This is a genomic window from Parapedobacter sp. GCM10030251, assembly GCF_042666505.1.
Classification (GTDB): domain Bacteria; phylum Bacteroidota; class Bacteroidia; order Sphingobacteriales; family Sphingobacteriaceae; genus Parapedobacter.
Genome location: NZ_JBHTDN010000004.1, coordinates 172,885 through 403,570, shown reverse-complemented (window position 1 = coordinate 403,570; position 230,686 = coordinate 172,885). Strand labels below are relative to the sequence as shown.

At 48.1% G+C, this 230,686-nt stretch carries 199 protein-coding genes, 1 tRNA gene and 1 riboswitch (2 of these 201 running past the window's edge); of the genes, 99 read left to right on the top strand and 101 right to left on the bottom strand.

Annotated features, from left to right (window positions below; translation table 11 throughout):
• Together ACFQRK_RS13960 and ACFQRK_RS13955 are read left to right on the top strand one after the other, a co-directional pair.
• Positions 1-2,335 carry the 3' portion of a DUF5107 domain-containing protein gene (locus tag ACFQRK_RS13960; RefSeq protein WP_379007681.1) on the top strand. It extends 1,013 nt beyond the left edge of the window, so the window shows 2,335 of its 3,348 coding nt (coding positions 1,014-3,348); its start codon lies beyond the left edge, outside the window; its stop codon occupies positions 2,333-2,335.
• Positions 2,336-2,521: 186 nt separating this feature from the next.
• Entirely contained in the window at positions 2,522-4,450 is a 1,929-nt protein-coding gene (locus ACFQRK_RS13955) for a glycoside hydrolase family 97 catalytic domain-containing protein (protein ID WP_379007680.1), read from the top strand.
• On the opposite strand, the gene ACFQRK_RS13950 is transcribed toward ACFQRK_RS13955, so the two are convergent.
• The 3 genes from ACFQRK_RS13950 to ACFQRK_RS13940 all read right to left on the bottom strand — a co-directional run bounded on the left by ACFQRK_RS13950 (position 4,440) and on the right by ACFQRK_RS13940 (position 9,440).
• Positions 4,440-6,041, bottom strand: a complete 1,602-nt coding sequence (locus tag ACFQRK_RS13950; RefSeq protein WP_379007677.1) for a solute:sodium symporter family transporter — start codon at positions 6,039-6,041, stop codon at positions 4,440-4,442. The two genes, ACFQRK_RS13955 and ACFQRK_RS13950, sit on opposite strands and share 11 nt — an antisense overlap.
• Entirely contained in the window at positions 6,042-7,082 is a 1,041-nt protein-coding gene (locus tag ACFQRK_RS13945; RefSeq protein WP_379007675.1) for a GntR family transcriptional regulator, read from the bottom strand. It abuts the gene before it with no gap.
• Between the two features lie 174 nt (positions 7,083-7,256).
• The gene (locus ACFQRK_RS13940) at positions 7,257-9,440 is read right to left on the bottom strand and encodes an alpha-galactosidase (RefSeq protein ID WP_379007673.1); all 2,184 of its coding nucleotides are present in this window, start codon (positions 9,438-9,440) and stop codon (positions 7,257-7,259) included.
• 406 nt (positions 9,441-9,846) lie between these two features.
• Here ACFQRK_RS13940 and ACFQRK_RS13935 point away from each other — a divergent pair, with 406 nt between their 5' ends.
• The 5 genes from ACFQRK_RS13935 to ACFQRK_RS13915 all read left to right on the top strand — a co-directional run bounded on the left by ACFQRK_RS13935 (position 9,847) and on the right by ACFQRK_RS13915 (position 18,234).
• Positions 9,847-13,020 (top strand): SusC/RagA family TonB-linked outer membrane protein, encoded by a 3,174-nt coding sequence (locus ACFQRK_RS13935; protein WP_379007670.1) that lies wholly within the window; start codon positions 9,847-9,849, stop codon positions 13,018-13,020.
• A 40-nt stretch (positions 13,021-13,060) separates the two neighbouring features.
• On the top strand, positions 13,061-14,566 hold the full coding sequence (locus ACFQRK_RS13930) for a RagB/SusD family nutrient uptake outer membrane protein (protein WP_379007669.1): 1,506 nt from the start codon (positions 13,061-13,063) through the stop codon (positions 14,564-14,566).
• Positions 14,567-14,739: 173 nt separating this feature from the next.
• Positions 14,740-17,058, top strand: coding sequence for a glycoside hydrolase N-terminal domain-containing protein (locus tag ACFQRK_RS13925; RefSeq protein ID WP_379007668.1), 2,319 nt, complete (start codon positions 14,740-14,742; stop codon positions 17,056-17,058).
• Positions 17,059-17,115: 57 nt separating this feature from the next.
• Positions 17,116-17,493 carry a hypothetical protein gene (locus tag ACFQRK_RS13920; protein ID WP_379007667.1) on the top strand — a complete coding sequence of 126 codons (378 nt, stop codon included), beginning with the start codon at positions 17,116-17,118 and terminating at the stop codon, positions 17,491-17,493.
• A gap of 60 nt (positions 17,494-17,553) precedes the next feature.
• A complete protein-coding gene (locus ACFQRK_RS13915) occupies positions 17,554-18,234 on the top strand; it encodes an LEA type 2 family protein (RefSeq protein ID WP_379007665.1) in 681 nt (226 codons plus the stop codon).
• Between the two features lies 1 nt (position 18,235).
• Here the strand turns inward: ACFQRK_RS13915 and rfbB are convergent, their stop codons facing one another.
• From rfbB to ACFQRK_RS13895, 4 genes are read right to left on the bottom strand one after another with little or no spacing between them, the layout of a single operon-like run.
• On the bottom strand, positions 18,236-19,285 hold the full coding sequence (gene rfbB, locus ACFQRK_RS13910) for a dTDP-glucose 4,6-dehydratase (protein WP_379007663.1): 1,050 nt from the start codon (positions 19,283-19,285) through the stop codon (positions 18,236-18,238).
• A 7-nt stretch (positions 19,286-19,292) separates the two neighbouring features.
• Complete coding sequence (locus tag ACFQRK_RS13905) at positions 19,293-19,874, bottom strand: hypothetical protein (protein ID WP_379007660.1); 582 nt, start codon at positions 19,872-19,874, stop codon at positions 19,293-19,295.
• Between the two features lie 12 nt (positions 19,875-19,886).
• Positions 19,887-20,915, bottom strand: coding sequence for a UDP-glucose 4-epimerase GalE (gene galE, locus ACFQRK_RS13900; protein ID WP_379007658.1), 1,029 nt, complete (start codon positions 20,913-20,915; stop codon positions 19,887-19,889).
• Positions 20,915-21,898: a UDP-glucuronic acid decarboxylase family protein gene (locus ACFQRK_RS13895; RefSeq protein WP_379007656.1), complete on the bottom strand. Its 984-nt coding sequence runs from the start codon at positions 21,896-21,898 to the stop codon at positions 20,915-20,917. The genes galE and ACFQRK_RS13895 overlap by 1 nt, the downstream gene beginning before the upstream one ends.
• A gap of 108 nt (positions 21,899-22,006) precedes the next feature.
• Here ACFQRK_RS13895 and ACFQRK_RS13890 point away from each other — a divergent pair, with 108 nt between their 5' ends.
• Entirely contained in the window at positions 22,007-23,260 is a 1,254-nt protein-coding gene (locus ACFQRK_RS13890) for a 3-deoxy-D-manno-octulosonic acid transferase (protein ID WP_379007655.1), read from the top strand.
• On the opposite strand, the gene hemW is transcribed toward ACFQRK_RS13890, so the two are convergent.
• On the bottom strand, positions 23,219-24,349 hold the full coding sequence (hemW, locus tag ACFQRK_RS13885; RefSeq protein ID WP_379007654.1) for a radical SAM family heme chaperone HemW: 1,131 nt from the start codon (positions 24,347-24,349) through the stop codon (positions 23,219-23,221). The genes ACFQRK_RS13890 and hemW overlap by 42 nt on opposite strands.
• Positions 24,350-24,394: 45 nt before the next feature.
• On the opposite strand from hemW, the gene ACFQRK_RS13880 reads away from it, so the two are divergent.
• The 4 genes from ACFQRK_RS13880 to ACFQRK_RS13865 all read left to right on the top strand — a co-directional run bounded on the left by ACFQRK_RS13880 (position 24,395) and on the right by ACFQRK_RS13865 (position 29,020).
• Positions 24,395-26,539 carry a PQQ-binding-like beta-propeller repeat protein gene (locus ACFQRK_RS13880; protein ID WP_379007653.1) on the top strand — a complete coding sequence of 715 codons (2,145 nt, stop codon included), beginning with the start codon at positions 24,395-24,397 and terminating at the stop codon, positions 26,537-26,539.
• Between the two features lie 127 nt (positions 26,540-26,666).
• Entirely contained in the window at positions 26,667-27,644 is a 978-nt protein-coding gene (locus tag ACFQRK_RS13875; protein ID WP_379007651.1) for a sugar phosphate isomerase/epimerase family protein, read from the top strand.
• 20 nt (positions 27,645-27,664) lie between these two features.
• On the top strand, positions 27,665-27,892 hold the full coding sequence (locus ACFQRK_RS13870; protein ID WP_379007650.1) for a hypothetical protein: 228 nt from the start codon (positions 27,665-27,667) through the stop codon (positions 27,890-27,892).
• Between the two features lie 12 nt (positions 27,893-27,904).
• Positions 27,905-29,020 carry a TrpB-like pyridoxal phosphate-dependent enzyme gene (locus ACFQRK_RS13865; protein WP_379008041.1) on the top strand — a complete coding sequence of 372 codons (1,116 nt, stop codon included), beginning with the start codon at positions 27,905-27,907 and terminating at the stop codon, positions 29,018-29,020.
• Positions 29,021-29,073: 53 nt separating this feature from the next.
• Here the strand turns inward: ACFQRK_RS13865 and ACFQRK_RS13860 are convergent, their stop codons facing one another.
• Positions 29,074-29,568 (bottom strand): DinB family protein, encoded by a 495-nt coding sequence (locus ACFQRK_RS13860; protein WP_379007647.1) that lies wholly within the window; start codon positions 29,566-29,568, stop codon positions 29,074-29,076.
• Positions 29,569-29,633: 65 nt separating this feature from the next.
• On the bottom strand, positions 29,634-30,020 hold the full coding sequence (locus ACFQRK_RS13855; protein ID WP_379007645.1) for a c-type cytochrome: 387 nt from the start codon (positions 30,018-30,020) through the stop codon (positions 29,634-29,636).
• Between the two features lie 97 nt (positions 30,021-30,117).
• Here ACFQRK_RS13855 and ACFQRK_RS13850 point away from each other — a divergent pair, with 97 nt between their 5' ends.
• Complete coding sequence (locus ACFQRK_RS13850) at positions 30,118-30,474, top strand: DUF4180 domain-containing protein (protein ID WP_379007642.1); 357 nt, start codon at positions 30,118-30,120, stop codon at positions 30,472-30,474.
• Between the two features lies 1 nt (position 30,475).
• Here the strand turns inward: ACFQRK_RS13850 and ACFQRK_RS13845 are convergent, their stop codons facing one another.
• The 6 genes from ACFQRK_RS13845 to ACFQRK_RS13820 all read right to left on the bottom strand — a co-directional run bounded on the left by ACFQRK_RS13845 (position 30,476) and on the right by ACFQRK_RS13820 (position 36,672).
• The gene (locus ACFQRK_RS13845) at positions 30,476-31,246 is read right to left on the bottom strand and encodes a hypothetical protein (RefSeq protein ID WP_379007641.1); all 771 of its coding nucleotides are present in this window, start codon (positions 31,244-31,246) and stop codon (positions 30,476-30,478) included.
• A 671-nt stretch (positions 31,247-31,917) separates the two neighbouring features.
• Positions 31,918-32,373, bottom strand: a complete 456-nt coding sequence (locus ACFQRK_RS13840) for a hypothetical protein (protein WP_379007640.1) — start codon at positions 32,371-32,373, stop codon at positions 31,918-31,920.
• A 48-nt stretch (positions 32,374-32,421) separates the two neighbouring features.
• Positions 32,422-33,324 (bottom strand): lysophospholipid acyltransferase family protein, encoded by a 903-nt coding sequence (locus tag ACFQRK_RS13835; protein WP_379007637.1) that lies wholly within the window; start codon positions 33,322-33,324, stop codon positions 32,422-32,424.
• Between the two features lie 208 nt (positions 33,325-33,532).
• Positions 33,533-35,092 carry a hypothetical protein gene (locus ACFQRK_RS13830; protein ID WP_379007635.1) on the bottom strand — a complete coding sequence of 520 codons (1,560 nt, stop codon included), beginning with the start codon at positions 35,090-35,092 and terminating at the stop codon, positions 33,533-33,535.
• Between the two features lie 43 nt (positions 35,093-35,135).
• Positions 35,136-36,101, bottom strand: coding sequence for a FecR family protein (locus tag ACFQRK_RS13825; protein ID WP_379007633.1), 966 nt, complete (start codon positions 36,099-36,101; stop codon positions 35,136-35,138).
• 4 nt (positions 36,102-36,105) lie between these two features.
• On the bottom strand, positions 36,106-36,672 hold the full coding sequence (locus ACFQRK_RS13820) for an RNA polymerase sigma-70 factor (protein ID WP_379007631.1): 567 nt from the start codon (positions 36,670-36,672) through the stop codon (positions 36,106-36,108).
• 158 nt (positions 36,673-36,830) lie between these two features.
• On the opposite strand from ACFQRK_RS13820, the gene ACFQRK_RS13815 reads away from it, so the two are divergent.
• Positions 36,831-37,685 carry a transglutaminase-like domain-containing protein gene (locus ACFQRK_RS13815; protein WP_379007629.1) on the top strand — a complete coding sequence of 285 codons (855 nt, stop codon included), beginning with the start codon at positions 36,831-36,833 and terminating at the stop codon, positions 37,683-37,685.
• A gap of 5 nt (positions 37,686-37,690) precedes the next feature.
• Here the strand turns inward: ACFQRK_RS13815 and ACFQRK_RS13810 are convergent, their stop codons facing one another.
• Positions 37,691-38,833, bottom strand: coding sequence for a hypothetical protein (locus tag ACFQRK_RS13810; RefSeq protein ID WP_379007627.1), 1,143 nt, complete (start codon positions 38,831-38,833; stop codon positions 37,691-37,693).
• A 157-nt stretch (positions 38,834-38,990) separates the two neighbouring features.
• On the opposite strand from ACFQRK_RS13810, the gene ACFQRK_RS13805 reads away from it, so the two are divergent.
• A complete protein-coding gene (locus ACFQRK_RS13805) occupies positions 38,991-39,665 on the top strand; it encodes an epoxyqueuosine reductase QueH (RefSeq protein ID WP_379007626.1) in 675 nt (224 codons plus the stop codon).
• On the opposite strand, the gene ACFQRK_RS13800 is transcribed toward ACFQRK_RS13805, so the two are convergent.
• Complete coding sequence (locus ACFQRK_RS13800) at positions 39,646-40,497, bottom strand: dienelactone hydrolase family protein (protein ID WP_379007624.1); 852 nt, start codon at positions 40,495-40,497, stop codon at positions 39,646-39,648. The genes ACFQRK_RS13805 and ACFQRK_RS13800 overlap by 20 nt on opposite strands.
• 19 nt (positions 40,498-40,516) lie before the next feature.
• A complete protein-coding gene (tpx, locus tag ACFQRK_RS13795; RefSeq protein WP_379007621.1) occupies positions 40,517-41,110 on the bottom strand; it encodes a thiol peroxidase in 594 nt (197 codons plus the stop codon).
• A gap of 297 nt (positions 41,111-41,407) precedes the next feature.
• On the opposite strand from tpx (ACFQRK_RS13795), the gene ACFQRK_RS13790 reads away from it, so the two are divergent.
• The 17 genes from ACFQRK_RS13790 (at position 41,408) to ACFQRK_RS13710 (ending at position 58,201) form a co-directional block, all read left to right on the top strand.
• Positions 41,408-41,944, top strand: coding sequence for a YceD family protein (locus ACFQRK_RS13790; protein WP_379007619.1), 537 nt, complete (start codon positions 41,408-41,410; stop codon positions 41,942-41,944).
• A gap of 9 nt (positions 41,945-41,953) precedes the next feature.
• Positions 41,954-42,145 carry a 50S ribosomal protein L32 gene (gene rpmF, locus ACFQRK_RS13785; RefSeq protein ID WP_090627791.1) on the top strand — a complete coding sequence of 64 codons (192 nt, stop codon included), beginning with the start codon at positions 41,954-41,956 and terminating at the stop codon, positions 42,143-42,145.
• Positions 42,146-42,326: 181 nt separating this feature from the next.
• On the top strand, positions 42,327-43,268 hold the full coding sequence (plsX, locus tag ACFQRK_RS13780) for a phosphate acyltransferase PlsX (RefSeq protein ID WP_379007615.1): 942 nt from the start codon (positions 42,327-42,329) through the stop codon (positions 43,266-43,268).
• A gap of 4 nt (positions 43,269-43,272) precedes the next feature.
• The gene (locus ACFQRK_RS13775; protein ID WP_379007613.1) at positions 43,273-44,268 is read left to right on the top strand and encodes a beta-ketoacyl-ACP synthase III; all 996 of its coding nucleotides are present in this window, start codon (positions 43,273-43,275) and stop codon (positions 44,266-44,268) included.
• Between the two features lie 89 nt (positions 44,269-44,357).
• Positions 44,358-44,831, top strand: a complete 474-nt coding sequence (accB, locus tag ACFQRK_RS13770) for an acetyl-CoA carboxylase biotin carboxyl carrier protein (protein WP_379007610.1) — start codon at positions 44,358-44,360, stop codon at positions 44,829-44,831.
• 66 nt (positions 44,832-44,897) lie between these two features.
• Positions 44,898-46,238 carry an acetyl-CoA carboxylase biotin carboxylase subunit gene (accC, locus tag ACFQRK_RS13765; RefSeq protein ID WP_379007607.1) on the top strand — a complete coding sequence of 447 codons (1,341 nt, stop codon included), beginning with the start codon at positions 44,898-44,900 and terminating at the stop codon, positions 46,236-46,238.
• 71 nt (positions 46,239-46,309) lie between these two features.
• Entirely contained in the window at positions 46,310-47,194 is an 885-nt protein-coding gene (gene tatC, locus ACFQRK_RS13760; RefSeq protein WP_379007606.1) for a twin-arginine translocase subunit TatC, read from the top strand.
• 9 nt (positions 47,195-47,203) lie between these two features.
• A complete protein-coding gene (gene rpiB, locus ACFQRK_RS13755; protein ID WP_379007604.1) occupies positions 47,204-47,641 on the top strand; it encodes a ribose 5-phosphate isomerase B in 438 nt (145 codons plus the stop codon).
• A 68-nt stretch (positions 47,642-47,709) separates the two neighbouring features.
• The gene (locus ACFQRK_RS13750) at positions 47,710-49,284 is read left to right on the top strand and encodes a M28 family peptidase (protein ID WP_379007602.1); all 1,575 of its coding nucleotides are present in this window, start codon (positions 47,710-47,712) and stop codon (positions 49,282-49,284) included.
• 593 nt (positions 49,285-49,877) lie between these two features.
• On the top strand, positions 49,878-51,281 hold the full coding sequence (gene miaB / locus ACFQRK_RS13745; protein ID WP_379007600.1) for a tRNA (N6-isopentenyl adenosine(37)-C2)-methylthiotransferase MiaB: 1,404 nt from the start codon (positions 49,878-49,880) through the stop codon (positions 51,279-51,281).
• Between the two features lie 5 nt (positions 51,282-51,286).
• A complete protein-coding gene (locus tag ACFQRK_RS13740) occupies positions 51,287-52,534 on the top strand; it encodes a sigma 54-interacting transcriptional regulator (protein ID WP_379007598.1) in 1,248 nt (415 codons plus the stop codon).
• A gap of 17 nt (positions 52,535-52,551) precedes the next feature.
• The gene (locus tag ACFQRK_RS13735; RefSeq protein ID WP_379007596.1) at positions 52,552-53,058 is read left to right on the top strand and encodes an LptE family protein; all 507 of its coding nucleotides are present in this window, start codon (positions 52,552-52,554) and stop codon (positions 53,056-53,058) included.
• 8 nt (positions 53,059-53,066) lie between these two features.
• Positions 53,067-54,011, top strand: coding sequence for a hypothetical protein (locus tag ACFQRK_RS13730; protein WP_379007594.1), 945 nt, complete (start codon positions 53,067-53,069; stop codon positions 54,009-54,011).
• A gap of 13 nt (positions 54,012-54,024) precedes the next feature.
• Positions 54,025-54,387, top strand: coding sequence for a preprotein translocase subunit SecG (gene secG, locus ACFQRK_RS13725; RefSeq protein ID WP_379007591.1), 363 nt, complete (start codon positions 54,025-54,027; stop codon positions 54,385-54,387).
• A 279-nt stretch (positions 54,388-54,666) separates the two neighbouring features.
• Positions 54,667-54,942, top strand: a complete 276-nt coding sequence (groES, locus tag ACFQRK_RS13720) for a co-chaperone GroES (protein WP_079718112.1) — start codon at positions 54,667-54,669, stop codon at positions 54,940-54,942.
• Positions 54,943-55,078: 136 nt separating this feature from the next.
• On the top strand, positions 55,079-56,716 hold the full coding sequence (groL, locus tag ACFQRK_RS13715) for a chaperonin GroEL (protein WP_379007588.1): 1,638 nt from the start codon (positions 55,079-55,081) through the stop codon (positions 56,714-56,716).
• Between the two features lie 204 nt (positions 56,717-56,920).
• The gene (locus ACFQRK_RS13710) at positions 56,921-58,201 is read left to right on the top strand and encodes a hypothetical protein (protein ID WP_379007585.1); all 1,281 of its coding nucleotides are present in this window, start codon (positions 56,921-56,923) and stop codon (positions 58,199-58,201) included.
• Between the two features lie 7 nt (positions 58,202-58,208).
• On the opposite strand, the gene ACFQRK_RS13705 is transcribed toward ACFQRK_RS13710, so the two are convergent.
• The 4 genes from ACFQRK_RS13705 to ACFQRK_RS13690 all read right to left on the bottom strand — a co-directional run bounded on the left by ACFQRK_RS13705 (position 58,209) and on the right by ACFQRK_RS13690 (position 62,839).
• On the bottom strand, positions 58,209-58,535 hold the full coding sequence (locus ACFQRK_RS13705; RefSeq protein WP_379007582.1) for a nucleotide pyrophosphohydrolase: 327 nt from the start codon (positions 58,533-58,535) through the stop codon (positions 58,209-58,211).
• Positions 58,536-58,552: 17 nt separating this feature from the next.
• Complete coding sequence (gene dtd, locus ACFQRK_RS13700) at positions 58,553-59,011, bottom strand: D-aminoacyl-tRNA deacylase (RefSeq protein ID WP_379007579.1); 459 nt, start codon at positions 59,009-59,011, stop codon at positions 58,553-58,555.
• Positions 59,011-60,252: a PQQ-dependent sugar dehydrogenase gene (locus tag ACFQRK_RS13695; protein ID WP_379007578.1), complete on the bottom strand. Its 1,242-nt coding sequence runs from the start codon at positions 60,250-60,252 to the stop codon at positions 59,011-59,013. Before ACFQRK_RS13695 ends, dtd begins: the two co-directional genes overlap by 1 nt.
• Before the next feature lie 127 nt (positions 60,253-60,379).
• Positions 60,380-62,839 (bottom strand): TonB-dependent receptor, encoded by a 2,460-nt coding sequence (locus ACFQRK_RS13690; protein WP_379007576.1) that lies wholly within the window; start codon positions 62,837-62,839, stop codon positions 60,380-60,382.
• 52 nt (positions 62,840-62,891) lie between these two features.
• Positions 62,892-63,019, bottom strand: a riboswitch (TPP riboswitch).
• A gap of 178 nt (positions 63,020-63,197) precedes the next feature.
• Here ACFQRK_RS13690 and ACFQRK_RS13685 point away from each other — a divergent pair.
• Complete coding sequence (locus tag ACFQRK_RS13685; protein WP_379007574.1) at positions 63,198-64,337, top strand: endo-1,4-beta-xylanase; 1,140 nt, start codon at positions 63,198-63,200, stop codon at positions 64,335-64,337.
• 40 nt (positions 64,338-64,377) lie between these two features.
• Here the strand turns inward: ACFQRK_RS13685 and ACFQRK_RS13680 are convergent, their stop codons facing one another.
• From ACFQRK_RS13680 to ACFQRK_RS13670, 3 genes are all read right to left on the bottom strand, one after another.
• Positions 64,378-67,887: a PVC-type heme-binding CxxCH protein gene (locus ACFQRK_RS13680; protein WP_379007572.1), complete on the bottom strand. Its 3,510-nt coding sequence runs from the start codon at positions 67,885-67,887 to the stop codon at positions 64,378-64,380.
• Between the two features lie 66 nt (positions 67,888-67,953).
• Positions 67,954-69,081, bottom strand: a complete 1,128-nt coding sequence (locus tag ACFQRK_RS13675; protein WP_379007570.1) for a Gfo/Idh/MocA family oxidoreductase — start codon at positions 69,079-69,081, stop codon at positions 67,954-67,956.
• The gene (locus tag ACFQRK_RS13670) at positions 69,078-69,956 is read right to left on the bottom strand and encodes a sugar phosphate isomerase/epimerase family protein (RefSeq protein WP_379007568.1); all 879 of its coding nucleotides are present in this window, start codon (positions 69,954-69,956) and stop codon (positions 69,078-69,080) included. Before ACFQRK_RS13670 ends, ACFQRK_RS13675 begins: the two co-directional genes overlap by 4 nt.
• A gap of 247 nt (positions 69,957-70,203) precedes the next feature.
• Here ACFQRK_RS13670 and ACFQRK_RS13665 point away from each other — a divergent pair, with 247 nt between their 5' ends.
• Positions 70,204-71,088, top strand: coding sequence for an AraC family transcriptional regulator (locus tag ACFQRK_RS13665; protein ID WP_379007561.1), 885 nt, complete (start codon positions 70,204-70,206; stop codon positions 71,086-71,088).
• Here ACFQRK_RS13665 and ACFQRK_RS13660 read toward each other — a convergent pair whose 3' ends face one another.
• The 4 genes from ACFQRK_RS13660 to ACFQRK_RS13645 all read right to left on the bottom strand — a co-directional run bounded on the left by ACFQRK_RS13660 (position 71,089) and on the right by ACFQRK_RS13645 (position 76,026).
• Positions 71,089-73,458 (bottom strand): TonB-dependent receptor, encoded by a 2,370-nt coding sequence (locus ACFQRK_RS13660; RefSeq protein WP_379007559.1) that lies wholly within the window; start codon positions 73,456-73,458, stop codon positions 71,089-71,091.
• Positions 73,459-73,511: 53 nt separating this feature from the next.
• Complete coding sequence (locus ACFQRK_RS13655; protein WP_379007557.1) at positions 73,512-74,654, bottom strand: acyl-CoA dehydrogenase; 1,143 nt, start codon at positions 74,652-74,654, stop codon at positions 73,512-73,514.
• A 94-nt stretch (positions 74,655-74,748) separates the two neighbouring features.
• The gene (locus ACFQRK_RS13650) at positions 74,749-75,240 is read right to left on the bottom strand and encodes a VOC family protein (RefSeq protein WP_379007555.1); all 492 of its coding nucleotides are present in this window, start codon (positions 75,238-75,240) and stop codon (positions 74,749-74,751) included.
• Positions 75,241-75,276: 36 nt separating this feature from the next.
• Positions 75,277-76,026: an EcsC family protein gene (locus ACFQRK_RS13645; protein WP_379007553.1), complete on the bottom strand. Its 750-nt coding sequence runs from the start codon at positions 76,024-76,026 to the stop codon at positions 75,277-75,279.
• 102 nt (positions 76,027-76,128) lie between these two features.
• On the opposite strand from ACFQRK_RS13645, the gene ACFQRK_RS13640 reads away from it, so the two are divergent.
• Positions 76,129-76,764: a peroxiredoxin gene (locus ACFQRK_RS13640; RefSeq protein ID WP_379007552.1), complete on the top strand. Its 636-nt coding sequence runs from the start codon at positions 76,129-76,131 to the stop codon at positions 76,762-76,764.
• Positions 76,765-76,841: 77 nt separating this feature from the next.
• Here the strand turns inward: ACFQRK_RS13640 and ACFQRK_RS13635 are convergent, their stop codons facing one another.
• From ACFQRK_RS13635 to ACFQRK_RS13625, 3 genes are all read right to left on the bottom strand, one after another.
• Positions 76,842-77,948 carry a trypsin-like peptidase domain-containing protein gene (locus ACFQRK_RS13635; RefSeq protein ID WP_379007550.1) on the bottom strand — a complete coding sequence of 369 codons (1,107 nt, stop codon included), beginning with the start codon at positions 77,946-77,948 and terminating at the stop codon, positions 76,842-76,844.
• Positions 77,949-77,997: 49 nt separating this feature from the next.
• Complete coding sequence (locus tag ACFQRK_RS13630; protein ID WP_379007548.1) at positions 77,998-78,531, bottom strand: RNA polymerase sigma factor; 534 nt, start codon at positions 78,529-78,531, stop codon at positions 77,998-78,000.
• Between the two features lie 106 nt (positions 78,532-78,637).
• A complete protein-coding gene (locus tag ACFQRK_RS13625; RefSeq protein WP_379007546.1) occupies positions 78,638-79,861 on the bottom strand; it encodes an MFS transporter in 1,224 nt (407 codons plus the stop codon).
• Positions 79,862-79,885: 24 nt separating this feature from the next.
• On the opposite strand from ACFQRK_RS13625, the gene ACFQRK_RS13620 reads away from it, so the two are divergent.
• Both ACFQRK_RS13620 and ACFQRK_RS13615 read left to right on the top strand, forming a co-directional pair.
• The gene (locus tag ACFQRK_RS13620; RefSeq protein WP_379007544.1) at positions 79,886-80,962 is read left to right on the top strand and encodes a polyprenyl synthetase family protein; all 1,077 of its coding nucleotides are present in this window, start codon (positions 79,886-79,888) and stop codon (positions 80,960-80,962) included.
• A 112-nt stretch (positions 80,963-81,074) separates the two neighbouring features.
• Complete coding sequence (locus tag ACFQRK_RS13615; RefSeq protein ID WP_379007543.1) at positions 81,075-81,866, top strand: amidohydrolase; 792 nt, start codon at positions 81,075-81,077, stop codon at positions 81,864-81,866.
• Here the strand turns inward: ACFQRK_RS13615 and ACFQRK_RS13610 are convergent.
• The gene (locus ACFQRK_RS13610; RefSeq protein WP_379007541.1) at positions 81,863-82,282 is read right to left on the bottom strand and encodes a hypothetical protein; all 420 of its coding nucleotides are present in this window, start codon (positions 82,280-82,282) and stop codon (positions 81,863-81,865) included. The two genes, ACFQRK_RS13615 and ACFQRK_RS13610, sit on opposite strands and share 4 nt — an antisense overlap.
• A gap of 70 nt (positions 82,283-82,352) precedes the next feature.
• Here ACFQRK_RS13610 and ACFQRK_RS13605 point away from each other — a divergent pair, with 70 nt between their 5' ends.
• A complete protein-coding gene (locus tag ACFQRK_RS13605; protein ID WP_379007540.1) occupies positions 82,353-82,850 on the top strand; it encodes an RNA polymerase sigma factor in 498 nt (165 codons plus the stop codon).
• Positions 82,837-83,430, top strand: a complete 594-nt coding sequence (locus ACFQRK_RS13600; RefSeq protein WP_379007538.1) for a hypothetical protein — start codon at positions 82,837-82,839, stop codon at positions 83,428-83,430. Before ACFQRK_RS13605 ends, ACFQRK_RS13600 begins: the two co-directional genes overlap by 14 nt.
• On the opposite strand, the gene ACFQRK_RS13595 is transcribed toward ACFQRK_RS13600, so the two are convergent.
• The 3 genes from ACFQRK_RS13595 to ACFQRK_RS13585 are packed head-to-tail and all read right to left on the bottom strand — an operon-like array spanning position 83,418 to position 87,073.
• Entirely contained in the window at positions 83,418-84,182 is a 765-nt protein-coding gene (locus ACFQRK_RS13595) for a Rossmann-like and DUF2520 domain-containing protein (protein WP_379007537.1), read from the bottom strand. The genes ACFQRK_RS13600 and ACFQRK_RS13595 overlap by 13 nt on opposite strands.
• A gap of 5 nt (positions 84,183-84,187) precedes the next feature.
• Complete coding sequence (ccsA, locus tag ACFQRK_RS13590; protein WP_379007534.1) at positions 84,188-86,629, bottom strand: cytochrome c biogenesis protein CcsA; 2,442 nt, start codon at positions 86,627-86,629, stop codon at positions 84,188-84,190.
• Positions 86,630-87,073, bottom strand: a complete 444-nt coding sequence (locus ACFQRK_RS13585; protein WP_379007532.1) for a cytochrome c maturation protein CcmE — start codon at positions 87,071-87,073, stop codon at positions 86,630-86,632. It lies immediately after the preceding gene.
• Positions 87,074-87,238: 165 nt separating this feature from the next.
• On the opposite strand from ACFQRK_RS13585, the gene ACFQRK_RS13580 reads away from it, so the two are divergent.
• Entirely contained in the window at positions 87,239-88,207 is a 969-nt protein-coding gene (locus ACFQRK_RS13580; protein ID WP_379007530.1) for a lipid A-modifier LpxR family protein, read from the top strand.
• On the opposite strand, the gene arfB is transcribed toward ACFQRK_RS13580, so the two are convergent.
• Positions 88,204-88,623 carry an alternative ribosome rescue aminoacyl-tRNA hydrolase ArfB gene (gene arfB / locus ACFQRK_RS13575; RefSeq protein WP_379007527.1) on the bottom strand — a complete coding sequence of 140 codons (420 nt, stop codon included), beginning with the start codon at positions 88,621-88,623 and terminating at the stop codon, positions 88,204-88,206. The two genes, ACFQRK_RS13580 and arfB, sit on opposite strands and share 4 nt — an antisense overlap.
• The gene (locus tag ACFQRK_RS13570) at positions 88,620-89,876 is read right to left on the bottom strand and encodes a dicarboxylate/amino acid:cation symporter (RefSeq protein WP_379007525.1); all 1,257 of its coding nucleotides are present in this window, start codon (positions 89,874-89,876) and stop codon (positions 88,620-88,622) included. Before ACFQRK_RS13570 ends, arfB begins: the two co-directional genes overlap by 4 nt.
• A gap of 52 nt (positions 89,877-89,928) precedes the next feature.
• Here ACFQRK_RS13570 and ACFQRK_RS13565 point away from each other — a divergent pair, with 52 nt between their 5' ends.
• On the top strand, positions 89,929-91,200 hold the full coding sequence (locus ACFQRK_RS13565; protein ID WP_379007524.1) for a DUF819 domain-containing protein: 1,272 nt from the start codon (positions 89,929-89,931) through the stop codon (positions 91,198-91,200).
• A gap of 85 nt (positions 91,201-91,285) precedes the next feature.
• Here ACFQRK_RS13565 and ACFQRK_RS13560 read toward each other — a convergent pair whose 3' ends face one another.
• Entirely contained in the window at positions 91,286-92,917 is a 1,632-nt protein-coding gene (locus ACFQRK_RS13560) for an energy transducer TonB (RefSeq protein ID WP_379007522.1), read from the bottom strand.
• Between the two features lie 2 nt (positions 92,918-92,919).
• Positions 92,920-93,303, bottom strand: coding sequence for a BlaI/MecI/CopY family transcriptional regulator (locus tag ACFQRK_RS13555; RefSeq protein WP_379007520.1), 384 nt, complete (start codon positions 93,301-93,303; stop codon positions 92,920-92,922).
• A gap of 215 nt (positions 93,304-93,518) precedes the next feature.
• On the opposite strand from ACFQRK_RS13555, the gene bshA reads away from it, so the two are divergent.
• The 3 genes from bshA to frr are packed head-to-tail and all read left to right on the top strand — an operon-like array spanning position 93,519 to position 95,999.
• Positions 93,519-94,646 carry an N-acetyl-alpha-D-glucosaminyl L-malate synthase BshA gene (gene bshA / locus ACFQRK_RS13550; protein WP_379007519.1) on the top strand — a complete coding sequence of 376 codons (1,128 nt, stop codon included), beginning with the start codon at positions 93,519-93,521 and terminating at the stop codon, positions 94,644-94,646.
• Positions 94,647-94,698: 52 nt separating this feature from the next.
• Positions 94,699-95,406 carry a UMP kinase gene (gene pyrH / locus ACFQRK_RS13545; RefSeq protein WP_379007517.1) on the top strand — a complete coding sequence of 236 codons (708 nt, stop codon included), beginning with the start codon at positions 94,699-94,701 and terminating at the stop codon, positions 95,404-95,406.
• Positions 95,407-95,435: 29 nt separating this feature from the next.
• Entirely contained in the window at positions 95,436-95,999 is a 564-nt protein-coding gene (gene frr / locus ACFQRK_RS13540; RefSeq protein WP_379007515.1) for a ribosome recycling factor, read from the top strand.
• 62 nt (positions 96,000-96,061) lie between these two features.
• Here the strand turns inward: frr and ACFQRK_RS13535 are convergent, their stop codons facing one another.
• From ACFQRK_RS13535 to ACFQRK_RS13520, 4 genes are read right to left on the bottom strand one after another with little or no spacing between them, the layout of a single operon-like run.
• On the bottom strand, positions 96,062-97,099 hold the full coding sequence (locus ACFQRK_RS13535; RefSeq protein ID WP_379007513.1) for a glycosyltransferase: 1,038 nt from the start codon (positions 97,097-97,099) through the stop codon (positions 96,062-96,064).
• Positions 97,100-97,109: 10 nt separating this feature from the next.
• A complete protein-coding gene (locus ACFQRK_RS13530) occupies positions 97,110-97,268 on the bottom strand; it encodes a hypothetical protein (protein ID WP_379007511.1) in 159 nt (52 codons plus the stop codon).
• 14 nt (positions 97,269-97,282) lie between these two features.
• Positions 97,283-97,414 carry a hypothetical protein gene (locus ACFQRK_RS13525; RefSeq protein WP_379007510.1) on the bottom strand — a complete coding sequence of 44 codons (132 nt, stop codon included), beginning with the start codon at positions 97,412-97,414 and terminating at the stop codon, positions 97,283-97,285.
• Between the two features lie 4 nt (positions 97,415-97,418).
• On the bottom strand, positions 97,419-98,249 hold the full coding sequence (locus tag ACFQRK_RS13520) for an ABC transporter permease (RefSeq protein ID WP_379007508.1): 831 nt from the start codon (positions 98,247-98,249) through the stop codon (positions 97,419-97,421).
• Between the two features lie 352 nt (positions 98,250-98,601).
• On the opposite strand from ACFQRK_RS13520, the gene ACFQRK_RS13515 reads away from it, so the two are divergent.
• From ACFQRK_RS13515 to purE, 6 genes are all read left to right on the top strand, one after another.
• Positions 98,602-99,291 carry a zinc metallopeptidase gene (locus ACFQRK_RS13515; protein WP_379007506.1) on the top strand — a complete coding sequence of 230 codons (690 nt, stop codon included), beginning with the start codon at positions 98,602-98,604 and terminating at the stop codon, positions 99,289-99,291.
• A 110-nt stretch (positions 99,292-99,401) separates the two neighbouring features.
• Positions 99,402-100,742, top strand: coding sequence for a signal recognition particle protein (ffh, locus tag ACFQRK_RS13510; protein ID WP_379007505.1), 1,341 nt, complete (start codon positions 99,402-99,404; stop codon positions 100,740-100,742).
• Positions 100,743-100,762: 20 nt separating this feature from the next.
• A complete protein-coding gene (locus ACFQRK_RS13505) occupies positions 100,763-101,365 on the top strand; it encodes an NADH-quinone oxidoreductase subunit A (protein WP_379007503.1) in 603 nt (200 codons plus the stop codon).
• Positions 101,362-101,865, top strand: a complete 504-nt coding sequence (locus ACFQRK_RS13500) for an NADH-quinone oxidoreductase subunit B (RefSeq protein ID WP_379007502.1) — start codon at positions 101,362-101,364, stop codon at positions 101,863-101,865. Before ACFQRK_RS13505 ends, ACFQRK_RS13500 begins: the two co-directional genes overlap by 4 nt.
• 26 nt (positions 101,866-101,891) lie before the next feature.
• Positions 101,892-103,034 (top strand): 5-(carboxyamino)imidazole ribonucleotide synthase, encoded by a 1,143-nt coding sequence (locus ACFQRK_RS13495; protein ID WP_379007501.1) that lies wholly within the window; start codon positions 101,892-101,894, stop codon positions 103,032-103,034.
• 68 nt (positions 103,035-103,102) lie between these two features.
• Positions 103,103-103,612: a 5-(carboxyamino)imidazole ribonucleotide mutase gene (gene purE, locus ACFQRK_RS13490; protein WP_379007500.1), complete on the top strand. Its 510-nt coding sequence runs from the start codon at positions 103,103-103,105 to the stop codon at positions 103,610-103,612.
• Positions 103,613-103,634: 22 nt separating this feature from the next.
• Here purE and ACFQRK_RS13485 read toward each other — a convergent pair whose 3' ends face one another.
• The 3 genes from ACFQRK_RS13485 to ACFQRK_RS13475 form a co-directional block, all read right to left on the bottom strand.
• A complete protein-coding gene (locus ACFQRK_RS13485; protein ID WP_379007498.1) occupies positions 103,635-104,942 on the bottom strand; it encodes a Gfo/Idh/MocA family protein in 1,308 nt (435 codons plus the stop codon).
• 363 nt (positions 104,943-105,305) lie between these two features.
• Positions 105,306-107,201 carry a RagB/SusD family nutrient uptake outer membrane protein gene (locus ACFQRK_RS13480; protein WP_379007497.1) on the bottom strand — a complete coding sequence of 632 codons (1,896 nt, stop codon included), beginning with the start codon at positions 107,199-107,201 and terminating at the stop codon, positions 105,306-105,308.
• A 12-nt stretch (positions 107,202-107,213) separates the two neighbouring features.
• Positions 107,214-110,456: a SusC/RagA family TonB-linked outer membrane protein gene (locus ACFQRK_RS13475; RefSeq protein WP_379007495.1), complete on the bottom strand. Its 3,243-nt coding sequence runs from the start codon at positions 110,454-110,456 to the stop codon at positions 107,214-107,216.
• A gap of 170 nt (positions 110,457-110,626) precedes the next feature.
• Here ACFQRK_RS13475 and ACFQRK_RS13470 point away from each other — a divergent pair, with 170 nt between their 5' ends.
• From ACFQRK_RS13470 to ACFQRK_RS13460, 3 genes are read left to right on the top strand one after another with little or no spacing between them, the layout of a single operon-like run.
• Positions 110,627-114,730 carry a two-component regulator propeller domain-containing protein gene (locus ACFQRK_RS13470; protein WP_379007493.1) on the top strand — a complete coding sequence of 1,368 codons (4,104 nt, stop codon included), beginning with the start codon at positions 110,627-110,629 and terminating at the stop codon, positions 114,728-114,730.
• Positions 114,731-114,753: 23 nt separating this feature from the next.
• The gene (locus tag ACFQRK_RS13465) at positions 114,754-115,455 is read left to right on the top strand and encodes an NUDIX domain-containing protein (protein WP_379007491.1); all 702 of its coding nucleotides are present in this window, start codon (positions 114,754-114,756) and stop codon (positions 115,453-115,455) included.
• A 41-nt stretch (positions 115,456-115,496) separates the two neighbouring features.
• Positions 115,497-116,477, top strand: coding sequence for a sugar phosphate isomerase/epimerase family protein (locus ACFQRK_RS13460; RefSeq protein ID WP_379007489.1), 981 nt, complete (start codon positions 115,497-115,499; stop codon positions 116,475-116,477).
• Between the two features lie 547 nt (positions 116,478-117,024).
• On the opposite strand, the gene ACFQRK_RS13455 is transcribed toward ACFQRK_RS13460, so the two are convergent.
• Complete coding sequence (locus ACFQRK_RS13455) at positions 117,025-118,176, bottom strand: aldose epimerase family protein (protein ID WP_379007488.1); 1,152 nt, start codon at positions 118,174-118,176, stop codon at positions 117,025-117,027.
• A gap of 198 nt (positions 118,177-118,374) precedes the next feature.
• Between ACFQRK_RS13455 and hemA the strand changes: the two genes are divergently transcribed.
• From hemA to hemL, 4 genes are all read left to right on the top strand, one after another.
• Positions 118,375-119,616 (top strand): glutamyl-tRNA reductase, encoded by a 1,242-nt coding sequence (gene hemA, locus ACFQRK_RS13450; RefSeq protein ID WP_379007485.1) that lies wholly within the window; start codon positions 118,375-118,377, stop codon positions 119,614-119,616.
• A gap of 157 nt (positions 119,617-119,773) precedes the next feature.
• On the top strand, positions 119,774-121,411 hold the full coding sequence (gene hemC, locus ACFQRK_RS13445; RefSeq protein ID WP_379007482.1) for a hydroxymethylbilane synthase: 1,638 nt from the start codon (positions 119,774-119,776) through the stop codon (positions 121,409-121,411).
• A 78-nt stretch (positions 121,412-121,489) separates the two neighbouring features.
• Positions 121,490-122,461, top strand: coding sequence for a porphobilinogen synthase (gene hemB / locus ACFQRK_RS13440; RefSeq protein ID WP_379007480.1), 972 nt, complete (start codon positions 121,490-121,492; stop codon positions 122,459-122,461).
• A gap of 63 nt (positions 122,462-122,524) precedes the next feature.
• Positions 122,525-123,901 (top strand): glutamate-1-semialdehyde 2,1-aminomutase, encoded by a 1,377-nt coding sequence (gene hemL, locus ACFQRK_RS13435; RefSeq protein WP_379008038.1) that lies wholly within the window; start codon positions 122,525-122,527, stop codon positions 123,899-123,901.
• A 15-nt stretch (positions 123,902-123,916) separates the two neighbouring features.
• Here the strand turns inward: hemL and argC are convergent, their stop codons facing one another.
• From argC to ACFQRK_RS13420, 3 genes are read right to left on the bottom strand one after another with little or no spacing between them, the layout of a single operon-like run.
• On the bottom strand, positions 123,917-124,936 hold the full coding sequence (gene argC / locus ACFQRK_RS13430; protein ID WP_379007478.1) for an N-acetyl-gamma-glutamyl-phosphate reductase: 1,020 nt from the start codon (positions 124,934-124,936) through the stop codon (positions 123,917-123,919).
• Positions 124,937-124,978: 42 nt separating this feature from the next.
• Positions 124,979-126,160 (bottom strand): argininosuccinate synthase, encoded by a 1,182-nt coding sequence (argG, locus tag ACFQRK_RS13425; protein WP_379007476.1) that lies wholly within the window; start codon positions 126,158-126,160, stop codon positions 124,979-124,981.
• A gap of 22 nt (positions 126,161-126,182) precedes the next feature.
• Positions 126,183-126,893 (bottom strand): GNAT family N-acetyltransferase, encoded by a 711-nt coding sequence (locus tag ACFQRK_RS13420; RefSeq protein ID WP_379007474.1) that lies wholly within the window; start codon positions 126,891-126,893, stop codon positions 126,183-126,185.
• Between the two features lie 437 nt (positions 126,894-127,330).
• On the opposite strand from ACFQRK_RS13420, the gene ACFQRK_RS13415 reads away from it, so the two are divergent.
• The 7 genes from ACFQRK_RS13415 (at position 127,331) to ACFQRK_RS13385 (ending at position 136,563) form a co-directional block, all read left to right on the top strand.
• A complete protein-coding gene (locus ACFQRK_RS13415; RefSeq protein ID WP_379007473.1) occupies positions 127,331-127,489 on the top strand; it encodes a hypothetical protein in 159 nt (52 codons plus the stop codon).
• Between the two features lie 70 nt (positions 127,490-127,559).
• Positions 127,560-128,132, top strand: coding sequence for an RNA polymerase sigma factor (locus tag ACFQRK_RS13410; protein ID WP_379007471.1), 573 nt, complete (start codon positions 127,560-127,562; stop codon positions 128,130-128,132).
• A 110-nt stretch (positions 128,133-128,242) separates the two neighbouring features.
• A complete protein-coding gene (locus ACFQRK_RS13405) occupies positions 128,243-129,394 on the top strand; it encodes a FecR family protein (RefSeq protein WP_379007470.1) in 1,152 nt (383 codons plus the stop codon).
• Positions 129,395-129,560: 166 nt separating this feature from the next.
• The gene (locus ACFQRK_RS13400) at positions 129,561-132,785 is read left to right on the top strand and encodes a TonB-dependent receptor (protein WP_379007468.1); all 3,225 of its coding nucleotides are present in this window, start codon (positions 129,561-129,563) and stop codon (positions 132,783-132,785) included.
• Positions 132,786-132,796: 11 nt separating this feature from the next.
• The gene (locus ACFQRK_RS13395; RefSeq protein ID WP_379007465.1) at positions 132,797-134,311 is read left to right on the top strand and encodes a RagB/SusD family nutrient uptake outer membrane protein; all 1,515 of its coding nucleotides are present in this window, start codon (positions 132,797-132,799) and stop codon (positions 134,309-134,311) included.
• A gap of 13 nt (positions 134,312-134,324) precedes the next feature.
• Positions 134,325-135,641: a Gfo/Idh/MocA family protein gene (locus tag ACFQRK_RS13390; RefSeq protein ID WP_379007463.1), complete on the top strand. Its 1,317-nt coding sequence runs from the start codon at positions 134,325-134,327 to the stop codon at positions 135,639-135,641.
• Between the two features lie 7 nt (positions 135,642-135,648).
• Positions 135,649-136,563, top strand: coding sequence for a sugar phosphate isomerase/epimerase family protein (locus ACFQRK_RS13385; RefSeq protein WP_379007460.1), 915 nt, complete (start codon positions 135,649-135,651; stop codon positions 136,561-136,563).
• A 66-nt stretch (positions 136,564-136,629) separates the two neighbouring features.
• Here ACFQRK_RS13385 and ACFQRK_RS13380 read toward each other — a convergent pair whose 3' ends face one another.
• From ACFQRK_RS13380 to ACFQRK_RS13365, 4 genes are all read right to left on the bottom strand, one after another.
• Positions 136,630-138,072, bottom strand: coding sequence for a Gfo/Idh/MocA family protein (locus ACFQRK_RS13380; protein ID WP_379007457.1), 1,443 nt, complete (start codon positions 138,070-138,072; stop codon positions 136,630-136,632).
• Between the two features lie 316 nt (positions 138,073-138,388).
• Complete coding sequence (locus ACFQRK_RS13375) at positions 138,389-139,972, bottom strand: RagB/SusD family nutrient uptake outer membrane protein (protein WP_379007454.1); 1,584 nt, start codon at positions 139,970-139,972, stop codon at positions 138,389-138,391.
• Between the two features lie 18 nt (positions 139,973-139,990).
• Positions 139,991-143,089 (bottom strand): SusC/RagA family TonB-linked outer membrane protein, encoded by a 3,099-nt coding sequence (locus ACFQRK_RS13370; protein WP_379007452.1) that lies wholly within the window; start codon positions 143,087-143,089, stop codon positions 139,991-139,993.
• A gap of 365 nt (positions 143,090-143,454) precedes the next feature.
• A complete protein-coding gene (locus ACFQRK_RS13365; protein WP_379007450.1) occupies positions 143,455-144,174 on the bottom strand; it encodes a hypothetical protein in 720 nt (239 codons plus the stop codon).
• Between the two features lie 226 nt (positions 144,175-144,400).
• On the opposite strand from ACFQRK_RS13365, the gene ACFQRK_RS13360 reads away from it, so the two are divergent.
• Genes ACFQRK_RS13360 through ACFQRK_RS13345 form a run of 4 tightly spaced genes read left to right on the top strand, consistent with a single transcriptional unit; the run spans position 144,401 to position 148,588 of the window.
• On the top strand, positions 144,401-145,012 hold the full coding sequence (locus tag ACFQRK_RS13360; protein WP_379007448.1) for a fumarylacetoacetate hydrolase family protein: 612 nt from the start codon (positions 144,401-144,403) through the stop codon (positions 145,010-145,012).
• Between the two features lie 13 nt (positions 145,013-145,025).
• Positions 145,026-146,720: a M23 family metallopeptidase gene (locus ACFQRK_RS13355; protein ID WP_379007447.1), complete on the top strand. Its 1,695-nt coding sequence runs from the start codon at positions 145,026-145,028 to the stop codon at positions 146,718-146,720.
• Positions 146,721-146,750: 30 nt separating this feature from the next.
• Complete coding sequence (gene bcp, locus ACFQRK_RS13350; RefSeq protein ID WP_379007446.1) at positions 146,751-147,221, top strand: thioredoxin-dependent thiol peroxidase; 471 nt, start codon at positions 146,751-146,753, stop codon at positions 147,219-147,221.
• 32 nt (positions 147,222-147,253) lie between these two features.
• Positions 147,254-148,588, top strand: coding sequence for a hypothetical protein (locus tag ACFQRK_RS13345; protein ID WP_379007443.1), 1,335 nt, complete (start codon positions 147,254-147,256; stop codon positions 148,586-148,588).
• A 9-nt stretch (positions 148,589-148,597) separates the two neighbouring features.
• On the opposite strand, the gene ACFQRK_RS13340 is transcribed toward ACFQRK_RS13345, so the two are convergent.
• Both ACFQRK_RS13340 and ACFQRK_RS13335 read right to left on the bottom strand, forming a co-directional pair.
• Positions 148,598-149,008, bottom strand: a complete 411-nt coding sequence (locus tag ACFQRK_RS13340; RefSeq protein WP_379007440.1) for a hypothetical protein — start codon at positions 149,006-149,008, stop codon at positions 148,598-148,600.
• A gap of 4 nt (positions 149,009-149,012) precedes the next feature.
• On the bottom strand, positions 149,013-149,657 hold the full coding sequence (locus ACFQRK_RS13335) for a 4'-phosphopantetheinyl transferase family protein (RefSeq protein ID WP_379007437.1): 645 nt from the start codon (positions 149,655-149,657) through the stop codon (positions 149,013-149,015).
• Positions 149,658-149,760: 103 nt separating this feature from the next.
• Here ACFQRK_RS13335 and dcd point away from each other — a divergent pair, with 103 nt between their 5' ends.
• On the top strand, positions 149,761-150,297 hold the full coding sequence (gene dcd / locus ACFQRK_RS13330) for a dCTP deaminase (RefSeq protein WP_379007436.1): 537 nt from the start codon (positions 149,761-149,763) through the stop codon (positions 150,295-150,297).
• Here the strand turns inward: dcd and prfB are convergent.
• A protein-coding gene (gene prfB / locus ACFQRK_RS13325; RefSeq protein ID WP_379008037.1) for a peptide chain release factor 2 occupies positions 150,298-151,384 on the bottom strand; the annotation gives its coding sequence in 2 pieces (ribosomal slippage) (positions 150,298-151,323 and positions 151,325-151,384; 1,086 coding nt in all).
• 65 nt (positions 151,385-151,449) lie between these two features.
• Between prfB and ACFQRK_RS13320 the strand changes: the two genes are divergently transcribed.
• From ACFQRK_RS13320 to ACFQRK_RS13290, 7 genes are all read left to right on the top strand, one after another.
• Positions 151,450-152,199, top strand: coding sequence for a UDP-2,3-diacylglucosamine diphosphatase (locus ACFQRK_RS13320; protein ID WP_379007434.1), 750 nt, complete (start codon positions 151,450-151,452; stop codon positions 152,197-152,199).
• Positions 152,200-152,206: 7 nt separating this feature from the next.
• Positions 152,207-152,770: a Crp/Fnr family transcriptional regulator gene (locus ACFQRK_RS13315; RefSeq protein ID WP_379007432.1), complete on the top strand. Its 564-nt coding sequence runs from the start codon at positions 152,207-152,209 to the stop codon at positions 152,768-152,770.
• A 71-nt stretch (positions 152,771-152,841) separates the two neighbouring features.
• A complete protein-coding gene (locus ACFQRK_RS13310; protein ID WP_379007429.1) occupies positions 152,842-153,171 on the top strand; it encodes a DMT family transporter in 330 nt (109 codons plus the stop codon).
• A gap of 159 nt (positions 153,172-153,330) precedes the next feature.
• On the top strand, positions 153,331-154,404 hold the full coding sequence (gene prfA / locus ACFQRK_RS13305) for a peptide chain release factor 1 (RefSeq protein ID WP_379007428.1): 1,074 nt from the start codon (positions 153,331-153,333) through the stop codon (positions 154,402-154,404).
• A 66-nt stretch (positions 154,405-154,470) separates the two neighbouring features.
• A tRNA-Asp gene (locus ACFQRK_RS13300) sits at positions 154,471-154,544 on the top strand.
• A gap of 164 nt (positions 154,545-154,708) precedes the next feature.
• Positions 154,709-155,818 carry a sensor histidine kinase gene (locus tag ACFQRK_RS13295; RefSeq protein ID WP_379007426.1) on the top strand — a complete coding sequence of 370 codons (1,110 nt, stop codon included), beginning with the start codon at positions 154,709-154,711 and terminating at the stop codon, positions 155,816-155,818.
• Entirely contained in the window at positions 155,793-156,494 is a 702-nt protein-coding gene (locus tag ACFQRK_RS13290; protein ID WP_379007424.1) for a LytR/AlgR family response regulator transcription factor, read from the top strand. Before ACFQRK_RS13295 ends, ACFQRK_RS13290 begins: the two co-directional genes overlap by 26 nt.
• On the opposite strand, the gene ACFQRK_RS13285 is transcribed toward ACFQRK_RS13290, so the two are convergent.
• The 4 genes from ACFQRK_RS13285 to ACFQRK_RS13270 all read right to left on the bottom strand — a co-directional run bounded on the left by ACFQRK_RS13285 (position 156,486) and on the right by ACFQRK_RS13270 (position 161,583).
• Positions 156,486-159,629 carry a lantibiotic dehydratase gene (locus ACFQRK_RS13285; protein ID WP_379007422.1) on the bottom strand — a complete coding sequence of 1,048 codons (3,144 nt, stop codon included), beginning with the start codon at positions 159,627-159,629 and terminating at the stop codon, positions 156,486-156,488. The two genes, ACFQRK_RS13290 and ACFQRK_RS13285, sit on opposite strands and share 9 nt — an antisense overlap.
• Positions 159,601-160,044, bottom strand: coding sequence for a hypothetical protein (locus ACFQRK_RS13280; protein WP_379007420.1), 444 nt, complete (start codon positions 160,042-160,044; stop codon positions 159,601-159,603). The genes ACFQRK_RS13285 and ACFQRK_RS13280 overlap by 29 nt, the downstream gene beginning before the upstream one ends.
• A 25-nt stretch (positions 160,045-160,069) precedes the next feature.
• Positions 160,070-160,246, bottom strand: a complete 177-nt coding sequence (locus ACFQRK_RS13275; protein WP_379007418.1) for a hypothetical protein — start codon at positions 160,244-160,246, stop codon at positions 160,070-160,072.
• A gap of 929 nt (positions 160,247-161,175) precedes the next feature.
• Entirely contained in the window at positions 161,176-161,583 is a 408-nt protein-coding gene (locus tag ACFQRK_RS13270; RefSeq protein WP_379007416.1) for a helix-turn-helix domain-containing protein, read from the bottom strand.
• A 142-nt stretch (positions 161,584-161,725) separates the two neighbouring features.
• Between ACFQRK_RS13270 and ACFQRK_RS13265 the strand changes: the two genes are divergently transcribed.
• Positions 161,726-162,505 (top strand): CPBP family intramembrane glutamic endopeptidase, encoded by a 780-nt coding sequence (locus ACFQRK_RS13265; RefSeq protein ID WP_379007415.1) that lies wholly within the window; start codon positions 161,726-161,728, stop codon positions 162,503-162,505.
• Positions 162,506-162,512: 7 nt separating this feature from the next.
• On the opposite strand, the gene ACFQRK_RS13260 is transcribed toward ACFQRK_RS13265, so the two are convergent.
• Positions 162,513-163,418 (bottom strand): hypothetical protein, encoded by a 906-nt coding sequence (locus ACFQRK_RS13260; RefSeq protein ID WP_379007412.1) that lies wholly within the window; start codon positions 163,416-163,418, stop codon positions 162,513-162,515.
• Between the two features lie 188 nt (positions 163,419-163,606).
• Here ACFQRK_RS13260 and ACFQRK_RS13255 point away from each other — a divergent pair, with 188 nt between their 5' ends.
• The 3 genes from ACFQRK_RS13255 (at position 163,607) to ACFQRK_RS13245 (ending at position 165,255) form a co-directional block, all read left to right on the top strand.
• Positions 163,607-164,008, top strand: a complete 402-nt coding sequence (locus tag ACFQRK_RS13255; protein WP_379007410.1) for an iron chaperone — start codon at positions 163,607-163,609, stop codon at positions 164,006-164,008.
• Positions 164,009-164,014: 6 nt separating this feature from the next.
• Positions 164,015-164,563 carry a GNAT family N-acetyltransferase gene (locus ACFQRK_RS13250; protein WP_379007408.1) on the top strand — a complete coding sequence of 183 codons (549 nt, stop codon included), beginning with the start codon at positions 164,015-164,017 and terminating at the stop codon, positions 164,561-164,563.
• Between the two features lie 83 nt (positions 164,564-164,646).
• Entirely contained in the window at positions 164,647-165,255 is a 609-nt protein-coding gene (locus tag ACFQRK_RS13245; RefSeq protein ID WP_379007405.1) for a 2'-5' RNA ligase family protein, read from the top strand.
• Positions 165,256-165,284: 29 nt separating this feature from the next.
• Here ACFQRK_RS13245 and ACFQRK_RS13240 read toward each other — a convergent pair whose 3' ends face one another.
• The 3 genes from ACFQRK_RS13240 to ACFQRK_RS13230 form a co-directional block, all read right to left on the bottom strand.
• Positions 165,285-165,872 (bottom strand): RNA polymerase sigma factor, encoded by a 588-nt coding sequence (locus ACFQRK_RS13240; RefSeq protein WP_379007402.1) that lies wholly within the window; start codon positions 165,870-165,872, stop codon positions 165,285-165,287.
• Between the two features lie 277 nt (positions 165,873-166,149).
• Positions 166,150-167,421, bottom strand: coding sequence for a serine hydroxymethyltransferase (gene glyA / locus ACFQRK_RS13235; RefSeq protein WP_379007401.1), 1,272 nt, complete (start codon positions 167,419-167,421; stop codon positions 166,150-166,152).
• A 73-nt stretch (positions 167,422-167,494) separates the two neighbouring features.
• Positions 167,495-168,022: a hypothetical protein gene (locus ACFQRK_RS13230; protein ID WP_379007398.1), complete on the bottom strand. Its 528-nt coding sequence runs from the start codon at positions 168,020-168,022 to the stop codon at positions 167,495-167,497.
• 97 nt (positions 168,023-168,119) lie between these two features.
• Here ACFQRK_RS13230 and ACFQRK_RS13225 point away from each other — a divergent pair, with 97 nt between their 5' ends.
• The 5 genes from ACFQRK_RS13225 to pgi all read left to right on the top strand — a co-directional run bounded on the left by ACFQRK_RS13225 (position 168,120) and on the right by pgi (position 175,049).
• Positions 168,120-168,473: a HesB/IscA family protein gene (locus ACFQRK_RS13225; protein ID WP_379007396.1), complete on the top strand. Its 354-nt coding sequence runs from the start codon at positions 168,120-168,122 to the stop codon at positions 168,471-168,473.
• 359 nt (positions 168,474-168,832) lie between these two features.
• Positions 168,833-172,246 carry an isoleucine--tRNA ligase gene (gene ileS / locus ACFQRK_RS13220; protein WP_379007395.1) on the top strand — a complete coding sequence of 1,138 codons (3,414 nt, stop codon included), beginning with the start codon at positions 168,833-168,835 and terminating at the stop codon, positions 172,244-172,246.
• 4 nt (positions 172,247-172,250) lie between these two features.
• Positions 172,251-172,637, top strand: a complete 387-nt coding sequence (locus tag ACFQRK_RS13215; protein ID WP_379007393.1) for a TraR/DksA family transcriptional regulator — start codon at positions 172,251-172,253, stop codon at positions 172,635-172,637.
• A gap of 87 nt (positions 172,638-172,724) precedes the next feature.
• Positions 172,725-173,375, top strand: coding sequence for a lipoprotein signal peptidase (locus ACFQRK_RS13210; RefSeq protein ID WP_379007392.1), 651 nt, complete (start codon positions 172,725-172,727; stop codon positions 173,373-173,375).
• Positions 173,376-173,396: 21 nt separating this feature from the next.
• A complete protein-coding gene (gene pgi, locus ACFQRK_RS13205; RefSeq protein WP_379007390.1) occupies positions 173,397-175,049 on the top strand; it encodes a glucose-6-phosphate isomerase in 1,653 nt (550 codons plus the stop codon).
• Here pgi and ACFQRK_RS13200 read toward each other — a convergent pair.
• A complete protein-coding gene (locus ACFQRK_RS13200) occupies positions 175,042-176,223 on the bottom strand; it encodes an acyloxyacyl hydrolase (RefSeq protein ID WP_379007388.1) in 1,182 nt (393 codons plus the stop codon). The genes pgi and ACFQRK_RS13200 overlap by 8 nt on opposite strands.
• 52 nt (positions 176,224-176,275) lie before the next feature.
• Positions 176,276-176,776, bottom strand: coding sequence for a thiol peroxidase (gene tpx, locus ACFQRK_RS13195; RefSeq protein ID WP_379007386.1), 501 nt, complete (start codon positions 176,774-176,776; stop codon positions 176,276-176,278).
• A gap of 428 nt (positions 176,777-177,204) precedes the next feature.
• On the opposite strand from tpx (ACFQRK_RS13195), the gene ACFQRK_RS13190 reads away from it, so the two are divergent.
• Genes ACFQRK_RS13190 through ACFQRK_RS13180 form a run of 3 tightly spaced genes read left to right on the top strand, consistent with a single transcriptional unit; the run spans position 177,205 to position 180,103 of the window.
• Positions 177,205-178,554 (top strand): flippase, encoded by a 1,350-nt coding sequence (locus tag ACFQRK_RS13190; protein ID WP_379007385.1) that lies wholly within the window; start codon positions 177,205-177,207, stop codon positions 178,552-178,554.
• Complete coding sequence (locus ACFQRK_RS13185) at positions 178,551-179,195, top strand: FkbM family methyltransferase (RefSeq protein WP_379007383.1); 645 nt, start codon at positions 178,551-178,553, stop codon at positions 179,193-179,195. The genes ACFQRK_RS13190 and ACFQRK_RS13185 overlap by 4 nt, the downstream gene beginning before the upstream one ends.
• Complete coding sequence (locus tag ACFQRK_RS13180) at positions 179,192-180,103, top strand: hypothetical protein (protein ID WP_379007381.1); 912 nt, start codon at positions 179,192-179,194, stop codon at positions 180,101-180,103. Before ACFQRK_RS13185 ends, ACFQRK_RS13180 begins: the two co-directional genes overlap by 4 nt.
• Before the next feature lie 262 nt (positions 180,104-180,365).
• Here ACFQRK_RS13180 and ACFQRK_RS13175 read toward each other — a convergent pair whose 3' ends face one another.
• Positions 180,366-181,112, bottom strand: a complete 747-nt coding sequence (locus ACFQRK_RS13175; protein ID WP_379007379.1) for a rhomboid family intramembrane serine protease — start codon at positions 181,110-181,112, stop codon at positions 180,366-180,368.
• Positions 181,113-181,212: 100 nt separating this feature from the next.
• On the opposite strand from ACFQRK_RS13175, the gene ACFQRK_RS13170 reads away from it, so the two are divergent.
• Positions 181,213-182,115 (top strand): DMT family transporter, encoded by a 903-nt coding sequence (locus tag ACFQRK_RS13170; protein ID WP_379007377.1) that lies wholly within the window; start codon positions 181,213-181,215, stop codon positions 182,113-182,115.
• Positions 182,116-182,131: 16 nt separating this feature from the next.
• On the opposite strand, the gene ACFQRK_RS13165 is transcribed toward ACFQRK_RS13170, so the two are convergent.
• From ACFQRK_RS13165 to ACFQRK_RS13155, 3 genes are all read right to left on the bottom strand, one after another.
• Complete coding sequence (locus ACFQRK_RS13165) at positions 182,132-183,574, bottom strand: sulfatase (protein ID WP_379007375.1); 1,443 nt, start codon at positions 183,572-183,574, stop codon at positions 182,132-182,134.
• A 1-nt stretch (position 183,575) separates the two neighbouring features.
• On the bottom strand, positions 183,576-185,696 hold the full coding sequence (locus ACFQRK_RS13160) for a carboxy terminal-processing peptidase (protein WP_379007373.1): 2,121 nt from the start codon (positions 185,694-185,696) through the stop codon (positions 183,576-183,578).
• A 139-nt stretch (positions 185,697-185,835) separates the two neighbouring features.
• Positions 185,836-186,972, bottom strand: coding sequence for a tetratricopeptide repeat protein (locus ACFQRK_RS13155; RefSeq protein ID WP_379007371.1), 1,137 nt, complete (start codon positions 186,970-186,972; stop codon positions 185,836-185,838).
• Positions 186,973-187,272: 300 nt separating this feature from the next.
• Here ACFQRK_RS13155 and ACFQRK_RS13150 point away from each other — a divergent pair, with 300 nt between their 5' ends.
• Positions 187,273-188,553: a replication-associated recombination protein A gene (locus tag ACFQRK_RS13150; RefSeq protein ID WP_379007370.1), complete on the top strand. Its 1,281-nt coding sequence runs from the start codon at positions 187,273-187,275 to the stop codon at positions 188,551-188,553.
• Complete coding sequence (gene mnmD, locus ACFQRK_RS13145) at positions 188,543-189,217, top strand: tRNA (5-methylaminomethyl-2-thiouridine)(34)-methyltransferase MnmD (protein ID WP_379007368.1); 675 nt, start codon at positions 188,543-188,545, stop codon at positions 189,215-189,217. The genes ACFQRK_RS13150 and mnmD overlap by 11 nt, the downstream gene beginning before the upstream one ends.
• Positions 189,218-189,220: 3 nt before the next feature.
• Here the strand turns inward: mnmD and ACFQRK_RS13140 are convergent, their stop codons facing one another.
• The 4 genes from ACFQRK_RS13140 to ACFQRK_RS13125 form a co-directional block, all read right to left on the bottom strand.
• Positions 189,221-189,718: a peptidylprolyl isomerase gene (locus ACFQRK_RS13140; RefSeq protein WP_379007365.1), complete on the bottom strand. Its 498-nt coding sequence runs from the start codon at positions 189,716-189,718 to the stop codon at positions 189,221-189,223.
• 37 nt (positions 189,719-189,755) lie between these two features.
• Positions 189,756-191,762, bottom strand: coding sequence for a thioredoxin domain-containing protein (locus tag ACFQRK_RS13135; protein WP_379007363.1), 2,007 nt, complete (start codon positions 191,760-191,762; stop codon positions 189,756-189,758).
• Positions 191,763-191,829: 67 nt separating this feature from the next.
• The gene (locus ACFQRK_RS13130; protein WP_379007360.1) at positions 191,830-192,327 is read right to left on the bottom strand and encodes a SixA phosphatase family protein; all 498 of its coding nucleotides are present in this window, start codon (positions 192,325-192,327) and stop codon (positions 191,830-191,832) included.
• 56 nt (positions 192,328-192,383) lie between these two features.
• Positions 192,384-193,694, bottom strand: coding sequence for a S41 family peptidase (locus ACFQRK_RS13125; protein WP_379007358.1), 1,311 nt, complete (start codon positions 193,692-193,694; stop codon positions 192,384-192,386).
• Positions 193,695-193,961: 267 nt separating this feature from the next.
• Here ACFQRK_RS13125 and ACFQRK_RS13120 point away from each other — a divergent pair, with 267 nt between their 5' ends.
• The 6 genes from ACFQRK_RS13120 to ACFQRK_RS13095 are packed head-to-tail and all read left to right on the top strand — an operon-like array spanning position 193,962 to position 198,827.
• Positions 193,962-194,687, top strand: a complete 726-nt coding sequence (locus ACFQRK_RS13120) for a hypothetical protein (protein WP_379007356.1) — start codon at positions 193,962-193,964, stop codon at positions 194,685-194,687.
• Positions 194,671-195,591, top strand: coding sequence for a glycosyltransferase (locus tag ACFQRK_RS13115; RefSeq protein WP_379007353.1), 921 nt, complete (start codon positions 194,671-194,673; stop codon positions 195,589-195,591). The genes ACFQRK_RS13120 and ACFQRK_RS13115 overlap by 17 nt, the downstream gene beginning before the upstream one ends.
• Positions 195,588-196,391, top strand: a complete 804-nt coding sequence (locus ACFQRK_RS13110) for a TIGR04325 family methyltransferase (RefSeq protein WP_379007351.1) — start codon at positions 195,588-195,590, stop codon at positions 196,389-196,391. The genes ACFQRK_RS13115 and ACFQRK_RS13110 overlap by 4 nt, the downstream gene beginning before the upstream one ends.
• Entirely contained in the window at positions 196,388-197,377 is a 990-nt protein-coding gene (locus ACFQRK_RS13105) for a glycosyl transferase (RefSeq protein WP_379007349.1), read from the top strand. The genes ACFQRK_RS13110 and ACFQRK_RS13105 overlap by 4 nt, the downstream gene beginning before the upstream one ends.
• On the top strand, positions 197,377-197,745 hold the full coding sequence (locus ACFQRK_RS13100) for a sugar 3,4-ketoisomerase (RefSeq protein WP_379007348.1): 369 nt from the start codon (positions 197,377-197,379) through the stop codon (positions 197,743-197,745). Before ACFQRK_RS13105 ends, ACFQRK_RS13100 begins: the two co-directional genes overlap by 1 nt.
• Positions 197,742-198,827 (top strand): DegT/DnrJ/EryC1/StrS family aminotransferase, encoded by a 1,086-nt coding sequence (locus ACFQRK_RS13095; protein ID WP_379007347.1) that lies wholly within the window; start codon positions 197,742-197,744, stop codon positions 198,825-198,827. Before ACFQRK_RS13100 ends, ACFQRK_RS13095 begins: the two co-directional genes overlap by 4 nt.
• Positions 198,828-198,911: 84 nt before the next feature.
• Here the strand turns inward: ACFQRK_RS13095 and ACFQRK_RS13090 are convergent, their stop codons facing one another.
• From ACFQRK_RS13090 to uvrB, 13 genes are all read right to left on the bottom strand, one after another.
• Positions 198,912-199,979: a glycosyltransferase family 4 protein gene (locus tag ACFQRK_RS13090; protein ID WP_379008035.1), complete on the bottom strand. Its 1,068-nt coding sequence runs from the start codon at positions 199,977-199,979 to the stop codon at positions 198,912-198,914.
• Positions 199,980-200,063: 84 nt separating this feature from the next.
• Positions 200,064-200,837, bottom strand: a complete 774-nt coding sequence (locus tag ACFQRK_RS13085) for a glycosyltransferase family 2 protein (protein WP_379007345.1) — start codon at positions 200,835-200,837, stop codon at positions 200,064-200,066.
• A gap of 3 nt (positions 200,838-200,840) precedes the next feature.
• The gene (locus ACFQRK_RS13080) at positions 200,841-201,890 is read right to left on the bottom strand and encodes a glycosyltransferase (protein ID WP_379007343.1); all 1,050 of its coding nucleotides are present in this window, start codon (positions 201,888-201,890) and stop codon (positions 200,841-200,843) included.
• Positions 201,845-202,777 carry a glycosyltransferase family 2 protein gene (locus ACFQRK_RS13075; protein WP_379007340.1) on the bottom strand — a complete coding sequence of 311 codons (933 nt, stop codon included), beginning with the start codon at positions 202,775-202,777 and terminating at the stop codon, positions 201,845-201,847. The genes ACFQRK_RS13080 and ACFQRK_RS13075 overlap by 46 nt, the downstream gene beginning before the upstream one ends.
• Positions 202,778-202,785: 8 nt before the next feature.
• Complete coding sequence (locus ACFQRK_RS13070) at positions 202,786-203,559, bottom strand: glycosyltransferase family 2 protein (protein WP_379007338.1); 774 nt, start codon at positions 203,557-203,559, stop codon at positions 202,786-202,788.
• A 186-nt stretch (positions 203,560-203,745) separates the two neighbouring features.
• A complete protein-coding gene (locus ACFQRK_RS13065; RefSeq protein WP_379007336.1) occupies positions 203,746-204,513 on the bottom strand; it encodes a glycosyltransferase family 2 protein in 768 nt (255 codons plus the stop codon).
• Positions 204,510-205,238, bottom strand: a complete 729-nt coding sequence (locus ACFQRK_RS13060; protein WP_379007335.1) for a glycosyltransferase — start codon at positions 205,236-205,238, stop codon at positions 204,510-204,512. Before ACFQRK_RS13060 ends, ACFQRK_RS13065 begins: the two co-directional genes overlap by 4 nt.
• Positions 205,239-205,241: 3 nt before the next feature.
• On the bottom strand, positions 205,242-206,000 hold the full coding sequence (locus ACFQRK_RS13055) for a glycosyltransferase domain-containing protein (RefSeq protein WP_379007333.1): 759 nt from the start codon (positions 205,998-206,000) through the stop codon (positions 205,242-205,244).
• The gene (locus tag ACFQRK_RS13050; RefSeq protein ID WP_379007332.1) at positions 206,000-206,818 is read right to left on the bottom strand and encodes a glycosyltransferase; all 819 of its coding nucleotides are present in this window, start codon (positions 206,816-206,818) and stop codon (positions 206,000-206,002) included. The genes ACFQRK_RS13055 and ACFQRK_RS13050 overlap by 1 nt, the downstream gene beginning before the upstream one ends.
• A gap of 225 nt (positions 206,819-207,043) precedes the next feature.
• Positions 207,044-208,165, bottom strand: coding sequence for a glycosyltransferase family 4 protein (locus ACFQRK_RS13045; RefSeq protein ID WP_379007329.1), 1,122 nt, complete (start codon positions 208,163-208,165; stop codon positions 207,044-207,046).
• On the bottom strand, positions 208,162-209,196 hold the full coding sequence (locus ACFQRK_RS13040; protein ID WP_379007327.1) for a glycosyltransferase family 9 protein: 1,035 nt from the start codon (positions 209,194-209,196) through the stop codon (positions 208,162-208,164). Before ACFQRK_RS13040 ends, ACFQRK_RS13045 begins: the two co-directional genes overlap by 4 nt.
• Entirely contained in the window at positions 209,196-209,804 is a 609-nt protein-coding gene (locus ACFQRK_RS13035; RefSeq protein ID WP_379007324.1) for a DUF4254 domain-containing protein, read from the bottom strand. The genes ACFQRK_RS13040 and ACFQRK_RS13035 overlap by 1 nt, the downstream gene beginning before the upstream one ends.
• Positions 209,805-210,045: 241 nt before the next feature.
• Complete coding sequence (gene uvrB, locus ACFQRK_RS13030; RefSeq protein WP_379007323.1) at positions 210,046-212,079, bottom strand: excinuclease ABC subunit UvrB; 2,034 nt, start codon at positions 212,077-212,079, stop codon at positions 210,046-210,048.
• 136 nt (positions 212,080-212,215) lie between these two features.
• On the opposite strand from uvrB, the gene upp reads away from it, so the two are divergent.
• Positions 212,216-212,860: a uracil phosphoribosyltransferase gene (gene upp / locus ACFQRK_RS13025; protein ID WP_379007321.1), complete on the top strand. Its 645-nt coding sequence runs from the start codon at positions 212,216-212,218 to the stop codon at positions 212,858-212,860.
• 146 nt (positions 212,861-213,006) lie between these two features.
• Positions 213,007-213,480 carry a ribonuclease H-like YkuK family protein gene (locus ACFQRK_RS13020; protein WP_379007319.1) on the top strand — a complete coding sequence of 158 codons (474 nt, stop codon included), beginning with the start codon at positions 213,007-213,009 and terminating at the stop codon, positions 213,478-213,480.
• Positions 213,481-213,493: 13 nt separating this feature from the next.
• On the opposite strand, the gene ACFQRK_RS13015 is transcribed toward ACFQRK_RS13020, so the two are convergent.
• The 11 genes from ACFQRK_RS13015 to ACFQRK_RS12965 form a co-directional block, all read right to left on the bottom strand.
• Positions 213,494-214,156: a DUF1080 domain-containing protein gene (locus ACFQRK_RS13015; RefSeq protein WP_379007317.1), complete on the bottom strand. Its 663-nt coding sequence runs from the start codon at positions 214,154-214,156 to the stop codon at positions 213,494-213,496.
• A gap of 28 nt (positions 214,157-214,184) precedes the next feature.
• A complete protein-coding gene (locus ACFQRK_RS13010) occupies positions 214,185-215,453 on the bottom strand; it encodes a Gfo/Idh/MocA family protein (protein ID WP_379007314.1) in 1,269 nt (422 codons plus the stop codon).
• Complete coding sequence (locus ACFQRK_RS13005) at positions 215,446-216,372, bottom strand: DUF1735 domain-containing protein (protein ID WP_379007312.1); 927 nt, start codon at positions 216,370-216,372, stop codon at positions 215,446-215,448. Before ACFQRK_RS13005 ends, ACFQRK_RS13010 begins: the two co-directional genes overlap by 8 nt.
• 14 nt (positions 216,373-216,386) lie before the next feature.
• Entirely contained in the window at positions 216,387-218,222 is a 1,836-nt protein-coding gene (locus ACFQRK_RS13000; RefSeq protein ID WP_379007309.1) for a RagB/SusD family nutrient uptake outer membrane protein, read from the bottom strand.
• A gap of 5 nt (positions 218,223-218,227) precedes the next feature.
• Positions 218,228-221,536 (bottom strand): SusC/RagA family TonB-linked outer membrane protein, encoded by a 3,309-nt coding sequence (locus tag ACFQRK_RS12995; protein ID WP_379007307.1) that lies wholly within the window; start codon positions 221,534-221,536, stop codon positions 218,228-218,230.
• 264 nt (positions 221,537-221,800) lie between these two features.
• A complete protein-coding gene (locus tag ACFQRK_RS12990) occupies positions 221,801-222,898 on the bottom strand; it encodes a FecR family protein (protein WP_379007304.1) in 1,098 nt (365 codons plus the stop codon).
• Between the two features lie 87 nt (positions 222,899-222,985).
• Positions 222,986-223,573, bottom strand: coding sequence for an RNA polymerase sigma factor (locus tag ACFQRK_RS12985; RefSeq protein ID WP_379007302.1), 588 nt, complete (start codon positions 223,571-223,573; stop codon positions 222,986-222,988).
• Positions 223,574-223,741: 168 nt separating this feature from the next.
• Positions 223,742-224,800, bottom strand: coding sequence for a phytase (locus tag ACFQRK_RS12980; protein WP_379007301.1), 1,059 nt, complete (start codon positions 224,798-224,800; stop codon positions 223,742-223,744).
• Positions 224,801-224,841: 41 nt separating this feature from the next.
• Positions 224,842-227,694: a TonB-dependent receptor gene (locus ACFQRK_RS12975; RefSeq protein WP_379007299.1), complete on the bottom strand. Its 2,853-nt coding sequence runs from the start codon at positions 227,692-227,694 to the stop codon at positions 224,842-224,844.
• Between the two features lie 105 nt (positions 227,695-227,799).
• Positions 227,800-229,008, bottom strand: coding sequence for a beta-galactosidase (locus ACFQRK_RS12970; protein ID WP_379007298.1), 1,209 nt, complete (start codon positions 229,006-229,008; stop codon positions 227,800-227,802).
• A 166-nt stretch (positions 229,009-229,174) separates the two neighbouring features.
• Positions 229,175-230,686, bottom strand: the 3' portion of a protein-coding gene (locus ACFQRK_RS12965; RefSeq protein ID WP_379007295.1) for an FAD-dependent oxidoreductase. It continues 153 nt past the right edge of the window; the window shows 1,512 of its 1,665 coding nt (coding positions 154-1,665); its start codon lies beyond the right edge, outside the window; it ends in the stop codon at positions 229,175-229,177.

Here is a 230,686-nt window from a genome sequence, read left to right as displayed (position 1 = left end):
GCAATACTTCATGCCGTACCGAACATTGGGAATGATCAAGAATGCAAGCAAGGATGTCTTGCTGGCAATTGACCCAACAGAAAAGGGATGGCTATTGAAAGTGGCGGTAACCGGTCCGCAACCACACGTGAACGTACGCGTTTCCAGCCATGGAAATCAACTTTTTGCAGCTGCCGTCGCATTGGATCCGGAGTCGTCCTTTGAGCAATTGATTCCCACGGATACGCAACCGGACGAGCGCGGCCTTGTCGTTGCAGTGGCCGATGGTACTGGCCGTGAGTTGCTCCGGTACGAGCCTGCAAAAAACAGGGCCAACGAGATACCTGAACCTGCTAAACCAGCGCGGGCACCTGCCGATGTGGAGAGTACGGAACAACTGTTCCTAACCGGGCAACACCTGGAACAATATCGGCATGCCACTTACAGTCCCGTACCCTATTACGAAGAGGCATTGCGCCGCGACCCAACAGATATCCGAAACAACAATGCACTGGGGGTGTGGCATCTACGGCGCGGACAATTCAAAAAAAGTGAATCATTTTTCCGTCGGGCCATCGAAACCGCGACACAACGAAATCCCAATCCATACGATAGCGAGCCCTATTATAACCTCGGATTGAGCTTACGTTATCAAGGCGATATTGATGGCGCCTACGAAGCATTTTTCAAAGCCACCTGGAGCCTACCATGGAAAGCTGCCGGTTATTTTTCGGTAGCACAGATTGATATGCTTCGGGGTCACTTTCAATCGGCATTGGAACACGCCGGTTTGGCCTTGCGACATAATGCGACACATGGGAAAGCTTATGTGCTCCAGTCAGCTGCCTACCGGAAATCAGGAAATCCGTCCGCAGCGCTCAGCATATGTGAAACGGCACTACGGAACGATCGGTTTAACCTCGGTGCCATCTACGAATCGGCATTGGCAGACCGGGCATTAGGCAACGACCAACAGGCAGCAATGCAGGAACAACGGTTGGCGAACCGGGCACGCGGTACAGCCAATAACCTCATTTCTTATGCGGTGGACTACAGTCAGGCAGGCTTGTACGACGAAGCACACGCACTTTTGGACCGGGTATCCGATCCGGAACGCACGCCGATGGTATCGTATTACCAAGCGTGGATACAGCGACAGATGGGAAACCAAGCGAAAGCAAATTCGTTTCTACAACAAGCGGCCAGCGAAAGCCCCTATCTGTGCTTCCCCAATCGACTCGACGACATCGCGGTACTTCGTTTCGCCATAGATCACAATAAGTCGGATTCACGCGCTCCGTATTACCTTGGTAATCTCTTTTATGATAAGCGGCAATATGACGAAGCCATCTCGTTATGGGAAAAAGCAGCGGGGGCTCCTGATGCTCTGCCAACAGTGTTCCGCAACCTAGGAATTGCCTACTTTAACAAACGGGCGGATGCGGACCGAGCCCTCGCCCATTACGAAAAGGCATTTGCCATGGATCCATCCGATGCACGGGTGCTTATGGAACTTGATCAGCTGTACAAGTTATTGAACCGGCAACCAGCCGATCGGTTGGTTTTCCTAGAAGCCCGTCTGGACACCGTCCTGAAACGGGACGACGTTTATCTGGAATGGGTATCGCTGTACAACACGTTAGGGCGAGAGGAAAAAGCCCTGGAACTGTTGCTGCAACGGAAATTCCATCCCTGGGAAGGTGGTGAAGGGAAAGCATCCGGTCAATACGTATTTAGCAAGATTGCACTCGCAAGAAAAGCACTGCATTCCGGTAATGCCCATACCGCCCTTGACCATTTGCATGCCGCACGTGTCTATCCGCGATCCCTCGGCGAAGGCAAACTGCACGGCGCACAGGAGAATGACATCTTTTTCTGGCTAGGTCGCGCTATGGCCCAGTTGGGAGATCCCGATGCCATACACACCTTCAGGCAAGCCACCATCGGACTGGACGAGCCTGCGGCAGCCATGTTCTACAACGATCAGCAACCCGACAAAATTTTCTACCAAGGTCTGGCTTGGCTGCAGCTTGGTGAGGCCGATCGCGCCACTCGCATCTTTGAAAAACTGCTGCATTATGGGGAAACCCATTTCCATGACAAGGTGAGTATCGATTATTTCGCGGTCTCACTGCCCGATCTGCTGATCTTTGACGTAGACTTAACTGCACGCAATCAAATCCATTGCCGCTTCATGCAGGGACTCGGTCACCTTGGGCTCGCGCATTACGAACAAGCTAGAGAATGTTTGAAAAAGGTATTGCAGCAGGACGCGAGCCACCAAGGAGCGATAACACATTTATCATTATTGAACAACGGATTAATCCAGGACCCCGCTGCCAACATAATTAAATAATCTGGCTAAAGTTGCAGGATAAGATTGACGGGCACGGGTTTAGTAATCGGCTGTAAGGCGACTGCGCGCTATTTGAAAAGATGCATAACTGAAAATAGCATTCGGAATAAAAAGCGTATATTCGCTATAAAATAGAATAGTATAGTATAGAAGTTCGTTTTAAACCTCATAGAGCAAGTTGAAAAAATGAAAAATAAGCCTATTTACCAAACGCAAATTTTATTCGTCGCCCTAACGCTTTTAGTTACCGGCTGTAGCGTGGCAGACACATCATTATCCGTAAAATCGAAAGATGGTTTAAATAAAATTTCGTTGTCTCTAAATGAGAATGGAGAACTATATTATCAGGTAACCCGTAGGGATAAAATAATCATTTCAGACTCTCCGCTCGGACTAACCTGTGACGATCACGACTTCACCTCGCGACTATCGGTAGCCGAAATTTCGCCCGTCAAAGAAAGAAGGGAAAAATACGAATTAAAGGTAGGCAATTATAAAGAAATCGATCGTCTTTTTGAAAGCAGGAGTATAACCTTAAAAAATAGTCAAGGAGCACGTATTATCCTCGATTTAATTGCCGGCAATGAGGGAGTCGCTTTTCGCTATCGACTTCCAGATGTCGACAAGAAAACGCGGGTCATAAAAGACGAAATTACCGGATTCCATATTGGAAAAAATGCAAAAGGCTGGCTGCAGCCGTATAACAAAGCAGGCGATTATACCCCCGGGTATGAAGATTTCTACCTTCCTGTGAATTCGGGAGACCCCATCAGCAATGCACGAAATCCTTCCGTAGGCTGGTGCATGCCCGCGCTTTTTCATGTAAGTGACAGCAAAGCCTGGGTGCTGATTGCGGAGTCCGGCACAGATGGGTCTTACCCCGGCTGTCACTTACAACCGGATTCAGAGGGAGGAATTTATCAAGTTGCATTTGCCAAAGCAGACGAGAAGTACACGCTGCCACTTGCCGAGAAAGAAAATGCTTATCCCGCATCAAATCTTCCCTGGGTGATGCCATGGCGGGTCATAATCATTGGGGATCAAGCCGGGGACATATTGCTGTCAACCCTGGTCACTGACTTGGCCCCCGCTTCTAAAATCGAAGATACTTCCTGGATCGAACCGGGAAGCGCCTCGTGGTCCTGGTGGTCGCATCCGGATGATCATTCACCTGAAATTTACAATGAGTTTTCGGATCTTGCCGCGTCATTCGGCTTTGAATACACGCTTTTTGATGCGGGCTGGGAAAAAGCGAACCGCGAAGGAAAGATTATTGACCATGCCGTCGCTAAAGGAATTAAACCAATGGTTTGGGGCTATTCGGCAAACTACTTCGATTCGGAAGAACGGAAGAAACGATTCAAAGAACTGGCCGATATGGGCGTCAAAGGCGTTAAAATCGATTTTTGGTGCTCAGACCGACAAGAAGTAATGGCTGCGTTGCACTCGGTTTTTGAAGATGCTGCCAACGAACATCTGCTAGTAAATCTCCATGGCTCTACCGTACCGAGAGGCTGGCACAGAACCTGGCCAAACTTCGTAACAGCAGAAGCAATATTGGGAACGGAAAGTTATTTCTACGAACCGAGATTCCCTGATAAAGCGGCAGAACAGAATACAGTGTTGCCTTTCACCAGGAACGTGGCAGGCCCCGCGGACTATACTCCGTTTGCGCTGACGATGAGGAAATATCCCCGTGTAAACACAGCCGTCCATGAACTTGCCACTGCCATGACCTATACATCCGGAATTATCCATTTTGCCGATTCAAAAGAGGTCTTTGATTCGCTTCCCGTAGAGGTCAAAGATTTACTAACCGATATGCCCGCCACTTGGGACCACACGGAAAGTGTCATGGCCGAACCCGGCAAATTAATTGTTCTCTCCCGCCAAAAAGACTCGCTTTCCTATATCGTGGGTATAAACGGCACTAAACATGAGCTCCCCCTTGAACTGGATCTTGCTAAATACGGAAAGGGGTTTTCGAAATTAAGAGTAATTACGGAAGGAGCAGATCCATTGATGGAATTCAATATACAGACGTATCCGATAGTTGCTGATTGGTCACATCGCCTAGCTCCTAAAGGAGGATTCATCATTCAATTCATCCCTTAACCACGCCCCATCTGGAAAAAAAAACGTAAAGACCTAGCATGGTCAACACCAATAACACCGAAACCCAGTGACGTTGCTTCCAAGGCGTAAGCGTAATCTGCAGATCAGGCAGGGACGGTTCCCGTCGTTGCATGGGCCATAGCTTACCAATGGTTAACATCAATAACGACGTCACCCCAAACAGGATCGCCAGCACATGAAGGAAATGAAGCTCCACATTAACGATGTATTCACAGGTTAAATAACCTGCCATGAAAAATAACAGGCCTATCTTGGCTGCCAAAGGGGGTACCCTCCGGGTAAGTAATCCCACCACAACTATGGTAAAAATCGGAATCGAAAATAATCCGGCCACTTTTTGCAGATACGTATAGAAACCACTGTGTGCAAACAGGATAAACGGCGCTGTTATCATTGCAAGCAGTGAAATAGCGATTTCGAATCGCTTTCCGACGCGGACAAGCTCAGCATCGGTGGGCCTGTCGCCCCGCTTTTGGCGATAAGGCTTATAAATATTAAGTACAAACAAAGTACTGCTGCCATGGAGACCGGCATTGTAGGTAGTCATGGCTGCCCCGAAAACCAGGGCAGCGGTCATACCCAGCAATGCGCTGGGGAGGGTGTTAGCGGCGAGCATGGGAAATACCGATGCCGTATTGGCAATCCCGGGATATAGGTGCACCGCAATCAGGCCCGGCAGATTAATCAGTACCGGCGTCACGAGCTTTCCAGCGGCAGCCAACGCCATACCCTTCTGGGCATGTGCAAGATTTTTCGCAACCAACACCTGTTGAACGATATACTGTTCCATTCCCCAGTAATATATATTAACCAGCAGCATGCCTGTAAACAACGTAGTGAAAGGTACCGCGTCCGATTGCGAGCCAATGGCATTTAAATGTGACGTATGTTTGGTCAGCAATTGAGTTACCCCCGAAACGACATTCCCCTCACCCAAAGCTCTTAACGCAAACCAAGGCAGACAGACACCGATAATAAGCAGTCCACCGCCCAACACCGTGTCCGAAATGGTGATGGCCTTCAACCCCCCAATAATGGTATAGAAACTTCCCACCAAGCCCAGTACCCAAACCATAATCCAGATACTTTGCCAATAAGATACGCCCAACCACGTGGGTAAGTCGAACATTCCGGTCATGGCGACAGCACCACCGTACAGTACCGGCGGCAGCAAATTAACCACATAGCTGAGCAAAAAGATGATCGACACCAATCGCTTCGTGCCCTCATCGTACCGATCGGCCAGGAAATCAGGGGTCGTAGCCATTCCCCCCTTAAAGTATATGGGCAATAACAACTCGGACACCAACAGCATGGCCACTACCGAGGTGACTCCCCAAGCCATTACGGATAAATTATTGATATAAACGGACTCGTTCTCGCCAATAAATTGATTGGCACTGAGGTTGGTAAGCAAAAGGGAGCCTGCAACAACCAGATAACTGTTGTTTTTGCCCGCAAGAAACAGGCCCGAGACGGATTTTAGATTGATTGAGCGCGTCTTGTACCAGGAAACAACCGCAACCAGCACCGTACAGACCGCAAAACTTATGGCAATTGTCGCATTCAATCAAAGGGACTTACGAATATACAGTTCCGTGGGCACGACCCGTTGGATTTTTTCGCGGGTACGGACATAATCGGCTGCCAGCCGGCCCATCTCTGCAAAATCTGCTGAGAATGTAGTGATGCCCCCGGCAATAATTTCCTTCACCACATCGTCGTTATGTGCCAGCACAGCCAAGTCCTTCCCCAGCTTCCACTTTTTGTCCATCACGTCTTTCAGGATGGCATAAAGCTCGGGATTGTGGATGGTAAAATATACTTTATTCCGCTCAATACTGCCGCTTTCATATTGCTTTTTCACCGTACCTTTTAAGCCCGTCTCCTTCAAGAATTTACGGAACGACTGGAGAATTTCAGGAGGTTCTGCCGTATTTTTTCTGAAAAAAAAGATGATCTCGTCGTAGACAGCGAGCTTTGCCGTCAGTTTCTGAAACATCTGGTAGGACGAGGTCCGGAATTCCTGCGTAATATAGGAATAATCATTGCCCAGCGACAATTGGCGATCAATGACCAATAATTTGAACGGAGGTATGGTCGTTAACAATTCCTGTATCCGCTTTGTGGCGATCGGCGCTACGATATACAATCCATAGTGGCCAACAATCCGATTGAAGATAGCCTCAAATACGTCCGGATTGTTATGATGGAAATACAGGTCTATCTGGACATCCCTATCGATGTGGGCCTTCAAGTTATTGTAAAGTGTTTCCTGAAAGGTATCGAAGGCATACATCAGCAACGCAATCTTTTGCTGCTGGCGTATGTTGCCACTGATCACAAAATAACCTTTTCGGTTTTTCGAGGCGATTACGCCACGTTCCATTAACTCTTTGTAAGCTTTCACAATGGTTTCCCGCGCGTATCCCAATTCGCTGATCATCGTATTGACAGATGGCAGTGCAGCATTCATGCGCAGCCCGCCCTCATCGATGGCATCCAGTACCCCCTGTACCAGCTGCTCATGCTTTGAGAGCGATTGTAAATTTTCCAGCGCACGGACTTTTTGAATGACAAAAACAATCGGATCGACCTGATTTATCCCCATATACTCTGTTATTTTTCTTTTGTAATGCGGTAAATATAGGTACCTTCCCCATTAAAATCTACCACAATATGCTGCCCGATTTTGGAATCATCGTAACCATCGCTGAACTGCGATGTAAAAGCATGCGTGATACGCAGGGATCTGGTATTACTGAATAAATAGGCATTTTTCATGCTATTCCGCTTCCATTTGAAGAATGACACTCTCTCTGCCTTTCCTTACCTGCGGATTGAATCCGATTTTCATCAGAAAATCTCCCGAATACACCTGTTCATGGGCTATCGGTGATGACGTGCCCGGATACAGGTTAATTTCGGATATGCGGTACCGGCGTTCGGGATCCAAACCTTCCAACCTTATCGGCAGGTGGCTTCCTTCATCATACCGGTTATTTACCAGGTAAGCGAACATCACCCCATTATCTTTTGCCTTGTCTACAAAGAGCATACTGGCCACACTGTTTTCACGGGGATGGGTCAGCCGATATTGATCGCCATGCCAGATGATTTCCTTAATGCCGTTATAGGTCTGCACGGCATTCTGGCAAAATTTTAGATCATTGTCATTGAGGTGATCAACCACAATATCAAATCCCAGCTTACCCATCATGGCTACGTCGGTTCGGAACTTAATGGGTTGCTTTCCCCAATCAGTTACGTGGTTTGCGCTGGCAATTGCTGGATAGAAGTAGGAGTTTTCCCATTGGATGAAAATCCGCTCCATCGGGTCTGTATTGTCACTGGGCCAATATTCGGTGAAATATTGCAATGCAGCATAGTCTACACGGCCACCGCCCCCGGAACAGAGCATCATAGGTACCGTAGGGTACTTGGAACGCACCCGTTCCAGTACCTTGTACAATCCGCGAACGTATTCGATGTACAAGTGCGACTGATTATTCAAATGCGCTGAATAGGCATTGTAAATAACCGCGTTGCAATCCCATTTGATATAAGCTAAATCCGGATTTTTGGTAAACAGGTCATCGACCACGCCGAACACGAAATCCTGCACCTGGGGGTTGCTCAGGTCCAGCACCAATTGGTTGCGGAAATAATATTCATCGCGATTGGGTTGCTTGATGACCCAGTCGGGGTGCGTCTCATAAAGTTCACTTTTGGGGTTAACCATTTCAGGTTCAATCCAGATACCAAATTTCACTCCATTAGCGGAAGCCTCTTTGACTAGTGTACTGATACCATTGGGCAGTTTCGATCGGTTTTCTTCCCAATCGCCCAGGCCCGCTGTATCGCCATTGCGCGGATATTTATTAGCGAACCAACCATCATCCAGCAGAAACAGATCTACGCCCAGCTTTTTGGTGTCCTTCAACAAATCTTTCAGTTTTTCTTCATTGAAATCGAAATAAGTGGCTTCCCAGTTATTCAGCAGGGTAAGCCGTTGACCATTGCCATCAAGCAATTTATGATTACGCGCCCAGTTATGCAAGTTCCGGCTGGCAAGCCCCTTACCCTGCGCGGAAAACGTATACATAAATATAGGCGTAGTGAAGACCTCTCCTTTTTCAATAGAATAATCGGAAGCGTAGTTGTTAACACCTGAAATGATCCGCAGGTTATTTTGTGGGTCCAATTCGAGATCGGTACGGAAATTACCACTCCATTGCAGGGAACCAAGCAGCACTTCACCCTCGCGTTCTGTAGCAGGTCTGTCCAACGAGACCATGAAAACGGGCGGTTGAAACAAGTGGGCACGCGTCCCCAGTTTTGAATCCAATACCTTGATTCCATGTGTTAGCCTTTCCTCTTCCGGCTGCATTTCCCGGGCCCAATCGCCGTAATATTGCCGGAGCCAATAGGCATTTGCTTTCAAATGAAGATTTGCTGAAGCAAATTTATGCAAGGTAACGGTTCCTCGTTCTTGATGCTTGATCTGGCTCCATTGTTCCACAACGTCATCGTCGAAATACGCTTTGTAAAACAAGCGCACTTCGAAGGGATAAACGGGATCTTTTAATGTAATTTCAAGCAGGGAAATTCCATCCGCAAGTTGTTGCGTTTCATGGCTCACATACCGGAGATCCAAAGATTGGTTACCGTCTGCATGCGTAACAGAAATGGCCGGTTCGGCCAGATTACGAGATCCGGATGGTGTATAGGCCGAGTTCAACAGACCAGTATAGTCCGTAGCCTGCTTATATACATCTTGGATAGTTTCATACTCACCGATTTGATGTAACCGCTTACCTAGATAACAAATGTGCACATCCTTTTGGTCGCTGACTCGGAGCACTAATGCATGGCGCTTGGTTTCCAATGGAATCGTTTTCGTCTGCGGAAAAACAGTACTGGAAAAAAAACAGCAAGCAACCAGGTTCAGCAATAAGGGTAATCTCATACGTTTTTTTTGCATCATTTCAACTAATTTCAATATTCATCAGAACAGTTTATTCAGCCTTTTAATGAAATCCGCCTCTCATCGTCTTTGCATTTAGACAGTGGCATAGCGGATTCATTCGCTCATAATCGAACGAAAGCAGGAAGCATCTGTTCTACTCTGTTCTATCGAACAAAAATAGGATATTATTCAAACAATCAAAGAAACCTCACCAAATTTCTGAGAAAAAGTTAATCTACAATTGCATTAATAACCTTGTAAGTCCTATCACTATGAGAAAGTTAAAATTTATTTGGGTGTTGATATTATTTTTTTTACTATTGCACAATCTATAGTATAGTATAGTATAGTACAGATAAAAAAAGGGCCAATTCAGAACCCAAGTTACTAACATTAATTAGTAGCAATGGATTTCCTCAAGAACCTGAGTTTATTTGATTGTTCATTATATATTTTCAATTATAAGCAGCTTATGTACTCCAATTTACACACCCAATCAACAATTGTGCGATACCTAGCGCTCCTGTTGGCTCTTCTGCCCCTGTGGGGCATAGACGCAAACGCGCAAAATGGCCAAAGCATCCGCATCACAGGACACGTTACGGACAGTGTCGGCACGCCCTTGCAAGGAGCAAGTATTTCTGTGGTCGGGAGCTCGGCAAGTACTTCCACCGCCACCGATGGCAGTTTTCAACTCATGGCTCCTTCCAATGGAACGCTCCGTTTTACTAACATAGGTTTTGTTAGCCAGGACATTGCAATAAACGGACAGACATCCATTTCCGTTATATTGGCGGAAGATGTGACTGCCCTAACCGAAGTGGTCGTGGTAGGAGCATCTCTGAAACAACGTGATCTGACGGGTGCCGTTGTCAACATCAGTGAGGAAACCCTCAAAGAACGCCCCGTAACAAGCATCAACGAGGCCTTACAGGGAAAGGCCTCTGGCGTGCTCATCCAAAACTCTCCGCAACCCGGCGGTAACGCAACCATTAAGATCCGGGGAAATAACTCAATGCAGTACGGTGGAAATCCCATTTATGTGGTAGACGGTATCGTCATGGAAGGCGATTTTAATTTGTTGAACCTGCACGATGTAGCTTCAATCAATGTCTTGAAAGACGCCTCTTCTACCGCACTTTACGGATCAAGGGGGGCACAGGGCGTCGTTGTTGTCACCACCAAAAAAGGCAGTGGAAAGCATGGCAGGGTTACTTATGATGGTTGGATAGGACTTCAGGACTTTGTCAACGAATCCTTGACTTTAGGGGCTAAAGACATGTATGAACTGCGCATTGAAGCGCTCGAAAATTCCAACACCGTTGGCGGAAAGTTTTACGAAAACAATCCGGGAGCCACCCACGAAGATTTCATAAATCAGGAACTTTTTGCTCCGGATAAACGGTGGTTTGCGGATTATGAACACACATCGTATGCAAATGGCAGCAATTACAATTGGCTGGATGCGGTGACTCGAAAAGCCATGCAACAGAATCATGCACTGGGCTTTTCGGGCGGTACAGACCGAAGCTCCTATTACTTGAGCTTTGCTTTGAATGATCAAAACGGATTGGTAAAAAACTCGAATTATAAGAGCTATTCGGGACGCATCAACGCCGAACACCACATCAACAAATGGCTGAAGGTAGGAACCAATACATCGTACACCAGCGGACGCGACACCTACGCCGACGACAAAGTGTTCGGTGTCGCCCGTGCAGCTAATCCACTATTGCCCATTAGCGCAGATTCCTTGTACCTGGCGTGGGGAAACAACTGGGACATCAACATGGAAAACCCGCTGCGTTCACTCACCATCGACCGACAACGCACGCGGAACAAAATATTATCGGCCAATTATTTGAACATCAACCCAATTGAAGGGCTGAATATTCGCACATCCTTTTCCATCGACGCGTTGGAGCAGAAGTACTACGAGTATATCCCCAGTGATATTCAGCAAGCGAAACGTGATTCATATCGCGGCCGAGCCATCCACAATATCGATTCCAGGAATAATTACCAGTGGGATAACTCCATTACTTACGACAAAACCATCGGGGAGCATTCCATCAGCGGCTTGATCGCTACCAGCATGAGCAGAAATTCCTTCAACTACACCAATGTAACTGCTCGTGATTTCCCAATCGACGATTTTCGCTATTACAACCTGGGAGCTGCTTTCGATAAGCCGAACTTTGCGTTAGGATCCGATTTCGTCAGTTCCACACTCCTCTCGTATTTGGCTCGGGCAAATTATTCCTATGCGGGCAAGTACTTCGCAACCCTCACCGGGCGGTATGACGGGTCGTCCAAATTTGCCAAAGGCCATCAATGGGGCTTTTTCCCTTCTGTGGCTTTAGCATGGAACATCGCGCAGGAAGATTTCCTGAAAGACATCGGGCAACTTAGCCAGCTCAAGCTCCGGTTGGGCTACGGAAATGTAGGCAACCAGCGCATTCCGGATTATGCGTTCTACAGCTTATACAACCCGGCCTACTCTTCGGGGCAGGTATCTTTTAATTCCAGCGGACTAAGGGGATCTCCGGCACTCACATGGGAAAATCAGCGGCAGCTGAACATAGGGCTGGATGTCGGATTGTTTGGCGACCGGTTTACATTGACCGCCGAATATTTTGATATCGTAAACTCGAACCTTTTGATGCGCCGTTCGCTATCCACGCTGACGGGATACCGCGAGGCCATTGTCAACATTGGCGAGATGACCAACCGGGGTGTCGAACTTTCAGTAAATGCAAACGTGATACGTACCAACCATTTTAACTGGGACCTTTCGGCTAACATTTCTTCCGACAGGAACACCATCACGCAGTTATATGGTGATGTGGATGCCATTTACGCGTTTGGCGGCTTTACAGGCACAGACATCCAACGCGAGGGAAATTTCTTCCTGGGCGAGTCGTTAAACACAATTTACATGTGGGAGTTCGATCGGATCATTCAGGAATCAGATATGGACTACGTAAATGGTTTGACTCTCCCAGGAAAAGAGTTACAGCCCGGGGACATTCTTCCGAAAGATCAACAAAATCCGGGTGAAGCTGGTTACGGTGTCATCGATGAAAACGACCGCGTGATCATCGGGAAAAAAGACCCCAAGTTCTATGGCGGGTTTTCATCCAATTGGCGTTATAAGGGTTTATCGTTGAATGCCATATTTGTTTACTCATACGGTGCAAGAGCCGTTAGTGGATATTACGAAAGCTTAATGAGCGGAACAGGATACGGCCCTACTCACAGGGATATGCTAAACCGATGGACCCCTACTCATACCAACACCCATATTCCGAGGGCGACTTACGACAATTCCATCCGGTTTTCCAGCGGGGAAACGTCATGGGGCATTCAGGACGCCTCGTTTTTAAGACTTGCCACACTTTCATTGGGATACAGCCTTCCGCAGCAGGTTTACTCCAAGGCTGGTTTAGGGGGGCTCCGATTCTATGTTTCCGGAAACAACCTATTTACGGTCACGAAATACAAAGGATATGATCCGGAAAATGGCGATGGGTATCCAACGGCACGGATGTTTGTCCTGGGCGTGAATGTTAGCTTATAATACGAATTATAGCAATCCTGAAAATATTAAAATAGAACAGATGAAAACGAAATTTATAAAGGCGATCTGTTGCCTGGTTGCGTTCGGCACGGTCAGCGCATGCTCGAATTTCCTGGAAGAAATGCCCAAGACGAGCCTAACCGAGGAGCAGGTATATGGAAATGAGGAAAACATTCAATTGCTTATTTCCGGATTGTACACCCAATGGCGGAACACCAAGCAAGACCGGGGTGGATTTATGTTTACACTGGGTACGGACGAAGCAAAACAGGGTGGACAGCAAGTACACGAAAACAACGTACAAGCCGCGCTGGATAAGTACAGCAATGCACTGAATGCGTCTAATTCCTCACTGGCCGAACAATGGAATAAACGCTGGCCCGTCATCACTGCCGCTGCTAAGGCAGCCTATTATGCCCAATCCAACTCCCTGAAAGCCCAAGCCCGATTCATCCGGGCGACCCTCACGTTTGAACTGGCCATGTTATGGGGCCCCATTCCCATCATTGACCAGGAAAATATGCGGGAGGCAAGGCAACCGCTCCCCGAAGTTTTTGATTTCATCATTAAAGACTTGGAGTTTGCATCGGAGCACCTGGAAGAGACGCAGTCGGATAAAAAAATCCCAACCAAAGGAGCAGCATTGGCTTTGTTGGGCAAGGTTTACCTGTATGCACCCGAAGAAACTGGCTTCAGAGATTATGAACGTGCTATCTCGTACTTTGATCAAGTCATTCCCAACTATGCACTTTTGGACAATTATGGCGATCTATTCAATACAACATTGGATCAAAACTCATCGGAATCCATCTACGCTTTCCAGTTTGTGAACATGTCGCCTGATAACAACATGGCCCAGCACCACGCCGGTTCAAGGGCCGTAGCCGATTTGGACGGCAATACGTATTTCGGAGGGTATGATCTGATCATGCCAACGGATTATTACGCCAATGACCAGACGGAAGGCGGTGTGTGGGAACCGGGTGATACCCGCAAATTGGCAAGCATCCGCTATGACTTTACGTTACCCGATGGCCGAAAACCGACCATCACGTGGACAGGGCAACAAGACGAGCTTGGCCCTCACACCCGTAAATTTGAAGACATTCGAACCCAAGGCGTGCAAAACTTTTGGTATTCAGGAGGATTGATTTATTATTTGCGTCTGGCGGATATCCTCCTTTGTAAAGCAGAATGCCTGAACGAACTCAACCAAACGAACGAGGCTATCCAATTGCTGAACACCAGCGTACGCAAACGGGCATTTGGCGGTACTGTTCCCCAGGGTTACTCGTGGGAGGGCATATCCAAAGAAGAGTTACGGGAACGGATCATGGACGAACGTATCCGTGAACTGGGCTTCGAAGGATGGCGAAGAATGGACCTTATCCGTACGGGTAAACTGGTAGAATACGTTTCTGAGCGTAACCCTTGGGCAAAGGCGGAAGGAACTTTACAGGAATTTCACAACCGATATCCTATTCCTGAATCGGAGATTAAGCAAAATGATATGATTAACGAAGAGGACCAAAATCCAGGATACTGACGCCCATGTCCGACAACCAAACCTAGATCTCGGCAATTTCGGCTGACCAGCCGGTATCGCCGAGATCTTCACACTCAACAAACAAAGATTTCTAAAACTTGAACTAATTTCCGTTATTCGTGAAACGAGCAAGGATTGTTCATTTTTTCAAGGCCTCACATGTCAAACAACGTATGTCTGTAAAACACAAGCTAGTATCCTTTCTGGTTTTCCTTTTCTCAGCCAACGCATTGGCCCAGCAATCTCTCCAACTTTGGTATACGGCACCGGCAAAACAATGGGAAGAAACGTTACCCTTAGGTAATGGACGCCTGGGCATGATGCCCGATGGCGGAATCAACCACGAAAAAATCGTTTTAAATGACATCACGCTCTGGTCGGGTAGCCCGCAGGATGCCAATAACTACGAAGCGCACAAAAGCGTAAAAGAAATCCAGCGATTGCTGTTACAGGGGCGAAACGATGATGCGGAGGCCCTGGTCAATGCCAATTTTGTTTGCACGGGCGCGGGCAGTGGACACGGTAACGGCGCCAATGTGCCATTCGGATGTTTCCAAACCCTGGGCGAATTACGGATCGATTATCATTATCCCCATGAGGTTCACGGATACCGCCGACAACTAGATCTATCGTCAGCGATTGCCTCCACTCACTTTGAAACCGATGGGGTCCGCTACCAACGAGAGTACTTCACTTCCTTTGGTAGTGATGTGGGGATCATCCGGCTGACAGCGGATAAAGAAAAAGCACTGGACTTTTCAGTTACCTTGACCCGCGAAGAACATGCCAACGTTAAAACGGATGGCGAGGAGCTGCAATTATCGGGAGCACTTTCCGACGGGCGTGGCGGCGCAGGTATGCAATATATGGCCCGGGTACGCATCCAGCACCAGGGTGGCAAACTTACCGTAGAAGATCGCTCCTTGCGCCTCTCAGGTGCGAATGAGGCGATTCTCTATGTATCGATTTCCACAAATTTCAGGAATACCCCGCATCTGGAGCAGTCCAAACGCCTACTGGAAGCCGCTTTGAGGCATGCCTACCCCAAAGAAAAACAAATGCATCAAGCCGCTTTTGAGAAATTATTCAACCGGGTATCGTTGGAAATCGACGGCGCGTCAATGACCAACATCCCTACCGATGAGCGGCTAAAGCGGTTCTACGACCGCCCCTCCGCTGACAACGGCTTGGCTGGGCTCTATTTCCAATTTGGCAGGTACCTGAGTATATGCAGCACACGTCCCGGTCTTTTGCCGCCCAATTTACAGGGATTGTGGGCACACCAGGTCCAGACACCCTGGAACGGTGACTACCATCTTAATATCAACGCACAGATGAACCATTGGCCGGTGGAAGTTGCCAATCTTTCTGAACTGCACGAGCCCTTCATCGATTTGATCAAAACCCTTGCCGAACAAGGAAAAAAAACCGCGAAAGCGTATTACAACGCCCCCGGATGGGTGTGTTATATGATCACTAATGTGTGGGGTTATACGGCACCTGGTGAAGTCGCGTCGTGGGGGGCAAGCACAGCCTCCGGTTGGCTATGCAACCACCTCTGGGAACATTACCTATTCACCCGTGACACGGTTTACCTCGCGCAAGTATTTCCGATATTGCGGGAAGCAGCGCGCTTTTACCATCACACGATGATTAAAGAGCCCCGTCATGGTTGGCTGGTTACCGCTCCCTCCGTATCGCCGGAAAACTCGTTTATCATGACCGATGGCAAGCGGGCCAGTGTGGTCATGGGCCCTACCATTGACAACCAGATTGTAAGGGAGCTATATGAAAACGTTCTTGCGTCAGCAGATCTATTAAACATCCAGGATACGTTTATCGATACACTTCGGCAGGAGATCGTCCATCTACCGCCTCCCGTACAAATCGGCAGCGATGGTCGGATAATGGAATGGTTAGAGGAATACCAGGAACCCGAACCCCAACACCGCCATGTGTCACACCTGTACGGACTTTATCCTGCGGCTTTTATCTCTCCGCAGACTACGCCGGAGTGGGCCGAGGCTGCCAAAAAGACCCTGCAGGAACGCGGCGATGCAGGGACCGGCTGGAGCAGGGCTTGGAAAATCCTGTTCTGGGCACGGCTTCAGGACGGAAATCATGCGCTGGAAATTCTCCGGCAGTTACTTCAGCCTACCTCCGGCAGCGAAATACATATGAACAAGGGATCCGGCACCTACCCCAACCTTTTCTGCGCCCACCCTCCCTTCCAGATTGACGGAAATTTCGGCGGCACCGCCGGCATTGCCGAGATGCTCTTACAAAGCCATGCCGGATTTATCCATCTCTTGCCGGCCTTACCGGATGTTTGGCCGAGCGGACAGGTAAAGGGACTTAAAGCCCGGGGAAACTATACGGTAGATATCAAATGGAAAGACGGAAAAGTAGTCGATTATCGCATCCATTCCGCTACGAAACAACCGGTCAATGTGCTGGTGAATGGAACGATGACGACCTATAATGGCATGTAGTCAGCAAGCTTTGGCATAGCCTTTGCCTCTTTTACAGGGTAACAAAACTACAACGCTATGAAGAAAACAGTGAAAGTGATTGGAGCATTGATGATCGTTTCATTGATGTTTATGGTTTCATGTGATAAGGACACAGATCCTTCAGAAACGGATTTATTTGTGGGAACCTATGAGGGAGACATTTCGTTTAACAACGGTGAAGAAACCATTATCGACGAGGACGGCCGGGTGACGGTGACCAAAGTAGGCGATTCGTATTCTTTCCTCTTCGGGAGCGGGATACCCGATATTACGGGCGTCAAGTTTCAGCAGGACGATGACAACACATATGTCGGCATAGGCGAAGGGTTTTCGGGCATCCGGATAACAGCGAGTTCGCTGAATATTCTGGTCACGAATGACCGCGGTACCTGGACGGCAGATTGTAGCCGATAGCAACTAAAGGGTGGTTTTTGTCAACCACCCTTTTTTCTTACCTTGCGCCGGTATAAACGTATGGAAACCGTGACAAAACGTAAATTACATCAGACAAATCGACGTAAAGTGTGGACAGTTCTCAAGTCCCTCATTCTTGCCATCGGCATTCTATTCCTAGCAATTTCCTGTACGTTGGATAAGCAGGCGAAAGCACTTAGAGCTCTTGAGAAATGCCGCTATGAATTTGTGTCCGCCGACAGTGTCTTTTTAGCCGGCACAGATGTGAATAAACTGATTGCCAATGGCCGGGTGGATGTCAGCCAACTTCCAGGGGTAGCATTGGGCTTCCTAAGCCGGGATATCCCGCTTTCAGGCGTGCTGAATGTGCGCATTACCAATCCGACCAACAGCCTCGCGGGAATCCAACAGTTTGCTTATAAAATTGAGGTAGAAGGCCGGGAAGTATTGGATGGCGTTTCCGACCTGCCCATCGAAGTTCCTGCCGGAGAGACGGTTGTCGTGCCGGTAAAATTGCGAACCAATGTATATAAATTTCTTTCGGACCGCGAAACGCTTAATAAACTTCTAACGTTTGTCCAAAGCGCACGGAATGGTTCGACCGAAGAGCGCGTGAACCTTAGATTTAAAATTAAACCGACGATAGCGTTAGGCAATAAAGCCATCAACTATCCCGGTTACATCGACATCGACAAACAAGTCGATGCCGAGTTTCTGATCAAACAGGGAATTTTCCGGTAGTTCACCCGCCGTATTGCTCGGAATAGTATTGCTGGTAATGCCCCGAGGTAACGTCCTGCAGCCACTCTTCGTTGTCCAGATACCAATCTACCGTCTTTTCCAGCCCTTCCTCAAATTGCAAACTCGGTTCCCAGCCGAGATCCTGTTTCAATTTGGTCGCGTCGATCGCATAACGCAGATCGTGTCCGGCACGATCTTTCACAAAGGTGATCAATTTGGCCGATTCGCCCGCGGCACGACCAAGTTTGCGGTCCATAATATCGCACAATAGTCGGATCAGGTCAATGTTTTTCCACTCGTTATGACCGCCAATGTTATACGTCTGGCCGGAGGCTGCCTTATGGAATATGACATCGATAGCCCGCGCGTGGTCTTCCACCCACAGCCAATCTCGCACGTTCTCTCCTTTCCCGTAGACCGGAACCGGCTTTCCGTTCTTGATGTTATTTATGGCGAGCGGAATGAGTTTCTCAGGAAAATGATGGGAACCGTAGTTGTTCGAGCAATTGGAGATCACCACATCCAACCCGTAGGTGTCGTGGTAAGCCCGTACGAAATGATCCGACGACGCTTTTGAGGCAGAATACGGCGAATGCGGGTCGTACTTGGTTTCTTCGGTAAACATGCCCGACTCACCCAAGGCGCCATAGACCTCATCGGTAGATACATGATAAAACCGGTGCTGGTCGTACCGCCCTTCCCAATGTTTGCGGGCTGCATTCAGCAACGTCACGGTACCCACCACATTCGTGACTACAAACTCCAGGGGGTTGCTGATCGAACGGTCTACATGTGACTCCGCAGCTAAGTGGATAATCGCGTCCGGCCGTTCTGCGGCAAAAAGTTCATCAATGAATGCGGCATCTGTGATGTCGCCCTTGACAAAACGGTAATTCGGTCTGTTTTCTATGTCTCTCAGGTTGGCCAGATTACCCGCATACGTAAGCTTATCAAGGTTTACGATCTGATAATCTGCGTACGTGGTTACAAACTTACGCACAACGTGCGAACCGATAAATCCGGCTCCACCGGTGATGATAATGGTTTTCATGTTTCTCTTATACCTCTTTTGGTAGCCCCAATGCCTTCATGTGGGGTTTCAACCCCGATCCATGGGCGAAGGCTAAAGCTTCATTCAGTTCTTCCCGGAATTCAAACTGCAAATCTTCATGCAATTTTTCGTATTTCCCGAGCATATATTTTATCCTTCCTGCTTGGTATTTTAACAACCGATCATTCCTTCCGTATAAATGCGGTTCGAACAATCGGCCAAAATGGGCAAAACTTTGCGATACCAGAAACAATCGGAACTGGAGCTCGCTCATTTTGTCCTTGGTAACCGCAACGTGCTCATTAATGAAACCACTGCCGTATTTCAGTGCTTTCATCAATTCGTCGGCGTGGCCACGCTGGTTCTCGTTCGGGATATACCCCTTCGTCTGTTTAACCACCTGAACCAGTTGTTGGCGAACGGCCTCAATCCGCTCATTCAAATCCGACTCGTCCTCCAACAATTGAAAATGCAATTTCTTCATCAACAGCCGGTCTTTGCCGACCAAACGCACCAACAGTTTATCCTTTTCCTGCTGAGGAAGCCCTAGAATTGCTTTTTTCAACTCCGGTTGCTGATGAAGTGACATGGTGTTTACGGACTACGCCAGTGGGTGATCCTTCAAATATTGTTCCCACTTCCATGCGGAACGCATCATTTCCTCGATTCCCAGTTCGGCCTTCCAGCCCAACTCCCGGGTTGATTTGGATACGTCGCCCCATACCTGTTCCACATCACCTGCGCGGCGCGGACCGATCTGGTAGTTGAGCTTTACCCCGGTGGACGCTTCAAATGCTTTGATCACCTCCAATACGGAATTACCTTTTCCCGTACCGATATTGAACACATCGTAGTTCCCTGCCGGATTTCCTTTTTCCAGCAGGCGGATGGCAGCTACGTGTGCCTTGGCCAGGTCCACCACATGGATATAATCCCGGATTGCCGAACCATCGGGCGTATGGTAGTCGTCGCCGAATACCGTGATCGGCCCCCGTTTGCCGATGGCGCTTTGGGTGATAAACGGCACCAGGTTCTGCGGTACCCCCAACGGCAGCTCACCGATGAGCGCGCTTTCGTGGGCACCCACCGGATTGAAATAGCGGAGCGACACGATGTTGTAGTTGCTGAATGCAGCTGCGGTTTCCGACAGGATTTCCTCGGCGATCTGTTTGGTATTTCCGTAAGGCGACTCGGCTTTCTTCACAGGGGCCTGCTCCGTAACCGGTAACTGGTCCGGTTGGCCATACACCGTGCAACTCGACGAAAACACGAAATTTACCGGCTTTCCGGCATATGCATTGAGCAGGTTGATCAGCGAAAAGAAGTTGTTGTGGTAATATTTCAGGGGTTGCTGAACGGACTCCCCTACCGCCTTATAGGCCGCGAAGTGGATAATGCCCGTGATGTCGGGATGATCAGCCACGAACCGGTTTACCTTGTCGGCATCACACAGGTCGAAGTTATGGAATTCAGGCCGGATACCGGTGATTTTTTTCAGCTGGTCCAATACTCCGGCATTGGAGTTTACGAGGTTATCCACAATGATCGGCGTATAACCGGCATGCTGCAACTCAACCACGGTATGTGACCCGATGTAACCCGTGCCGCCCGTTACTAAAATCTTGCTCATTATTTCTTATTGTAATAGGTAAAATCCTTGTGCTTTATTTCCTGGTCGGGCAACGACTTGAAATATTCATAGGTAATGCGCAACCCTTCCGCCCGACCAACCCGGGGTTCCCACCCCAGCAATTCCCTGGCTTTGGTGATATCCGGCCTGCGCTGCTTCGGGTCGTCCACGGGCAACTCCCTGTACACCAATTTCTGTGTGGTTCCCGTCAATTTGATAATCTCCTCCCCGAATTGCTTGATGGTAATCTCGTCGGGGTTGCCGATGTTGACCGGATGGGAATAGTCACTGTGGAGCAGCCGGTAGATCCCTTCGACCTGATCATCCACGTAACAGAATGAACGGGTCTGTGATCCATCGCCGAAGACCGTAAGGTCCTCACCCCGCAGGGCCTGGCCGATAAAAGCCGGCAGTACCCGCCCGTCGTTAAGCCGCATCCGGGGACCATACGTATTGAAAATGCGCACAATCCGGGTCTCAAGCCCATGGAAGGTGTGATACGCCATCGTGATGGCCTCTTGGAAGCGTTTCGCTTCGTCGTACACCCCCCGCGGGCCGACGGGATTCACATTGCCCCAGTATTCTTCGGGCTGTGGGCTGACGGTCGGATCCCCATACACTTCGGAGGTGGAAGCCACTAAAATCCGTGCGCCTTTGGCCCTCGCCAGACCCAGCAAATGATGGGTACCCAGCGAGCCCACCTTCAGCGTCTGTATGGGAATCTTCAGGTAATCGATGGGACTTGCCGGGGAAGCAAAATGGAGGATGTAGTCCAATTGGCCCGGCACGTGCACGAACGTAGACACGTCATGCTTGTAAAACTCGAAATTTTCCAGCTTGAATAGGTGCTCGATGTTACGAAGGTCGCCCGTAATCAGATTGTCCATCCCTATGACATGGTAGTCCTCTTTGATAAAACGGTCGCATAGGTGTGACCCTAAAAATCCTGCAGCACCGGTGATGAGTATACGTTTTCTCGACATAATTTGTGCAGTGTATTAAACCGATAAATTCACTTTATAAACAAACGAATGCGATTGCATACAAAAATTTATCTAAGTTTGGCGCGAATATAAGGATTTACAACCAAGATGTGGGTACTCTATCTCGCTGGAATCAAAATCTATGGGCTACTAATTTCCATTTTGTCGCCGTTCAACGACAAAGCAAAAAAATGGGTCAGCGGACGAAGGGGATTGCTAAACCGGATTGCCCGGGAAGTGGATACAGGCACTCAACCTATTTGGTTTCACTTTGCGTCGCTCGGTGAATTTGAACAGGGCCGCCCGGTGCTTGAAGCCATCCGGTCGCACCGCCCCGGCACCCCCATAGTCATCACCTTTTATTCTCCTTCAGGGTATGAAATACGAAAAAATACGCCGCTAGCGGATTACGTTTTTTACCTACCCGAAGATACGCCCGCCAATGCCAGGGCTTTCATCCGCACGATCAATCCTTCTCTAGCCATATTTACTAAGTATGAATATTGGCCGTTTTACTTTCGTACATTGGCTTCCCAACGTATTCCGCTCTACTTGATTTCTGCCATTTTTAGGCCCGACCAGATTTTCTTCAAACCCTACGGCAGCTTTTTCCGGAAAACCCTTGGCTACGTGACTCACTTTTTTACGCAAAACGAAAATAGCCTTCAGTTATTAGATCAGCTCGGTTTCAGCAACGCAAGCCATGCAGGCGATACACGGTTCGACCGCGTAGTCGCCCTGCCCCAAAGCCGGCAACACATCCCCGAAATTGAAACGTTTGCCAAGGGAGCGCCTTTGCTGGTCGCGGGCAGCACATGGCCTGCCGACGAATCGCTATTGTCCGACCTTCATACTCAGTTTCCCGACTGGAAAATGATCATTGCCCCCCATGAAATCCACGAAGAGCATCTTCGCGCGATCGAGCGGCAATTTCCGGTATCCGTCCGGTTTTCCAAGCTCAAATCACAAGTCGATGGTCTCCCATCTCAAATCTTGCTGATCGACAACATCGGCATGCTTTCATCTCTTTACGGATATGGCCAAATTGCTTACATCGGCGGAGGTTTCGGAGCAGGCATCCACAACACCCTGGAAGCTGCCGCCTACGGCATCCCGGTCATCTTTGGTCCTAATTTCCAGAAATTCCAGGAAGCAAAAGACCTGCTGGCCAACGGTGCCGGTTTCACTGTACGCGGAATTGACGAACTGATATCCGTTTTCAAAAAGCTAACCGGGGATACGTCGCGCGAACATGCGGGACAAATTGCAGGGCGGTACGTAAAAGACCACGCGGGCGCAACGGCAATCATCCTGCGCCATTTAATCGACAAAGAGTTCGGCGGCGACGCGATCGGCTACTAATTTTCCTTTTTTGGTTAAGGTTGCCACCTTCCCGACAAGCGTCACCTCTCCCCGGATAACCAGGGATTCCAATCCCGCACGGACGACCCCACTATACGAAGCCCTGAACTGTGCGTCTATATAATCCAGATTCAAACCCCATTGGGTTCTCAGGGCAGTCATGATGTATTCGTTAAGCCGATCCGCCTCGCTGAGCTCCTCCCGTTCATGCGGCACAACACCGTTTTGTATCGCCCGGATATACTTGGCGTTGTTACGCACATTCCATTGCCGGGAATGCCCGTCGAACGAGTGTGCCGAAGGACCGATCCCTAAATAGGGCACTCCCTTCCAATAATTACTGTTGTGACGGGCATATTGCTCCGGTTTAGCAAAATTGGAAATCTCATACTGTTCGTACCCAGCGGCAGCAAGTTCATCCATCAACAATTCAAATTGCGTGGCACCCTGTCCGTCGTCTATCGGTGTCTGCTTTCCCCTGCGGATGAAAGAAGCCAAAGCCGTCTGCGGTTCGACCGTCATACAATAGGCGGAGATATGGGGAACCCCGAAATCCAGCAAACGCCCGATATTCTGCAACCATTTTCGATCCGTAAGCAGCGGATAACCGTAAATCAGATCGGCGGTGATGTTTCCGTATCCACTGTCCTGCACACGCTGAATAGCCTCCAATGCTTCAACTGCATTATGGGCGCGGTTCATCCAGCACAGATCTTCCTCAAAAAAAGATTGGATGCCTATACTGAACCGGTTTACCGGCGTATTCCTCATCGCGGCCACCTTCACGTTGTTCAAGTCGTCCGGGTTGGCTTCCAACGTAATTTCGGCATCCGACTGGATATCGAAATGCCCCACCACAGCATCGATGAGCCGCGATACCTCATCCGCTTCCAGCAAGGACGGGGTGCCTCCACCGAAATAAATGCTTTCGATCGCGCGGTCGTTCAGGTAATGCGCTTGCAATGCAATCTCTTTTTCCATGGCGGCCAGCATCTCTGCCCGATACGTTAGCGAAGTGCTGAAATGAAAGTCGCAATAGTGACAAGCCTGCTTGCAAAATGGAATATGGAAATAAATACCCGCCATCATGCAAAGATAAAAATAAGGTGTATATTGGTGGGCCCTTATGAAGTTATGAACCGCTTAGTAAAGACACTATTTTTCGTTTCTGGCGCAATCCTTTCCGGATGTTCAGGGGGGACTGCCAACGAGGAATGGCACACCTTTACGGGAACCAATGAGGGGATGCGTTACGTGGAACACGGTGATATCACAACGGATAATGTCAACCGACTGGCGATTGCCTGGGAATACGACACCGGCGACTCCGTCGGAAAAGGCTCAACCATTCCGACAACTCCATTAATGGTGGACGGTGTCCTATATGGCGTTTCTCCGAATCAGCACTTATTCGCATTGGACGCCCGCTCCGGCAAGGAACATTGGGTGTTCAAAGCTCCCGATTCGACGGCCCGGGGCTCCATCCGGAGCATTTCTTTTTGGCAGGATAAATCGGGCCGTGAGAAAAGGCTCTTTTATGCCACCGGCCCGAAGCTATACGCCGTCGATGCCACAACCGGCAAAGGGATTGCTACATTTGGCGACGGCGGCTGCATCGATTTGCGAAGGAACTTGGACGGCCCTTATGAGAGCAGCTGGATGGCTGGAAATACCGCTCCGACCGTGTACAAAGACCTGCTGATTACCGGCATGCGATTGAGCGAGGGGGCCGATGCCGCCCCCGGTCACATACGCGCATTCGACGTACGTACCGGCAAACGCCAGTGGATCTTCCATACGATTCCTCATCCGGGTGAAAAGGGGTACGAAACTTGGGAGGACCCCGACGCATGGAAGCACATAGGCGGAGCCAATAACTGGGCGGGAATGGCGATTGACGAAAACCGCGGAATCGTGTACATCCCGCTGGGATCATCTACGCCAGACTTTTACGGAAAACGACGAAAAGGCCAAAATCTCTTTGCCAACTGCCTCCTCGCCCTAGATGCGAACACGGGCCGCTATCTTTGGCATTTTCAGACCGTCCATCACGACCTCTGGGACCGCGACCTTCCGGCCTATCCCAATCTGGTTACCGTCAGAAGAAACGGCAGATGGGTGGATGCTGTGGCCCAGATCACCAAATCCGGACACATTTTCCTATTCGATCGGGTTACCGGCACTCCCTTATTTCCCATTAAGGAAGTTCCCGCACCATCTTCCGACCTACCGGGTGAGGAAGCCTGGCCCACTCAGCCTGTTCCTACGCTGCCGGAGCCGTTTGCACGGCAGCTTTTTGGAGCCGACGATGTCAGCGACCGAACTCCGGCAATCCATCGGGAACTGCTCGACGAATACCATCGGTACCGGAACGATGACCGGTTCCTTCCGCCAAGTTTGCAGGGTTCGTGGCTATTTCCGGGGTTCGATGGGGGCGGCCAATGGAGCGGAGCTGCTGTTGACCCGGAAACACAGATTCTATATGTAGGATCCTCCGAACTGCCCTGGCGCCTGCAAATGATTGCCAATCCAGCCTTAAAGGAAGAAAAGGCAAAAACGCTGAAAGAACAGGGCAGTCTGGTATACCGTAAAGCCTGCGCTTCCTGCCATGGATCGGACCGCCAGGGCATCGCTCCCTCCTTTCCCGAGCTGGCGCATTTACCAGACCGCATGACCGTGCAGCAAGCGAAACTCGTCATTGAAAATGGTCGGAACATGATGCCGGCATTCAAAGATGTGCTCGACGAAGGAGAAAAAACAGCCTTGTTTACTTACCTGATGGATCTGGAAGACAAAGAGGCCATTCCGAAAGCTACGGATACATCGAAGGTGACCGATCAGTCTTCCCAACCAGAATACATACTGAATGGATACCAACGGTTTCTCGACCGCGACGGATACCCCGGCATCAAGCCTCCGTGGGGAACATTGAATGCCGTGGACCTTACCAGCGGAAAATTGCTATGGAAAGTTCCCCTGGGAAATTTTGATGAGCTGGGAACCCCTGAAGATACCGGCACGGAAGTCTATGGAGGTCCGGTGGTTACCAAAAGCGGGTTGATATTCATTGCGGGCACACAAGACGAAAAAATACGGGCGTTCGATAAGAAAACAGGTGACCTCCTTTGGCAACACCGACTTCCGGCTGCCGGTTTTGCATCGCCTGCCGTCTACACGCTGGAAGGCAAGCAATTTGTTGTCATTGCTGCCGGCGGTGGGAAACTGGGCATGCGGTCAGGAACAAAGTACATTGCCTTCGCCCTCCCTGATCATCCGTAACACAGACAATGCGCACCGTAATTAAACGTTACTATGTTTAAAGAAGCCCGTATGAATTGCCGCCGTTGTGTATCGAAAAGAGAAAATAATTCATGCAAGTTTCATGGCCATTAAAACAATTACTCAAATGAAACACAGTCAATTATCAAGACGGCGTTTTCTGGGCGCCGCCGCAATGACCGCAGCGAGCATCGTCGTCTCTCGAAAAGCGGTTTTTGGAATGCCTGCCTATATCAGGGATTTGAACAAGCCTAACTCCGTATTCAACGGCGTACAGATCGGTGTAATTACCTATTCGTTCCGCAGCATGCCCAGCAGTGCAGAACAACTGCTCCAGTATTGCCGCGAGTGCGGTGTAAGCGCAGTGGAGCTCATGGGTGATGCGGCAGAAACGTTTGCAGGCGCGCCCGTAGCACCTCCCCGTCCCAAACGGGGCAGTACCGAAGGCCAGGAAGCCTGGCAGGCTCATCTGCAAGCGTTGGCAAACTGGCGGCAAAATGCCCCCATGCATCGATTTGAGCAACTTCGGAAGCTATATAACGACGCAGGAGTAAGTATCTACGGTTACAAGCCCAGTGCGTTGGGAGTCACGAATACCGACGGGGAGATTGAATATGCATTTCGAGCGGCCAAGGCGTTGGGCGCCAACCAGGCAAATGTGGAGTTCCCAACCGACCCGGCACAGACCCAGCGCTTGGGACAATTGGCTGCTAAACATAAGGTGTATGTGGGCTATCACGGCCATACGCAACAAACGTTCGACATGTGGGACGGAGCCATTGCCCAATCCCGTTTCAATGCCATGAATTTCGATATGGGACATTATGTAGCGGCAGGATTCGATGCCATCGAATTTATAAAAGCAAAACACAAACACATTGTCAGTATGCACGTTAAGGATCGGAAAACCAAGGAAAATGGTGGAGCAAATCTACCCTGGGGCCAGGGAGATACCCCCATTGCGGAAGCACTGCAATTGATGGCCAAATCGCGCTATAAGTTTCCGGCAACCGTTGAGCTCGAATACCAAATCCCGGAAGGATCAGACGCCGTGAAAGAGGTGGCCAAATGTGTTGAATTTGCAAGAAAGGCTTTGAAAGCGTAAACAACAAACATATAAACCGTATGGAAAAAAAAATCCTTTTAAATGAAAGGGATATGCCCACGCAATGGTATAACATTGTAGCTGACATGCCCAACAAACCGCTACCCCCGTTACATCCGGCCACCAAACAGCCCGTTGGCCCGGACGATCTTGCTCCGCTTTTTCCGATGGCGCTCATCCAGCAGGAGGTTTCTGCCGACCGATACATTGACATCCCCGAAGAAGTGCAGCAAGCGTACCGGATTTAACGTCCTACACCGCTGATTCGTGCGACCAATCTGGAAAAGGCACTGGACACCGACTGCAAAATTTATTACAAATACGAAGGCACCAGTCCCAGCGGCTCACATAAACCTAATACGGCCATTCCACAGGCGTATTACAACAAAGAGGAGGGTGTCAGGCGCATCATTACAGAAACGGGGGCCGGCCAGTGGGGTACCGCACTCAGCTTCGCGTGCAGCCATTTCGGCATCGACTGTGAAGTATACATGGTACGCATCAGTTTCGATCAAAAGCCTTACCGGAAGATTTTGATGAACACTTTCGGGGCAAAGGTATATGCTTCACCAACCAACGGAACACAGGCAGGAAGAAACGCCCTGACGGCCGACCCGAACACGCCCGGAAGCCTGGGCTTAGCCATCTCCGAAGCGATCGAAGTGGCCGTGGGCGACGAACAAACAAAATATGCGCTGGGTTCTGTGCTGAACCACGTGCTGCTTCACCAGACCATCATCGGACAGGAGGTCAAAAAGCAACTGGAATATACCGGCGACTATCCCGATATTGTCATCGCCCCCTTGGGCGGGGGTTCGAACTTCGCCGGAATCTCGTTTCCCTTCGTGAAAGACAAAATCGAGGGGAAGTCGGTACGTTGCATTGCCGTCGAACCGGCTTCGTGCCCGAAATTGACGAAAGGTAAGTTTATGTACGATTTTGGCGATACACAAGGGTATACGCCGTTGTTGCCAATGTATACGCTGGGACATACCTTTACACCCGCAGCGATCCATGCCGGCGGCCTGCGGTACCATGGGGCAAGCGTGTTATGCAGCCAACTGCTAAAAGACGGTCTCATTGAAGCCCAAGCCATCCAACAATTAGCCTGTTTTGAGGCCGGTGTGCTGTTTGCCAAGGCCGAAGGGATTATCCCCGCACCTGAAGCCAATCACGGCATCGCCCAAGTCATCCGGGAAGTTAACCAAGCGAAGGAAGAAGGAATATCAAAAACCATCCTCTTTAACTTATGCGGGCACGGATTCGTGGATATGGCTGCATACCAGGATTATTTCGATGGTAAACTACAGAACCACGCATTCTCCGATGAAGAGCTGACCGCCGAAATCAGCAAGCTGGAGGCGCTACAGCCCTGAGCCGCCCGCACCCATAAATAGCCCCGGCCATTGCCGGGGCTAAATCAGAACGTTTATCCCATTTCATCCGCGCTGGGTCCGTAGCTCCCGGGGATCGGGATATCCAGCAGGCGCAGGAAGACGCCCAATTGCGCACGGTGGTGTATGGTTTGGCTAAACGCATGACGCACCATGCCGTATTTCGTCGTATCCAGATATACGGCATCTCCTCCCCGCATAATCCAGGGCTTATCCAATGCCGTTTCTGGTAAACGTTCCAACGCCGCCTTACCCGCTTGGTAAGACTTTTCAAATAAGTTAAGCAAGTCTGCATTGCTTCCGATCGGCGTAGGTTGGTAATTTCCTTCGTTGAAATCCAGCTCGTCCTGATCCACCGCAAAGGTATACCAGGAAGGTATCTCGGCGATGTGGGTAGCCAATTGCTTCAAGGTCATACTTTTGGGATGCGGTGCCCAATCGAAACGGTCTTCCGGCACAAGCACCAACATTTTACGGGTGGTCGTTGCTTCATTTTCCAGCTCTGACAATAGTTCTTTAATGATATCCATTTTTTATCTGTTTTGTTTATCGACTCAAAGGTATGCCAAGCCAGTGACAGCGTTGTGTCAAGGCACTAAATGGACTTTGGATGTTTTTGTCCGTTATGGCAGGTTGCACAACTGATGGTGAGTGTATTCCCTTCCTTTGCGTGATCGTTGAAGTACTTCCGGTTGATCTTGGCGGTCATCCGGATCATTTTCCGGGCAATGTCTTTATGGTGATTTTCGTCACTTGCAAAATCCAGCTTTTTTGGATCTGCACTGCTGGGAACATGGCAAAAATCACATTTCACGCCCAAAGCCGCGTTAAATCCTTTCATCACCTCCCGGACTTCCTGAAAAGTCATATCTTTGGGAAGGACTTTGAGATTTTGAAGAGCCGGGTCTTGCGCTTGGGGGACAAACGCACTAAAAACGCCAACAAACGACAAAAGCAGGGCTACTACGGTTAATTTATTCATACTTGGTATAGTTTTGGATTACTCAGGCAAGGTATTTAAAATTCATAAACAATTAAACAAAAACCAGCTATTTGGAATGGCTACAATTCTAATCTAAATGATCGTTGAAACCCATCAAATCAACCAGATATCCGTTGCCGAAGTGATTTCGGACACATGCCTGATTAAGACGGCCGAAGATGCCCTGGATTTATTGGGCAACCTGTATTACCAAGGTTTTGACCGGATCATTCTTCACGTGCATAACATCACGCCCAACTTCTTTGACCTGAAAAATGGATTGGCCGGTGAAATCCTCCAGAAGTTTTCCAACTATAGGGTCCGGTTGGCTATCGTCGGGGATTTCTCCCCCCTTACCGGCAAAAGCATCCAGGACTTCATCCGCGAAAGCAACCGCACCGGGCATATCAACTTTGCCGAATCGGTTTCTGACGCATTGGCCAAGCTGGGGTAAGTCATGATTCGTCCCATTTTGTAAGGGCGGCACCATATACAGGTGGTTGCGCAACACTTTTCGAGGGTGTGGCATCCGGCTTGAATTCCACCACCTTGCCGTCTTTCACATAAGAAGCGGCGGCAATATAAGCGGCATGGCACCGTTGGTGATGACTGATATGCGCACCGCCACCGGCTGAATCCACGCGCAGGAATGAGATACTCACGTTCACCAAGATCAGACGATGATCCATCTCAGTTATTGGTACCGAAGCTTTCTTTTCGGTAGCATCGCTGTCCCGAAGCCCAAAATCCAACCGTTCCAGCCCATAGGTATCCACCGTCAGTCGTTCAACATCCATTGCCACGACCTGAACATCAAGACAAGCCGAAATTGCTTGCTCCGGCCATTTAAAGCCACTTTCACCGGTATTTCGCACACGTAGGTGTACCTTTCTGGATACCGGATCAATCACAACCCCGACAGAAATACCCGGTGCCAACGTCGAAAACTGCATATAGGGATTGTATGACAGGCCTTTCATCAACGTGACATCCCCGTCAGCTAAACCACGCTTTCCCTTCTTCGCTTCCGGTCCGGTATGCAGTACGGAAATGATGCGCGACTGCAGACGCTTATGCAGCTGATTGCCATATTTACCGAATACCATCGGCAGAATCACCTGCTTCAAAACAGAAGCCGCCCGGGCAGCATAACCAAACTCTCGGCTGGACTTTACACTTGCGTCGCTCCGCTTGTACTCCGCGGGCTTTTCGTTTTTTTCGGACATGCTATTTACGTTGATTTATCATAGATTTCGTATCTTTGGCAAAGCCAATGACCCGGCCCCCTGCTCGGGTAAAGATACCTAAACCGATTCACGCCGACAAATTTCCAAAAGTCCGTTCTCAGTCCGTTGAAAGTCCGTTCAATTCCGTTCGTACTCCGTTGTACCTCCCACTTACCTCCATACCACCCTCCTTCCCCCTATAGGAAACCTCCGTCTCTAAGGACTCGGCTAAGCAGGGATATGAGGAAAGGATGCACCGAAGGACAACCGGCTGAGGGACACCTGAGGTAGGTATATCGCCCGGATATCGCGCATAGAAACCGTGGATTATGTCGCATATTTTCTAATTTAGCCGTCAAATCGGAAAAGCTGTGTCGCAACGCTCATTGTGGAATAAAGTAAGTAAAGGGGATAGAAATGCCTTCGCAAAATGCTTTGACCAATATTGGGAGCCCCTCTACCATGCTGCTTTTTGGCGGGTGTGCGACGAAGAACTGGCCAAAGATCTGGTACAGGAGGTATTTATTACGCTTTGGGACAAGCGGGCAGACATTGTTATAACGGATAACCTACCAGGATACGGTGTTTACCAATGTAATGAATGGGTTGGGATTTGTCGGCGGCGTAGCCGTTCGCGAGCAGCCCATTGAGGTGGATAGAACAGGTACTCCTTAAAACTGGATGCGAAAATCCTCCTTCGCCTGCCCCTTGCGGAAAAATATCAAGCCCAGGTGGAACAAATCTATGGTGACCGTCACGTCCGACCGCTCTCGAAGAGCATGCCATAATGCCTTTATCCGCCTGTTGCGGTAAATGCCGGTCAGTACCAACACGCTGCCTACGTGAAGTTGGGGCCAAAGTTGTGACAGTTGAGCTGTCAGCAGCTCTGCATCATTCCCTTCAGCAATGACAAAGTCCAACGGGTGTGGTGGTAGCGGGTTGCCCAGCCGGTAAACATCGCCCGGGTTGAAACGGCTAACCAAGCGGGATATCACCCGTTCTACTTTACGCGGGGATTCCTGCCTCTTTCGGGGCGCATAAATTACTTCATCCACCAACTTATATACGAACGGCGAGTGCGTACCATGACGCGAATGGGACGTCAGGAAATGATACCAGTAATCCATATAAAACCGAAGGCCGTGCATCGTGCCAAAGATACAGGAAACCTCCTTTTATTTCCATCTCTTGTGCGACCAAAGCCAATACGCCGGCTGCTTCTGGATGGTTTGCTGAAGCCGCCTACCAAAACTTTCGGTGATCTGTCCTTCGGCCGTCTCGTTGGGCCGGTCGGTAATTAAAGAAAAATGCACATTCCAACCGCTGTCGGTGTTTTTTTCAAGTTCCACATACAAAACCACTGCGTCGATTGCCTTGGCTAATTTTTCGGCTCCGTCAAACAACGTAGTGGGTTGATGAAGCAGTTCCATGCGATGCCCCTTTCCCCTACCGGGAAATTGGTCGGCAATAAAAAGGTTAAGTGATGCCCCGCTTTTCGCCCCCATCAGTTGGCGAACTGCCCGACCGGCCGGTATCAATTGCATCCCAAACCGCGTGCGGATGCGCATGACAATCCTTCCCAATGATGGGTTGGACAAGGGTTTATAAAGCGCATTTACCGGCATTTGCAGTTTGCTGGGCAGAATATTGAGGCTCTCCCAGTTTCCGTAATGGCCCAACAAGGCCACCATGGGCCTTGCCTCGTCCCGATAACGGTACAATACGTCGGCATTGACGACATGGACGCGGCCCGCCAATTCACGCCGACTGATGGAAAGGGATTTAATCATTTCAACAACAAATCCTGAAAAATGCCGGTAAAAGTCCTTTGCCAACAGATAAATCTCTCCATAGGGCTTTTCGGGAAAAGAACGCGAAAGATTTTGGACAACCACCTGATAGCGGTAACGGGCAAACGAATAAATAAAGAAATAGCAGCATCGTCCGATAGTGGCCCAGAGTAGGGGCTGAGGCAACCTGCTGAGGAGAAACACAGGGAAAAGCATAACCCCGCAAACAGCCCTTTCCCATACGGCGGGCCATCGCGCCCTGATCCTAATGCGGCCATTCATAGTCATGGTCGCATGTTGTATGTAATTCTATTAGTGCAGTTCTCAGCAAATAGAGACATCCCAGCAAGGCGATAATAGCAACAAGTCCCCCAGCGCAAGTAACAAGAATAATCCAGTTTTCCATAACCTCATACATTTGAACGATTGGTGTTTATGGAAGGACAACTTCCAACGGGTATACCCTTACGCCAAGCGCAACAAACGCAAAGACCATTTACCACCGATAGGCTATGCCACCCATGATGCCCATCCGGAAGGTGCGGTTGGATTCAAGAATGTAATTGATTGTCGGTCCGGCGAAGACTCCCCAATGCCGGTTGAGACAAAGGTGAGGAAGCAAACGGAAAGACGCTTGTTGTTCGGGGGCGGTTTTAAAATCAGGACTGATCCTGTTAGCCAATTCCACATCCAGTCCAAAGTGGGTCGTCTGCAAAATATGTGCGCCGATGCCTGCTTCAAGGACATACCTCGTCGGTTTGTCATTCAACTGGTATCCAACACCCAGTAGGCCGTACAACACCCGTCCGCCCGAACGGAAGGTCAGTTGGACAGCTCCCGATTCATCCAGTCCGGCCGCAAGGCTCTTCCCGCCATTTTTGATCAGGTTCACCAATCCGATCGGATAGTCGCTGCTATCCGCCACGTTGACCAGTCCCGATAGCTGGACACCCTTTACTGCTCCCGCGATATTGACAACCCCGGCCAGCTGGATGCCTTTTATTTGGCCTGAAACATTGAAAAGACCCGTTAATTGAGCGCCGTTGACGTTTCCGGCGCGGTTGTTTATTCCCGCTACCTGAACACCCGAAACATTGCGCACCACGATGTTGGAAATTCCCGCGGCCTGTACCCCCTGCATATCATTCCCTACCAAATTGAACAGGCCGGCAGCCTGAAAATAACGCGCCTGTTGCTGGTTGATATTGAACACCCCACCCACCTCGACGCCGTTTACGCCCGCGGTGTGCCCTCCAAGGACATTTACCGAAACCTGGTTGACCACTTGACTGTTAAATAATCCCTGCGAACTCAATCCTGGGGTCAACGAAATCTGGTAAGGACTATACGCAAAAAACCCACCCAGGTTGATGCGCTGGATACGCTGTCGTGAACTGGTAAAAAACCGTCCCAACGCCGTGCCCTCCAATCCGGCTCCCCTGCCATCATCCGGAGCAAACCAATACCGTCTTTTATTTTGTTTGGTGCTAACCTGTACGGGCGGCAGTAAGGCAAGGGTTGTATCGCGGTAATTTTCTTTGCTGATGGTTAGCCATAGCGTTTCCTCAGGTCGTTTGATGGCTAATCTAAAATTACCTGTTGGTCCGGACAACGTAGAAGCCAAGACGTTGCGCTCGTATATACTGGCCTGATATACGCCTTTCTTGTGATCTGCATCCGTGATCTGCCCCTCGACCACCATGGGGCCGTACCGGCGCTTTTCAACGTTTATGGCAACAGCCATTCTGCGGGGTGCGTACCGGATAATGACGTAGCCCGGACTTTCCTTAAATTCATAGGCTGAGCCAAACGTACCAGTCAAAAAATCAAGCAGCCTACCCTCGTACCTTGAGACCGTAATCAGGCTGTCGGCCGGTACCACCTGGTTGTTGTAGGAAAAATAAAAACCCTGCGATTTGCTGATCGCATCCAATACCTCCCTGATCGACTGAGCAGCCGTGAAACGCAGGTGGATATCCCGCACCAGGTACCCCTGTCCCCTGACGGTGAGAGCTAACAGAAACGAAAAGCAAATCAATGGTATCCGGATATTCATAGTTTCGGGTGGAAAAACCCGACAAGTATACAAATATGTTAGGTTACCTCAATACAATTTTGCTGCCTTGCCGCTTCACCTCAATTCGCAGCGTTTCGCCGATCACATGCAGTATTTGGTTCAGATCACCGCGATGAAAAGTCGTCGTCATCCGCAGGTCGCGGATTTTCGGATTTTCAATACGGATATCCGCATGATAGGCTTGGCTGAGCACCTCGACGAGGCGCCAAAGCGGTGTATTATCCAGTACAAACCGGTTGTCGACGTAATAGTTGTGGAGTTGATCGCTCACCTCTCCCTCCTCAAAACGGTGGGTAGCGGTATTGATCAGCAACCTACGTCCCAACGACAACTCGACCTCCCGTCGTGGGCCTGTAACCTTAACGTGACCGCTTTCGACGATGACCTCAGTTTCATCCCCGACCCGCTTTACGTGGAAGGAGGTTCCGAGCACCCGAACGGTGACCTCTCCCGATTGGACGATAAACGGCCTATTGGGATCACTTTTCACGTTGAAAAACACCTCACCTTCGTCCAATGTTGCGATACGCTGCTGGGTACGAGCCTCCTGCGCATACCGTAAAGTGGCGAAACTGTTTAGGGTAATGACGCTCCCGTCTGCCAACGTATCGGTTTGCGGTGATGCTTCGGTTTCATATACGATGGGCGCCGAATCCACAGGACGGTTACTCCAAACAGTATAGAACGTCCATATTGCCAACGGAAGCAGTACCACAGCGGCCGCATATCGCAGCCATTTTATCGGTTTTACGAATCCACCCTTGCGCGCGGAGGCTACGGAATCCCGGTGTTGCACAAAACGGCGCCACGCATCTTCCTCGCTCACGGTCAGCTCCTTTCCAAGCGACTTGCTGATTTTCCAGATCCGCTCCAGACGCTCAAACCGCCGCGCATTGTCAGGATGTGCAGCCATCCACGTGCGCACGGAAAGCGACTCGGCTTCGCTTGTCTCGTTTAACAAATATTTGGTTAATAGTATATCATCCATAGCCTTATAGATTTGGCAACACAATGAGCAACAATGGCAGGAAATCAGCCAATTGGACACGCAATAATTTCAATGCTTTTCCCATGTGGGCTTCAACTGTTTTCAGCGAAATACCCAATCTCTCAGCGATTTCCTGGTACTTAAGTTCTTCAAAACGGCTTAGCTGGAAAACTGTACGGCATTTTTCCGGCAATTGCCGGAGCGCTTGCTGTAACTGGCGTTGGAGTTCCTTATCCGCCTCCGTTTCTTCAGTCTGTTGTTGTCTGTAAGCCACGATCGCTTCCTCCATATATTTCCGTTGAACCTTTTTATGTTTCAAATAGTTCAAGCTTTCATGGTACACGGATTTGTAAAGATACGCCCGAAGCGAGGTATGTATCGCCATCCGTTCCCGGCTTTCCCAGAGTTTCATAAAAACGGTCTGAACGATTTCCTCCGCCACGGCCTCGTCTTGCAGCATCGTATACGAATAGGCATGCAATGCTTTAAAATTACCTTTAAACGCCGCTTCAAAAACGGCTTCCTGATCCGTATGCACCAATGTTTCTCTTTTGGCCAAAGTTACTTCCATTTGGTTATGTTGACAACTTTGTCGCGGTCTACCCTTAATCGGAATTTGATTTTTTTCACGCGGGCAGCAAAGTTATTTTTGGAAGACCGGACAGCCGTCAGGTAGGTTTCTTAGCGCCTTGCGATTTTGCGTGATATTTTTTTACTAATTTTGTGTTGATGAACGAGAAAGAATTAGATTCTTTGATCAAGTTGCTGGATGATCCCGATTCGGAGGTTTTCCAGCATGTGGAGCAAAAGCTGATTACCATGGGGCCCGAGGTGATCACGCGATTGGAATCCGCTTGGGAACAATCGTTTGATATGGTGTTGCAAACCCGCATCGAAAACCTGATTCATAAAATCCAGTTCGAGGACGTTTTGCAGGAATTGGAACTCTGGAAGGTAAGCGGCTCCTTTGATTTGCTTCAGGGGCTCATCATTGTCAATAAATACCAGTACCCTGACATGAATGAGCAGAAAATCATCAATCAAATTGAGGCGATCAAGCGCGACGCCTGGTTGGAGATGATTTACAGCATGAGCGCGGTTGAAAAAGTTCGGTTGCTCAACAACATCATTTACAATACTCATGGATTCTCGGGAAACACCAGCAATTACCACGACCCGCAGAACTCCTACATCGGTCAGGTACTGGAAACCCGTCGGGGAAGCCCCATTCTTTTGGCCTGTGTGTACAGCATCGTAGCCCAAAAGCTCGATATACCGATTTATGGCGTCAATCTGCCCAAGCATTTTATTTTAGCTTACACCGAAGACCATACGCCGGTTGAGGATAAAAACGGCATTTTGTTTTATATCAATGCATTCAACCGCGGTCAGATATTTGGGCGCCACGATGTCATCGCCTTTCTGAAGCAGCTTAATCTCGCTCCCAGTGAGAATTTTGTGCTTCCCTGTTCGAACCTTGATATCATTACGCGCGTGCTGCGCAATTTGGTTTCGTCGTATTCGCAAGCGGGTAATTCCGCCAAGACCGAGGAAATCAATCGGATGATTGACGTGCTGGCGTAGTCCCGTTATTGGGAATTAGGCTTTCCCCTTACATCCAGAAATAGGCCGAACGGCCGACGGGCATTGTTTAAGGTATCCAATGAAACGGACGCCTCCGGTGCCACGTTTCCGTCGTCTGATAGCCGGAATCGTAAAATCCTTCCCGGTTGCCCGCCTGATACCTGTGTGTCGTAATCGGCTACAAAAATCGTTCGTCTGTCCTGTCTCGGATCGATCGCCACATCCATCGGGCCGGTTAATCCGGTTAATGCCCCCTGAATGGTGCGGGTTGGCGTCACAGTGGTGACAGAACCAGGCGCAAGCTTGGCTTTGATTCCGTCAATGATATAGATCCGACCATCCATCACCGGATCATTAAACGTTCCGGTACCGTAATCAGCGGCTACCAGTACATCCAACGAATCGACAAATGCGATACCACGAATCGATGTGGCACCTTCGATGCGAATCGTTGAAAGCGCTTGGAAATCAGCTGCCAACGAATCGACGTCTGACAGCTTACCGTATAACGATATTCCTCCATTTCCATCTGCCGAATTAGATACCAACAGATTATTTCCCCATAATGCCATCCCCCAGGGCCGCATGGAAGATTCCAGCCGGAGAACCCTTTGGGGCCGGGTATATCCGCTGCGATTCTTGGGCCGGTGATAACCGTAAATCACTGTTCGTCCTTCAATTTCGGTTGAGTTATTGGCGACATACAGATATTCCGACGAATGGTGATAGACAAGCCCGCGCATGGCATTAAGTCCGCGATATTGTATGGTCGTGTTATTGTTAAGAACTCCGAACGGGCCGACGTTCATGATCCGGATGGTGGTATCTCTACCTCTCCCATCTCCATAGCCGGCCTGAAAAACCGCGCTTGCAAAAGGATCGAAATAAATTCCTGCTCCGCCCTGCAATGCCTCGGAATCGTGGCTAAGCGCCACACCCAGCGCTGCTTCTGTGGTATCCGCCGGATCGATCAGTAACACATTATCAATGGGCTCCCCGGACGTATTTGTCTGATAATTCCCAATCGAAATATACAGCCGTGCAATCGGCCGTACAGGCATAGCGGGTTCATCGTCATTGCGCACACAGCCACCTAGCGTCATTGCCGCAATGGCTGTTACTACGAAAAAGCCAAACAAATTCTTCATCCAACCGGTTTTTGGCAAAGTTAGAAAAAATTATCGCTGATCCGGCAACAATCGCCCTGCCAGGAAATTACGGAGGGGACCGACGGGGCGGTAAGTGATTTGCAACAGTCCGCCAATCTCCGTAATATTGCATTTTGAAAATAAGTAGGTGCGTACGATGGATACCGGATTCAAACGTGAAAAACTAGAACTGCCTAACGGCGAAAGTAAATTGCTGTTGCACTCCTGCTGTGCGCCTTGCTCTGGCGAGGTGATGGAGGCTTTGATTGCTTCGGACATTGATTTCACCATATACTTTTACAACCCAAATATCCATCCCCGCAAGGAGTATGACCTCCGAAAGGATGAAAACATCAAGTTTGCAGAAAAACACAGCATTCCCTTTGTCGATGCCGATTACGACGTAGACGATTGGTTTGCCCGCGCCAAAGGAATGGAGCACGAACCCGAACGGGGCATCCGTTGCACGATGTGTTTTGATATGCGTTTTGAACGCACAGCTTTATACGCTTACGAAAATGGATTCCCGGTCATCACCAGTTCACTGGGCATATCGCGTTGGAAAAACTTTGAGCAAATCAACGACTGCGGCATACGGGCTGCAGACCATTATCCCGGTATTACGTATTGGACATACAACTGGCGGAAAAAGGGTGGCTCATCGCGGATGCTTGAAATCTCCAAACGTGAACATTTCTACATGCAGGAATATTGCGGTTGTGCTTATTCCCTACGTGACACCAATCATTGGCGACTTCAAAACGGTCGTGAACGTATTGAAATCGGCAAAAATTACTATGGGGATGAAGGCGCTACGCCAGCTTGCTCTTAAAAAAATCGACCGTACGTTTCCAAGCTAATTTTGCGGCTTCCGCGTCATATCGCGTGGGCGAAGTATCGTTGTTGAAGGCATGATTCACGCCCTCGTAGACATACAGATGATAATCAATCCCATTCGCTTTGAGCGCCTCTTCATACGCCGGAATGCCGGCGTTGATCCGCTCATCCAGTCCAGCGTAATGCAGCATCAGGCTAGCCTTGATCCGGGGCACGTCGGCTACGTTCGGTTGGCCACCGTAGTAAGTTACGGATGCCTGTAGATTGGGATCACTGACAGCGAGCCGTCCGGCCATGGCCCCACCCCAGCAAAAACCTACGCACCCCACCTTGCCATTGCCACCCTCAATGGTTCGCAGATACTCAAGCCCCTTCAGGTAGTTCTGAACCGTCTTTCCCATGTCCAGTTGACCGATCAGCTCACGTCCCTTATCTTCGTCGGCCGGCGTGCCTCCGAAAGGCGAAAGGGCGTCTACCCCCAACGCAATGAACCCTTCGGCAGCAACGCGCCCGGTTACGTCGACAATATGCGGATTGAGTCCACGGTTCTCATGGATAACCACGACACTCCCAATGCCAGATTTTCCTTTTGGCTTTGCCAGAACCGCCTTCACATCGCCGGTTTCACCGGCATAGGTGACGTTTTCTGTGGTAATATCGTCGCTGCGAAAAGGCGCAGCTGCAGCGTAATTGTTTTGCAGCATGGGCAGTACGGTCATGGCCGCGGCCGTACCGCCTGTAAGCAAAGCCAACTGCTTCATAAATTCCTTGCGACCGATTTGGCTGTGGGTATACCGATCGTATAAATTAATAATCCGTTGATCCATAACAACTGATGTTTAGTGACTAGTTAACGGCTGCAAGTGCAGCTGCATAATTGGGTTCCTGCGACAACTCAGGCACCTGCTCCTCATATACGATCTTCCCTGCCGGATCAATGACCACAACCGCTCGGCTCAGCAATCCCCGCATGGGGCCTTCGGCGAGCTGAACGCCATACTGCATGCCGAAATCCGTCCGGAAATCGGACAGCATGACTACGCGGTCGATTCCCTCGGCGCCGCAAAACGCCTTTTGCGCAAAAGGCAAGTCTTTGGATATGCATAAGACGGTCGTATTCGGCAGATTTGCCGCATCTTCATTGAATTTCCGGACCGACAATGCGCATACCCCCGTATTGACACTGGGGAAAATATTGAGAATGACGTATTTCCCTTGGAAGTCAGAGAGCCGCTTTTCGGTCAGATCGACCGCCGTCAGCGTGAAATCTTTGGCAAACGTGCCCACGGCAGGGAGTTTCCCGACCGTATGAACCGGTTCGCCCCTCAGGGTAACCGTAGTAGGTAATTGTTGGCCCTGCTGTTGCGCCATCGCCCGAACGGCTACAAACAGCATGATCGCCGACATAAGTGCAAAAAAACCAACCGGTCGAAATTTCATGAAATTTTTCATACCTTTTTTGTTCTTAAAACGCCTGCAACCTGACAGATGGTATTATGTAACGAAAATAATCTCTTTAACGCCGACACTTCAAACGCCGATTTCCCTGACGCACCTAAAAACCAATGTAACTGCGCTAATTCCCCAACGATTAACCGTAGTCGCTGAGGGCTGCTTGACGATTTTGGGAATGCCCAAGCCGGCTTGGCTATTGGACGGAATGCATACCGAACAATCGAATAAAAAATTTCATATCTTATATTTTATACTTACCTTTGCAGGCTCAATTGTGGGACGGTGAATTATTTGAAGCAATATCGGATCCCCTTTTCAGGGCTGAGTTTGGGCACGCATGACTTTGAGTTTGACATTGACAAGGCGTTCTTTGATTGCTATGAATATTCTATTGTAAAAGACGGAAGCCTCAAAGCATCCGTCAATCTGCATAAGCAGGAGAATATGATGGTGGTTCGGTTTCACATTACCGGCACTGTCAACTTGGTATGCGATGTATGCCTTTCCACGTTCCCCGCGGAAATGGAGTTGGATGAGCGGTTGATTGTCAAATTCGCGGAGGAGGACTTGGCCGAGACCACCGATGAAATCATGGTATTGGCCAAACACGAACACGAGCTGGACATTGCACCGGTGCTATACGAATACATCAACGTATCAGTTCCGCATTACATAAAGTGCAGTGAGCAAGGGAATAACATTACGTGCGATGAGGCGGTCTTAGCTAGATTAAGCGACCTGTCGCCGGAACAACAGGAAACGGAGCAAACAGATCCCCGTTGGGAAGCATTAAAAAATATAAAATACAATAAAAATTAACAATACGAGATGGCACATCCAAAACGTAAAACCTCCAAGACACGGAGAGACAAAAGAAGAACACATTATAAAGCTGAGCGGCCTACACTGGCCACCTGCAAAGAGACCGGTGCGGTCCATCTACCCCACCGCGCTTACTTGGTGGACGGCAATCTGTATTACAACGGCAAATTAATTATCGAAAACGCTGCCGCTGTCTAAGTTCATCTTTCAAAAAATTGAACATCCCATAACGTATAACTAATTTTTTATGCGTTACTTTGGGGTGTTTTTGCGTATTATTGGATTGAAACCGCTTGGCGATAGCAGGAAAAAACACATCGGGGCGGCGGTTCCTTCCGGCTTTTAAAAGTAAACTTTTGCGGAAGAAAAACAATAACGGATGAAGATTGGGTTAGACATTTTGGGGGGTGATTTTGCGCCAGAAGCGACCATTCAAGGGGCCATTCTAGCATCGAAACAGCTTTCGAAAGAGCAGAAGATCGTACTCATTGGCGACCAGGATATTGCTAGGCAGTTGATAGAACAAGCAGGGGAAAATCCTGCTTTTTTTGAATACGTACATGCCCCCGAAGTAATCGGCATGGGCGAACATCCCACCAAAGCCATAGCGCAGAAACCCAATTCAAGTATCAGTCGCGGGTTTCAGTTGTTAAAAGAGGGGGCGATCGATTCATTCGCCTCCGCGGGGAGTACCGGTGCTATGCTGGTTGGCGCGGTACTGAGCGTCAAGAACATCCCGGGGGTAATCCGGCCTGCGATTGGCACGTATGTCCCGAAAATATCCGGCGGGTATGGCATATTATTGGATGTGGGCGCGGTATCCGATTGCAAACCCGAGATGCTCTCGCAATTCGGCCTACTGGGCAGTTTATTTGCCGAGCACGTCGTGGGGATGAAAGCCCCCAAAGTAGCGCTTCTTAATATCGGAGAAGAGGAAGAAAAAGGGAATATCCTAACCCAAGCCAGTTACCCACTGCTCAAGCAAAACCAACGCATTCATTTCATCGGCAATATTGAAGGCCGTAATGTATTTGATGACGGCGTAGATGTCATCGTGTGTGATGGCTTTACGGGCAATGTGGTGCTGAAAATGGCCGAATCATTTTATGTGATGACCCAAAAGAAAGGCCTAAAAGACGAGTTTTTCGATCGATTCAACTATGAGATCTATGGAGGCACGCCGATACTGGGAGTAAATGCTCCGGTTGTGATAGGGCATGGTATTTCCAACCCGAAGGCCATCGAAACGATGATTATGCTCTCCAAAACCATGATTGAATCTGACATCATCGAAAAAATCAAATCTGCTTTCAACGAATAACTATATGTCAAAAATACAAGCTGCCATCACGGCTGTAAACGGGTATGTGCCCGATTATATCCTGACCAATCAGGAGCTCGAAACACTGGTAGATACCAACGACGAATGGATAACCACACGCACGGGCATCAAAGAACGGCGAATTTTGAAGGGGGAAGGCTTAGCTACATCCGACATGGCTGTGCCTGCTGTGAAAGGTTTATTGGATAAACGAGGCATTGGTGCGGAAGAAATCGACCTGATCATCTTTTGTACGATTACGCCGGATATGCCTTTTCCTGCGACTGCAAACATCCTTGCCGATAAAATCGGTGCTGTGAATGCGTGGGGGTTCGATTTGATGGCTGCCTGCTCAGGGTTTATTTACGGACTCACCACGGGTGCACAATTCATTGAATCGGGCATGCACAAAAAAGTATTGGTAGTAGGAGGCGATAAGATGTCTTCCATTATCAATTATAAAGACCGCACAACCTGTATCATTTTTGGTGATGGCTGTGGCGCGGTGCTCCTTGAGCCCAACGACGAAGGGCTGGGCGTGATCGATTCCATCTTAAAGAGTGACGGGGCCGGATGTCCCTACCTGAACATCAAAGCGGGCGGCTCGCTTTACCCAGCTTCACATGCTACGGTAGATGCCGGTATGCACTACGCCTATCAGGAAGGCCGCACAGTGTTTAAATTTGCGGTAACGAACATGGCGGACGTCGCCGCCGAAATTATGGAGAGGAATCAACTAACGGCAGACGACGTGGCATGGTTAGTGCCGCATCAAGCCAATAAGCGCATCATCGATGCGACCGCCGATCGTATGGGTTTGAGTGAAGCCAAGGTCATGGTCAACATCCAACGTTATGGAAACACCACAGCCGGCACCATACCCCTTTGCCTTTGGGAATGGGAAAATCAGTTAAAAAAGGGGGATAACCTCATTCTTGCAGCCTTTGGGGGCGGGTTCACCTGGGGCTCGGTATACCTGAAATGGGCCTACGAAAGCTGATTGTTGCAGCCGATGAAATAAATCCCGATTTTTATTGTTAAATAATAGATTAGATCATATTTTTGATTGTATTGTCAAACTACTAAACAATGAGCATGGATATCAAACAGATTCAAGACCTGATTAAATTTGTAGCCAAGTCAGGCGTGAATGAAGTATCTATCGAAGAAGAAAATTTCAAGATTACGATAAAAACAAACCAAGCGCCGACCTATGTGACCGCGACTGTGCCTGCGACACCGCAGCAGCAACCGGTGTCTGTCATGCCGGCGCCCGTGGAAACTCCCCAACCGGCGGCGCCCAAGACGGAGGACACCTCGAACTACGTAACCATCAAATCGCCGATGATCGGCACATTTTACCGGTCGCCGTCGCCCGACAAACCCGTGTTTGTCAATGTGGGTGATGAAATTACCGCCGGCAAGGTGGTCTGTATCGTAGAGGCGATGAAACTATTTAACGAGATCGAATCCGAAGTGTCGGGGAGGATTGTTAAGATATTGGTAGACGACGCGCAGCCGGTTGAATACGACCAGCCGTTGTTTTTAGTCGAGCCGAAATAAGTCTTCGCTAAATCATTTTTGTGACCAACGTCTTTAAACATTGCCTATAGGTATAGCCAAACATTCATGTTCAAAAAGATATTAATAGCCAATCGGGGAGAAATTGCGTTACGGATCATCCGTACTTGTCGCGAAATGGGCATTAAAAGTGTAGCCGTATATTCTACGGCCGATCGCGATAGCCTGCATGTACGGTTTGCTGACGAAGCGGTCTGCATCGGTCCCCCGCCCAGTAAAGAATCTTACCTTAACATTCCAAATATCATATCCGCCGCCGAACTGACGAATGCGGACGCCATACATCCCGGATACGGATTCCTTTCTGAAAACGCCCGGTTTTCATCGATATGCAACCAATACGGCATCAAATTTATCGGCGCCACTGCGGAACAGATCCAACAGATGGGCGATAAGTCGTCGGCCAAAGAAACCATGAAAAATGCCGGGGTACCGACCATACCGGGTTCAGATGGATTGGTGAAGGATGTTGAAGAAGGTATAAAGATAGCCAATGAAATCGGCTATCCGGTGATTCTAAAAGCCACAGCGGGCGGTGGTGGTCGCGGGATGCGCATCGTATGGAAGGACGCGGACTTTGAACCGGCGTGGGATTCGGCCCGCCAGGAAGCGGGTGCTGCGTTCGGAAACGACGGTATTTACCTCGAAAAATTTGTGGAAGATCCCCGTCATATTGAAATACAGGTAGTGGGTGATCAGTATGGAACCGTTTGCCACCTGTCGGAGCGCGATTGTTCCATCCAACGGAGGCACCAGAAGCTAATCGAAGAGGCCCCCTCCCCCTTTATCACCCCCGAACTCCGGAAAGCAATGGGCGAAGCGGCCATTAAAGGGGCTAAAGCGGTTAACTATGAAGGTGCTGGCACCATTGAGTTCCTGGTTGACAAACACCGCAATTTCTATTTTATGGAAATGAATACCCGGATTCAGGTGGAACACCCCGTTACCGAGGAGGTGATCAACTTCGATCTCATCAAAGAACAGATCAAGGTAGCTGCGGGTATTCCGATTTCGGGTAATAATTATGAACCGACGATGCACGCCATTGAGTGCCGCATCAATGCGGAAGACCCTTTCAACGGATTCCGTCCTTCACCGGGCAGAATCACGAATTTCCACTCCCCGGGTGGCCATGGCGTCCGCGTGGACACGCACGCCTACTCCGGTTACGTGATTCCACCCAACTATGATTCGATGATTGCCAAACTTATCTGTGTCGCGCAAACACGAGAGGAAGCCATCTCTACAATGGAACGCGCGCTGAGTGAATTTGTTATCGAAGGGATTAAAACAACGATACCGTTGCACCTTCGCCTGATGCGCGACCCGAATTTCAAGGCAGGCAACTTCACCACCAAGTTCATGGAAACATTTGACCTTAGTGAATAAATATAAGATACCTGATTACAAAATACCATTCTTATGAAACAGAATGGTATTTTTGCTTTTTATACGTTGTCATGAGTAAACTATCCGGAAAGAAACTAATTGATGCCATCAAAAATAAAGGGAAAAACCTGGAGGCAGAAATGTCTTTTTTTGACCACCTGGAAGTACTCCGGTGGCACCTCATCCGATCGGCCATAGCGATCGCTGTTTTCATGGTTGTCGCCTTTTCCTTCTACGATTTTATCTTTGACGACATCATTATGGGGCCTAAAAGCCCGGATTTCCTGACCTATCGAGTCATGTGCCAAATCGCTGAATGGCTCAACACGCCGGATTTCTGCGTAACGGAAGTACCCGGCACCATCATTAACACGCAGATGGCCGGACAGTTTATTTTGCAGATCAACTCGTCGTTGATTATCGCCATTTTACTGGGCTTTCCTTACCTTTTGTACGAGGTATGGCTCTTCGTCAAACCTGCACTGACCGATGTGGAACGAAAGTCGTCCAGCGGTTTTGTGTTTTACGCAAGCATGCTCTTCCTCTTAGGCGTGTTATTTGGCTATTTTGTGGTCGTTCCGCTTGCCATGAACTTCTTAGCCAATTACTCCATCAGTGACTCCATATCCAACACCATTACCATCGACAATTACCTGTCCTTCGTGGCGACACTTACGTTGGGGTGTGGCATTGTGTTTGAACTGCCGATCATCATCTTTATTCTGTCAAAATTGGGTATCATGACCCCGCAGTTCATGAGGAAGTCACGTCAGTATGCGGTCGTGATCATTCTTCTTATCGCCGCCGTCATTACCCCGACACCTGATATCATTACCATGCTGACTGTCAGCTTTCCGATGTTTTTACTCTACGAGCTGAGTATTGTTGTGGCGGCGCGTGTACATAGGAACAAGGTGAAATCGGAAGTCGATTTTTATCGCGGAGAGAACCAATAAATGATGACCATGACGAAAAAAACAATAGCCATTGGCGGTGACCATGCGGGGTTTGGTTATAAATCCCTGTTGATTGCGTTCCTGGAAGAAGCCGGGCATACGGTGAAAGACTTCGGCACAGATACAGCCGATTCGGTAGATTATCCCGACTTTGCCCATCCCGTAGCAGCAGCCGTAGAGCGCGGCGACTGCGAACAGGGCATTCTCGTATGCGGCAGTGCCAACGGCGTCGCGATTACAGCCAACAAGCATCAGGGCGTACGGGCAGCCATCTGTTGGCTGGAAGAATTGGCGTTGCTTGCCCGGCAGCATAACGATGCAAACATTGTTTGCATACCAGCGCGATTCATCGATATCGATTTGGCGAAAGCCATCGTCAACGCATTTCTGACCACTGATTTCGAAGGCGGCCGCCATGCGAATCGTGTCGGCAAGATTTCATGTTAGTCCGGTTGTTTATCGCCCTCATCTCATGTCTTAATCTCATGTTTCAAATCTAACATCCCCAACGCACCATGAAGCACACCCTATCCTTACTCTTTTTTATTTCCGCACTTTACGGATGTATCAAGGGCCAGGACCGCGATCCCATCCAGCAGAAATATGCGGAAGAAATACATCCGGGATCTGCAAAAAAACATCTCTCCATTCTTGCGTCTGCTGAGTTTGAGGGGCGTGGAACCGGAGAGCCCGGCGGCGAAAAAGCAGCTGCTTATATTGCGGCAGAATTTAAGAAACTTGGATTATCCGCTCCGGTGGACGGCTCTTATTTCCAACCCGTAAAGCTGGTTCGGACCCGGTTTGACGTTACCGAGTTTGCGATCGCGGGCCAATCATTTCGTAATGGCAAAGATTTCTATTTCGTCGGCGGCGGACCGCAAACTCAGATTCACGCAACCGAAATCGTATTCATCGGTTACGGAATAAGTGATGATCGATATGACGACCTAAAAGGCATCGATATCGAAGGCAAGATCGTGTTGGTGCTGAGCGAGGGAGAACCCAAAAATCCCGAAGGGAAATCCCTGATTACGGGAACAGACGTCCCCTCTGACTGGGCAACTTCGAATACCAAGCGTTTGCAAAATATTACGTCAAAAAACCCTAAATTGATTGTCGCCGTTTCCCTTACCCTCGAAGAATCGCTGGCACGCTTTGGATATCGGCTAACGCAACCTCGTATTGCGCTTGATGATGGCAAAAACACAGCGATTAGCACGACACCCGTAGTAACCATCCGCAAAGAAATGGCTAACTTGCTGTTGGCAAAGGCAGGGACGTCCGTTGAGAAACTGACTGCTAAAATTGACGCTACCCAAAAGAGCCAAAGTAGCGGGTATGCGGTCGACCTGAAAGCTTCCTTCGGTTCCAAAACCGAACCCTTTACGTCGAACAACGTACTGGGATACCTTGAAGGCACGGATCTCAAGGACGAATTGCTCGTCCTTACCGCTCATTACGATCACGAAGGAATCCAAAATGGTGAAATCTATTTTGGTGCAGACGACAATGGCTCGGGAACTACCGGTATACTGGAAATTGCCCAGGCATTCGCCAAAGCCAAATCTGAAGGTCATGGACCGCGACGGAGTATCCTCTTTATGACGGTTACCGCTGAAGAGAAAGGGTTGTTGGGTTCGAACTACTATTCGCGCCATCCGGTATTTCCCCTGGAAAACACCGTCGTGAACCTGAATACCGATATGATCGGCCGCATAGACGATAAACATTTACACGGCAACCACAACTATGTACATGCCATAGGATCCGATAAGCTCAGTTCCGAATTGAAGGCCATTAATGAAAAAGCGAATGCAATCTATACCCAGTTGGAATTGGACTATATGTACGACGATCCAAAGGATCCCATGCGAATCTATTATCGATCCGACCAATACAACTTTGCAAAACATGGCATTCCGGTCATCTTTTATTTCAGCGGACTCCATCCCGACTACCATACTCCCGCTGATACGGTTGATAAAATCCACTTCGAACTGCTGTGTAAACGCGCGCGTTTGGCATTCCACACCGCATGGGAAATCGCCAACCGTGACAAGCGGTTGGTGGTGGATTCGAATAAAGAATAACTGTGCCCTCGCCGGGCGGGCCTTCATTTTGCCTTGATGCAAAACGAAGCAAAAGATCAAGGCTGTGAAGCCTCGGTCGCAGGCTGATTGCAAAGCATACATAACGCGGATTGCAGCCGCTGCGCTTACCCAATCCGCTTGTTCGTTGCCAGTACGTTCGTTCCTGCGCATGCTTTGCTGCTCTCTGCTTCCCGATTCTTCAAGGCCGGTTTCCCTCCGAACGGAGGTTTCCTGCGGGTAGGGGCGACCGTCCTGCCCCAACGATCGTTCCGTGCGCCTATCAGCACCCGCTCACCGTACCCCTCCCATGCCGCCTCATTCTGACGCGGCTTGCAGTGGGAGGCACTACCGCTGTAGTGTCAGAATAAGCGGCGAGTTTTTTGCCTACTTTTTTGCGGAAACCGCGAAGCAGCATGAGTGTCTTTAAAAGCGAACATGTTACGAATAAAAAGTAGGGCCCTGCCGTGGCGAACGGCGGAAAGCCTTGCGCGCCAAAGCAAAAGAGCCCCTGCGGCTTGAACAGAAATCCCTTTCTGCCAAACTGTCATTCATTCAAAATTTATTGTTAACTTTGTAGGCTTTAATCAACGACGATGTTTGAGATACCGACAAATACAAAACAGCATGACGAAACCCGGCAGGGAGAAGCCTTGCTGCTGGAAAATGACCCGAAGAAAAGCAACGGTCGGAAGCTATATATCGAAAGCTATGGTTGCCAGATGAATTTTTCAGACAGCGAGATCGTGGCCTCCATTCTGCTGGATAAAGGCTTTGAAACGACGCGCGATTATAAAGAAGCCGATGTGGTATTCATCAATACCTGTTCTATCCGCGAAAATGCCGAACAGCGGGTACGCAATCGGTTGAAGGAATTCGAATCAGCCAAGGCCAAGAATCCCGGCATGGTGGTGGGGGTATTGGGCTGCATGGCAGAACGGTTGAAGTCTAAATTCCTGGAAGAGGAAAGACTGGTAGATGTCGTTGTTGGTCCCGATGCTTATCGCGACTTACCCAATCTCATTGAAAAAGTCGACGAAGGCTCGAGGGCTGTCAATGTACTGTTGTCACGCGAGGAAACCTATGCAGATATCAGTCCTGTACGTCTCAACACCAACGGTGTAACGGCGTTCATTTCCATCATGCGGGGATGCGACAACATGTGTTCTTTCTGCGTGGTTCCCTTTACCCGCGGACGCGAACGAAGCCGCGACCCACAGTCCATTGTCAAAGAGGCAACAGACCTGTTTAAAGCAGGGTACCGCGAAGTGACCTTGCTGGGGCAGAACGTAGACTCCTATAAATATGAAACCGTAAATTTTGCCAACTTATTGGAGCAGGTCGCTCAGGTAAGCCCCTTGTTACGGGTACGATTCTCGACTTCCCACCCTAAGGACATTACCGATGAGGTACTTCATACCATGGCGAGGTACGAAAACATCTGCAAGTATATCCACCTGCCTGTTCAATCAGGTAATTCCCGGATACTCAAACTGATGAATCGTACCTACGATAGGGCATGGTATATGGATCGGGTAGATGCGATCCGCCGAATTATTCCCGAATGCGGGATTTCGACCGATGTCATCACGGGTTTTTGCAGCGAGACTGAGGAAGAGCATCAAGATACCTTGTCCATGATGGATTATGTAAGATATGATTTTGCGTACATGTTCGCCTACTCCGAGCGCCCGGGCACATTGGCGGCCAAGCGCTATACAGATGACATTCCCGAGGAGGTAAAAAAGCGGCGGCTCACCGAGGTGGTAGACCGGCAACGTGAACACAGCTTGCAACGGCTGCAAACCTATGTAGGCAAAGCACACAAGGTACTGATCGAAGGATTATCAAAACGTTCGGACAACGACTACTGTGGACGGAACGATCAAAACAGCATGGTCGTATTTCCCAAAGACGAGCGCTACCATGTGGGCGACTATGTCACCGTCTATGCCGAAAAATGTACATCGGCAACGTTGATTGGAAAAATCATAGATTAGTTAACATGGACATTCAAGACATTAAAAATAGATTTGGGATCATTGGCAGCTCGCCTCTGCTCAACCGGGCAATCGATGTTGCCCGCCAGGTGTCTCCTACGGATATCTCTGTGTTGATCACCGGCGAGAGCGGGAGCGGAAAGGAAGTGTTTTCACAGATTATCCACCAGCTTAGTTCGCGCAAACATGGACCGTTTATCGCGGTCAACTGCGGAGCTATCCCCGAAGGCACGATTGATTCTGAATTGTTCGGGCATGAAAAAGGCTCCTTTACAGGTGCACACGAAGCCCGTAAAGGTTACTTTGAAGTGGTAAACGGCGGCACCATTTTTCTCGATGAAGTCGGAGAGTTGCCTTTGGGTACCCAAGCTCGATTGCTGCGTGTGCTGGAAACGGGCGAGTATATCCGCGTCGGTTCATCGAAGGTTCAGAAAACCAACGTACGCGTCGTTGCAGCCACCAACGTGGATATATACGATGCCGTACAAAAAGGAAAATTTCGCGAAGATCTCTACTACCGGCTCAACACCGTACCGTTGCGAATTCCGGCTTTGCGGGATCGCAAGGAAGATATTCACCTGCTATTCCGCAAATTTGTAGCCGATTTCACCGATAAATACCGAAGCCCGAACGTGCAGTTGACGGAGGATGCTCAACAGTTACTTGCCAACTACCCCTGGCCGGGCAACGTAAGGCAACTCAAGAACATCGCTGAGCAGATCGCCGTATTGGAAAAAGAGCGGTTAATCGATGCGCGGATTCTTGAGCAATACTTACCGGTTGACAATCGAAGCACGCTTCCTGTGCACGTATCGGCGGGCGGAAAAGACGATTTTTCTGAACGGGATCTACTCTATAAAGTGCTTTTCGACATGAAAAAGGACATGGTGGAACTGAAAAAATTGGTAGTTGAGATTATCCAAAATGGGGTCAATTCCCGGATTGTTGAAGACCACTCTCCCTACATCAATAAACTCTACCGCGATGTAGACAGCCCTGCCCCGGAGCAACTGGCACCGCCTTCCACGCTGACCATTCACCATCCCCAAGGGGTAAAGAATGACGACTTCCATTTCCATACCCAGGAAGTCGAGGAAGTCGAGGAAGAATCGCTGTCGTTGGTAGAAAAGGAATCGGATCTTATCAAAAAAGCACTGAAGAAACACAAGGGTAAACGCAAATCTGCAGCACAGGAACTGGGGATATCGGAGCGGACGCTCTACCGGAAAATCAAAGATCTGAACCTGAATTGAGGGAGACTCGTATGAAGATGGGAAAAATAGTTAGCTACTTGATGTTTTTATCGGCGATTTTATCCGCTCAGGGCTGCGGAGTCAAATATGGCTTCACCGGTGGATCGATTCCCGAGGGAATGAAAACCTATACCGTCGAGTTTTTTGAGAATACCGCCCCCATTGTTTATCCGACACTCAGCCAATCGTTTACGGAGGCGCTCAAAGAACGTATACGGAGCCAATCGAGTCTGAGCCAGGTGACCAACGACGGCGATGCGATTTTTGAGGGACGGATTACAGGCTACAGCATTACTCCCGCTGCCGTGGAAGCCGGCACGGACCGTGCAGCGCTCACCAGGCTTTCGATTACCGTTAGCGTGAAGTATACGAATACCATCAAACCGGAAGACAACTTTGAACAGCCGTTTACCCGCTTCAAGGACTTTGCCGGTGCCGTGTCTGCACAGGAGGAATCGTTAATACGTGACATCAATCAGATGCTCACTGAAGATATATATAACAGAGCATTCGCAAACTGGTAAGCTAAAATTTGGAGGTCATAGGCGGCGTGGAACAACTAGATTACAAAGCATTATATAACGGAACAGTAGCCGATCCATCCACGGTTGACGGGCCAACCTTATCCCTGTTGATCGATCGTTATCCGTATGCCCAGTCGTTACGCTTTATCCATGCGCGGAAGCTGTTGCAGGAAAACGAGAAATCCCATATCGACGACGTTCTGTTATATACAAATTCTCCCCTTTGGTTACAAGGGTATCTGGTTGAGGGCCCGCCCCTTATGAAAGATAGACCAGCCGCTGACAGCTCACTGCCGCCCGAACCGGACAATGCAGATTCCGACGTTTTCGAACATCCAGCGGGAATAGACTATTTTGTTTACGCGGAACAGGAACAAACTGGGGAATCAACCGAAGTCGTCCCGTTGGTAGAAGCTACACCTCATGAAAAAGTAAGCCTCTATAACGACGCACATATGCCGTATAGCTTTCTTTGGTGGCTCAACAAAACCCGGATGGAACACGCGCATACGTATCAACCGTATGCCCCACTCAATAGCCAGCCTCTCGATGAACCGACAGATAGACAGGTCGAGGAACAGGTGTTAGACCAGCAGATCAGAGAGAATATTTTTCATTTACAGGCCCCTGAAGAAAAGCTTAGCGAACAGCACCGAACCCGAACCGTGCCGTTTCAGGTTCCGCGGAATATCGATCCGATCATTGAACGGTTCATCCGGGAAGAGCCGCAAATCAAGCCACCGCCGGCAGATAAGATCGATTTGGAAAACAAAGCCCGAAAGAGTGCGGAAGATCAGCTGACATTGGTTTCGGAAACCTTGGCGAAAATCTATGTCGATCAGGGCTTATATCCGAAAGCAATCGCAATCTATAAAAAATTAAGTTTGAAATATCCCGAAAAAAGTGGTTACTTTGCCGCTCAAATAGCTGAACTAGCGGATAAATTAACATAACGATATACCGAAAATGCAAACATTATTGATCATATTAATTATTTTGGCCAGTATTATATTAGCATTCCTTGTGCTGATCCAGAACCCAAAGGGTGGCGGGTTAGCTGCTGGATTCGCCGGCGGAGCCAATTTAATGGGAGTGAAACGCACCGGAGATATTTTGGAGAAAGGGACCTGGATCATGGTCATCGCCATTATGGTCTGCTCACTGGTTATTAACGTTTTAGCGCCTTCTTCCGGATCGGGAGGAAGTGGCGGCAGTGGCTTAAGCGATCAGATTAACTCGACAGCGCCGGCAGCTCCTGCTTTTCCATCGGGAGAGGCTCCGGCGGCTACGCCACAGGATACCCCCCAGAATACCGATACCGCTCAATGATAATCGTCTGATAATCGTCGCATGCGACCCGATAGCAAAGCCTCCTGATGATCATTCCGGAGGCTTTTCTCTTATTCGTCCGTACCGAACGCGGAAACTGCCAGAAGCACTGACATCCTGACACACCGAATGCTCCATGCCGGGAAACACCTGTCCGCAAAATGAAAAAATGGCAAGGTAAACCGATGAATCGCGACTTGGCATAATTGATGAGATAGGCTATCCGAGAAAATCAAACATTAATAACAATTAATAATTAATTATTAAATAAAATCAATTATGGCGTTAAGTATTAAACCTATCGGCGACAGAGTGGTAGTGGAAGCTGCCCCTGCAGAGGAAAAGACCGCATCGGGTATCTACATCCCAGATACCGCTAAGGAGAAGCCACAGCGCGGAACGGTAGTGGCTGTCGGTGCAGGAAAAACGGACGAACCTTTGACTGTAAAGGTAGGAGACCAAGTGTTGTATGGCAAATATGCCGGCACCGAGATTACTTACGAAGGAAAGGAATATTTAATTATGAAAGAATCTGATATCTACGCAATTGTATAACGTAGTAATCAGCTATTCGTTTTTCTTCGTAGGTGTTTAATAATTAATGGTAAACTTAAAAGTTACGATGCGGGATACAGCGATTGATTCTTAAAATCTCGGATCGCATGTTTAACATCTCAAATCAATTAAAAAAATGGCGAAACAAGTAAAGTATAATGTGGAAGCACGTGATGCCCTGAAAAGAGGAGTAGACACGTTGGCAAATGCAGTGAAAGTGACATTGGGTCCACGTGGACGTAATGTGATCATTGAGAAGAAATTCGGTTCTCCGTCGATCACGAAAGACGGTGTCACCGTTGCTAAAGAAATCGAACTAAAAGATGCGCTCGAGAACATGGGTGCGCAAATGGTAAAAGAAGTAGCTTCCAAGACTGCCGATCAGGCGGGTGACGGTACGACAACTGCCACCGTTTTGGCCCAGGCAATCATCGCTCCTGGATTGAAGAGCGTCGCTGCCGGTGCTAATCCGATGGATTTAAAACGTGGTATCGACAAAGCCGTTGCTACCGTGGTAGAAAGCCTTCAATCGCAATCGCAAACCGTTGGCGAAGACAACAACAAAATCAAACAAGTAGCGAGCATCTCAGCTAACAACGACGAAGTGATCGGCGCGCTGATTGCGGAAGCTATGGAAAAAGTTGGCAAGGACGGTGTCATTACCGTGGAAGAAGCTAAAGGTACCGAAACTGAAGTGAAAACGGTAGAAGGTATGCAGTTTGACCGCGGCTACCTGTCGCCTTACTTCGTAACCAACACCGACAAGATGGAAGCTGAACTGGAAAGTCCTTACATCCTGATTTACGATAAGAAAATCAGCAACATGAAGGAATTGCTTCCCATCCTGGAAAAACAAGTACAAACCGGAAAACCGCTGTTGATCATTGCTGAAGATCTTGACGGCGAAGCATTGGCTACGTTAGTGGTTAACAAAATCCGTGGCTCACTGAAAGTAGCTGCTGTAAAAGCCCCTGGCTTCGGAGACCGTCGTAAAGCAATGCTCGAAGACATTGCTATCCTTACCGGAGGTACGGTTATTTCTGAAGAGAGAGGCTTCAAATTGGAAAATGCCGACCTTTCCTACCTGGGTCAAGCTGAGAAAGTGGTTGTTGACAAAGACAACACGACCATCATCAATGGCTCTGGCAACCCAGAAGATATCAAAGGCCGCGTAAATCAAATTAAAGCACAAATTGAAACGACCACTTCAGACTACGATCGCGAGAAATTGCAAGAGCGTCTGGCTAAATTAGCGGGCGGTGTAGCGGTGTTGTACGTAGGTGCAGCTACCGAAGTGGAAATGAAAGAAAAGAAAGACCGCGTAGATGACGCCTTGCATGCTACCCGGGCTGCGGTAGAAGAAGGTATCGTTGCCGGCGGTGGTGTCGCCTTCATCCGTGCTGGTGAATCTTTGAAAGACCTGAAAGGCGCTAACGAAGATGAAAACATCGGTATTGAAATCGTGAAGCGTGCCATCGAAGAGCCGTTGCGTCAAATCTGCAACAACTCAGGTATCGAAGGTGCCATCGTGGTACAAAAGGTGAAGGAAGGTACGGCCGACTACGGTTACAACGCACGTACAGGCGATTACGAAAACCTGATCGGTGCCGGTGTAATCGATCCAACCAAAGTATCTCGCGTAGCATTGGAAAACGCGGCTTCCATCGCTTCGATGTTGCTTACTACGGAAGTAGTACTGGCAGACGAGCCGGAAGAAGAAAAACCAGGTGCAGGCGCTCCTCCAATGGGCGGCGGCATGGGCGGAATGATGTAATCATTGCCCGGTTAAGGGACCATCATATACGCAGAACGGTACATCTTAAAAAGGTGTACCGTTTTTTTGTTTCCTAAGCATTAACAAATCTCCTACCTATGTGGAAATCCAGCATGACGTGACTATATTGAACCATTGGAATACATAAAGATATCGCTATTTTTGTGTTGACCGCTAGCCGGATCCTGTACAACTCCGGAATCGATGAGTATACATAGTGAACCCAGAAGAGATTTTATTAGGAAATCCGCATTGATGGCCGGAGCTCTTGGCAGCGGAATTTTCGACCTTTCTGGATATAGAAACACGCATACCGATATGATAAACCCGTCCACAAAAAGTATCATTGGAAATTACGGTGCCTGGGCAACTTCGCTGCGTCCTTCTCCGGGAACCCTGTCTTTTCGACGCCCTGCATGGAAAGACCTGAGCACCTGGAAGGAAAAAGCGATGGCAAAAACCACGGAATTGATGGCTTCACCGGATATTGGGGCCATTCCCTCCGTGCGAACGGAAAAAAGGTACGTTTTTGATGGCCTAGCTATCGAGGAGTTGTCTTGGCAGCTGCCCTATGGCCATCGTACCCGAGCTGTCGTAATGAAACCTGAGAATGCCGTAGGCCGCCTGCCCGGTATACTGGCCTTGCACGACCATGGTGGGAAAAAATATTTTGGCGTGGATAAAATCACCCGCCTAACCGGGGCCCAACACCCGCTGATGGTTAACCATCAACGGAGCGATTACGAAGGACAGGCTTGGGCAAATGAAATCGCCAGGCGGGGCTATGTCGTGTTGGTACATGATGCCTTTACATTCGGAAGTCGGCGGGTAAGGTATGAAGATGTGGAGGGCCTTCCATGGGTTCCCCACCGGGGCCATCCCAATAAACCGGATGGCGATGTAGACAGTGAATACATTCTGGAATACAATCAATGGGCCGCTGAACATGAACATGTCATGTCCAAATCGCTTTTCAGCAGCGGCACCACTTGGCCTGGTGTATTTTTGGCCGAAGACCAGGCAGCGTTGTCCATACTCGCAGCTAGGGATGATGTGGATTCCGAAAAACTGGGCTGTGGCGGTTTATCCGGAGGGGGCCTGCGCACCGTGTATCTGGCAGGCACGGACGCACGTATCAAATGCGCGGTTTGCGCCGGCTTTATGTCCACCTGGGATGATTTCGTATTGCACAAATCGTATACGCATACTTGGATGACCTACGTTCCCTTACTCCCCAATTACCTCGAATTTCCGGAAATTCTGGGCTTGCGCGTACCGCTGCCTACCCTGGTGCTTAATAACAATCAGGACGAGCTGTATACGCTGGCCGAAATGAAAAAGGCGGATGGCATTTTGCGTGAGGTGTATGCGAAAGCAGGGGTGCCCGGCCATTTTGAATCCGTATATTACGACGGTCCGCACAAGTTGGACGCCGGCATGCAGCAAAAAGCTTTCGACTGGTTTGGTAAGTGGTTGCGATCATGATCGCCACTCACCGCAATTTTTCGTTATTTCGATGCCGGTCCGCATCGCGGATATCTTTCTTTTGCAAGTTCTTCGTAAGCGCTTCCGTGAGGTCGATTCCCGTCTGATTGGCTAAACAGATCAGCACAAATAGTACGTCGGCCATCTCATCGGCAAGATCTATCTGTTCGTCCGATTTCTTGAACGACTGTTCGCCATATCGCCGGGCCATGATGCGGGCCACCTCACCTACCTCCTCCATCAGAATCGCCGTATTGGTTAATTCGTTGAAATACCGGATACCCGTCGTATGTATCCAGCGGTCTACTTGCTCTTGGGCTTCTTGGATAGTCATACTGGTGAATATTAATATTAATGATTATCTCTGTCTTTTGTATCCATAACGATCGTCACGGGTCCATCATTTACGAGGGAAATTTTCATATCGGCACCAAATATTCCGGTTGCTACGCTTTTACCTAAGTGCCCCGAAAGCTCCCCGATCATCAACTCATACAGGGGAATTGCCTGGTCAGGTTTGGCCGCACGGATAAAAGAAGGACGGTTGCCCTTCTTGGTCTGCGCCAATAACGTAAATTGAGAGATTAAGAGAATATTCCCCTGTACATCATGCAGGGATTTATTCATCATACCGGCTTCGTCGCCAAACACACGGAGGTTTACGACTTTTTGTGCCAGCCACCGGACATCGTCGATTCCGTCTGCTTCCTCAATACCCAACAGCACGACGAAACCCTGTCCGACTGCACCGACAACTTGCTGATTAACCGTACAGGATGCCTCGGAAACTCGTTGGATAACCGCCCTCACTATTTTTTACCGACCCGATAGAGCCGACCACCATCGGTAACCGCATATAGTGCCCCGTCTTTCCCTTGTTGCACATCACGGAAACGCTGGGCTTCACCGGCAAGCAGGCGTTCTTCACCCACGACTTTGTTGTCTTTGATCACCAGTCGCGCGATATGCACACTGCTCAAGCCACCGATAAATAGGTTATTCTCCCACTCCGGAATGGAATTGCCCGCAAAAAATGTCATGCCACTCGGCGATAATACCGGATCCCAGTAATAAACGGGCTGTTCCATGCCTTCCTTTTGCTGGATGGAATCGCCGATCTTCTTACCGCTGTACTCAAGACCATAGGTGATGGTAGGCCATCCATAGTTCTTACCCGGTTCGATCCGGTTGATTTCGTCGCCACCGCGCGGACCGAACTCACCTTCCCACAAATCGCCCGTTGCGGGGTGGAAGGCCAGTCCTTGCACATTACGGTGTCCATAGGAATAAATTTCGGGACGGGCATCGCTCCGGCCCTCAAAGGGGTTTCCGGGAGCCGGCTTTCCGTCGGTAGTGATCCGGAGCACTTTTCCCAAAGCGGAGTTCAGGTCCTGCGCCTGTGGTCTGGTGACTATATCGGAGCGTTCGCCCGTGCTGACGAACAAATGGCCGTCTTTGTCAAACAGTATCCGTCCGCCGTAATGTAAATTGCTTTTGTGTGCCGGCGTGGCCTGATATATTACCTGCGCATTTTCAACGCTTTTTTCGTCGGCAGCTAGCTTTCCTTTCGCCACAGCGGTAAGCGTTCCGTTCGGAGTGTCCTGGGAGAATACCCAATAAACCATGCGGTTGCTATCGAATGCCGGATCGACGGTCACGCCTAATAAGCCTCCCTGTCCATTGGAATTCACTTCAGGAAGCCCTGTAATGGCCTCGCTAAGAGTCCCGTCCTGTGATGCAATACGGAGGGTACCTGCTTTTTGCGTAATCAATAACCGTCCGTCCGGCAGAACGGCAATGCCCCATGGGCGGTCCAGCCCCTCGCTCAATACTTTTACATCGTACGGAGTCGAAGTTTTTACGCCCGCGATACGCGTTTGCCCTTCAAATGCCGGCTTATAGTCGGTATTGGCTTCCTGGGTTTCCACCGGTGCATAGGTTGAATCTGCTACCGACTCTTTTTCTGCTTCTTTGGATGCCGAAGAGTCGCACGCCGAAATCACCAGCGATAAACCCGCGACCACGCCTATCGATTTTAATGTCTTTTGCATAACCGAAAATTTTCCCTAAAGATAAATACATTTTGCGGACAAAATCAATGCCTAACTATACAATAAAAAAGAATGCGCTGTTATTTTTACATTTATAACAGCGCACCGATCCGGGAAATGCCCGAACTTAGAATTTCAGATTCAATCCGAGCAAAAAATTGGTTGTCGCCTGCGGATAATAGTAGTTGTAGCTGACCCGATCGGTCTCGGATCGGTAATATCCCCACGTGAAACCATTTGCCGAATATTTCTCATTGAATACGTTGTTGACCAACAAGGTCAATCCCAGGTTCTTCAATTTCCAGAACGAAGTACGATAGGCAACACGAAGGTTGTTTACGAAAAATCCATCGATGCTCCGCTCACGGCTACCTGTGTTGTCCAAGTATTGCCTGGACACATATTTGCTCAACAAGGCCAATTCAACCGGTTTCCAAGGCGTGAAAGCCAGTTCGCTGGATGCCACCCAATCGGGCGAAAATGAAATATCCGTAAGGGGGTAAAAATTCTCGACATCACCCACTATTTCCGTGAAATTTTTGATCTTATTTTGGCTGTATGCCAATGTAGCCCCCCAGGTGAACCAATCGACCGGCATCCACCGGCCATCGAATTCAACGCCGATCCGGTAGCTATCTTCTACGTTTCTCCGCAGGGTACTACCCACGTCGTTGAGCTGACCTGTAGGGATCAGCTGGTTTTTGTAGCGCATCGCATACCCATTTATTCCGATATTAAACCGCGGCGACCTGATCCGGTATCCCGCCTCAAAATCGTGCAATCGCTCGGCCTTCGGACTTTGTCCCACAGGCCAGTCGGTAAAATCACTCCGGATAGGCTCTTTATTGGCGAGTGCATAGGAAGCGTATACATTGCTTGATCCTGACAGTTGGTAGGTAATGCCTACTTTCGGATTGAAGAAATCAAATTTCGCATCCTGCGTTATATCACGCAGGTCGTTATCGATTCCGGCAATGGCATAGTCGATATGGCGGTATTGCACATCGGCGAACAGGAATACGTCGTTCAATCGGTAAGAGGCCTTTAAATACGTATTGAAATCTTTCTTCGTCGCATCGCCATCGTAGTACCGATAGGACGTGTTAAAGGAGTTCGCAGCGTCGCCGAGGTAATCACGTGCGGTAAATAACGGGTGACGCGACCAGACAATGTCACCATAATGTCCACCTTCGTACTGGTTGTAAGCCCCTCCCCATGTAACTTCAAAACTCCCGGCAGGTTTATATACCAAGGAATAAGTTCCGCCGTAAAAGTGATTGTCCAGCCATCGCTGGCGTACAAGATCGGTCTCTTCAATGGTATTTTCTCCGACGATAACCGGGGACAACCCATAGTCGGCCAATTCATCGCGATCCCGGAACTGTTCATAATAGCCCTTTCCACGCGTGTAATGCAAGGCGGTGTTCAGAGTCAACCGGCTTGACAGGGTCGAAGAAAACAGCAGTTGGTAATGAGTTTGCCGGTAGTTATCCGTTTCGTTGTCATACAAGTATTTGTTATATCTCCGGTCCGATTTTGATAGGTTTTCAATCTCGTACTCGGTAAGCCCGTCGTCTGCTGCATAGGCTTCCATCGCCTGCACATCACCGGTAAGCCGGGATTCCGGCGTTCCGTACCAAGCTTGATAGGTTTTTTCTTTCCCGCCGAACACATTGGCACGGAGCAGGCTGTTTTTGCCATACCACGCTCCGGACAGGAAAAAAGATTGCAGATCGGATGTAGCCCGATCGATATAACCGTCGCTCTTGATGCGCGACATCCGCCCATCGAAGGTGAATTTGTCATCGATTAGCCCCGTCCCCAACCGTATGGTATTTTTCCAGGAATTGTAGGAGCCAAACGAATTATCCAATTCCGCATACGGGTCTTTGTTGAGTGTGTTGGTTTGGAAATTTAGGCTGGCCCCGAAAGCGCCGGCACCATTCGTCGACGTCCCGACACCCCGTTGGATCTGCACGTTGTCAACCGATGAAGCAAAATCGGGAAGATTCACAAAAAATGATCCCAAGCTCTCTGCATCATTTAGCGGGATGCCATTGACGGTAACGTTGGTACGCTGACCATCGCTACCCCGTATGCGCATACTGGTATATCCGATTCCTGCTCCCGCGTCGGAAGAAATGACTACCCCAGGTGTTTGGTCAAGTAAATACGGGATGTCCTGTCCGAGGTTGTTTTTCTCAATGTCCGTTTTGCTCAGGTTTTTATAGGTCGTTGCCGTGTTTTCAGTGGCACGTGTAGCCTGGACAACGACTTCGTCTGTTAACAATGCGGCTCTTTCCATTGAAAAGCGGATCCGCTCGTCTCCTGATACGGTCAGTTCGCGGTACTGCGACTGGAACCCGAGGTAACTTACTCCAATGGTATACGTATCCGGCTTCAGATTCCGGATGTACACCCTGCCTTCGGCGTCGGTTTGTCCACTGTAGGCCGTTCCGGAAACCCGTACCGAAGCCCCCGCCATCGGTTTGTCGGCTACGAACACCTCTACCGTGAGGCCATGTTGAGCGAGAACGATAGCCACGTGCAAAAAAAACGCAATCCCTGCGATTAATTTTTTTACCATCTTTATTGTAATTTTTCGTTAAACACAACTGCCACAAGGGGTTCATGACAGTCCAATTATTTAACTTACCTCCCTACGCCGGCATTATCCGGATCAGGTGCATGGCACTCATGCCATTGGGTATGATCTCAGCCTTTATTTGTGTTTGTCGGTACAAACAAGGCACCCCTAAATGATAGGTGCAAAGATATACTTATTTTTTCAATGATGAAAAGCAAAGCGTTTAGCAACATCGGGCACCGATTGAGGCGGTTATCAACGAAACCAGGTTATTCCAAATAAAACTAGATATTTGATTCCTATTTACACTTATAGGCTTTCATGGTATTCCTGAAATAGTTATTAAGGTCGAACAACAATGAACACAAAAACCGGACTTTTACGATTACCCCTCTATACCGGGTTGATACTCCTCTGCCATAGTTCCGTAATTTTTAAGCTCTACAGCCAGCAAGCCAGCAATGCCTCGTTGAAAGAAACGTTTGCCGCTGATTTCCTGATCGGAACCGCATTGAATAGCCGTCAGATTAAGGCCACAGATGGAGCCGAATTGCAGCTTATCCAGGGGCAGTTTAACGCCGCTACACCCGAAAATTTAATGAAAGCACAGTTACTACAGCCGCAATGGAACCGTTACGAATTCGAAGAGGCCGACCGATTTATAGCGTTTGCAACTAAACACAACATGAAGATAAACGGCCACGCACTGATCTGGCATAGTCAATTGCCAAGGTTTATGCAGCAGATGGAAGATGTGGATTCCGTGCGCCAATACTTTGTCAGACACATTCGTACCGTTGCCGGTCGATATGACGGTAAAGTCGACTCCTGGGATGTCGTCAATGAAGCATTGAATGAAGACGGCTCGCTCCGAAATTCCATCTTTCTCCGTGTACTTGGTGAAGACTATATCGTAGAGGCTTTCAGACTTGCACAGGAAGCTGCGCCGAATACCAAACTCTATTACAATGATTACAATATTGAACAGCCGAGAAAAAGAGCAGGAGCCATTGCATTGATCAAGAAAATCCAGGCAGCAGGCGTGCGCATAGATGGTGTTGGCATCCAAGGGCACTGGCACGTGGGGCGTGTCCCCATGGAGCACATCGAACAGTCCATACGTGCATTTTCAGCACTCGGTGTCGAAGTGATGTTTACCGAGCTGGACCTAAGTGTGCTTCCGAATCCACTGGGAGGCAACACGGCAGAAGTAAGCCGAACAGCCAAGTACAATAAACAGCTTAACCCTTATCCTGACGGAATGCCGGATAGCGTACAGCGAGCGCAGGCCCAAGCGTATGAGGAGCTTTTCCGGCTCTTCTTGAAGTACCGTGAAGAGGTAACCAGGATTACGTTGTGGGGGGTACACGATGGGCAATCTTGGCTGAATAATTGGCCGGTACGTGGCCGAACCAATTATCCCTTATTATTCGATCGGCAGATGGTCCCAAAAACCGCATTCTATCAGGTATTGAAATCAAAGTCACCGGGCAATTAATTGTTTATATAACGTGCGGGCTGTTCTGTTGTTACCGCATTTAATTAGTCACTTTCATAATGCCGTGCATAATGCGCCAATGTCCGGGGAACGTACATACATAGGGATACTCACCCGGTGTAGCGGGTACGGTAAATGTCAACTCAAAACGATCGGCAGGATTGACCAACGGCGTATTAAACAACACATCCGGCGTTGAAGGAACATATTGCATTTCAACGCCATTAGGCCGTTTGGCAAGCTCGTCCGCGGCTTGACCTACTTTTTCGAAGGTACCCGGTTTCAAAATCAACAGATTGTGTTGCATATGATCCGGATTCTCGAAGACAATTGTCAATGTCTGGCCTGCTTTGGCTGTAAAGTTGGTGACGTCATATTTCATCTCACCAATTACCGCTTTGATGGTGATCGACTGATCGGCGACCGCCTCAGCCCCACCACTAGCTTCCGTAGTGTTGACGATTACAAGCCGGGCATTCTCCAATAGTCCCGTGAAGTGGAAATCATCGGAGTATTCTCCTACATTTGCAATACGGGGCTCATCATCCCAGCGGCGCTGCCGGTTATGCCCTACACGGATGGGCCCGTCAGGTGCTTCAGCAAATAAGCCTGGAGCCTTGCCACTTGCCACTTGTTTATCATCTACAGATAACGTCATATTCCCGTCGGCACGTAACGATGCCTTTACCTTAAACTCTCCGGGCAGCGAATCGGTTGAGGTGACGATCGCCTTACGACCCTTTTGGTTCACCTGAAAATATAACTTCCCGTCTTTTAGGAAAACCGCATAGCCATCCTTATTGTCTCCTTGTGAAACCAATACCCCTTCCATTAGGGTACGACGCATCTCCGGACGCCGGATGTCGGCGACAAAACTCATCTCCTGATTGGCAAGGTCAGGTATTTGAGGCCCACCTACCGTTCCGCCACGTTCGGTGCTCAGGGGCAATACCGACATCCGGCTACCGGCAAATATCCGTTCAGCCAACGAGCCGTCCATATTGGACAAATCCAGGTGTCCGAATTTATGGTGATATGCTTCCATGAATGCCTGCCGATGCACCGAACCTGCAATCAGCAATGCGTGCGATACCCATTTATCACTGACGTTCTCCGGCTGTTGTACGGCCTCGAACAATGCCTTACCAATCTCGGTAGTCGACCCCGCATCCGATAACGCCAAAAAAGCCGCAAGACGCACACGAAAATCAGGATCCTGTGTCACGTTAGACTGAAGGATCTCCTGTACTACGTCTGCGTTGCCGATAGGGAGCGTCTGGACTGCCGCCCGCCGTACTCCCGGAGCGGGGTGTTTCAACGCTTTGACAACGACCGACAAGCTTTCATCATCACTGCCCTCCAGCAGTCCCAATCCGTGCAGTGTCCATATCGCGTGGGTTGCGGCACCGTTTACACCTACCGCATCGACAGATTCGTCCACAATCAGATCATACAGGTCATCCTTAACGGATTTATTGCCAGATTCGACCAGGAGACGCTGGGCTGTAAGCCGCCAGAATAGATTGTCACTTTGAAGCGCATCGATCATTGTGCCCGGTCGTTTCCGGTCTAATTTATAATGCTTGGAAGGCTTTGCATCTTTATACACCAATCGGTAAATACGTCCGCGCGTATTGTCTCGAAGCGGATCGATATACGCATTCCCGGCTCCGTTATCGAAGCCATCCGGGGTAGGATTGTGCTGAATGACAAAATTATACCAATCCAATATCCACAATGCCCCGTCAGGTCCGACCTTCGCGTCTACTGGGCCAAACCAGTTATCCGAGCTGGCTACCATATTCCATCCATCACCTTTTTCTTTAAAACCCGATCCGACCTGTTCCAGCACCTGACGATGCACCAGTCTTCCTGTAGGTTCGGAAATAAAAGCGATCCGGTTCCAATACGTTTGCGGAAATACCCTTGCGGTATATAGCCTATGACCGGAAGCAGCCGTAAAGCCACCATGTACGTCCACCTGCCGGAGATCTTTTGTCAACACGTGCATTCCGTAATGCGCATCGATTTTCTCGATCCCTTTTTCCCGCAACTTCGCCTTTTCATAATACCGGTTAGGTATCGCCAGAAAATCGCTGTGCTCGTTGTTTGCCGTAGACACAAACACATCAAAGTCTTCCGAGAAACCAAGGCCCCAGGTGTTATTTGACGTGTTGGCCAAAAACTCGAAACGTTGTGCATCCGGTGCAAACCGATATACGCCAGAGCCGAATTTATAGGGCTTTCCACCGATGGTCCCTTCAAAAGAAGAATAGCCAACCGTTCCCCAAACCTGGTTATCCAATCCATACTGCAAATTGGAAGGACCTGCATGCGTGTCAAATGTTCCCCATCCGTGTATCAATACCTCTTTTACATCTGCCTTATCGTCTCCATTTGTATCCTTCAAAAATAAGAAATCGGGGGCCTGCGCGACGATTACCCCGCCATTGGCAAATGTTAGTGAAGTTGGGATATTCAACCCTTCGGCAAATACCGTAAATTTATCTGCTTTGCCATCACCATCGGTATCCTCACAGATCAGTATCCGGTCATCTCCCGCTCCCTTGTCATCCCGTACCGTATTGGGGTAATCAACCGTTTCCACTATCCAGAGCCTACCTTTTTCGTCCCAATCCATGGCAATGGGCTTTCTGATGTCCGGCTCGCTAGCAAACAGTTCCAGTCGGAATCCGGGAGGTACTTGTATTAACGTCTGCGACTCTTCCGGGCTAAGTGGAAGTTGGTATCTGGGCGGTGGATTCCGCTTTTCATAATTTGGCATGGTGGCTTCCTGATACGTCGGTTGTGCGATTGTAAATCCGTTCAATTTCGCCGCAGCCTCTTCACCTACGGCCCACATAATGCCATTGTGAACCAGCTTGAGGAATCCCGGATTTCGGAACGTCCGCTCATCATGGCCAAAAGCGGTATAGAAAACCCTGCCCTTGCCGTATTCTTTTACCCAGGTATAGGGTTCACGTCCCATACTGTCAACCCGCTCCATCAGTACGATGATGTCGTCTGCCTTCTTATCGTGTACATATGTCTCATCCCACTCGGTTGTAAAAGATTCTACTCCTTTCATAACCGGGTGTTCGGGCATTACGATTTCCGCATTGAATGACCCGCCGCCATGGCTTTTGAATTGTCCGCCAATAAGCGCCACCACCTCCGGAGAATTGCGGAAACAATAGGAACCCGAATGAAGCGGAATAAACCCTTTTCCCGATTTGACAAAATCCAGCAGCCCTTTCTCCTGTGCCGGGCTGATTGAATCGTGATTTGCATAAAGGATCAAGCCGTCATACAGCTCCAGGTCTTCTTTAGCTAAATCTTCAGGATCGGTGGAATAGGTAATATTGATTCCCTTCGTAAAATATTCTTGCGCCAAGATGCCTGCCAACATTTCCGAATCGTGATGCTTACTGTCATGACCGAGAAAAAACAACTCAAGCCGTCTGGGTGCATCGTCATTCTTCCTGCGCCCATTGCATCCGACAAAATACAGTGGGATTACCAACAGTAATAAAAATCTGAATGTTTTCATTTGCATGGTCAAATTAGCGTTTATTCAAATTGGTTTAATCTTCTCGGTCAGCCGGACTTGTCCTGGTTATGAAAACGTAAAATCGGGCAAGGAAATGATTTTGCCTCCTTGTTGTGCCGACTCATGGGCTAGAATGCCCACGCACGTGATATTTGCGGATTGTTTCTCATTTGGATACGGCGACCTGCCCTCCTTTAAGGCACTGATAAATTCGTGAACGAGATGTGGATGGGAGCCTCCATGTCCTGCCCCTTGGGTAAAAGAGAGGTGTTGATTGCTGTCCTCATCATATACACCCCCGGTTGTAAAGTGCTGAATAGGTGCCGGTAACAGATGCGCATAATCGGGCGACTGTACCTCTTCCGGAATATCCGGTTCAGGCTTTTTGGCGGTATGTATCACCAACGGCCGGCCTTCAATCAGCGGCCATTCCACTGCCTTTTTTGAACCATATACCTCGAAACTTTCGCGATATTGCCTTGCCGTATCAAACAAAGAGCGATAGATGTGTGCACTTAAGTCAGAATTCCGGAATTTAATATGGGCCGTTTCGACTGCAAACGTTGAATGATAATGGTGATGCAACTCCGACCGTATGGTACCCGAACCAAAACACGAAACATATTCAGCTTCATTGCGTGTAAGCGCCAATACCGGTCCTACGCAATGGGTGGCATAATGCATTGGAGGCAAACCTGGCCAATAATTAGGCCACCCATCCATGTCCTGCTGATGACTCGCCTTGAGGAATTGGATTTTTCCCAATTCTCCCTTTTCATAGAGTTCTTTCATGAACAGAAACTCACGGGCATAAACCACGGTCTCCATCATCATATATGTCAAGCCGGTTTCCTGCGTAGCTTTCACGATTGCCTCACATTCTGCAACCGTTGTTGCCATAGGTACCGTGCACGCGACGTGTTTGCCGGCACGCAGTGCTTTGATAGACTGTTCGGCATGATTAGGAATGGGGGTGTTGATATGCACCGCATCAATCTCTTTGTCCGTCAGGAGTTCGTCATAGTCCTGATACCTCTTCTCAATTCCAAACGCATCGCCAATTTTGTGGAGACTATCTGCATTCCGCTGGCATATTGCATACATGTTGGCGTGGGGATGCCGTTGATAGATAGGAATAAATTCCGCACCGAACCCGAGTCCGATGATGGCTACGTTGATCTTGCTTTTGCTCATAATATATTCGTTTTTCCTGTTGCCCATTTTCTTAAAAACTCATGTCCGTCGCTTGCAAACGCATCCTGGCTCTCCGCTAGGTTACGCCAGATGCATACCGCCGCTGCCAGTTCCTGATTTTCAGGGGTGAAACTTTCGATGGACACAGTTCCCGTATAACCGATTGCTTCGAGTCCGCGATAATATTTTTCCCAACTGGCATTGCCGGATCCGGGCGTACCGCGATAATTTTCAGCAACCTGAATATGCAGCAGCTTATCACCTGCCATTCGGATAGCCCGTTCCGGATCAGGTTCTTCGATGTTCATATGAAACATATCCAAACAAATTCCTGCCGCCGGATGATCGATTTCCGCTATCATCCTCGTGAGGTCGGTTACATTGTTCACCAAATCAGATTCAAAGCGGTTCAACGGTTCGAGAGCGATCCGAAGCCGACGTTCGGCAGCCCGCTCACATACGGTGTGAAGATTTTCGACGGCACGGCTCCATTCCAACTCCCTTTGCTGTGGAGGCACCATCCGGGCCTTTCCTACCGCCGAATACATCGGACCGGCAAAAAATCCAGCACCCAATTCGACTGCGATATCGAGGCATCGGGAGATATAATCCATGCCACTATTACGCAACGACTCGTCGTCGTTTGTCAGGTCTCGGGTGCTTCCAAATGCACCGCATAAAATCGCATCCAATCCGTTATTGGCCAGCTCCGATTTCACCTCCTTCACATCAATCAGACTGGGATCCTCGACGGCGATCTCAATTTTGTCGAAGCCCATGCGTTTGACTTTGGCAAAAAGCTCCGCAGCATCGTCGGTTTTAAAGGGAGATGTCCACAACCATGTGCTAACCCCTAGTGTGATCGTTAACGGCATCGTATCAAGTATCGGTTTTATTTACCTATTGTCGTTTATAACGGGTACAATTCAAAAGCTAAGGTAGGAGTTAAAATGTCAATGTAACACCTGTTAAATAACAAATTATGACTATATTTTATCCGTTTTAAGAAATTTTATCCTGAATACTGCAATAATAATCCAAAACCCCGTACGAAGCGCTTGTTGTTTTTAACAACTTTGGTTAATTTTAACTCGCCGAGAAAGACACTAGTTATGTATAACCATGGAAACAACATTCAGAAAAACCGTTGTTCAAAAATCTAACATTCCCGAATCCAACATATTTTTTGTTAGGGAGTTACGAGAGAAACATTTTGATGCGACCTGGCATGCCCACCAGGAGTTTCAGCTTTTTTTGGTATTGGAGGGTACGGGCACACGCTTTATCGGCAACACAGTCAAATCTTTTGATAAGGGTGATTTAACTTTTTTAGGCCCCAACATTCCTCATTTATGGCGAACTGATGAGGGAGATTTCGAACGCCCTACCGATAAGTTTAGCCACGGGCTCGTTATTTATTTCGATGAAAGTTCCTGGCGCCCACTTATGGGTAAGGATGAATTTTCACAAATCAAGATGCTTTTTGAAAGAGCGCGCTACGGCATGGAAATTCACGGTGAATGCGCCAAAGCCACATCCAAACTGATGCTTGAACTTCTTCACCTACATGGTACCGAAAGCATCATCCATTTCTTCAAAATACTTGATTTACTAACCGTATGTAAAGATTATCACTTGTTGCACGACGATGTGGTTGACAACCCATTGAAAGAAATAGAGTCCAATCGCATTAATACGGTATACAACTACGCCGCCCAACACTTTAAAAATAAAGTTCCTCTGGAAGAAGTGGCTGCGTTACTGAACATGACGCCCACGTCGTTCAGTCGCTATTTCACCATGAAAACCAGCAAATCGTTTTCCTACTTCCTTACCGAGCTCCGTATCCGCAATGCGTGTAAATTGCTTTCCACGGAGGAAGCTAAAAACATTGATCAGATTTGCTATGAATCCGGATTCAACACCCTGTCTAACTTCAACAGGCAATTTAAAACGTTCATCGGAATGACCCCCAAGGAGTATCGGCAAAAGTTTTTGACGCTTTGATCAGAAACCGAACCGCTTCCGGGCCGTCACACCGAAGGTGGCCGGCCTACCCAGATGCACGGCAGCAAAGCCTACGTTATACGCGTAGTCGACGTACCGTTTATCTGCGAGATTTTGCCCCCAAAGACTCAACTCATAGCCTTTCCAGGTGTAGCTGATGTTTGCGTTCAACAGGCTGTAAGCTTCTTGCCCAATGGTATTATCGACAACAAAATATTGCTGTCCGATGAATTTGCCGTAAACGCCCAATTGCAATTGCTGCTTGTTATCAACCTGCAATGGAATCACATATTGGGCACCAAGAAAACCGGTCCATTCGGGAGTATACACCGGTCGGTTTCCCTTTAACTGAACATTGCCGCCATCCGCTCCCGCCGTGTTGAAATCCGTGTACTCCGCGCGGGTAAACGCAGCGCTGCCCCACAACGTCAAATTCCGCACCACGCGAGCGGCTACTTCCGCTTCGGCACCTAAACTTTGCATCCGTCCGGTGTTTTCGGTTACGGTAATTGCGTCGGGCAGGATCAGTGTTGGTACCTGTGCGTTGTTGACACGGCTGTAAAATGCCGTTACATCCAGTTGCAGACGCCGGTCGATAAATAGGTTCTTACTACCGACCTCGATGTTATTACTGAACTCGGGATCAAACGGCCGTAACGAAGCCTCCTCTGGATTCGAAGAAAGCTGCGAAATCCCTCCCGCACGGAAGCCCCGTGTGTAGGATCCATAAATATGATGTGCTTCGTCAAAAGCATACTTCACGCTGACCCGTGGTGTAAACGCATGGAAATCTGCAGAAGCAGCCGTATCAGGTTGAACAACCATGATATCACCGCCGTCGGGTTGGAATTCTCCGCGGGCGTCCAATTGGGCATTCTCATAGTCGTATCGAAGTCCGACTTGGAATTCCCACCCGTTATTAAATTGGTACCCAAGTTGGCCAAAAACGGCGATCCCCTGGTTGATGGCCGCGTTTGTCAAAATACTAGTGGCATGGGTGGGCGTTCCTTCTCCCATCATTTCGGCATCCGCCCCAAAATAGGTACCTTGTTTGGTAGGCGCATCTTGGTGGAATAGAAATGTCCCGGCCGTCCAATGAAGAGGAGCATTGCTGGAAGGCGCCGAAGCCAGTTTAAATTCCTGGGTAAACACCTTGACATGATTCCAATCCTTGCCATAATCGTTCACAATGGAAACGGCATCCAACCGCGAAAAATCACCGTCGATCGGATCGCGGTAGAACCGATAATTGGATTGATAAGCGGTCTGCGAGCTAAAATTAAGGGCATCGCCGAAATGATTGACAGAAAGCGACACGTTCCGCGTCTCGTCAACCATTTCGGTCCGGGCATTCTGGCTGAGATGGAAGGGGTTTCCAAGGGCATCATCCATGCCGGGGATAAGGGCAAACGCACCGCGATTGCGATTCGAGACATGTTTGAAGTTCAACGTCATTGCCCACTGGTTACTGACCAGGTATTTCAAATAATAATTGCCGAATCCCGTGTGTTGTTTGTCATAATGCGAACCATCAAAATCATTGGTAAAAAAACCATTCAGGCCATTGTACATACCGGAAGCCCCGAAAAATAGCCGGTCTTTGACGATGGGTGTGCGGATACCTAATAGGTAACGCTGTTGCCCGTAATTCCCTACGTTAATCTCCGCCAATCCGCTCGTTCGGTTCGTAGGCTGTTTAGTGATGATATTGATAACGCCGCCCATGGCATTTCGACCGTAGAGTGTGCCTTGTGGTCCGCGGAGCACTTCGATTCGCTCCACATCTTGCAAGTAAGGGATGTAGGTATCCAATCCAAATTGATTAACCCCATCCACGTACGTGGCGACGGCTTGATTGTAGGAAGTAGTTGTAATCCCCCTGATGGAAGCCACGTTCCGGTTATCACCCGGATTTGCTATGTTCAGGTTGGGCACAACAGCAGTCACATCCATGACATTCCAGATGTATTGCTGTTCAATCTGCCGAGCACCTACGACCGACAAGCTGGCCGGTATATCGTGGGGATCGCTTTCCATTTTCTGGGCCGTTGCCACCACTTCATCCAACCGGGTTTCGACGCCAGCTAACTGAATATCCAGTGTGGCATCTCCATGTACTGATATGGTATGATTTTCAGCCGCATATCCAACAGCGCTCACGCGAATCATATGTGTGCCCGCAGATAGGTGCTCAAGCCGGAAATTCCCTTGGTCGTCGGTTGAAGTAGCCTGGTTGGAATTCAATACCTGAACCGATGCGCGGGGTATCCCGTTCCCGGTTTCCGTCCGTACCATTCCTCCAACCGAATACTGGGCTACAGCGGTACCCGATAGTATCAAGAATAAACCCAATAAAGAAACGTGGCGCATAGCTATATATTACTTTTCAAATTCCTAAGCGCGCCGAAATTACAATAATTTTTTTAGTCCTTAAGTACTTCCCGCGAAATCACCATTTTCTGAATTTCCGATGTTCCTTCGTAGATTTGGGTAATCTTCGCATCGCGCATGAGGCGCTCCACGTGGTATTCTTTCACATATCCATAGCCGCCGTGTATCTGTACCGCCTCTATCGTTACTTTCATGGCCACCTCCGATGCATACAGCTTGGCCATAGAAGCCGCCTTGGCATAGGGCATGCCGGTATCGTTAAGCCACGCTGCTTTCAGACATAAGAGCCTAGCCGCTTCAATCTGTGTAGCCATATCGGCCAATTTGAATTGGATTGCTTGATGTTGCGCAATGGGTTTCCCAAAAGTGTGACGTGTTTTTGCATAGTTTGCGGCAAGTTCGAAGGCGCCCGAAGCTATGCCTAATGCTTGAGCGGCGATGCCGATGCGTCCACCTTCCAATACATTCATAGCAAATTTAAAACCAAACCCGTCTTCACCGATGCGATTTGCCTTCGGCACTCTCACGTCATTGAATAAAAGCGAATGGGTATCGGATCCCCGGATACCTAACTTGTTTTCTTTCGGACCTACGGTAAAGCCATCCATTCCTTTCTCAACGATCAATGCGTTAATGCCACGATGGCCCTTGTCAGGATGCGTTTGTGCGATTACCAGATATGTGGAAGCAGAATTTCCATTAGTTATCCAATTCTTGGTGCCGTTGAGCAGGTAATAATTTCCTTTGTCTTCCGCGACGGTACGTTGGGAGGTAGCGTCTGAACCCGCTTCCGGTTCAGACAAGCAAAAGGCACCGATATGCTTGCCCGAGGCGAGAGGTTTTAAGTACTTTTCCTTCTGCTCTTCGGTTCCGTACTTTTCCAGGCCATAACAGACCAGCGAATTATTAACCGATACGACTACCGAAGCAGAGGCGTCGATCTTGGAAAGCTCCTCCATCACCAACACATAGGATATGGCATCCATGCCCGCGCCGTCATATTTCGGATCGACCATCATGCCCAAGAACCCCAATTCTCCAAGTTTCTTAATTTGTTCCGCCGGAAACTGTTGCTGCTCGTCGCGTTCGATAACACCCGGCTTTAATTCGTTCTGCGCAAAATCGCGAGCGGCTTCCCGGATCATCTGGTGTTCTTCAGTGAGTGCGAATATCATAACTAAACGGTTTTGTATGTAGGCAGAGCTTGATGCCTACCATGGCAAAGATAAAAAAAATTGCTATGCCAGCATAGCAATTCGTTGCCCTGAATTACCCCAGCTCCGCCAGCAAGTCCGCGACATCCAGGGTCTTTGTGTACATATTCAATGAGCCATCCGGAAAATGAGGCCATTGGTCCTTAGGCCTGTCCCAGTACAACTCCACGCCATTTCTATCCGGATCATCCAGATACAGTGCTTCGGATACGCCATGATCACTTGCCCCGGTCAGCGGATATTGTGCCTTCCTTAACCTGTCAAACATCACGGCCAGGTCCCGCCTCGTTGGGTAAAGGATAGCTGTATGGTATAAGCCCGGACTTTGTACGGGAGCCGGCGGGGCTCCTTCGCTATGCCAGGTGTTCAAGCCAATGTGATGATGATAACCTCCGGCAGAGACGAATGCGGCTTTTCTTCCATACCGCATGGTTAGCTCAAACCCCAACAAACCGCAATAAAATTCCAGGGAACGCTCCAGGTCCGATACTTTCAAATGTACATGTCCGACCCGCGTCTGTGGGGGAACGGTGTAAACTTCGCTCATAGGACAAATTTTAAAAAAATAAACCACCCTGGCAAACTAGTTAGGCTCCAGGATCCGCATGCGATAGCAATTCATCGCGGCACTTCCCAATTGTTCCAGCAATCGGTAATTGACCACCGCTCCCACTGCGGCACCGACAACCGGGACCAGTTGCGCCATTTTGGCCAGATCGATGTAGTCGCGGTACTCCAGCTGAAAGGTCCGCCAATCAAAGCTGTCAATGTCATCCGGAAGACCATCCACGTATGTGCTCCAGTTGACTAGCCTATTGTATACATCAGCCCGATGCATATGACTGGAAAATGCTAACTGAAATATCGTAAGTAGGAAAAGCCGCTCTTTGTATTGCCGGATGTCATACCCGTAAGTCGCTCCTATATCAAATAACATTTTGATCTTGATTGCCACCAATGCCGGGAAATCGGCAATCCCCATCAAAATACCCCCAGCTCCAGTAATCATGCCCTCCACCGACGCGGCCTTTTTGTAGGTATCTATCAGCTGCTTAACGTGGGCTTCGCGCAACTGAAAACTACCGGTTAATTTTGGCGACACCGTCGTATACTGCGCGCCGAAAAGCACACCCTTCACCATTTTTTCGATGGCGAACGTAATTGCCTGATGAATCTTTTCCGGAATCAGGCTGTTAAGTTTATGCTGTATATTTTTCGCCCATACGCTACCTAACGATGCTTTTTTTGACATTTTGAGTTTCCAAAACGCCAATTCAATCGCTACTTTTTTCCGGTACAGGGGTGACATTTCTGGAAGCCGGTCCTTTTCCATATAGCATTAGACGAGGCGCAAATCATTTTGTTTCGACATTTTTTTATGTCAAAAAATCTACTAACTTTGTAGACTACGAACTTATAATAGGAGGAACAAAAGATGAGTTTACGATTAGGTGATACCGCACCGAATTTTAAAGCGGTAACGACAATAGGCGAAATTGATTTTTACGAATACACAGAAGGTAGCTGGGTGGTATTGTTTTCACATCCCGCCGACTACACGCCTGTGTGTACGACCGAACTTGGCCGTACCGCCCAACTGAAGAGCGAATTTGAAAAACGCAACGTAAAAGTACTCGCGGTGAGCGTAGATCCCGTCGACAGTCATCACGGTTGGGTGCACGACATCAATGAAACACAAAATTGTGAAGTGGATTTTCCGCTGATTGCCGACCCCGATCGGAAGGTATCGGAACTTTATGACATGATTCATCCAAACGCATCGGCAACCGCCACAGTCCGTTCGGTTTTTATCATCGGTCCGGACCGGAAAATCAAACTGACCCTTACGTATCCTGCTTCTACCGGACGTAACTTCAATGAAATCCTTCGAGTTATCGATTCACTGCAACTGACTGCCGACTATAGCGTAGCCACCCCAGCCGATTGGAATCACGGTGAGGACGTGATCGTAGTTCCGGCAATCCCAACCGAGGAAATTCCGTCGAAATTCCCGAAAGGCCACAAAATCATCAAGCCGTATCTGCGTACGACACCGCAGCCCAATATTTGATCGTTAATTGGTGGCGCACCATAAAAAAAGCGATTGACTCCAGAGCCAATCGCTTTTTCAATTTCACAAAATAATCCTTAATAAACCTTCACCAAATAGACACAATCCTGAATCTTCTTGATTTGATCGGTACGTTTCAATCCACTCAATGAATTCTTCCGGTTGATCGTCAATTTGCTTTCCAACGAATCCATGGGAATCGCTGAAATAGATTTTAAAAGTGCTTCGGTTTTGATCGCAAAAGACGCACCGTCAATACCCGTTTGTTTGCCGCTGATAATACCAATCACCTGTCCCCTACTGTCGATCACCGGACCGCCACTATTTCCGGGGTTGACCGGAATAGACAATTGGTAAGCGGTCGTATCGCCGGCGTAGCCCGTACGCGAACTGAGGTATCCCTGGCCATAAACTACCTCGTCGCGCGGAAACCCAATCGTATAAACGTCTTCACCCAAGTCCGATTCGGTTTCTTTAAATGTATATGGAATATTTTTCAACGCTTTGAACGCACTATCGCTGATATGCAACATCGCCAGGTCGTGGGTCGGATCAATATAGATTACATCTGCCCGAAATGACTCCCCCTTGCTGTTTTGCAGGTGAACAGAATCTGCGTCTTTTACCACGTGATAGTTCGTTACCACGTATCCATTGGGCGAAATAATAAAACCGGTCGCTCCGAAGTGGCTTTCAGACGACCCTCCTTTTTGCTTTTCGTTGTTGATGTTGCGTATCACCGCATTTTGTGCGTTTACATTCTTTTTGACGGTATTCATGTCCCTTCTTAACGCGCTGTAATTGGTAGTAGTCTTTTCAATGGTTTTGTAATAACCAGACAGCCATAGCGTTGAAAAAACTGCGATAATAGCCACACTGGCTGCCACCAGCGAATTGACTTTAAACCGATTCCATAGGGTGACCAGGATGGGCTCCCTGTGCGTTGCCGCAGCAGCAGCCTCCGGACGATGATATCGGTCTGCCACAGACGCGAGCGTCCTTTTGAAAGCCGCACGATCTGCGTGGTGCTTAAGTTGCTCAATAAACAGCCGGTGCGTAGCCAACTGCTCAGCTGCCGAGGCATTTTCCTCACAATACCGCTCAAAAGCGGTTCGCTCCGCGCTATCCATCTCTCCATTCAAGAACCTATCGGCTTGTACTATAAAATCCTGTTCATTCATCATATCCGTTTCCTTTTCTTCGCCTAGGCATCAGACGCCGCCCAATAAGTTTTCACGTAGTTGAAAAAAATAATCGTTTTAACCGTTGCAGACATTTGTATTTTTGATTCTTCGCATTATCAGCGCTCGTATATCCGAATTTCTCACAGATCGCCTGCATCGACAAATTCCCTATATAAAAATCATGGATAATGGTTCGGCAGGGTTCGCCCAATTTCTCCAATGCCTGTTCCATTAATGATAACTGCAATTCCATTTCGCGGTGCTTCGCCAAATCGTCTTCAACCGGGATCACTTCACCATAGTTGCTGACGTCCTGAAACGCCCGCTCCTGGTTACCCAACTGTTTAAGCCACAGCCTCCGGCATACTGAGTAAATATAGGTCTTCAGTTTGCTGCTTAATTCAAAATCCCCCTGTTTGATTTTATCATACAGCACGATTACCGCCTCCTGGAAAACATCCTTCGCCTCCTCTTCCGTACCCTTGTTTTGAAGGATCATGTTCAGTACCATTGGGAAATAATCGTGATATAAGCTCTCTAAAACCGCGGTATCGCCACGTGCGATGCCGTTCACAGTTTTCAAGTCAGCGTCTGGTACGACAGATCTATTTAACTTACTCACCTATTAATACGCTAATGCCCAAAATGTAACCCTTATATCTTGTCAAACCTAAGATATTTTTTTGGATTTATTCGTTTTTCACCACCTGGGTCACGGATATGAGGGCTGTGATCATCAATCCAAACAAGCCGATTACGGCATACGAATAGCGAAGACTGGCCAGTTCGGCAATGTAGCCGATCAGCGGAGGCCCGATGAGAAAGCCGAGGTAGCTGACGCTGGATACCATCGCCAGCGCGACTCCCGGGGAAATTGTAGCATTTCTGCCTGCAGCACTATATACCGACGGGACCACACATGCCACACCTAACCCCACCAGCATAAAGCCTAGGGAGGCGGCAGTCACATTGGGAAAAAGCACAGAAATGCCCATGCCAATAAAGATGAAGCCGCCGCTTATTTGCAATAACGTGCGTCTCCCGATACGACGGATCGCCCAATCGCCAACAAAACGGCCGAAGGCCATCATGATCATGAATGAGGCGTAGCCAACCACAACCAAGGACGCGGGAGCCTGCACGATATCCTTAAAATAGACGCCGCTCCAATCAAACATTGCCCCCTCGGTCGCCATGCTACAGAACCCAATGATACCAAGTTGTACCAATACACCGTCAGGCTTCGTAAAGAAACTCGTTTTCCGTTCCTTGGTCTCAACATTACTAACCAAGTACTTTTGATTGATTACCGTATTGATGACCACAACAATCAAAATAATCCAAAAATGCAAATAGGTACTGACATGGAGATTTATCATCAGTAATCCGATCAATGCCCCCGTGAATCCGGCAATACTCCATGCGCCATGAAACGACGTCATGATCGAACGGCTATACAATTGCTCCGCGGCCACTCCTTGCGTATTCACCGCGATGTTGCACAGATTCCCCACAATGCCAAAAGCGAGTAACACCATTCCCAATTGCCATCCCGTAGACGCCAATGCAAGGCAGGTCAGTACAAGCGCATATAAGGGGGCTGCAATGCGCAGCACTTGGTGGCTACCGTACTGGGTAACCAACCTGCCAGACAACGGCATGGTTAACAGCTGTCCCAGGGGCAGCGCAAAAAGCAACGTACCTAATTGTGCATCCGACAGGTTCAGCGCGGTTTTAATATCCGGTATACGGCTTGCCCAAGAGGAAAATGCCAGCCCTTGACCAAAATAAAACAGCGCTACCGCTATTCGTATTCGTTTCCGTGAAATCGCCCTATCAAGACTTGGAGTAGGTCCCGGTTCTACCTGTTCAGATACCCGGGCGGAGACAGGCTCCTCAATCAATGTTTTCAACTTATCTACCAGAAATTTTTGCAAATGTACAATAAATCCCCTGCCAATTTAGGCGAATGGGTTGTCATCCCTTCGTCAATCGTTTCGGGAGATATTCCTATCTTAGCGAGCAATTTTCACGACATGACACATCACACCCTTACATGGCAGCAATACATTGACCAGGGATTGGCTGAACTCGACATCCCTCCTTCTCCGGCGATGTTATACGAGCCCATCCGGTATATGCTTGCGCTGGGCGGAAAACGCATACGGCCCATGCTGACACTCATGGCGGCTGATCTTTTTTCGATTCCCAACATCCGGCACGCCATACCTGCGGCGCTAGCCGTCGAACTTTTCCACAACTTTTCGCTTGTGCATGACGACATCATGGATCACGCACCGCTAAGACGGGGAAAAGAAACGGTCCATCAAAAATGGAATGCTAACGTCGCGATTCTTTCGGGTGACAACCTGCTTATTATGGCGTATGGACAGCTCGCAAAATGCCCGAAAGATAAGCTGCCTGTCGTCCTGGAAACATTCAATACGATGGCCACGCAAGTATGCGAGGGGCAGCAATTGGATATGGATTTTGAAGGCAGCCCGGCAGTTTGTATCGATGATTACCTTCATATGATTCAACTGAAGACCTCCGTGTTGCTAGGTGCGGCATTGAAAATCGGCGCGGCGCTTGCCGATGCCACCGATATTGACGCCCAACAGCTCTATGATTTTGGTGTCAATGTGGGAATTGCGTTTCAATTACAGGATGATCTCCTTGACGTCTACGGTGATCCCGAACAGTTCGGTAAGCAACGCGGTGGGGACATTTTAGCCAACAAAAAAACCTATCTGCTGCTGAAGGCAGTGGAAACAGCAAACCCGGCGACCGTTTCCGAATTACACGATTGGATGGAAGTACGCGATCAGCCCGAAAAAAAAATCAACCGTATAACGGCTATATATGATTCTCTCGGCATCCGCCAGGCAACCGAAGCCGCCAAGCACTTTTATGCCTCCAAGGCCTATGCAGCACTCGATAAAATTAATTGCGACGAAAGCCGGAAAGTTCCCTTGCAGGCCCTGGCCCAGCATCTTCTGGACAGGACCAAGTAAGAACTGGCAAAATAATTGCGGCGTAAGCGCTGACATTTGCTTTTAGCTAATATTTTGCTAACTTGTGCTGATTGCAGGCTACGTAACAAACAGGATACCATAGCTTATGGATATGGATGCATTAAAAATTACAACTTTCCAAGCATACCTTTTCTGGGAAAACATTGATAAAAACCTCAGCAATCTATCACTCAGGCTATCTGCCATCCGCGAAAAAACTGATCTGATTATCTTGCCTGAAATGTTTAACACGGGCTTTACGATGGACGTGAAAAAATGCGCGGAAAAGTCAGACGGCAAAACGATGCATTGGATGCTGGAAACCGCTCAGAAATATGACTGTGTGGTAGCCGGGAGCCTTATTATTGAAGAAGAAGGCAAGTATTACAACCGCTTTGTATGGATGACCAAGGAAGGGAATTACGTAAAGTATGACAAGCGGCATCTCTTTGGTATGGCTGGGGAAGATGCCGTATTCACACGCGGCAATCAACGGGTCATCGTTGAATTAAACGGCTGGAAGATCTGCCCGATGATCTGTTACGACCTGCGTTTTCCGGTATGGTCTCGCAATCTCAACAGTGCTTACGACATTCTGCTTTATGTAGCCAATTGGCCAGACAAACGCTCAGCACATTGGCGAAGCCTTATTCCTGCGCGGGCAATCGAAAACCAGGCATTTGTGATCGGCGTAAACCGGGTTGGACACGACGGCAATGAAATTTACTATTCCGGAGGCTCCATGTGTATCTCACCCGTGGGCGATGTGGTATACTATAAACCCGAGTATGAAGACCTGTACACATTTACCATTTATCGGAAGGATATTGAAGATACGCGAAATGGGCTGCCATTTCTGAAAGATATGGACGATTTTAACCTAGTCATCGACCGTAAAAATTAGGGATAAGGTCGCTCCAGAATAACCGATTTGATAACGGCATCACGCAGGTCGAAAGATTTCCCTTCCCTTTCGAAAGCGGAATCCGTCCCTTCGTCAACTTCCAACCGCAGCGATGAAAGTGGCTGTTTGCGAGCTTTCCTGATTCGCTTGACTTCGTCCACCTCCATAAAACCCGAATAACTCTGATAGGCCTCCCGTAAAGGCTCAGGCTTCATTTGAGGGCGTGTTGCTTCCCTTCCCTGCACGTCGATCGCTGGCTTAGCCGCCGGCCGATTGGCATTTTCCTCAGGCAAGGGTGGCACCGGCGGTTGTCCCAAATTCCGCTTACGTGCTTTCTCCTGCTCCTTTTGAAAATTGGCGTAGGCCTGAAAGGCAAAAACTGCAATCGCAATGACTATGGGAATCAAGGTTTCCATCGGTATAAAGGTATGGATTTTTTGTAACATATTTGCAGCCTATGCATCAAACAAACCGTAAATTCCATTCATGAGTAGCCAGCGACAACTGTTCCAGCAACTGTTTGATGAAAACTCCAAAAAGGTGTATCACCTGTGCTATGGTTATACGGGCGACAGTGATTCAGCGAACGACCTCATGCAGGAAACCTTTATCAAGGTCTGGCAAAATCTCGATAGGTTCAGAAACGAGTCGCAGTTTTCCACATGGATATATCGCATTGCCGTAAATACCTGTCTTTCCTATCTGCGGACAGTCAAACGCCGTACAACGGACGAACTCAATGACACCATCATTGAAAATTATACGGAGGAGCCCTCCGAGAAACAAGAACAAATTGCACTGCTTTACAAATCTATTTCTCAACTAGATGAAAATGAACGGATTATTATAACAATGGTATTGGATGAGGTACCTTACCCTGAAATCGCCGAAGTGGCAGGCATTTCCGAGGGGAACTTACGGGTAAAAATCCATCGGATAAAACATAAGCTAACAGAAATATACAACAGTAATGAAAGGCTTTGACGAGATACAACAGCTTTGGCAAGGGCAGAAACCAGAGCCAAACGTTAGCTTTGAAACCATTTTAAAGCGTGTTAAGAGCGACCGGACCGCCCTGTCGAGAAAATTATTTTGGCAGAGTGTGGCCGTTGGCGTAGTTGTCCTCACGGCGTTATGGATAGGCATCGCGGTCGATTTCTCTACATGGACCACGTATTTGGCGCTGGCCATTCTGGTGGGATGTATCGGTTATTATTTCGCCAATCAATTAAATGATTACAAAGACATCCGTCGTAGCAGTCATTTACTAGCCAAGCCGCAAGATTACATTAATTATCTGCGAGCGTTCCAGCAAAAACGCTATCGCTTTAACACCCGGACCTATACAACTTACGAAATTTGTGTTGCCGCAGCGTTTGCCCTGTACGGTATTGAGATGTACTTTATCCTTCCCCTTTTGACCTTTGCCGGCATTTTTATCCTGGTCATTCTCTGGTTTTTAATCTGCCACTTTGTATTCATGAAGCAGTACATCAAAAGTGAGCATATGCGGATTGAGGAAATGATTGATAATTTGGAGCGGATAAAAAATCAATTTGAATAAATCCGCTCACTCATTTGCCGATACAAACTGACTAAGTCTTGGTGGCTTTGTTCCAATAGTTTCAGGTGCTTTTGCATGGTCCCGATATCATTCCGTATAGCTGGACCGGTTTGGACCTCCTGGGGCTGATGCGCCATTATTTTTTGAGCAGTTTCAAGGATAAGGGGCCGGATGAGGTCGAAATCCAGCGAATATTCGCCAAGGATATCTGCGCCGATGGCGTAAAAATGATTGGTAAAGTTACACGCGAATACCGCCGCTATGTGCAGGGCCAGCCTTTGCCGCGAATCACAGAAAAAACACCGCTTGGATACGCTGCCTGCCAATCGTACCAACTGGGTATACGTAGCCTCATCTGATGCCTCCAGTGCAATCGGGACCATCGAAAAATCGACCGACTTGGCTATCGAAAATGTCTGTACCGGATACATTACGCCATACCTTTTGACGTGAGCGGCAAAGATTTCTATATCGACGCTTCCTGCGGTATGAACAACGGCGCCCTCCAGCGAAGAAGGCAGCTGTGTAACTACCTGACCAATCGCATCATCCTTTACAGCAATCAGGTATACATCGGCATCCAAGTCAAGCTCCGCGAGCTTATCAATTGCGTCGGCTTTGACTGCGCTAGCCAAAATCTTGGCATTGGCTTTGGTCCGGCTATATACCTGTACAACCCGGTGTCCGGCATCGGAAAGCGCCTTACCGAAGTGAGTTGCTACATTTCCGCTTCCAAGCACTACGATGTCCATACGAATTACACGGATTTCATTTCCTTATTACGACGAAAAATGGATAGCAAAAAGCCGATGGTCATCACGATGGCACCGCACCAGAAGAAATTGATATACGGAAATTTAATTGCCTTAAAAACAATCCATTTCTTTTCAGGCAAGGGCTTTTGATACACCATCAATTCCAGTTTGTCTTTCTGCGGCATGATATTACTGAATCGCAGCCGGAGTCCCTGCTCTTCTACATCCTTAAATAAGTCAAAGGTGGTTCCTCCGCGTATCAAAAAAACAGGTTCCGCCTCATACGTTTCGCCCGTAGCAGCATGTATGCGAAGTTTCAGTCCGACAATGATATCGTCGTCCTTACGGGGAATATTTTGCACGACTGCATCTCGGTTAATCCCCTCGACCACAATATACCCATTGCGATAACGAAGTGTGTCGCCAATATTGGTCTCATACACCGCGGGCTCGTCATAATCCTCGAAGCCGGTTTGCTCGCCCTGCTGCGCCTGTTGATGGGGCTCCGACATGGCCGCCGTAATCAATGTATATATATCGTGTGTCAGGTAGTGCTTGGTTGCAGGCGTACCGATGAGCCCTCCCATCTGCGGGTTATTTTGGGCAAACGGCCGAAGCTGAAAGCTCTCAATTACCCTGCCCGTTTCGTCATCAATTTTCTCGTAGTTGATTTTATAATACACGTTGGGCGGAGCCACGCTATCGCCCACATAGGTAATACGATAGGCTCCCATTTGCATAGGTTCCCCTTCTGTAAGAAACAGGTTGTCCCCCGGTTTTTCAACCTGATCAAAACCAGCCACGGCAATGTGGTTGCTGCTGTTTACCGAAATCACTTCATTGGTCGCCGCTGCCACCAATCCACCGATAAGAAGAAGTCCGAAGCCAATATGCGCCACGGCAGATCCGGTAAGCTTCCATTTACCTTTAATGGCGTCTCCTAAAATTTTACCGTTAGCCACGACGGTGTAGGCAGCAGCAAATACCAACAGGATATACATGAAATTCGTGTACACCTTAGTGACATAAACCACTATCGCTGTAACAACCATCGCCACCACAAGCGAGGCAATAGCGGCTGTGTAAAACTTACGAACATCTGTTCGCTTGTACTTCATGAACTGCGTGAATGCAGAAAGCAAAGCAACGACCACCGCAAAACCCGCTTGCCACTTATTATAGTGCTGTATCGGATCAATCGGGGGTGCAACTTTCGTCCCAAAGACGGCATTAAACACTGGAATTGAGGTAGAGGCGATGATCTGCAAACAGGCTACGGTGAGAACCAGTGCACCGACAAATAGCCAGAATTCGCGCGAATAAATATCTTCTTCCTTTTTTGAGGACGGCATTTCCTTTTTACGTTTCACCAGTAGGTATACCATGATGCCTAAGAAAATGACATTGAAGGCTACCAATTGCCAATAAAGGCCCAGGTCTGTAAACGAGTGTACCGATGTCTCGCCCAGTACGCCGCTGCGCGTTAGGAAAGACGCATAGATGACCAGTACAAAACTTACCAATGCCAAAAAGGTAGCGGTAAAATACGAGTGCCCCGAATTTTTGAAGGCAATCATCACGTGAACCGCGGCGATAAGTGTGAACCATGGAATAATGGATGCGTTTTCCACCGGATCCCACGCCCAGAAACCACCGAAATTAAGCGCTTCATAAGCCCAGAAAGACCCCATAATAATCCCCGCGCCCAACGTCATAACAGCGAATAGCGCCCACGGTATGCTCGCCGAAATCCATTCTTTATACCGCCGTTGCCACAATCCGGCAACTGCATAGGCAAACGGCACGATCATCGCAGCAAACCCCAGAAACAACGTAGGCGGGTGAATAACCATCCAGTAATTCTGAAGCAGTGCATTCAGGCCGCTACCGTCGGTAATCATCGCGAGGTAATTCGGATCCGAAAAAATCGGCAGATCCAACGCATCCCGAAACAGGATAAAGGGCGAACTGCCCACGCGCTCACCCAAAATTTCGACCCCAATAAGCATCGATCCCAATACGGCCTGACATAACATGACCACGGCCATTACCGGGCTTTCCCAGCTCTTGGCCCGAAAAACCAGTACCACGCCCAATAATCCCTGCCAGAACATCCAGAGCCAGAAACTCCCCTCCTGCCCTTCCCAGAAACTGGAGATAATAAAATGCGTGGGAAGGGATTTCGAAGAATGATCCCACGCGTAATAGTATTCAAATAGGTGATTGTAAATGATGTAAAATAAACAGCTTCCGATTCCAACAACCGACACCACATTCAACCAAAAAGCGATACGGGCGATTTTCAGCCATGAACGCTCTTCTTGGTGTTTGCTTGCAAAATAATAACTGATACAAGATAAAAGCGCGGAGCCAAAGGAAAGGATGACGAAAAATTGGCCGATTTTGCCCGGTAACAGGGATTCCCCTACATACGTTATATCCATCTACTGCTGTCCATTAACCGGTTTACGATCCACAAAACCAATATTTTGGGCTGTGGACGCCTCAATCACTTCCATTTCGTCCTGATTATACTTTGACGGACATTTCATTAGAATCTTACTGGCATGGAATTCCTCCCCTATCATTTTGCCTGTTAGCACGATTTGCTCTGAACGCTCAATATCTTGTGGTTTTGCACCCCTGAAAACCACCTTACATTCAGTGCTGTCGTTATCATACATGTAGAACGCAAAATGATTCGCATCCACGGTAGGATTATAGTGCAATTCCTTCTCCTTATTGAGTACGCCCACAACATACAATTCCGACTGCTTTTCCTTTGCCTCACTGAATGTGGAATAAGTGCTTGAATCTGTATACATCACGATGATCATCGCAATTGCTAGCGCAATAATGATAATGGGTATGACCGAACTTTTCTTCATGTTATTATCTCCCAACGGATTAAACCGAAATGCAAATTTACGAATTGCAAAATGAAGCCACGAATATTGCAAGGGATTGGCATTTTTTAGAATTATTCTAAACAAACACGGAGAAAAAAAATCCGTATGTTTGCTTATGGGGAGTAAAAGCTGTACCAATCGCGAATGATCCACAACCTGTATAACGTCGGCAGGGCCGTCACGAGCACCCTACTGCTTTTTAGTTTTAGTTATTTCTTAGGTTTTGCGCAGCCTTTACCGCGCGCTGAGCTGAATTTCAGAAGCGACAACGATCTTTATCTGTTCAATAAACAAGATCAATATTATACAAACGGTATTTTTCTGAATATCAGGAAAGTTGCGGACAGTACACGGTTGTCGCCCAAGGAAGTCAACCGGCTGTGGGGCCTAACCGTAGGACAGAAGATGTACAACGCCTACACCGCTCAAATCCGCTACATCGAGGAAGTGGACCGGCCGATTACGGCTTACCTGTTTGTTGCGGCCGACCTGGACCGCTACTTTGCGAATGAATCCGTTTTATCGTTCACAATCGAACTTGGCACCATTGGTCAACGGGCGTTAGGGCGACAGTTTCAGGAAGGCATACATAAAGTGCTCAATCTTTATGACATCGCAGGATGGGAATACCAATTAAAGAATGCCGCCGGTGTGGATGCGTCCGTTCGATACGGCGGCTTACTGTATCGCAACCCAGCTCGTTGGCTTGATCTATCAGCCCATGCAGAAGCCATATTAGGGTTAAATCACACCGGGTTATCAGTCGCACCCACCTTACGATTGGGCCGGGTCAACCCGCTTTACCAATCAGTCTACACCTCCAGCCGATTGCAGGTACACGGCACGACGGCAAACCGCGAACTATTTTTTTACTACACTCCGCAGCTTCGATTTGTAGGGTACGATGCCACACTTCAAGGCGGCATGTTTTTACACGACAAAGGTCCCGTAACCCACTCTCCCTCCCGTTGGGTTTTGTATAATCAATTCGGATTTGCGTATGCCAACCGGGCGATAACCTTACGAATGCAGTATATATTTTACAGCAAAGAAGTACCCGGCATGTTCTTCCGGCACCGGTACGGCTCGATTGGAATGGGCTACCGGTTTTAAAGCCAGTCTTTTTTCCGATTAATTTTTCGCAGTGCCTGCAGACGCTTGGCTTCCAGGCGCTTTTGATTGGCGGCCCGGGATGGTTTGGTCGCTTTGCGGGGCTTATCTGCCTTTATCGCCAGTGACAACAAGTCGATTAGTTTTTGAACAGCAATTTCTTTGTTCATCAACTGGCTCCGTGTTTCCTGACTAACAATCTGCAAGCGTCCGTCCGCTTGAAGCCTGTTAGCAAGACGTTCTCGGATACGGGCCTTCTCTTCTTCTGACAAAAAAGTCGCTGCATCGACATCAAACAACAGCGTAACCTTGGTCTCGACTTTATTTACATGCTGTCCGCCGCTACCGCCACTCCGTGAAGTCTGGAAGGAAGTAAAAGGTCGTAAAGCATCCGCATCAATTTGCTTAATCTGTGTCATTCGCGTTCTATCAGATCGGTGTCCTGCATTTTGCGGCCCAGCGCAAACCGACTTACCAACATTGCTGCGACCGTATCGCCTGTGGCATTCAGCAGCGTCGCCATGGGATCCACCAGGGTCCCGATAATCATGACTGCGGGGATAGCTTCCGTAGGCAGTCCATAGACTGAAATCATCAGCATCTCACCGATATACCCGCCATTGGGAATTCCACCTGCTACAATGCTGACCAATACCGTGATTCCAAGCGCAGTAATCAAGGTAGTAGGTTCAAAAAAATCCCTGCCAATGAGTACAAAAGCTACGTAAATCTTCACGATACTTGACATTGATGACCCATTTTTATGCAAGGTGGTTCCTAACGGAATTACCACGTTGGCCACCGATGCCGGAATGCCCATCCGCGGTGCCGCAGCCAGATTGACAGGCATCGTGGCAATGCTGCTGCAAGTACTGATAGCCGTAGCCGAAGGCAAGATATTATTTCTCCAAAAACGGTCGATACCGGGTTTACCACCGGCAACGTAGGCGTAAATGCTGAAAAACACGAAAAAGTAAAACGCCCCCAAAACATAATACAGACCAAGCGGCTTGGCATAAAACCCAAAAAGTTCCGGTCCGATCGTCCCCACCTGATATGCAAAATAAGCGCCTAACCCAACGGGCGCAATCTTCATAATCAGGATAAGTAGATGCTTCATCACCTCATTTCCGGATGACAAAAATTTTCGGAAGGCACCGCCCGCCTCACCCGATCGCATCGCCGCAATTCCGGTGAGGAAGGAAAAGATGACAAACGCCAGCATGTTTTCCCGCGACAAGAGTTTATAAAACTCGTCCACGGAGACAAACCGGACTAATTTATCCCCCCATGTATCATTCGGGGAACCCTGCAACAGCTCATTCACCGTATCCGCAGGAACCTCTGGCGCTTCAACGGGGAAGAACCACAGGGCGACCACCGTACATAACGCGGCAATAATAATGGTAGAGAGAAACACTCCGGCCATGGTAGAGATAATACGTCCCAATTTTTGCGAGCCGTCTATATTCGCCACTGCCGAAGAAATGGCAAAGAACAACAAAGGGACCACAGCGGCAAATAGCAGATTGAGGAAAACATCGCCCAGTGGCTTCAACCAGGTCACGGCTTGCGGAAAAAATACGCCTACAACGCTACCTAATACGATACCCAAAAGCAGCAGAAGGATGCTTCCATAATGTTGAAAAAATTGGGACCGTTTGCTTTCCATATGAATTATGGCTACTAAAATAGGAGAATTATTTCACGGAAGATCAATCAGAATGGTACTTTTGTTTATGATCGTAGTCATACCTACCCCATGGATATCGAACGATGCCGTAGTCTTTGGGCTTCTGATGACCATTCTCGCGTTGGTCTTTTACACGTCTTCATTGCCTAGCCGGTTTTTCAAACGGTTATACACCGTGCTACCTCCCCTTTTACTCTGCTATTTTATCCCCGGGTTGTTAAACTCCGCGGGGATCATCGACGGAAAAAATTCGGCATTGTACGGTGTAAGTTCCAACTACCTGCTGCCAGCGTGTTTGGTGATGTTTACCCTGAGTCTTAACCTGCCGGAACTTTGGAAACTGCGTAAACAAGCGGGCATCATGTTCGGGGCCACCGTAGTGAGTGTCATGTTGGGTGGGGCTTTTGCCGTATACATCGTTGGATCATTTGCCCCGGAGGTTGTTGGAGGAGAAGGTCCTAATGCCGTGTGGCGCGGACTAGCCACCCTCGCGGGTTCCTGGATCGGCGGGGGAGCCAACCAGGCGGCGTTGTACCGCATTTTCGAACCGTCGCCGGAATTATTTTCCGCCACCATTGCCGTTGACGTGTTTGTGGCGTATGGATATATGGCACTGCTGCTGTTCGGTGCAGGCAAAGCGGATCGAATGAACCGCTTTTTCCGCGCAGACAACCATGCTGTAGAGGAACTGACGGGCAGAATGGAAGCTTACAGCAAAGCCAACACCCGTATTCCGCAGGTAAAAGATTTGATGATCATGCTGGGGTTGGCCTTTGGAACAACCGGAATCGCGCATTTGGTAGGCACTGCTATCGCCGGATGGGTAAAAGCGAATGCTCCCGGGCTGGACAAATTCAGCCTCACGTCCGATTTCTTTTGGATTATCCTAATCGCCACCCTTCTAGGAATTATGCTCTCGGCGACCAAAGCGCGACAATTGGAAGGCGCCGGTGCATCCAAACTGGGAACCGTACTCCTTTACATACTCATTGCCTCCATCGGCATGCAAATGGACATTTTGGCCATACTGGATAACCCCGGACTGTTTTTAGTGGGAATTATCTGGTTGGTATTCCATGTCGCCATCTTAGCCCTTGTCGGCTGGTTGATCCGTGCGCCTTTTTTCTTTTTTGCGGTAGCCAGCATGTCCAACATTGGCGGCGTCGCTTCGGCATCCGCTACTGCTGCCGCGTTCCATCCCTCTTTAGTGTCTGTAGGTGTTATCCTGTCGGTTTGTGCATATGCGGTGGGCACCTATGCCGGTTACTTGTGTGGCATTCTTATGCAATTGGTTTCTCCTTAAGTCAATTTCTCCGTAGGCGGAACGCCGGTCATGACCGGGCGTTCCGCTTTCTTTGTTTAGGTCTTCAGCCTCGTTCGTTCCAACATCATTGCTGCAGATTCAGCCGGATGGGCAAGGTGTATGCCACCCGCACGGATCTGCCGTTTTGTACTCCCGGAGACCATTTGCTGCCCTCTTCTAACACACGGATAGCCGCTTCGCCCGTGCCGTATCCGAGATCTTCCGTCACCTTCATATCGGTAAGACTACCGTCTCTCTCCACGACAAACGAGACCAGCAATTTTCCGTTCACGCCCGCTTCAATGGCTTCCTGCGGATAATCGTAGTTTCGACCGATATATTCCATAAACGCTTTCATACCGCCGGGCGGTGAAGGCTGGATTTCAACGGATTGATACACCTGGTTTTCCGGGACGGGATCCTGAGAAATGGCGTGCTCCCGCTTTGTTGAACTTGGCGCCAGGCGACCCGCGACTTCAGGAGCGTACCCGATGATCGTTACCGAGGGGAGCACCGTATATTCGGCAGGTACGGGCGGCGGCGGTGGTGGCATTTGTTCAGTCATCCCCTCTTTTCCGGAAATACGGAAGTTTATGAATACCAAATATTTTCCAACAGGGGCCGCACTGTCGACGCGATCCGACTGCAATACACCCAGCACCTGTTCCTGCTGACCGTCCCACAGCTCATTCCGGAATTTAATATGCTCGATATGTCCATTTTCGGTTTTTTCAAAGGTAAACGCCAACGTTCCCTGGATTTGCTTAGCGATTGCTTCATTTGCATAAGCGACGTTTCTGCCCAATTGCTCGCTAAATAAGGTAGCATCTTCGGCTACGCCAACCGAGCCATCTCCCCCATCCGCGGCTGATCCGCCCGATAGGGAGGGTTCTCCGTTGCCCGACCGTTGCTGATTACAAGCGTTGGAAAAAAGAACCATTGCTCCAATCAGCGGCAGCAACAACGCATAACGAAGTAAACTGCGTTTGTGGGAATCGTCACGCAACAACATGGCGATACGGTTTTTCAACCAGCGTTTGTTGGAGAAGGTATGGACGAGTGCCAACCGTTCGGCACCCAGGGCCCTCGCCACCAACAGCTCGGCGTAAGCCAGCCGATCACCACCCGCAGTCAAACCGTCTGCAATGTATTCGTGTTGCATCCGGAGCGCCCGTTCGTAGAGGTATACAACCGGATTAAACCAGTTAAACACTTTAATAAGCTGCATGATGACGAGGTCTGCACTGTGCCATTCCCTCGCGTGCACTTTCTCATGGGCCTCGATCTGTTCGTATCCCAACAGGCTTTTGTCGACACGGATCGCACCGAAAAAGGAAAAAGCGGATCCGATCCGGATTGTGCGCAGCCACTGGAACGTCCGCACGATACGCAGCAGAAAAAACAGAAATGCGATCACGCAACCTATTGCATAAACCCCTAACAGCACCTTGTCCCAACCTATGGAGTCGGGACGCGCTGCATCGACCGTGTCACCTTGTATAACAACCACCTCTCCTCCATCGATCAAATACTCCGGATAACCAACGGAATATGCGTACCAAGCGGAAATATCTACCGCTGGCAGAACAAACGCCATTCCCAATCCGGCAAGTAAGTACGCGCGGTTCCACCGGAAAAAGGTCTGCTTACGCAATGCCACCCAATAAAAGGTGAAAAAGACGACCAAGTAAAAGTTGGCTAAGACTAAGTAAAACATAACTACCTCCCTTTTTTCTTCTTTGCTTCCTCCAGCATTTTGAATAGCTCATCTGCATCTTTCAGGTCGAGTTTTTCCTCTTCCACAAAGAACGATAGCATATTCCTTGCTGAATTATCAAAATATCCATACAGAAGCTTACGGGTTGCAAACGTGCGGTATTCTTCTTTCGATACCAGCGGATAATACCGGTGACTTTTGCCGAAAGCTTCATGGTCGACAAAGCCCTTCGTTTCCAGTATCCGAACAATGGTGGATACCGTGTTATAAGCGGGCTTGGGATCCGGCAATTTTTCGATGATGTCTTTGACGAATGCCTTATCTAAATCCCACAATTCCTGCATGATCTGCTCTTCCACACGAGTCAATTCTTTTAGTTCTTTCATTTATCTACCCTCCTTAATTATTTATTACCATATAAATGCTTGCGCGCCAAGCGTCATCTCTGTTATACAAACATAAAACTAATTAATTAGTTTTACAATTAATTTTTTAGTTTTCATTCGGAGGATTCAGAAATATCCCAATCTTTTTACGTTTACATGAACATCGCATCGGGAAATTTATCCGTATTTTGCAAGCAAATAATTGAAGGGAGTACATGAAGATAGGCATCGTATGTTATCCCACCTTCGGTGGAAGTGGCGTAGTAGCAACAGAATTGGGCAAAGCGCTGGCAGCCAATGGACATCAGATCCATTTTATTACCTACAGTCAACCTGCTCGGTTGGATTTCTTTTCCGAGAACCTTTACTATCACGAGGTAACCATATCCAAATATCCGTTGTTCGATTTCCCACCTTATGAATTAGCATTAGCGAGTAAACTGGTGGATGTAGTCCGGTTTGAAAAGCTGGACGTCCTGCATGTACACTACGCCATTCCCCATGCTTCCGCAGCGTTCATGGCTAAGCAGATATTAGCTACCTATGGCATCCACATACCCGTGGTCACTACCTTACACGGCACCGATATCACCCTTGTGGGCAAAGATGCCAGCTACAGTCCCGTCGTAACGTTTTCCATCAACCAATCGGATGGAGTGACCGCCGTATCGAATAATTTAAAGGAAGAAACCCTTAACTATTTCGACGTCAAACGGGAGATACGGGTCATTCCCAACTTCGTTGATCTCAGCCGATTCAGTCTCAAACCCCGCCAGCATTTTAAACAGGCGATCGCCCCGGGTGACGAGCGTATTCTCGTGCACACCTCAAATTTCAGGAAGGTGAAGCGCACCACGGACGTCATCCGTATCTTCAAAAAGGTGCAGGAGAAAATTCCCAGCAAACTGCTGATGGTGGGCGACGGACCTGAACGGACCCACGCCGAACAGTTGTCCCGTGAACTCGGTGTTGACAAAGACATCCGTTTTCTCGGCAAGCAGGATGCCATCGAGGAAATTCTGTCCGTATCGGATCTATTCATTATTCCTTCGGGCTCGGAGAGCTTCGGTCTTGCAGCATTGGAGGCAATGGCGTGCAAGGTACCGGTTATCTCATCCAATACCGGCGGACTGCCGGAATTAAATATAGACGGGATAACGGGCTACCTCAGCGACGTAGGGGATGTAGATTCCATGGCCATGAACGCCATCCACATCCTGGAGGACCGCGACCGTCTGGATCGATTCAAGGAAGCTGCCCTGGAACGGGCCAAAGATTTTCAATTGGCCAACATCATGCCTTTGTATGAGCAGTATTACCAAAAGGTAATATCCGGTAGTTAAAAAAATCTCTTATCTTTGGCGGCTGGAAGTCCCCTTCCCAGACGACAATTTTATGAAGTATAAACGCATCCTACTCAAACTCAGCGGGGAAGCCCTCATGGGCAACCAAAATTACGGAATTGACATCAATCGTGTTACGCAATACGCCAGCGATATCAAAGAAATCCATAGCAAAGGCATGGAAGTGGCCATCGTCATCGGAGGTGGCAACATCTACCGGGGTCTCAGTGCCGAAAAAGCGGGAATGGACCGCGTTCAGGCCGACTACATGGGTATGCTGGCCACGGTCATCAATAGTATGGCGCTGCAGGATGCACTCGAAAAGCTAGCCATCAAAACACGCCTGCTCACCGCTATTAAGATGGAGCAAATCTGTGAACCCTTTATCCGTCGGCGGGCTGTACGCCACCTCGAAAAAGGACGTGTTGTTATTTTCGGGGCAGGTACGGGCAATCCCTATTTTACTACCGATACGGCAGCGTCATTGCGGGCCATTGAAATTAATGCTGATGTGGTATTGAAAGGTACCCGTGTGGACGGCATCTATACAGCAGATCCTCTTAAGGACCCAACGGCTACCCGATTTGACGAAATTACGTTTCAGGATGTTTATAACCGCGGACTCAGCGTAATGGATATGACCGCCTTTACGCTTTGCCAGGAAAACAAACTGCCAATTATCGTCTTCGACATGAACAAGCCCGGTAACCTTTCTCGGCTCGCAGATGGCGAACCCATTGGAACTTTAGTACGAGAATAATTATCTTTGACCAACCATAACGCGTAACCATGGACGAACTAATATCTCTACAACTAGAAGACAGCGCCGAGCAGATGAGAAAGGCGTTGGCGCACACGGAGTCCGAATTGACCAAAATCCGTGCGGGCAAAGCGATGCCTTCCATGCTCGATGGCATTTATGTAGATTACTACGGCACTGCAACGCCATTATCCCAAGTAAGCAACATCAACACACCGGACGCACGGACATTGATCATACAACCCTGGGAGAAAAACCTATTGTCCACCATTGAAAAAGCCATCCTCGAGGCGAATATCGGACTAACTCCTCAAAACGATGGATCAATCATCCGGCTGAATATACCGCCGCTAACCGAAGAACGCCGCCGGGATTTGGTAAAAAAAGTGAAGGAAGAAGCCGAGAAAGGGAAGGTCGCCGTGCGTAACATCCGCAAAGAAGCTAATGACGTTATCAAAAAGCTAAAAAACGACGGGGTATCGGAGGACGAAATTAAAGCGGGGGAAGGCGAGGTCCAGAAGCTGACGGATAAATATATTGCCGACGTGGACAGGCTTGCCGAAATCAAGGAAAAAGATATTATGACGGTTTAAAGCCGCAATCCGAATATGAATTTTAATCCATCGGAGCGCATTTCTCCGATGGATTTTTTGCTTCATATCAACAACCGCTCGGTCGGATCTGCTCCTTGTATGTTTTCCGAAGTTCGTTTATAACTGATTATGCATTTTACCAATATCTTAACGGCGTGTTTGACCGTAAGCTTATTGACGTGCATCCTTAATGAAAAATAAGCTTGCTTTAGGGCCGCCCTCCGGTTGCTATGCTCGTGGTATAACCGGTCGGACAGGGAAGCAAAATATCCTGAAAAATTCCGCTTTGCCTCCTTACGCAGTTTCTGCCGCCGATGTTTAGGCAGGTAATTGTTTATAATATTGATTACTTTTTCAATGTCCTTAATATTTTGCCCCGAAAGAATTGAATTGGTCGTGATGTTTGAGCCATGCACCCGGTAGCGTGCAGAAAACCGGGGAGAGTAAGCAATCGGGTAATGGGCGGCAATACGCACCCACATTTCCCAGTCCTCACCGTAATGTACAGCAAAAAAACTTCCCAAATTTTCGTACACTTCTCGTTTGACCACAATGGCTGGAGGCTGAATCGGGTTCGTGACGGCAATCCGTTCCAGGCAATTTTTAATGATCCCCCGTTCCTCTTGTAAAATTTGTATGGGCCAGGTGTTACGGCTGTCGGAATCGATGTAATCGAATGCCGTAAAGCAGGCGCCTGCTTCTGGGTATTCGTCAAAAAGACTAGCCACTTCCGTGTAAAACCCAGGCGCTATTTTATCATCGCCATGCAAGATGTGCACATATGTCCCCAACGCCCGGTTGATGCAGGACTCGAAATTACGCAAACTTCCCCCATTTTTCTCCTTTTTGCAGTAGCCTACCCGGCCCTTTCCGACCCTACGGACCAATTCCCCCACATCGCCATCGGTACTGCAGTCATCAATGACCTCAATCTGCATCTGGTCTTCAGGAAGCGCTTGCTGCAATACACTTTCCAACGCTTCCTGCAGGTAGCCGATGCAATTATACGCAGGTATCATAACCGACCATAAGGGCCTGGAATCCATTTCAGGAAGTCGCTCAATTTTCGGCGGAGTCTGAGGGGTTCTTTCTGCATTCATTTTCACTTCTTTAAACTGTTCGGTTAGTGTTTCCGTCAACGTTGTTCATCACGGTGGTGTAATACGCATTCCAATTGCTGACTCCCGTGTCAAAAGCGGCACGTTCTTCCGGTGTACGCAAAAAGGGCTTTTGTCTGGCCAGCACCCGTTGCACCCGCTCTTTCATCATCGCGATATCACTACTCAGGCTGTCGCCATGCATCCGGTAGACAGCGACCTTTTGCGTGTGGGATAAAGCCGGAATGTATTGGCATTCAGAACACCCAACCGGTATTTCTTTGAGATGTTTTCGGCTTGAATTAATATATCACTCATGGCACTAAATCGTATCCATCACCCTTACTTCGTTCCGCTTAAAAACAACCAAACCGATGACAAGCAACATGCTAACGCTAATTACTGAAATCAACAAAGAAGACCAAGCTAATGCAGGCGAATTAAAAAAAGCATACCGTATGGTTTCGATAACAGGCGTCAGCGGATTCAGCCAAAACAACCATTTCCACTCATCGGGGATAATCGTACTTGGATACGCCACCGGTGCTGCAAACATAAATAAGCGTAATGCAAACTGGATCACAGTATCCAGGTCCTTATATTTCGCCGTCGCAATGCTAATGATTAATCCAGCACCAAATGCAAATCCCGCACATAACAGCAGGCTGATTGGAAGTAGCAGAATCGCGCGGTTTATGCCGAATTCATAATTAACCATAAAGGCGCCATAAATAATGGCAAATATCAGCAACTGGACCATCATACGGAAGCTACTGGTAAGCACCTGGCTTACTGGCACCGTCAATCTGGGAAAAAAGACCTTGCTAAAGATATGTACATTGTGTTGAAACGTATTCATGGTACCATTCAGACACTCCGAAAAAAAATTCCACATGATAATACCGGGCAGATAAAAAAGGAAGGGCGGAATCTCATCGGTACTGATCCGGGCAACTCGGGAAAAAATCAGCACGTAGGTTACCGTAGTCAACAAAGGTTGTATGATAACCCAAAACGGCCCGATTAAGGTCTGCTGGTAGCTCGCGAGCAAATCCCTTTTGGAAAACCGGAGAATTAAATCCTTGTAGTGAACTAATTCACGGATACCAAACCTAAACCATGGTTGCTTCGTTTTAACCTCCCAATCCCACATTGAATTTTACGCTTTAAATTACTGGTCTATTGGATGATTGTACAACTAGATGTCTAACACGTGACGCAAAAGTATTACGATTTTCAAGTGATTATACAGACATCTACGATAAAATTTAATTACGTAGCATTTTCGCTACATCGTTGTTGGTCCGCCAACTGATCTGACAACTTTGTCAACTGCATTCACAAAAATAAGACGAATTTGCAGGTTGCCGCGATATTTTATATATTCGTAACGGTTGGGTTCCGTCAGATCGTCAGCGCAATGCCCTCGGTATGTTTTTTGTTTGATGGTTTCCAAATGCGAAGAAGCAACAAAAAAGAAACAATAAACGTAAGAAGAAAGATATATGATTAGTTATTGGATTATTTTCGGTGGTATCATGCTGGTTAGCATGATTGTACAATGGCGCTTTAAAAGTAAGTTTAAAAAGTATTCTGAAACACCATTAAGCAGCGGGATGACCGGCCGGGATATAGCAGAAAAAATGTTGCACGACCACGGCATATACGACGTGCAAATTATTTCCGCTCAGGGCCAGCTCAGTGACCACTATAATCCCGCTAATAGAACCGTGAATTTAAGTCCGGAGGTATACAGCGGCCGTAGTGTTGCCGCAGCGGCGGTTGCGGCCCATGAGTGTGGCCACGCAGTACAGCATGCCAAGGCGTATTCCTGGCTCCAATTCCGATCGGCCATGGTGCCTATCGTAAGCGTTGCTTCAAACCTAGTAACCTGGGTTTTGATGATCGGTGTTCTCATGATGGCTTTTGCAAATAACCCCTATGTATTGGCAATCGGGGTGGCGGCTTTGGCCATCACCACATTATTTAGCTTTGTGACATTACCCGTAGAATTCGACGCTTCGAAGCGTGCGTTGGCTTGGCTGGACAACAAAGGCATCACCCACAGTACCGTTGAGCACGATGGTGCGAAGGACGCACTGTGGTGGGCTGCAATGACCTATGTGGTGGCAGCGCTATCGTCGCTGGTGACTTTGCTGTACTATGCCAGCATGCTGTTGGGAAGAAGAGACTAAAAGAATTTCATAGGTACGAGGAGTCCGCCCTGAGCAATTCAAGGGCGGGCTTTTTTATGATAGATTTCGTAGCTTTGCAGCTCATTGACATTTTATTATAGCAACGGACAATGTTTCAGAATTTACAAGATAAGTTAGACAGAGCCTTCAAAGTATTAAAAGGCCAGGGAAATATTACCGAAATCAACGTAGCGGAAACCATGAAGGAAATCCGCAAGGCGTTGCTTGATGCCGACGTAAATTATAAAACGGCCAAAGCATTCACCGATGAGGTGAAACAAAAAGCACTTGGCCAAAATGTACTCACGAGCATCTCCCCCGGTCAGTTGCTCACCAAGATCATGAATGACGAGCTGACCGCGCTGATGGGTGGTTCGGCCTCCGACTTAGAATTGTCCAAAAATCCGACGGTTATTCTCATCGCCGGTCTTAACGGAGCGGGTAAAACCACATTTTCCGGCAAGCTTGCGAAGTACCTAAAAGAGAAACGAGGCAGGAAACCCTTGCTGGTAGCGGGCGACGTGTACCGTCCGGCGGCCATCGACCAATTGGAGGTCCTCGGCCAACAGGTTGACGTGCCAGTATATACCGACCGGGAATCGAAGGATCCCATTGGCATCGCCCAGGCGGGCGTAGCCGAAGCCAAGCACAAAGGATATAACGTCGTTATTGTCGATACCGCTGGCCGTTTAGCCATCGATGAAGCGCTGATGAACGAAATATCGGCCGTAAAAGACGCTACACAGCCGCATGAAATTCTTTTCGTTGTAGATGCGATGACCGGTCAGGACGCCGTAAACACGGCAAAGGCGTTCAACGACCGCCTGGATTTCACTGGTGCAGTGCTTACCAAACTGGATGGCGATACCCGCGGAGGTGCCGCACTTTCCATAAAATCAGTAGTTAACAAGCCGATCAAGTTTATCGGTACGGGTGAAAAGATGGATGCGCTCGACGTATTCCACCCCGATCGGATGGCTTCGCGTATTTTGGGAATGGGCGATGTGGTTTCACTCGTCGAACGGGCACAGCAGCAATTCGATGAGAAAGAAGCCGCAGAATTACAACGTAAAATCCGTAAAAACAAATTCGATTTCAACGATTTCAAAAGCCAAATCCAGCAAATTAAGAAGATGGGCAACATGAAAGACCTTATGGGCATGATTCCCGGTGTTGGTAAGGCCATCAAAGATGTGGATATTGACGATGACGCATTCAAGCCCATTGAAGCGATCATTAATTCAATGACGCCTTATGAACGAGAAAATCCCGATGCTATCGACCAAAAGCGCCGCGCCCGCATTGCCAAGGGTTCAGGCACCGATTTAGTAGAGGTCAATAAACTGATGAAACAGTTTGGCGATATGCGCAAGGTGATGAAACAAATGTCGAATCCGGCAGCCATGGCACGCATGATGCGAGGCATGCCCAAAATGCCGATGGGAAGATAAAAAATCAGTACCTTTGAGTTATGGATGAACCGGGACAGCTAACCGAATTTGGCAAGATACTCCTAATCGGAGTAATGGGTGTCCTGTTGGTGTTGGTTACGCTACTTTTAGGAAAAATCATATCTCCGAAAAATCCCACTCCCGAAAAACTTACTACGTACGAATGCGGTGAAGAACCGGTTGGCAGTTCGTGGATCGCATTCAATCCCCGTTTTTACGTCATTGCTTTGGTATTCCTGTTATTTGACGTAGAAATGATTTTCATTTTTCCATGGGCAACGATCTTCGGTCGCCCCGAATTGATCGCCGTAGACGCCCGCTGGGGTTGGTTTACGCTTGCTGAAATGGCAATTTTCATCGGAATATTGGTCATTGGTTTGATCTATGTATGGAAAAAAGGGGATTTGGAATGGGTAAAATCACATGCCGTGCTCCCTCGGGTGAATGTCAATATCCCTAAGTCGGCTTACGAAAAATTGAACCGCGAACCGTATCCCGTCCGGAAATTCGAACCTTTCGCTACGGAGCCTCAAAAAGGGAACACATCCCAAAACACAGAAAATCAAATCAAAAGACCCGCATTTAAACCTCTGCTCAGAAAACCCGGAGGCACATCGTCATGAATACTAATAAACAACTGGAAAGCAATGGCGTAGTGATTGCCAAATTAGACGACCTGCTCAATTGGGCGCGGCTGTCGTCCATGTGGCCTATGAGCTTCGGGATTGCCTGCTGCGCAATTGAAATGATGGGCGCTATGGCAGCCACGTACGATCTGGATCGTTTCGGCGTATTTCCACGTCCATCGCCCCGGCAATCCGACGTTATGATCATTGCCGGAACGGTGACGTTTAAAATGGCTGACCGTATACGGCGTTTGTATGAGCAGATGCCCGATCCTAAATACGTAATTTCGATGGGGTCATGTGCCAACTGCGGCGGCCCATACTGGCAACATGGCTATCACGTGGTCAAAGGCGTAGACCGCATCATCCCGGTAGATGTTTATGTGCAAGGGTGCCCCCCCAGGCCGGAGGCTCTTATCGGCGCTTTTCTGGAATTGCAGAAAAAGATCGAAACCGAACACATCATCGGTAAAAAATTGCAGTCTGTACAGGCTTAATCGTAAAACAATTTCACATCCGATATATGGCAAAAGATTTTTATGGTGAATTACAGTTAGGTATCCTTGGCGGCGGCCAACTTGGGCGCATGCTGATTCAAGAAGCCATTAATTTCAATGTAAATATCCACATCCTCGACCCCGATAAAAATGCTCCTTGCCGTAACTTATGCAACCGTTTTGTCAACGGGCCGCTGAATGATTTCGATACGGTATATGCGTTCGGCAAGGACCTGGATATGCTGACCATTGAAATCGAAAAGGTCAATGTGGATGCCCTCGAAAAGCTGGAAGAAGAAGGGGTTTTGGTTTATCCGCAATCCCGCATCATTCGCCTGATACAGGATAAAGGGCTACAAAAGCAATTTTTTAAGCAAAATGACATACCTACGGCCCCCTTTCAACTGATTTCATCCAAAGAGAATCTAGCGACAGCTTCCCTTTCGTTACCGTACATCCAAAAACTCCGCAAAGACGGTTATGACGGCCGGGGAGTAAAAAAAATTATTTCCGAATCAGACATCCAAACAGCTTTCGAGGCCCCCAGTCTCATCGAACAATGGATTGATTTCGAGAAGGAGTTAGCGATTATTGTTTCGCGCAATGAGGACGGCGAAATAGCCACCTTTCCATGTGTAGAAATGGAATTTAACCCCGAGGCGAATCTGGTGGAGTTTCTCATATCCCCCTCCACCCTACCTTTTGAAATTCAGCAACGGGCGGATTTACTGGCCAAAAAGATTGCCGAAGACCTACAAATCGTCGGACTGCTGGCCGTGGAGTTATTTCTGACAAAGGAAGGAAAGTTATTGGTGAATGAACTTGCTCCCCGTCCGCATAATAGCGGTCATCAAAGCATAGAAGGCAATTTCACCTCGCAATTTGCGCAGCATTTGCGCGCCCTATTCAACCTTCCTCCAGGCAATACAGCGACACGCACTAATGCGGTAATGGTCAACCTGCTGGGCGAAGCGGGGCACGAGGGATTGGCACGTTACGAAGGCGTCGAAGAAGTTTTGGCCATGGAAGGAGTATATTTGCACCTATATGGAAAAAAATTCACAAAGCCTTTCCGTAAAATGGGCCACGTCTGCGTGATTAATGAAGATCGTGAAGAAGCCATCCGGACGGCGCGAACGGTGCAACAAACAATTAAAGTGGTTACATAAGAGAGGGAGCAGGAGAATTTGAGAACAAGGGAATCTAGGAGCAAGCAGAAAAACTAATAACGAACAAAATGACAACACATGACCTCGCAGAAGTCGGCATCATTATGGGAAGTAAGTCGGATTTACCCGTAATGCAGGATGCCGTGGACATATTGAAACAATTGGGTGCCCGTATTGAAGTAACGATCGTGTCGGCTCACCGTACACCAGATCGTATGTTTCATTATGCTAAAAACGCGGCTTCACGTGGCCTTAAAGTCATCATTGCAGGCGCTGGCGGCGCTGCTCACTTGCCGGGTATGGTAGCCTCCATTACGCATTTACCGGTTATTGGTGTGCCGGTAAAATCTTCTAACTCCATTGACGGCTGGGACTCCGTACTTTCCATACTCCAAATGCCAAATGGCATCCCGGTTGCTACGGTAGCGCTGAATGCGGCCAAAAATGCAGGCATTCTCGCTGCCCAAATGCTAGCACTTTCAAACGAACAACTCGCGCAGAACTTACTGAACTTTAAAGCTGAATTGGCGCAGAAAGTGGAAGAGAGTGCCAAAGAAGTGGAAAATGGGTTGGGTTGACGCCTAACCCATTTACGTCGCATCATACTTTCGGAATTCGATATCCATTGTGGTACTCGGCAGCCAATAGTCTATTCGCTGCTGAACTACTAAACTGTCCTTTCTGCTCATTCCAGTATATTTTTTCCCCGGTTCGGTAAGCGATATTACCCATCTGTGAAAAGATGGCAATATGTGCCCCAGCCGTAACCGGTGCGTTCAACGCTTCCAACTGCCGGGAACGAACTACGTCAATAAAATTCCGGGTATGCATATCCAGCCCGTTGTCTTTACTTTTCTGAAGCGGTACGGCCTCCATCCGTTTACCTTCTGGAATGACTTCCCATCCGCCTCGATCCACGACCAGCGTACCGAAATTACCGATGAAGGCCACGCCGTGATTGCGTCCGTAAGGACCTCCGTCGATGCCGTTGGCATGCTCCCATTGGACGGTGAAGTCATCAAATTCATATACCGTTGTCAGCGTATCCGGTGTTTCAGCAGCATCGTCAGGGTAGGCGAATTTACCACCCGTAGCCATAATCGATTTGGGCGTCGTCGCCTTCATGCCGATCAACGCAAAATCCAGCATATGCACACCCCAATCCGTCATTAACCCTCCTGCATAATCCCAAAACCAGCGGAATTCGAAATGGAAGCGATTCGGGTTAAATGGTCGCATCTTGGCAGGCCCCAACCAGCGGGTATAATCCACGCCCTCAGGCGCTGGTCCGTCGGGTTTGACAGGGATACTTTTCATCCATCCTTGGTAAGCCCACGCTTTGACCAACCGGATTTTACCCAACTTGCCCGAATGCACAAACTCCATTGCATCTCTGAAATGCTGCTGGCTACGCTGCCACTGCCCTACCTGCACCGCTCGATTGTGTTTTGCGGCCGCCGCGACCATGGCGTTGCACTCTGCAATGGAATTTCCCAGAGGTTTTTCCACATATACATCCTTGCCGGCTGCGCAGGCATCCACCATCATCAGGCAATGCCAGTGATCTGGCGTTCCGATAATCACCGCATCCACATTGGGATCAGCCAATAAATCTTCGTGTTTTGCGTATAACTTGGGTGTGATATTACGCGCTTTTAATTCATCCGCTCGCTTATTCAGCACATTGGCATCGACATCGCACAGTGCCGTGCACTGCACATCAGGCACCTTCAACATCGAGTTGAGATTGGCCCATCCCATTCCGTTCGCACCGATCAACCCTACCCGGATTGTCTTTTGTTGCTGCTTTCCGATGGAAAAGGTCCGGGGGAATGCGCTCGCTGCACCAACGGTCGCTGCCAACGTTGTCATTGTGCCCAAAAATTCTCTTCGTGTGGTATTCATCATAATGATTTTATCAATGTTAGTATGTGACTAAGATAGGAAACCGCCGGGGATTCTGCAAAATTGATCCGAGATTTGCTAAGGTCTTCTTCGCCCGCCGTTCGGGTGGCCTTCGGCAGGATACCGAAGGTCGTCGAAGCGTTGTCGAAGGATTCTCGAAGTGTTGTCGAACAATGGTCGAAGCGCGGTCGAACAACTGTCGAACAACTGGCACAGATTGGCACCGTTCTGTGCCAATCTGTGCCATATAGTGCCAAATTGAATCCGGATGATCAATCGATGCATACACGGAACCGCAACGGTAACGCGCTTCAAGCCGGAGCCTGAAACGCGTCGCTACTTTACCCGATCGATTGGACCGGATTGTCAATATCCCGGATTCTGCACCAGTTTATCGTTGCGGTTTATTTCGTCACGGTGGATTGGGATAAAGTACATTTTATCCAGCCACTGTCGGTTCTCAATGCCGGGGTCGATCGTGCCTACGGTATACGTGTAGTCGTAGTTTGCGGGATCATAGCGATATACCGAGACATTGCTACCGGCTTTCAACCGGCCAAGCACACGCATGATGCCTACTTTTCTACCTAAGGTTTCATTGGCGATCATCCACCGGCGAGCATCGTGGAAACGATGTTCTTCGTATACCAGTTCAATGCGCCGTTCGTTCCGATACGCGTCCCGCAGTGCATCTCCCGTTGCGGTGATCGCCGGCATGCCAGCGCGGAAACGAATCCGGTTGAGCCAGTTCAACGCCTCCGCATCCTCACCCAATTCAATACACGCTTCGACGTAGTTCAACACCACCTCGGTAAACCGTAACACCGGCCAAGGTATAAACTGTCTTGTATTCTGGTCGACCACCGCGGGATTGGGATCAATAAACTTTCGCATGTAATAACCCGTATGGCTGCCGTTCCAGTCCTCTACCGGACTGTTTCGGGTATCCAGCCCATAATGGATCACCTTTTTTCCGCCTTGCATGACCTCGTATTGCCCGGTTTGAATCTGATTCACTGGATCGCGGCCTGCTACATCCGTAGTGCGGGGCTTCCAATCGGCACCATCGTATAAAATGGTCGCATAAAAACGCGGATCCCGGTTCGCATACGGCGTCGTTGCGTGTGCCGGATTACCCCAGTCGAAAGCGGTACCATCGGCCATGGGATAATCATCCACCAACTGCTGGATCGGTGTGTTTCCCGCCCAATTATGGTAGCCGTTCGGACCGTTATTCCGGCCTACGTAATTTCCGCCTTCGTCCTTTAAGTCTATGAAGAATCGCCCCAGTATCAAATCCGCCTTGCCGTTGGCAGACACGGCACTACTGCCGCCTGCCATTGAAATCGACAGGTAGTTCTCCGTACCTTCTTCGCGGGTAACCGGCTCGGTCAAATCCATCATATAACCAGGGCCGTAGGTATCCAGTACCGCTTTCGCTGCCTCTTTCGCCCGTTGCCACCGGGAGATCTGGTCGCCACTTGTATACCCTAGATACTCCGGGTTTTCGTATCCACCGATCACCTCGGAGTTTGCAGAAGCCGTAGGAATGTCGTGGAGGTCGCTTGCTGCCTTGGTCAATACGCGGGCTTTCAACGCCAACGCAGCGGCTGAAGAAGCACGGCCGTCCACAGCCGGCGCATCGGTTAGTAAAGCCGCCGCCTGATCACAGTCGGTCACTATAAATTCGACCTGTTCCTCAAAAGTGTTTCGTGCAACGGTGTAATCGTCATCCTCCAATCCGTAAACACGATCGATCAGCGGAACCGCCCCATAATACCTCAACAGCTCGGTGTAGAAAAAAGCGCGTAGAAAAAGGGCTTCCCCTCTCAACCGATCCGCAACACCCGACGAGTTGTCGAATTGCGGCTCCGCCAGATTCTGGATCGCGACGTTGGTTGCGCGGATCCTCCGATAAAGGTTTCCCCAGTTATGCGTTCCCGCGCTGATCTGGCTGTTCCATCCTTGGTCGGCATCGTTTGAGCGGGCTTCGGTAATCACATTGATTCCCCTACCCGGGTGGGTGAACATCGCTTCGTCCGATAACGAGGCCAGCATTTCCTCATCAAAACCACCCTGACCGAAGCCGTTATAAATTTCCGTAACAAAGGCTTCGGCCAATCCGGCATCTTGCCACGTAGCATCCGCAGGCACTTCCTCCAGGGGCCTGGTACTTACGAAATTATCATTGCAGGCCGTCATACAAATCATGATTACCCACAGCGCCTGTACAAGTACTTGATATTTTTTGAATCGTTTCATCTCTTTTTCGGATTAAAATGTAACAGCGATACCGGCATTCAATAAGCGCGCCTGGGGGTAATACTGCCCCGTCTGGTTGATTGATTCGGGATCAAAAACCCCGGTTTTGTCCCACGTCAATAGATTGAATCCGCTTACGTAAACCCGCAGGTTGTTAATACCTGCCGGTTCCATCCATCGATTCGGGAAGGTATAGCCCAGCTCGAGGTTCTTCAACCTAATATAGTCTGTGTTTCGTAGCCAGTAGGTGTTGCCGGATGAATAATATTGGTCGCTCCGGTCGGCTATACGCGGATGCTCGCCACTGGGGGCATCCACACGCCAGCGGTTTTCGTAAAAATCGACCAGAAAGTTGCCGATTGCGCCGGATTCATCGGTACCGACACGCAATTCTCCGCCGGCCGCTCCCTGAAAGAGGATAGTCAGGTCGAATCCTTTATACTGCAACCCGATATTCAGTCCACCCTGAAATGTGGGAATGGTGTTTTTATCACGACGCACGCGATCATCCGACGTTATTTTCCCGTCGTTATCGTAATCGACAAATTTCATGTCGCCCGGCCTAAGTGAATTGGTGACCGCCGAGTAATCGAGGGTATTTGCTGCAATTTCGGCTTCGTCGCGGAATACGCCGTCATAGATGTAATACAACCCCGAGTTGATGGTGCGGCCTGTCGACTGCTGCCATTCCGGTGCACCGGGTGCTTCATCCCAGAAAAGGATCTTATTTTTCGCGTAGCCACCGTTTAAGCCGACATTTAGACTGAGATCGCCAAACTGGTCGGTATAACCAACCGCAAAATCCCAACCACCGTTCTCGACAATGCCGATATTCTCAGCGGGGAGTGTCATGCCTGTTGTCTGGGGGATGGAGGCGTTTCTGCGCCAAAGAATGCTTTCTCGCCGATTCTTAAACCATTCTACCGTGAAGTTGAACTTGCTATCCATCAGTTGCCCGTCAAGGCCTATGTTATAGTTGTTGGCAACCTCCCACGTTACGAACATATTGGGCACCCGGCTTTCGTAGAGCGACTTCACCAACTCGTTGCCGATGACATAGGTTCCGAACCCATATGTCGAAAAGTACTGATATTCCTGCAACGTTTGTTCTCCGTTATTATCGTGGTCGAAATAAATCTGATCATTTCCCATCTGTCCGTATGATCCCCGTAATTTCAGGTAGTTGACAAAAGGTACCCCGTCCTTCCAGAAATCTTCCTCCGAGACCATCCAGCCAGCCATAACACCGGGGAAAAATCCGTATCGGCTGCTTTCAGGAAACATGTAAGAACCGTCGTATCGCCAGAGGAACTCCGCAATGTACTTACTCCGAAAATTATAACCTACCCGTCCGAAATAGTTGAGCCGGGCACGCTCCCAAGCCCCGCCGCCATTATTTTTTTCCGCATCGCCGCCAGCAAACAGGTAATCGATGCTTGTCGAGATAAAGTAGCGCCGGAACGCGTTGAAATTGTCGTTACGGATGGTTTCCCGGTTTACACCAGCCAGCAAGTTCAGTGTGTGATCACCAAAGGTTCGGTCGTAAGTCAATACTCCGCCAAGCAATACATTTAGCTGATCTTCATCCCCCTGGGTCAGCCGCGGATCAGCCGGACCGCGCTCTCCGCGCACCAATAACGGTGTTACTCCGTCGTCTTCATACTCGCCCTGCCAGGTATACAGATACCAGGGGATTTCCCAGCGCTTGGTTTTTTTGATGTATTTGTCTACCGAAGCGGTTCCACTGAACTTGAGTCCTTCGACCCAAGGAATGGTAATATCCACCTGCCCGTTGGTTTGGAAATAATAGCGCTTATCGCGATCGTATCCCGTTTGGTCGGTTGTAATTACCACGGGATTTTCACCATACTCAATATCCGGACCAGGCATGCCATTGGGCCAGAAGGCCGGTTCTGTAGGAATGCCGCGCATCAGCATCCGGAAAATTGTACCGGCCGATTTCGTTGGAAAATGCCGGTCTTCCTGCCTTCCCAGGAGTCCGATTTTCGTACTGACATACTTGTTGATATTGGCATCCAGGTTTATCCGGACATCATATTGCTCATAGCCCGTCGCGGATTGTTTATAATACGCATCCTGATTTTGATAGCCGATGGAAGTCAGGTACTTAATATCTTCCGTACCCCCGCTTACCTGCAGGTTATGCTGCGATTGGGGCGACCAGGTTTTTAGTGCTGCATCATACCAATCGGTATTGGGGTGCCCCCAGGGATCCGACCCATCGGCATACAGGCGCATATCTTCCGGAGAGGCCGGTGCGGTCAACACGGAGCCATCGTTTCGGGTATAGGATCCGGTCTCATTGAACGCCGCTTGGGCGGCCGCCCATTCGTCTACCGGTAGCTTAAAAATCTCAAGCTCGTTGCGCATTTCGGAATACTGTACGGCATCGGCAAGATCCGGAATGACGGTGGGCTGGGAAAACGCCTGATTGAAGGTGTATGAAAGCGACGGCTTACCCGTTTTGCCGCGTTTGGTCGTGATGAGAATCACCCCGTTAGCCGCGCGCGCTCCATAAATCGCTGCCGACGCATCCTTCAATACCGATATGTTATCGATGTCTGCCGGACTGAGCCGCTCGAAGCCCCCTGCGCGGGCTGGAATACCATCGATCACGATCAGCGGTTCGCTGTTTCCCAGCGTATTGGTTCCACGTATCCGGATCGAGGCCCCATCGTATCCCGGCTCGGCACTGGCTTGGGTGGCCACTACTCCCGGTAAACGCCCCGCAAGGGCATTCGATACGTTTACCGTCGGTGACTTCATCAGTTCCGCACTCTTGACGGACGCAACCGATCCGGTAATTGTTTCCCGCCGTTGCGTTCCATACCCCACCACGACCACTTCTTCTAGATCCGACGTGGTCGGCTCCAGAATCACGTCAATCATATTCCGGTTACCGACCGATTCCTCTTTTGTTGTGTAGCCTACCATCGAAAAAACCAGCACGGCATCCGCTGGAACGTTTTCAATTGCATAACGGCCCTCCTCATCGGTGCTCACCCCCTGACTTGTTCCCTTAATGGAAACGCTCACCCCTGCAAGGCGCAATCCATCGGACGAAGCCGTGACCGTGCCGACTACAGTCGACTGCTGTTTCGCTCCGGCATATGAGCTTTCCACGCCCACCACCGGCGGATGGAATGGATGCCCAGCGGCGGGTATCGGTGCGATACCGGCTCCGCTGAGAATCACTCCACCAATCACTGCATTAATAGTGTGTTTGAGATGCATATAAATTGGTTTTTAATTGTTTTAACTAGGTAGGACAAGTATCGAGGGTTTGGACGAATCAAATAAGGGGGATTCTCACCAAAAAGAGGGGGTAAATTCTTAATTTGCTAAAGCGATTTTGATTTCCGATATTTATCATTCCAGATACCGTCACCACACGCTTGCCTATTATGATAAATAAGAAATTAATCGTCGTGATTCTATCCACCTGCATCTCGTTAAACGTCTTTTCAACAATTAATGATCAGGTAAAATACCTCGGTATTGAACACGGTTTATCCAATAATTATGTTACCCATATCTATCAGGACCGTATGGGCTTTATGTGGTTCGGTACCTTTGACGGGTTAAATCGGTATGACGGCTACGAATTCAAGATCTACCGGCACCGGCCAGGACAAAAAACTTCGCTTCCCGACAACCGGATTACGGGTATCATCGAAGATACGACCGGTAGAACGTGGGTGGCGACTAAAATCGGCGCAGCAGTGCTTAATTACGATGAACACACCTTCCAACATCTGCACCTCCAAGAGGATAATGGGGAACTCCAGGCAATCGATTTTGCCATAAACGGCTTTGCAATCAATGCGAGTGGTTCTCTTTTCGCTGCAAGCGAAAAAAGTGGATTGCTTCGAATCGAAACGCACCCCGAAACCGGGCCGGTTGGAATACCTATTCCGTTGATGCATAACGGTAGGGAGACGGTCAACTACGATGTTCAAGGGATTGACATCGATCCAGAGGACCGACTGTGGCTAATCATCAAAGATGTTGGTGTTGGTTACTATGATAAAAATACGAAAACAGTACGTATAAAGACCAGCCGGATCCAGTCAGCGCGATGTATACAAGCTTCGGCAACCGGCGGGATCTGGATGGGCACTGAAAAAGGCCTATTCCGCTACGAGCCAACATCGGACCGCCTCACGCATTATACTGAAAAAACCGGGTTATCGCACAACCGTATCACTGCACTGCATAAAACGAAAAACAAACTGTGGGTGTGTACAGACGGCGGGGGAATCACCATCATCGATCTAAAAAGCCAACGGTTTACCTATCTATTGGGACACGATGACGGCGGACCGCTCTTCAGCGAGGCGGTTTTCGCCATCTTTGAAGATCAGCAATCCCGTCAGTGGATCGGTACCTTGCGGGGCGGCGTCAATGTCATTGATCCGCAAGCAAGGAAATTCGGCCTTATCCGGCACGATACTCCAGCAGGAAAAACCAGCTCGAAAAACTTCATTCTTTCCTTTGCCGAAGGAAAAGACCATACACTTTGGATCGGGACTGACGGCGGAGGTTTATCGCTTTGGGACCGACAGACTAACCGCTTCCAATTCTTCGAGCATCAGCCGGGAGTTCCCGGTACGCTTACCAGCAATTTTATAACCAGCATCATTCAAGATAAACAAGGGCAGTTGTGGGTAGGCACGTACGGGGGAGGCATTAATCGATGGGATGCGCAAAATCACCGTTTTGTTCCCTATCCCTGCGTTCATCCGCAAAAAGAGAACGAATATGCCAACATTTGGCAGCTATTGGAAGACAGCAAAGGTAGGATCTGGGCAGCGACATTGGATGGCGGTGGACTATTTCTACTGAACCGCCAACGCAACCGATTCGAGCCCGTCAATGCCTACATAAAAAATGCACTTTGTATCATAGAAGACACAGACGGCACATTCTGGGTCGGTGACTACTCCGACCTTATCCACCTGAACTTCGACGACGGGCGAATCACCCGCTTCACAATCGGAAATCCCGTACGCTGCATCCGGAAAGATTCGGCGCATCAATTGTGGGTAGGGACCGAGGGCGGCGGGTTACTCTCATTCAACAAAAATACGGGTGAATTCAGGCGTTATACTGAAGCCGAAGGCTTACCTAGTAATGTTGTACTGCAACTGGCAGGTGACCGTCTTGGAAATCTGTGGTTATCTACCTATAATGGCATAGCTAAATTTTCGCCAGCTGGCGGCCGGTTTCAGAGTTTTCATGAGTCCGATGGTCTACAAAGCAACCAGTTCAGTTACAATGCGGCCCTGGAGTTACACTCGGGAGAACTTGTATTCGGCGGGATCAATGGCTTTAATATCTTTTATCCTGACAGTGTCCGCATTGAACCGCTTGCCCCAAAAATCGTTGTCACGGACATCCGCGTGGGTACAAAGACCCACGATGATTACAGCATTTCGACCGCACCAACAAACGCGGCCAGGGTCGAGAGTCTGGTCCTGCCCTATGAAGATGCATCCCTATCGGTGGGATTCGCAGCCCTCGAGTACTCCTTTCCCGATAAAATCAACTACGCGGTCTTCCTCGAAGGATGGGATAAGGACTGGAATCACGTTGAACGACAGCGAAGTGCTTATTATTCCAATCTCCGGGAAGGCACCTACCGTTTACGGATCCGATCGACGGACGCAAGCGGGACCTGGAATCGTGAAGAGCGTGTTCTGTTGATTGAAGTGCTTCCACCTTGGTGGCGGACCTACTGGGCATATGGACTATACGTGTTGCTCGGGCTTTCTGCCCTTTATGCATACATTATCTACGACAGACGGCAAACCCGGTTAACCTATCAAGTCGAATGGTCACGGATGGAAATTGCCAAGGAGCGCGAACTTAATGAACGGAAACTAGCCTTTTTCACACACATCGCACATGAGTTTCGCACACCGCTATCTTTGATCGTAAATCCCGTAAAGGATATGCTTTATAGCACCGATAAGGCAACGGATACCGAAGGCTTAAACCTGGTGTACCGTAACGCTAAACGTCTCCTGAGCCTCGTGGACCGGCTGTTATTGTTCCAAAGGGCGGAAAACCTGTCGGACGACCTCCGCCTGGTGAAGCTTGACGTAAAACACCTCGCCCACGAAGTATTTCTCTGCTTTAAGCAACACGCGGAGTCTCGCTCTCTGGACTACCGGTTTCATTGCGCTTCAGAAAACCTCTATGTGTTTGGTGACCGCGAGAAATTGGAAATATGCCTCTTTAACCTAATCAGTAACGCAATCAAATTCACCCCGGAGCAAGGCACCGTGACGATAAAACTCGTCGAAGGGGACAACGATATTGAAATTATGGTATCCGACACCGGATGCGGGATACCCGTTCACATTGGCGATGCATTGTTTGATCGTTTTTACCGGGATAGGTTGGGAAACAGACAAGCTGCGTCTGGGTTTGGAATCGGATTGTTCCTGGTAAAGAAATTCATCGAATCGCATGGTGGTACCGTGTCGTATATGAGCCGGGAAAACAGGGGCAGTCAATTTAGGTTACGGCTGCTAAAAGGCAAAGAACATTTCAGCGGCCGGCTTTTGCTTGAAGATTTGGGCGAGCATTCCATGTTCCTTGAAGAATTAACCGAAGAACCCCCACAGGAAACGAACGACGTCGATTCTGCTGAATACATGCCAAATCAGCCCGTAATCACGGGTGAACATCCCGTCATGCTCGTCGCTGATGACAACTTGCAAATCAGGCAGTACATCGCGAAAATTTTTAACAAGGACTTTTCTGTTTTCACCGCCGGAAATGGCGAGGAAGCATTAGCATTTATCAAAAAACATGAACCCGATATCGTCATCAGTGACGTTGTCATGGACGAAATGTCAGGCATCGACTTATGCACCTGTATCAAACAGGATCCTTCGTTGAGTCATATTCCCCTTATATTACTCACCGCAAGCACCTCAAGAGAGGTTAAGTTGAAAGGAATAGAAGGCGGCGCCGATGATTACATTACGAAACCTTTTGACAATGCTCTTTTAGCGGCTCGGGTCGCCAATCTCCTAAACAGCCGCAGCCAGCTGCAAGCATACTTTTACAACGAGATAACCCTGCAGAGCAATCCCTACAAAATATCCAAAGAATACAGCGACTTTCTTCAACGTTGCATTTCGATAGTCGAGCAGCAGTTGGACAACACGAATTTTACAGTCAAAACCCTGGCAAAAGAAATTGGCATGAGCCACTCAAACCTCTATAAACGCATTAAGTCGATATCCGGCAAATCCGCCAATGAATTCATCCGGTTCATTCGCCTACGTACCGTTGCCAAATTACTGATCGATTCCGGCTACACAATCAGCGAAGCAGCGTTCGCAGCCGGATTCAACGACATTAAGTACTTCCGCGAACAGTTTTCCAAACTCTTTGGGATGAAACCTTCGGATTATAAACGAAAATATGGGAAAAGGGAAAAAAACCCTTTAATAAAACCCGCTAAAACAAAAAACTCATTTGTAGACACTTAAATTCATTCGTAGATTTACCACCGATGGATAAGTACGCAAAACAGTCCCGCATGCTGGTTGCAGTGGATTGCATTATTTTTGGATTTGACGGCTACGAGTTAAAATTGCTGCTGATAAAAAGGGGATTCGAGCCGGAAAAAAACAAGTGGAGCCTGATGGGCGGCTTCGTTCAATCCAATGAGAAGCCGGAGGACGCCGCTTCACGAGTGCTTAAGCAGCTTACGGGGCTGAAAGACGTTTACATGGAACAGCTATCGGTATTCGGGAAGCCTGAACGTGATCCGATAGAGCGAACCATCAGCATCACATACTTCGCCCTAATCGATATCAAAAAATACGAAAAACAACTCAGCGATGATTACCGGGCAGAATGGTTTCCGTTGGAAGGCGTGCCCAAACTGATCTTTGACCACCAGGAAATGGTGCAACAAGCAAAACAAAAACTACGTTATAAAGCGGCATTACACCCCATCCTGTTCGAATTACTTCCTGAGAAATTCACTATTCCTCAAATTATGACACTTTACGAACAGGTTTATGAGGTTGAATTGGATAAGCGCAACTTCACTCGCAAATTGCGCTCTACGGAGCTGCTCATCAAGCAATTAGATAAAGACAAAGCGCATTCAAAAAAAGGCGCCTTCTACTATAAATTGGACAAAGCCGCTTATCTCGAAAAATTCACTCGCTTTCTTAATTTCATATCCAATCCGGAATATCAGTAAAAAAACTTATCTTCGATCGTGCCAAACAAACGATCTTCAATATGACTTTCAATAGGCGTGCATTTTTGAAGCAGGCAGGGGTTACGGTTGCCGCGGCCTGTATGGCCCCTTCTATCCTTTCCTGCGATCGGAAGCGAAGCCCTAAAGCAACACTAAGGGAAATCGGCTTACAACTTTATACCTTGCGGGATCAACTGGCCGATAGCGCTGCATCTACGCTTAATCGCGTAGCAGAAATCGGATACAACCACGTGGAAACATTCGGTCCGGAAACTCGAGCCGATGGTCAGATTCAATTCTGGGGCTTGAATCTCCGGGATTTATCGGGACAGCTGCTGGCAAATGGCCTGAAGTCTTATAGCGGTCACTATGACCTTTCCGAGTTCCTTACACCCGGAAATGGAAATGAAGAAGCGTTAAAAATCTATTTGGACACTGCGGCCGAATTGGGTCAGAAATATATGATTGTACCCATACCGCCTATGCCGTTGATCGATCAATTGACCGCAGATCACTACCATTTCATGGCTGACCAATTAAACAAAGGCGGAGATCTTGCAGCCGGATCTGGAATCAAAATCGGCTATCACAACCATTTTTGGGAATTCCGCACCCTCGAAAATGGCAGTAGGGGATTAGACATCCTACTCGAAAATACCGAAAAAGATTTGGTGGTATTTGAATTGGATCTGTTCTGGAGCGAAAAATCTGGAGCGGACAGTGTCGCATACTTTCAAAAGCATCCTGGTCGTTTTCCACTTTGGCATATTAAAGATATGGACAAAGCCAATACCGACCCCGTAACCGGTCCGGATTATGACAACAGACCCGTTATGGAGATTACTTCGGCGATTACTTATGCCGAAGTAGGTACAGGAAACATCGATTTCAAGAAGATCATGGCACAGGCGGAAACAGCTGGCTTGAAATACGCATTCGTAGAACAGGATTTGATCACTATCGATCCGTTTGAAAGCGTTGAAGAGAGCTATGAATATGTGAAGACCGAATTGCTTAAATAACACCGCTTTTTTGCAATCGCGCATTAATGAAATCGGTAGGATCAGTTGTTAACCGATCACTACCGCTTTCGATGATGGCCAAAGGGGCGACTTTGGCCAAGGTTCAGGCAGCCCACTTATATTGGTGCGAAAAAGGAAATCAGGATAGCCGAAGCCCTGAGCGGTTAACCCATCCGGGTATAGCTACAGCTTCCGATAAAATCCAGAGTCGTGTTTTCTGATGCATAGGTAATCATTGGCTTAACATTTTTCGTTGATAGACGACACAAAGAAAAGCATTCCTATCGGGAATACACCTACCCATAAAGGGTGGTTTTCTATTTTCTTGCGGATCTGGATGATTTTTTGAATGATTCGCCCCCATTCACCTAATTGAGTAGATATGTCCGTAGGCGGCGACATGCAACGTCCAGCCGATTCACCTGCGTGATTGATTGGCCGATTTTAAAAATGCGTCCGGGGAAAAATCCGCTCGCTAAACCGGACATACCTGCCCAATAAATCGGCTCCGTATTTTCCTGACAAGTGACGCCCCGAAATAGTTCTGCTACCTAAAACGGTAGACGGTCCGGGTATGGTACTCCGCCTTTGGTTCCAACACAGTCGATGGAAAATCCGGTTGGTTTGGGGAATCAGGGAAATGCTGGGTTTCAAGGCAGAAAGCCGAACGATAGCCGTAGGTCTTTCCACCCTTCGCATTTTGGACATTATCCATGAAATTACCGCTATAAAACTGCAGCCCTGGCTCTTCGGTAAGAATATCCATCACAATGCCCGTTTTCGGACTTTCAACAGTTGCAACGAGTTGCAGCCCCGGATCTTTTTTAAGCACGAAATTATGATCGTATCCTTTTCCGAGCAACAACTGTGCATCTGCCGTATCGATGCGCTTTCCGATGGCCGTTGGTTGACGAAAATCGAAAGGAGTATTTTCAACGGAGGCTATTTCTCCCGTCGGTATGAGGGTTTCGTCTACCGGTGTATAACCATCTGCACGAATGGTGAGCAGGTGATCCAAGATGGTGCTGTCGCCTTCGCCGCTGAGATTGAAATAAGCGTGATTCGTAAGATTCACCACTGTGGCTTTATCGGTCGTTGCATGATAGCTGATATCCAACCCATTATCGGACGTAAGTGTATATACAATCGTGGTATTCAACGTACCCGGATAACCTGCATCTCCATCAGGCGATGTATAATGCAGCTCGAGGCTGCTGTCTGTTACGTGCTTTACCTCCCAAACTTTGGAAAAAAAACCGTTTGTACCACCGTGCAGTGTATTGGGCCCGTCGTTGAGTTCGAGTTGATATTGCTGCCCTTCCAGCTCAAATTGTCCTTTCGCGATGCGGTTTCCATACCGGCCAACAACGGCTCCGTAAAACCCTTCACCTGATTTTCGATAGGAGGCTAAATCCTTATATCCAAGGACAACATCTACAAGATCGCCATTTTTATCAGGCACCTGAAGACTGATAATCCGTGCGCCATAATTGATAATAGCAGCCACCGCCGTGCCATTTGTAAGTGTATACAATTGCACTGAATCGCCATCAATCTCTGCGGCAAATTCAGCCGGCGATACGGTCGATTCGGCTTGAGTAGTCCGTTGGGCTGACTGCTCCTGCGGCGGATTACAGGCCGAGACTCCAACTATTGCGGCAACGAAGGCCAACGACTTGCTTATTTTATTGTTCATCATATTTAAATATCAGGTTTGTAAAACTAGGATTATCCCCGACAAAGATAAAAGTAAAATCGTGATATGAAACAGATGAGCACACAAGAATTACGGCTAATTTATAACCATTCTAAATATTTGTGTTTGACACAGTTTTGACAGACCACAGTCAAGAGATGTTGTACTTTTGTTTCCGTAATTAGTGAGGATAGTACAACCTTGAAGAATCTCAAAGTCATAGCATTCACCCACAAACATGTGGATTTGAAAGATTTAGGCAATTTGGTGATTTGTAATGAAGAACTAGAAAGCCGGTTGATCAATCTCAAACATAGCTTTGACATTCCCGAAATTTTTTACATCGGCACCTGTAATCGTGTAGAATTTGTCTTTTACGGAGCCCATGAGCTGAAGCCCGAGTTTATCAAGGAATTTATGCACAAGCTGAATTTCTGTGTACCTTCTGAACGGCTGGATTGCTTTCTGGATCAGGTAACCACCTATGAAGGTATTGAAGCGCTCAATCATTTGTTGCGGATGTCCTGTTCCTTGGAAAGCTTGGTTGTGGGTGAAAAGGAAATTCTTGCCCAGGTGCGTAGAGCGTATGAGCGTTGCCGCGCAAGCGGATTCACCGGGGATTTTTTACGTCTGGTGATGGAGCGATTGGTAAAAACGGCCAAAGAGGTGTATACCCATACGCGCATTTCCCGCAATCCGGTTTCTGTCGTATCGCTTGCCTATCGCAAACTTAGGGAGATAAAACTGCATGAAAATCCCCGGATTCTCATCATCGGGGCGGGCGAAACCAACCAAAACTTTGCCAAATATCTGCAAAAACACCGGTTTTCCAATTTTGTGGTGTTCAACCGTACGCTAGAAAACGCCCGGGCCTTAAGCGCTGAATTAAATGGTCAAGCCTACCCCTTAAGTGAATTACCTCAATACAAAGCCGGTTTTGATATTCTGATTACCTGTACGGGGGCTCCCGAAGCAATTGTGGATACGGCGTTATATCAGGCACTACTAAACGGAGATACGGATAAAAAGGTGATCGTAGACCTTGCCATTCCCAATGACGTACATCCCGACGTGCTTCAACACCACCCCATACATTACATAGAAGTGAGCGGTTTGCAGGCAATTGCTTCTAAAAACCTGCAGCAACGTTACGATGAACTGGCCCACGCTGAACAGATCATAGCTGACAATATCCGTGAGTTCCTCCCGATACTCAAGCAACGGCGTGTAGAGCTGGCCATGCGTGAAGTGCCGGAAAAGGTGAAAGAAATTCGCTCATTTGCGCTCAACGAGGTTTTCGCTACAGAAGTAAATGCGCTCGACGCGAATTCAAGAATGGTGCTTGAGAAGGTAATAGACTACATGGAGAAAAAATACATCAAGGTGCCCATGGTGATGGCCAAAGATATATTGGTCAAAACGAATAGCTCCGATCTCAATTGACCACTTTTCCGTTAATCTCCCGCTAATCTTGATGGAGTTTTCGATTCCTTTGGTACTATGCAAATCAATAAAATTGCGTATCGAGCGGGCTTACCGGAGCGATCTCATTGATGCCAAAAAGAATTGATCCATATCAATAATTTGTCTAAGTTTGTTTATGCTAATTGAGGAACCCTTGACGGAAATCGCTAAAAAGCGGACAAAGAAAGTAGATCGCGTACTTATTATAGGCACACGTGGTAGTGAACTGGCTTTGTGGCAAGCTAATTATGTCAAAAATAAACTGGCAGAAATCGGCATTCAAGCCGAACTGAAGGTTATCAAAACCCAAGGAGATATCGTACAGCATTTACGTTTGGATAAGCTGGAAGGCAAAGGCTTTTTTACAAAAGAGTTGGAAGAAGAATTGCTAACCGGCGGAATCGATATTGCCGTACATTCGCATAAGGACCTTCCGACGATACAGCCCAGTGGATTGACCATAGCCGCTGTAACTTCCCGTGAAGACCCTTCCGAGCTACTCATTATCCACAAGGATTGCGTCGACCTTAAAAAACGACTTGCACTCAAGCACAATGCCACCGTAGGCACATCGTCCAACCGCCGAAAGGCGCAGCTGCTGGCCATGCGTCCCGACCTTGAATTTGACGACCTGCGTGGCAATGTATTGACCCGGATTGAGAAGCTCCGAGACGAAAATTATGATGCCATCATGCTGGCTAAAGCGGGAATTACCCGGATTGGGGTGGATCTCAGTGACTTTCACGTAGAGGAACTCCCTCCCGTGGAGATCATTCCGGCGCCTGCCCAAGGTGTACTGGCGGTACAGATCAAAGAAAGCGACAAAGATTTGTACGACATGCTGCAGCTGATAAATGATGCCGGAGTAGCGGAGACAATTGCCGTAGAACGTGAAGTTCTCAACCGGTTTGATGCAGGGTGCCATGCTCCCTTGGGGTGTTACTGCCGTAAACAGGACGGCAAATACGAAGTTTGGACATCCAAGGCCGACAGCGATGAAGAGTTTCCGGACCGCCTGTACTTGTCTGCGGAGCATACCGATGGACTGGCTGAGCGGATCGCCAACAAATTTGATAAAAACCGCAAGTTGCCTTCCAACGTCTTCATCACAAGAGATGTCAGTGAGTCTAACTACTTCTACCGGGCGATGACGGCCCGTGGAATCGCTGTGGAAGGCCGATCTCTGATCCGGATATTTCCGATTATCCATAAGCTGGATCCTTATATACTTAAATACGTCGACTGGATATTTTTCGGCAGCAAAAACGGCATCGAGAACTTTTTCCGGTTGGCACCACGGCTGAGCAAGCGGACAAAATTCGCAGTGATTGGCCGAGGCTCAGAAGAAATGCTTCGCCAGTTTGGCCATGCACCCGATTTTTCGGGAGAGCGATTAGGTATTAACATGGAACAAATTGCCGCTGAATTTGCAAAACTAGCGACCGGAACAACCGTCTTGATTCCGAGGGCGAAGGATTCGTTGGAAACCATCCAACAATCACTGACGAGCGAAACAAAGGTAATCAACCTTCCAGTTTACCAGACCCGCATCGACACCAATGTATCGAAGTCCAATGCCAATGTGCTCATTTTCACCAGCCCCTCAAATGTGGAAGCTTATTTTGTGGATAACCTGGTCGATCCGGGTCAGAAAATCATCTGCATTGGACGTTCCACCGCCAAGAAAATCGAAGAATTAGGGCTACCCTATACACTTCCCTATTCACCGGACGAAATCGGATTGGCAGAAGCTGTATTTGGATTGGATTATTAAGATGGAACGCGAATGACACAAGTTAATTGGGTACATGCGGGTTTTTGTAGTACGAAGGTGCAACACTAAGAAAACGGAATGCTAAGAAGACCAAGAAGGAACCGCAAATCTGCGGTGATACGTGATATGGTGCAGGAAACACAGCTAACCGCTGCCAATCTGATTTTTCCGCTGTTTGTCATAGAAGGTAACAACGTAAAGTCGGAAGTAACTTCCATGCCGGGCATTTTCCGATACTCCATAGATAACCTGCTCCGCGAGGTAGAGACCTGCTTGAAACTGGGGCTTCAGGCATTTGATCTGTTTCCTAACGTCGATGAATCCCTGAAAGATAAATACGCCAGCGAAGCGACACGAAAAGGCAGTTTATATCTCAGGGCAATTGCCCAAGTGAAAGAGAATTTCCCAGAAGCATGTGTGATAACCGATGTGGCGATGGATCCTTATAGCAGCGATGGGCATGACGGTATTGTCGAAAACGGCACCATCGTGAATGACGAAACCCTGGAAATCCTGGCAAAAATGGCCGTAGCCCACGCACAAGCCGGAGCCGACATTATTGCGCCATCTGATATGATGGATGGACGGATTGGCTATCTCCGAAAGGAACTGGACCAACAAGGATTTTCCCATGTATCCCTCATGTCATATACGGCGAAGTACGCCAGCGCATTCTATGGCCCTTTTCGTGATGCGCTCAATTCGGCACCAAAGCAGGGCGACAAAAAGACGTATCAAATGAATCCGGCAAACCAGCGGGAGGCACTGATCGAAGCCCAACTGGACATGCAAGAGGGAGCGGATTTCCTCATGGTAAAGCCCGCCCTTCCATACCTGGATGTAATCAAACTCCTGTCTGATCAGTTTGACCTACCTATCGCAGCTTACAATGTGAGCGGCGAGTATGCGATGGTCAAAGCATCCGCTCGTAACGGCTGGCTGGATGAGCGACGCGCCACCATGGAAGTACTCATGGGGATACGGCGCGCCGGCGCTACCGCTATCCTTACTTACCACGCCAAAGAGGTTTTGGAGAACAGATGGCTATAAGATTATAATTAGATTTAAAACACTAGATTGACGTTTACCACGTCAGATTTGAGGATACGAGTGATGTTAGATGCGATTAAAAAGGCCTTTGCAGGCAACGATGATTCTTTGGTTTCGACAGGCAAAAAGGAAGATATTTCACGGGAGAAATCGGCAACGCTGTACGAGAAAGCCCAGCAATATTTCCCCGGCGGCGTAAACTCGCCGGTCAGGGCATTTAAATCGGTATACGGCACCCCTCTATTTATTGAACGGGGTGATGGTTGCCATTTATGGGATGTTGATGGAAATCAATTCATTGACTTCTGTTGCTCCTGGGGACCACTTATCTTGGGGCATAACCATCCAAAAATACGGGAAAAGGTAACCAAGACTTTGGAAAAAGGACTGAGTTTCGGTGCACCCACAGCGCTCGAAAATGAGCTTGCGGAGCTGATCATCAAACACAACCGGTATATTGAAAAACTTCGCTTCGTCAGTTCCGGCACGGAGGCTGTGATGTCGGCGATTCGGCTGGCCCGCGGATATACCGGCCGTGATAAGATCATCAAGTTCGATGGTTGCTACCATGGCCACTCGGACTCCTTATTGGTTAAAGCCGGATCGGGTTTGGTCACGTTCGGCGAAACTTCTTCTGCCGGCGTACCCAAAGCGTTTGCTGATGAGACCCTGGTTGTTCCCTTAGCGGATCGAACCGCCGTAGAAGCTGCCTTTTCGGAATTCAAGGAGCAGATTGCCGCCGTCATCATCGAGGGAATACCTGCCAACAACGGCTTACTTATTCAAGAACCCGAATATATCCGCTTTCTTCGTGACATCACGAAAGAAAACGGCGCATTACTCATTTTTGACGAAGTGATTACCGGTTTTCGCCTCGGTTTCGAGGGTGCCGCTGCGTATTACGATGTACAGCCTGATATCCTGACATATGGCAAGATCATTGGCGGCGGTATGCCAGTTGGAGCCTACGGCGCTTCGGCGGAATTGATGAGCCACATTTCTCCGGACGGGGGTGTTTACCAAGCAGGCACCTTGTCGGGTAACCCGGTGGCCATGGCAGCAGGAATTGCTCAATTATCGGAACTTCGCAGCAATGGATTTTACAAAAATCTCAACCAAAAAACGTCGGAGTTCGTAGAAGCGATCCAACGCTATGCCACTGCCAAAAATTACAAAGTCAAGTTGTTCTACGTCGGTTCCATTTTTTGGTTCGCATTTACCAACCAGGCAGCTATTCGCGCTGCAGGCGATATTGACCACAGCAGTATGGAATTGTATAAGGTATTCCATCGCGAATTACTCAATCGCGGGGTATACCTTGGTCCTTCGGGCTACGAAGTGGGTTTCGTGTCTGCTGCGCATACCAAAACCGACTTAGAAAAAGCCAAACGCGCGATTTTCGAAAGCTTGGACGCCGTTTCCAGACACCAATTCCGGTAGGGATCCGAAAAACGGCTAAAATCCTACGCTCTTCAGTTTCAGGCCCGTGGTTTCGTCCAATCCAGCCAACAGGTTCATATTCTGTACGGCTTGCCCACTTGCCCCTTTTAGCAAATTATCAACAATACTGATAATAAATAGCTTATCGCCGTGTTTTTCGAGATGCAAGATGCACTTATTGGTATTGACCACCTGTTTCAAATCGATATTTGTTTTGCTGACATGGGTAAACGGGTGCGTGTCGTAGTACGATTCGTATAGCGCATACGCCTCCTCTTCGCCCAATGGACTATCCAGATAAATAGCGGATAAGATCCCTCTCGGAAAGTTACCCCGCTGCGGAACGATATGGATACGCTCCATGGCCCGTTGCAGCAACGTTCCATCTCCGTCGGGAAGAAAGCCAGGCTGTAACTGATTTAACGATTCGCTGATTTCCTGCAGGTGCTGATGTTCAAAGGCCTTATAAATGGACAAGTTGTTATTTCGCCAGCTGAAATGCGACGTTGCGGATGGCTTTTGTCCAGCACCGGTGGAACCGGTTGTTGCGTTAACATGAACCGGATTCTGAAGTAGCCCTTCCGCGGCCAACGGCAGAAGTGCCAATTGGATACCCGTGGCAAAGCAACCCGGGTTAGCGACATAGTGCGCAGACCGGATGAAGTCCCTATTTAACTCGGGTAGACCGTATATGAATTTCCCATCCCGGTATGCGGTATTTGCCCGCAATCTATAATCTTGCGAAAGATCAATTATTTTAACATGCGGATCAAATGTATTGACATCCAAAAACTTCCGGGCATCACCGTGCCCAACGCAGAGAAACAATACTTCAATATCACTATGGTAAGTTTCCGAAAATCGCAAGTCAGTATCACCAAACAGATCGGTGTGGACATCCGAAACCTTATTCCCGGCATTGCTTTCGCTATGCGTAAACACGATATCGGCATGCGGATGGTTGATCAGTATGCGTAGCAGTTCGCCTCCAGTATAGCCCGCCGAACCGATAATTCCTATCTTAATCTTTGTCATGTTTGTTTTTTCACCTACTCACCGCTTCACCTATTCACTGCTTCACTTATTCACCTTATGCCAAATGGACACCTGATTACCGAATATCTTGGAGAACCCTTTGACGTCATCCCCGCTCCATGTATTGTTCATTTCTCCATAACTACCGAATTTGTTTGACATTAAGTCATGCGGTGATTCAATGCCGATTACGGTAAACCGATACGGATTCAATTCGACGAAAACCTTGCCGCTTACGGTCTGTTGGGTATTTTGCAGAAACGCCTCGATATCGCGCATTACCGGATCATGCATTTGCCCTTCATGCATCCAATTGCCATAGAACGCAGCCAATTGATCCTTCCAGCTGAGCTGCCATTTAGTAAGCGTATGTTTTTCCAGCGTATGGTGTGCTTTGATCAGAATTAAGGGCGCAGCGGCCTCAAAGCCAACACGCCCCTTGATGCCAATGATGGTATCACCTACATGGATATCCCGGCCTATACCGTATGGCTGTGCGATGGACTGCAATTCCTGAATCACCTTCACGGATCCGATGCGATTGCCGTTTAGTGCCACGGGCTCCCCTTTTTCAAATTCAATCGTAAGTCGCCTTGGCTCGACCGAAGTAACGGGGGTCGGCCATGCATCTTCTGGCAATGTCTCGTGGGAAGTCAACGTTTCCTTACCTCCCACTGACGTACCCCAAATTCCTTTGTTGATTGAATATTTCGCTTTTTCGGCATTGAATTCAACGCCATGTTTGTGTAGGTATTCAATTTCTTCTTCGCGGCTGAGCTTTAGGTCACGAATAGGCGTAATGATTTCTACATCGGGAATAAGTGTATTAAAAATCATGTCAAACCGCACCTGATCGTTGCCGGCTCCGGTGCTGCCGTGAGCAACATATTTTGCACCGATTTTCTTGGCATAGTTAGCGATGGCTGTCGCCTGACTTACCCTTTCAGCGCTTACCGAAAGCGGATAAGTAGCGTTTTTCAACACGTTACCAAAGATCAGGTATTTAATGCTGCTATCGTAGTAGTTCTGCGTTTCATCCACCACAGTATGGGTTTTTACACCCAGCGAATAAGCCCGCTGTTCGATTTGGGTCAGCTCGTCCGCCGAAAAACCTCCGGTATTGACAATTACGGAATGTACTTCCAACCCCCGGTCCTTGGAAAGATAAATACAGCAAAAAGAGGTGTCCAATCCTCCACTAAACGCTAATACGACTTTGTTCATTGATTATTTTTTGATTCTACAACTATACTGTTTTCGGGTGACGGGCAACGAACGCAGTAACCATTTTTTTAGTGGATTTCCACAACTTTGCCTCGATACGTTTCAAGAGGGAAGATTTTTTCGTAATCTGCTTTAAACGTTCTTTGGCTTTGGCTTTCATTTCAATCCGCTCGCGCAATTCCTTTTCCTTTTCCACCGGATCCCAGAGCATCGCCGTGCACATGCAGTTTTTACGTTGCTTCATGGTAAGAATATCGTAGTTAACGCAACTTTGACATCCTTTCCAAAATTCCTCGTCCTGCGTCAATTCGGAATAGGTGACCGGTTCATAGCCAAGATCCGAATTGATTTTCATCACGGCTAAACCCGTGGTCAAGCCAAAAATCTTCGCCTTCGGGTACTTTTCCCTAGAGAGGTCAAAGATACGTTTTTTAATCGCCTTTGCCAAGCCCACTTTCCGAAAATCGGGATTGACCACCAAACCTGAATTGGCCACAAAATCGCCGTGGCTCCAAGTTTCAATGTAACAAAATCCCGCCCAAGCTCCATCAGATTTGCGCAATGCAATTACGGCCTTTCCTTCCCGCATCTTGTTTGCCACATACTCGGGACTTCTACGCGCGATGCCGGTGCCACGTGCTTTGGCCGATTCGGCCATTTCGTCACAAATTTGCTGGGCATAACCGATATGCTGCTCGGTCGCCGGGGTGATTATAAAGTCTGAAAGTTCCATTGGAATATACGACCCTAAAAATTGAAAACAGCCAACTTACGTTGTGTTTTTTAATGCTAACTACTTTAAATATGTTGGTAAAGTACAGCTTCGGACTCCTTGCCGTACGTAATGGGAGAGGATGCCCCTTATTAAGCCCGGGGCAATATGGGTCGTCGAAACCGGAGCACCGGTCTTTCGGCAGTTAAACTTCCACACAAAAAGCAGATTACATAGTGCTGAGCGCACAATGCAGTAGATACAGCTATATTATTTTTTGTGTTCATCCTTAATAGTATTACAGCTATGCTGCAATTAAGGTGCCAAAGGTAGCAAAAATATATTTTATTTACACAAGGTTTATTTTGTTTTTTTCCGACCTTTGTCACATGATCGGAACCAGCTGGTTTTTTATTTTAATTTTTGCAATTCCCCTCATCATCTTCCTTATCTGGTTGATGAAACAAGATAAGCGTAAAGGCATCTGGGGAATCATCCTGGTCGTCATCGCGGCGGCGGCGGCGATGTATGTGTCAACCAAGTACGCCTCTGGCGTTGCGGCTGCGAATTTTGAGCTCCGGAAAAAGGAGGCCCAGGAAAAAAGTCAGGAAAAATAAGCCAGAGTTGCTTTAAGTTTCGTTTAATTTAATCAAAACAGTATATTGCGCTGATTAAAAGACCGAAATTGTGGACGTCAAAGAGAGCAAGCTTATCGACATGCTTATCGAAGGACGGAAATCCGCATTTGAACAACTCTACTATAGCTATTCGAATCGGGTTTTCAACCTGTCATTTTTTTTATTGAAAGACACCGGTTGGAGCGAAGACGTTGTCCAGGAAGTTTTCGTAAAGCTCTGGGAAAATCGGACCAGTTTACAGCGCAACCAAAACATTTGGGCGTATTTGTATGTCATGACCCGAAGACATGCACTTAATAAACTACGGAGTGTTAGGCGATCCAATGCTTGTTTCGAGCGTTTATGGATGCAGTTTTCCGAACCGGAAGATAGTCTGCATAACGCCATTGCTGCCAAAGAACTGAACGAGAACATTAAACGACTGCTCGGGTTGCTACCGCTCCAACAACGTACTGTTTTCTCCCTAAGCCGCCTCGAGGGGTTCAGCCATCAGGAAATCGCTGAACAATTAAATATTTCCAGAAACACGGTCAAAAACCACATCGTCCAAGCTGTTAAGCTTCTCCGAAACAAAATCTTGCATCAAAATCTCTTCCTTCTGATCGTGATTTTTTCGTTCTAACGTTGAAAATTCAAAAAAAATTTTTTTCACGACTAGTCCCTTTTCCCCAACACCGGTGTTCTACACGGGATACTTTCCAGTTAACACTGATAACATATGATGAGTAATCTATGAGCCGAGAGAAGCTGAGTGATTTATTGAATCAGTACTTAGCGGGAACCATTAGCAAAGAGGACTTGCGGGTCTTACTCGATTTGATGGCAATTGATGACCAACGCCAGGTTGAGCCCATCATTGACAAATTGATTAAAGAGAAGGGCCCGCTTGACGATACGAGTGAACACTTCAATCAAGGGGCTGTGATGAACAGCATCCGGCGACGGATATGCAGTGGTTATTTGCCCGGCACGCGTTGGCTGGCGGCTGGCATCGCGACTTTTTTGGTCATCCTCTCCGTGTTATTGTACCAAAATAGCGATAAAAAGGTTTCAATTCATCAAAAAGCAATCGCCTCCGATATTTTTCTTCCGGAAAAAAACCACGTTATACTCCGCCTTACTGATGGCACTCAATATGACTTGTCGCAGGCTCCCCTGAAAACATTAAACGAAATCGGCGTGAACATCGTTACAGAGGACGACGGGCAAACACGGTTTGTTTTCACTCCCGCCAGTATCGAAAAGACAGGCTTTTACACCATAAAGAACGGAAAGGGTCATACGTGCCAATTGCAATTGACCGATGGGAGCCGTATCTGGTTAAATGCAGGCGCCACCCTCTCCTACCCTTCCCGATTCCCAGAATCGCGTCGACACGTCACCCTTGAGGGCGAAGCATTTTTCCAGGTTGCGCACGATGAACATAGACCTTTTAACGTCTCAACGGCACATACGGTGGTCCAGGTATTGGGCACACAATTCAACATTGCGGCCGACTCCTCCACCGGATTTACGCACACTACGTTGGTTGAAGGATCGGTAGCGGTTACTAACGGAAATCAAACCCGCTTACTCCAACCAGGGTGGCAGGCAACCACCGAAGATACGACACCGGGAATTTTGACAGATACGGTAAATCTCCGGGATGTATTGGCGTGGAAAGATGGTTATTTTAGATTCAACGACCATACAATAGCGGAGGTTATGGCGCAGGTTGCGGCGTGGTACGGCATCGAGCATATCCACATCGACGAACAAACCGGCGATCGCTTCACCGGCTCTGTTAGCAAAGCACAAAAACTGTCCGACGTGCTCCTACAACTCACGGAAATATCAAATTACAGATTCAAAATCAAAGAAAGGAGCGTCTATATCATGAAGTAGCCCCCCATGAAAATCGCAGCACAGGCGGGTTCATCGCCGCTGATCGAAATCAACACGAGAAAATGTTTCAAAAGGCCACTAACTACCTAATAATTAAACAATGCATAAGTCTGATTCTCGCAGTCGCGCTCACCAGCGCCAAACATTTTTTAGCTATGTCATTAAGATGGAGATTATGCTCATCTGCATGGTAGCATCGCTGGTGCACGTGCACGCCACCACCTACGCCCAAAAAGTAACATTGAAATTTGAGCAAGCCACGCTTCGTGATGTCTTGGATGAAATCCAACAACAAACCGGGTATGATTTCTTATACAACAGTGCCGTTATTGCCAAAGAACAAGCTATTAGCTTAGACGTTCACGACCGCGATTTCAAACAGGTGCTTGCCGATTTGCTTCACCCACGTAACTTGCAGTTTGAGGTCAAGCGGAATACCGTATTCGTCCGCGTGCGTAACACGAAAACGAAACCGCCGTCTGGCGGGTCTTCTGTACGAAAGAATCAATCATCCGCAAATGGAATCATCAGGGACACAGGGGGACAGCCGCTGAGTGGGGTTACCGTCAGCGTCAAAGGGACCACCGTTGCCACAGCTAGTAGCGAAAACGGCCAATTTTCATTACCCGCGGAAGCAGGTCAGGTCTTGGTTTTTTCGCTATTGGGTTACGTATCGCAAGAGATCACGGTTCCGGCTTCGGGAATCATGGAGGTTCAACTGGCGGAGGAAATAAGCGACCTGGACGAAGTTGTGGTAGTGGGCTATTCCACGCGCAAGGTACGCTATTTGTCCAGTTCGGTAACTACCATTTCCAGTGAGAAACTCAAGGACGTGACCACGAACGATCTGTCAACCATGTTGCAGGGCAAGGCCCCGGGCGTGGTAGTATCTTCCCCATCAGGAGCACCTTCAAGTGCACCTCGCGTACTTATTAGGGGTGCCGGTACCATATCGGCCAGCACATCCCCACTGGTTGTGGTCGATGGCAACATCGGTGGGAACTACAATCCCGCCGACATTGAGTCGGTATCCATCCTAAAGGATGCTGCCGCAACTGGCTTATATGGATCACGCGCTGCAAACGGAGTCATCATTATCAATACCAAAAGAGGGCAACCCGGTAAAACGAAGGTTGAATTCAATAACTCATTCGGTTTCGGAAATCCGACCACCGGCAATTTCCGCCTTATGAACTCCCAGGAATTGTATGATTTCCAGACCACATTTTACCATCGGGACCCATCTGTACTTCAGCATGACACCGATTGGTGGGGATTGGCATTCGGCACAGGGTACGTTAACAATCACAACCTATCTATCTCGGGTGGATCGGAAAAAGTGCAGTACTATGCTTCCGGTCTTTTTTATCGCGAAGAAGGCACACTTGCCGGAACAGGGCATACCGGATATAATTTCCGGACCAATCTTGACGCTAACCTCACGGATCGCCTGAAGGTGGCGGTTCTGATTAATGGCAATGTGAATAAAAACCGACTGGAAAATAGCAGAACCATGTACGACGCGTATACGAATCTGCCGTTCGATCCGGCATTTGACAGCGAAGGGAATCCCATTGATGCCCGTTTTTATCCGAATTGGCTGGGCCGGGAAAAGGAAAACTTCCTTCACTCGCTGCAGTATAACTACGACAAAGCTCGAAACTGGGCTGTAAGTGGCGACCTCAACCTCGATTATACCGTTACCGATAAAATTACCTTGTCGAGTTATAACCGCACCCAATTTAACAACGGGCAAACAGCCCGATTCTTTGACAGAAACACCAAGCAAGGCGGAGCGAACGGTGGGGAATTATACAACGGCACGAGCAGCTTCAACCGACTGTTGACTTCTAACCGGGTTCGATACACCGATACCTTTGGCGATCACGGTCTGACGGTATTGGCTGCCGCAGAGGCGGAAACAACCACTTCCGATTGGACCGAAACTTCGGGAAAGGGATTGCCTTCCGGCAGGGATGTGATGTCTGTTGCAACCGAGGTACTGCAAAGCCCACGGGGTGCGCGCGAGCAGGTAGGATTTCGAAAATACCTCGCGCAAGCCGACTACAGCTACAATAACCGGTATTTCTTTGTGGCTTCGTTCGTAAATGAATTTTCGTCGAAATTTGGGAAAAATAACCCCACAGCTAATTTTTACCAGCTCGGTGCGTCCTGGATTCTAACGAATGAGCCATTTTGGCAGCAAAGCCAGACACTTTCGTTCGCCAAACTCCGCGGAAGCTACGGTACGGTAGGAAATGCAGACGGCATTTCTAATTTCGCCGCATTAGGACTGTATTCAATTACCCAGGACGCCAGTTATGCCGGGCTACCTGGCGCAGCGCCTTACCAAAAGGGCAACCCCGACTTAAGCTGGGAAAAAATCAAATCTGCGAACTTGGGTGTTGACCTCACCTTTTGGAACCGTGTAGGCGTCAGCTTGGATATTTATGAAAAAGAAGCGTCGGAACTGCTCTACCGACAGCCTTTGGTGGCCACTACGGGTTATAGCTACGTATGGGTGAATGCCGGGTCGGTACGCAATCGAGGGATGGAGCTTAACGTGACCTCACAAAATTTCACGGGAGATGACTTCACGTGGGAAACCAGCCTGAACATGGCATTCAATCGGAATAAAGTACTGGAGCTCAACGACGGATCGACCATCTTCAACCCGGGTGCCAGACAACCCATCGCGATCGGCTATGATATGGATGCTTATAACCTCCCCATTTGGGCTGGGGTAGATCCGTCAAACGGAGATCCATTATGGGAAAAAGTGGTGATCGACGAAAATGGGAATAAATCGATCGTAACAACCAACGTATACAGCGAGGCCGCCACGTCCGATTCACGCCAGTTCACCGGAACCTCTGCAGCGCCCAAATTCACCGGGGGTTTCAACAATACATTTACGTATAGGAACTTCACGCTATCGGCATTTTTTAATTTTGTCTATGGTAACTACGTGTATAACGATACACGTGTATACTTTGACAACGACGGTCTCTATGAAGCATTTAATTCGATGGTGCTGCCGAAAGGATGGACTCGGTGGGAGAAGGAAGGAGACATCGCGACCCATCCGAAACCAATCGTGGGGGGGAATAAGGATTCCAACCAGTCGTCTTCAAGGTACCTGGAAGATGGGAGTTACATCCGGTTACGGAATGTACGTGTTGGCTATGATTTCCCGGAAAAATTGCTTCGGCCTATGCGGATTTCAAGACTGCAGCTGTTTGTTAGTGGAGATAATCTATGGACGGGCACCAAGTTTTCCGGTCCCGATCCCGAGGTCTCACTCAGCCAAGTTGATCTGGCATCGGGCGTATCCAGCTTCAAATATCCCATTAGCAAAAAAATCCTTTTTGGTCTAAACGTGACATTTTAATACATTTAAGCATGAAACGTTCCTCAACATATAGAAAACTGACGGTATTCACCTTGGCGGTTCTGTTTTTCTCCTGCCAGAAATATTACGACCCAACTGAGTTTATCAACGAAGATGACGCGCTAGCCAGCGAGTCTGATGTGGAGACGGCAACGATAGGCACGTATGCGGTACTGAAAAACGCGGCATATGTACGTAGTGGGCATTTCCTGATGGAGTACCCGGGAGACGCTGTCGCACAAGGACAGTCTTCGGCTGATGACTTGACCCGCGCGTACCGATATACACACATCAATACGTCCGATCATTGTGCAAATTTCTGGTCACAAGCCTACAAGGTGATTGCCGCCGCAAATAAAGTCATCGCATTTGTGCCGAACGAAGCTTCCGAGGGATTGCGGCAACTTAAAGGTGAAAATCTTTTTCTACGGGCCATGATGCATTTTAATTTGGTCCGGATTTTCGGGCGGCCATATCCGCAAAACAACGGAGATAATCCCGGGGTGCCGATTTTGAGAGAAGGGTTAAGCGATGAAGAGGCGGAAACCCTTTCGAGAAGTTCGGTGAAAGACGTTTATGATTTCGTTATCAGCGATCTGCTCCAAGCTGCCGAACTGATGAATCAGCCAAAAAACAATTCCTTCGCTTCCAAGGAGGTAGCCTATGCGCTACTGGCCCGGGTATACCTGTACAAGGAAGATCAGGCGAATGCCATCAAATATGCGGATCTGGTAATCAATTCCAATCGGTATACACTACGCCAAGGAAGTGAGTATGCGAGTTATTTCAGGGCGCAACCCGACGACAACCAGGAAACCATATTTGCCATACGGCATACCAAGGTTGAAGACCGGGCGATGTCTTCGATCGGCTCAATGTATTTTAGTGGCGATGTTTCCGGCAATCCCATGGGTCAAGGCGTAAGCGGATGGGCAGAAATTTATGCGTCAAAGAAATACTACGACTTCCTGAATCAACATCCCGAAGACCTTCGCAATTCCTTTATTACACCGTATGTGGTAAACGGCGAATTGCAATACAACCAAAAGCTCACGCCTGTTACGCCCATGTATTACGTCAATAAATATTCGCTTCAGGAAGGGCTCATAAACCTCAGTTCACCGGTGTATCTTCGACTGGCAGAAATGTACCTCATCCGGGCCGAGGCAAATGCAAAAGAAAACAATGTCGAAGCAGCCTTGGCCGATGTCAACCTTTTACGTACACGAGCCGGACTACCCTACGCAGCGTTGTATACCCCTGAGCGGTTAGCAGCAGCAGGCAAGACCGTGCTCGACGCCGTGTTGGAAGAACGGTGGCTGGAGTTAGCTTTCGAAGGACATCGCGCCTACGATCTTTTCCGGAATAACCGATCCATGGTACGTAATTATCCGGGCACCCACTCATTAAATAATACACCGACTACGGATTTACACCAAGAAGTGAAACCGACTGATAACCGGGTTGTGTTTTACATACCGCAGGCGGAAATCAATAGAAACAGTGCATTACAACAAAACCCATAATTTTATAAATCATATGAACTATTCTAGAAGAGAATTTCTCAAAACTGCCGGCATCACCACCCTGGCGGGTGTGGCCACAACGAATTACGTGTTGGCATCCGACCGCATCTGGTCGCTGAACACCGATACCCTGAAAGTGGGGCTCATCGGTTGCGGTGGCCGCGGTACCGCAGCGGCGATGGAAGCGTTGAACGCGGATCAGAATGTGGTATTGTCTGCCATGGCAGATGCCTTCAGCGATCACCTCGAAAATTCGTACAACACGCTTAAGTCCAAGATGGGCGATAAAGTACAAGTGACCGACGCGCATAAGTTTGTGGGGTTAGACGCCTATCAACGCCTCCTGGAAAGTGATGTGGACGTAGTATTGTTGGCCGCACCACCAGCATTCCGGCCCTCGCACCTGGAAGCTTCGGTGAAAGCGGGCAAGCATGTCTTCTGCGAAAAACCTTTCGCGGTGGATGCCCCCGGCCTTAGACGCGTGATCGCGGCTTCGGAAAGTGCCAAAGCAAAGAATCTCGCTTTGGTATCCGGATTCTGCTGGCGTTATCATCTTCCCAAGCGGGAAACATTTGGTCGGGTACTGGACGGAAAGATTGGAAACATCCTTTCAGCTGAAGCCACGTATAACACCGGGGAGCTATGGTACAAAGAACGCCAGCCGAAATGGACGGATTTTGAATACCAGTTGCGAAACTGGCTGTACTACAACTGGCTTTCGGGCGATCACATTACAGAACAAGCGATTCACAGTTTGGACATGATGCAATGGGCCATGGGCGACAAACTACCCCTGCGGGTAACTGGAAGTGGAGGACGCCAAAAAAGGACAGACAAAAAATTCGGCAATGTTTTCGACCACTTCGCCATGGTATACGAATATGAAGATGGTGTAAAAAGCTATTTCTTCTGCAGGCAACAAGCAGACACCGCGCCCGCTTATGCCGTGGAAGTCGTCGGCGATAAGGGCCGATGCATTGTGGACTGCCGGACGGGAGGCCATGAAATCATCGGGCGTAGGAATTGGAAATATGACGATCAAACCAAGTTCACCGATGAAAATGCCTATAAAAATTCCGAGTCCAGGAGTATGTACCAACAAGAGCACGATGAATTGTTTGCATCCATCCGGAACAACAAACCGAAGTACGATGGCGATTGGATGGTGAAATCAAATTTGGTTGCTTTGGCTGGTCGGATGGCGGGCTATACGGGACAAACGATTTCCATTCAGGATGCTTTGGCGTCCAATGAGGTTTTATTTCCCGACAACGTATCCTGGGACCTGAAATACGATATTCCCGTCGCTATTCCTGGAATTAATTCATAACAAGACGATGGAAAGAAAAACATTTATAAAGACAGCCTCTCTATTGGCAGCAGGTGCAACGCTTTCTCCCGTATTGCGCGGATTTGGTAACCCGGCTATCAAAACACCTGCGAATGCGCGTCCGCTAAAAATAGGACTGGGGTTTGGAATGATCAAAGAAGACTTATCGCTGTTGGATAAATTTAAGCTGGTGAAAGATCTGGGATTTGACGGCATTGAGTTCAATAGCCCCGTGGATCTTCCAATAAAGGAATTACTTGCCGCCAGAGATAAAACAGGTGTAGAATTGCCGAGCGTGGTAAACAAAGACCACTGGCCAAAGCCCTTGTCTGATCCCGATCCATCCGTCAGGCAGTTTACGATCGATTCGGTTGCCAAGTCGTTAAGCGAAGTCAAAGAACTTGGCGGCGATACGGTGTTAGTCGTCCCGGGCGTAGTCAACGAAAAAGTTCCTTATGAGGTTGCATATAAAAATGCATTGGAATCGATTCGGAGGTTGATTCCCCATGTTGAGAAGACCGGCATGAAAATCGGACTGGAAAATGTTTGGAATAACTTTATACTAAGCCCTGTCGAAGCACGGGAATTTGTTGACACGATTGACCATCCACTCATCGGATGGTATTTTGACATTGGAAATATCTTGCGCTACGGATGGCCCGAACATTGGATAACGACGTTGGGTTCCCGTATCGTGAAACTCCATGCCAAAGAATTCAGTCGCGAAAAGATGAATAACGAAGGCTTATGGAAAGGCTTTGACGTAGACCTGCTGGCTGGCGACAACAATTGGCCAGTCGTTATGGAAGCCCTCAGGAAAATTGATTATCAAGGCGGTTGGCTTACTGCCGAAGTGAAAGCCGGTGACCGGAATCATCTTAAAAAAATAGCAGAGCAACTGGATGAGATACGGAAGTTATGATTGTCCGTCCGGAATGTGACGCTTAATAAAGCAAGAGGCCGTCACTTTGGACGGCCTCTTTATCTTTTACACAGTAGGCAATTCCCAGCCTTGGCGGTATTCCCGCTTAACGAACTGATTCACCGCGTCAAAATTGGTTACCTTCATCGCCTTATTGTCCCAAATCAACTTCAGGTTTCTGCCCGGATATTTATTATCAACGCGCAGATCGGAACCACGGATGGCGAGATTAGCCATTAGCAACGCCTCGGTGAGTGGTCCGGCAATTGCAAACGGAGAACTGACCTCTTTGTTTCCATGCCCTGCGATACAGGCTTCCACCCATTGTGCATAGTGCCCGCCTGCTCCGCCGGGTACCCGTGTATATTTCACCGGCAATTTGTGCTGCTCGGTCAACGAAGTGGGTAATAACCGTGGATTTTCCGCATAGCACCCAGCCATCATCTTACCCTTGGTGCCGATGAAGAGGATGCCGTTACCCCCATCGCCGAACACCTCGTTTGCGCCTAATTCCTCAGGACGTTGCGGCTGGATACCGCCGTCCATCCAGTGGATCGTGACATCACCCGATGTCTTCTCCGACTTGGGAAATGTCAATACCGCGTAGCTCGAAGGCGGGCAGCTCTCGGGGAAATAACCTCTTTTAAACTCATCGACATATACACTACCGACGCTGGCTTGTACATCTTTTACATATTGCAGACCGAGAATACTAAACGGAGCCTCCATGATGTGACAACCCATATCGCCCAACGCTCCTGTGCCATAATCCCACCATCCACGCCAGTTAAAAGGAACCAGTTTATCTACATATTCTTTGTAAGGTGCCGTGCCCAGCCATAGGTCCCAATCCAATTCTTTGGGAATCTCCGCTTTTTGCGTGGGCCATTGAATACCTTGAGGCCAAACAGGGCGATCAGTCCAGGTATAAATGGTGTGTACATCACCGATTAGCCCGGCATCAAACCATTCGCGCATAATCCGCACACCGTCGCCAGATGCCCCTTGGTTGCCCATTTGAGTAACGACCTTGTACTTTTTTGCCGCTTCCGTCAGTACGCGCGCTTCGTAGACATCGTGGGTCAACGGCTTCTGTACATATACGTGCTTACCCAACTGCATGGCGGGTAAGGCATGGATTGCATGGTTATGATCCGGTCCAGATACGGAAACCGCGTCGATGTGCTTATGCTCTTTATCGAGCATCTCTCTGAAATCCTTGTAATACTTAGCCTTAGGAAAACGCTTTACCGAACCGGATGCCCGGCGGTCATCTACGTCGCACAGGTAGGCAATCTCCGCCTTGCCACTATCGTGGAAGCTCTTTAAATCCGACTCTCCCTTACCTCCTACACCGATGCCCGCAATGATCAGTTTATCGCTGGGGGCGACAAAACCTGCACCGCCCAGTACGTGCCTCGGCACAACCATAAAACCTGCTGCTGCCGCAGCGCCCGTTTTGATGAAATCTCTACGGGTTGCACCTGTTGAGTTTTTATTATTTTTCATTTAATATAAATTATTGATATACTGTTTGCTTTTAGTGGCATCAATGAAATCGATACACTAAGTTGTTTTAGCGCATCGCATGTAACTCTCTAACACATTGGTTAGCACAATCATTCCAAATTAATTGTGCGCGGCTAATATACTAAAAATTGCCAGCAGTTGCGTAACAACTTACAAGTACATTTGCAGGCAAGTACATTTACCTGCGGGGGATTGGATTCCTTGATTATGCAACGCAGCGGCAATGCTCTTTCCGCGTTGCTGGGCTGCTCAGCATATCAAGGAATCCGGTATTCAACACATCCGGCAACTGATATTAGTCCGTATAACCCGGATTTTGTTCCAATGCGGGGTTACGCTGCAATTCGTCGTCGGGTAATGGGAACAACAAGTGTCGCTCGGCATACGTGGCGCCAAAGCTATTCCGTTGGCCCACCACGTCAGCAAACGTAATCTGTCCGCCCGCCGCGGTTACCGGAAACTGCCGGGTACGCTGGATATCAAACCAAATGTGGAACTCGAAAATCAGCTCGCGTAGCCGTTCCTTCCACACTTCGGCCACGAATTGCTCGGTGGAGAGACCCGTCAGGCTAGTCTTTATCTGCAGGGACGTCTGTTGCCAATAAGCACGACCCCGTACCTGCGCTAGGTAATCTATCGCCTCTGCAGTGACCCCTTCCGAGCGAGCGATGGCCTCAGCCGCAATAAGCAGCACGTTACTATACGTCAGGATGGGCAGGTCTTTACCCGATGTTGCAGTTTCCAACGATGCCTCTTCATCAAACCAGATGTGCGGAGCTGTATCAAAATTGGCGACTGTACCATTCGCACGTGTAAGTGACGAATGGAAGTATTGCTTTTCCTGAATGCGCAGGTCCACAGCAGGGTCATACGCCCTTAAAAGTGCAGGTGTGGGCCGATAGGCGTTGTTGAAAATAGCATAAGCCAACTCAGGAGCCATACTTACCGGGAAGGCAAATTGGGTGTACCCCGAATTAGCGATCCCTACTGTATACTCGAAATAATAAATGTGCTCATTCTGCAAATTGTCGGCCAACCGGGCTTTGTTGTATGCGCTACCGGTCGGGATCAGTGCCCCCTGAGCATTCCGATCGTGCTGAGTCAGACTGTACAAGCCATCGTTAATCAGTGTACGGGCTTCTCGCGCCGCATCGGCATAGTGATCTGCCTGCAGGGGATAACCACTCATCGTAAGGTAAACCTCTGCCAATAATGCCCTTGCCGCACCTTGGGTAATCCGGTTGCCATTGTCCCCCATCGTCGAATTGGGAAGATTGTTGGCTTGCGTGGCAAACTGCAAGTCTTCCACAATCAACGCATAGACGTTGGCCACGGGTGAACGCTCGACATACAAATTTTCCAGGTTCTCATAAGGCTCCGTGATCAACGGTACTCCACCGAAAATACGCACCAGGTAATAATAGTTCATCGCCCGGAAAAAGCGTGCTTCGGCCAATAGCTTATTCGCCTCCTGCTCAGATAAGCCCGGGGTGGTAGGAATGTACTTAATCGCGTTGTTGGCCCGTGAGATGCCCAGATACATATCACGCCAAAAACCACCGAGGTAGCCAGACATGTTGATAGCATTCAGCGTCAGCTGCTGCGCGTGCTGCACATGCACTTCCTGCCCTTTATAGTCGTTGTCTACAAAGCCCGACATATACGGGCCGAACATCAATCTCGATCCGGCATAAACGCTGGCACCGAACAACGAGGTCACTCCAGAGCGATACAAGGCATTGACCGAGTTGTAGGCGTGATCCGGATTCTGGAAAAATTGACTGGGTGAAATCTCATCCTTTGGTATCTCGGTGAGAAAATCTGAACAGGAAGTTGTCAGTACTCCTGCGGAGAATATGATTGCAAGTAACTTTTTCATCTTCTGGTGTTTTAGGGGTTAGAATTGGAAACTGGTACCCAACGTAAACGTACGTGGGTTAGGGTATTGGAAAAAGAAAATATTCTGTCCCCATTGGTCGCCGCCCCACGAAGTAGCTTCCGGGTCATACCCTTTGAAATCTTTAGATTTAACAAGGAATGCATTCTGCACACTGGCATAGATGCGTAGTCCCTTCATATTAATTCTATTCAGCGTAACATTCCCGAAATTGTATCCAAGCGAGATGAGGTTACCGCGAAGGTAGGAACCATCGGCTACCCAATGGTCGTCCACTTCGCTGTTCTGGCCGGAATAAGGGCCATTTCTAACCTGCTGGACCATGGTATTTTGATTGCTTTCCGTCCAAGCGTCATACAAAGTAGTCGAAAGCCCATTGGACAAGCCGGTGCGGTCTTCCATAGAATGCATAAATTGCTGCAGGAGGTCCACACCCATGACAAATTGCAGATCGACGGTAAGATCGAAGTTCTTGTAGTTTACGTTATTGACAAAACTCCCAACCCATTTGGGAAGCCCATTACCGATAATGGTACGTTCACTACTGCGCTTGGCCACACCGGGAACAGCACCAACTGCAGCGGCTTCGTCAACCTCATCCGTACCCCAGGTGCCTAGCCGTCGGTAGCCCCAGAATGAGCTCAACGGCTCGCCGACCCGCAGGATTGTCTGGCTGCCCGACACCCAATTGGGTCCAGGGAAGATATCTTCGTCATTTTCGCCAAGCGCTTCAATTCGGTTCTTGTTGAAACTAAAATTGAGGGTAGACTGCCAACTGAATACGTCATTCGATACGGGCGCGCCGCTGAGCAGCACCTCGATACCGCGGTTGGATACGGACCCGATGTTGTCACGAACGCCGACAAAACCCGTTGTTGTGGGTACAGGTTTGTCAAGCAGCAAATCTGTTGTGAGCTTATAGTAATAGTCGAACGCCAAGGTCAGGCGCCTGTTGAACATCGCCAAGTCGAACCCGACATCGAACTGATTGGTTTTTTCCCATTCTAAGTTGGGATTTGGCAACCGGTTGATGAAACTCTGCGCCACACGGGTTCCGTTGAGTAGGGTCGTTCCTGTGGAGATTGTACCGAGCGATTGGTAGGTTGGGATCTCGGTGTTGCCTGTTACCCCATAACTCGACCGTATCTTGAGCTCGTCCAGTCCTTGTGCATCGCTCAGAAATGACTCTTCGGATAACACCCATCCGATACCGGCCGATGGGAAAATACCATATTTATTGTTTTCCCCAAATCGCGATGATCCGTCGATACGTCCCGTCACAGTAAGCAGGTATCTGTTCTTGTAGCTATAGCTTCCCCGCAGGAAGTAAGAGTTCATCGTCCACTTGTCGTGCGAAGACCCAGGGGCGCCGGGCTGACTGGCCGACTGAATTGCATTAAAGCGGAAGAAATTATCGGCAAACCCTTCCGCAGAAATCCAATTGTTTTCGTAATTACGTTGCTGCCAGCTCAATCCAAGCACAGAGTTTATGCGGTGATCGCCGATCTCTTTATTGTAGTTCAAGTAAGTCTCCTCCTGCCAGTAAAACGATCGCTGATTTTCCAGGTATGCCCGGCCCAACGGTGCGGAAATATTTATGAGGTCCGTCGGACTGTATTCCTGAATATTTGTATCATGTTTGTCGAAACCGAATTGGGTACGCACCTCCAATCCCGGCAGGATGTGGAACGTTAGGTAGGCATTGCCAAAGAGCTGCTGCCGCTTCCGGATTCTGTCCTGTGTCTGCAGGACATGCACGGGGTTAGGTATCGCTTCCAATCCATACGCATCGGTAATCATGCTGCTGTTTGACCACGTGCCGTCCGGAAATTTTACCGGGAATATAGGAGCCATTTCAAGCATCGAGCGTCGGGGCATCTGGTGGCCGCCTCCTTCTTCAAATTCATTTTCTTTCGTATAATTGGCGAGCATATTTATACCAAGTGACAGCCAATTTTTAGGCTGGGCGTCGTAAGCAATCTTGCCATTGATACGCTCCAGCCCGTTATTGAGCATAATTCCCTGCATATTAGCATAATTGAGGAAGGCACCGAACGACGAGTTATCCGCTTTCGTCTGCACCGAAAACTGGTGATTATGTGACACGGCAGTACGGGTCGCTTCTTCCTGCCAATCAGTATCGTAAAGTGGGTTACCCTGCGCATCGAACAACCTCGGATCGCTACGCGTAAACGCCGGAATATTGCCTGTGCTGTACTTCGAGTGATTGGCGAAACCGCGTTCGATCACCTCCAGCCATTCCTCGGAGTTAAGCACGTCAATCTTACGGGGCAACGTACCCACGCTGGCGAACCCGTCATAGCCCACGATCGTGCCCCCCACCTTGGCACCGCGTTTCGTGGTGACTAGGATGACTCCGTTTGCGCCGCGCGCGCCATAAATCGCGGTTGACGATGCGTCCTTCAACACTTCCATCCGTTCGATGTCATTTGGATTGAGAAATTGAATGTTCTCCATCGCCACACCGTCGACGACAAACAAGGGATTCGAAGACGAGTTAATGGTACCCAACCCGCGGATCAGGATCCTCGGACTGCTCGAAGGCGAACCGGAGTTAAGGAATACATTTACTCCCGCAATACGGCCCTTCATACCTTGTAAGGCATTGTTTACCGGCGAGATCAGCAATTCATCTGCCGACAATACAGCTACTGACCCCGTCAAATCCGATTTGCGTTGCGTACCGTACCCCACTACAACCACTTCATCCAGACTTGCAGCGTCTGCCTCCATTTGAACGTCAATCATGGGATCCTCTCCTACTACTATCTCCTGGCTTGTATAGCCCAGGGAAGAAAACACTAACGTTTCCCCTTCCGATGCCGAGATGGAGTATCTTCCTTCCTCATCCGTGGCAGTACCCCGCGATGTTCCTTTGACCGTGATGGAAACTCCCGACAAAGGTTGCTGGTCGTTGGCATTGGTTATTTTGCCGACAATGGTTTGCTGTGATATCACAAAAGAGGCAGGATTTGCATGACCTTTTGCAACTGTCCCTGCCCATAAGAAGGCAACTATCGAAGCAAATCCCATTGGATATTTCATCCATCGTATTGTGTGTGTTAAATACCGTTTCATTTTTGTTGTTTTATGATGAAAAATTGTGGCCATATCTCCCCCTTTTCTCCAATCTCCAGGTCGGAAAAACGATAAAGCGGACACAGCCGACCGGTTGGCAACCGATTAGCTACACAAGAAAGCGAAAATGTCGCCCGTTAAGAAGTCGCTAAATTATTTTAGCACGTTGGTGAACGAGGTGGTATTTGCATATTGGTGTGTGTTTTAAAAGGTGAACAATTAGCTATTAATTCCGTGGTTCAGTCCTGTTATAGAGAAAACCAATACGAAATTAGGCATTTAAAAGTTTATACACAAGCAAACTGCGCTATCTTTTTAAATTTTTTTAAAAAGATAGCGCATACGTTCATAGGGGCAAAAAAGTCTCAGTTCAACACAGAGATCGCCCGGACAAGTGTTTTCTTAGCCAGCGGCAACAATGTATGTTCAACGGGAAAAGTAATGTCGCTTTCTACTTGATATACCGCCGGATTGGGTATCTCCCGACGTGTGTGGATCAGATCTTTCCGGATGGATTCCGGAGTACTATAGATAAAATGCCTATTATATTTCGTTATGTACGTTGTGTGGATACCTCGGTATTGCTCATGCTGATTTTCAAAAAGCGTCACCTGATACTCGTAAACCCGTATTCCCTTTTCGTCCCCATTTCGCAACAGCAGATATCCATGAAAAGGGTACAATGGCCGCACCCCTATTTCAGAAATGGCTAAATGACTTTCTACAAAATCGTGAATTTCCTGCCCCTCCTTAAGGGCGGGCTTAATTTTGCTGACTGCATAGCTGACAATTTGCTCGATCTCCTGCATTAGGGCATCGTCGTTCACAATCTTCTCGTAAGTAACCTTTACCGCGGCAAGGTCGATATTGCTCAATCGCACCGGAAAATTGGTTTCCAATGTCGTTTTGTCCCTTTTGAATTTTTTAAGATTATTGTAATGAAAAATCAAATCATTTAAATTCGGATAGAGCTCTGTCTTGTTGAAATGTGCATTGATTTGTTGCAAATAGGCCAGCAGTTGATATTGCTTATGCTCAAAATCGATCGGTACTTCAATAAACCAATTGGCATTCAATGTCTGCATAAACACCTCCTTGATTAAATTAAAAGTGAATATACGATTTTTTTCAGAATTACCCATCAAAACCATTTCAACAGTTCGGCTACAATGAGTTCATGCCCATTCCCCTCCCACGCCAACCCCAGGTTTTAGCCGATCCAGCTATTTAACGCACACAGGTGTAATAATCGCGCTAACATTCGGTGGTCTCGGCGCAAACCGCTAAGTTTGCCAAAAACAATTTATTCGGATGAAGATCATTGCCATTGGCCGAAACTATACAGAACACGCCCAGGAACTGCGTAACCCGATACCGGAAAAACCCGTTATTTTCCTGAAACCGGACACAGCTGTATTGAAAGATAACCGGGACTTTTATTATCCGGACTTCTCCAAAAACATCCACCATGAAGTGGAAGTCGTGCTGCGGATCTGCAAAGAGGGAAAACACATCGGCGCGAAATTTGCATCCACCTACTACGATGCCATCGGGCTGGGGATTGATTTTACCGCGAGGGACATTCAGCAGCAGCATAAAGAGAAGTCGCTGCCATGGGAATTGGCTAAAGCGTTTGATGGATCGGCACCCGTCAGTGAGTTACTTCCGAAAGAAACGTTCGATGATGTGTATGATCTGACTTTCCGGCTGGATAAAAATGGAAAGAGCGTGCAACAAGGCAATACACGCGACTTATTGTTCTCGTTTGAAGACATACTGGTTTTTGTGTCTCAATACATCACGCTACGCAAAGGGGATCTCATTTTCACCGGCACACCTGCGGGCGTAGGCCCGGTAGCTGTGGGAGATCTATTGGAGGGATTTATCGGCGATCGGCAGCTATTACGTTTTTATGTAAAATAATATCGGAGATTTCATGAGGTACATTTTCGCTTTTGTAGCTATTTATACATTGGTCATTCCCGATGCGGGCGCACAGCTTCCGCTTATCAAAACCCGTGAATATCCGACGGGTTACTTCCGGAGCCCGCTGGCCATTCCCCCTCAGGCGTCAGGCACCTTCGGCGAACTGCGTTCGACACATTTTCACGCTGGCGACGACTACCGTACCCAGCAGCGGGTGGGCCTTCCGATCTTCGCGATAGCCGACGGTTATGTTTCGCGGGTACGCGTGCAGATTGGCGGGGGCGGAAACTCGGTTTATATCAATCATCCCAACGGCTATACAAGCGTATACCTGCATATGCAGGAATTCAGCGCTCCGTTGGCAGCGATCGTCAAGGCAAAGCAATACGAACTAAAGCGCTTCGACGTAGACATACCGCTTGATGAAAGTGCCGTCGTCTTAAAAAAAAATGACCGCATCGGCCTATCGGGCAATACGGGCAGTTCTCAAGGACCACACTTACATTTTGAAATCCGGGATACAAAAACCGAAGCCCCGCTCAATCCGCAACTATTCGGTTTGCAATTTCCCGATAACATTCCACCGACCATACGGGGCATTACAATCTATGACCTGGCAAATGAGCCCTTCAGCGAACACACTCCGCGTAGGCATCTCTCGCTTACCGATAAACAAACCATTCCGGTAAATGGCCGATTCGGTGTAGGTATCAACACCGTCGATCGACACAACGGCACCTCGTTCAACAATGGCGTATATTCCATCGAACTCCTTCTGGACAGACAACCCATCAGCACGGTGCTCTTTGAGGAACTGTCGTTCGAAACCTCGGGCTCCATTCATTCTTATATTGACTATCCCTATTACATCCTAAAAAAGACCCGGGTGCAAAAGAGCTTTAAGGACCCCAATAATCCCGTGAATATTTTTCATTTTCTTGAAGGAGATGGAAGCATCACGCTGACCGATGAACAAGAGCATAGCCTCACCTACCGTGTACGCGATGTCCATGGTAATACCAGCACACAGGTAGTCAAGGTACGGAACACGTCCTCTTATACACCGGTACGACCGCGAACTACGGGCACGGCAATGTTTCGTTACGACCAGGAGAATCACTATGCCGCCGAGCATCTTGAAGTGGCCATGCCCACAGGGGCCTTATATGATCACCTACATTTCAACTACCACCAGGGAGCACGTCCAACCGATGGGTACTCAATGCTGCAGCATGTGCACAACCGCTTCATCCCCCTATTCAAAAGCTATGAACTTAAAATAAAGCCTGACGAAACGTTGACGGACGCATTAAAGCCAAAAGCAATTATTGTCGATATCGAAAAAAGGTCGCAAGGAGGTAATTTTGACAATGGCTGGGTCCGTACGAAGACAAGGTCTTTTGGGAGCTTCTATGTAACGGTCGACACGTTACCACCCACGATCCAACCGCAAAACATCAGTGAAGGCAAGGATATGGGCGCTATAAACCGGGTTAACTTCAAGATTTTCGATGACCTATCGGGTATCCAGTCGTTCAATGGCTACATTGACGACCAATGGGTGTTAATGGAATATGATTCGAAATCACGTTCCCTTTGGCACGTATTCGAGGGTGGCCTGGAGAAAGGGAAGCATCATTTCCGACTGGAAGTTGTAGATTGGAAGGACAATCGGAGGACATACGAAGCAAACTTCGTCAAATAATAACCGTAAAAATTTAACTGTAACGATCGAATGACAAAACTCAACGTGGGAGATAAAGCCCCTGCCATCACCGCAAAAAACCAGTATGGAGAAACTGTTTCGCTGGCAGACTATCAAGGAAGAAAAATCATCCTCTATTTCTATCCTAAAGACAATACGCCTGGTTGTACTACCGAAGCCTGCAATTTCCGCGACAATTATCAATCGCTCCTGGCCGACGGTTTTGAAGTAATCGGCGTAAGTGTCAATACAGAGCGTTCACACCGAAATTTTGCCAAGAAATTCGACCTCCCCTTTAATCTACTGGTGGACACCGATCAGAAAATCGTCAACGACTATGGTGTCTGGGGCGAAAAAATGCTGTTCGGAAGAAAGTACATGGGCACGTTGCGCACCACATTCGTGATTGACGAGCGAGGCATCATCACGCACATTATCGACAAAGTGGATAATGAACGCGCCTCCCAGCAGGTCCGTGAACTACTGGCCCGTCACCAGTGAAACGGATACTCTTAATCGTAACAGGGCTTCTATTGCTGATCGTAACAGCAACATGGGCATATTGGGCGTACCGTCAATACCGTTCGTACCAAACCCCGATTCCAGCAGAAGCCTCTTCAATTATCCGAATTGGTGTGGATGTCCTATTGGTAGATCTAGCTTGGAATGCACTGTGGAACAGCGATTATTACCATGAAAATCAACCGGACAAACCTACCGGATTCGACCGTGAGACCTGGTCACATACCGGAATCGCTGTTCCGGCTAATATATTTTTATATCAGCTTAACCGGTCTGAACAGGATGCCACCGCCGAAGTGTATTTTGGCTCCCTCCCGCTTACCGACAGTTCGGAGTTCTCGAGGTGGCTAAGCGAACAACCGACCTTGCGCGTCGAGCAAGATTCGCTGGGAACGTTTGCGTATTCCGAATACGTACTGGCGGAATATGACGCAAATCGGGTCTTCTTTGCCCTATCTCCGAAAAAAATCGCGTCAGCCCTACCTGGAATTCGAAAAAGCGTGCATACCTTGATGACATCCAACACCCGGTCAACCGTTAGTGAAGGCCGATTCCCCGGCATCCGGAAGTCAAGCGGACATGTTGCTGTGATGGGTGAGCATCCAACGACGATTGAATTTAAAAACGGGCGGATCGTATTTTCCGTCATACATGCGTTGGGAAATCCGTCAACGGCCGAAGCTGTCAAACCCCAATTCCCCGATTCCAACACCGCGAGTCTCTGGATTGCCGGTATACCGTATTCCCTGGCGAACAAAACATTCGAAATCGGGCCCTATACATTGTATGGAGACAGTCTGCTCAAATATGACCAAGGCAACCTAATCATAGAATGGAAGGGTAGTGTGACCCAGCAAGACACGATCATTAGCTATGATTACGATGAAAATTTCAATATGCTGGAACGCAAGGAAGTCGTTGAAAAACCCGTACCGGAAATTTACCTGTCCATTGCCGCCAAAGAGGGTTTACTTAACTACTTGCACGCCCAACGGATACTTGATCCACAGGGATTAAATAAAGAGGTGATGCCGTTGTACCGGGTAGGCGTAACCCCTGTTCCCGGCGGTTTTCTGCAACTCCACACAGCAGACCACCATTCGGATATCCCCAAACAGCGCAGCGCTTCCCCTGACGCGCTGTATTTACGGGTTAATTTTGGAAGCATGGACACCACTTCTATCTCGTCTGCATTTACACCTTATCTTCGGTATTTTGACTATCTGGAAGCGTCAGGTCGGCGTATTGACGGAGGAAAGATCGCTACCAAAGGAACGCTTCGTATGCGCAATGCACAGATCAATAGTCTAACGCAGCTCGTCAGCGCACTGCAAAGTGCTCCTTAAACTGATTTTTCAGGATTGGGATTCGCCATCCAACTGCGCCAAAATTGCACTCCTTCTTGCAATGTGAGCAAACGATACCACTTTATGCTCCTGCTCCAAGGTATCGTAGATGACCACTACTTTCTCCCAAATCGTACACCGTTCCTTCGAATCGCCATTCAGCGTACCCAATACATCCAAAAAATCGGCCAATAGTCCAAGTTCTTCCGGTTTCAATCCTTCCTTTTTGAATCGTTGAATGAACACATTGGCCGGGGTTTCCAGTAAATCCGTAATACTCGTACCGAAATATTCCCCCAGTACCTCCTGTAGCGTAGACAAGGCTTGAGCATCCTGCCGTTCTTCAATGAGTCGCTTTACTTTGGCCAAGGTATGGCTCAATTGCTGCATCTGTGCAGTTAATGAATCTCTTTTAAGCATTTTTTTATAGTTGGCCTTCCGTCACATATCCCAACATATATTCCTGGAATTTTTCATAATATACCTTAAACAATTCTTTTCTGTTGGGAGCGTCCAACTCCAGGAACAACACGCCCTGATCCTGAAAATCAAACGGCTGAATGGTCATATTATCTTTAAATGAAACCCCTTTATTCCCTTGCAATTTATACACGGCCTCTTTTGCACACCAACACGCATATAGCTTTTCGATGTGGTTGTTTCCGATAACCTCCAATTCTTCCGGTTTCATGAATTTATCCGCGATGCGCAGAATTTTCGGCTTCACCAATTCCAGATCAATGCCGACCTCGCCATCATCGCTCATCATCACGGCAGCATAATCGAAGGAGTGTGTGAGTGAAATCCGCTGCGGAAAATTCGCTAGGTAAGGTTTTCCGTTCTCGTCAGACGGGCAGTTGATATAACCGGGTGTATTCAGCATTTTCCGCAGCAACACGCGGGTGGCTAACCAATGTAATGTCCGCTTGCCTTTGTTTAAACCGCTAAGCACGGCCCGTTCGCGTTCATCCAGTTGCAATCGACCGATTAGGTCTTCTGCGGATTCTTCGATGCGCCAGATCGCAAAGCGGACTTTGTTATCCAACTCACGTAAATATACTAATGCCATGTAGTCAAACTTAGCGAAAATTGCATTTTTTCACAAATGCAATTTTATCGGCCAATTAATCCATTATCTTTGGTGCGATGATTTGTGAAATCGAAAATCCAACATGATCTTATCTGATAAACGCATACTCGAAGAAATTGACAGGGGTTCCATCATTATTGAACCATTCCGACGGGAATGCCTGGGTACCAACTCATACGATGTCCATTTGGGAAAATACCTGGCTACGTACAAAGACCGCGTGCTGGATGCTAAAAAACACAACGAAATTGTGCATTTTGAAATTCCCAAAACCGGGTTTGTGTTGGAGCCCAACACGCTGTATCTTGGCGTAACGCTCGAGTACACCGAAACGCATAATCATGTACCGTTTTTGGAAGGTAAATCCAGCACGGGGCGCCTGGGCATCGACATTCATGCCACGGCCGGAAAAGGTGATGTCGGGTTTTGCAACACCTGGACGCTGGAAATCTCTGTTGCCCAACCCGTCCGGGTCTATGCGGGGATGCCCATCGGCCAATTGATTTACTTCAAAGTGGAAGGGGATATCGAGACACGTTACAACACCAAGGGTAATGCCAAATATAACAATAAGACTACCCGCCCCGTTGAGAGCATGATGTGGAAGAATGAGTTTTAATTATTTCCCTCCAAACTCCATCAAATAGGCTTTCAGAAATTCATCGATTTCTCCGTCGAGCACTGCTTGGGTGTTGGACGTCTCGACGTTGGTGCGAAGGTCTTTCACCAGTTTATAGGGATGCAGCACGTAATTTCTGATCTGTGAGCCCCATTCGATCTTCTTCTTGCTCCCTTCGATTGCGGCCGTGGCTTCTTGCCTTTTCCGCATCTCGATTTCATACAATTGCGATTTCAGCAATCGCAGCGCATTCTCTTTATTCTGTAATTGGGAACGGGATTCCTGGTTTTTGATGATGATTCCCGTGGGCTTGTGGTGCAGCCGCACGGCGGTCTCAACCTTGTTTACGTTTTGCCCGCCCGCTCCGCCAGACCGGAAGGTATCCCATTCGATGTCCGCATCTTTTACCTCAATTTCGATATTGTCGTCTACCAACGGATAGACATACACGGAAGCAAAGGAAGTATGCCGCTTGGCGTTGGAATCAAACGGAGAAATCCGGACAAGTCGGTGCACCCCGTTTTCCCCCTTCAGATAACCATAGGCAAAGTCGCCGGAAAACTGCAACGTAACGGTTTTAATGCCTGCCACATCTCCCTCTTGATAATCCTGCTCGGTCACCTTATAACCGCTGCTTTCGCCCCACATGATGTACATGCGCATCAGCATACCCGCCCAATCGCAACTTTCTGTACCGCCGGCGCCCGCTGTAATTTGCAATACCGCATCCAACTGATCTTCTTCGGCACTTAGCATATTTTTAAACTCCAATGCCTCGATTTTCTCCAACGCGCTATCGTATTGCTCCCGAAGGTCCGCTTCGGATGCATCCCCAGCCTGGTAAAATTCAAACATCACCACTGCATCATCTACAGCCGCCGCCACTTCGTCAAAATGGTCGGTCCATATTTTTTTGCTTTTAATGGATTGCAGCGTTTTCTCGGCCGCTTTGGAATCATCCCAGAAATTGGGCTGTAAGGTAATGTCCTGCTCTTTTTCTATCTCAGCTTTTCGTGCATCAATGTCAAAGATGCCTCCTTAGGGAAGCTGCTCGATCCCTCAAGTCCTGTATCTGTTCCTTGGTCATGGGGCAAAGGTAAGGAATTTGATGAGAATTGTACATCACAACAATTTTATCTAAGTTTGGCCGCAATGACCACGCGCGATAAGATCTATTTCGCTTCCGACTTTCACTTGGGAGCACATCCCCGTTCAACAACGCGCGAACGGGAATCGCGCATTGTCCGATGGCTGGATTTCATTAAGGTAGACGCCGCCGAGCTGTACCTGATGGGAGACATCTTCGACTTTTGGTTTGAATATGCTACGGTCGTACCGAAAGGCTACATCCGCTTTCTGGGCAAACTGGCGGAGCTGGCGGACTTGGGTGTGAAAATCTCACTTTTTAAGGGCAACCACGACATGTGGATGTTCGGCTACCTAAAAAACGAGTTGGGAGCCGAAATCCTGGATAACGAACTGATCCTTGAGCGGGGCGGGAAAACATTTTATCTGCACCATGGCGACGGATTGGGTCCGGGCGATGGCACCTACAAACTGCTGAAAAAAATCTTTCGCAGCCGTTTCTGCCAATGGCTATTCGCCCGCCTGCACCCCAACCTCGGAATCGGTATTGCGCAGCGATGGTCTGCGCACAGCCGTATTGCTTCCGGCGGTCAGGAGAAATTCCAGGGCGAGGACAAAGAATGGCTGGTTATCTACGCCAAGTCTATCCTGGAAAAGCAACGTTACGACTACTTCATTTTTGGGCACCGCCATCTCCCTTTGGAAGTCAATCTGCCCCAAGGCAGTAAGTACATCAACTTAGGGGAGTGGATAAACTACAACACCTATGCGGTGTTTGACGGGATACAGTTGACATTGCGTCAGTGGGAATCTTAATTTCAGCATGGATATCCACACCATCATATCCGGCATCGCTCCATTGCCCCTCACTTCCGCTCATAGCCTGACGGCAATTGTCCACCCCATCACTTTACGCAAAGGCCATTTACTCTTCCGGGCCGGCAAACTAGAACGAGACATTTACTTCATTTCCCAGGGACTCGCCCGTGTTTATTATCACCATCGGGGAAACGAAGTGACCCTTTGCTTCGGAACGGAAGGCGACGCATTAATTTCGCTGAAGAGCTACATTCAACACCGCCCCGGTTATGAGCATATCGAACTGCTGGAAACAAGCGAACTACACCGCCTAAAAATCACCGATCTACTTCAACTGTATTCCCAGGATATTCAGGTCGCAAATTGGGGCCGGAAACTTGCGGAGCAGGAGCTGATAAAGACTGAAGAGCGACTGATGTCACGGCAATTCAAAACCGCAGCCGAGCGTTATCAGGAACTGATCAAAAACCAACCCAATCTGTTGCAGCGCGTCCAACTGGGACATATCGCCTCCTATCTTGGAATCAGCCAGGTCACATTAAGCCGGATCCGTGCGGAAATCAGGTAATCCGTTTTTTTTATCATTTGTAAAAAATTGAAGACGATTCAATACGGATATTTGCAAAAAAAATATTCACTATGAATTGGATTATCTTGATTATTGCTGGTTTGTTTGAAGTAGGTTTTACGACAAGCCTCGGCAAGGCGAAAACCACCGTCGGCATGGAATCCATCTGGTGGTACGTAAGTTTCGCCATTTGTCTTACTGTAAGCATGGTGCTGTTAATACGGGCAACCCAAACGCTGCCACTTGGCACTGCCTACGCGGTTTGGACGGGAATCGGAGCGGTCGGCACGGTATTGATCGGCATCCTTTTCTTTAAGGAACCGGCTACCTTGTGGCGGTTGATCTTTATCACTACGCTAATCGGCTCCATCGTCGGCCTAAAAGCTGTGTCGCCGCACTGAGGGGATTCCAGTGTCTCCTGCATCAAAAACCGGCAAAAAAAGCATATTTTTGTGCGCACGGTCGCTGAGTTGTATTTCTGTATATTGACCCCCGCGTTCTTAGATTACCAAAAAAGCGGAAAGACGAAACAAAAACAGCGATTTCATAGGTAACAAATTATGCTGGAGAAATTAAAAGCCATAAAAGACCGGTGGGAAGAGGTGGAGCGTGAACTAAGCAGCCCCGAAGCCATCAATGACATGAAGCGGTTTGCCCAACTCAATAAAGAGTATAAAGATCTGGGCAAAATCGTAGATCAATACCATATTTACAAGAATATGGTCAGCAACATCGAGACCAACAAGGGCATTCTTGCCAACGAAAAGGACCAAGAATTGCGTGAGATGGCCAAGGAGGAGCTGGACATTCTTTTGGAACAAAAGGAGGCCAAAGAGGAGGAAATTCGATTGATGCTCATTCCGAAGGATCCGGAAGATTCCAAAAATGCGATATTGGAAATCCGTGGTGGCACGGGCGGTGATGAGGCTGCTTTATTCGCCGGGGATCTCTACCGGATGTATACCCGCTACTTTGAACAAAAAGGATGGCGTGCCGAGGTAATGGACGTAACCGAAGGAACTGCGGGCGGATATAAGGAGGTTATCCTGAAAGTAACCGGGGAGGATGTATATGGGCAATTGAAGTACGAATCGGGCGTACACCGCGTGCAACGTGTGCCTGACACGGAAACACAAGGCCGTGTGCACACCTCAGCGGCTTCCGTAGCGGTGCTTCCGGAAGCCGAGGAGGTCGACGTGGAAATAAACCCTGCCGATGTCGAAATGCAGACATCCCGCTCAGGCGGGGCCGGAGGGCAAAATGTCAACAAAGTAGAAACCAAAGTACAGCTTACTCACAAGCCGACCGGAATTGTTGTCGTTTGCCAGGTGGAGCGTTCCCAATTGGCCAACCGGGAGCTGGCCATGGAAATGCTGCGGTCGAAACTATACGAATTGGAAGTTCAAAAAAAGCATGGTGATATTGCCGCTAAACGGAAAACAATGGTATCAACGGGCGACCGTTCTGCCAAAATCCGCACGTATAATTATCCACAGGGACGGGTGACAGAACACCGCATCGGATTGACCATGTATAACCTTCCTGCTATCATGGACGGTGATATTCAGGAGATTATCGATGCTCTTCAATTCGCGGAGAATGCCGAAAAAATGAAAGAAGGCGCCACGTTATAAATATTTTAAAATTTTTATTTGCAAATAGCGAAAACACGCTATATTTGCAGTCCCGAACGGGAAGCAGGTCTGGTAGTTCAGCTGGTTAGAATACATGCCTGTCACGCATGGGGTCGCGGGTTCGAGTCCCGTCCAGACCGCTGATAAAACCCTCTCTAAGATGATTAGAGAGGGTTTCTCTTTTCCCTCAAACTTTATTCGTTCCCCTTCTCTCAATGCGGAAATATGCCAAAAGCTAAAATTATTCTCGAATAACCACTGTTTTTCCTACATTTACGATCAGATAAATTAGGCCAAAATCTAAATGGTACGCAGCTTTAATTGGTTTGGGTGGTATACGCCGAAAATACGTGTCATTTGCCATGTCCTTTTTTGGCTCTTCCTGACCCTTCTCTATTACATGAATTACCGAAGGTTGGCAGGAAACCATTCTTGGCTTTTTGTTTCCAAAGATCTTTTCGCAACCACGACTCTTTTTTACTTTACGACATCCTATGTAGTTAATCATTGGCTACTCAAGAAAAAGTTTGTCTTAACAGGATTGTGGGTCGTTTTCACGTACTTTTGGTGGCTTACCCTTACCTACATTGCCTGTTGGATTGACAGGAACCTCCTTCCGGAAGCCCAGGAATATTGGCAAAGGTACCTTTCGCTGGTACTTGACGGCGGACTTTTATCTCTTCTACACCCAAGAAACCTTCCGATTTTTATATTGGACTACATCTACGTCATCTCTTTTCCGCTTTGGCCAAGGCTGATGAAAAGAATGATTGATCAATCGTACGTTACTACGAAGCTTGAGCGTGACAAACTGGCAATGGAATTGAACTTCCTGAAAACCCAGATTTCTCCGCATTTCCTGTTTAATACCCTCACCGGGATTTACCAAATGGTAAAACTTGCGGAGCCTCATGCACTCACCACGATCATGCAGCTTTCCGAAATGATGCGGTACATACTCTATAAATCAAAAAAAGAGCTTATTCCGTTGGATCAGGAAATCGAATTTATCAAAAATTTTGTCCAGATAGCGCGCATCCGGTATAAAACCGATTTTCCTTTACGAACTGAAATCCAGGAACCGGACGAGCCTTACCGAATCCTGCCCCTTTTGCTGATACCATTCGTAGAAAATGCCTTCAAGCACGGCCCAGACAGAAGCCTGCAAAACGCGTGGATTTTCATTTCATGCGTCATAGAAGACGACCATTTAATCCTCCGGGTAGAAAATGGCGTTGACAGGAGTTCTCCTGCTCCGGAAGAAGGCGGAGCGGGTATGGAGAACGTGAAGCGCAGGCTCGCACTGAATTATCCCGATCGCCATGCTCTTGAAATTATAGAAGATACTGACCGTTATAGGATTAAACTGACCTTAAATTTATTGTATCATGGAGATCACCTGCATAGCGCTTGAAGATGAACCCTACGCCAAATCCTTTTTAGAAGAAAACATCCGTAATACGCTGTTTCTGAATCTAAGGGGCAGCTTCGATAACGTGAAAGACGGATGGGAGTTCCTGAAATCCGAAAACGTCGATCTGGTGATTTCCGACATTGCAATGCCAGGGATTACCGGAATGGCATTCCGAAAACACCTCTCAAATCCGCCGTTGTTCATATTCGTGACCGCCAATGCCGGTTTCGCTGCCGAAAGCTACGAACTGGACGTTGTGGATTATGTTGTCAAGCCCTATGATTATGCCCGATTCCTCAAAGCGGTAACCAAAGCCCAGGACCGATTAAAAAACGGTCTCCGCCAATCCCCTAACCGAAAGGATTTCGTCACGGCAAAAGATGGACATAATAATGTGATTATTCGGTTCGACGAAATATTTTACGTTGAAGGCAGCAAGGAATATGTCATCATAGCCACACCGGAAAAGGAAATTCTGCACAGAAAATCGCTCATTCAAATGGAACAGCTCCTTCCGGCAGGCAAGTTTTTACGCATACATAAATCCTTCATTGCCAATACAGATTTTATACGGGAAGTCGCGGCAAATAAAATCATCATGAAAGGTTCGATAAAAGACCTCCCGGTAGGCGCCCAGTACAGGCCCGAACTTTTCAGAAGGTTTGGTTTAGCATAGGCATGCCCCCGTCGCTTGGGGACCAACCGCACCATCTTTTTTGATGCGAGCTAGGTAAAATTTTCCGAGGAAGTGGTAAACCACCATTTCATTTTCGCGCTGATTCGAAAAGAAAATCCGATTTAGGTACATATGGCATAAGTTGGCCAAAATACTTACTGCCTTTTCCCGTTGCAGGCCATTAAAGGGTATGAATGCATCAACAAGGCATGAAATCCTGATTTGTCTGAGCTCATCCGACAACCCACCAATATCGGCATCCCCGTTTAAAACCGATTCAAGTTTTGGCCTGAATTCCCTATACCGGTTCCCCATTTTCTTTTTCGTCTCCTTATCTAGCTTGAACTCAATTGCAAATGCGTCAAACCACGTGTCCACGATACGCAATTTTTCTTGGTCATCCGCACCGAACGCGCTCAGCATATCATCTACTCCCGATACAGCGTACATCCAACAAGTATGGTGCCCATCAGGCCTAAGGAAATCCGCAATAGCCTGCAATATATACTCGCTGTCAATCCGGAATATTTCTTCACAGGTTTCCATGGTATCCTCGCCATACCGTTCGACTTCCCGCTCGTACGTATCGTAGACAAACCGATGGATGACCCCAGACTTGACCAAGGAGTCCAAATTTTCTGCCGTTACCTCCATCAACTGAGCAAATACCGATTCGGGTAACCCCTCTTTAATCTGAAAACGCAACCTTATATGCGGTTCGGGGTCCCGATACCGAATAAAAAACCATTTTTCGATTAATTTCCGTTGCTTCAACGTAAGAACAATCCGAGCTATCTGATCGGCTAATAGGTAGTCAGAATCGCGTTCTCCGCAATATATCTTAGCAAATAACCACCGGCTTCCGGGCGGAAAGGAACGAACCAGTTTGCCTTGCAGCCCATCCCCCAAATCCGGAGTTCCCTGAACCTCCGAACCGGTATAAAAAGGAATGATTAATTCATTGGCGTAGTGAAGACCGTCCGAGTCTGAAACCGGACTGCCCAAGTCCAGCAAACATTCCATTAGCTTTACATTTCCTTTTTTAACTCTGTCAACCAAAATCTTCCTGGCAAATGGGTTCGTCAGATTGAGGATCAGCTCATTATCGGCCTCTGCCAATACCACAATTTCTGGCAGCTTAAACAGAGTGACCAGCCTATCCACCAGTGCATCATCCGTATCGGATTGCATGCTCTCCAGCGCGCCCTTGGGAATCTGCCATTGCGCACGAGACAAAATCAGGTGCTTATGTGAGACTCTCGGCAGGTAAGGCAGCTTTTTAAGCTCCCCCCAATCCCATGAAATGTCGAGCGCATTTGATTGATATTGAAGATCGCAAAGGAACTGGTATGCGGTAACGCCATACCGGAAATTATGCGCACAACTGAGCCTTGGAATCACAAACTTGTTAAGCCGACCCGACCGGAGCCACACTTTCCCATCCTTAACGGAAACATAGAGATCCGTCAAAGGAATCTGGTAGGCGTCCGAAACCGTGCTATTCCCCAAAAACGGAATTTCATATTCCCGAAGACGGGGGCGCTGCATAATATTTCCCATCCGGTCCTCCGGCAAGTGGACGATCTCCGCGATCAATGCATCTCCACACCTGCTATCTTCTAAAGATACGCAGTCACGAAGTTTGGACTCCAGTCTTGGGTCGAGGTGCGAAAACCTTGTCATCAACGGAAGTGCAGAAGGGCCGCTGCAGCTCAATAAATTGAAACGGAAATCACCCCTATTAATCGCATTAAAATCCTTTGCCATAAGTTCACCGAACACAAATCCAGTAACCGGCAAGTCACCAAGATGAATAGTTGAATTGAGCGATGGTAGAAATTCAGACACAAATACCTCTGGTTGTTCAGGCGAAAATCCGCCCGACTCCCAATGTTTTAAATACACCGCTCCCCGGATCTGATTATGCAGGTGATCCATCCTCTTATCCACCGTCAGTCCAAGCCCTTTAATTAAAGGGTGTACATCCAGATACTGACCGGCCCGTTCACCGTAACCAATGCCACGGTCCTGATCAAGTGCTTCCATCAAGGGGACTTCCTGTCCGCCGTATCTGGAAGAAAAACGCTGCGCAAACGCTAACAGTTGCTTTGGCGGAGGGGCGTAGTTAAGCGGCACCAATTCTTCAATCTCTTCGATGATGGTGTCGCGCACGTTTCGATGCAACTCATTCGAAACGGTTTCGATACGTGTATCCACCTGAACAACGTCCTTACCCTTCCAACCGTTCTCCAGCACCCCCAATTCCGATTTGATTGCACTGGCTGGGATCTTTCCGTCCATGGCCTGCTTAACACGTGATTCCAACCTGGTAAGGGCAGCGCCCAAGCTGCTATCCTGCACAGCAAATTTTACCTTTGCATGTATAGTATTGAAAGGATTTCCTCCGATAATTGCAGGTTCCAGATCAGACACCAGTAATTGCTCATTAATCAGCAAGTCAAGGTATTCCATGGCGCTGCTCTCCGGCGCCCCCAATCCGGAAATGTGGGCTACCAGCTGCCTGAACGAAACCGGCACTTTGGCAAATTGAAGTACACTCTGCAGAATCGGATTCTTTGAAACCCTCGACCATTGAAAGGATCTCTTTCCGTCGACATCCTTCCATTCTATAAACCGGTAATGATCTCCCTGAAGGTATAAACTGTTATTGACTTTATAATTCGAGGTATACCTGATCGCGTCGTCGGCCAACAGCGTCTTGGAGATATGGCCTAAAAAGCCCATATCAAAGCGGACATTGGGCAAAAATTTACCAGATAACCCGATTCCCGAATGCTCGGTAAACGCACCCAAAGATATTCCAGAAAATTTTCCAAATGGGGTCGCCCGGCTTGCCATACGAAGCACATATTTAAACAATGACAATCCCACTTTCTGTGGTAAACGGCTCGTGGGCGCGTTCAACCACGAATCAAGCTGACCTCCCAGATCGTCACTTGCTATCCGAATCGCATCCACCAATTCCCCGTCGGAGAAAAGCCTTCGAAAGTACTCGTCAAGTAATTCGGTGGTGACACTTGAATTAAGGGCATCCAAGGTCGCCAACGGCAACCTTGGAGCCCGCAATAGGTAGAAGTCGATTCCTTTAACCCCCCTGCCCATCTTGCTGTTCAATGCGTTCCAATATTACTTCGTCGACACACCGGTTAAATCTTTCCAACGAAACGGGTTTATATAGTTGTCTCGGGTTAGCAAGTTGGTATCTGTTTTTATAGTGGCTCAGTGGGATTGCTGACACGACCACGATACTTGACTCACTAGGGAGCTTTCCGAAGTGAAAATCCCCGCAATTACCCAATGGGATAACCAAATCAAGGAAAATGATTTCCGGCACTATGGTTTCCGTTACTTTTGCAAGCTGTTCCATTTCAGTTACCACCCCCAAGAGCTTCAGATCATCCCGCGATCCAACAAGGTCTTTCATCATATCAATGACCAAAGGCTCGTGCTCAACGATAAGGCATCCAAAATTCCGGATGTGCCTGCTTTGATAGAGGCCCTGAAACTGCTTTGGCTTACCCCGTACCATTTTTGGGTCAACTATTGTTTTTTCGTTATTGTAAATTCAATCGGGTAGTGGTGGTCGTCGTACTGATGGTCATTCCGCTGATCGTTTCCGTATCTCCCCAAAAATCTGTTCCTTCGCGGACTTCGCGGTGATCTGCGCTGCAGATACCCACTTTTTCAACAGTTAAAAACTGGCTGATCTGCTCAATGTTAAATCTTTCCATAGCGTTAGAATTTAATTGTCTGTCAAAATCGACAAGGCGAAACTGCATTTGCGAAAGATTTTGGACAAAACTTTGCTACAAAGGCAAAGATTAAATCAACAAATCGCAATCTACCGTCTACATTGCGCTAAAAGCCAATCGAGTAATGTTGCGAAATCGGCGAAATTTCGCGTGGTTGATCCCAACTACATTTTCATAGCTCCATTTCCCGGTTTGGTAACAAAATTTTGATTTTATCACGCTATTGATAAAGATTTCGTCCTTAAGTTTGCAGAAGCTCCTAGGGCTTGGATAGCCATAAAGTATAACTTTGACGATATTCAGAAAACCACATGTGTGAATAAATTAATCATTATGTTTAAGAAAATATTTGGTCGTCGCTTGAAAAAGCCGATTTTGAGGCTTATCAGCTATTCTTGAAAAATAAGGCAGATTTCGAACAATACCGGGTACTTCATTAGCACATGGAATACTCATTGATGACGCCCGGTTATTTATAGGACAAGAAGATTATCCGAGTATCGATGAGTTATGTTCGTTCGTCGCTGATATTGGCAGGAACAATTGGATGTTATCGGATGCGGATGATATTATCAAAATTTTCTTAAGGAGTCAAGACCAGACGTAACATCTGATGATCGCCACTTATTAAAATTTAATTCGGCGAAGAATTTAAACTCTCAAGAAACGTAACAAGTGCGAATACCATTCCCAATTGCGAAAGTCGGGAATGGTATTCGGTAATAAACTTAAGCGCCTTCGTCTGTCCGTGCAGCCATTATGCGGTATTACTTCATGTTGCTGACAAAAATAAACTTCGAAAAGTTTATCCATTATTCAATTCAACCAAATGCAGAGTAATGGCTACGAAATAAAGAATTACGTATACCACAACGGATGTGATTTTCTTTAGCGGTTACTTTCCATTTTTATTTCCAGACCACCAAGATAATTATTACATAAATGCCAATGAAACCTGCTATATACAAAACCAGTTCCAACTCCGTTTCCGGAAATCTTGTCGACTGAAAAATATAAGCCCCTGCAAGCAAAAACAAGAGCATCGCCACGCTAAAGGAAAGTATTATTTTTTGCGCATTGTTAAGTTGGCCACGAACAATCTCCCTGGATGACGGTTGCGGTTCGAGGGAAAAATCGAGGTGATCAGCTAATACGCGCAATGTATGGGATCGTGGAAGTACTTCAGCATTCTCTATCCGCTGAATCGATCGTAAGCTAATGCCACTGATTTCTGCAAGGTCCCGCTGAGTGTATCTTTTTTTTATGCGGCTCTCTTTTATTGATTGGGCCAGATTCTGTAAATGGTTACGTTGCATACGTTGAAATTTCAGGTGGCACTATACGCCGTTTGTACGTCATTTGATAAATGACACGTAACGTTAGATTTTAGGGTGTTACATTTGTTACATGACGAGAGCTGCTGCATTGGTTAAGAGCATTCTGTTTATGCTCCTTTTTATGGGACCACTCATTATAGGCGGGATTGTACGTAACATGTTTCCCTCAACTTACGATATGCTGATATATGGAGTTCTTGGATCACTCGGAGGACTGCTAATTGCGTGGGTCTTCTTAAAGACCGAGAAGAAATCGTTTGCCTCAATTGGTCTGATGTGGGAACGGAAAACCCCATCCAGATTTTTTTCGGGTTTCCTTATAGGAACGCTGATTTTCATATGGATTCTTTTTACCCTGCTGTCCTTCAGTGAGCTTACGATGCACTTCCATCCCGATCCCTTTGACCTGCGGTTTTTATTTGTCTATCTTCCCATCTTTCCGCTAGCGCTGATGGAGGAAATAGGATTCCGTTCTTATCCGCAGATACGAATCAAAAACGCTTACGGTGTCTGGATGAGCCAGCTTGTAGTTGCTGTTTCCTTTGGAGCGTATCACATACTTAATGGATGGAGCGTGTACGTTTCCCTTACAGGTCCCTTTGTATGGGCATTCGTGTTCGGATTAGCAGCATTATATTCACGTGGAATCGCTATGCCAACCGGAATCCATTTTGCGCTGAATGTTCTACAAAATGCTGTGGGCTTAAAGGGCAATGGCGGAGCGCTTTGGAAATTAAATTATCCATCCGGTACATCCCAAGTGCTCATGGAAAAAACAGACAAAATTGCGTTGCTGTTACATGCAACGGTTCTGCTGAGTGCTCTGGTATGTACGGCATGGTATGTTAAAAAAAACACCGCCCATAAGCGCCCGGCCGATACTAACGTTGGAAATAGGTAGCCTTTACTTAATCCAGTAGCTCATCGCCGATCTTCAGACCGTAGTTCTGGAAATCGGACCATATTTCGATTTGTTGATACAGCTCGACAAGCTCGACATCCTGATAAGCCTCTAGAAAATGCTGGGTCAGATCTTTGTAGGTTATAAAAAAGCGATCGAAATATTCGGCTGGTACCTCGGCACGGATGGTACCCATGCGCTTTGCGGCGATCTGGTCAGCCGGGTTGCTTCCTGCAAATTCCCTGAGTTGGTGGGTAGCCCATGAACTGTTAGCCCGGACACCAAGGGTCAGCGGCGTATTTGCTCCATCGAAATGAAGCGTTAACCTTTGCTCACCTTCTGCGTCAAAAACCAATTCGTAGGTGCCGGATTGCTTTACATTGGATTTTATTAGCTCTTTCCCCTTTTCAAACACAAAAAAACGTTGTTCCGCATTTCGGTGCAAGATAAGTATACTTTCCAGTTCGAAATCAGCAAACGCCTTCGCTTCCTCCCGAATGGTATTCCGTGTTTCTTGCGAAACTTGTGGCGCTACCTTAATTGCAGGTACGGGAGACGACATTTTCAGTAACCGAAACGGATCGACAACAACGATTTTTAACGAAACTTCCTTTCCGCTTACCTCATCTTTCACATGAAGAACCGTGTTGCCTTTTTTCATCCCTTTCAGGATGAGACGGCCAGCCGGCAATATCGAGCCATCGGCCTGGGCTTGGATCATAGTCCCATCATCGACGGTCAATTGATATTTCTTATTGCCTTGCTGGACATCAAGCTGGAGTTCGCTGCCGTTCGATACATAATAGGTGTCAGAGGGAAAGACCAGGTCCGCAATTTCAGTGGGTTTATCTTTTTTACACGCCAGAAAAGAAAGGGACAGAAAAGAAAGAATGAGAAATCGATAAGGTAACATGATATGTCATTAAAAATGCTGCAAGTATACGGATAACCGCTGAATCTGCAAACCACTTTCTCTTCAATACACGGCTTAACTGTTTGCGCTTTGTCGCATTTTCCCCCTTAAATTGTCATGTCTTCCCTTCTTCGGATCTTAAATTAGTGATTATGTTTGTATAAGGAAATCTCCAGCTAACGGAAAAAATGGAAAATGTTCAAACCAATGGCTTTAAAACTGTTGATGAATACCTCGCAACCATCACAGACAACAGCAAGAGAGCACTTTTGGACCAACTTCGGAGAACGATTAAACACACAGTACCCGACGCGGATGAAGTCATCAGCTACCAAATGCCCGCTTATCATTATAAAGGAATATTGATCTACTTCGCGGCCTGGAAAAATCATTGGGCACTTTATCCCGCTAGTGCGACGCTTAAAGAAGTCTTCAAGAAGGACCTCTCCCGCTACAAACAAACGAAAGGTGCGATACAGTTCCCATGGGACGAACCGTTCCCGGAAGCTTTGGTCACAAAACTTGTCAGGATGCGGGCGGATGAAAATCTAAAAAAAGCAATGTCCAAGACCCTATCCAAAAAAAATTGAGCCGATATGCTTTTCTTCGAACGGACCCCATATCGGCGCACCGCTATGGATGTAGCTCAGATCGATGAGTCACATACATTATCGGGCAATGGCGTCGAACTTCATGTATTAACCCATGCGGATAATCATGCACTTTATAACCTTTATGCCGAACTCGCGACGTACGATGGTTCTTCCGAATCCGCTATACAGCCCGATGAAACGGCGGAATGCTTTACAAAGCGTGTTGTTTCAATGTGTGAAATGCTATGGACCATCCGTTTGACAGATAACCCTGGTACGGTAGTCGGCGACTGTGCGCTACACCATTGGAACCGGGAAACACGCGAAATCGAATTTGGAGGATCCCTCGCCCCCTCCTATTGGGGAAACGGCATTATGGCCGCGGCTTTTCAGCTTGTGGTCACATTTGCCAAGAAATCATATGACATAACCGCTATGCGGTGCTCGACCTCGTCTTCGAACTATCCTGCATGCCGATTTGCTGAAAAAATGGGATTCGACCCTTTATTTCCATCCGGCAACCACATCCGCCTTTTCAGAAAAGCGCTGTAATTATGTTAATTTTTTTAGTAATTTGAATTGAAAAACTTGGAAGTGCGCTGGAGACTTTTTATCTTTACTAAAAAAATTAGATTATGGCTACATCACTTCAACCTGCTTTCGGTTTGCATTTGTATGAATACCTATTGATCATTGAACCCATTGCTGAAGCACAAAAGCAAATACGGGCATTTAAGGAGTACTTTATAAAAAATCACCGCTATCCCAATGCGATTGTTTCCAAGGGCCACATTACCTTGATGCGGTTTATACAGTACGACACCTATGAAAAATATATTGTCCGGCAGCTTCAGGGGTTAGCGGCTGCCACAAAACCCTTCGATGTAGAACTGGAAGGCTTTGGCAGTTTCGGACACACCATATTCGTCGATGTCAAATCGACCGACCCCATACGCCAGTTGATATCGTTGCGCCGGGCGGAACTCAGACCGTTCGTAAACACGAAGGGATTTGCGCCTTATTTTGTATCAAAGCCCCATATAACCATTGCTCGTAACCTTACGCCCCTTCAACATGAAGCCATTTGGCCGATCTGGAATCGCACCAGATACCACGGAAGTTTTCAAGCAAAAAATATGATCCTTTTGAAACGAAAGGCTGGCACTTTTTCGTATTCGGTGGCCCAAAAGTTAAACTTTCTCGGCATATCACCTAAAGTCACCCAAGGCAAACTGTTTGCGTGACGACCCGATCCAGATCATCACACAATCGATCATCCGATTTTTAGGGCGAGTTCCTTGCCATACATCATTTTGCGGAGGTTGTTGAGTGCGTAACGCATTCTACCTAAAGCAGTATTGATGCTCACCTGAGTAACATCGGCTATTTCTTTAAAACTCATTTCGCCGTAATGTCGCATAATAAGCACCTCCTTCTGGTCGTCCGGTAGAAGCTGGATCATCCTACGCAGGTCTTTATGTGTCTGCTCACGGATCATACGCGTTTCCGCACTTTCGTCTGTAAAGTGTAGCACGTCAAAAATATCAAATCCATCGCTGTTTACGACCACCGGCGTACGGCGCTCCTTTCGGTAATAGTCAATGACCAAGTTATGCGCAATGCGCATAACCCAGGGCAAAAACTTACCCTCCTCATTGTACCGACCGTTTCTGAGTGTGTTAATCACCTTGATGAAAGCATCCTGGAAAATATCTTCGGCCAGATACTCATCTTTCACCAGTAAATAAATGGATGTATATATCTTTGATTTATATCGATCAATTAAGACCTCAAGGCCGGCCTCATCACCAGCAACATAAAGACGGATGAGTTCCTGGTCGGTTCGTTGTTCAAGCTTCATAATACGCTACGTTCACATTTACTATTTTCAACAAATAAGTAACCCTTTTCGTGTAGTCGTATTTCCTATATTAGCTCTCCTATATTATGTGAGTTTCCAAAACAACGCAAAATTTTCAAAAATTCAAAGCTTTTGTTTGAATTTAACGCTTGGAAAATACTTCATTCTGAATTTCATTTTCCTCTTAGTCCCCGTTGAATTGCGCAGCGTAATATTCAACACCAAAAAAGGTCCCTACCAATGCAAGGACCCTTTTCACTTAGCCGACAAAGCCCGATTAGGCGTACAACGGATATTTCGCCATCAAGGTTTTTACTTTATTGTGGATTTTGCCAAGCGCCGCATCATCATCGTGTTTGATCAATGCCACATCGATCATCTCAGCAATTTCAAGCATCTGCGCTTCTTTAAGCCCACGCGTAGTAATTGCGGCTGTGCCCAAGCGGATACCTGACGTAACGAATGGCGACCGATCGTCAAAAGGCACCATGTTTTTATTGATTGTGATACCAGCCTTTCCGAGCGCCGCCTCGGCTGCTTTACCGCTAATCCCCTTATTCCGGAGATCAATCAGCATCAAATGGTTATCCGTACCGCCAGAAATGATATTATATTCCTTACCGACAAAGGCTTGCGCCAACGTTGCCGCATTCTTTTTCACCTGGACAACATATTCCATGTAATCTTCACTCAGTGCCTCTCCGAACGCTATGGCTTTCGCCGCAATGATATGTTCCAGAGGACCACCCTGTGTACCTGGGAAGACAGCAAGATCCAGCAGAGAAGTGATGCTCCGGATTTCACCTTTCGGAGTTTTGATGCCCCAGGGATTTTCAAAATCTTTGCCAACCATAATGAGGCCGCCACGCGGACCACGAAGCGTCTTATGTGTAGTGGTTGTAACTATGTGACAATGTGGCAACGGGTCACTGAGCAACCCACGGGCAATAAGCCCTGCGGGATGGGAAATATCTGCTACTACCAAAGCACCAATTTCGTCAGCTACCCGACGGATAAATGCATAGTCCCAATCACGGGAATATGCCGAAGCCCCGCAAATAATGACTTTTGGCTTTTCCTGCAAGGCAATTTCCTCTAATTGTTTATAATCGATTAACCCGGTTTCCTTATCTACCCCATAAAATAACGGTTGATAGAGCTTTCCGGAAAAGTTAACCGGTGAACCATGCGTGAGGTGTCCACCATGAGAGAGATCAAAACCTAAAATCTTATCGCCGGGCTGCAGCAACGCTAAAAACACGGCAGCATTGGCCTGTGCACCAGAATGCGGCTGTACATTTACCCATTCGGCATTGAAAAGCTCTTTTGCACGTTCGATGGCAATTGTTTCGACCTCATCCACCACTTCGCAACCGCCGTAATAACGCTTTCCCGGTAAGCCTTCTGCGTATTTGTTCGTCAGTACCGATCCTGCCGCCTCCATCACTTGCTTGCTTACGAAGTTTTCCGATGCAATGAGTTCGATGCCTTCTTCCTGACGCTTGAGCTCCTCATTGATTAATTTGAATATGGTTTCGTCTCTTCTCATTATGATACAAAGAATTGAATGTTAAAAAGTTGCGCAAAGATATAAAAAAGATACAACTTGCTCGAACTTAATATCAACCCATCAATTCATTTTTAATGGTCCTAACGGCAATCTCATAAGGGTTTCCGTCTAATGCAGCGATATGATTAAGAAGAACCGTACTGAGTTCTTTTGCACTTGCATTGGCTTGCAAGCCCTTACCAGCATTGCGGATGAGGGCAACGGTGTTATCTTTCAATTGCCTGGTAACCGACCATGCAACATCACTCACATACAGCTGTTGCGTAATGTTATGCTCATATTCTGCACGGATTTCATTGATAAGACGCTGTTCGAATTCTTCGGCATCCGTTCCTTGCTGATGTAAGCGAACTAAAAGATTCACGGGATTGATCCGTTCAGCAAATAAGATAAGCCGTTCGTAAGCCTGCAAGCGCAGTGGTAGGATATCCTTTTTGGCCGCATGTTTCTGTTCAAGCATTTTAAGTCGGAATGTATATCCATTATACTTTTTCCAAAACATCCAATTAGCTAGACCGACGACCATGCATCCAGCCAAAACATATTTGACAACATCAATTGAAAATGCGATAATATCCATGCGCCTTAATGTTTACGGAACGTAAAAATCCTTATTCCTCTGCAAAAGTGGCGAAATTTATGTATTTTTGTGTGTTTGAAATTAAATCAGAATTGAGATGAGTACAGCAACGCTTTCGCCTTCAGCACCGGTGACGTTGACACCGGGTGCCGTCAGTGAACTTAAAAAACTGAAAGAGCAACAAGAAATATCGGATGATTTCGGATTGCGGGTAGGTGTGGAAGGTGGCGGATGCGCCGGCATGAATTATGTACTGGGATTTGACCAGAAAAAGGACGGGGATTCCGAATACGATATCGAAGGAATACGTGTTTTCATGAACAAGGCGCACGGCTTATATCTTGCCGGCATGGAAATCGACTTCAAAAATGGCCTTGACGCCCGAGGTTTCACCTTCAATAACCCGAACGCGAGCAGCACCTGTGGATGTGGCTCATCGTTTTCCGCGTAAGAATTTTCACTAAGAAAAATTAATTTCCCTTATCTGCTAATACGATAAGCCACCGCCATAGGCAGTACTCGCTAATAGCAGTCGACCGGCTTTACTTTCCCCCCTTGGATCGGACAGTTGCAGACGAAACCTGGGAATGGGGAGCAAAGCGAACCGATTCCAGTTGAGGAGCAACCGTCCGAATCATATCTCCCTTCCTCTTTATCCCCTTGGATTCGGACAGTTGCAGACGAAACCTAGGAATTGGGAGCAAAGCGAACCGATTCCAGTTGAGGAGCAACTGTCCGAATCATATCTCTTTTTCAGCTTTCGTACTAATTCACTATCTTTGCAACCTCATTTTTGAACACAAATAATTGATGTACAAGGAATATAAGCAGCTTCATTTATCCGAAATTGGCAAAGAAGTACTCGTTCGTTGGCAGGCGGAAAAAATCTTTGAAAAAAGCATTTCTCAACGTCCGGCCGACAAGCCATACACCTTCTATGAAGGCCCTCCATCGGCCAACGGGATGCCTGGTATCCATCACGTGATGGCGCGCACCATTAAGGATATTTTCTGCCGTTATAAAACACTTAAGGGCTATCAGGTAAAACGGAAAGGCGGTTGGGACACGCATGGTCTACCCATTGAACTTGCCGTTGAAAAAACACTGGGTATCACCAAGGAAGACATTGGCAAAACCATTTCCGTAGCCGATTACAATGCCGCATGCCGCAGAGAAGTCATGAAGTATACAGATGTATGGAATGACTTAACGGAAAAAATGGGGTATTGGGTTGATCTGGACAACCCGTATATCACCTATGAAAACGAATATATAGAAACCCTTTGGTGGATACTAAAAGAGCTTTATAAAAAAGGCCTGCTCTACAAGGGGTATACGATACAACCTTATTCCCCCGCTGCGGGAACCGGCCTTAGCTCACACGAGCTTAATCAACCCGGCACGTACAAACCGTTAAAAGACACCACCGTTGTCGCTGAGTTCCGCATCAAGCGCGACCAAGTACATCAGGCGATGGCGGCTTTGTTCGAAGACGAAAACGAAGATACGGCCTTTTTGGCGTGGACAACCACACCGTGGACCTTGCCAGCCAACAGTGCACTGGTTGTCGGCAAGGAAATCCGCTATGTTAAAATCCGTACTTTCAATCCGTACACATTTGAGCCGGTAAGCGTTGTACTAGCACGGGATTTGATTGGCCGATACTTTAAGCCCGAAGGCGAAACGATTTCACTAAAAGACTATAAGCAAGGTGACAAGATCATTCCTTGGGAGATCCGTGAGGAATTTTCGGGAGCCGAATTGGTCAACCTCCGCTACCATCAGCTTCTTCCCTATGTTACAAGTGAGGAGTTGGAGCAAAAAGGATTCCGTGTTATCGCCGGCGACTTTGTCACCACCGAAGACGGCACAGGCATTGTACATGCTTCAGCGACATTCGGGGCGGACGACTTCCGTGTAAGCCGGGAAAACGATGTGCCGGGCGTATTCGTGAAAGATGAAAACGGCAAGGATGCACCTATCGTTGACAAACGCGGACGTTTCGTGAAAGAGATCGGTGAATTTGGCGGCCGATTTGTAAAAGAAGAATACTATAGTGATGAGGAGCGGTCGGCGGAGGGTTTTAAACCCACCGACGTGCTGATTGCCATCAAACTGAAAGAGGAGAACAAAGCGTTTGAAGTCAAGAAATATGAGCACAGCTATCCACATTGCTGGCGTACGGACAAGCCGGTCCTTTATTACCCATTGGACAGCTGGTTTATCCGTACCACGGCGGTGAAAGACGAATTGGTTGCGCTTAACAAAACCATCAACTGGAAACCAGAAGCCACGGGCACAGGCCGCTTTGGCAATTGGTTGGAAAATCTGGTTGACTGGAATCTCTCACGTTCCCGGTATTGGGGCACACCGCTGCCCATATGGCGCAGCGCTGACGAAAACGAAGAAATCTGCATCGGTTCCATTGCGGAACTAAAAACGAGAATTAAAAGCAGTCTTGCTTCGGATGTGCTCAATGAGGATGAGAAAGCCAAACTTCGGCAATATCTCAGCAAATTCGGGACAGACGAACTGGATCTGCACCGTCCGTATGTAGACGATGTCGTTTTGGTGTCAGATGCGGGGCAAAAACTCTACCGTGAACCCGATCTTATCGACGTATGGTTTGATAGCGGGGCCATGCCCTTTGCTCAATGGGGATTAGACCAACAGAAGCTGACTGCTGGCAGCGCTACTCCCTTCAAGGCCCCGTTTGAGGATGCTTACCCGGCAGATTTCATTGCCGAAGGCGTAGACCAGACCCGCGGGTGGTTTTTCACCTTGCACGCCATCTCCACCATGCTCAAGCATTCTGTAGCCTTCAAAAATGTCGTGTCCAATGGTTTGGTGCTGGATAAAAACGGCAATAAAATGTCAAAAAGACTAGGCAACGCGGTGGATCCGTTTGCTACCATTGACAAATACAGTGCAGACGCCACACGATGGTACATGATCAGTAACGCCGCACCTTGGGACAACCTGAAATTCAATGAAGAAGGGCTCGATGAGGTACGCCGTAAATTTTTCGGCACCCTGTACAACACCTATGCCTTCTTTGCATTATACGCTAATATTGATAAGTTCGCCTATCGAGAGCCCGATTTACCCGTCGCTAACCGGCCGGAGATCGATCGCTGGATTATTTCCTTACTCAATAGTCTGACCAAAGAGATAGACAGTTACTATGCCGACTTTGAACCCACTAAAGCCGCCCGGGCTATCCAAACATTCGTGGATGAGCATTTGAGCAACTGGTACGTACGCCTTTGTCGCAGACGATTTTGGAAAGGCGACTATACCCCCGATAAAATTTCAGCTTACCAAACACTTTACACGTGTCTGGATACCGTTGCTAAACTGATGTCGCCCATTGCACCGTTTTTCAGCGACCGGCTGTATTTAGACCTGAACAACGTAACCGGCAAGGAGTCAGCCGAGTCGGTTCACCTAGCGGATTTCCCTGCTTATCACACCGAACAGGTCGACAAAGATCTGGAAGACCGCATGGCCCTCGCGCAGGATATTTCTTCACTCACCTTATCACTGCGCAAAAAAACCGGCATCAACGTTCGGCAACCGCTGAACAAAATTCTATTGCCCGTACTGGATGGCGACTTCCAGCGCAAAGTGGAAACCGTTAAGGATTTGATTCTCTCAGAAACCAATATCAAAGGAATCGAGTTTATTACCGACACCTCGGGTATCATTAAGAAGAAAATCAAGCCCAACTTCAAGACGTTAGGTCCAAAAGTAGGCAAAGACATGAAAGAAGTTGCCGGAGCCATCCAAGCCCTACGGCCGGATGAAATTACCACGCTCGAACAGACTGGGCAAATTTCCATACTCGGATCGAGATATACCGTATTGGCATCTGACGTAGAAATTATTGCCGAAGACGTCGCCGGATGGCAAGTGGCCAACTTAGGCAACCTCACTGTAGCATTGGATATTCATATCACACCGGAACTTAAAAACGAAGGCATTTCCCGTGAATTGGTAAACCGCATTCAGAACCTTCGCAAAGAACGGGGGTTTGAAGTAACCGATCGGATCCGCGTGAGTCTAAGCAACATTCCGGACATCGCTGCCGCGGCTCAGGGTAATTTATCTTATATTCGCACCGAGATATTGGCAGACTCTTTGATATTTGAGGATAGCCTCGCTACGGGTGACACGATAGAGATCGCTGAAAAGGAGATGAACGTTTTAATAGAAAAAGTGTAAAATTATGTCAAATAACAACGAGAAAACACGGTATAGTGATGCTGAGCTACAAGAGTTCAAGGAGATCATCCTCGAAAAACTACGGATAGCGAAAGAAGAACTGTTATCCTTGACCAAGTCGCTGAATAGCAGCAATGGCAATGGAACTGACGATACGGCAGGCACTTTCAAGACCTTGGAAGATGGGTCTGCCACGTTGGAAAAAGAACAGACGAATCAATTGGCGGCACGTCAGAAAAAATTCATTGACAACCTAGAAGCGGCTTTGGTGCGTATTGAGAACAAGACTTACGGTATCTGCCGCGAAACGGGCAAACTTATTCAAAAGGAGCGACTCCGTGCTGTACCGCACACGACGTTAAGCATGGAAGCCAAATTGAAACAGTATTAATTAACAGCAATCAGCGTTCAGTTCTCGGAAATCAGCTATGACAGCCGCTGAATGCCGATAGCTGACCGCTGAAGCCACAGCTACGCAATGAAAGGCTATACCAAACCCGTAATCCTGATTCTATCGATACTCGTTATAGATCAACTTTCCAAGCTATGGATCAAGTTAAACATGACGCTTGGCCAGGAATACAAAATTCTTGGTGATTGGTTTATCATTCATTTTACCGAAAACAACGGTATGGCTTTCGGCCTTGAGTTTGGTGGCGAAGCTGGCAAATTGGCTCTTTCGTTATTTCGTATAGCAGCCGTAATCGGCATCGGCTATGGCTTGCATTACATGATCAAGCGGAAGTATCACCGGGGGTTTATCCTGAATGTTGCGCTTATTTTTGCGGGCGCGATGGGAAACATTATCGACTCCACGTTCTATGGACTGATATTCAGCGAAAGCACCTGGTTTGAAAAAGCACAGCTTTTCCCCCCGGGTGGCGGCTATTCCAGCTTGTTTCACGGAAAAGTCGTAGATATGCTTTACTTTCCCCTTATCCAGGGGCATTTCCCATCGTGGTTTCCGGTTTGGGGAGGAGAAGATTTCCTCTTTTTCCGACCGGTATTTAACATTGCCGACTCGGCTATCACAGTAGGAGTTGCACTCATCCTTATATACCAAAAGCGTTATTTTAAGGAAGAGGTTGTGGAACCGGAAAGTTATAACAGCGAAGTCATCGAAGATTGACCCCTTACTAACTCAAAAATTATGTTTCCCCGTATCGATTTTACCCAAACATCTGCCTATAAATACTTGAGTAATCATTATATCGACATCGCGCCGAAGCACCTCCGCGAATTATTTCGGGAAGATCCGGATCGGTTCGAGAAATTTTCGATCACGTTTGGTGACATCTTTTTTGATTATTCAAAGAATAGGATCGACGATACCACGAAGGCGTTGCTCATCCAACTGGCTCGGGAATGCCAGCTGGAAGATGCCATCCATGCGATGTTTGCCGGCGAGGCCATCAACGAAACCGAGAAACGTGCCGTACTTCACACCGCGCTCCGTAACCAAAGCAGCGAACTTATTTTGGTCGATGGAAACGACGTTATGCCCGGAGTTCATGCAGTATTGGCCAAAATGCGCGATTTTTCCGCGAAAATTATCAATGGCGACTGGAGAGGCCATACGGGTAAGGCGATTACCGATGTGGTTAATATTGGAATCGGCGGTTCTGATTTAGGCCCGGTAATGGTTACCGAAGCGCTCAAACCCTATAAAAACCACCTCAACGTCCATTTTGTTTCCAATGTAGATGGCACACACATTGCCGAAACGTTAAAAGGAATCAATCCCGAAACCACGTTGTTCTTGATCGCCTCCAAGACCTTTACCACGCAGGAAACCATGGCAAATGCCCACTCAGCACGGCAGTGGTTGCTGGATAGTGGTGCAGACCGTTCGGCTGTTGCCAAGCATTTTGTGGCGCTATCTACCAACAGTCAGGCCGTTGCCGATTTCGGTATCGATACAAAAAACATGTTTGAATTTTGGGATTGGGTAGGCGGGCGATACTCCCTGTGGAGCGCGATTGGCCTTTCTATTGTGTTGAGCATCGGTTACGACAATTTCTCGCAACTACTCCAAGGCGCCTACGCTACCGACGAGCATTTCCGCAATACACCCCTCGAAGACAACATTCCGGTAATCATGGCCCTGATGGGCACCTGGTATAACAATTTCTTTGATGCCGAAACACAGGCCATTCTTCCTTATGACCAATATTTGCACCGGTTTGCAGCCTATTTCCAACAAGGCGATATGGAAAGCAATGGCAAGTATGTGGATCGGAACGGCAATCCTGTGGATTATCAAACCGGTCCCATCATCTGGGGAGAACCAGGTACCAACGGCCAGCATGCCTTTTACCAGCTTATTCACCAAGGCACCAAATTGATCCCTTGCGATTTTATCGCGCCGGTGCAAACACATAATCCTCTGGGTGAGCATCATACGCTATTGCTATCCAACTTTTTTGCGCAGACCGAAGCATTGATGAACGGCAAGGATGAGGCCGAAGTGGTAGCTGAACTGAAAACTTCTGGAAAAACCGACGACGAAATTGAACAGTTGAAAGCATTTAAGGTGTTCGAGGGCAATCGCCCGAGCAATTCATTTCTTATCAAGAAAATCACTCCTTACACATTAGGTTCGCTGATTGCGCTTTATGAACATAAGATATTTGTTCAGGGTATCATCTGGAATATTTTCAGCTTCGATCAGTGGGGTGTGGAACTTGGCAAACAATTGGCCGGGAAAATCCTTCCGGAACTGCGGAATGATGAACTGGTTAATTCGCACGACGCTTCGACCAACGGATTGATCAATCAATATAAGCAATGGCGGGCTAAATAGGCCGGCGTTGTATGGTATATCCCATTGTCCACTCCACAAAGTCGGCCTTTCCAGCGTGCGCTTTGATGGATACACCGGCGTAAGCGTTTTTCCAAACCTTGTATCGTGTACCGATGCGCAAAAACATCGGCTTAACCTCTCCATTGAATTTATTCCGATGTACATAGACGCCAACATTGCCATTAAGGTATAATCGCTTGGTCAACACATGGTCGACGTAGAAGGCAGGACCTCCCGAAAACATGGACTTTACCTTATTAAGCGCATCGCCGGCAATTTCGGGCTGATTCCCCGAATCGGAATAAAACAGGTCGCCACCCACGCCGAGACGCCATTTGTAACCTACCGCATAACTCCAATACACCCCAACCGTAGATTTGAAGTATCGTTTTCTATTCCGGGGTTCAAATTGCTTAATACCGAAAGCATAATGCAGATGAATCTGTCCTTTTTCGTCAAGTTCAGGTAATTCCCGTTTGGTAAAATCCGGTATCTGCCGATGGGGAACGTAAGTCGCGGTGACACTCAAGGGCAACAGATTGATACCCTTATTAGGTTGCCGGATTGAGCCATTGGAAAAGTGATGGAATGACAAGCCAGCCCCCAACTGCAACTGGTTACTTATCCGGTAATTGGCTTGAAAACCCAAATCGATAAAGACGTTCCGATGCGTACCCAATAAGATATTCAACGGATTGTTTTCTTCATCATAGGGTTCAAAGTTACTGGCCAATCCCAACGAAATCCGATAATTAAAGTCCCACCGTTTGAAACGCCCCGCGGTTATAGGAGCTGCAAAGAACCCATAGAGGGCTGTAGGGGTACCGATTTCTGCTTTCCGAAAGGTGCTAGCATAAAGCCCAATCCCGTAGATCGGAAAATTATATAACTGATGGTAGCTATCTCCCTCCCGATCTGTTTGCCAGCCAACCCGCAGGTTGATCCCGTTATAATAGATGTTTCCGAATGATTCACGAACTAATTTGTTGTTGGCGATCATCCCCCCGTTCTCAATATCCAACTGCACCAGCAACTGCCTCCGCTTAGGAATATGCAGATAAGGAGTATCTACCTGACCCCGGGGCCAGATTTGGGCCTGCAGATCAGGTAAACAACCCAATAGGAAGATGGCAATCATTCCCCACCTGCAGAAATAAGGCTTTGTTCTGGTCATGGAGTAAATGCATCCGCGAAACCTTAAAAGCCGTATCCGGCTCTGCCTAAGGTTACGCTATTGCAGTTAGGGCAGCGTCATAATTGGGTTCGTCTGCGATTTCCGAAACTTGCTCGGTATAGCGCACTTTCCCATTTTCGTCGATAACCACCACCGCGCGGCTTAACAATCCAGCCAGTGGACCATCGGAAATTTTCAACTGATAGGCATCGGAGAAATTGCCGTCCTTGTATTCGGAAAGCGTTTCGACATTACTGATCCCTTCAGCTGCACAAAAACGTCCCTGAGCAAAAGGCAAGTCTTTCGAAATACAAAGCACGACCGTGTTGTCGAGTCCTGCAGCTTTCTGATTAAAGGTTCTCACCGAAGCCGCACAGGTACCCGTATCAATGCTTGGAAAGATATTAAGGATTACTTTTTTACCTTGATAATCAGCCAGGGTCTTATCCGACAAATTACCCGCTGTCAATTTGAAATCGGGAGCCTGACTTCCAACTGAAGGAAGCTCGCCCGTAGTATGAACTTCTGTACCTTTGAATGTGATCGTTGCCATAGTTTGCTAATTTTCGGGTAATATTAGCAAATTACGATGGCATGCAAAAAGAATAATGCATTTGATTACACCCGAATGATATTACAAGAAACGATTTTTTTGCTGGACACCCAACCTTATGACCACGGGAGATTTGCCAAAGGCGCGCGTCACGGCAACTCAACCGCGACATATTATGGAGGGGTCAGCTGGTAGTCTGACTCCTATCCCCTTGCGGTCAGGGTGCGGCAAACAGCCAGCAAACAGCAAGCTAACAGCACGCAGAACGCCAAGCCACGCGCGGCAGTCTAACAGCAGTCTAAGATCAGTCCAATGACAAGCATGCGATTGCCGCCAAAGTATGATAACTGCGAAGCGGTCTTTTTTATTCAAACCCTCGACTTGCTGATTATTCGCCTATCTTTGCCGAAAATCACTGACGGTATCCCATGAAGCTACCCTCCCTCCCCGGCTTTGACGCGCAGGCGTTTGACAAGTACCTGAAAAACACCGGGTGGCTGCTCATGGCACGCGTAGGATCGCTGCTTATTAAGATGTTGGTTACGGCCATTGCCATTCCCAACTACCTCGGCGATGCACAGAACGGAATCCTTAATTACCCGCTTGTACTGGTCGCATTTTTTGCCGCTGCAAGCAGCTTGGGCACCGACAGTTTGGTAACCCGGGAACTGCTCGTGCATCCCCAGCGGCATCGCACCATCCTAGGATCGGCGTTTCGCATGCGTTTATACGCGGGCTTGGCCATCATCCCGTTGATTTATTTGGCATACCTGTTCATCAGCTACTATGCCCCGGAACCTCCGGCAGCTCCATTTCGATACGTAGCCATCGTATCATTCATATGTATCGCCCAGTCTGTCAACATCATCGATTGCTACTTCCAATCCATCGCCAAGGGCAAGTTTATCATGTACGTGCATGTGGGTGCCAATTTGCTGTCAGCGTTGTTAAAACTCGCGTTAATCCTATTGGGAGCGTCATTAACCGCCTTTGTTTGGATGCTGCTCGTAGATGCGCTACTGCTGGCATTTGGGTATATCTATGCCTATCGGACACAGCGACACAATCCATTCCATTGGAAATTCGACCGCGCAGTCGCATGGAATTTGCTCAAGCGTTCCTGGCCTTTGGCGTTGTCGTCTGTGTTTGTGACACTCTATATGAAAATAGATCAACTGATGTTGGATGCCTTCCGGGGGGAATCGGTATTAGGCGTCTACACCACCGTGGTGGCGTTGAGTGAAGGCTGGTATTTTTTTCCGATGGCACTGGTAGCAGCACTCTTTCCGGCACTCATGCATGCCCGCCGCGACAATCCTGCACGCTATGAAAAACGGCTGCAGCAACTTTACGAACTCATGGTTCTCATCAGCGCCGGCATCGCGTTGATCGTCACGTTCATAGCCCCCTATATCTATCAATGGCTGTATAATCCGGAGTTCCGCATCGGTGCACCTACCCTTGCCATCCACATCTGGGCGGGGGTATTCGTTTTCCTTGGCACAGCCAGTGGTCAATACCTGATCGCTGAAAACCTTACGCGCATATCGTTTCTTCGCACCGCCGTTGGTGCTGTAGCCAACATTCTTCTCAACCTCTGGCTCCTGCCCCGCTATGGCATGAATGGCGCGGCGGTAGCCACGCTGATCGCGTATTTCATCTCGACATACTCGGTCCTGTTCATTCCCAGGACACGGGCTCATGGCATTTCCCTTTTGAAAGCGCTCGTATTGTGGAATACATTGAGTACCTTAGCACGCAAATCAACAAAAAAATGAAGTTTATTTATCCGATAAGCAGCTTATTCAGCCTGCGCAAGGTCAGATCACTGCTTTCGTTCGGTGTGAAAGGCTATTTAGCGGAAATTGGCTGGATGGAAGCCTATCGGGCACGTGTACCTCTCGATAAGGACAAACAACCGCTACCGTGGTTTACGTATTCATTTATCGACTTTATGGAGCCACGGCTTGCCAATACACTCCACGTGTTTGAGTATGGTTCGGGATATTCCACCCGCTATTTTTCCAAACGGGTTGCGTCCGTCACGTCGGCCGAACATGACCGGGAATGGTTAGCTGCGGGAATGAAAGACAAAGCTGAAAACGTCACATTGGTCCATTATGAAGGGATCGTGAACAGCGATTACTGCCGAGCGGCAACGTTGCAAGGCAAAAAATTCGACGTGGTTCTGATCGACGGATTTGACCGCAATAATTGCTGCAAGCACGCTGCCGAAGCACTTAGCGAACAGGGGGTGATCATCTTCGATGATAGTCAATTAGAGAAATTCCAGGAAGGGGTTGCCTATCTTAAACAGGCCGGTTTCAAAATGCTCCCTTTCAGCGGGATTTCGCCGGGTCTGTTTTACCGAAAGGAAACCAGTGTTTTCTACCGGCCTAACAATTGTTTTTCAATATGAACAAAATTCCGGTATTGCTACTTACGTTCAACCGTTTGGATACCACCAAACGGGTATTCAACCTGGTGGCACAATACCGTCCCGCTAAACTTTACCTGGCTTCAGACGGCCCCCGGGCGCATGTCCAGGATGAGCCTCACAAAATTGAACAGGTACGGCAGTTTTTGACCGGGAACATTGACTGGGAATGCGAGGTAAAAACCCTGTTTAGGCCTACCAACCTTGGCTGTAAACTAGCGGTAAGCGAAGGGATATCGTGGTTCTTCGAGCATGAGGATTGCGGCATCATCCTCGAAGACGACTGCCTTCCGGATCTCTCGTTTTTTAACTTTTGCGCGGCCATGCTGGCGGCCTATCGGGACGACACCCGCATTATGCAGATTTCCGGCACTAATTTTATCGGACGGTACACACCCGATCCGCAATATTCCTATTTCTTTTCCAAATACGGGGGAATATGGGGATGGGCGAGCTGGCGCAGGGCATGGAAACATTTTGACCTTTCGCCGGAGAAATATCGCCAAGCCAAAGCCTCCGAAACCCTCAAAGGATTTTTGGGCAACGCCTACGCTTGGCGAATGTCATTATACGAGCAGGTTTATGAAAAAAACCTGGATACATGGGATTACCAATGGAGTTTCGCCCGCGCCATTAACTCGGGGCTCAGCATCGTACCTGCCGTAAATCTGGTCAGCAATATCGGTTTCGGCAGAGATGCCTCGCACACCCATAAGACGACTTCCGATATCGCTGATATGCAAACAAACGAGCTCGATGCACAGCGCATTCAGCCGAACCCCTTTGTTGTGCCGGATCAATACTACGATGAACGGCTCATCCGTAAACTTTCCGATGGCCTCTATCGCATCAAGCCCTTTATCCGCAGGGCAAAAGGTCTGTTACCCTGATCCGCTAAATAACTTCCGGAACGACCCGGAAATCGAAGCTTATTTTTTTATGGACTCGCGTTAGGCAGGACAGTGCAGTGCAGTTGTTTCAGAAATGTGCATTATCTTTGTGTCATCATAATTTAGGTTTATAATTGGTTAGTAAAGGTTTCCATTCTCCCCGTTTGGAAACCTTTCGTTTTTATACAAGTGCTAGTTGACAACCTCCAACATGCGATGCCTCCGTCAACCGACGTATAGTAAAGCCCACGCAACGATTCTTTTACCTGCGAACGTACGATAAACGTCGTTTAAAACGGTTGACCAGCAACAAGCCCGCAATGAATCCGCCGATATGTGCAGCGTAAGCTACACCGCCTGCTTGTTCCCCTCCCAAGGCTCCGATTCCGTTGCTCACCTGAAAGAGGAACCACAAGCCTATTGCCAGAATAGCAGGCACAGAAACGAAGAAAAGAAACAGCAAAAACGTAATACGCTTGTGCGGAAAGAGTACCACATAACCTGCTAGGACGGCAGAGATCGCTCCCGAGGCGCCCAAACAAGGCGTCAATAGATCCTGACCGAAGAACAAGACGCTGAATACATGACTCAATCCGCTCAATACGCCGCATAATAAATAAAAAACGAGATACCTGAAGTGTCCTAACCGATCTTCGACGTTATCGCCACAGATCCATAAGTACAGCATATTCCCCGCCAGGTGCCCGATACCGCCGTGCATAAACATGGCTGTGATGAGCGTCAAAAACACAGGGATACCCGTTGGCTGCAATCCCGGCATCTCGAAGGACTGGCCCGATATCGGATCGACAATCAACTGATTATCCGTAACGATATCTCTACCTGTCAATATTTCTGCGGGAATGGTGGCGTATGAAAATGTAAATTGGATATTATAGCCAAAGCCCTGAAAAAGCACAAACACAACGACGTTTAACGCGATCAATACATAGTTGACAATGGGAAATGTCCTCCTGTCATGATTCTCGTCTCCAATAGGCAATAGCATACTACCCGTTTTATTCTAAAGACGAAGATAGGTGATTCCATCGGGATTGTTGGGAAATCGTGAATTCTTTTAAGTAGTTTCGCGCAAAATTCCATCGAGGTTGAAAACGCAACTCCAACGGTTCACTTACTTTTTGTCGGGGACGATCTTCGCGATTTTTTGGGCGTCTGCGTCCGCAGCGACGAAAATCGGCCTCGAATCGTCCCAGCCGTTTGTGATGGCGGTGGCGCGGTTTGCGTTGGCATCTGCCCTGATGCTGGCATTGACACATGGGATAATGCGGCAACGGCTGCCTTCTGAGAGAAAAATTTGGAAACAACTCTTTATTTACGGCTTGTTAAATATAACCTTGTACTTGGGCTTATATGTGCTGGCCATGCGGGAAGTATCAGCCGGGTTGGGTACATTGTTCGTAGCAACGAATCCGGTGCTCATTCTATTAATCAATGCCGTATGGTTTAAGCAACCCATTCGCTTAAATACGGTTCTCAGTTTCCTGTTGTGTATTGCCGGCATGTTGCTGGCTGCTTACCCACTCTACCAGGAAAGCCACGCGAGCTTGCTGGGCCTCGGTATTCTCTTTCTAAGCATGCTCTCGTACTCGGCGGGAGCCATCTATTTTGCCAGACAAGACTGGGGTGATCTGCACATCTTGACCATTAATGGCTGGCAAACCCTCATTGGAGGGGTTTGCTTGCTACCTTTTATGGTCGTCTTCTTCGACCGGTCGGCAAATGTATTTGCCCCCCAATGGTGGGGTGCCGTTATTTGGCTAGCCATACCCGTATCCATCATCGCCGTGCTGCTATGGCTTTACCTCCTGCGCGACAATCCCGTCAACGCATCGGCTTGGCTGTTTCTGTGTCCCATCGCCGGGTTCGCCATTGCGGCGGTCCTGATGAAAGAACCCCTTTCCTGGCATACATTTGTTGGCGTAGTGCTGGTTCTATCAGGCCTCTACCTGGTCCAGCGCATGAAAACAGCGAAAAAGCCTGGTTCCTGATATGATAAATAAGCAGTTACTGAGCGGCCTGCTTTAACAATGCATAGCGCTCCCGCATTTGTTTTAATCGTTGCACGTGGACTTCATCCGCAGCGATATTATTCAACTCATAAGGATCTTGGTCAAGGTCGAACAGTTCTTCGTATGCGTGTTCCGTGTAAATCATGTACTTATACCTGCTGCCAATCACACCTTCTACTTTCGGGATGCCGGGACTTCCCATAAAGGTATGCTCATAATAGAAATCCGGGCGGGTAGGTTGTTTATGCAGAGCAACCTGCCGGAGATCCATACCCTGCATAGAGGGCGGAATGGGCACCTGTGCATATCCGAGAATTGTCGGGGCAATATCGATATTCAACACCATCTCCTGAATGTCACCCGGCGTGGCAATCGGTTTGCGGGGGTCGTAAATGATCAGCGGTACCCGTACCGATTCTTCATAACCGAACCACTTTCCCTCCAAACCATGGTTTCCCAAACAGAAACCATTGTCGCCCATAAAAATGATCACCGTGCGGTCGTCAATGCCCAACCTGGTTAGTTTTTCACGTAGTTTGCCTACCACTTCATCCACTCCGGTAATTAACCGATAATAATTCTTTACATTTGCCTGATACTGCTCCTCGGAGCCGAACAAACCTTCCCACCGCTTGCGGGCAATATTTTTTGGATTATGAAAAAAAGGAGGCGTCCGTTTCCAAGCTTCCTCGCCGCCATTAGGTTGGGCAGGAATGGAAATATCCTCGTACAAACTTTCGAAACGTTCCTGGACTTGATACACAGGTGGGTCGCCGTCAAGTTCATGAGGTGCTTTAAAACTGACCGATAAACAAAACGGGGTCGCCTGCGTTCCATATTCGTCTAAAAACCGCATAACATCCCGTTCCACACTGTCGGTATGATGAACGTCTTTGCCAGCACCATCTTTCAACCAATAGGGAGGCTGGCCCCGATCCCAACATGACCAAAAGTCAAAGCGGTCGCTCGGCGGCCGATTTCCCACACCGTATTTACCGATAAATCCGATGTGATAACCCGCTTTCTGCAACCGCATCGGATAGGTGTTAGCAAGTGCCTCCTCGGTAAAATTGGTGCTGAAATCGCTGATTTTATGCCTCGACATGTATTGGCCGCTGAGCAGGCTCGCACGGCTTACCGAACATATTGAAGTGGTCACATAGGCGTTGCGAAAAAGATATCCGTCCTTAGCCATCGCGTTCAAATGTGGCGTTTGGATAACGGGATTCCCCATAACCCCCAACGCATCCGCCCGCTGGTCATCCGTCAGCAAGAAAATGATATGGGGTCTTGCATCGGGCACGATGCTGTCGCCTGATACCTTCACCGAAGCACAGACTAAGGCATTTGCAAGTAATATGAACAGGGTAAAAAACAGACTTCCTTTATACCAACTGGCCACCGAGAAAACCATCCCGAACTGTGTGAAAGGATGCAACCTATTTTTTCACCAACCCTACATAATCTGCCATTACCGATAGACTTTCCTCCTGGATGAAATCAAGCCCTTCCTCTACATCGGTCGTTGCCCCTCCGCCAAGCGGCAGATTAATTTTCATCTGTTGGAGTGCATCTGAACGGCTCTTATTCTTCAACCGGTTATCTTCGCGCTCTTTCTTCAATTGGTCTTCCTTAAGCGTCACACTGGTTTCGGCTTCCTGCTTCTGCATGGTGTCAATATCTTCCAACAGAAATTTATACGCCTGTGAACTATCCATGCGAGCTTGGTGCTTTTTACTGAGCTGAGCGATGATCGGCTTCAAATCGGTAATTGGCGCAAAATCCGTAGCATTGATCTGGTCCCAGGGCAAAGCCGATGGCTCCGAACTCTCACCATATTTTTCAGCAGAATATAGCGACGGAAACGTGAGGTCCGGTTCTACTCCTCTATGTTGCGTGCTGCTACCCGTAATCCGATAAAATTTAGCCAGGGTAATGTTAATTTGCCCGAACTGGGGCGCACCTGCCGGCAGCCCATCATTCCCATCAGCCTGTGCTTTCAACAGCAGGCGATCCGTCGGACTGATTACGCGGCTCATGTCAATGGCCGATTGTACAGTACCTTTGCCGTACGACTGTGACCCCAAAACAATGCCTCTACCGTAATCCTGGATAGCCGCAGCAAAAATTTCCGAGGCGGAAGCGCTGAATCGGTTAATAATGACACCCAACGGACCATCCCAAGCCACGCCATCTTCACGGTCGCTGTTTACCTCAATTTGATTCCGGGTATCGCGGACCTGAACCACCGGACCTTTGTCAATGAACAAGCCCGTTAATTCGATGGATTCCTGAAGTGATCCGCCGCCATTAAATCGTAGGTCCATCACGACCGCATCCACATTTTCCTGTTTGAGCGAGTCCAATAACAGCCGGACATCCCGCGTTGTGCTCTTGTAATTGGGATCGTTTTTCCGATAAGCCTCAAAATCAATATAGAACTTGGGAAGGCTGATGATGCCAATCCGGTAGGTCTTTCCATCGTCGCCAGTCACTTCCTTGATTTCACGCTTGGCCGATTCATCTTCGATCACCACCCGATCGCGGGTAAGGGACACTATTTTCGGCTCTGCAGTGACTTCCTCGCCGGCAGGTATAATTTTTAAACGCACCACCGTGCCTTTCGGGCCTTTTATTTTGGAAACTGCATGGTCCAGCTTCCAGCCGATAATGTCTTCAAATTCGCCATCTTTCCCTTGAGCTACGCCAATGATGCGGTCATCGATTTGCAGGGCCTTCGCCTTGTAAACGGGACCGCCCACAATGATATCGGCGACTTTCACCATCTCGTTTTCCATGGAAAGCCTCGCGCCAATACCCTCAAACGTATTGGCCATATCCTCATTAAATCGTTGTGCAAAATACGGATTGAAATAACTCGTATGCGGGTCGATCGCATCGGTGAGCGCCGTCATGATAACCTGAAAGGCCTCGTTATTATCCGTCTTTTTCGCCATTGAGATCAAATTTTTATACCGACTCGTCAACGTTTCCCTTTGCTTGGCCGTGGCCGAATCGGTATTGCTTCCGCTAAGACGCAAATTCAGCAAATCGTATTTCACCCGCTTACGCCATTGGTCGTTGGCTTCGGCCTCTGACGCAAACCAATTTTCTTTCTCACGGTTGTAAACATAGCGTTCGTCGATGGAAAAGTCATGTGGTGCATCGATCTGCGTCAAAGCAAAATTCAACCGATCCAGGTAACGTTCCATATATACGTTAAACACTTGATAGGCTGCGCTTAAATCACCCTTACGAAAATCTTCACCCAGGGTATTCCGATATTGTTCAAATGCATCAATATCGGATTGCATTAGGTAATTCTTCCCTTGATCTACTGCGTTGATCAGGTTGTCAAAAATCACAGAGGAAATAGAATCGCCAAAAGGCACTTTCTTATAACTTATGGATTCAAACAACCCCACCACATCCTTAGCTATTACGGCATGTTGCGCCGTTGGCTTCAGGCCTCCCGTCTCCGCATCGAGGTTCACTCTCGGCTTGGACCCGCAGGCTGCTATGGCCACCACAAACAGCGCAAAAAATACTTTCTTCAACATATTCTCCATACTTCTTTTATCCCTTTGTCTTCATTGTATCCAACCCACAATTCCATCGTCTTTATTTAGCCGCTAAATTTAATCAAAAAACTGCTATTCTATAATTACACCGGCGTCTTTTGTTTTGTTTTCAGACCGATCAATTATCGAGCGGTTTCTCCCCTTTGAATAAGATATTTTTGAGCGTGTCGTATCGGTTGAGGGCCAGGGCAGCCCCGTCATAATCGCCGGCTTGATGGTATAAGCTTCCCAACGCATCCTGGATTGCTAGCTGCATTCCCATGATATGGTCCTTCTTTGCCAGATCGCTCGCTACTTTATATTCTTCAATAGCCACCCGTGGATTACCCGAATGTTTCTTTGTTTCGGCGAGGTTGAATATGATCTCAGGCAGCTGGTCCTTGATCCCTTCCTTGTCAACGATGGTTTTCGCCTGTACCAAAAACCATTGGGCTTCAGGGTACCTGTGCTGTAAGGTGTAAATATCAGCCAATGTGCGATAAGCGGACGCACGGCCCGCTTCATTTTTTGCCCTACGGAATAAGGGTACAACTTTTCGGATGATATCCCGTTCGGCTTCCGGTGAAAAACCCATCTTAGCCTTAACAAGAGCCAATTCCATCAATGTTTCCGCCTGGCGGGTATTGCTTCCGTTTTTTACCGCCCGGTCATACAATTGCAGGCGTAAAGCATGCGCTTTGTCCAATTGCCCTAAATACTCATAGGTGACGGCCAGGTTATGTGCAATCGTTTCCCAATCGGATTGGTTACCCAGGGTCCGTTTGGCGTGCATTGCCTTTTCGAAAAACTCCACCGCAAAATCACATGCGCCCAACGCCACGTATTCCATGGCCAAGCGATTTTCAACGTCTGCCTGCAACCCCACCTGCTCCGGTGTTCCTCCACGTCCCAGTTCCATCCATAGCTTCCCTTCCACACTGGACATCTGCGCCTCCGCAATCGGCATGTATTTTGCCAATACCCGGCCATTGCCGGTCATATCCAACCGGTGATAGTACTTCATCCGGTTCACATATTCTTCCACCACGGCCGAATCAATTTCTTTTTCCGCATAGCGGTCGTCCAGTAACTCCTCGGCCGTCTTCGGCGCCGGGAGAAAATAAACACGGGGACCGATCCCCGCAAACGTACTGTCATATTTGGAGACCACGCCGGAGAAATCCACGTGTTGCTGGGCAAAGCTGCCATTCAAAACACCACAGAAAAAGAAACAAAAGCATATAACGTAGATAAACAGCCCTTGTTTTAACTTCATAATACATTCCAATCTGCGCACTAAGGTAGGAATTCTTACTTACTTTTCCTCATTATTACAATCCTGTTACGTTTTGGTTTACTGCTCGCAAGCCGGATTTTGTCTTGCCGGGGGATCTCCACCCGCTAGTTCCTTAGACCGTTGCCGGAGGATCGCTTTGGATAGGTATCAAGCGCCCGAGTGTCACAGACGGCCGGGAGCGCCGCAGCTGCGTTGCCTATCCAAAAATCGTCACTGCAAATAAAATACACCCAATTGATTTGTATACGCACAGCAATTTGGCTAACTTTGCTAAAAAACATGGCAACTCGGATTCCCTTGGCGGAGCGTATGCGCCCCACAACCATTGAAGACTACGTAGGACAACAGCACATCATCGGCGAAGGGGCGGTGTTACGCAACGCCATTCAGCAAAACAACATCCCTTCGATGATTCTCTGGGGTCCGCCGGGCGTTGGCAAAACCACCTTGGCTTCCATCATTTCCAAACAACTTGAACGATCGTTTTTCAGCCTCAGTGCGATCAATTCTGGCGTGAAGGATGTACGTGAAGTGATCGATAAAGCAGAACAACTCCGAAATTTCCAGCAAGAACAGCCCATCCTGTTCATTGACGAGATACATCGCTTTTCAAAATCGCAACAGGATTCCCTCCTTGGTGCGGTGGAGAGGGGGTTGGTTACGCTCATCGGGGCAACCACCGAAAATCCATCGTTCGAAGTCATATCGGCGCTGCTTTCTCGCTGCCAGGTATACGTATTGGAGCATCTAACCGAAAACGAACTGATCGGCATCATCGACAAAGCACTGGCGGAAGATGAATACCTCAGCAAATTATCGGTAACCGTAAAGGAATACGGGGCATTGCTTCGGCTTTCAGGTGGTGATGCCCGCAAGCTTCTAAACGTACTTGAGCTCGTCATAAATGCCGCCGGAGGAGCCCCCTTGGAAATCACCAATGATTTTGTACTGAAGCAGGTGCAGCAAAACATGGCCATCTATGACAAGACAGGTGAGCAGCATTATGACATCATTTCGGCCTTTATCAAATCCATCCGGGGCAGCGACCCAAATGCCGCGGTATATTGGTTGGCCCGGATGATTGAAGGGGGCGAAGACCCACTTTTTATCGCCCGAAGGTTGCTCATTCTGGCCTCGGAGGACATTGGCAATGCCAATCCGAATGCGTTGCTCCTCGCCAATAATTGTTTTCAGGCGGTAAACGTGGTCGGTTGGCCCGAGTCCCGCATCATTCTTTCGCAGACGGTCACGTACTTGGCGTCATCAGCAAAAAGCAATGCGGCATACGAAGCCATCAATAAAGCACAGGCATTGGTCAAGCAAACAGGCGACTTATCCGTTCCCCTGCATATCCGGAATGCGCCAACCAAACTGATGAAGCAACTCAATTACGGCAAAGATTACCAATATGCGCATGCTTATGAGGGCAATTTTGTCGAACAGGAATTTATGCCGGATGGCCTGAGCGGGGTGAAGCTATATGATCCCGGAAAGAATCCTACCGAGGAGAAGCTACGTGAGAAATTGAGGCAAAACTGGAAAGGCAAATATGGCTACTAACGCATTTGTGGTTACCGCAGACGGTTCGAAGACCTTATTCAACGCCGAAATCGGGGAGCATTACCACTCGAAACATGGTGCCGTGCAGGAAAGCAGGCACGTTTTTATCGGCATGGGACTGTCTTACTTTCTGGATTTGCATCAACCGGAATCTGTATCCATTCTGGAAATCGGATTGGGTACCGGGCTCAACTTCCTGTTGAGTGCGGACTACTGTATCCGGAATCAGGTCAAGCTCGATTATGTAGGCGTGGAGGCCCACCCGCTATCGGCCGAACTGATCGCACAAACCGGGTATAACGAGTATGTATCCGCTGCGTTATGGACTTCCTTCCTTACACAGTATAGCAACAGCTGGAGCAGTCCCCAGGTCATCCGCCCGGATTGCGTACTGACTGCCAAAGACAGGGAAATATTGCATTTCACGACCGGTAAGCGATTTGATATCCTCTATTTCGATGCGTTTGCGTCGACCAGACAACCGGAAATGTGGTCGGAAGAAACGTTGCGGCACGTCTGCAGCTTTATAAAGACGGATGGTGTATTCGTTACCTATGCCATCACTGGGCATTTAAAACGAACATTGAAGGGGCTGGGCTTTTCGGTCGAAAAACTGCCCGGAGCACCGGGAAAAAGAGAGATGCTCCGAGCTATCAAAATATAACAATTAATGATGATGTGAGCCGTCCGGACCATGCGAATGCCCGTGTGCCAACTCATCGGCTGTCGCTTCCCGTACAGATAAAACCTCGATGGAAAAATGGAGATTTTGACCAGCCATCGGATGATTCAGATCAACCACAACCACCTCAGGGCTTACCTCGGTCACCTTGCCGCGGAATTGGTTCCCTTGATTGTCTTGTAGGGGCAGAATCTGGCCCACGGCCGGAATACCGCTTTCCTTAAACATATCGACGGGAAGCGTAGCGATAGCTTGCTCATTAAACTCGCCGTATGCATCTTCAGCCTGAAGTTCAAAATCAGTCGTATCTCCGGCCCCCAGTCCGGCAATATTTTCTTCAAATTTCGGCAACATCATGCCCACACCAAATAGGAAATCCAACGGATTATCCCGGCCGGCCTCTTCAACAAATGTCTTTTCGCCATTGTCAACAGTGTGGAGTTTGTAAGTCAGCGTAACAACGCTGTTGGGTACAATAGTCATTTTTGTTTAAATTAGGGGACATGTCATGCCCCAGTTATCATTGTGTAATTAATTGCAACAGTGCTTCGATATTCTCCACTGGCAGACTGCACGTCTTATCGCGGCACACATACGCCCGGGTTGTATCTCCAACCCTTTTTTCTAACAAGGGAAGGGTTCCTTTTGTTCCACCCAATATCAATTTATTGGGAATGTACGTTGCATCCAACGCTACCCGGAATGGATGCCAGCCGGGCCCTGTTATTACGACTTCATAGCAACCAAAAACTTCTTCCAACAATTGAATTGCCCAGTTGGAATATGCCGATCCATAGGCATCCATCTGCGGAACAACGTTTGCCAGCGCTTGTGAAGCAATCGTCAGATACCGTTGTTCATCAAAAATCAGTCCCAACCGGCCGAGCGCGCGCACAATGCTCGAAGCGGAAGAAGGAATGACGTTGTCCATCACCTCCTGTTTGCGGGCGATGAGCGTTTCCGCCAAGGAGGACGTATAATAAAATGCAGCCGTATCTTGATCGTAAAAGTGCGCTAGAACATACTCCATCAGCCTTTTTGCCTCGTAAACCCAATTTTCGTCAAAGGTTGCTTCATACAATGCCTGAAAGGCTTCGATACAAAAGGCATAATCATCGAGAAAACCCGAAATGGTCTTGCCGTTCGCATCGGGCTGATGCAGTAGGCCGCCATCTTTGGCATACAGATGTGCGCGTATAAATCCCGCGTTGTTTAACGCACAACGCAGGTACTCAGGTACGCCGAACACCCGATACGCATCCAGAAATCCTTTGAGCATCAATGCATTCCAGGATGTAAGCTGTTTATTATCCAATCCAGGCTTCACCCGTTTATTCCGGTAGTCCAGCAACCGTTGCTTTCCCTGAGCAAGATAAGTGTCCCACTCTTCCACGGAGAAACCCGCCTCCTGTGCCATTTTGTCTGCCTCGATATCGACTTTCAGTACATTCGTATGTTCTTCCTCCCAGTTCCCGGGCCGCGTGACTCCAAAGTATCGAACGAACAATTCTGCATCTTCACCCAATACCTGCTCAATCTCATCTTGCTGAAATGTATAGAACTTACCCTCTACTCCTTCACTGTCGGCGTCAAGCGCACAATAGAACCCGCCATCGGGACTTGTCATTTCACGCTGTATCCATGCCAGCGTTTCCATGACAACCCGTTTGTATTGATCTGTGGGACGTTGCTGCCAAGCTTCTGTATACAAGCTAACCAATTGGGCGTTGTCATACAGCATCTTTTCGAAATGCGGGATATGCCACCGGCCGTCCACCGAATACCGTGCAAATCCGCCTCCTACGTGATCATAAATGCCCCCGGAAGCAATTTTCCGCAAGGTGAGGTGTACGTGTTCCACAATTTCCGGATCGTTCGCTAATACGCCGTACCGCAGCAAAAACAACCAATTATTGGGCATTGGAAATTTAGGCACCCGCGTATGTCCACCCTCTTGCTTATCAAAAAGGCGTTTCCAGGGGGTGACGATCGCCTCCAATTCTTTCTTGGTATAAGCTTCTGGAATCCTACTCACCGGGAGTTGCTCACTCTGCTGTATGCCTGCTGTGAGCCGCTGTGCATAGTCCGTAGCAACTTCGGGGTTTTCCCGCCACATCTCCGCCAGCTGCAAGAGTACATTTTTCCAGTCGGTGGGCCTGAAATATGTCCCCCCGTAAATCGGGCGGCCGTCAGGCAAACAGATGCAGTTAAGTGGCCACCCGCCCTGGTTGGTCATCAGCTGCACGGCTATCATGTATAGCTGATCGATATCCGGGCGCTCCTCACGGTCGACTTTAATGGACACGAAATGCTGGTTCATCACCGCCGCGATATCGTCATTCTCGAAACTTTCCCGCTCCATCACATGGCACCAATGGCATGCCGAATAGCCGATGCTTACAACGATCAGCTTATTTTCCGACCTGGCTCTGTTCAAAGCCTCGTCTCCCCACGGATACCATTCAACCGGATTATGTTGGTGTTGTAACAGATAGGGAGATGTTTCGTTATGGAGTTTATTGGGCATTGGAAGTAAAGGTAAAGTTTTTTAAATGAAAAACGTTAAATGAAAACGTCTATTCAATTTGAATGTGTTATGTGTCTTGCTTCGGATAGGTAAACCATACTTGGCTGCCTAAACCGCCGCTTATGGACGCCCAGTCTTCAATGTCGTCAAATCGAATGTGTACCAAACCACAGGTAGGGAGATTATAAATTTGCTCATCCGTAAGGTAATTCACCAGCAGGGTAAGTCCGGGGTTGTGTCCGAAAAGCGCAATGCTTTGATAAGTGTTATCAAGTTCGCCAACAATTTCCAGCAAGGTTGTTGGTAATGCTTCATAGATACGGATATCCGTTTGGATCGTACTCACCGGCATTTCCAACCGATTGGCAAATAACTGCGCCGTAGTTAAGGCTCGTTTGGCAGGACTGCTAACCAACAGCTCAGGCTTAATTGGATACGCGTTCAGTCGTTCAGCCATCTTCGGCGCGTCGGCGAATCCCCGCGTATTGAGTGGCCTGTCGAAGTCACTGACATCGAAATTCCAATCCGACTTGGCGTGCCTGATGACGAACAAATTCTTGGCCATATGAGAAAGGTTGCAATAATCATGCCTGCGAATACCCAGATAAAAGGCACTGCACCCTACTGTTCGAGCAGCCGCCATCGCATCGGCAGCATGGGGATGGCGTCTTTCGGTTCAAAAAGGGACTTCCTGCTTGGAGAATCGATCGATTCCCATTTTTCTATTGATAAGGGAAGGCTTCCCATTTTCGGTACAATGCCATCCATTATAGACAACACAGCTTGCAACCCCGGTTCGTTGCGGTCGCCCCAATTCGGATTTGCTGATAGCGTGACCCCTGCATCAGGTTCCATTCCTTCAAAATAGTCGAACCAGCCGTCGGCATTTTTGATCAGGAAACTTGAAAGGTAAACCGTGTACTTATCGATATTGATACCAAAAAAGCCCACCGGCTTGCCGTAGGTTTTCGCACCTACCAATCGGACGTTGAAATAAGGTTTTAAGCAGCTGATCAGAAGTTCGGCGGCAGAGGCCGTGTTCCCAGACACGATGAAGTAGATGTTTTCGGTTGCGCTAAAAGATCCCTTCTTTTCAAAAGTAAACGTGTTGGCTGCTAAGCTGTAGTCAATGTCGGCCAACGTGGCTTGCCTGCCCTGAAAGGCGACAGGATTACCTTCTGCATCTAGATAAAGTTGATGCTGCAGAATGGTCGCTTTCCCGTTTTGCATAAGCGGATTAAATTCCTCCGCAAACATGGTTTTTCCATTCAAGGAAGCTGGGGCAATCAAGTTCGCCACATAGGCAGCTGTTTCTACATAACCGCCATTATTGTTCCGAAGGTCGATGACCAGTTCATTCGCCCCGGCTTCGGCAAACTCGCCAAAGGCTTCATCCAGCGCGGCCTGGTGGTCGGCCAATCGCGGGAAACCTCCGAGAACCAAGTAAGCCACCCGTTTATCTCCCTGCCGGATCACCGAACGGTATACCACCGGATCGGAGTTGGAAATGGCTGCCTTGGCGCTTATGTCCTCATTGATTTTTTCTTCCAAATAGGAATACCGCGGGATGCCGTGCCGTATAGGGTATTCGTACGGGCGTTTGTTAGCCGGATTCACGGCAAACTGCGTGATGTCGAAAAGTTCGTTTTGTAAAGCATTTATTTCCGGTTGGATGGCACCATATTGTCCGCGAGGATTAAACTGCTCATATGCAGGTAGCGCATCGTGCCAGCGATATACTTGCGCAGCGTACAGAAAGAGGGAATCCAAGGTAAGTTGCTTGCGGCTGCCTGTCGCGGGCGAAACGATCTCTTCACTTTTTTCCGGAACAGGCGGCGTGTCTTTTTTACAAGCGATGAAAGCAACCGTAATTGATATCAGCTGTATACATCGGATGATGTGCCGGAACGCGGGATAACGGATAAATCGCATGGTTGTAAACTGGAATAATGGTAATGTGGATTTACATACATAAACGAGATAAAAATCTACTATTCGATTTTTCTCCCTCACCAATGGGGCAAAATATCAAATGTTATGTATTACAATTGAATACAAATTTAAATCATTTTAATCATTCAAGTATGAAAAGAAATTGAAGCTTGCGGTTTTAACACCCCTCTTAATCTCAATACGTGTGTTTTAGAGAAAAATTAGACACACCTGTAACATTTCAATTCTTATGACCGTTAACAAAGTATGAGCGATAGAGCGGTGCGGTTCTCAGATTACCAAGCCATGCTTCGGGCAGAAATAGGAACTTCTTTGTTTCGTCAATTGCCCTTTTTCAGGTACTACCGGCGATGGAAGAAAAGCCTTAAGAACCCAGATGTGTTGGGCGATGGGATTCCGTGGATTAATTTTCCTGCGATTGATTTCCTAGAAAGGCATCATCGGCCCGATATGCGGGTGTTTGAATATGGAGGCGGTGCATCGACACTGTTTTGGGCTTCTAGGGTGAAAGCAGTTACAACGGTCGAACATGATGAGCAATGGGTCATCAACCTTGCCGTTAAGTTACGCCAATTGAGGATTGACAATGTTGAAGTCCACCATATTTCCTCTGAGCCTGATCCTGACTTCGGGCAAAAACGCATTGCATCGTTAACAGACTACATCTCCGACGACCCGCTTCATCAAGGCAAACATTTTGAGCGGTATGTAAATAAAATCCTCGAATTCCCTGATGCCCATTTCGATATAGTCGTGGTAGACGGCCGCTCCCGTCCGTCGTGTATTGCTACCGCTAGGTCGAAGGTAAAATCCGGAGGTATATTGTTGCTGGATAATACAGAACGGGGCTATTATCTTTCCGAAACTTGGCCACTACTTCGACAGCAAGGTTGGGCACGATTGGATTTTTTCGGTCCGGTTCCTTATCTTTATCACTTTTGCAAGACAACAGCGTTTGTACACAAAGGGTAACGAATTGGCAGCTCCTATCATATTATTTACCTACAATAGACCCTCGCACACCCGCGAGACGGTAACCTATTTGCAACGTAACCATCTTGCGAAAGAAAGTGAACTAATTGTATATGCCGATGGGCCAAAGTCAACAGCAGATGAACCGTTAGTCAGTGAGTTGCGGAATTATCTGAAACAAATCAATGGATTCAAGCGACTTACCGTAATCGAACGGCCTGAAAACTTGGGCCTGGCGCGAAATATCATTACCGGAGTAACTGAAACCCTGCATAAGCATGACAAAGTAATCGTTGTAGAGGACGATCTGGTGACCTCACCATGGTTTCTAACGTATATGAACAATGGTCTAACGCGTTACGCTGGATACCATGAGGTAGCCAGTATACACGGTTACGTGTATCCAGTAAAACAGTTACTTTCCGAGGCATTCTTTATCAAAGGTGCCGATTGCTGGGGCTGGGCTACATGGAAACGCGCCTGGGAGCATTTCGAGCCGAATGGGAGCTTGTTGCTCGAAGCCCTTCAGAAGCGGGGACTAACCCTTGATTTTGACTTTAACGGCGCCTATCCTTACACTCAAATGTTGGAAGATCAGATTGCGGGAAAGAACGACTCCTGGGCCATTCGTTGGTATGCATCGGCGTTTCTGAACGACATGCTTACCCTATATCCCGGCAAATCGCTCGTGCATAATATCGGAAACGATGCTAGCGGCACCCATAGCGGGGCCGACTCAACGTACGATACCGAAGTATTTCAAGATAAAATCAACGTGGAAACTGAAGTAACACATAACTCTGAGGCGTTCGCTGTCATCGCTGATTTTTTGCGTTCGTTGCACCATCCGCAACCCGCCACCGTCAAGAAAAAAAACTGGCTCAATAAACTGTTTGACCGATGAAATTATTCTCAAAAAAGAAGAAAAATACGGCCCGTCCTCTACCGCTATACGGCTGGTTTGGGAACTATTCCTCCTGGGAGGACGCTAGCCAGGAAACGGGCGGCTATCATCAGGCCAACATCTTGGAAAAAACGAAAAATGCTCTGTTGAAAATACGGGATGGGGAAGCCGCCTACGAACGGGACTCTGTATTATTTGACAAGAAAGAGTACCCCTTTCCGGTCATCGCATGCCTGCTTCACATCGCAGCGAAACATGAAAACACCCTTCGTCTTATCGATTTCGGAGGTTCTTTGGGCAGCACTTATTTTCAGGTGAGGGATTTCCTTGAGCCGATCGACCAACTAAGTTGGCACGTCGTGGAACAGCCGCGTTATGTCGAAAGCGGAAGGCTGGAATTTGAAAACAATCAGTTGAAATTCTACCATGACATTGCCCAAAGCATGGCCATCGAGCAACCCGACGTGATTTTACTATCCAGTGTAGTGCAATATTTGGACAAACCCCACGACTTTTTATCCGAATTAGCGAACTATCAGGTCGAATACCTCCTCTTTGACCGCACAGCATTCGTACGTAACGGCAACGACCGTCTCACCGTCCAACGGGTCCCGCCGGAAATATATGACGCATCGTACCCTTCCTGGTTTTTCAACGAAGCACAATTCATGAAACATTTCAGTCAATATACGTTGGTGGCAGACTTCACCTCATACGTTGCCGGCGAAGCCGACCTGTACATCGATGGTCAGTTGGCTGGATATGATAAAGGATTTCTGTTGCAAAGAAAATCGCTATGATCCATTTTTGTACGTTATTCAATTCACTATACCTATCCAGGGGGTTGGCCATGTACCGATCCCTTGAACAGCATTGCCCCTGCTTTCGACTTTATATCTTCGCGTTTGATGATTTATGCTATCAAACACTCAACAAATTGCAATTACCCAATGCTACCGTAATTTCCCTTGCCGAATTCGAAGACGATCAACTGTTGGGAGTGAAACCTACCCGTACCTCTGGAGAATACTGCTGGACATGCACTCCATCCACTATCCGGTATTGCATCCAAACATACGGCCTTGATGCCTGTACCTACATCGACGCCGACCTACTTTTCTTCGCGGATCCATCGGTGCTCATTGACGAGATGGCAGACCGGTCCGTCCTGATCACTTCGCATCGCTATTCACCGCAATACGACCAATCGGCCGCAAGCGGTACTTATTGCGTGCAATTCATCTGCTTCAAAAATACGGAAGAGGGTATGCGCGTACTTGAATGGTGGCGAGAAGCCTGCCTAGAATGGTGTTACAACCGCATCGAGGATGGCAAATTCGGCGATCAGAAATACCTTGATGACTGGCCCGGTCGCTTTTCCGGCGTGCACGAGTTGCAACACCTCGGAGGCGGGGTGGCACCCTGGAATATCCAGCAATACGATTTCGCGTACCGGAACAGTTTCCTAACCGGAAAAGAACTGGCGAGCGACTCGGATTTCCGGGTGATTTTCTATCATTACCACGGCTTCCGGTATGCGGAGGCTAATGCCTTTATCCCATCGCACCATTATTTGCTTTCTGAAAATGATTTGAAGCATATCTACAGCCCCTATATCAAAGCCTTAAAGGCCGCAGACAACGAACTCAAAAAAAAGGGTATGACAGACCGGTTCCATGAAGCGGTTGAGATCCCCCGTATACGTAAGTCTCTCCGCCGTATGTTTAAACTTTATGTAACTGGTCGCTTCCGCGAATTCTATCACCAATCGTATTTTCTTACCTAATGGCCTATCAAATCGATTTAAAAACATTCACCGATCAACGCGGCAATCTCACCGTTATCGAAAAGATCATACCCTTTGATGTAAAGCGGATTTTTTACATTTATGGCGTCGACGATTCCGTACGCGGCGGACACCGACATCACACCACCATCCAAGCGGCTATCTGCCTGAAGGGCAGCTGTACCATCTATAATCACGATGGCATCGGCGAAGACACGTTTATACTGGATGCACCGCATAAATGCCTCATCCTGGAAACGCAGGACTGGCACCAGATGTACGATTTTACACCGGATGCCATCTTGATGGTATTAGCATCGGAGTATTTTGATCCCGCGGATTACATTTACGAACCTTACAAGCCATGATTGCATACGAGGATTTATTGAAAGTAAACGAACACTTTTTCAAGGAATACACTGAGACATTCCAGCATACACTGCATAGCGGCTGGTATATTCTAGGCAACGAGGTAAGTGGCTTCGAATCGGCTTTTGCTCAATACTGTGGCGCTGGGCACTGTGTCGGCGTGGCATCCGGATTGGATGCGATGATCCTCGCTTTCAAACATTTTGGTTTTGCTACAGGCGATGAGGTCATTGTGCCTTCCAATACCTATATTGCCTCCATACTGGCCATACTGCACGCTGGATTAACACCGGTTTTGGTCGAGCCGGATATCCATTCGTACAACATCGACCCACTGAAAATCGAGGAAGCCATTTCGCCAAAGACAAAGGCCATCTTAGTCGTGCACCTTTACGGAAAAATGTGCGACATGGCCCCTATTATGGCCATTGCGGATCATCACGGCCTCCGGGTAGTGGAAGACTGTGCACAGGCACATGGAGCATCCTATTACGGCAAACAAGCGGGCACATTTGGTGACTTTGGAGCATTCAGTTTTTACCCTACAAAGAACCTTGGAGCATTGGGCGATGCAGGTGCCGTGACTACCCATTCCGCAGAAGCCGCCGCCGCCATACGCGCACTGCGGAATTATGGATCATCTGAAAAATACGTAAACGATTATATCGGATACAATTCGCGCCTCGACGAATTCCAGGCAGCGTTCCTCTCAGTCAAGCTAAGGCACCTCGACGCTATTACCGCTCATAAACGCAAGTTAGCCGCTCTCTATTTTAATGAACTGAAAGACGACTTCATCCTTCCGATCCTGCAGCCTGGATTCGATGATGTATTTCATATCTTCGCCGTCCGACACCCGAGGCGGGATGATTTGCGCGCTCATCTGCTGAAACAGGGTATCAAAACGGAAGTCCATTATCCTACGCCTCCTCATAAGCAGAAAGCGCTTAGTGGCATTTTTGCCCACAACAGCTATCCGCTGTCTGAAGAGATACACAAAACGATACTAAGTCTGCCTATTTCTTACGGACATTCGGAAACCGATATTTGGCAGGTTGTGAAAGCAATGAATGCATTTTAAGCACGAATAAAAATAAGCGGTTCATAACAGTTTCCCCTAGAAGTTGGTTTAAGGGGACATACAACGACCGAAGCTGCATGCAGGCTATGGAAGCTCTGTCATCTCAGCTACTAAATTCATAAATCGACATACCTGCTTATGTACAGTATATGGCATTTCTCTGTCTCGTTCTTTCGGTAGCCTTCCTTTCTCCATAACTGAAACCATTGCTCTGGCTAAATCCTTTGCGTTCCAGCTATCTACCACAATACCTCGCCTTTCGGATACAAATTCAGCAACCCCGCCTGAGTTAAATGACACTATCGGGAGACCAAGGTAGGCAGCTTCCAACATTACTAACGAAAAAGAATCCTCTTTTGACGGCATGAGAAGTCCATCAGCCAAAGACATATAATGGTAATAGTTTTCTCTTAGCGCTCCGGTAAAAGTCAACTTGCATGATCCGTATTTCGCTAAAACAGATTGCAAGTAATAGTGGTACCCATCATCAGACATTTCGCCTAACCATAAAATACGCATTTTCTCGTCCTGAAAATGTTCCAATAGTGGCAGCAAACAATCGACGCCTTTTTCGAACGAGGCTCTACCCGAAATAACCCAGACAAACTCATCCGGTAAAATTCCAAGATCTTGTCGAGTTGTCCCTAAAGTCGAAAGTTGTTTATCAATAAGATCAGTGTCGATAAAACTATGAAATAATTTCACATTTCGATGTCCAAGTTCACGGATTTTATCACATACGATTTTTGAACATCCGATACAATATGTGGATTCACGAATGATTAGCTGCAAATGTGACTGGCTGATGAGACGGTAAGCTCCGGGTAATTCATGAAAATGTGTGACGATACGTACTCCCAATTCTTTACCGATTTTAAAAAAGATAGGGTCAACGACTATCGTGTTTATATACCATAGATCCGCCTTTATCTCTTTTTGTATCTGCCTTAGTTGATATTCAAACGGATTTATTTTAAATCGTTTTAAAAAGCTTCGCAAAAATTTTTCTTTCCTGTTCTTTTTTTTATTATAAGGCAGGTAATGCGTTACATTTTGGGGCAGTTGTTGAGCAAGTTCTCCATCCTCCAGACTATACACATATGACCTTATACCGGATTGATTAATGCCCTTTATCAAATTTACCAATAACATTTCCGAACCCGACCGAAATAGATTGGGCGTTATAAACAATATAGTTTTCTCTTTTTTGTGTAAATGCATTTTAGCTGATCTTTGCTAAAGGTCGATCCAACCAAGGCGGTTCAACCAGTTAGCAGCCTTACTACGTTTAAGCTTGTTAAATTTATCTCGTAATTCCATCAGCTCGAACAAATCTTTTTCAAGAAAGGGAAATTCCTCGCTTAAAAGACGCTTTCTTTCTTGCTGAATTAGCGGTTGAGAATCACTTTTAGCGCTGATCCCACTAGTATCGTAAACTGTAATAGCCTTCTGCAAATGAAAATAGCGTGCTCCATGAATGCATATCGCTTTTATAAAAAAAACCCAATCGGCGCATAACTTATATTTTTCCTCATAACCACCATAGGCGTTTAGTAAGTCTCGTTTAATGAAGGATGCGGGATGGGGAATATAATGTGTATACAAATAGCTAAAAGTGAGTTCATCTGGATAATTGGAATCCCAGCATCGGTCTCCATAATCGTATTTCAAGTTGCCGTATATGATATCTATATCCTGCAAGTATCTAGAGACATGGGATAAGCTATCCGCCTCACATAAAAAGTCACCACTATTTAAAAACAACAAATACTCACCGGTTGCCCTTTCAATCCCTTTGTTCATGGCGTGATAGACTCCACGATCAGCTTCGCTCACCCAATATGCCAAACGGTCGACACGCTCCTTGACTACATCAACGCTTCCATCTGTTGATCCACCGTCTATAATAAGATATTCAAAAGACACGAATGATTGCCTCAAGACAGACTCCATTGTCTTCTCCAAGCCTGCTCTGTTATTCAGATTTACTGTGATAATTGACAACTTCATCCGCTACGTTTTTGGTATTTCCCGATCATAAATAAATTCCCTGATCTTTTCTACAATTAAATTGGGCTTTTTTTTAGATGGATAAAGATAATCCATGATGGTCCGCTCTCTTATCTTCCTTTTTTCTGCCCTTGCTAGCAGCAATCGAAGAGGGGTTAGTATTTTGAGTCTAAAATGGCCAAGCACATTTCGCTTATTATTTTTGAATAACTTTATGGCTAAATAATAATTTCCGGTCACGACAAACCCTTCGTGATTCTTTTTGTATAAAGCATGCATATAATCTTTCGTTAACTTATCTTCGGGAATAAAATGACGAAACTTTAACGCCTCGTCGTAATACAATTCATAACCGCGAAGGATAAGCCGCAAACAATACTCGGTGTCTTCGGTCGTCATGATACTTGGGTCATCGTGTAATAACAGGAAAGACGGATACTTTTCATAAAAGGATTTGTACACTGCTGTCCTTGATCCCAACCCTGCACCCCAAAGGTAGCCCCGCTTCGTGACATCTCCAGTTTGCTTACCTTGTTTTCCCACCGCATAACCCTCACTATATTCGAAAAACCACTCTGGCAACTCTCGATCTGCATCGGTTACTGGAATACCCTGTCCCCCCACCGCACCTATGTTCGGATGCCTATTAAGCAATTTATATATCCTGTTGAGGTATTCTGGTTCAAGCCAGTTATCGTCGTCGCATATCACAAAAAACTGATAACTCGCGTGAGCCATAGCGGTTTGCAAGGCATAATACTTGGCAGGTTTGCTTTCACGCAAGCAAATAAGGGGCACAGACTCGATATGAAGATTGGCCCAAATAGCTTTCGCTACTTCCGTGGAACCATCTGTTGAATTATTGTCTACAAAAATGATCTCCCAGGGAATATGGTCAGCGAACCGCTGTGCAGCCAAATGCCGGAGTGTCTGCGGCAATTTTGTTGCACCATTATAAGTACACAAGATAACGGAAATCCCATCTTCTAACAGCGAACCATTTTCTCTCATCCCTGTTTTTTTTTCCAACTCGCCCATATAGCGCTTAACCATATTTTATAAAATATCACCTTTGACGTCAGAGGATTTTCAAATAACCGCATTATATGAGTTCTTATCGCCGGATCGATCATACCTTTAATCGGCCAAAATTCCTTGAAATTCTTTTTATAAGCTCGGTTGTAATCTTTTTGGCTAATTAATTGGGTCTCATACATGCGGTTTAGAATAGAAAGGCCCTCTGCAAAATTCAATCCGCTGGCGTACGCATGGGTACTTACGTCGGATTCATGCTTGCGAAAATAATTAAGCAAACGACCATTGATGCATACGTTGCCTGTTTTAGCTAACTCCGTCCAGAACACCCAATCCCCACTGAATCGATAATTCAAAAAATCCAACGAAATGTCATTAAACTTAACTCTCCGCCATATCGCCATACTGGCATTGAAAATGGCCGGATTTGGACATAAGTATTCTCGAATAAATCGGCCACTTTCCACAATCTCCATAAGTTGGGGATGACTAGATTGCCACTTAATCTGATTCCCGATCACACAATAGGATTGGCAATAACTGATCGTGCAGCGATCGTCCTGCTGCATACCATCCACTAGATAGTTTAGCATGGTCGGCTCACACCAGTCGTCGCTCTCTGCAATCCATACAAATTCTCCTTTTGCCAATTCAATGCCCTTAGCCCACTGCTTAAAGGGACTTCCCACATTGACTTCATTACGAACTATATGACTGATTTTCGAATGGTGCCGATAACGTTCGATTACGGACATACTGTCGTCTGAAGAACAGTCGTCAAGAATAATCAACTCAATATGCGGATAAGTCTGATTCAGCACACTTTCGATCCGCTGTTTCAGATATTTTCCATGATTGTAATTGGGAATAATAACAGACACCAAACCCTTATTTTCCATTGACATGATAGAGGTCATTGGATAAAACCTGGTTCTCGATAAGCTAACTTCTCTCGCACCGTCTCTCGATAAATTAACTCGTTGGGCTCAAAGTTTCCTCGGGAACTGAGTGGATGGAAAATGTGGTAGCCCACCGCCGCCCATTTCAGCCGTTTTTTCATAATTCCGGCATTGATGAGCCGCTCCGCAAATTCGTAATCTTCCCACCCCCATCCTTCAAAGCCATTATAATACCCGTTTATCTTTTTGTAATCATCCAGCCAAAAGGCCAGGTTACATCCTTTCACATTATGCGAACTCTGCGGATTGGTTTTAAAAAGTCCCGACAATAACGGGAACCGGATGGCATTGAAGCGTGTATGCATTCCCGGACTCAATGCATAAAAATCAAGCTGTTTGCTTTCAAGTATCTGTTTCGATTTCCGTTCGCCAATCATGGCGCGACTACCCTGCACAAAGAAACCCCGTTCTGCAGCCTTTAGGTGATCCTTGATAAAATGCCGATGAAGGATGATATCTCCATCGATTTCAATGATATACGAGGAACTCACTTCGCGTACCGCTTTATTGAGTATTATACTCTTACGGAATCCTTTGTCCTCATGCCACACATGCTTAATCGGCAACCGACCCGCGTAATTCCCGATAAGCTCCGCGGTTCGCTCATCAGAGCCATCGTCGGCAATCACCACTTCGTCAGGCTGACGGCTTTGGCGCACAGTACTTCTCAGCACCAGATCCAACGCTTCAGGCCAGTTGTAGGTAGATATTAATAATGTTACATTCATCTTTGGCTATACTCGCTCGTACGGTTACTAACTCAACGAGTAAAAAAAAGTTTTCGTTACATACGGCATATCAGTTTATTTCCGGCCTCACACAATAAGTGCTCATCAAGCATAACCGGAAGACTGAATAATACCGTAAAACTATGGTAATTTCACGAATACAGCAACTGGGACGATCGATAAAACCTACCCTAACAACCCAAAAAGCCGAAGTAGCTTATTATACGGCCTTGACCATGTACGATGGATACGTAGCGGTCCTCCCAGCACCCGTTTAAAAAACTCGGCATGGCGCGCGTTGAGCAAATCATTGATTTGTTTTTTCAACTTTCGCGTCTGGATCCGCTTTGAATTCGGCCTAATCCGGTATTGATAACCAATCAATGGCAACCTCACCACCTCCCCGCCGGTTTTGAGCATGGAAATCCAAAAATCCCAGTCCTCCCGCCCTTTCATTTCGGGGCAATACCCACCCGCTTCCTTCCAGTCCGACTTCCGGTACAAGGCACTTACATGAAGAATATTTTTCCGTGCAAGCAAACGGATGTCAAATTCCGGCAGTTTGCGATAGCCGGTCTTATCGCCAAAAAACTCACCTTCGGCGGTCACCACTTTCACATCCGGGCGAGCCTGCAGTACTTCGACCGCTTCCGCAATGAACCGGGGACAGATCCGGTCGTCCCCATCCAACGGAAGAATATAAACACCTTTTGCTTCGCTGATGCCATAATTTCTCGCCACGGACACCCCTTGATTCACCTGCCGCAAAAACGTAATGTGGTCAAACCGCTGTGCATAGTCTTCGGCTATGAGGGCGCCGCCATCCGTCGATCCGTCATCAACCAGCATGATTTCAAACGGCCAATAGGTGGATTCCAACGCCCAGTCGATGGTCTGCGCCAGAAATTCTTCCATATTAAAAAAAGGAATGACAACGGATACCAGCGGCTTCATATTTTATCCCTTCTTTTCAGAAATTTCAGCAGATAGTACTTTACCGGATTTGTGTATTTCAGCTGTTTCCAAGGCCGGCTGCCATGCGGTTTGTGCCAAACCGGCACATTGTACAGCAGGTAGTTCTTAAGTCCCATGTCCGTTGCCTGGTAGGAAATAAACGTATCAAACCAATCCTTGGACTCATTAAGGTGAATAAAATCGTAGCGGCGGAGAAATTCGAGCGAGATCAGTGTACAGCAGAAACTCAGACTTTTCTTCGTTTCAATACTTCCGGTACCGACGTACTGGTCCTTAAAACGCAGATACGGAAAATTTATCTGCCCATATTCATCCACCGTCACGGCACCGATAAGTCCTGCCTTAGTATGTTGCCTGTAAAAATCAAGCAGCAGCTCAATTGTATCGGCCTTTACGATCACATCGGACTCCACAATGATCAATGGCAGGTTGTTTGCCAATGCCCGTTTCTGCGCTTCTTGAAGGACGCGCCTGTAATTCGGTGATGGGTGATTGGTCAGGTCTTCCAGATGGATGAGCTCATAACCAAATGGTACCTTTTGCTGCTCCAGGATCTCTTTAGTTGCCGCCGAGCTGAAATCGTTATAAATGATATGTTTAACACGCGTGTTGCTGGCGCGAACCGCACGTATGGTTTCCAGGGTGTTTTCGATGGCGTCTTTGACGGGCGTAACGACGATTGCTTTAATATCTGGGGACTCCATTGCCTATTTGTTAATTTTAACCAATCCCAATCGCTTCTTCCATCGAAATCTCCACAATTTCTTCGACCAATCCTTCCGGTGCTTTCCCAGCATGTAAAAATAGCCATTCCCTCTCCGAACATCTCCCGGAATCACTCCATAAGTAAATCCATGTTTCCATGCAACGTAGTTAAAGCTCAATTGATCCCGTTTGCTATAGTTTTTGACCATGTACCACCAATCTTCCATCACACCGATCAGCTGCGGATTATGATGCCTACGCACCAACACGGTACCGACAATCAGCCCGTTGTGTTCCGGGTATTGTTCGGCACGTAAGAAATCGATATGCCGCTCCATTACCTCGGGATCGTCCTTACGGACGCCCTGCTGTTCGGCCAACTGCTTCAGGTAGCCATATTCACTATAAATACAGCTACGCGGGTCGAGCTTTGCCTGCCCGTGATCAAAGCATGCCATCGTATGATCCAGCAGCACCGTTTTAATCATTCTATCGAGGTTACCCACAACAAGGACGTTGCCGTCTACAAAGATACTGATCTCGTAATCCGGGAAAAATAAATGGGGATTGATTTTTAGGTAGCGGTTGCTACGCGTGTAGTCACCGGGAACGGGCGGTTTGATCAGCCGGATTTGCCACGGAAAAGCTTTCAGGGAAGGATTGTCGGTAAAGCATACAAAATCCCATCCGGGTACTGTCTGTTGAGGCAATAGCCCCTCATAATCTCCGAAGATGGCCGTGTATATAACGTTTTGGTTCATCAGACGAGTGACAACTTTTCAATTCCGTTTATGCATCGGTATTGCCGTGAGGCTTGTTTTTGGCGAAGCAACTGTTGGTTTTCTTCCTGCGAGCTCCAGCTCTCCTCGTGGTATAAATGATATTGCACAGCCAAATGCTTAACTGATACGATCCGGTAACCCAACCCTTTAAATCGCCATACCAAATCGATATCTTCCCCAACCGCGGGCCGCACGTAATCCTCATCGAATCCGTTGATCGCCAACATGGCAGTTTTAAAGCAGGAAAAATTGCATCCCTTTATCGAGCTGATACCCAGCAGGCGGATAATCGTGCTGGAAATCGGGTTAAGCGGTACGTATACCGCTTCTTCGATAAACCGGGCGCCATCTTTTCGCAGCTGTGGGATACGTCCCAACACCTTTCGTTGGAAATTGGGTAGCGGCTCTCTTTGCAACTCCTCGCTAAAAAACGGTCCGAGTTTGATGCGTTTGCCGGCCAGCACACTTTTCGGACTCGCCAATCGCGCGTGATTTTGAATAAAATGCGTGTGGAGCACACAGTCGCCGTCGATAAATATCAGATAATCTCCCGAAGCAGTCACAATCGCCCGGTTGAGCGCTTGGTTTTTCTGCCAGCCCTTGTCTTCCTGTGTTAAGTGGATCATATTCAACCCACCTGCGTCATAGTTGCCAAGGAATTCACGCATTTCCTGGCTATCGCCGTCTTCAGATATGATCACTTCATCTGGTTTGACGGTTTGGTAGCGCAAGCTCTCAAGCACGGTGTTCAGAAACAACGTGTTCTTAAATACGGAAATAATCAAGCTGATTCTCACAAGCGTATATATTGGTCGGACGTGCCTTGGTGCTTCATTTGCGCAAAGATAGAGAATTTGGGCATATCGACAGTCGATAGATCGCTAAATGCGTGGCATTCACCTACACCTGCAGAAGCACAAGTTGGACAATTCACGTACGCGAGCCTCGCCGGCAATCGGAATGAATGGCTGAACCTGAAATCGGTAGAATATGCCCAGGCATATTTCGGTATTTGATAGCCTTTACGCGAGAGCAATCTCCCGGTATAGGGACATGATCTGACCAGCGATGCGGTCGTCATTGAAATTTTGGCTGTAAGCAAGGCCAGCGTCAATCATTTCGCGGCGTTGTACCGAATCAGTTAGAACAGTGGCGATCGCTGTCGAAAGTTCTTGGCTATCATGGGGCGATACATAACGGCTATGGGGGCCGCCGGCTTCTTCAAAGCACCCTACATTGGATGTAATAACAGGCACACCGGAATACAAGGCTTCGATGATCGGGATGCCAAAACCCTCAAATAAAGATGGATAAACAAACAGAAGCGCGGACTGATAAAGCACGGCCAGTTCATCGATGGAAGCGCCGTGGATGAATGTTACCTTGGCGGTGAGGCGGTGTTTTTCCAGATAGTCCGCAAGTTCGTTCACATAGGGCGTTTTCTTACCTGCAATCACCAGGTGTACATCCAAGTGTTCAATGGCCTTGACGATCAGAAGGGCGTTTTTGCGAGTTTCAATGGTTCCTACGTTGAGTATGAAATCCTGGGGCAGTCGGTATTTACGACGGATGGCTTGCTTCTCCGGTTCCGTATACCGTCGTTTGAAAGCCGGGTGGCAACCTTGGTAAATCACGGTTATTTTGCTTTCATCTACCCGCAGAAACTCGATAATATCCCGCTTGGTTTGTTCGCTTATGGCAATGATGTGATTCGCTTGATGTGCGGCATATTTAGCCTTTTCAAAATAAATGGTGCGGTCAATCCAAGAATACAACTCCGGATACCGTAAAAAAATCAAGTCGTGGATGGTGACCACGCTTTTGATGCCATGCTTGGTCAGGCCGATGGGCAGTTCGCTCGAAAGCCCGTGAAACAGTTCGATTCGGTCGTTTCGAAGATCTTTGATCACATTACGTTGCCGCCATAGGTTGTAAAACAGGCGGTCCGTTCGTGATCGGGGTAGCCGCTCAACCACCTGAATCCCATCCGGCTGAAACAGCCGATGCCCGGCCGGCTTAGGATTATACAAGTAATAGGAATGACCCGGATAATGTTGACTCAACATGCGCACCAGATCGCGCCCGTAATTACCCAATCCACTGCGGTTATGAAATATTCGCTTTGCCTCGTAACCGATGTTCATAGCCCTGCTTCCCGCAATCTACCAATAACCATTTCAGGCGCAATGAGTTCCATGCTATCTACCCCATCACAAAGGCAGGGCCTATTGCCATATACCGAGCTTGGCCGGGCCGGATGGTCTACCTGAATGCAGTCTTCCGGCTGCTGCCCATATCCCAAAAAACCGGCGTAAGGATGCGTGGCCCCCCAAATAGAAAGCGCGCGTACTCCCACCAGTGAGGCCATGTGCATATTGGCCGAATCCATGGTGAGCATCAGATCCAAATGTGAAATGACGGCCAACTCCTGCTGGAGCGTAAATTGGCCGATCAAGCTGTGTACGTGACGAAACCGCTCTTGCCAATCCTGCGCTACTTGTTGCTCCGCTGCCCCACCGCCGAAGATGAGAACCGTATGTCCCTGTTTATCGAGGTACTCGATTACGGCTTCCATTCGCTTAAGCGGGTACACTTTGGGTTGGTGCTGCGCAAAAGGAGCGACGCCCACTTTAGCTGTATGGTTATCAGAAAAAAGCGGCACAACCGACTCGGGTAATGTCAATTGCCGCGATTGCAACACATGTCGCAGGGTGATGGGATAGCCGAGCTTCCGGAATACATCCGCATACCGTTCTACCATCGGCTTCAGTGGTTTCCGCACTTTGTTATGAGGTCTTGTAAGCGCTCTTTTTTCTTTTCTGCCTTTATCCAATTGGCTTGTCGGAATCCCCTTTAACCAAAACAAAGTTGAAAGGGATCTGCTTCGAAGGTTATAATGCAAATCTGCCACTGCTTGCGGCGTGTACTGGAGTAATTCCTGAAATAAACGAAAAAGCCCTTGGATGCCTTTGTGGACACCGTGTGGGTAAAACGGATGAAAAATAACACCGGAGATATCAGCAAAAAAAGGTTTGAACGATTCCCGGCTGACCATTACCAAGGTAAGGTTAGGCCATTGCTCTTTTACCTCACGCAATACGCTCGCCACCATGGCGACATCGCCCATGGCCGAAAACCGGAAAATCAACAGGGTGGGATTCGCTTCCCGTTTCATCACTTTCTCGCCGCATACAGCACGGGGTTTAACGCTGCGTCGTTATACATCTTCATTTGCTTATATACTTTCATGTATTTCCTACCGGTGCGGATGTCCTCCAGCAATTCATCAATGCTGCGACAAAGGTCTTCATGCTGGCGCAACAGGATCATCAGCTTTTCCATGCAGGAAGCAATATGGGTCGGTGACGCATCCATTTTTTCCGTTTCCTGACGCATATGGTATATTTTTAGACACAGGATAGATAGCCGATCTAATGCCCAGGCCGGGCTTTCCGTATTAATCCGAGCGTCTTTCCGCGGCGATACGTGCGAGAAGTATCGGAGAAAATAATTGTCGATGAATTCCACGGTATCGGTGCGTAATTGATTGGACTCATCAATCCGACGCTTCCACTCCAAGCCGACAATGGGTTCGATATCGGGATGCCGAACCTCATCCTCCATATGCCACTGCATGGTATCAATCCAACATTTCCGATATAAAAGGTACTCCAAGGTATGACCGGGATAAGGGTTCTGGAAGGGGCAATCGATGGAATCAAAAATGTGGTAGTTTTCAATTACTTCTTCGAAAATACGGCTTGCCTTTTCACTAATCATCATATATTGCTCGGAATTAAGATGTAACAGCTAAACAATATTTTATTTATACACAATACGAAAAATGGCTACGAAACGCTACAATGCTACCCATTTAACGTATTATTAACTCATTCTTATTGATTTATAAACATTAGATGACGTCTTTTTATACGTTTCCAATAATAGGCATAAAAATAATGCCAGTTGTAGAAGATGGTTTGTTTTTTGTATTCATATTTTCATGGTAGATAAACTATCCGGCTCAATTTCCGAATAAATCAGCATAGGTTTTTTCGAGGGAAAACATTTCATCACGCAGTTTGGCCGCCTGGAGGAAGTCCATCTCTTTAGCGGCTTTTTCCATATCTTTACGTACTTTCTCAATGGCTTGCCGCATTTGGGGCTTGCTCATGTAGGCAACCAGGGGATCCGCCGCTACACTGCTTGTAGGTTCCGGTTCCACGTATATTTTAGCCTCACCCCCTTTAAAATCGGCTACAGAGGTCTGCTCCAGAATGGCCTCCCTCGATTTGCCAACGGTACGAGGTGTAATGCCGTGCTCTTCATTGTAACGGATCTGCTTTTCGCGGCGCCGATTGGTCTCGTCAATGGTTACCCGCATACTTTCGGTAATCGTGTCCGCGTACATGATGACACGCCCTCTATCGTTGCGAGCCGCACGGCCAATGGTCTGAATGAGCGACCGCTCCGAACGCAGGAAGCCTTCTTTGTCGGCGTCCAGGATGGCTACCAATGTAACCTCCGGCAAATCCAACCCCTCGCGGAGTAAGTTTATCCCTACCAATACATCGAATTCACCCAATCGCAATCCCCGTAAAATCTCCACTCGGTCCAGTGTTTTAATTTCGGAGTGAATATACCGCACGCGGATCCCCAGTTTGGCCATGTATTTGGTCAATTCCTCGGCCATACGTTTCGTCAACGTCGTTACCAGCACCCGGCCACCTTCTTTGGTCACCCGGTCCACTTCGTCCAATAGATCGTCCACTTGATTGATCACCGGGCGGATTTCGATTATCGGATCAAGCAGGCCCGTCGGGCGAATTACCTGTTCGACCACTACTCCTTCGGTCTTTTGAAGCTCGTAGTCGCCCGGTGTTGCGCTTACATAGATGGTCTGGGTCACCATTGATTCGAATTCCGGGAAATTCAGCGGGCGGTTGTCCAACGCTGCCGGCAGGCGGAAGCCAAAATCCACCAACGAGAGTTTACGCGATCGGTCCCCGCCGTACATCGCACGGATTTGTGGAATGGTTACATGGCTTTCATCGATTACCATTAAGTAATCATCCGGAAAATAATCCAGCAGACAGAAAGGGCGCATACCCGGTTGCCGGCCGTCAAAAAATCGCGAATAATTTTCGATGCCGCTGCAATACCCCAATTCCCGCATCATCTCCAAGTCGTAGTTGACCCGCTCTTCCAGCCTCTTTGCTTCCAAAGGCTTGCCATCCAGCAACAGCTGTTCCTTCCGCAATTCCAGTTCCTCGCCAATCGCCCACAGCGAATTGACAAACTTTTCACGGGGCGTCACAAACAAATTCGCAGGATACAGGGCCATGGTTTCCATCTTCTCCAGTGTCTTACCGGAAATCGGGTCAATAACACTCAATTCGTCGATTTCATCCCCAAAAAAGGAGATTCGATAGGCTTCATCCATATAGGCAGGAAAAACATCTACCGTATCGCCTTTGACACGGAATGTACCTCGTTTAAAGTCTGTTGTGGTCCGCGCGTAGAGAATCTCGACCAAGCGATGTAAAAAAGCGTTACGGCTCACGACAGTTCCAACCCCAAACCGGAATACCGAGCGCGAAAAATCTTCGGGATTTCCCATACCGTAGATGCACGACACCGAAGAGACGACAATCACGTCACGACGGCCCGACATGAGCGCGGAGGTCGTACGCAGCCTTAGCTTTTCAATTTCATCATTGATGGCCAGATCTTTCTCGATATACGTATTCGTTGACGCAATATACGCTTCTGGCTGGTAATAGTCGTAATAGGAAACAAAGTAATTGACGGCGTTCTCGGGAAAAAACTGCTTGAATTCTCCATATAGCTGTGCTGCCAATGTTTTGTTGTGGCTTAGGATCAATGTCGGCTTCTGGGTTTGCTGGATGACGTTAGCAATGGTAAACGTTTTACCGGAACCGGTGACGCCCAGCAATGTCTGGTACATTTCTCCCGTATTGACGCCCTCGACGAGTTGACGGATGGCCTCGGGCTGATCCCCCGTAGGTATATATTCAGAAGTAAGCTTGAATTTCATGGACGTTCGATCTATTGCCTGGAAATACTACAGGATTTGCAGCCATTTGCAAAGATAACGAAAACTATGTATTTGTGCCGACATAAAACCAAATCCCTGATCACAATGTTTAGGTAAGAAATAGTTATATTTGAACATGCTCCACGTCCTGACCCAACAAAATAGCGCAGCCAATCATTTCCTTGCTGAACTCCGCAATAGGGATGTTCAGCAGGATCGAATGCGTTTCCGGCGGAACTTAGAGCGGCTGGGCGAAATTTTTGCGTATGAGATCAGTAAGACATTAACCTATGAACCTGTCGAGATTGAGACTCCCTTGGGTATTTCCGAAACCGCACTGCTATCCGAGCAACCGGTACTGGCCACGATCTTGCGGGCCGGCATCCCGATGCACCAGGGAATGCTGAATGTATTTGACCAAGCAGATTGCGCGTTCATTGGTGCCTATCGGAAAACCAAAAAAAGCGGAGCTTTCGAAATCCGTAAGGAATACGTAAGCACCGTCAACCTCAACAACCGAACGCTGATTCTCATTGACCCGATGTTAGCAACGGGAAAGACGACTGTTCTCACCTGCAAGGAATTGCTTGATGACTATGATATCGGGTCGCTCATTATTGTATCCGCTATTGCCAGCGAGGAGGGCATCACACACGTACAGGCTTTTTTACCACAAGCACAACTGTGGGTGGGCGATGTAGACAGCGAACTCACCAGCAAAGCGTACATTGTCCCCGGCCTGGGTGATGCCGGAGATTTGGCGTACGGCATAAAGGAGTAATCGGCTATCAACCGACAGCTGTTCAAAACTACCGAAATGTTAATAAAAACTTTACAGTAAGTTATTGGCATTAAGGCGATTAATCGATAACTTTATATCGATTTCAATGTTGTTCTTTTCCGTATCATTCATTAATCCCATCTTATATGACTTGGAAAAAATTCAGTGGCGAACCCATCCGCCAGCCCATTCTCGATGAAGTATCATCCACCATTGCCCGCGAATATCTTTTGGGCAACAAACTGAAAGTCTGCATTGGTACCGATTCCCAAGTGAAAGGTGCTACCACAGAGTTTGCGACCGTGATCGTATTTGTTCGCGAAAAGAAAGGCGGATTTATGTACATCCATCAAGATCGCACCACGCAGAAAATGAGCATAAAAGAGCGGATGCTGGCCGAAGTGCAACGCTCGATAGAAACTGCGTATTCACTATGCGATACATTGGATCGGTATGAGGTGGATCTCGAAGTACATGCCGATATCAATACGAATCCCATGTTCAAGTCTAACCAAGCGCTTCATGACGCCATGGGGTACATCCTAAGCATGGGCTTCGTATTCAAGGCTAAGCCCGAAGCATTTGCCAGTTCGGCCTGTGCGAATAAGATCGTGCAGTAGGAAACACCGAGCGCTACAAAGGCTTGATCCGAATATTTCTGAATTTGACAACCGAGCCATGTCCCAAAAACGCGATATGACCGGCTTTGTTGAAAACAGCTTTGGCATAACTATCTGCAGGCATATTCTTAACAGCCTCTCTTAAATTGGTTTTCAGAATCACTTTGCCGTTTAACTTTACGGATATGTCATCCCCTTTTGCCACCACTTCCTGTGTATTCCACTCGCCTGGCTGCTTCAAATATCCCCTTTTTGCCGGCGAAATACCATAGACCGATCCGTGGTACTGATAGGGTTTTAAGTCCTTATACTGCGGATCTTCGTTGTCTAAAATCTGTAATTCCATACCGCTGTACCCTTGGTCATTCGGCACGATATCATGCCGGATTCCCAAGCCATTGTTGGCCCCGGGAGTCAGCAAAAACTCAAAACGGAGTACAAAATCATCATACTGCTCTTTCGTGTATAAATTACCTCCCATCTCTTGTGCGGGCCGCATGACGATACATCCCTCTTCAAGCACATATTCAGCGGTATTTCCCTGCCAAGCATCCATATTGCTCCCGTCAAAAAGAATGGTAAACCCTTTTTCCCCTTTTTTAGTTTGGGCATGTACCGCTCCAACGGCTAAGACGGTAACAGCCAAAACAGCTATCAATGTTAAAATTTTCTGCATTACTTTACTCATTACTCAATCCTAAGACTTAAACAACCTGACGCTTCACCTGACTTTCAAAACTCAATAAGGCAGCCGATGATGCATCGACGCCAAACGTTACCGATGCAACATTCTGCTTTTCACCGCGTACTGCCTCAAAGAAGTTCTGGAAATGAAGAAAATGTGCATCCGGAAAATCGGCTTTGGCCAAAAACGTATACTCTGTGTCAGAAATTTTCTTGACTTCGCCGAACCCAGGGATGTGGTTAACCGTATTCTCCAACCCTGAAATTTCCGTCGGCTTCATCGTTTTTACCGTAACTGCGCCCCAATTAACGCGCATACTACCCTTACTACCGATGATTTTAAAATTGGTGCTTCCCCAATCGTTTGAAACGCCATCTACTACATTTGCTCCTAACGACATTTTGAAATGTGCCGTTTTGGCATCGTTTTCATAGTCGAATAACGAGTAAATGACGTCGGGAGTATCACGGCTGCCATCGTGGTAATAGAGAATGTCCCCATCCGAATACACTCGATTTGGCTTTGAACTGCCAGTAATAAAGTGAATGCTGGCGATCACATGTACAAACAGATCGCCAGCCAATCCGGTTCCATAATCACTCCAATTGCGCCATGCAAAAAAACGCTGGGGTGCAAAAGGCAGGTTCGGTGCATTCCCTAAAAACTGGTCCCACCAGATGTTTTCCGGTGTTGCATCGGCAGGAGGGTGAAAACCGTTTAATGGGGAAGGCGCCGCAGAAAACCGTGCATCCACGAAATTGATATCCCCGATGATTTTCGAATCCACCAACGCTTTTGCCAGTTGAGTGCCCACCGCCGACACGCCTTGGGTTCCCATTTGAAAAACCTTTCCACTTTCTTTTTGAGCTCTGATCAACGCCCTTCCCTCTGATCTTTTGTGAACGATTGGCTTTTCACAATACACGTGCTTTCCTTTTTTTAGCGCTTCGACCGCAATTTTCTGGTGCCAATGATCGGGGGTTGCAATAATTACCGCATCGACCTGCTCATCAGACAGAATTTGCTTGTAGTCCCTTTCGACCCGGATGTGTTGCCCCCATTGCTTTCTTGCTTCCTCCAATCGTGGTGTATATATATCGCAGACTGAAACCAATTCAACTCCCGGAACCCGGATGGCTGTGTTCGTATCGGCTGTTCCCATCCCTCCCTTTCCAATTAACGCCAACTTAATGGAACGCGGTTCCTTGACAAAGCTAAAAACGGAGGGGCTAACGGCCAACCCGGTTCCTCCGATTGCGACGCTATTAATAAATGATCGTCTATTCATGATAAGCGAATGGAATTACTACGTAGTTATTGTCCGGGTGAATTTTATTGACCGATACTTGATCGATTTCCAACGCCAGCATATATTGGCCATAGTCCACATTGCCGCTAACCAGCTTGTCTTTGAAAACCTGAAAAGTCAGGGCGGTATAATCGGTCCCTTTTGAAATAATCGGGTTGTTCTCGGTCTGATAAACCGACTCCGGGAGCGGTTTATAGGACGTTCCATGCTCTTCATTATATTGCTGTATCAACTCCGTTTGATTAGGAGCTGTACGGACGGTAAAATTGACGTCACGATCGGTTGGATAATTCAATTCTACTTTCAAATAATACCAGAGATTGGACGGACTAACCGACGTAATCGTATTGACGTCTGTTAGGAAACCTGCGGAGGCAAATTGAATATAGGGCTCCAATAACCTGGGAACCAGAATGGTTTGCATTTCCTTTGGATCATTGCCCTGCGGACTCAATACCGTGATGTTACAGGGAATGGCAAAAACAGCGGTGGGATCGCTACTCGTTAGCTCGGTATATTTCTCACTGTCCAACGCCAACTCGAAACTGGCATCGTACCGACCGGATTCCATATCAATCGTTGAATTTTCAAGTGTATATACCGCCGGATCCATCAGTTTGTAGGAAGTTCCATTGACTTGGTTATATTCCGCCAGGAGATCGGGATCAATTGCTAAACGCAACTGGACGGCACGTTGTCCAACGCCCGACTTAATCACATGAACCGAGATGCTTGGCTGTTCAAAATTAAAAACATCAACCTCGTTTAATCCTTCTTCTAGCAAATAAATTTCGTCATCCACCATATTGTTAAGCATGGTATCTTCACATGATAGGCATAAGCTTATACAGATCGCGCTTATCAGCAGTCTGATCGACTGAATTATCTTTATTTTCATCGTTGTTACTTGATTTACCATCCATAATTCTGCGTAATGTTTCGCATCTCACTCAGCTGGTCCTGGTGAATCGGAAAGAAATAGTGCTTGGGCTGAAACACCCGATTTCCCGGAAAAATGGATGAGGTACGTGACCAGGAACCTTCATAAGAGGTTGACGTGAGATTACGTGTATAATAAGGCTCGTTCATTTCCTTTTCCGCGAGCATCCAAGTACGGAGATCGTGATAACGGTGGCCCTCAAACGCCAATTCGACCATACGCTCTTTTCTGATCAACTCCCGCAACAATTCCTGGTTGCCAATCACTTCGGGATACGCAACCTCCAAGTCGTTTAATCCGCTGCGCCTTCTGATCAAATTGATATAAGTTAATGCCTCCGTTTCATCCCGATTGGGTTTCTCGTTGCAAGCCTCGGCGTAATCGAGATAGATTTCGGCTAATCGATAATAAGGCCACGAAAACTGACCCCATTTTCCTTCCTCGATGTCGTTGGTGGGATCACTCATCCGACGCCATAAATAGCCTGACTTCACGCAATCGCCGGTTTGCGTATACGATGATGTACCGCCGGTATAAAAGGTTACCGGCTTTTGTCCGTGGAACGTATTGATCCAATACATACCGTTCGCCAAAATAGATGCATAAAAGCGGGCATCTCGTCCGACCACGCTGTTATGGGCCTTGATTGGTGCAAAATTATCCAATGGATGTATAAAATTTTCGGTGAACCCGGTTTCGACGTATCCAGATTTTGAATCGATAATCGGTGTTCCGTTGGATTCATATCCCGTCACGGGAAAGCGACCCGAAGCGGCCATTGGATAGGTGTCCACCAACTTCAACGAGGGAGCAAATCCTCCGTATCCATCTTTTACAACACGGGGTGGAGCGGCTCGCACATTGTAAGCAAAGCCATCGTTTACCCATCTCGCCCAGATAATCTCGGAATTCCATTTGTCAAAATAAACCCCCATATAAGATTTGATGGCCTTTCGAAAGGGATCTGTCTCGGTCTTGTTTTCGTATAATGTATACTGATTTAAATCAATAAGATCTTTCGCCGCTTTTGCAGCCAATTCCCATTTATTTGGATCGGAGGTTTGCGGAAACAGCAATTCTCCTTTTCTATTCCGCATTCCCTGATATAATTGGGCACCGTTAAACAACGGCCTCGCCATATAAAGCAACAATTCGGCCTTCGCCGCCATCGCGGCGCCTTTTGTTACGCGACCGAGCCATGCCTGATCGGTAATCTGAGCGGGCAAAACCGCAATACTCTTATCGAATTCCGATACAATGAAATCAACGTTAACCGCCAGCGGATGGCGATCAACGGAGTCCGGGGAAATAAGTATGTCCGCGTCCCGATCCCCCCATATAAAAACCGGCCCATACCGGCGTAGCAAACAGAAGTAAAAATATGCCCGCAGAAACCGGGCTTCCGCCTTCATGACGTCCTTGGATTGCTGATTCAGTTCCACATTCTTGTCGACGTTATTCATGAAAATCGTGGCTTGATTTATTCCGCGGTAATTGTGATCCCAAATATGATAATCACCTGTCGTGGGGCCCCAGGAGCCATTGTTTATATTGATCCATGGAACGGCTAACCAGGAGAATAATGCCTCATCACTTAACGGAACCATCCCCCCTTCCCCACTGATCATGTCATTTTCATTGGGGAGAAACCCATATACCTGTGCCAGGTAGGCTTCTGTGGTTTGTCTTTTATTGAAAACTTCATCCAGACTCATCTGGTTTTGAAGCTCTACATCCAGGTATTTTTCGCAGGAGCTAAGTACACCCATCGAAATTATCCCTAAAAATAAATATGAATATAATCTCATCTCGTTTACAATATGATGTTCAACCCGAAATTAAATACACGCATTTGCGGATAGACCCCACCGTAAGAGGTATCCAATTCAGGATCCCAAAGCTTAAATTTACTGAAGGTCAACACGTTTTGCCCTTGAACATACAAACGCACGGTGGAGAGTTTTGCCGAGTTCACCCAAGTCTTCGGCAATGAATACCCCAGTTCGACATTTTTCAGTCGGAGGAAACTCATATCTCGTTGCCAAAATGTGGACGCCTGCGCATTGTTGGTGCTTTCTGTCATGGACAAGCGCGGATAGGTTGCGCTTGGATCGGGGTTGCGTGCAGACCAGCGGCTATCGGCAACATCAGAATAAATTTGCCCGTAAACAAGGATATTTCCGCTTTGGCCGTATAAAGGTCCTCCGCCTATGATACGGGTCACGTTGCCAACGCCATGAAAAAATGCCGATACATCAATTCCTTTATAGGACATACTGGCGCCAAAACCGTAGTTCAATTCCGGTATGTGGGTATGACCGATGGCTATCTGATCGTAAGAATCGACCACGCCATCGCCATTGATATCTTTGTACTTGATATCTCCGGGGTGTACGGTTGAGAATTTCTGTTGAGGGCTGTTCGCTATTTCCTCTTCAGACTCAAACAATCCAAGAGCAATTAAGCCCCGCTGCTGATATAATCGCTGGCCGACTTCAGCCTGGTATGCCCAGATAGGCGTCGGTCTATCATCGTATATTTTCTTATTACGATTGTAGGTAAAATTCCCTCGTCCCTGAAAAACGAAGTCGCCGCTTTGATGCGAAAATTCGAAGGAGGCGTCAACGCCCTGATTTTTCATACGCCCCAGATTCACGTATTGTTGCACGTTGATACCAACGACAGACGGGACACTTTCCTGAAGAATATAAATTCCTTCCCGTTTTTCAGAAAAATAATCCGCATTGATGGTCAATTTATTGAATAACCCCAGCTCGATCCCGATGTTCCGTTTAATGGCACTCTCCCACGAAACATTGGGATTGCCCGGGTGTCCGGTCGCAATCCCACCTTTCCACTGTTGCCCGGTGCTTCCGAAATGATAACCGCCGGTCCAAGCCATTTCAGAATTATAGGCGAACCGTCTGTCGCCCCCTATTTGATCGTTGCCGATCTCTCCCATGGATCCCCGGATTTTCAAATGGCTAACGGTAGGCAATAAATCGCTGAAAAAGCGCTCGTTGCTAACGATGTATCCCAAGGCCAATGAGGGGAAAAATCCAAAGCGCCTACCGGGAGCAAAATTCTCCGAGCCATTATAGCCAAAGTTTCCTTCTATAAAATAACGGTCCGAAAAGGAATACGTAACCCGTGACGCGATCCCCATATTCCGGAAGGGGAATGCGGCGATGTAGTCAGCAGGAAAATTGTTGGTTCGCTGCCGCATACTGAAAAGGAACAAGCCTCCCACCCGGTGTTTATCCGCCAGCAATCGGTCATAGGTCAACGAAGACTCCAGATTGATCGTCCGCTCGCCCCGGTTTGAGCGCGCCAACGATAAATAGTCGCTCCCATCCGCGTTCTTGTGTAAGATGAGGTTTCCCTCCGCATCCCTTCCGGTCGCATAATAGGTCGCCGGGTTTTTGCGTTTGTCTAACGTAGAGCCATTGAACGCATCCCAGGAAAACTTTACGTTTGCTTTTAAACCGGGAGTCACCAGTTTAGAAAAATCCTGGGTCAGACTTACCAACGACTGAGCATTATTCCAGAAATCTTCCGAAAAACCCGTACTATTTAATGCGTAATAAGGGTTTTGCCCTACGAGCGGTTGCGCGTGGGTTCCATCTGAATACACGGTTGGAATGGCAATCGGTGTGGTATGCAAAACCATTTCATACATGGTGGCCATATCCACGCCAAGCCTATTTTTGGTTTCGTACTGGTTAGACAAATTTAAACTCAATTCCGTGGATGGCGATAATCGGATATCCAGGTTTGAACGGAAATTGATCTTATCGTAATTTACCGAAGGGTCATAATTGGGCGATTTGTTCGGCTTAAAAATACCGTTCTCGCGCAGATAGGAGCCCGACACATAATATCGAACAACATCACCGCCACCCGTTACATTGACATTCAACCGATCGTTAGTGGTAGTATTTTTGAATATTTCATGCATCCAATCCACGTTGGGATAAATATCCAAATCCACCTTATTTACATACTTATCTTTCAGCTCTTGGGGATAGGCATATCTTGACGTACCTTCAAAATTAATATCATTGTAATAATCAATCCACTGGGATGCGTTTGCTAATTCAGGCAACCGGGTAGGTTGGAGCACTCCTCTCTCGAAACGAGCGTTGATCAGTGGCTTTTCAGATTTTTTTCCGCGTTTTGTAGTGACCAAAACGATACCGTTCGCTCCCCTTACGCCGTAAACAGCTGTTGCGGTAGCATCTTTTAAAATCGAAAAAGACTCTACATCCTCAGGGTCTACCAAATCCAAGGGTCGCTCAATACCGTCTACCAGAATCAGCGGCCGGTTGTTAGCTCCAAAGCTGCTGACCCCCCGAATCCAGAACGATGCACCTGATCCTGGTTCCCCTGACCCTTGTACGGAGACGATGCCCGCCATTTGGCCCGCCAAACTGCTGCTTATTTTAGCCACAGGCACCTTCAAATCGTTTGGGGAGACCGTGGTGATAGCGCCGATAACGCTGGCTTTACGCTGCGTACCAAATGCGACAACGACTGCTTCATCGAGATTGTCAACCACAGGCACCATTGCCACATTAATGATATTGTCTTTTTGGATGGCCTGTTCACTGGGTTCAAAACCGACGATCGTGAATAGCAATCCCGTTCCGCCAACCGGAATTTCAATTTGATACCCACCAGTGGCATCGGTCTGCACCGCTACGTTAGTTCCTTTTACGGTCACGGTCACTCCCTCCAACGGATTGCCCAGTTCATCGGTGACTTTACCTGCGATGATCCGGCTTTGCGGAGCTCCCCGTTGATAACGAATGGCCTCAAAGGGCTTAGGTTTTGCTCTTCCAATCAATATCGTCTTTTCCCGGACGTCGTACGTTAACGACTGATCTTCCAACACGTCGCTTAAAAAAGTGAGCAACGGCACCTGTTTGACGGTTATGTCGATTGGATGGGTGTGCTCCAGAAAGCGAACGTTGTAAATGACTTTGTAATCCGTTTGTTTTTGTATGACTTGAAAGATCTCTTTCAATGAATACCTTTTGGCCTCAAGCGTGATGGTTTGCGAATAAGATGCGGCACTGAGGTGGAGGCATCCGACCCACACAAACATCGCCGTCAATTTCATAGTGAACAGTAATTTTTTTATGCCTTGACGACCGGACGGCCGTATCAAAGCGTTCATAATCACATACATGGTCTACATCTATACCGCAATCCGGTTTTTATTCCTAAGTTTGCGGTGATTGGATAATTTGATTAGTTTCTACAGACAAAAATTCGGTTATCCAACATGGCAGGGAGGATGGTGATGCTTTCTCCCTGCATGTTTTTACTCCGAATCGGTTAACTAGTATTGGTCATGTTCATAGGTAAATTTTTTAGTTGCCAATTATTCGATGATTAATTTTTTATCCGATATAGAATACTTGATTTCCGAAACTGTCAATAGCTGCAATACCGTCTGTAACATCACATCCCTTGACATGCTTCCGCTGAATCTATCTGCCGGCACCTCCCTTTCATAGACGATCTCCACGTTGTACCAACGTTCGATCTGCTTCATCATATCAACAAACGGCGTATTGTCAAAATAAAAGTCGCCATTCTTCCAGGCCACCGATGAGGTCGGGTCGACGGATCGTTTGCGAAGATTTCCCTGTGTCAATACACCTTGTTCTCCCGGTGAAAGCGCAATATGCTCTCCGGATGACTCCACCTGTAGTCGCACGGCTCCTTCAACCAGGGTCGTTTTCACTTCTGTATCGTCTATGTACGCTGAAATATTAAATTGTGTCCCTACTACGGTAATCTCCTGGCCACTGCTGATTACTTTGAATGGCCTACTCGCGTCTTTGGCCACTGAAAAATAGGCTTCGCCTTCTATTTCGACCACCCGCTCATTGCCAAAGAACCGCTCGGGATATTTCAATGTGGACGCCGCGTTCAACCAAATTTGGGTTCCGTCGGACAACGTAACCCGGTAGGTACCGCCTTTTGGGGTGCTGAGCGTGAGCGAGCGGGTAAGCGGATGACCATCTGTCGACTTATTCCGTCGTTCACCAACTACCGCAGTCCCATCAAGGTATGTAATGCCTTCGCCAACGATGATTCCATTTTGTGCCTCACTTAAATTTACCACACGACCGTCGGCAAGCGTCAGCGTAGCCCGGTTTCCACCAGGCGCTACATCGTTTGATTTCGGGGTGGTGGCTTCGGCTTTCGATTGTATGCGTAATCCATCATGAAGGTACCATACACCTATCAATCCGGCGACAAATAGCGCCGCTGCATATGGCAACCACAGAAATTTTCTTCGGCGCAATCCTGTTTTTTCAGTTTCATAGATCTCCCGCAGTTCTTCCAGGCCGCCGGCATCATGCTGTGCATATTGATTAAACCAGGTGTGCAATCGCGCTTGTTCCTCAGGCGTACACTGCCCCTGTCGATACCGTTCAAACAATTGCCTAATTTTCTCGCGATCCTGCATACAGTTTACAATTGACTCCCAAGGTTCTCATCCCTTTATACGTTATACGAATGGCCAAGGCAAAGGTTATAGTCGAAAAGATTTTTTTTAGAGATATAGCAGAAGCATCGAAACCAGGCGTTGGAGCTTGCCCCGCAAAATACGAACCGCTTGGTGCTTATGTTGCTTAACCGTCCCCTCACTAATCGCCATCCGCTGGGCGATTTCCTTATTGCTCAAGTGTCCGTGCCAGGACAATTCGTACACTTCCCGCATTTTGGGCGGCAGTTGGTTGATTTTTTCTTCCAGAAGTTGTTCCAGTTCGCGCGCAAGTACGGTTTCCTCGGTGGTTTTGGCGCTCTGTTGCTCAAAGGCTATAAAAGAATTGATGTATTCGTCAAAGTATTTGCTGCGGCTCATCAACGAGAGAACTCGGTTTCGTAATACCGTATAAAGGTAGCCCTTGATATTGCCGGACGCATCGATACGATCCGCTCGTTGCCACACATCGGAAAAAAGTTCCTGCACGGCATCGTGTGCTTCGTCTTCGTCACGCAGCAAATGGTACGCAGAAAGGTACATATGATTACGATGACGCTCGTAAAATAGGGTAAACGCCTCCTTATCGCCCTGCTGGATGCGCAAAACGAGGACGTCGTCTGTGGTAACCAGACTATCTTGATAGCTTTGATCCATAACCTTCTCCTGTCGCAAGTGATGAGAACCTCAGGAGTAACTGGATATTAGCTTTCTATTTGATTAGTTATCCTTTTTGCAAACTTAGGTAAATTAATTGGTAAAAAGCAACAGCAAGACCGCGCTAATAGAGCGGTCTTGCTGTGATCTAATAGATGATAAATTACGTTAGCGCTTCCCTGCGTCTATCCAGCTTTGGAAATCCCGCCAGTCATAATAGTGAAAAACCATTCCGTTGCTCATGGCTACCAACAGTCCCCGGGAAAAATTACCGCCCAGGTTTACCGCCGTCACATCGGCTCCGTCGCACTCAATGGTGGAAACCGGCACTTCCGCAATGAGTTGATGACGATGCGGCTCACCTGCAGCGCCCTCACGCGCATACACGAGGAACGTATTAGCCTGTTGGTTGGATACCAAAATATAACCGGTATGGTCAGTGCTCTTATAGATGGCAATGCCTTCATGATCATCTTTGGCGTCGCCTTCCGCAAACAAAGCAAGTTCTTCATCGTTGCCTGCCTCTGGATCGGCGTGGTACTTGCGTACGCCAACTCCCTCGTCTGAATAATAAAGATAACCTAATTCATTATCCACCGCAATGGCTTCGATTTCTTTCTTGCCACTGTACTGTCCAAACTTACGTACGAGCTTTGCATGCACCGCATGACCGATACCCTCAAGACGGTATTGCCACAAATAACCTTCCCGTGGCCCGGACTTCCGGCCCACGATGGCAAAAATTGCCGAATCGGCCGGGCGTGCATACAATGCCACCCCCATGGGTGCCGTTTCGTCCTCGCCCGTTTCGCCTTCAAACACCGGTATGCCGCCGCCATCGATGGCTTGCAAATCGGGCAAGCGGAACACACGAATGCGGTTTTCCTCCCGCTCGGTAAGCACAGCGATGTCTACCAACGTGTCTCCGAGACGCAACCCATACGCGATGTCTACGTTATTCGGCCGTTTTAAACCGATGACTTTGTTAACGATGTTTCCGGCCAAATCGTAGGCATACAATCCTCCTTCTGTATCCTTATCGGTACCTACAATCAGACTTTTGGATGAATCCGTCGGGTGAATCCAGATGGCCGGGTCATCCGTATCGTGCGGTGTCGGTTGTGTGACGGCAACCGGTTTCAAAGCATCCTCCCGCACAGGTGCCAGCCCTTGGTCACACCCCATAACGGCTAATGCCATTCCTATCAACCCAATGATTTTTTTCATAACGCAGTTCCTCTGTTAGTTAACAATCCATTGCAGACCAATCACATATCCAATTTTATACCTAAATTATACCTTGGTCGGTAATATTCCATCTGCATGGTGCGCGAAGCAATCCCTTGGTAGTAACGCAGGGGTTGATTGGTTAAGTTATTAGCTTCCCCGAATAAACGCAGGCTTTTGGTGATGCGATACGACGCGTTGGCATCCAGGAAGGTCTGTTGGTCATAATAGCGGTCTTCAAAGGCATTGCCTCCCAGTTCATCCAGGTAAGCCGCCGCATAATTCAGCGATAACCGGGCACTGAAACGCTGATTCTCCCAGGAAAGTGAGCCATTCAGCATATGGGGTGCCGTACCCGGCAGACTTAACCCCGTGCGCTCTTCGCCGTCTTCATTGGTAATGCCCTTGGCTTCCGATTCAGTAAACGTATAATTGACGTACACCCCGAATCCTTTCAGAAACTTACTCGAGAAAAAGTCCAGCTGCCGTTGGAAAGCCACTTCGAATCCATACACCTGCACGTTCTCTCCATTCTGTGCCTGCACGAACGTCCAGTTTGCGCCAACCGGAATCGGGTTATTCAAGTCCGCGAAATCCCGGCCGAATTTCTCTGCGGTATATTGTTCATCCCGCTTGTTGTAGATAAAATCGTTTATACGCTTGTAGAATGCCCCTCCCGACACCAAGCCAACCGATCGAAAATAATATTCACCCATCAAATCAAAATTCCATGCATAGGAAGCAGCAAGGTCTGGATTTCCGGCAAATAATTCGTCATCGCTCGGGCGAGAGTCAACGTAAGGCGCCAGGGCATAGTAATTTGGCCGGGCGATGCCTGTGGTAAATGCTGCATGGATTATCAGGTTGGACAATGGAGTGTACTTGAAACTCACGTTCGGCAGCACATTCACGTAACTGTTCTCAACTTTACGTTGCCCTTCAAGGTCTTCTTCGTCTTCAATGATGTTACCTGTATACGTGATACCGGTACGTTCGACGCGCGCACCGAGGATCATCGATAACTTGTCACTTAGGTCCTGGTCCCAACGTAAGTATCCTGCCACAATGTTTTCTTTTGCATGATAATTTGCAGCTAGGTATTCAGTAGGGTCCGCTTCCGGCTCAAATTGCGTGACGTCCGACAAGGGCAGCCCGCCCAGGAAGTCTTCCGATGGCAGTATGCCGATCGCATATTTATTATCCGGATTCCATTGCATTCCGTGTAGATCGTTGACAGGAATCTGATCAAGGTCAAAATTGATGTTACCAACTGGTTTATATTCGTAAAAAATATTGTTCCGATCTTTGGATTTCAATCGCACCCTGCCACCGAACCGCAACCGTCCTTTCTGACCGGAAATCACATTCAGCGGCACTCGGAAGTTCAGTTTGGCACCGAACTCTTCCTCAACCGTCTTTTCATTCTGTTCGGTTACTTTATCAAATTGATAATCGGCCAGACCGGCACTGCTTACCTGCGTAAGCAACGGTTGCCTCGTTGGACCAAAATTGGCATTGAAGGCGATACCGGGTTCGTCTTCCGGCGCATCTTCGTCAAAAGGTATCTCGTATTCGATGTAGCGTTCGTTGGGCCGGTATTCACTCGCTCTGGCGAAATTGGCCGACCAATCCATGTCCAGCGACGGTCCGAAAAGATGATTCCCTCCCAAGCTATAATTCTGCACGCGCTGCTCTTCCAACCGCCGCTGTTTTACCCGGTTGTTGTCAATGCCGCCTTTGGTTTCCAGTGACATTGCTCCTTGGTATCCGATGATGTTGTCGTTGGCATCGTACGTAGGTATTAAGTCCTTTGCATTCCACCGGAATCGGTTCTCCCAATCATCCCGCCAATTATACATGGCGTTGATATATAAGGAGTGGCTGGAATTCAATTGAAAATCAAACGCAGTGGCCAAGCTACGCCGCGTACGGCGAACATCGTATTTGCGGATATCCTGCTCCTCGATATACACATTTCCAAAATCGTCTTCAGCCCATACGGCTTCCACGTTGTCGGAACCGTAGTCGTTGTCGTTGTAGGAACCGCTGATCACCATGCCGATGTTATCGTTAGCGAACCGATTGCCATACACAAATGCGCCTGTATAGGCTGCTTTTTCGCGAATCGGATTATAGCCCCCACCCAGCGTGGCCGATATCCGTTGGCCATTGGGCGTGGCTCTCGTCACCAAGTTTACCGAACCGCCAATCGCATCGGCATCCATATCGGGCGTGAGGGTTTTGTTCACCACGATGGTCTGGATCATATCGGCGGGAATCAAGTCCATCTGTACGTTGCGGTTATCACCTTCGGCAGACGGGATACGATCGCCGTTTAGCGTCACTGAATTTAAAGAGGGAGCCAACCCGCGGACAATGATGTTGCGCGCTTCCCCCTGATCGTTCTGCATGGTGATCCCCGGCACCCGTTTCAGTGCGTCCCCGATGTTCGCGTCGGGGAAACGGCCCACCTGATCGGCACTGATCACGTTCGTAATATTGGGGTTATTTTTCTGTTGGTTCAATGCGGCGGCCTGTCCCCTCAAGCGATCGCCCAATACGACAACTTCACCAAGTTCGGTCCCCCCCGCTTCCAAAGAGAAGCTTAATTCTGTATTCTTCCCTGATTCTACGGTTACTGTAGCCGTTTTTGTGCCATAACCGAGGTAATTCACCGATACGGTGTACGTACCGGCCGGTACACCCAAAAATTCATAATCGCCTGTCTGCGTAGAAACGGTGTAACGGTTGTGGGTGCTGATCCTAAGCGTAGCGCCCGGCAATGATAGCCGCGTTGCACTGTCGACCACCTTTCCGGAGATTACGCCGCTTTGCTGGGCAGCACCGGAAAAGGACAACAATGCGACGAGGCAGAGTGTAAATATGTATCGCATAGTTAAGTTTTTTGCAATACTATTACACGAAAATTAATTAACTGTTACCTGTAAATCAATTAATAACTGATGAGCTTTTTGCAGGTTACTTCGATCGTATGTAGATTACGGCTCCCAGGAGAAAACCAATATATCACCCGGCGCTACCGACAATCTGCTGACGTAGCTGTCAGCGCTCACCGTACTCCCATCTTTCAATACACGGTTCAATCGTTTATCTCCCTCAACGGTCACAGCCATGCTTTGCTGAAAATCGCGGTTTACCACAACTAGATAGGATTTGTTATCTTTCTTCAGCATCGATACAATTGCTCCCGTTCCTTCCGTTTCAAACCGGGTAATCACATCGGGCAGCTCTCCCAATCGGCGGGTTCCCCGTGGAATCTGGTCGCCCGTATGCGCTACTGATACCACCTCAGCGTCTAAAAACACGTGGGACAAACCGGCAATTTCATGGTTCATCTGTGTGACATAGTCGTAAACTTCCGTACGCTTTTTTGTATCATACTCAATGGGGCCGTGATGAAAATCCCAGGTACCCGGCTGCGGTGTCCAGTAGGTAAAATATTGAATACCCTGGGCGCCATAAGCTAAATTACTATATACCTGCAACCTGATTTCCGCTGGTGTGGGAATGGGATACGGTTTATGGGCAACGGTTAACGCGAATGCCCAAAAGGGCTTTCCCGCATTGCGGGCTTCATCCGAGAAAATCTCCAGGTTTTCATAGAACTCCGGCCGCATCGTCCGATTGCCCGTTTCATCCACGACAATCGGATAATGATCGAACGATAGCAGCTGAAGGGGCACCTCCTTAATGAACAACTGCACATATTCCCGATAGGTTTCGGTACCTAAGCCTTCTTTGGTTGCATAATTGGGTAAAAGATTGAGGTAGCAGAAGTGTTCGTTGTCAATTGCCTGAATTCGTCTTGCCCATTTTCCTAATCCGGGAAAATCAGCCCGATCGGGTTCATCCCTCAGAAAATAGCCCGCCAATGCCGGATGATTCTTGAATCGCCGAACGATTTTTTCAGGCTCCTTTTCCAATTCCGGGCAATGAACGATCATTTTCACTCCGGCCTTCCGGGCCGATTCCATGGCAACAGCCAGGTCCTCGACGTTATCAAAAAAAGTGAAATTGTGGGTGATTCCTGATTGGCGTAGTTCCTGATAACGGGCCACGGTGCTTTCTGAAGGGGAAACGCCATACCATGCCAAAACAGGAATTTGTTCGGCCGAACGCTTTTTATGCTGGGCAAACGATAAGGTAGTACATCCGATCAGACTGACGACAAAGAAAAGGTATTTCATTACAGTGGCTTATAGGGTTTATAAAGGTTAACCTATCACAAACCGCTGGCGAACATAGCGGTTTATGGGTGCAGGTGCAACCTGCACCGTACTGGATAGAACCGATACTTTATCCGGATCGGCCGTCCTGCTGTCGTATGGGCCGACAGCAGGACGGCCTCTTCCGTTAATTCTTTTGGACTGCGGGTGCGGATAGCACCTGCTTCTCGTCAAGCAGCTGTCGTTCCAACGTGGCATAATCCACCTCCTGCACGGCAACATCGCCGTCAATTGCCAGTGAAGCCGCCAGCGCAGCGCTCTGCCCCAGTATCATGAATACCGGCTCCATGCGGATGCTACCAAAAGCGATGTGCGAACTCGACAGACACACCGGCACCAGCAAATTGGTACATTCTTCCTGCTTTGGCACCAATGAACCGTATGAAATCTGATAAGGCTGCCCCGGATGCACACCGATATCTCCTTCGTTCTGTACATACCCATCCGGTTTTACATAACGCTGCACATTGTGCGAATCCAACGTGTAGGAACCCATCCCAACCGGGTCAGCGATCTCTCGTTCGCTGAATGTATCGTGCTCGGTCATCACGTATTGCCCCACCATCCGCCGTGCCTCACGGATGTATAACTGGTGCGGCCAGTTGCCATTGTCTGTAAACTCGTCTGCCGCCAGTCCCCACTGCGCCATTTCCTCCCGTACATCCGCAGGCACCCTCGGATCGTTCGCGAGAAAATACATCAGTCCTTTCTGGTAATTTTCATGCTCCCGGATAATCTCCCGCCGGCGCTCGTAGCTCGCCTCCGGGTAATCGTAATTCATCCCAATGAAATCTGTGCTGAACGGTCCGTGGTTGTTGGTGTCGGTCTTCCGGTTAGGGATCGGATCAAACTTCCGGAAGGTTTCCCGCCAGCCTGATGCGAACACCCGCGCCAGCAGCTCGTAGTTCTCCGGGTTGTAATGGTCCGGTTTCGGGAATGCCACCCGGTTATCCGGGTGATTGCTCAGACACATCCGGAAGCAGTAGGCCTGTACGCGATGGTCGCCGGCGCCGTACTCTCCCGGGTGCTCGCCTGATACGCCATATAATAAGCCACTGGTACTGTCACCGGGCACTTTGTACGGACTGATATCGCTCTTGAACCAGTGGTCGTGATGCAACACGCCTGTTTGTACACCGTTCCATTTTTCGCCGTAGACACTGTTCGCCTCGCGGCCCACATGGTAGCTCACCCCGGCTGCCGCCATCAGGTCGCCCTCGTAGGTTGCATCGATAAAAACCCGGCCTTTATACGTGTTGCCGTTTAGTACCGTAATCGACACGATGCGCCCCTCTTTGACCACGACGCCCCCGTCGCGGTCCAACCATTCGTCCCTCCGAACGTCGATGTTGTATTCCTTTACGTAATCCTCGAATACCTTTTCGGCTACATGGGGTTCAAAAATCCACATCGTCCGGGCATTTCCGTCCATAGCAGGTGTTCCCTGCCCCTTGTTGCCATATTCCGAATGCTTCTGCCATTGCCAAGCGGCACTGTCTTCGTAATGCAGGTACACCCGGTGATAAAAATCGCGGGCCAAACCACCGATTACCGACTTATTGCCCGTATCGGTAAAACCCAACCCGCCTGACGACAATCCGCCAAGATGCTTGTCGGGCGAAACGACGATAACCGATTT

Bases quoted from the DNA above. Each gene is read 5' to 3' on its own strand.
- ACFQRK_RS13005 (WP_379007312.1), bottom strand. From the start codon at position 216,372: ATGAAAATAAAGATAATTCAGTCGATCAGACTGCTGATAAGCGCGATC.
- ACFQRK_RS13075 (WP_379007340.1), bottom strand. From the start codon at position 202,777: ATGTCAATGGAAAATAAGGGTTTGGTGTCTGTTATTATTCCCAATTAC.
- ACFQRK_RS13140 (WP_379007365.1), bottom strand. From the start codon at position 189,718: ATGACTATTGTACCCAACAGCGTTGTTACGCTGACTTACAAACTCCAC.
- ACFQRK_RS13480 (WP_379007497.1), bottom strand. From the start codon at position 107,201: ATGAAACGATTCAAAAAATATCAAGTACTTGTACAGGCGCTGTGGGTA.
- prfA (WP_379007428.1), top strand. From the start codon at position 153,331: ATGCTGGAGAAATTAAAAGCCATAAAAGACCGGTGGGAAGAGGTGGAG.
- ACFQRK_RS13085 (WP_379007345.1), bottom strand. From the start codon at position 200,837: ATGAAGTTGTCAATTATCACAGTAAATCTGAATAACAGAGCAGGCTTG.
- hemC (WP_379007482.1), top strand. From the start codon at position 119,774: ATGCTAATTGAGGAACCCTTGACGGAAATCGCTAAAAAGCGGACAAAG.
- ACFQRK_RS13225 (WP_379007396.1), top strand. From the start codon at position 168,120: ATGAGTACAGCAACGCTTTCGCCTTCAGCACCGGTGACGTTGACACCG.
- ACFQRK_RS13535 (WP_379007513.1), bottom strand. From the start codon at position 97,099: ATGAATGCAGAAAGAACCCCTCAGACTCCGCCGAAAATTGAGCGACTT.
- glyA (WP_379007401.1), bottom strand. From the start codon at position 167,421: ATGAGAAGAGACGAAACCATATTCAAATTAATCAATGAGGAGCTCAAG.
- ACFQRK_RS13155 (WP_379007371.1), bottom strand. From the start codon at position 186,972: ATGAAGTTAAAACAAGGGCTGTTTATCTACGTTATATGCTTTTGTTTC.
- pyrH (WP_379007517.1), top strand. From the start codon at position 94,699: ATGAAGTATAAACGCATCCTACTCAAACTCAGCGGGGAAGCCCTCATG.
- ACFQRK_RS13000 (WP_379007309.1), bottom strand. From the start codon at position 218,222: ATGAGATTATATTCATATTTATTTTTAGGGATAATTTCGATGGGTGTA.
- ACFQRK_RS13380 (WP_379007457.1), bottom strand. From the start codon at position 138,072: ATGAAAAATAATAAAAACTCAACAGGTGCAACCCGTAGAGATTTCATC.
- ACFQRK_RS13955 (WP_379007680.1), top strand. From the start codon at position 2,522: ATGAAAAATAAGCCTATTTACCAAACGCAAATTTTATTCGTCGCCCTA.
- ACFQRK_RS13070 (WP_379007338.1), bottom strand. From the start codon at position 203,559: ATGAATGTAACATTATTAATATCTACCTACAACTGGCCTGAAGCGTTG.
- ACFQRK_RS13160 (WP_379007373.1), bottom strand. From the start codon at position 185,696: ATGTTGAAGAAAGTATTTTTTGCGCTGTTTGTGGTGGCCATAGCAGCC.
- ACFQRK_RS13560 (WP_379007522.1), bottom strand. From the start codon at position 92,917: ATGTTTTACTTAGTCTTAGCCAACTTTTACTTGGTCGTCTTTTTCACC.
- ccsA (WP_379007534.1), bottom strand. From the start codon at position 86,629: ATGGATATAACGTATGTAGGGGAATCCCTGTTACCGGGCAAAATCGGC.
- ACFQRK_RS13855 (WP_379007645.1), bottom strand. From the start codon at position 30,020: ATGAATAAATTAACCGTAGTAGCCCTGCTTTTGTCGTTTGTTGGCGTT.
- mnmD (WP_379007368.1), top strand. From the start codon at position 188,543: ATGGCTACTAACGCATTTGTGGTTACCGCAGACGGTTCGAAGACCTTA.
- ACFQRK_RS13690 (WP_379007576.1), bottom strand. From the start codon at position 62,839: ATGGTAAAAAAATTAATCGCAGGGATTGCGTTTTTTTTGCACGTGGCT.
- ACFQRK_RS13210 (WP_379007392.1), top strand. From the start codon at position 172,725: ATGAAAGGCTATACCAAACCCGTAATCCTGATTCTATCGATACTCGTT.
- ACFQRK_RS13930 (WP_379007669.1), top strand. From the start codon at position 13,061: ATGAAAACGAAATTTATAAAGGCGATCTGTTGCCTGGTTGCGTTCGGC.
- ACFQRK_RS13525 (WP_379007510.1), bottom strand. From the start codon at position 97,414: ATGAGTGATATATTAATTCAAGCCGAAAACATCTCAAAGAAATACCGG.
- ACFQRK_RS13740 (WP_379007598.1), top strand. From the start codon at position 51,287: ATGGACATTCAAGACATTAAAAATAGATTTGGGATCATTGGCAGCTCG.
- ACFQRK_RS13655 (WP_379007557.1), bottom strand. From the start codon at position 74,654: ATGATATTCGCACTCACTGAAGAACACCAGATGATCCGGGAAGCCGCT.
- ACFQRK_RS13585 (WP_379007532.1), bottom strand. From the start codon at position 87,073: ATGAAGAAAAGTTCGGTCATACCCATTATCATTATTGCGCTAGCAATT.
- ACFQRK_RS13530 (WP_379007511.1), bottom strand. From the start codon at position 97,268: ATGATGAAAGAGCGGGTGCAACGGGTGCTGGCCAGACAAAAGCCCTTT.
- ACFQRK_RS13675 (WP_379007570.1), bottom strand. From the start codon at position 69,081: ATGAGCAAAAGCAAGATCAACGTAGCCATCATCGGACTCGGGTTCGGT.
- ACFQRK_RS13475 (WP_379007495.1), bottom strand. From the start codon at position 110,456: ATGCATCTCAAACACACTATTAATGCAGTGATTGGTGGAGTGATTCTC.
- ACFQRK_RS13390 (WP_379007463.1), top strand. From the start codon at position 134,325: ATGAACTATTCTAGAAGAGAATTTCTCAAAACTGCCGGCATCACCACC.
- bshA (WP_379007519.1), top strand. From the start codon at position 93,519: ATGAAGATAGGCATCGTATGTTATCCCACCTTCGGTGGAAGTGGCGTA.
- ACFQRK_RS13495 (WP_379007501.1), top strand. From the start codon at position 101,892: ATGGCAAAAGATTTTTATGGTGAATTACAGTTAGGTATCCTTGGCGGC.
- ACFQRK_RS13685 (WP_379007574.1), top strand. From the start codon at position 63,198: ATGAACACAAAAACCGGACTTTTACGATTACCCCTCTATACCGGGTTG.
- bcp (WP_379007446.1), top strand. From the start codon at position 146,751: ATGACAAAACTCAACGTGGGAGATAAAGCCCCTGCCATCACCGCAAAA.
- ACFQRK_RS13015 (WP_379007317.1), bottom strand. From the start codon at position 214,156: ATGCAGAAAATTTTAACATTGATAGCTGTTTTGGCTGTTACCGTCTTA.
- ACFQRK_RS13020 (WP_379007319.1), top strand. From the start codon at position 213,007: ATGACTTGGAAAAAATTCAGTGGCGAACCCATCCGCCAGCCCATTCTC.
- rpiB (WP_379007604.1), top strand. From the start codon at position 47,204: ATGACGAAAAAAACAATAGCCATTGGCGGTGACCATGCGGGGTTTGGT.
- ACFQRK_RS13175 (WP_379007379.1), bottom strand. From the start codon at position 181,112: ATGCTATTGCCTATTGGAGACGAGAATCATGACAGGAGGACATTTCCC.
- ACFQRK_RS13670 (WP_379007568.1), bottom strand. From the start codon at position 69,956: ATGCCGTTAACGATCACACTAGGGGTTAGCACATGGTTGTGGACATCT.
- ACFQRK_RS13340 (WP_379007440.1), bottom strand. From the start codon at position 149,008: ATGCTTAAAAGAGATTCATTAACTGCACAGATGCAGCAATTGAGCCAT.
- ACFQRK_RS13515 (WP_379007506.1), top strand. From the start codon at position 98,602: ATGATTAGTTATTGGATTATTTTCGGTGGTATCATGCTGGTTAGCATG.
- ACFQRK_RS13710 (WP_379007585.1), top strand. From the start codon at position 56,921: ATGAGTATACATAGTGAACCCAGAAGAGATTTTATTAGGAAATCCGCA.
- ACFQRK_RS13405 (WP_379007470.1), top strand. From the start codon at position 128,243: ATGAGCCGAGAGAAGCTGAGTGATTTATTGAATCAGTACTTAGCGGGA.
- ffh (WP_379007505.1), top strand. From the start codon at position 99,402: ATGTTTCAGAATTTACAAGATAAGTTAGACAGAGCCTTCAAAGTATTA.
- ACFQRK_RS13255 (WP_379007410.1), top strand. From the start codon at position 163,607: ATGGAAAATGTTCAAACCAATGGCTTTAAAACTGTTGATGAATACCTC.
- ACFQRK_RS13825 (WP_379007633.1), bottom strand. From the start codon at position 36,101: ATGGATGATATACTATTAACCAAATATTTGTTAAACGAGACAAGCGAA.
- ACFQRK_RS13880 (WP_379007653.1), top strand. From the start codon at position 24,395: ATGAACCGCTTAGTAAAGACACTATTTTTCGTTTCTGGCGCAATCCTT.
- ACFQRK_RS13555 (WP_379007520.1), bottom strand. From the start codon at position 93,303: ATGAAAGAACTAAAAGAATTGACTCGTGTGGAAGAGCAGATCATGCAG.
- ACFQRK_RS13505 (WP_379007503.1), top strand. From the start codon at position 100,763: ATGGATGAACCGGGACAGCTAACCGAATTTGGCAAGATACTCCTAATC.
- ACFQRK_RS13360 (WP_379007448.1), top strand. From the start codon at position 144,401: ATGAAGATCATTGCCATTGGCCGAAACTATACAGAACACGCCCAGGAA.
- ACFQRK_RS13230 (WP_379007398.1), bottom strand. From the start codon at position 168,022: ATGGATATTATCGCATTTTCAATTGATGTTGTCAAATATGTTTTGGCT.
- tpx (WP_379007386.1), bottom strand. From the start codon at position 176,776: ATGGCAACGATCACATTCAAAGGTACAGAAGTTCATACTACGGGCGAG.
- ACFQRK_RS13270 (WP_379007416.1), bottom strand. From the start codon at position 161,583: ATGCAACGTAACCATTTACAGAATCTGGCCCAATCAATAAAAGAGAGC.
- ACFQRK_RS13890 (WP_379007655.1), top strand. From the start codon at position 22,007: ATGTGGGTACTCTATCTCGCTGGAATCAAAATCTATGGGCTACTAATT.
- ACFQRK_RS12995 (WP_379007307.1), bottom strand. From the start codon at position 221,536: ATGAAATTGACGGCGATGTTTGTGTGGGTCGGATGCCTCCACCTCAGT.
- ACFQRK_RS13090 (WP_379008035.1), bottom strand. From the start codon at position 199,979: ATGTTATTGGTAAATTTGATAAAGGGCATTAATCAATCCGGTATAAGG.
- ACFQRK_RS12970 (WP_379007298.1), bottom strand. From the start codon at position 229,008: ATGAAATACCTTTTCTTTGTCGTCAGTCTGATCGGATGTACTACCTTA.
- ACFQRK_RS13100 (WP_379007348.1), top strand. From the start codon at position 197,377: ATGGCCTATCAAATCGATTTAAAAACATTCACCGATCAACGCGGCAAT.
- ACFQRK_RS12975 (WP_379007299.1), bottom strand. From the start codon at position 227,694: ATGCGATACATATTTACACTCTGCCTCGTCGCATTGTTGTCCTTTTCC.
- ACFQRK_RS13275 (WP_379007418.1), bottom strand. From the start codon at position 160,246: ATGGAAAGATTTAACATTGAGCAGATCAGCCAGTTTTTAACTGTTGAA.
- ACFQRK_RS13580 (WP_379007530.1), top strand. From the start codon at position 87,239: ATGATCCACAACCTGTATAACGTCGGCAGGGCCGTCACGAGCACCCTA.
- ACFQRK_RS13650 (WP_379007555.1), bottom strand. From the start codon at position 75,240: ATGAGCGAAGTTTACACCGTTCCCCCACAGACGCGGGTCGGACATGTA.
- ACFQRK_RS13065 (WP_379007336.1), bottom strand. From the start codon at position 204,513: ATGAAGCCGCTGGTATCCGTTGTCATTCCTTTTTTTAATATGGAAGAA.
- ACFQRK_RS13290 (WP_379007424.1), top strand. From the start codon at position 155,793: ATGGAGATCACCTGCATAGCGCTTGAAGATGAACCCTACGCCAAATCC.
- ACFQRK_RS13240 (WP_379007402.1), bottom strand. From the start codon at position 165,872: ATGAAGCTTGAACAACGAACCGACCAGGAACTCATCCGTCTTTATGTT.
- ACFQRK_RS13295 (WP_379007426.1), top strand. From the start codon at position 154,709: ATGGTACGCAGCTTTAATTGGTTTGGGTGGTATACGCCGAAAATACGT.
- ACFQRK_RS13060 (WP_379007335.1), bottom strand. From the start codon at position 205,238: ATGGAGTCCCCAGATATTAAAGCAATCGTCGTTACGCCCGTCAAAGAC.
- ACFQRK_RS13940 (WP_379007673.1), bottom strand. From the start codon at position 9,440: ATGAGATTACCCTTATTGCTGAACCTGGTTGCTTGCTGTTTTTTTTCC.
- ACFQRK_RS13250 (WP_379007408.1), top strand. From the start codon at position 164,015: ATGCTTTTCTTCGAACGGACCCCATATCGGCGCACCGCTATGGATGTA.
- galE (WP_379007658.1), bottom strand. From the start codon at position 20,915: ATGAGCAAGATTTTAGTAACGGGCGGCACGGGTTACATCGGGTCACAT.
- hemL (WP_379008038.1), top strand. From the start codon at position 122,525: ATGTTAGATGCGATTAAAAAGGCCTTTGCAGGCAACGATGATTCTTTG.
- ACFQRK_RS13320 (WP_379007434.1), top strand. From the start codon at position 151,450: ATGACCACGCGCGATAAGATCTATTTCGCTTCCGACTTTCACTTGGGA.
- ACFQRK_RS13815 (WP_379007629.1), top strand. From the start codon at position 36,831: ATGAACGAGAAAGAATTAGATTCTTTGATCAAGTTGCTGGATGATCCC.
- ACFQRK_RS12980 (WP_379007301.1), bottom strand. From the start codon at position 224,800: ATGAAAAAAATCATTGGGTTGATAGGAATGGCATTAGCCGTTATGGGG.
- ACFQRK_RS13895 (WP_379007656.1), bottom strand. From the start codon at position 21,898: ATGTCGAGAAAACGTATACTCATCACCGGTGCTGCAGGATTTTTAGGG.
- ACFQRK_RS13245 (WP_379007405.1), top strand. From the start codon at position 164,647: ATGGCTACATCACTTCAACCTGCTTTCGGTTTGCATTTGTATGAATAC.
- plsX (WP_379007615.1), top strand. From the start codon at position 42,327: ATGAAGATTGGGTTAGACATTTTGGGGGGTGATTTTGCGCCAGAAGCG.
- ACFQRK_RS13400 (WP_379007468.1), top strand. From the start codon at position 129,561: ATGGAGATTATGCTCATCTGCATGGTAGCATCGCTGGTGCACGTGCAC.
- tpx (WP_379007621.1), bottom strand. From the start codon at position 41,110: ATGAAATTTCGACCGGTTGGTTTTTTTGCACTTATGTCGGCGATCATG.
- ACFQRK_RS13645 (WP_379007553.1), bottom strand. From the start codon at position 76,026: ATGGAAAAGGACCGGCTTCCAGAAATGTCACCCCTGTACCGGAAAAAA.
- accC (WP_379007607.1), top strand. From the start codon at position 44,898: ATGTTCAAAAAGATATTAATAGCCAATCGGGGAGAAATTGCGTTACGG.
- ileS (WP_379007395.1), top strand. From the start codon at position 168,833: ATGTACAAGGAATATAAGCAGCTTCATTTATCCGAAATTGGCAAAGAA.
- ACFQRK_RS13935 (WP_379007670.1), top strand. From the start codon at position 9,847: ATGGATTTCCTCAAGAACCTGAGTTTATTTGATTGTTCATTATATATT.
- ACFQRK_RS13485 (WP_379007498.1), bottom strand. From the start codon at position 104,942: ATGATGAATACCACACGAAGAGAATTTTTGGGCACAATGACAACGTTG.
- ACFQRK_RS13110 (WP_379007351.1), top strand. From the start codon at position 195,588: ATGAAATTATTCTCAAAAAAGAAGAAAAATACGGCCCGTCCTCTACCG.
- ACFQRK_RS13120 (WP_379007356.1), top strand. From the start codon at position 193,962: ATGAGCGATAGAGCGGTGCGGTTCTCAGATTACCAAGCCATGCTTCGG.
- ACFQRK_RS13835 (WP_379007637.1), bottom strand. From the start codon at position 33,324: ATGACTATGAATGGCCGCATTAGGATCAGGGCGCGATGGCCCGCCGTA.
- ACFQRK_RS13185 (WP_379007383.1), top strand. From the start codon at position 178,551: ATGAAGTTTATTTATCCGATAAGCAGCTTATTCAGCCTGCGCAAGGTC.
- ACFQRK_RS13875 (WP_379007651.1), top strand. From the start codon at position 26,667: ATGAAACACAGTCAATTATCAAGACGGCGTTTTCTGGGCGCCGCCGCA.
- ACFQRK_RS13045 (WP_379007329.1), bottom strand. From the start codon at position 208,165: ATGAACATCGGTTACGAGGCAAAGCGAATATTTCATAACCGCAGTGGA.
- ACFQRK_RS13375 (WP_379007454.1), bottom strand. From the start codon at position 139,972: ATGAAAAAGTTACTTGCAATCATATTCTCCGCAGGAGTACTGACAACT.
- tatC (WP_379007606.1), top strand. From the start codon at position 46,310: ATGAGTAAACTATCCGGAAAGAAACTAATTGATGCCATCAAAAATAAA.
- ACFQRK_RS13265 (WP_379007415.1), top strand. From the start codon at position 161,726: ATGGGACCACTCATTATAGGCGGGATTGTACGTAACATGTTTCCCTCA.
- ACFQRK_RS13520 (WP_379007508.1), bottom strand. From the start codon at position 98,249: ATGTGGGATTGGGAGGTTAAAACGAAGCAACCATGGTTTAGGTTTGGT.
- ACFQRK_RS13840 (WP_379007640.1), bottom strand. From the start codon at position 32,373: ATGGATTACTGGTATCATTTCCTGACGTCCCATTCGCGTCATGGTACG.
- ACFQRK_RS13420 (WP_379007474.1), bottom strand. From the start codon at position 126,893: ATGGAACTTTCAGACTTTATAATCACCCCGGCGACCGAGCAGCATATC.
- ACFQRK_RS13905 (WP_379007660.1), bottom strand. From the start codon at position 19,874: ATGTCACTTCATCAGCAACCGGAGTTGAAAAAAGCAATTCTAGGGCTT.
- ACFQRK_RS13605 (WP_379007540.1), top strand. From the start codon at position 82,353: ATGAGTAGCCAGCGACAACTGTTCCAGCAACTGTTTGATGAAAACTCC.
- ACFQRK_RS13635 (WP_379007550.1), bottom strand. From the start codon at position 77,948: ATGATGAATGAACAGGATTTTATAGTACAAGCCGATAGGTTCTTGAAT.
- rfbB (WP_379007663.1), bottom strand. From the start codon at position 19,285: ATGAAAACCATTATCATCACCGGTGGAGCCGGATTTATCGGTTCGCAC.
- ACFQRK_RS13570 (WP_379007525.1), bottom strand. From the start codon at position 89,876: ATGGAAAGCAAACGGTCCCAATTTTTTCAACATTATGGAAGCATCCTT.
- ACFQRK_RS13620 (WP_379007544.1), top strand. From the start codon at position 79,886: ATGTACAATAAATCCCCTGCCAATTTAGGCGAATGGGTTGTCATCCCT.
- uvrB (WP_379007323.1), bottom strand. From the start codon at position 212,079: ATGAAATTCAAGCTTACTTCTGAATATATACCTACGGGGGATCAGCCC.
- ACFQRK_RS13610 (WP_379007541.1), bottom strand. From the start codon at position 82,282: ATGGAAACCTTGATTCCCATAGTCATTGCGATTGCAGTTTTTGCCTTT.
- ACFQRK_RS13200 (WP_379007388.1), bottom strand. From the start codon at position 176,223: ATGACCAGAACAAAGCCTTATTTCTGCAGGTGGGGAATGATTGCCATC.
- pgi (WP_379007390.1), top strand. From the start codon at position 173,397: ATGTTTCCCCGTATCGATTTTACCCAAACATCTGCCTATAAATACTTG.
- ACFQRK_RS13035 (WP_379007324.1), bottom strand. From the start codon at position 209,804: ATGATGATTAGTGAAAAGGCAAGCCGTATTTTCGAAGAAGTAATTGAA.
- miaB (WP_379007600.1), top strand. From the start codon at position 49,878: ATGTTTGAGATACCGACAAATACAAAACAGCATGACGAAACCCGGCAG.
- ACFQRK_RS13455 (WP_379007488.1), bottom strand. From the start codon at position 118,176: ATGATGAACAATAAAATAAGCAAGTCGTTGGCCTTCGTTGCCGCAATA.
- ACFQRK_RS13820 (WP_379007631.1), bottom strand. From the start codon at position 36,672: ATGGAAGTAACTTTGGCCAAAAGAGAAACATTGGTGCATACGGATCAG.
- dcd (WP_379007436.1), top strand. From the start codon at position 149,761: ATGATCTTATCTGATAAACGCATACTCGAAGAAATTGACAGGGGTTCC.
- ACFQRK_RS13310 (WP_379007429.1), top strand. From the start codon at position 152,842: ATGAATTGGATTATCTTGATTATTGCTGGTTTGTTTGAAGTAGGTTTT.
- ACFQRK_RS13095 (WP_379007347.1), top strand. From the start codon at position 197,742: ATGATTGCATACGAGGATTTATTGAAAGTAAACGAACACTTTTTCAAG.
- ACFQRK_RS13565 (WP_379007524.1), top strand. From the start codon at position 89,929: ATGGTACTTTTGTTTATGATCGTAGTCATACCTACCCCATGGATATCG.
- ACFQRK_RS13280 (WP_379007420.1), bottom strand. From the start codon at position 160,044: ATGGTACGGGGTAAGCCAAAGCAGTTTCAGGGCCTCTATCAAAGCAGG.
- argG (WP_379007476.1), bottom strand. From the start codon at position 126,160: ATGAACAAAGTCGTATTAGCGTTTAGTGGAGGATTGGACACCTCTTTT.
- ACFQRK_RS13370 (WP_379007452.1), bottom strand. From the start codon at position 143,089: ATGAAACGGTATTTAACACACACAATACGATGGATGAAATATCCAATG.
- ACFQRK_RS13500 (WP_379007502.1), top strand. From the start codon at position 101,362: ATGAATACTAATAAACAACTGGAAAGCAATGGCGTAGTGATTGCCAAA.
- ACFQRK_RS13640 (WP_379007552.1), top strand. From the start codon at position 76,129: ATGAGTTTACGATTAGGTGATACCGCACCGAATTTTAAAGCGGTAACG.
- ACFQRK_RS13860 (WP_379007647.1), bottom strand. From the start codon at position 29,568: ATGGATATCATTAAAGAACTATTGTCAGAGCTGGAAAATGAAGCAACG.
- ACFQRK_RS13705 (WP_379007582.1), bottom strand. From the start codon at position 58,535: ATGACTATCCAAGAAGCCCAAGAGCAAGTAGACCGCTGGATACATACG.
- ACFQRK_RS13805 (WP_379007626.1), top strand. From the start codon at position 38,991: ATGGATACCGGATTCAAACGTGAAAAACTAGAACTGCCTAACGGCGAA.
- ACFQRK_RS13055 (WP_379007333.1), bottom strand. From the start codon at position 206,000: ATGAACCAAAACGTTATATACACGGCCATCTTCGGAGATTATGAGGGG.
- accB (WP_379007610.1), top strand. From the start codon at position 44,358: ATGAGCATGGATATCAAACAGATTCAAGACCTGATTAAATTTGTAGCC.
- ACFQRK_RS13750 (WP_379007602.1), top strand. From the start codon at position 47,710: ATGAAGCACACCCTATCCTTACTCTTTTTTATTTCCGCACTTTACGGA.
- ACFQRK_RS13470 (WP_379007493.1), top strand. From the start codon at position 110,627: ATGATAAATAAGAAATTAATCGTCGTGATTCTATCCACCTGCATCTCG.
- upp (WP_379007321.1), top strand. From the start codon at position 212,216: ATGCTCCACGTCCTGACCCAACAAAATAGCGCAGCCAATCATTTCCTT.
- ACFQRK_RS13845 (WP_379007641.1), bottom strand. From the start codon at position 31,246: ATGTCCGAAAAAAACGAAAAGCCCGCGGAGTACAAGCGGAGCGACGCA.
- ACFQRK_RS13945 (WP_379007675.1), bottom strand. From the start codon at position 7,082: ATGGGGATAAATCAGGTCGATCCGATTGTTTTTGTCATTCAAAAAGTC.
- ACFQRK_RS13125 (WP_379007358.1), bottom strand. From the start codon at position 193,694: ATGCGATTTATCCGTTATCCCGCGTTCCGGCACATCATCCGATGTATA.
- secG (WP_379007591.1), top strand. From the start codon at position 54,025: ATGCAAACATTATTGATCATATTAATTATTTTGGCCAGTATTATATTA.
- ACFQRK_RS13315 (WP_379007432.1), top strand. From the start codon at position 152,207: ATGGATATCCACACCATCATATCCGGCATCGCTCCATTGCCCCTCACT.
- ACFQRK_RS12985 (WP_379007302.1), bottom strand. From the start codon at position 223,573: ATGGATCAAAGCTATCAAGATAGTCTGGTTACCACAGACGACGTCCTC.
- ACFQRK_RS13680 (WP_379007572.1), bottom strand. From the start codon at position 67,887: ATGAAAACATTCAGATTTTTATTACTGTTGGTAATCCCACTGTATTTT.
- ACFQRK_RS13810 (WP_379007627.1), bottom strand. From the start codon at position 38,833: ATGAAGAATTTGTTTGGCTTTTTCGTAGTAACAGCCATTGCGGCAATG.
- ACFQRK_RS13215 (WP_379007393.1), top strand. From the start codon at position 172,251: ATGTCAAATAACAACGAGAAAACACGGTATAGTGATGCTGAGCTACAA.
- ACFQRK_RS13460 (WP_379007489.1), top strand. From the start codon at position 115,497: ATGACTTTCAATAGGCGTGCATTTTTGAAGCAGGCAGGGGTTACGGTT.
- frr (WP_379007515.1), top strand. From the start codon at position 95,436: ATGGACGAACTAATATCTCTACAACTAGAAGACAGCGCCGAGCAGATG.
- ACFQRK_RS13920 (WP_379007667.1), top strand. From the start codon at position 17,116: ATGAAGAAAACAGTGAAAGTGATTGGAGCATTGATGATCGTTTCATTG.
- ACFQRK_RS13335 (WP_379007437.1), bottom strand. From the start codon at position 149,657: ATGGCATTAGTATATTTACGTGAGTTGGATAACAAAGTCCGCTTTGCG.
- ACFQRK_RS13870 (WP_379007650.1), top strand. From the start codon at position 27,665: ATGGAAAAAAAAATCCTTTTAAATGAAAGGGATATGCCCACGCAATGG.
- groES (WP_079718112.1), top strand. From the start codon at position 54,667: ATGGCGTTAAGTATTAAACCTATCGGCGACAGAGTGGTAGTGGAAGCT.
- ACFQRK_RS13830 (WP_379007635.1), bottom strand. From the start codon at position 35,092: ATGAATATCCGGATACCATTGATTTGCTTTTCGTTTCTGTTAGCTCTC.
- ACFQRK_RS13595 (WP_379007537.1), bottom strand. From the start codon at position 84,182: ATGGACATCGTAGTGCTTGGAAGCGGAAATGTAGCAACTCACTTCGGT.
- ACFQRK_RS13695 (WP_379007578.1), bottom strand. From the start codon at position 60,252: ATGCAAAAGACATTAAAATCGATAGGCGTGGTCGCGGGTTTATCGCTG.
- ACFQRK_RS13135 (WP_379007363.1), bottom strand. From the start codon at position 191,762: ATGCCCAATAAACTCCATAACGAAACATCTCCCTATCTGTTACAACAC.
- ACFQRK_RS13465 (WP_379007491.1), top strand. From the start codon at position 114,754: ATGGATAAGTACGCAAAACAGTCCCGCATGCTGGTTGCAGTGGATTGC.
- ACFQRK_RS13365 (WP_379007450.1), bottom strand. From the start codon at position 144,174: ATGCAGACATTGAATGCCAATTGGTTTATTGAAGTACCGATCGATTTT.
- hemW (WP_379007654.1), bottom strand. From the start codon at position 24,349: ATGATGGCGGGTATTTATTTCCATATTCCATTTTGCAAGCAGGCTTGT.
- ACFQRK_RS13415 (WP_379007473.1), top strand. From the start codon at position 127,331: ATGAAACAAGATAAGCGTAAAGGCATCTGGGGAATCATCCTGGTCGTC.
- ACFQRK_RS13660 (WP_379007559.1), bottom strand. From the start codon at position 73,458: ATGCGCCACGTTTCTTTATTGGGTTTATTCTTGATACTATCGGGTACC.
- rpmF (WP_090627791.1), top strand. From the start codon at position 41,954: ATGGCACATCCAAAACGTAAAACCTCCAAGACACGGAGAGACAAAAGA.
- ACFQRK_RS13600 (WP_379007538.1), top strand. From the start codon at position 82,837: ATGAAAGGCTTTGACGAGATACAACAGCTTTGGCAAGGGCAGAAACCA.
- ACFQRK_RS13800 (WP_379007624.1), bottom strand. From the start codon at position 40,497: ATGGATCAACGGATTATTAATTTATACGATCGGTATACCCACAGCCAA.
- ACFQRK_RS13130 (WP_379007360.1), bottom strand. From the start codon at position 192,327: ATGGCCAAGAATTTGTTCGTCATCAGGCACGCCAAGTCGGATTGGAAT.
- ACFQRK_RS13385 (WP_379007460.1), top strand. From the start codon at position 135,649: ATGGAAAGAAAAACATTTATAAAGACAGCCTCTCTATTGGCAGCAGGT.
- ACFQRK_RS12990 (WP_379007304.1), bottom strand. From the start codon at position 222,898: ATGCAGGATCGCGAGAAAATTAGGCAATTGTTTGAACGGTATCGACAG.
- ACFQRK_RS13615 (WP_379007543.1), top strand. From the start codon at position 81,075: ATGGATGCATTAAAAATTACAACTTTCCAAGCATACCTTTTCTGGGAA.
- ACFQRK_RS13105 (WP_379007349.1), top strand. From the start codon at position 196,388: ATGATCCATTTTTGTACGTTATTCAATTCACTATACCTATCCAGGGGG.
- ACFQRK_RS13395 (WP_379007465.1), top strand. From the start codon at position 132,797: ATGAAACGTTCCTCAACATATAGAAAACTGACGGTATTCACCTTGGCG.
- ACFQRK_RS13775 (WP_379007613.1), top strand. From the start codon at position 43,273: ATGTCAAAAATACAAGCTGCCATCACGGCTGTAAACGGGTATGTGCCC.
- ACFQRK_RS13260 (WP_379007412.1), bottom strand. From the start codon at position 163,418: ATGTTACCTTATCGATTTCTCATTCTTTCTTTTCTGTCCCTTTCTTTT.
- ACFQRK_RS13190 (WP_379007385.1), top strand. From the start codon at position 177,205: ATGAAGCTACCCTCCCTCCCCGGCTTTGACGCGCAGGCGTTTGACAAG.
- argC (WP_379007478.1), bottom strand. From the start codon at position 124,936: ATGACAAAGATTAAGATAGGAATTATCGGTTCGGCGGGCTATACTGGA.
- ACFQRK_RS13010 (WP_379007314.1), bottom strand. From the start codon at position 215,453: ATGAATAGACGATCATTTATTAATAGCGTCGCAATCGGAGGAACCGGG.
- ACFQRK_RS13925 (WP_379007668.1), top strand. From the start codon at position 14,740: ATGTCTGTAAAACACAAGCTAGTATCCTTTCTGGTTTTCCTTTTCTCA.
- ACFQRK_RS13850 (WP_379007642.1), top strand. From the start codon at position 30,118: ATGATCGTTGAAACCCATCAAATCAACCAGATATCCGTTGCCGAAGTG.
- ACFQRK_RS13665 (WP_379007561.1), top strand. From the start codon at position 70,204: ATGGAAACAACATTCAGAAAAACCGTTGTTCAAAAATCTAACATTCCC.
- arfB (WP_379007527.1), bottom strand. From the start codon at position 88,623: ATGACACAGATTAAGCAAATTGATGCGGATGCTTTACGACCTTTTACT.
- ACFQRK_RS13915 (WP_379007665.1), top strand. From the start codon at position 17,554: ATGGAAACCGTGACAAAACGTAAATTACATCAGACAAATCGACGTAAA.
- purE (WP_379007500.1), top strand. From the start codon at position 103,103: ATGACAACACATGACCTCGCAGAAGTCGGCATCATTATGGGAAGTAAG.
- ACFQRK_RS13150 (WP_379007370.1), top strand. From the start codon at position 187,273: ATGGCAACTCGGATTCCCTTGGCGGAGCGTATGCGCCCCACAACCATT.
- ACFQRK_RS13040 (WP_379007327.1), bottom strand. From the start codon at position 209,196: ATGAAACGGGAAGCGAATCCCACCCTGTTGATTTTCCGGTTTTCGGCC.
- ACFQRK_RS13735 (WP_379007596.1), top strand. From the start codon at position 52,552: ATGGGAAAAATAGTTAGCTACTTGATGTTTTTATCGGCGATTTTATCC.
- ACFQRK_RS13080 (WP_379007343.1), bottom strand. From the start codon at position 201,890: ATGGTTAAGCGCTATATGGGCGAGTTGGAAAAAAAAACAGGGATGAGA.
- ACFQRK_RS13180 (WP_379007381.1), top strand. From the start codon at position 179,192: ATGAACAAAATTCCGGTATTGCTACTTACGTTCAACCGTTTGGATACC.
- groL (WP_379007588.1), top strand. From the start codon at position 55,079: ATGGCGAAACAAGTAAAGTATAATGTGGAAGCACGTGATGCCCTGAAA.
- hemB (WP_379007480.1), top strand. From the start codon at position 121,490: ATGCTAAGAAGACCAAGAAGGAACCGCAAATCTGCGGTGATACGTGAT.
- ACFQRK_RS13355 (WP_379007447.1), top strand. From the start codon at position 145,026: ATGAGGTACATTTTCGCTTTTGTAGCTATTTATACATTGGTCATTCCC.